Annotated in this window: 224 protein-coding genes, 4 tRNA genes, 1 other RNA gene, 2 pseudogenes and 1 riboswitch (2 of these 232 cut by a window edge); of the genes and pseudogenes, 108 read left to right on the forward strand and 123 right to left on the reverse strand. The window is 62.0% G+C overall.

From position 1 onward, the window contains the following. The 3 genes in view from BM364_RS11825 to BM364_RS11835 are tightly spaced (at most 45 nt apart) and all read right to left on the reverse strand, a layout consistent with a single transcriptional unit that may run on beyond the window. On the reverse strand, window positions 1-54 hold the beginning of the coding sequence (locus BM364_RS11825; protein WP_092424815.1) for a hypothetical protein. It extends 186 nt beyond the left edge of the window; the window shows 54 of its 240 coding nt (coding positions 1-54); the start codon lies at window positions 52-54; the stop codon falls past the left edge of the window. Window positions 55-66: 12 nt separating this feature from the next. Then, complete coding sequence (locus BM364_RS11830; protein ID WP_092425337.1) at window positions 67-909, reverse strand: S49 family peptidase; 843 nt, start codon at window positions 907-909, stop codon at window positions 67-69. A gap of 45 nt (window positions 910-954) precedes the next feature. Continuing rightward, window positions 955-1,620, reverse strand: coding sequence for a tRNA1(Val) (adenine(37)-N6)-methyltransferase (locus BM364_RS11835; protein WP_175528581.1), 666 nt, complete (start codon window positions 1,618-1,620; stop codon window positions 955-957). 210 nt (window positions 1,621-1,830) lie between these two features. Here BM364_RS11835 and BM364_RS11840 point away from each other — a divergent pair, with 210 nt between their 5' ends. After that, the gene (locus BM364_RS11840) at window positions 1,831-2,850 is read left to right on the forward strand and encodes a polyprenyl synthetase family protein (protein ID WP_092424819.1); all 1,020 of its coding nucleotides are present in this window, start codon (window positions 1,831-1,833) and stop codon (window positions 2,848-2,850) included. Between the two features lie 72 nt (window positions 2,851-2,922). Here the strand turns inward: BM364_RS11840 and BM364_RS11845 are convergent, their stop codons facing one another. From BM364_RS11845 to BM364_RS11855, 3 genes are all read right to left on the reverse strand, one after another. Next, window positions 2,923-3,798, reverse strand: a complete 876-nt coding sequence (locus BM364_RS11845) for a 4-(cytidine 5'-diphospho)-2-C-methyl-D-erythritol kinase (RefSeq protein WP_092424821.1) — start codon at window positions 3,796-3,798, stop codon at window positions 2,923-2,925. A 7-nt stretch (window positions 3,799-3,805) separates the two neighbouring features. Then, window positions 3,806-5,530: a tetratricopeptide repeat protein gene (locus BM364_RS11850; RefSeq protein WP_139232579.1), complete on the reverse strand. Its 1,725-nt coding sequence runs from the start codon at window positions 5,528-5,530 to the stop codon at window positions 3,806-3,808. Window positions 5,531-5,625: 95 nt separating this feature from the next. Beyond that, complete coding sequence (locus tag BM364_RS11855) at window positions 5,626-7,272, reverse strand: electron transfer flavoprotein-ubiquinone oxidoreductase (protein WP_092424825.1); 1,647 nt, start codon at window positions 7,270-7,272, stop codon at window positions 5,626-5,628. A gap of 63 nt (window positions 7,273-7,335) precedes the next feature. Here BM364_RS11855 and BM364_RS11860 point away from each other — a divergent pair, with 63 nt between their 5' ends. From BM364_RS11860 to moaB, 3 genes are all read left to right on the forward strand, one after another. Beyond that, a complete protein-coding gene (locus tag BM364_RS11860; RefSeq protein WP_092424827.1) occupies window positions 7,336-8,157 on the forward strand; it encodes a uracil-DNA glycosylase in 822 nt (273 codons plus the stop codon). A 148-nt stretch (window positions 8,158-8,305) separates the two neighbouring features. Continuing rightward, entirely contained in the window at window positions 8,306-9,637 is a 1,332-nt protein-coding gene (locus tag BM364_RS11865) for an MFS transporter (RefSeq protein WP_092424829.1), read from the forward strand. Next, window positions 9,615-10,151: a molybdenum cofactor biosynthesis protein B gene (moaB, locus tag BM364_RS11870; RefSeq protein WP_092424831.1), complete on the forward strand. Its 537-nt coding sequence runs from the start codon at window positions 9,615-9,617 to the stop codon at window positions 10,149-10,151. The genes BM364_RS11865 and moaB overlap by 23 nt, the downstream gene beginning before the upstream one ends. Window positions 10,152-10,204: 53 nt before the next feature. Here moaB and BM364_RS11875 read toward each other — a convergent pair whose 3' ends face one another. After that, a complete protein-coding gene (locus BM364_RS11875; protein WP_092424833.1) occupies window positions 10,205-11,692 on the reverse strand; it encodes an MDR family MFS transporter in 1,488 nt (495 codons plus the stop codon). 341 nt (window positions 11,693-12,033) lie between these two features. On the opposite strand from BM364_RS11875, the gene BM364_RS11880 reads away from it, so the two are divergent. Then, entirely contained in the window at window positions 12,034-13,182 is a 1,149-nt protein-coding gene (locus tag BM364_RS11880) for a PA0069 family radical SAM protein (protein WP_092424835.1), read from the forward strand. Window positions 13,183-13,187: 5 nt separating this feature from the next. Here the strand turns inward: BM364_RS11880 and BM364_RS11885 are convergent, their stop codons facing one another. Both BM364_RS11885 and BM364_RS11890 read right to left on the reverse strand, forming a co-directional pair. Beyond that, the gene (locus BM364_RS11885) at window positions 13,188-13,862 is read right to left on the reverse strand and encodes an HAD family hydrolase (protein ID WP_092424837.1); all 675 of its coding nucleotides are present in this window, start codon (window positions 13,860-13,862) and stop codon (window positions 13,188-13,190) included. Window positions 13,863-13,927: 65 nt separating this feature from the next. Beyond that, the gene (locus BM364_RS11890) at window positions 13,928-14,509 is read right to left on the reverse strand and encodes a hypothetical protein (protein WP_092424839.1); all 582 of its coding nucleotides are present in this window, start codon (window positions 14,507-14,509) and stop codon (window positions 13,928-13,930) included. A gap of 99 nt (window positions 14,510-14,608) precedes the next feature. Between BM364_RS11890 and BM364_RS11895 the strand changes: the two genes are divergently transcribed. From BM364_RS11895 to BM364_RS11905, 3 genes are all read left to right on the forward strand, one after another. After that, entirely contained in the window at window positions 14,609-15,286 is a 678-nt protein-coding gene (locus BM364_RS11895; RefSeq protein ID WP_092424841.1) for a ribonuclease HII, read from the forward strand. Between the two features lie 82 nt (window positions 15,287-15,368). Beyond that, window positions 15,369-16,511 carry a site-specific DNA-methyltransferase gene (locus tag BM364_RS11900; RefSeq protein WP_092424843.1) on the forward strand — a complete coding sequence of 381 codons (1,143 nt, stop codon included), beginning with the start codon at window positions 15,369-15,371 and terminating at the stop codon, window positions 16,509-16,511. Between the two features lie 149 nt (window positions 16,512-16,660). After that, window positions 16,661-16,966, forward strand: a complete 306-nt coding sequence (locus tag BM364_RS11905) for a TM2 domain-containing protein (protein WP_092424845.1) — start codon at window positions 16,661-16,663, stop codon at window positions 16,964-16,966. Window positions 16,967-17,024: 58 nt separating this feature from the next. On the opposite strand, the gene BM364_RS11910 is transcribed toward BM364_RS11905, so the two are convergent. After that, a complete protein-coding gene (locus tag BM364_RS11910; protein ID WP_092424847.1) occupies window positions 17,025-18,077 on the reverse strand; it encodes an A/G-specific adenine glycosylase in 1,053 nt (350 codons plus the stop codon). A gap of 62 nt (window positions 18,078-18,139) precedes the next feature. Here BM364_RS11910 and BM364_RS11915 point away from each other — a divergent pair, with 62 nt between their 5' ends. The 12 genes from BM364_RS11915 (at window position 18,140) to gcvPB (ending at window position 30,953) form a co-directional block, all read left to right on the forward strand. After that, window positions 18,140-18,721, forward strand: a complete 582-nt coding sequence (locus BM364_RS11915; protein ID WP_175528582.1) for a DUF721 domain-containing protein — start codon at window positions 18,140-18,142, stop codon at window positions 18,719-18,721. A gap of 88 nt (window positions 18,722-18,809) precedes the next feature. After that, on the forward strand, window positions 18,810-19,592 hold the full coding sequence (locus BM364_RS11920) for a DsbA family protein (RefSeq protein WP_092424851.1): 783 nt from the start codon (window positions 18,810-18,812) through the stop codon (window positions 19,590-19,592). 123 nt (window positions 19,593-19,715) lie between these two features. Further along, window positions 19,716-23,171: a chromosome segregation SMC family protein gene (locus BM364_RS11925; RefSeq protein ID WP_092424853.1), complete on the forward strand. Its 3,456-nt coding sequence runs from the start codon at window positions 19,716-19,718 to the stop codon at window positions 23,169-23,171. A gap of 260 nt (window positions 23,172-23,431) precedes the next feature. Next, window positions 23,432-23,815, forward strand: coding sequence for an AtpZ/AtpI family protein (locus BM364_RS11930; protein ID WP_092424855.1), 384 nt, complete (start codon window positions 23,432-23,434; stop codon window positions 23,813-23,815). A gap of 18 nt (window positions 23,816-23,833) precedes the next feature. Then, window positions 23,834-24,604 (forward strand): F0F1 ATP synthase subunit A, encoded by a 771-nt coding sequence (locus BM364_RS11935; RefSeq protein WP_092424857.1) that lies wholly within the window; start codon window positions 23,834-23,836, stop codon window positions 24,602-24,604. Between the two features lie 66 nt (window positions 24,605-24,670). Continuing rightward, window positions 24,671-24,898, forward strand: a complete 228-nt coding sequence (locus BM364_RS11940; RefSeq protein ID WP_046103481.1) for a F0F1 ATP synthase subunit C — start codon at window positions 24,671-24,673, stop codon at window positions 24,896-24,898. A 100-nt stretch (window positions 24,899-24,998) separates the two neighbouring features. Then, on the forward strand, window positions 24,999-25,640 hold the full coding sequence (locus tag BM364_RS11945) for a F0F1 ATP synthase subunit B family protein (RefSeq protein WP_092424859.1): 642 nt from the start codon (window positions 24,999-25,001) through the stop codon (window positions 25,638-25,640). 5 nt (window positions 25,641-25,645) lie between these two features. Beyond that, window positions 25,646-26,134: a F0F1 ATP synthase subunit B family protein gene (locus BM364_RS11950; RefSeq protein ID WP_244542857.1), complete on the forward strand. Its 489-nt coding sequence runs from the start codon at window positions 25,646-25,648 to the stop codon at window positions 26,132-26,134. A gap of 105 nt (window positions 26,135-26,239) precedes the next feature. Continuing rightward, a riboswitch (glycine riboswitch) is annotated at window positions 26,240-26,326 on the forward strand. Between the two features lie 151 nt (window positions 26,327-26,477). Then, the gene (gene gcvT / locus BM364_RS11955; protein WP_092424861.1) at window positions 26,478-27,641 is read left to right on the forward strand and encodes a glycine cleavage system aminomethyltransferase GcvT; all 1,164 of its coding nucleotides are present in this window, start codon (window positions 26,478-26,480) and stop codon (window positions 27,639-27,641) included. Window positions 27,642-27,650: 9 nt separating this feature from the next. Next, on the forward strand, window positions 27,651-28,016 hold the full coding sequence (gene gcvH, locus BM364_RS11960; RefSeq protein ID WP_092424863.1) for a glycine cleavage system protein GcvH: 366 nt from the start codon (window positions 27,651-27,653) through the stop codon (window positions 28,014-28,016). A 40-nt stretch (window positions 28,017-28,056) separates the two neighbouring features. Then, a complete protein-coding gene (gcvPA, locus tag BM364_RS11965) occupies window positions 28,057-29,412 on the forward strand; it encodes an aminomethyl-transferring glycine dehydrogenase subunit GcvPA (RefSeq protein ID WP_092424866.1) in 1,356 nt (451 codons plus the stop codon). Next, window positions 29,409-30,953: an aminomethyl-transferring glycine dehydrogenase subunit GcvPB gene (gene gcvPB / locus BM364_RS11970; protein WP_092424868.1), complete on the forward strand. Its 1,545-nt coding sequence runs from the start codon at window positions 29,409-29,411 to the stop codon at window positions 30,951-30,953. The genes gcvPA and gcvPB overlap by 4 nt, the downstream gene beginning before the upstream one ends. Before the next feature lie 165 nt (window positions 30,954-31,118). Here the strand turns inward: gcvPB and BM364_RS11975 are convergent, their stop codons facing one another. The 3 genes from BM364_RS11975 to BM364_RS11985 all read right to left on the reverse strand — a co-directional run bounded on the left by BM364_RS11975 (window position 31,119) and on the right by BM364_RS11985 (window position 33,132). After that, window positions 31,119-31,703: a hypothetical protein gene (locus BM364_RS11975; protein WP_139232580.1), complete on the reverse strand. Its 585-nt coding sequence runs from the start codon at window positions 31,701-31,703 to the stop codon at window positions 31,119-31,121. Window positions 31,704-31,723: 20 nt separating this feature from the next. After that, complete coding sequence (locus tag BM364_RS11980; protein ID WP_092424872.1) at window positions 31,724-32,218, reverse strand: peroxiredoxin family protein; 495 nt, start codon at window positions 32,216-32,218, stop codon at window positions 31,724-31,726. 95 nt (window positions 32,219-32,313) lie between these two features. Next, window positions 32,314-33,132 (reverse strand): protein-disulfide reductase DsbD domain-containing protein, encoded by an 819-nt coding sequence (locus BM364_RS11985; protein ID WP_092424874.1) that lies wholly within the window; start codon window positions 33,130-33,132, stop codon window positions 32,314-32,316. Window positions 33,133-33,260: 128 nt separating this feature from the next. Here BM364_RS11985 and BM364_RS11990 point away from each other — a divergent pair, with 128 nt between their 5' ends. After that, window positions 33,261-33,836 carry a YqgE/AlgH family protein gene (locus tag BM364_RS11990; RefSeq protein ID WP_092424876.1) on the forward strand — a complete coding sequence of 192 codons (576 nt, stop codon included), beginning with the start codon at window positions 33,261-33,263 and terminating at the stop codon, window positions 33,834-33,836. 18 nt (window positions 33,837-33,854) lie between these two features. Here the strand turns inward: BM364_RS11990 and BM364_RS11995 are convergent, their stop codons facing one another. The 11 genes from BM364_RS11995 to coxB form a co-directional block, all read right to left on the reverse strand. Then, complete coding sequence (locus tag BM364_RS11995; RefSeq protein ID WP_092424878.1) at window positions 33,855-36,734, reverse strand: EAL domain-containing protein; 2,880 nt, start codon at window positions 36,732-36,734, stop codon at window positions 33,855-33,857. A 171-nt stretch (window positions 36,735-36,905) separates the two neighbouring features. Next, complete coding sequence (locus tag BM364_RS12000) at window positions 36,906-37,523, reverse strand: GNAT family N-acetyltransferase (RefSeq protein WP_092424880.1); 618 nt, start codon at window positions 37,521-37,523, stop codon at window positions 36,906-36,908. Between the two features lie 3 nt (window positions 37,524-37,526). Then, window positions 37,527-38,789 carry a M16 family metallopeptidase gene (locus BM364_RS12005; RefSeq protein WP_092424882.1) on the reverse strand — a complete coding sequence of 421 codons (1,263 nt, stop codon included), beginning with the start codon at window positions 38,787-38,789 and terminating at the stop codon, window positions 37,527-37,529. A 107-nt stretch (window positions 38,790-38,896) separates the two neighbouring features. Next, window positions 38,897-40,291 carry a threonine synthase gene (gene thrC / locus BM364_RS12010; RefSeq protein ID WP_092424884.1) on the reverse strand — a complete coding sequence of 465 codons (1,395 nt, stop codon included), beginning with the start codon at window positions 40,289-40,291 and terminating at the stop codon, window positions 38,897-38,899. Window positions 40,292-40,361: 70 nt separating this feature from the next. After that, window positions 40,362-41,129 (reverse strand): SURF1 family protein, encoded by a 768-nt coding sequence (locus BM364_RS12015; protein WP_092424886.1) that lies wholly within the window; start codon window positions 41,127-41,129, stop codon window positions 40,362-40,364. A gap of 128 nt (window positions 41,130-41,257) precedes the next feature. Continuing rightward, entirely contained in the window at window positions 41,258-42,103 is an 846-nt protein-coding gene (locus tag BM364_RS12020) for a cytochrome c oxidase subunit 3 (RefSeq protein WP_092424888.1), read from the reverse strand. 3 nt (window positions 42,104-42,106) lie between these two features. After that, window positions 42,107-42,673, reverse strand: a complete 567-nt coding sequence (locus BM364_RS12025; protein WP_092424890.1) for a cytochrome c oxidase assembly protein — start codon at window positions 42,671-42,673, stop codon at window positions 42,107-42,109. Further along, a complete protein-coding gene (locus tag BM364_RS12030) occupies window positions 42,673-42,855 on the reverse strand; it encodes a hypothetical protein (RefSeq protein WP_092424892.1) in 183 nt (60 codons plus the stop codon). The genes BM364_RS12025 and BM364_RS12030 overlap by 1 nt, the downstream gene beginning before the upstream one ends. Further along, window positions 42,852-43,760, reverse strand: a complete 909-nt coding sequence (locus BM364_RS12035; protein WP_092425341.1) for a heme o synthase — start codon at window positions 43,758-43,760, stop codon at window positions 42,852-42,854. Before BM364_RS12035 ends, BM364_RS12030 begins: the two co-directional genes overlap by 4 nt. 87 nt (window positions 43,761-43,847) lie before the next feature. Continuing rightward, window positions 43,848-45,539 (reverse strand): cytochrome c oxidase subunit I, encoded by a 1,692-nt coding sequence (gene ctaD, locus BM364_RS12040; protein WP_092424894.1) that lies wholly within the window; start codon window positions 45,537-45,539, stop codon window positions 43,848-43,850. A 23-nt stretch (window positions 45,540-45,562) separates the two neighbouring features. Then, complete coding sequence (gene coxB, locus BM364_RS12045) at window positions 45,563-46,492, reverse strand: cytochrome c oxidase subunit II (protein ID WP_092424896.1); 930 nt, start codon at window positions 46,490-46,492, stop codon at window positions 45,563-45,565. 345 nt (window positions 46,493-46,837) lie between these two features. Between coxB and BM364_RS12050 the strand changes: the two genes are divergently transcribed. Further along, on the forward strand, window positions 46,838-47,320 hold the full coding sequence (locus BM364_RS12050; protein WP_092424898.1) for an invasion associated locus B family protein: 483 nt from the start codon (window positions 46,838-46,840) through the stop codon (window positions 47,318-47,320). A gap of 14 nt (window positions 47,321-47,334) precedes the next feature. Next, a complete protein-coding gene (locus BM364_RS12055; RefSeq protein ID WP_092424900.1) occupies window positions 47,335-47,580 on the forward strand; it encodes a PilZ domain-containing protein in 246 nt (81 codons plus the stop codon). 183 nt (window positions 47,581-47,763) lie between these two features. Here the strand turns inward: BM364_RS12055 and BM364_RS12060 are convergent, their stop codons facing one another. Next, window positions 47,764-48,027, reverse strand: coding sequence for a YjiS-like domain-containing protein (locus BM364_RS12060; RefSeq protein ID WP_175528583.1), 264 nt, complete (start codon window positions 48,025-48,027; stop codon window positions 47,764-47,766). 137 nt (window positions 48,028-48,164) lie between these two features. Here BM364_RS12060 and BM364_RS12065 point away from each other — a divergent pair, with 137 nt between their 5' ends. Genes BM364_RS12065 through BM364_RS12090 form a run of 6 tightly spaced genes read left to right on the forward strand, consistent with a single transcriptional unit; the run spans window position 48,165 to window position 52,798 of the window. Next, window positions 48,165-49,052 carry a LysR family transcriptional regulator gene (locus tag BM364_RS12065; protein ID WP_092424904.1) on the forward strand — a complete coding sequence of 296 codons (888 nt, stop codon included), beginning with the start codon at window positions 48,165-48,167 and terminating at the stop codon, window positions 49,050-49,052. Between the two features lie 48 nt (window positions 49,053-49,100). Next, window positions 49,101-49,379: a type II toxin-antitoxin system RelE/ParE family toxin gene (locus BM364_RS12070; RefSeq protein WP_092424906.1), complete on the forward strand. Its 279-nt coding sequence runs from the start codon at window positions 49,101-49,103 to the stop codon at window positions 49,377-49,379. Continuing rightward, complete coding sequence (locus BM364_RS12075) at window positions 49,354-49,701, forward strand: HigA family addiction module antitoxin (protein ID WP_092424908.1); 348 nt, start codon at window positions 49,354-49,356, stop codon at window positions 49,699-49,701. The genes BM364_RS12070 and BM364_RS12075 overlap by 26 nt, the downstream gene beginning before the upstream one ends. Before the next feature lie 38 nt (window positions 49,702-49,739). After that, window positions 49,740-51,356 (forward strand): exodeoxyribonuclease VII large subunit, encoded by a 1,617-nt coding sequence (xseA, locus tag BM364_RS12080; RefSeq protein WP_092424910.1) that lies wholly within the window; start codon window positions 49,740-49,742, stop codon window positions 51,354-51,356. Between the two features lie 48 nt (window positions 51,357-51,404). Continuing rightward, window positions 51,405-51,626: a DUF2093 domain-containing protein gene (locus BM364_RS12085; RefSeq protein ID WP_092424912.1), complete on the forward strand. Its 222-nt coding sequence runs from the start codon at window positions 51,405-51,407 to the stop codon at window positions 51,624-51,626. Between the two features lie 2 nt (window positions 51,627-51,628). Then, a complete protein-coding gene (locus tag BM364_RS12090) occupies window positions 51,629-52,798 on the forward strand; it encodes a glycosyltransferase family protein (RefSeq protein WP_092424914.1) in 1,170 nt (389 codons plus the stop codon). Window positions 52,799-53,004: 206 nt separating this feature from the next. Here the strand turns inward: BM364_RS12090 and BM364_RS12095 are convergent, their stop codons facing one another. Together BM364_RS12095 and BM364_RS12100 are read right to left on the reverse strand one after the other, a co-directional pair. Next, window positions 53,005-53,244, reverse strand: coding sequence for a DUF4170 domain-containing protein (locus tag BM364_RS12095; protein WP_092424916.1), 240 nt, complete (start codon window positions 53,242-53,244; stop codon window positions 53,005-53,007). Between the two features lie 2 nt (window positions 53,245-53,246). After that, a complete protein-coding gene (locus tag BM364_RS12100) occupies window positions 53,247-54,107 on the reverse strand; it encodes a 3'(2'),5'-bisphosphate nucleotidase CysQ (protein WP_092424918.1) in 861 nt (286 codons plus the stop codon). A 272-nt stretch (window positions 54,108-54,379) separates the two neighbouring features. Between BM364_RS12100 and BM364_RS12105 the strand changes: the two genes are divergently transcribed. Beyond that, window positions 54,380-54,898: a DUF6101 family protein gene (locus BM364_RS12105; protein WP_092424920.1), complete on the forward strand. Its 519-nt coding sequence runs from the start codon at window positions 54,380-54,382 to the stop codon at window positions 54,896-54,898. Between the two features lie 236 nt (window positions 54,899-55,134). Here the strand turns inward: BM364_RS12105 and ubiA are convergent, their stop codons facing one another. After that, window positions 55,135-56,064: a 4-hydroxybenzoate octaprenyltransferase gene (gene ubiA, locus BM364_RS12110; protein WP_092424922.1), complete on the reverse strand. Its 930-nt coding sequence runs from the start codon at window positions 56,062-56,064 to the stop codon at window positions 55,135-55,137. Between the two features lie 128 nt (window positions 56,065-56,192). Between ubiA and BM364_RS12115 the strand changes: the two genes are divergently transcribed. The 4 genes from BM364_RS12115 (at window position 56,193) to BM364_RS12130 (ending at window position 60,916) form a co-directional block, all read left to right on the forward strand. After that, window positions 56,193-56,942: a 16S rRNA (uracil(1498)-N(3))-methyltransferase gene (locus tag BM364_RS12115; RefSeq protein WP_092424924.1), complete on the forward strand. Its 750-nt coding sequence runs from the start codon at window positions 56,193-56,195 to the stop codon at window positions 56,940-56,942. 75 nt (window positions 56,943-57,017) lie between these two features. Beyond that, window positions 57,018-58,388 carry a glutamate--cysteine ligase gene (locus tag BM364_RS12120; protein ID WP_092424926.1) on the forward strand — a complete coding sequence of 457 codons (1,371 nt, stop codon included), beginning with the start codon at window positions 57,018-57,020 and terminating at the stop codon, window positions 58,386-58,388. Window positions 58,389-58,620: 232 nt separating this feature from the next. After that, complete coding sequence (gene purD / locus BM364_RS12125) at window positions 58,621-59,892, forward strand: phosphoribosylamine--glycine ligase (RefSeq protein WP_092424928.1); 1,272 nt, start codon at window positions 58,621-58,623, stop codon at window positions 59,890-59,892. Between the two features lie 142 nt (window positions 59,893-60,034). Next, window positions 60,035-60,916 carry a patatin-like phospholipase family protein gene (locus BM364_RS12130; protein ID WP_139232582.1) on the forward strand — a complete coding sequence of 294 codons (882 nt, stop codon included), beginning with the start codon at window positions 60,035-60,037 and terminating at the stop codon, window positions 60,914-60,916. Window positions 60,917-61,167: 251 nt separating this feature from the next. On the opposite strand, the gene BM364_RS12135 is transcribed toward BM364_RS12130, so the two are convergent. Then, a complete protein-coding gene (locus tag BM364_RS12135) occupies window positions 61,168-61,620 on the reverse strand; it encodes a nucleoside deaminase (RefSeq protein ID WP_092424932.1) in 453 nt (150 codons plus the stop codon). A gap of 110 nt (window positions 61,621-61,730) precedes the next feature. Between BM364_RS12135 and mutL the strand changes: the two genes are divergently transcribed. The 3 genes from mutL to BM364_RS12150 are packed head-to-tail and all read left to right on the forward strand — an operon-like array spanning window position 61,731 to window position 65,601. Continuing rightward, window positions 61,731-63,551, forward strand: coding sequence for a DNA mismatch repair endonuclease MutL (mutL, locus tag BM364_RS12140; RefSeq protein WP_092424934.1), 1,821 nt, complete (start codon window positions 61,731-61,733; stop codon window positions 63,549-63,551). After that, a complete protein-coding gene (locus BM364_RS12145) occupies window positions 63,551-64,057 on the forward strand; it encodes a metallophosphoesterase family protein (protein WP_092424936.1) in 507 nt (168 codons plus the stop codon). The genes mutL and BM364_RS12145 overlap by 1 nt, the downstream gene beginning before the upstream one ends. Next, window positions 64,054-65,601, forward strand: a complete 1,548-nt coding sequence (locus tag BM364_RS12150) for a VOC family protein (protein ID WP_092424938.1) — start codon at window positions 64,054-64,056, stop codon at window positions 65,599-65,601. Before BM364_RS12145 ends, BM364_RS12150 begins: the two co-directional genes overlap by 4 nt. A gap of 135 nt (window positions 65,602-65,736) precedes the next feature. On the opposite strand, the gene BM364_RS12155 is transcribed toward BM364_RS12150, so the two are convergent. Beyond that, on the reverse strand, window positions 65,737-66,807 hold the full coding sequence (locus BM364_RS12155; protein WP_092424940.1) for a citrate synthase: 1,071 nt from the start codon (window positions 66,805-66,807) through the stop codon (window positions 65,737-65,739). Window positions 66,808-66,892: 85 nt separating this feature from the next. Between BM364_RS12155 and BM364_RS12160 the strand changes: the two genes are divergently transcribed. Further along, a complete protein-coding gene (locus BM364_RS12160) occupies window positions 66,893-68,014 on the forward strand; it encodes a citrate synthase (RefSeq protein ID WP_092424942.1) in 1,122 nt (373 codons plus the stop codon). Between the two features lie 5 nt (window positions 68,015-68,019). On the opposite strand, the gene BM364_RS12165 is transcribed toward BM364_RS12160, so the two are convergent. The 5 genes from BM364_RS12165 to BM364_RS12185 form a co-directional block, all read right to left on the reverse strand. Next, complete coding sequence (locus BM364_RS12165; protein ID WP_092424944.1) at window positions 68,020-68,613, reverse strand: inorganic diphosphatase; 594 nt, start codon at window positions 68,611-68,613, stop codon at window positions 68,020-68,022. A 65-nt stretch (window positions 68,614-68,678) separates the two neighbouring features. Next, window positions 68,679-70,493 (reverse strand): phosphogluconate dehydratase, encoded by a 1,815-nt coding sequence (gene edd, locus BM364_RS12170; RefSeq protein ID WP_092424946.1) that lies wholly within the window; start codon window positions 70,491-70,493, stop codon window positions 68,679-68,681. Window positions 70,494-70,615: 122 nt separating this feature from the next. Next, the gene (pgl, locus tag BM364_RS12175; RefSeq protein ID WP_092424948.1) at window positions 70,616-71,311 is read right to left on the reverse strand and encodes a 6-phosphogluconolactonase; all 696 of its coding nucleotides are present in this window, start codon (window positions 71,309-71,311) and stop codon (window positions 70,616-70,618) included. Window positions 71,312-71,481: 170 nt separating this feature from the next. After that, window positions 71,482-72,963, reverse strand: coding sequence for a glucose-6-phosphate dehydrogenase (gene zwf / locus BM364_RS12180; RefSeq protein ID WP_092424950.1), 1,482 nt, complete (start codon window positions 72,961-72,963; stop codon window positions 71,482-71,484). Between the two features lie 12 nt (window positions 72,964-72,975). Beyond that, entirely contained in the window at window positions 72,976-73,917 is a 942-nt protein-coding gene (locus BM364_RS12185; RefSeq protein WP_175528585.1) for a glucosamine kinase nucleotide-binding domain-containing protein, read from the reverse strand. A 378-nt stretch (window positions 73,918-74,295) separates the two neighbouring features. On the opposite strand from BM364_RS12185, the gene BM364_RS12190 reads away from it, so the two are divergent. From BM364_RS12190 to BM364_RS12205, 4 genes are all read left to right on the forward strand, one after another. Then, window positions 74,296-75,192, forward strand: a complete 897-nt coding sequence (locus BM364_RS12190; protein WP_092424955.1) for a cation diffusion facilitator family transporter — start codon at window positions 74,296-74,298, stop codon at window positions 75,190-75,192. Between the two features lie 49 nt (window positions 75,193-75,241). Further along, complete coding sequence (locus BM364_RS12195; RefSeq protein ID WP_092424957.1) at window positions 75,242-75,700, forward strand: hypothetical protein; 459 nt, start codon at window positions 75,242-75,244, stop codon at window positions 75,698-75,700. Window positions 75,701-75,729: 29 nt separating this feature from the next. Beyond that, window positions 75,730-75,984 (forward strand): DUF2164 domain-containing protein, encoded by a 255-nt coding sequence (locus tag BM364_RS12200; RefSeq protein WP_092425343.1) that lies wholly within the window; start codon window positions 75,730-75,732, stop codon window positions 75,982-75,984. An 80-nt stretch (window positions 75,985-76,064) separates the two neighbouring features. Further along, window positions 76,065-76,421 carry a DMT family protein gene (locus BM364_RS12205; RefSeq protein WP_092425345.1) on the forward strand — a complete coding sequence of 119 codons (357 nt, stop codon included), beginning with the start codon at window positions 76,065-76,067 and terminating at the stop codon, window positions 76,419-76,421. A gap of 37 nt (window positions 76,422-76,458) precedes the next feature. Here the strand turns inward: BM364_RS12205 and BM364_RS12210 are convergent, their stop codons facing one another. Beyond that, a complete protein-coding gene (locus BM364_RS12210; protein ID WP_092424959.1) occupies window positions 76,459-77,487 on the reverse strand; it encodes a zinc ABC transporter substrate-binding protein in 1,029 nt (342 codons plus the stop codon). Between the two features lie 108 nt (window positions 77,488-77,595). Between BM364_RS12210 and BM364_RS12215 the strand changes: the two genes are divergently transcribed. The 3 genes from BM364_RS12215 (at window position 77,596) to BM364_RS12225 (ending at window position 79,758) form a co-directional block, all read left to right on the forward strand. Next, the gene (locus tag BM364_RS12215) at window positions 77,596-78,402 is read left to right on the forward strand and encodes an ATP-binding cassette domain-containing protein (RefSeq protein WP_092424961.1); all 807 of its coding nucleotides are present in this window, start codon (window positions 77,596-77,598) and stop codon (window positions 78,400-78,402) included. Between the two features lie 128 nt (window positions 78,403-78,530). Further along, a complete protein-coding gene (locus BM364_RS12220) occupies window positions 78,531-79,349 on the forward strand; it encodes a metal ABC transporter permease (protein WP_092424963.1) in 819 nt (272 codons plus the stop codon). Continuing rightward, window positions 79,339-79,758 carry a Fur family transcriptional regulator gene (locus tag BM364_RS12225; protein WP_244542858.1) on the forward strand — a complete coding sequence of 140 codons (420 nt, stop codon included), beginning with the start codon at window positions 79,339-79,341 and terminating at the stop codon, window positions 79,756-79,758. The genes BM364_RS12220 and BM364_RS12225 overlap by 11 nt, the downstream gene beginning before the upstream one ends. Here the strand turns inward: BM364_RS12225 and BM364_RS12230 are convergent. From BM364_RS12230 to BM364_RS12270, 9 genes are all read right to left on the reverse strand, one after another. Beyond that, window positions 79,755-80,132, reverse strand: coding sequence for a GFA family protein (locus tag BM364_RS12230; protein WP_092424965.1), 378 nt, complete (start codon window positions 80,130-80,132; stop codon window positions 79,755-79,757). The two genes, BM364_RS12225 and BM364_RS12230, sit on opposite strands and share 4 nt — an antisense overlap. A 145-nt stretch (window positions 80,133-80,277) precedes the next feature. Further along, complete coding sequence (gene rsmD / locus BM364_RS12235) at window positions 80,278-80,844, reverse strand: 16S rRNA (guanine(966)-N(2))-methyltransferase RsmD (protein WP_092424967.1); 567 nt, start codon at window positions 80,842-80,844, stop codon at window positions 80,278-80,280. A gap of 3 nt (window positions 80,845-80,847) precedes the next feature. Further along, window positions 80,848-82,494, reverse strand: coding sequence for a pseudouridine synthase (locus BM364_RS12240; protein WP_092424969.1), 1,647 nt, complete (start codon window positions 82,492-82,494; stop codon window positions 80,848-80,850). 108 nt (window positions 82,495-82,602) lie between these two features. Further along, complete coding sequence (locus tag BM364_RS12245; RefSeq protein ID WP_092424971.1) at window positions 82,603-83,304, reverse strand: hypothetical protein; 702 nt, start codon at window positions 83,302-83,304, stop codon at window positions 82,603-82,605. An 85-nt stretch (window positions 83,305-83,389) separates the two neighbouring features. After that, on the reverse strand, window positions 83,390-83,950 hold the full coding sequence (gene lspA / locus BM364_RS12250) for a signal peptidase II (RefSeq protein WP_175528586.1): 561 nt from the start codon (window positions 83,948-83,950) through the stop codon (window positions 83,390-83,392). A gap of 203 nt (window positions 83,951-84,153) precedes the next feature. After that, entirely contained in the window at window positions 84,154-87,126 is a 2,973-nt protein-coding gene (gene ileS / locus BM364_RS12255; protein WP_092424975.1) for an isoleucine--tRNA ligase, read from the reverse strand. Between the two features lie 217 nt (window positions 87,127-87,343). Continuing rightward, window positions 87,344-88,318 carry a bifunctional riboflavin kinase/FAD synthetase gene (locus tag BM364_RS12260; RefSeq protein WP_092424977.1) on the reverse strand — a complete coding sequence of 325 codons (975 nt, stop codon included), beginning with the start codon at window positions 88,316-88,318 and terminating at the stop codon, window positions 87,344-87,346. Window position 88,319: 1 nt separating this feature from the next. Continuing rightward, window positions 88,320-89,192, reverse strand: coding sequence for a TIGR01459 family HAD-type hydrolase (locus BM364_RS12265; protein WP_092424979.1), 873 nt, complete (start codon window positions 89,190-89,192; stop codon window positions 88,320-88,322). A 283-nt stretch (window positions 89,193-89,475) separates the two neighbouring features. Further along, window positions 89,476-90,756, reverse strand: a complete 1,281-nt coding sequence (locus tag BM364_RS12270) for an EAL domain-containing protein (RefSeq protein ID WP_092424981.1) — start codon at window positions 90,754-90,756, stop codon at window positions 89,476-89,478. 174 nt (window positions 90,757-90,930) lie between these two features. On the opposite strand from BM364_RS12270, the gene BM364_RS12275 reads away from it, so the two are divergent. Next, a complete protein-coding gene (locus tag BM364_RS12275) occupies window positions 90,931-92,361 on the forward strand; it encodes a sigma-54-dependent transcriptional regulator (protein WP_092424982.1) in 1,431 nt (476 codons plus the stop codon). A gap of 177 nt (window positions 92,362-92,538) precedes the next feature. Here the strand turns inward: BM364_RS12275 and BM364_RS12280 are convergent, their stop codons facing one another. The 3 genes from BM364_RS12280 to BM364_RS12290 form a co-directional block, all read right to left on the reverse strand. Beyond that, on the reverse strand, window positions 92,539-93,501 hold the full coding sequence (locus BM364_RS12280; RefSeq protein ID WP_244542859.1) for a DMT family transporter: 963 nt from the start codon (window positions 93,499-93,501) through the stop codon (window positions 92,539-92,541). 24 nt (window positions 93,502-93,525) lie between these two features. Then, window positions 93,526-93,720, reverse strand: coding sequence for a hypothetical protein (locus BM364_RS12285; RefSeq protein WP_092424984.1), 195 nt, complete (start codon window positions 93,718-93,720; stop codon window positions 93,526-93,528). A gap of 135 nt (window positions 93,721-93,855) precedes the next feature. Next, window positions 93,856-94,215: a DUF427 domain-containing protein gene (locus BM364_RS12290; protein ID WP_175528587.1), complete on the reverse strand. Its 360-nt coding sequence runs from the start codon at window positions 94,213-94,215 to the stop codon at window positions 93,856-93,858. Window positions 94,216-94,399: 184 nt separating this feature from the next. Here BM364_RS12290 and BM364_RS12295 point away from each other — a divergent pair, with 184 nt between their 5' ends. Together BM364_RS12295 and groL are read left to right on the forward strand one after the other, a co-directional pair. After that, window positions 94,400-94,690, forward strand: a complete 291-nt coding sequence (locus BM364_RS12295) for a co-chaperone GroES (protein ID WP_092424988.1) — start codon at window positions 94,400-94,402, stop codon at window positions 94,688-94,690. 49 nt (window positions 94,691-94,739) lie between these two features. Then, the gene (gene groL / locus BM364_RS12300) at window positions 94,740-96,380 is read left to right on the forward strand and encodes a chaperonin GroEL (protein ID WP_092424990.1); all 1,641 of its coding nucleotides are present in this window, start codon (window positions 94,740-94,742) and stop codon (window positions 96,378-96,380) included. A gap of 160 nt (window positions 96,381-96,540) precedes the next feature. On the opposite strand, the gene BM364_RS12305 is transcribed toward groL, so the two are convergent. The 5 genes from BM364_RS12305 to BM364_RS12325 all read right to left on the reverse strand — a co-directional run bounded on the left by BM364_RS12305 (window position 96,541) and on the right by BM364_RS12325 (window position 101,001). After that, window positions 96,541-97,290, reverse strand: coding sequence for a TSUP family transporter (locus tag BM364_RS12305; RefSeq protein ID WP_092424992.1), 750 nt, complete (start codon window positions 97,288-97,290; stop codon window positions 96,541-96,543). Between the two features lie 98 nt (window positions 97,291-97,388). Continuing rightward, entirely contained in the window at window positions 97,389-98,093 is a 705-nt protein-coding gene (gene hisG / locus BM364_RS12310; RefSeq protein ID WP_092424993.1) for an ATP phosphoribosyltransferase, read from the reverse strand. Then, window positions 98,090-99,154, reverse strand: coding sequence for an ATP phosphoribosyltransferase regulatory subunit (locus BM364_RS12315; RefSeq protein WP_092424995.1), 1,065 nt, complete (start codon window positions 99,152-99,154; stop codon window positions 98,090-98,092). The genes hisG and BM364_RS12315 overlap by 4 nt, the downstream gene beginning before the upstream one ends. A 66-nt stretch (window positions 99,155-99,220) precedes the next feature. Further along, window positions 99,221-100,639 carry a histidine--tRNA ligase gene (hisS, locus tag BM364_RS12320; protein ID WP_092424997.1) on the reverse strand — a complete coding sequence of 473 codons (1,419 nt, stop codon included), beginning with the start codon at window positions 100,637-100,639 and terminating at the stop codon, window positions 99,221-99,223. A gap of 101 nt (window positions 100,640-100,740) precedes the next feature. Beyond that, the gene (locus BM364_RS12325) at window positions 100,741-101,001 is read right to left on the reverse strand and encodes a hypothetical protein (RefSeq protein ID WP_092424999.1); all 261 of its coding nucleotides are present in this window, start codon (window positions 100,999-101,001) and stop codon (window positions 100,741-100,743) included. Between the two features lie 474 nt (window positions 101,002-101,475). Here BM364_RS12325 and BM364_RS12330 point away from each other — a divergent pair, with 474 nt between their 5' ends. Then, window positions 101,476-102,102, forward strand: a complete 627-nt coding sequence (locus BM364_RS12330; protein ID WP_092425001.1) for a L,D-transpeptidase family protein — start codon at window positions 101,476-101,478, stop codon at window positions 102,100-102,102. Between the two features lie 202 nt (window positions 102,103-102,304). On the opposite strand, the gene BM364_RS12335 is transcribed toward BM364_RS12330, so the two are convergent. Then, window positions 102,305-102,381: transfer RNA gene (locus BM364_RS12335), tRNA-His, on the reverse strand. A 302-nt stretch (window positions 102,382-102,683) separates the two neighbouring features. On the opposite strand from BM364_RS12335, the gene BM364_RS12340 reads away from it, so the two are divergent. From BM364_RS12340 to BM364_RS12360, 5 genes are all read left to right on the forward strand, one after another. Further along, window positions 102,684-105,188, forward strand: coding sequence for a sensor histidine kinase (locus tag BM364_RS12340; RefSeq protein WP_092425003.1), 2,505 nt, complete (start codon window positions 102,684-102,686; stop codon window positions 105,186-105,188). 148 nt (window positions 105,189-105,336) lie between these two features. Continuing rightward, window positions 105,337-106,815, forward strand: a complete 1,479-nt coding sequence (locus BM364_RS12345; RefSeq protein WP_092425005.1) for an ABC transporter substrate-binding protein — start codon at window positions 105,337-105,339, stop codon at window positions 106,813-106,815. Between the two features lie 117 nt (window positions 106,816-106,932). Next, window positions 106,933-107,883 (forward strand): ABC transporter permease, encoded by a 951-nt coding sequence (locus tag BM364_RS12350; RefSeq protein ID WP_092425007.1) that lies wholly within the window; start codon window positions 106,933-106,935, stop codon window positions 107,881-107,883. Further along, the gene (locus tag BM364_RS12355; RefSeq protein WP_092425009.1) at window positions 107,880-108,728 is read left to right on the forward strand and encodes an ABC transporter permease; all 849 of its coding nucleotides are present in this window, start codon (window positions 107,880-107,882) and stop codon (window positions 108,726-108,728) included. The genes BM364_RS12350 and BM364_RS12355 overlap by 4 nt, the downstream gene beginning before the upstream one ends. Further along, window positions 108,715-110,265, forward strand: a complete 1,551-nt coding sequence (locus BM364_RS12360) for a dipeptide ABC transporter ATP-binding protein (RefSeq protein WP_092425011.1) — start codon at window positions 108,715-108,717, stop codon at window positions 110,263-110,265. The genes BM364_RS12355 and BM364_RS12360 overlap by 14 nt, the downstream gene beginning before the upstream one ends. Here BM364_RS12360 and BM364_RS12365 read toward each other — a convergent pair. From BM364_RS12365 to BM364_RS12400, 8 genes are all read right to left on the reverse strand, one after another. Beyond that, window positions 110,262-110,840, reverse strand: a complete 579-nt coding sequence (locus tag BM364_RS12365) for a UPF0149 family protein (RefSeq protein ID WP_092425013.1) — start codon at window positions 110,838-110,840, stop codon at window positions 110,262-110,264. The two genes, BM364_RS12360 and BM364_RS12365, sit on opposite strands and share 4 nt — an antisense overlap. Window positions 110,841-110,888: 48 nt before the next feature. Beyond that, entirely contained in the window at window positions 110,889-112,202 is a 1,314-nt protein-coding gene (locus tag BM364_RS12370; RefSeq protein ID WP_092425015.1) for a GH1 family beta-glucosidase, read from the reverse strand. A 110-nt stretch (window positions 112,203-112,312) separates the two neighbouring features. Beyond that, window positions 112,313-113,371, reverse strand: a complete 1,059-nt coding sequence (locus BM364_RS12375; protein WP_092425018.1) for an Mrp/NBP35 family ATP-binding protein — start codon at window positions 113,369-113,371, stop codon at window positions 112,313-112,315. A 100-nt stretch (window positions 113,372-113,471) separates the two neighbouring features. Continuing rightward, window positions 113,472-114,125: a fructose-6-phosphate aldolase gene (gene fsa, locus BM364_RS12380; protein ID WP_092425020.1), complete on the reverse strand. Its 654-nt coding sequence runs from the start codon at window positions 114,123-114,125 to the stop codon at window positions 113,472-113,474. Between the two features lie 76 nt (window positions 114,126-114,201). Further along, window positions 114,202-115,386 (reverse strand): amino acid aminotransferase, encoded by a 1,185-nt coding sequence (locus BM364_RS12385; protein WP_092425022.1) that lies wholly within the window; start codon window positions 115,384-115,386, stop codon window positions 114,202-114,204. 78 nt (window positions 115,387-115,464) lie between these two features. After that, window positions 115,465-116,394 (reverse strand): electron transfer flavoprotein subunit alpha/FixB family protein, encoded by a 930-nt coding sequence (locus BM364_RS12390; protein WP_092425024.1) that lies wholly within the window; start codon window positions 116,392-116,394, stop codon window positions 115,465-115,467. Beyond that, complete coding sequence (locus BM364_RS12395; RefSeq protein ID WP_092425026.1) at window positions 116,394-117,152, reverse strand: electron transfer flavoprotein subunit beta/FixA family protein; 759 nt, start codon at window positions 117,150-117,152, stop codon at window positions 116,394-116,396. The genes BM364_RS12390 and BM364_RS12395 overlap by 1 nt, the downstream gene beginning before the upstream one ends. Window positions 117,153-117,403: 251 nt before the next feature. Next, window positions 117,404-118,378 carry a DnaJ C-terminal domain-containing protein gene (locus BM364_RS12400; protein WP_092425028.1) on the reverse strand — a complete coding sequence of 325 codons (975 nt, stop codon included), beginning with the start codon at window positions 118,376-118,378 and terminating at the stop codon, window positions 117,404-117,406. A gap of 113 nt (window positions 118,379-118,491) precedes the next feature. Here BM364_RS12400 and pdxH point away from each other — a divergent pair, with 113 nt between their 5' ends. Together pdxH and BM364_RS12410 are read left to right on the forward strand one after the other, a co-directional pair. Beyond that, window positions 118,492-119,121, forward strand: coding sequence for a pyridoxamine 5'-phosphate oxidase (gene pdxH, locus BM364_RS12405; protein ID WP_092425351.1), 630 nt, complete (start codon window positions 118,492-118,494; stop codon window positions 119,119-119,121). Window positions 119,122-119,184: 63 nt separating this feature from the next. Then, entirely contained in the window at window positions 119,185-120,009 is an 825-nt protein-coding gene (locus tag BM364_RS12410) for a DUF1499 domain-containing protein (protein WP_092425030.1), read from the forward strand. Window positions 120,010-120,242: 233 nt separating this feature from the next. Here the strand turns inward: BM364_RS12410 and glpK are convergent, their stop codons facing one another. Beyond that, the gene (glpK, locus tag BM364_RS12415; protein WP_092425032.1) at window positions 120,243-121,727 is read right to left on the reverse strand and encodes a glycerol kinase GlpK; all 1,485 of its coding nucleotides are present in this window, start codon (window positions 121,725-121,727) and stop codon (window positions 120,243-120,245) included. A 50-nt stretch (window positions 121,728-121,777) separates the two neighbouring features. After that, window positions 121,778-123,271: a glycerol-3-phosphate dehydrogenase gene (gene glpD, locus BM364_RS12420; protein WP_092425034.1), complete on the reverse strand. Its 1,494-nt coding sequence runs from the start codon at window positions 123,269-123,271 to the stop codon at window positions 121,778-121,780. Between the two features lie 175 nt (window positions 123,272-123,446). Here glpD and BM364_RS12425 point away from each other — a divergent pair, with 175 nt between their 5' ends. Then, window positions 123,447-124,382 (forward strand): AEC family transporter, encoded by a 936-nt coding sequence (locus tag BM364_RS12425; protein ID WP_092425036.1) that lies wholly within the window; start codon window positions 123,447-123,449, stop codon window positions 124,380-124,382. On the opposite strand, the gene BM364_RS12430 is transcribed toward BM364_RS12425, so the two are convergent. Beyond that, entirely contained in the window at window positions 124,379-125,332 is a 954-nt protein-coding gene (locus BM364_RS12430; RefSeq protein WP_092425038.1) for an L-threonylcarbamoyladenylate synthase, read from the reverse strand. The genes BM364_RS12425 and BM364_RS12430 overlap by 4 nt on opposite strands. A 63-nt stretch (window positions 125,333-125,395) precedes the next feature. Here BM364_RS12430 and BM364_RS12435 point away from each other — a divergent pair, with 63 nt between their 5' ends. From BM364_RS12435 to BM364_RS12450, 4 genes are all read left to right on the forward strand, one after another. After that, complete coding sequence (locus tag BM364_RS12435) at window positions 125,396-126,343, forward strand: histone deacetylase family protein (RefSeq protein ID WP_092425040.1); 948 nt, start codon at window positions 125,396-125,398, stop codon at window positions 126,341-126,343. A gap of 9 nt (window positions 126,344-126,352) precedes the next feature. Continuing rightward, window positions 126,353-126,601 carry an exodeoxyribonuclease VII small subunit gene (locus BM364_RS12440; RefSeq protein ID WP_092425042.1) on the forward strand — a complete coding sequence of 83 codons (249 nt, stop codon included), beginning with the start codon at window positions 126,353-126,355 and terminating at the stop codon, window positions 126,599-126,601. Between the two features lie 128 nt (window positions 126,602-126,729). After that, window positions 126,730-127,329 carry an SCO family protein gene (locus BM364_RS12445; RefSeq protein ID WP_092425044.1) on the forward strand — a complete coding sequence of 200 codons (600 nt, stop codon included), beginning with the start codon at window positions 126,730-126,732 and terminating at the stop codon, window positions 127,327-127,329. Continuing rightward, a complete protein-coding gene (locus tag BM364_RS12450) occupies window positions 127,326-128,060 on the forward strand; it encodes a TlyA family RNA methyltransferase (protein WP_092425046.1) in 735 nt (244 codons plus the stop codon). Before BM364_RS12445 ends, BM364_RS12450 begins: the two co-directional genes overlap by 4 nt. Before the next feature lie 22 nt (window positions 128,061-128,082). Here BM364_RS12450 and BM364_RS12455 read toward each other — a convergent pair whose 3' ends face one another. From BM364_RS12455 to BM364_RS12465, 3 genes are all read right to left on the reverse strand, one after another. After that, a complete protein-coding gene (locus tag BM364_RS12455; protein WP_092425048.1) occupies window positions 128,083-128,592 on the reverse strand; it encodes a CAP domain-containing protein in 510 nt (169 codons plus the stop codon). A gap of 15 nt (window positions 128,593-128,607) precedes the next feature. After that, window positions 128,608-129,456: an aminoglycoside phosphotransferase family protein gene (locus tag BM364_RS12460; protein WP_175528588.1), complete on the reverse strand. Its 849-nt coding sequence runs from the start codon at window positions 129,454-129,456 to the stop codon at window positions 128,608-128,610. 215 nt (window positions 129,457-129,671) lie between these two features. Continuing rightward, on the reverse strand, window positions 129,672-131,093 hold the full coding sequence (locus BM364_RS12465; protein ID WP_092425052.1) for a DNA recombination protein RmuC: 1,422 nt from the start codon (window positions 131,091-131,093) through the stop codon (window positions 129,672-129,674). Window positions 131,094-131,228: 135 nt separating this feature from the next. Between BM364_RS12465 and def the strand changes: the two genes are divergently transcribed. From def to truA, 3 genes are all read left to right on the forward strand, one after another. Then, complete coding sequence (def, locus tag BM364_RS12470; protein ID WP_092425054.1) at window positions 131,229-131,744, forward strand: peptide deformylase; 516 nt, start codon at window positions 131,229-131,231, stop codon at window positions 131,742-131,744. Window positions 131,745-131,896: 152 nt separating this feature from the next. Further along, complete coding sequence (gene fmt, locus BM364_RS12475; protein ID WP_092425056.1) at window positions 131,897-132,820, forward strand: methionyl-tRNA formyltransferase; 924 nt, start codon at window positions 131,897-131,899, stop codon at window positions 132,818-132,820. Window positions 132,821-133,123: 303 nt separating this feature from the next. Continuing rightward, on the forward strand, window positions 133,124-133,894 hold the full coding sequence (truA, locus tag BM364_RS12480; protein ID WP_092425353.1) for a tRNA pseudouridine(38-40) synthase TruA: 771 nt from the start codon (window positions 133,124-133,126) through the stop codon (window positions 133,892-133,894). Window positions 133,895-134,010: 116 nt separating this feature from the next. Here the strand turns inward: truA and BM364_RS12485 are convergent, their stop codons facing one another. From BM364_RS12485 to BM364_RS12505, 5 genes are all read right to left on the reverse strand, one after another. Continuing rightward, window positions 134,011-134,571 carry a hypothetical protein gene (locus tag BM364_RS12485; RefSeq protein WP_092425058.1) on the reverse strand — a complete coding sequence of 187 codons (561 nt, stop codon included), beginning with the start codon at window positions 134,569-134,571 and terminating at the stop codon, window positions 134,011-134,013. 16 nt (window positions 134,572-134,587) lie between these two features. Continuing rightward, entirely contained in the window at window positions 134,588-135,133 is a 546-nt protein-coding gene (locus tag BM364_RS12490) for a hypothetical protein (RefSeq protein ID WP_092425061.1), read from the reverse strand. Beyond that, window positions 135,130-136,284, reverse strand: coding sequence for a succinyl-diaminopimelate desuccinylase (gene dapE, locus BM364_RS12495; protein WP_092425063.1), 1,155 nt, complete (start codon window positions 136,282-136,284; stop codon window positions 135,130-135,132). Before dapE ends, BM364_RS12490 begins: the two co-directional genes overlap by 4 nt. Before the next feature lie 2 nt (window positions 136,285-136,286). Continuing rightward, window positions 136,287-137,129, reverse strand: a complete 843-nt coding sequence (gene dapD / locus BM364_RS12500) for a 2,3,4,5-tetrahydropyridine-2,6-dicarboxylate N-succinyltransferase (RefSeq protein ID WP_092425065.1) — start codon at window positions 137,127-137,129, stop codon at window positions 136,287-136,289. A 119-nt stretch (window positions 137,130-137,248) separates the two neighbouring features. Continuing rightward, on the reverse strand, window positions 137,249-138,112 hold the full coding sequence (locus BM364_RS12505) for an LOG family protein (RefSeq protein WP_244542860.1): 864 nt from the start codon (window positions 138,110-138,112) through the stop codon (window positions 137,249-137,251). A 166-nt stretch (window positions 138,113-138,278) separates the two neighbouring features. Here BM364_RS12505 and BM364_RS12510 point away from each other — a divergent pair, with 166 nt between their 5' ends. The 5 genes from BM364_RS12510 (at window position 138,279) to recR (ending at window position 142,005) form a co-directional block, all read left to right on the forward strand. Next, window positions 138,279-138,857, forward strand: coding sequence for a hypothetical protein (locus tag BM364_RS12510; protein WP_092425069.1), 579 nt, complete (start codon window positions 138,279-138,281; stop codon window positions 138,855-138,857). Between the two features lie 51 nt (window positions 138,858-138,908). Next, window positions 138,909-139,005: signal recognition particle sRNA small type (ffs, locus tag BM364_RS12515), an RNA gene on the forward strand. Between the two features lie 91 nt (window positions 139,006-139,096). Next, complete coding sequence (locus tag BM364_RS12520; RefSeq protein ID WP_280140650.1) at window positions 139,097-140,875, forward strand: DNA polymerase III subunit gamma/tau; 1,779 nt, start codon at window positions 139,097-139,099, stop codon at window positions 140,873-140,875. Continuing rightward, a complete protein-coding gene (locus BM364_RS12525) occupies window positions 140,872-141,195 on the forward strand; it encodes a YbaB/EbfC family nucleoid-associated protein (RefSeq protein WP_092425073.1) in 324 nt (107 codons plus the stop codon). The genes BM364_RS12520 and BM364_RS12525 overlap by 4 nt, the downstream gene beginning before the upstream one ends. A 216-nt stretch (window positions 141,196-141,411) precedes the next feature. Then, window positions 141,412-142,005: a recombination mediator RecR gene (recR, locus tag BM364_RS12530; RefSeq protein WP_092425074.1), complete on the forward strand. Its 594-nt coding sequence runs from the start codon at window positions 141,412-141,414 to the stop codon at window positions 142,003-142,005. A 162-nt stretch (window positions 142,006-142,167) separates the two neighbouring features. Here recR and BM364_RS12535 read toward each other — a convergent pair whose 3' ends face one another. The 4 genes from BM364_RS12535 to uxaC all read right to left on the reverse strand — a co-directional run bounded on the left by BM364_RS12535 (window position 142,168) and on the right by uxaC (window position 147,716). Next, window positions 142,168-143,577, reverse strand: coding sequence for a sensor histidine kinase (locus tag BM364_RS12535; protein WP_092425076.1), 1,410 nt, complete (start codon window positions 143,575-143,577; stop codon window positions 142,168-142,170). A gap of 3 nt (window positions 143,578-143,580) precedes the next feature. Continuing rightward, on the reverse strand, window positions 143,581-144,252 hold the full coding sequence (locus BM364_RS12540) for a response regulator transcription factor (protein WP_092425078.1): 672 nt from the start codon (window positions 144,250-144,252) through the stop codon (window positions 143,581-143,583). Between the two features lie 125 nt (window positions 144,253-144,377). Next, window positions 144,378-145,904: a Do family serine endopeptidase gene (locus BM364_RS12545; protein WP_092425080.1), complete on the reverse strand. Its 1,527-nt coding sequence runs from the start codon at window positions 145,902-145,904 to the stop codon at window positions 144,378-144,380. 393 nt (window positions 145,905-146,297) lie between these two features. Continuing rightward, the gene (uxaC, locus tag BM364_RS12550; RefSeq protein ID WP_092425355.1) at window positions 146,298-147,716 is read right to left on the reverse strand and encodes a glucuronate isomerase; all 1,419 of its coding nucleotides are present in this window, start codon (window positions 147,714-147,716) and stop codon (window positions 146,298-146,300) included. Between the two features lie 217 nt (window positions 147,717-147,933). On the opposite strand from uxaC, the gene BM364_RS18510 reads away from it, so the two are divergent. Further along, window positions 147,934-148,101 carry a hypothetical protein gene (locus BM364_RS18510; RefSeq protein WP_175528589.1) on the forward strand — a complete coding sequence of 56 codons (168 nt, stop codon included), beginning with the start codon at window positions 147,934-147,936 and terminating at the stop codon, window positions 148,099-148,101. 196 nt (window positions 148,102-148,297) lie between these two features. On the opposite strand, the gene BM364_RS12555 is transcribed toward BM364_RS18510, so the two are convergent. Together BM364_RS12555 and mscL are read right to left on the reverse strand one after the other, a co-directional pair. Continuing rightward, complete coding sequence (locus BM364_RS12555) at window positions 148,298-148,933, reverse strand: response regulator transcription factor (RefSeq protein WP_092425082.1); 636 nt, start codon at window positions 148,931-148,933, stop codon at window positions 148,298-148,300. A 266-nt stretch (window positions 148,934-149,199) separates the two neighbouring features. Beyond that, window positions 149,200-149,643 (reverse strand): large conductance mechanosensitive channel protein MscL, encoded by a 444-nt coding sequence (mscL, locus tag BM364_RS12560; RefSeq protein ID WP_092425084.1) that lies wholly within the window; start codon window positions 149,641-149,643, stop codon window positions 149,200-149,202. Window positions 149,644-149,807: 164 nt separating this feature from the next. On the opposite strand from mscL, the gene BM364_RS12565 reads away from it, so the two are divergent. Further along, window positions 149,808-151,430 carry a hybrid sensor histidine kinase/response regulator gene (locus BM364_RS12565; RefSeq protein ID WP_092425086.1) on the forward strand — a complete coding sequence of 541 codons (1,623 nt, stop codon included), beginning with the start codon at window positions 149,808-149,810 and terminating at the stop codon, window positions 151,428-151,430. Between the two features lie 119 nt (window positions 151,431-151,549). Here BM364_RS12565 and BM364_RS12570 read toward each other — a convergent pair whose 3' ends face one another. Then, window positions 151,550-151,939, reverse strand: coding sequence for a PRC-barrel domain-containing protein (locus tag BM364_RS12570; protein WP_092425088.1), 390 nt, complete (start codon window positions 151,937-151,939; stop codon window positions 151,550-151,552). 170 nt (window positions 151,940-152,109) lie between these two features. Between BM364_RS12570 and BM364_RS12575 the strand changes: the two genes are divergently transcribed. Both BM364_RS12575 and BM364_RS12580 read left to right on the forward strand, forming a co-directional pair. After that, a complete protein-coding gene (locus tag BM364_RS12575; RefSeq protein WP_092425090.1) occupies window positions 152,110-152,367 on the forward strand; it encodes a hypothetical protein in 258 nt (85 codons plus the stop codon). Further along, complete coding sequence (locus BM364_RS12580) at window positions 152,367-152,660, forward strand: hypothetical protein (protein WP_092425092.1); 294 nt, start codon at window positions 152,367-152,369, stop codon at window positions 152,658-152,660. The genes BM364_RS12575 and BM364_RS12580 overlap by 1 nt, the downstream gene beginning before the upstream one ends. Before the next feature lie 48 nt (window positions 152,661-152,708). On the opposite strand, the gene BM364_RS12585 is transcribed toward BM364_RS12580, so the two are convergent. From BM364_RS12585 to BM364_RS12595, 3 genes are all read right to left on the reverse strand, one after another. Next, window positions 152,709-153,374, reverse strand: coding sequence for a YiaD family glycine zipper/OmpA-like lipoprotein (locus BM364_RS12585; RefSeq protein WP_092425094.1), 666 nt, complete (start codon window positions 153,372-153,374; stop codon window positions 152,709-152,711). Window positions 153,375-153,474: 100 nt separating this feature from the next. Beyond that, complete coding sequence (locus BM364_RS12590) at window positions 153,475-154,551, reverse strand: DUF4037 domain-containing protein (protein ID WP_092425096.1); 1,077 nt, start codon at window positions 154,549-154,551, stop codon at window positions 153,475-153,477. A 157-nt stretch (window positions 154,552-154,708) separates the two neighbouring features. Continuing rightward, complete coding sequence (locus tag BM364_RS12595; RefSeq protein WP_092425098.1) at window positions 154,709-156,034, reverse strand: hypothetical protein; 1,326 nt, start codon at window positions 156,032-156,034, stop codon at window positions 154,709-154,711. 328 nt (window positions 156,035-156,362) lie between these two features. Between BM364_RS12595 and hemA the strand changes: the two genes are divergently transcribed. The 3 genes from hemA to BM364_RS18515 all read left to right on the forward strand — a co-directional run bounded on the left by hemA (window position 156,363) and on the right by BM364_RS18515 (window position 158,721). Continuing rightward, the gene (hemA, locus tag BM364_RS12600) at window positions 156,363-157,643 is read left to right on the forward strand and encodes a 5-aminolevulinate synthase (protein ID WP_092425100.1); all 1,281 of its coding nucleotides are present in this window, start codon (window positions 156,363-156,365) and stop codon (window positions 157,641-157,643) included. 311 nt (window positions 157,644-157,954) lie between these two features. After that, complete coding sequence (locus BM364_RS12605) at window positions 157,955-158,476, forward strand: GNAT family N-acetyltransferase (protein ID WP_092425102.1); 522 nt, start codon at window positions 157,955-157,957, stop codon at window positions 158,474-158,476. A gap of 71 nt (window positions 158,477-158,547) precedes the next feature. Next, the gene (locus BM364_RS18515) at window positions 158,548-158,721 is read left to right on the forward strand and encodes a hypothetical protein (RefSeq protein WP_175528590.1); all 174 of its coding nucleotides are present in this window, start codon (window positions 158,548-158,550) and stop codon (window positions 158,719-158,721) included. A gap of 155 nt (window positions 158,722-158,876) precedes the next feature. On the opposite strand, the gene BM364_RS12610 is transcribed toward BM364_RS18515, so the two are convergent. Further along, window positions 158,877-160,724 carry a putative bifunctional diguanylate cyclase/phosphodiesterase gene (locus BM364_RS12610; protein ID WP_092425104.1) on the reverse strand — a complete coding sequence of 616 codons (1,848 nt, stop codon included), beginning with the start codon at window positions 160,722-160,724 and terminating at the stop codon, window positions 158,877-158,879. Between the two features lie 252 nt (window positions 160,725-160,976). Here BM364_RS12610 and BM364_RS12615 point away from each other — a divergent pair, with 252 nt between their 5' ends. From BM364_RS12615 to BM364_RS12625, 3 genes are all read left to right on the forward strand, one after another. Next, complete coding sequence (locus BM364_RS12615; protein ID WP_092425106.1) at window positions 160,977-161,408, forward strand: DUF1801 domain-containing protein; 432 nt, start codon at window positions 160,977-160,979, stop codon at window positions 161,406-161,408. An 8-nt stretch (window positions 161,409-161,416) separates the two neighbouring features. After that, window positions 161,417-161,791 (forward strand): DUF1801 domain-containing protein, encoded by a 375-nt coding sequence (locus tag BM364_RS12620; protein ID WP_092425108.1) that lies wholly within the window; start codon window positions 161,417-161,419, stop codon window positions 161,789-161,791. A 153-nt stretch (window positions 161,792-161,944) separates the two neighbouring features. After that, complete coding sequence (locus tag BM364_RS12625; protein ID WP_139232583.1) at window positions 161,945-163,471, forward strand: sensor histidine kinase; 1,527 nt, start codon at window positions 161,945-161,947, stop codon at window positions 163,469-163,471. Window positions 163,472-163,934: 463 nt separating this feature from the next. Here the strand turns inward: BM364_RS12625 and BM364_RS12630 are convergent, their stop codons facing one another. Next, window positions 163,935-165,671: an FG-GAP repeat domain-containing protein gene (locus BM364_RS12630; RefSeq protein ID WP_139232584.1), complete on the reverse strand. Its 1,737-nt coding sequence runs from the start codon at window positions 165,669-165,671 to the stop codon at window positions 163,935-163,937. Between the two features lie 222 nt (window positions 165,672-165,893). On the opposite strand from BM364_RS12630, the gene BM364_RS12635 reads away from it, so the two are divergent. Continuing rightward, complete coding sequence (locus tag BM364_RS12635; protein ID WP_092425114.1) at window positions 165,894-166,100, forward strand: helix-turn-helix domain-containing protein; 207 nt, start codon at window positions 165,894-165,896, stop codon at window positions 166,098-166,100. Window positions 166,101-166,222: 122 nt separating this feature from the next. On the opposite strand, the gene BM364_RS12640 is transcribed toward BM364_RS12635, so the two are convergent. Next, window positions 166,223-167,245 carry a DUF2955 domain-containing protein gene (locus tag BM364_RS12640; protein ID WP_092425116.1) on the reverse strand — a complete coding sequence of 341 codons (1,023 nt, stop codon included), beginning with the start codon at window positions 167,243-167,245 and terminating at the stop codon, window positions 166,223-166,225. A gap of 9 nt (window positions 167,246-167,254) precedes the next feature. Then, window positions 167,255-168,343, reverse strand: coding sequence for an HlyD family secretion protein (locus BM364_RS12645; protein WP_092425118.1), 1,089 nt, complete (start codon window positions 168,341-168,343; stop codon window positions 167,255-167,257). Between the two features lie 154 nt (window positions 168,344-168,497). Between BM364_RS12645 and BM364_RS12650 the strand changes: the two genes are divergently transcribed. Further along, a complete protein-coding gene (locus tag BM364_RS12650) occupies window positions 168,498-168,980 on the forward strand; it encodes a MarR family winged helix-turn-helix transcriptional regulator (protein ID WP_092425121.1) in 483 nt (160 codons plus the stop codon). 177 nt (window positions 168,981-169,157) lie between these two features. On the opposite strand, the pseudogene BM364_RS12655 reads toward BM364_RS12650, so the two are convergent. The 4 genes and pseudogenes from BM364_RS12655 to BM364_RS12670 form a co-directional block, all read right to left on the reverse strand. Then, window positions 169,158-169,571: pseudogene (locus tag BM364_RS12655) on the reverse strand (phosphotransferase); the annotation flags it as partial. Window positions 169,572-169,593: 22 nt separating this feature from the next. Continuing rightward, window positions 169,594-169,935, reverse strand: a complete 342-nt coding sequence (locus tag BM364_RS12660) for a hypothetical protein (RefSeq protein WP_092425125.1) — start codon at window positions 169,933-169,935, stop codon at window positions 169,594-169,596. A gap of 6 nt (window positions 169,936-169,941) precedes the next feature. Further along, window positions 169,942-171,183, reverse strand: a complete 1,242-nt coding sequence (locus tag BM364_RS12665) for a tyrosine-type recombinase/integrase (protein WP_175528591.1) — start codon at window positions 171,181-171,183, stop codon at window positions 169,942-169,944. Between the two features lie 189 nt (window positions 171,184-171,372). After that, a tRNA-Thr gene (locus tag BM364_RS12670) sits at window positions 171,373-171,447 on the reverse strand. Between the two features lie 125 nt (window positions 171,448-171,572). On the opposite strand from BM364_RS12670, the gene BM364_RS18520 reads away from it, so the two are divergent. The 15 genes and pseudogenes from BM364_RS18520 (at window position 171,573) to BM364_RS12735 (ending at window position 181,922) form a co-directional block, all read left to right on the forward strand. Beyond that, window positions 171,573-171,722 carry a hypothetical protein gene (locus tag BM364_RS18520; RefSeq protein WP_175528592.1) on the forward strand — a complete coding sequence of 50 codons (150 nt, stop codon included), beginning with the start codon at window positions 171,573-171,575 and terminating at the stop codon, window positions 171,720-171,722. Window positions 171,723-171,911: 189 nt separating this feature from the next. After that, a complete protein-coding gene (murA, locus tag BM364_RS12675; RefSeq protein WP_092425129.1) occupies window positions 171,912-173,204 on the forward strand; it encodes a UDP-N-acetylglucosamine 1-carboxyvinyltransferase in 1,293 nt (430 codons plus the stop codon). Between the two features lie 236 nt (window positions 173,205-173,440). Continuing rightward, window positions 173,441-173,875 carry a DUF2948 family protein gene (locus BM364_RS12680; protein ID WP_092425131.1) on the forward strand — a complete coding sequence of 145 codons (435 nt, stop codon included), beginning with the start codon at window positions 173,441-173,443 and terminating at the stop codon, window positions 173,873-173,875. A 220-nt stretch (window positions 173,876-174,095) separates the two neighbouring features. Beyond that, the gene (locus tag BM364_RS12685) at window positions 174,096-174,695 is read left to right on the forward strand and encodes an NADPH-dependent F420 reductase (RefSeq protein ID WP_175528593.1); all 600 of its coding nucleotides are present in this window, start codon (window positions 174,096-174,098) and stop codon (window positions 174,693-174,695) included. Between the two features lie 752 nt (window positions 174,696-175,447). Continuing rightward, window positions 175,448-176,740: a histidinol dehydrogenase gene (gene hisD, locus BM364_RS12690; RefSeq protein ID WP_092425135.1), complete on the forward strand. Its 1,293-nt coding sequence runs from the start codon at window positions 175,448-175,450 to the stop codon at window positions 176,738-176,740. Between the two features lie 8 nt (window positions 176,741-176,748). Further along, window positions 176,749-177,222, forward strand: a pseudogene (locus BM364_RS18675) (UPF0262 family protein); the annotation flags it as partial. Between the two features lie 57 nt (window positions 177,223-177,279). Then, window positions 177,280-177,708: an arsenate-mycothiol transferase ArsC gene (locus BM364_RS18680; RefSeq protein WP_280140652.1), complete on the forward strand. Its 429-nt coding sequence runs from the start codon at window positions 177,280-177,282 to the stop codon at window positions 177,706-177,708. A gap of 77 nt (window positions 177,709-177,785) precedes the next feature. After that, on the forward strand, window positions 177,786-178,004 hold the full coding sequence (gene infA, locus BM364_RS12700) for a translation initiation factor IF-1 (protein ID WP_035082742.1): 219 nt from the start codon (window positions 177,786-177,788) through the stop codon (window positions 178,002-178,004). Window positions 178,005-178,010: 6 nt separating this feature from the next. Next, on the forward strand, window positions 178,011-178,649 hold the full coding sequence (locus tag BM364_RS12705; RefSeq protein ID WP_092425139.1) for a Maf-like protein: 639 nt from the start codon (window positions 178,011-178,013) through the stop codon (window positions 178,647-178,649). Then, window positions 178,649-178,816 carry a DNA gyrase inhibitor YacG gene (yacG, locus tag BM364_RS12710; protein WP_092425141.1) on the forward strand — a complete coding sequence of 56 codons (168 nt, stop codon included), beginning with the start codon at window positions 178,649-178,651 and terminating at the stop codon, window positions 178,814-178,816. The genes BM364_RS12705 and yacG overlap by 1 nt, the downstream gene beginning before the upstream one ends. A gap of 146 nt (window positions 178,817-178,962) precedes the next feature. Continuing rightward, window positions 178,963-179,038 (forward strand) — tRNA-Phe (locus BM364_RS12715). Between the two features lie 139 nt (window positions 179,039-179,177). After that, window positions 179,178-179,254, forward strand: a tRNA-Pro gene (locus BM364_RS12720). Between the two features lie 127 nt (window positions 179,255-179,381). Further along, window positions 179,382-180,185, forward strand: coding sequence for a DUF1206 domain-containing protein (locus BM364_RS12725; protein WP_092425143.1), 804 nt, complete (start codon window positions 179,382-179,384; stop codon window positions 180,183-180,185). A 93-nt stretch (window positions 180,186-180,278) separates the two neighbouring features. After that, complete coding sequence (locus BM364_RS12730) at window positions 180,279-180,860, forward strand: YqaA family protein (protein WP_092425145.1); 582 nt, start codon at window positions 180,279-180,281, stop codon at window positions 180,858-180,860. A gap of 48 nt (window positions 180,861-180,908) precedes the next feature. Next, window positions 180,909-181,922, forward strand: coding sequence for an NAD-dependent epimerase/dehydratase family protein (locus BM364_RS12735; protein ID WP_092425147.1), 1,014 nt, complete (start codon window positions 180,909-180,911; stop codon window positions 181,920-181,922). Here BM364_RS12735 and BM364_RS12740 read toward each other — a convergent pair. The 4 genes from BM364_RS12740 to BM364_RS12755 form a co-directional block, all read right to left on the reverse strand. Beyond that, a complete protein-coding gene (locus BM364_RS12740) occupies window positions 181,919-182,176 on the reverse strand; it encodes a helix-turn-helix transcriptional regulator (RefSeq protein ID WP_210186430.1) in 258 nt (85 codons plus the stop codon). The two genes, BM364_RS12735 and BM364_RS12740, sit on opposite strands and share 4 nt — an antisense overlap. 9 nt (window positions 182,177-182,185) lie before the next feature. Further along, entirely contained in the window at window positions 182,186-182,587 is a 402-nt protein-coding gene (locus BM364_RS12745) for a flagellar biosynthesis repressor FlbT (protein WP_092425151.1), read from the reverse strand. Between the two features lie 60 nt (window positions 182,588-182,647). Next, window positions 182,648-185,317 carry a flagellin N-terminal helical domain-containing protein gene (locus BM364_RS12750; RefSeq protein ID WP_092425153.1) on the reverse strand — a complete coding sequence of 890 codons (2,670 nt, stop codon included), beginning with the start codon at window positions 185,315-185,317 and terminating at the stop codon, window positions 182,648-182,650. 833 nt (window positions 185,318-186,150) lie between these two features. Further along, window positions 186,151-186,741, reverse strand: coding sequence for a response regulator (locus tag BM364_RS12755; RefSeq protein ID WP_139232585.1), 591 nt, complete (start codon window positions 186,739-186,741; stop codon window positions 186,151-186,153). Between the two features lie 11 nt (window positions 186,742-186,752). Between BM364_RS12755 and BM364_RS12760 the strand changes: the two genes are divergently transcribed. The 3 genes from BM364_RS12760 (at window position 186,753) to BM364_RS12770 (ending at window position 188,978) form a co-directional block, all read left to right on the forward strand. Beyond that, a complete protein-coding gene (locus BM364_RS12760) occupies window positions 186,753-188,306 on the forward strand; it encodes a sensor histidine kinase (protein WP_092425157.1) in 1,554 nt (517 codons plus the stop codon). Between the two features lie 81 nt (window positions 188,307-188,387). Then, window positions 188,388-188,639, forward strand: a complete 252-nt coding sequence (locus BM364_RS12765) for a helix-turn-helix domain-containing protein (protein ID WP_092425159.1) — start codon at window positions 188,388-188,390, stop codon at window positions 188,637-188,639. A gap of 60 nt (window positions 188,640-188,699) precedes the next feature. Next, window positions 188,700-188,978: a helix-turn-helix domain-containing protein gene (locus BM364_RS12770; protein WP_092425160.1), complete on the forward strand. Its 279-nt coding sequence runs from the start codon at window positions 188,700-188,702 to the stop codon at window positions 188,976-188,978. Here the strand turns inward: BM364_RS12770 and BM364_RS12775 are convergent. The 3 genes from BM364_RS12775 to BM364_RS12785 form a co-directional block, all read right to left on the reverse strand. Beyond that, on the reverse strand, window positions 188,972-189,439 hold the full coding sequence (locus tag BM364_RS12775; RefSeq protein ID WP_092425162.1) for an Rrf2 family transcriptional regulator: 468 nt from the start codon (window positions 189,437-189,439) through the stop codon (window positions 188,972-188,974). The two genes, BM364_RS12770 and BM364_RS12775, sit on opposite strands and share 7 nt — an antisense overlap. A 45-nt stretch (window positions 189,440-189,484) precedes the next feature. Next, a complete protein-coding gene (gene sthA, locus BM364_RS12780) occupies window positions 189,485-190,957 on the reverse strand; it encodes a Si-specific NAD(P)(+) transhydrogenase (RefSeq protein ID WP_092425356.1) in 1,473 nt (490 codons plus the stop codon). 151 nt (window positions 190,958-191,108) lie between these two features. After that, window positions 191,109-191,936, reverse strand: coding sequence for a prephenate dehydratase (locus BM364_RS12785; RefSeq protein ID WP_092425164.1), 828 nt, complete (start codon window positions 191,934-191,936; stop codon window positions 191,109-191,111). A gap of 255 nt (window positions 191,937-192,191) precedes the next feature. Between BM364_RS12785 and BM364_RS18525 the strand changes: the two genes are divergently transcribed. The 3 genes from BM364_RS18525 to BM364_RS12800 all read left to right on the forward strand — a co-directional run bounded on the left by BM364_RS18525 (window position 192,192) and on the right by BM364_RS12800 (window position 194,871). Continuing rightward, window positions 192,192-193,118: a c-type cytochrome gene (locus BM364_RS18525; RefSeq protein WP_175528594.1), complete on the forward strand. Its 927-nt coding sequence runs from the start codon at window positions 192,192-192,194 to the stop codon at window positions 193,116-193,118. Between the two features lie 70 nt (window positions 193,119-193,188). Beyond that, complete coding sequence (locus tag BM364_RS12795) at window positions 193,189-194,130, forward strand: 2-hydroxyacid dehydrogenase (protein ID WP_092425166.1); 942 nt, start codon at window positions 193,189-193,191, stop codon at window positions 194,128-194,130. 72 nt (window positions 194,131-194,202) lie between these two features. Beyond that, window positions 194,203-194,871, forward strand: coding sequence for a YqaA family protein (locus BM364_RS12800; RefSeq protein ID WP_092425168.1), 669 nt, complete (start codon window positions 194,203-194,205; stop codon window positions 194,869-194,871). Window positions 194,872-194,924: 53 nt separating this feature from the next. Here BM364_RS12800 and BM364_RS12805 read toward each other — a convergent pair whose 3' ends face one another. Beyond that, entirely contained in the window at window positions 194,925-196,271 is a 1,347-nt protein-coding gene (locus BM364_RS12805) for a leucyl aminopeptidase family protein (RefSeq protein ID WP_092425170.1), read from the reverse strand. A 138-nt stretch (window positions 196,272-196,409) separates the two neighbouring features. Between BM364_RS12805 and BM364_RS12810 the strand changes: the two genes are divergently transcribed. Further along, window positions 196,410-197,180, forward strand: a complete 771-nt coding sequence (locus BM364_RS12810) for a tetratricopeptide repeat protein (RefSeq protein ID WP_139232586.1) — start codon at window positions 196,410-196,412, stop codon at window positions 197,178-197,180. 103 nt (window positions 197,181-197,283) lie between these two features. Here BM364_RS12810 and BM364_RS12815 read toward each other — a convergent pair whose 3' ends face one another. From BM364_RS12815 to BM364_RS12855, 9 genes are all read right to left on the reverse strand, one after another. Further along, the gene (locus tag BM364_RS12815) at window positions 197,284-198,282 is read right to left on the reverse strand and encodes a type II secretion system F family protein (protein WP_092425174.1); all 999 of its coding nucleotides are present in this window, start codon (window positions 198,280-198,282) and stop codon (window positions 197,284-197,286) included. A gap of 10 nt (window positions 198,283-198,292) precedes the next feature. Further along, entirely contained in the window at window positions 198,293-199,270 is a 978-nt protein-coding gene (locus BM364_RS12820; RefSeq protein WP_092425176.1) for a type II secretion system F family protein, read from the reverse strand. Between the two features lie 2 nt (window positions 199,271-199,272). Then, window positions 199,273-200,766, reverse strand: coding sequence for a TadA family conjugal transfer-associated ATPase (locus tag BM364_RS12825; protein WP_244542861.1), 1,494 nt, complete (start codon window positions 200,764-200,766; stop codon window positions 199,273-199,275). Between the two features lie 36 nt (window positions 200,767-200,802). Continuing rightward, on the reverse strand, window positions 200,803-202,080 hold the full coding sequence (locus BM364_RS12830) for a CpaE/TadZ family protein (RefSeq protein WP_092425178.1): 1,278 nt from the start codon (window positions 202,078-202,080) through the stop codon (window positions 200,803-200,805). Window positions 202,081-202,098: 18 nt separating this feature from the next. After that, window positions 202,099-203,502 (reverse strand): type II and III secretion system protein family protein, encoded by a 1,404-nt coding sequence (locus BM364_RS12835; protein WP_175528595.1) that lies wholly within the window; start codon window positions 203,500-203,502, stop codon window positions 202,099-202,101. A gap of 20 nt (window positions 203,503-203,522) precedes the next feature. After that, complete coding sequence (gene cpaB / locus BM364_RS12840; protein ID WP_092425182.1) at window positions 203,523-204,458, reverse strand: Flp pilus assembly protein CpaB; 936 nt, start codon at window positions 204,456-204,458, stop codon at window positions 203,523-203,525. Between the two features lie 383 nt (window positions 204,459-204,841). After that, entirely contained in the window at window positions 204,842-205,342 is a 501-nt protein-coding gene (locus BM364_RS12845; RefSeq protein ID WP_092425183.1) for an A24 family peptidase, read from the reverse strand. Between the two features lie 2 nt (window positions 205,343-205,344). Next, complete coding sequence (locus BM364_RS12850) at window positions 205,345-205,554, reverse strand: Flp family type IVb pilin (RefSeq protein WP_244542862.1); 210 nt, start codon at window positions 205,552-205,554, stop codon at window positions 205,345-205,347. A gap of 102 nt (window positions 205,555-205,656) precedes the next feature. Next, entirely contained in the window at window positions 205,657-205,848 is a 192-nt protein-coding gene (locus BM364_RS12855; RefSeq protein WP_092425185.1) for a Flp family type IVb pilin, read from the reverse strand. A 356-nt stretch (window positions 205,849-206,204) separates the two neighbouring features. Here BM364_RS12855 and BM364_RS12860 point away from each other — a divergent pair, with 356 nt between their 5' ends. Together BM364_RS12860 and BM364_RS12865 are read left to right on the forward strand one after the other, a co-directional pair. Then, complete coding sequence (locus tag BM364_RS12860) at window positions 206,205-206,645, forward strand: pilus assembly protein N-terminal domain-containing protein (protein ID WP_175528596.1); 441 nt, start codon at window positions 206,205-206,207, stop codon at window positions 206,643-206,645. Between the two features lie 109 nt (window positions 206,646-206,754). Next, window positions 206,755-207,375 (forward strand): HAD family hydrolase, encoded by a 621-nt coding sequence (locus BM364_RS12865; RefSeq protein WP_092425189.1) that lies wholly within the window; start codon window positions 206,755-206,757, stop codon window positions 207,373-207,375. Here the strand turns inward: BM364_RS12865 and BM364_RS12870 are convergent, their stop codons facing one another. The 15 genes from BM364_RS12870 to BM364_RS12935 all read right to left on the reverse strand — a co-directional run bounded on the left by BM364_RS12870 (window position 207,376) and on the right by BM364_RS12935 (window position 222,294). Continuing rightward, window positions 207,376-207,612, reverse strand: coding sequence for a hypothetical protein (locus BM364_RS12870; RefSeq protein WP_139232587.1), 237 nt, complete (start codon window positions 207,610-207,612; stop codon window positions 207,376-207,378). Between the two features lie 54 nt (window positions 207,613-207,666). Then, the gene (locus tag BM364_RS12875; RefSeq protein WP_092425192.1) at window positions 207,667-208,062 is read right to left on the reverse strand and encodes a VOC family protein; all 396 of its coding nucleotides are present in this window, start codon (window positions 208,060-208,062) and stop codon (window positions 207,667-207,669) included. A 48-nt stretch (window positions 208,063-208,110) separates the two neighbouring features. Next, window positions 208,111-208,752, reverse strand: a complete 642-nt coding sequence (gene upp, locus BM364_RS12880) for a uracil phosphoribosyltransferase (protein ID WP_175528597.1) — start codon at window positions 208,750-208,752, stop codon at window positions 208,111-208,113. A gap of 19 nt (window positions 208,753-208,771) precedes the next feature. Further along, a complete protein-coding gene (locus tag BM364_RS12885) occupies window positions 208,772-209,989 on the reverse strand; it encodes a phosphopentomutase (RefSeq protein WP_092425194.1) in 1,218 nt (405 codons plus the stop codon). A 128-nt stretch (window positions 209,990-210,117) separates the two neighbouring features. After that, a complete protein-coding gene (deoA, locus tag BM364_RS12890; RefSeq protein WP_092425196.1) occupies window positions 210,118-211,431 on the reverse strand; it encodes a thymidine phosphorylase in 1,314 nt (437 codons plus the stop codon). 148 nt (window positions 211,432-211,579) lie between these two features. Further along, window positions 211,580-213,946 (reverse strand): aldehyde dehydrogenase family protein, encoded by a 2,367-nt coding sequence (locus BM364_RS12895; RefSeq protein ID WP_092425198.1) that lies wholly within the window; start codon window positions 213,944-213,946, stop codon window positions 211,580-211,582. A gap of 194 nt (window positions 213,947-214,140) precedes the next feature. After that, entirely contained in the window at window positions 214,141-215,133 is a 993-nt protein-coding gene (deoC, locus tag BM364_RS12900; RefSeq protein ID WP_092425199.1) for a deoxyribose-phosphate aldolase, read from the reverse strand. Next, a complete protein-coding gene (locus BM364_RS12905) occupies window positions 215,130-215,924 on the reverse strand; it encodes a purine-nucleoside phosphorylase (protein ID WP_092425201.1) in 795 nt (264 codons plus the stop codon). The genes deoC and BM364_RS12905 overlap by 4 nt, the downstream gene beginning before the upstream one ends. Before the next feature lie 183 nt (window positions 215,925-216,107). Then, window positions 216,108-216,512 carry a cytidine deaminase gene (locus BM364_RS12910; protein ID WP_092425363.1) on the reverse strand — a complete coding sequence of 135 codons (405 nt, stop codon included), beginning with the start codon at window positions 216,510-216,512 and terminating at the stop codon, window positions 216,108-216,110. 174 nt (window positions 216,513-216,686) lie between these two features. Further along, window positions 216,687-217,652, reverse strand: coding sequence for an ABC transporter permease (locus tag BM364_RS12915; protein WP_092425203.1), 966 nt, complete (start codon window positions 217,650-217,652; stop codon window positions 216,687-216,689). A 1-nt stretch (window position 217,653) separates the two neighbouring features. Then, window positions 217,654-218,784 (reverse strand): ABC transporter permease, encoded by a 1,131-nt coding sequence (locus BM364_RS12920; protein WP_092425205.1) that lies wholly within the window; start codon window positions 218,782-218,784, stop codon window positions 217,654-217,656. Further along, a complete protein-coding gene (locus BM364_RS12925; protein ID WP_092425364.1) occupies window positions 218,781-220,391 on the reverse strand; it encodes an ABC transporter ATP-binding protein in 1,611 nt (536 codons plus the stop codon). Before BM364_RS12925 ends, BM364_RS12920 begins: the two co-directional genes overlap by 4 nt. A gap of 30 nt (window positions 220,392-220,421) precedes the next feature. After that, window positions 220,422-221,426: a BMP family lipoprotein gene (locus BM364_RS12930; RefSeq protein WP_092425207.1), complete on the reverse strand. Its 1,005-nt coding sequence runs from the start codon at window positions 221,424-221,426 to the stop codon at window positions 220,422-220,424. A gap of 163 nt (window positions 221,427-221,589) precedes the next feature. Beyond that, a complete protein-coding gene (locus BM364_RS18790; protein ID WP_280140651.1) occupies window positions 221,590-221,712 on the reverse strand; it encodes a hypothetical protein in 123 nt (40 codons plus the stop codon). A 120-nt stretch (window positions 221,713-221,832) separates the two neighbouring features. Next, on the reverse strand, window positions 221,833-222,294 hold the full coding sequence (locus BM364_RS12935; RefSeq protein WP_092425209.1) for an SRPBCC family protein: 462 nt from the start codon (window positions 222,292-222,294) through the stop codon (window positions 221,833-221,835). A gap of 241 nt (window positions 222,295-222,535) precedes the next feature. Between BM364_RS12935 and BM364_RS12940 the strand changes: the two genes are divergently transcribed. The 3 genes from BM364_RS12940 to BM364_RS12950 all read left to right on the forward strand — a co-directional run. Further along, window positions 222,536-223,756 (forward strand): cell surface protein, encoded by a 1,221-nt coding sequence (locus tag BM364_RS12940; RefSeq protein WP_092425211.1) that lies wholly within the window; start codon window positions 222,536-222,538, stop codon window positions 223,754-223,756. Window positions 223,757-223,855: 99 nt separating this feature from the next. Continuing rightward, a complete protein-coding gene (locus BM364_RS12945) occupies window positions 223,856-224,785 on the forward strand; it encodes a DUF6384 family protein (protein ID WP_244542863.1) in 930 nt (309 codons plus the stop codon). Window positions 224,786-224,789: 4 nt separating this feature from the next. After that, window positions 224,790-226,104, forward strand: the 5' portion of a protein-coding gene (locus BM364_RS12950; protein ID WP_092425214.1) for a hypothetical protein. The gene runs 227 nt beyond the window's last position; only the first 1,315 of its 1,542 coding nucleotides appear in the window; it begins with the start codon at window positions 224,790-224,792; its stop codon lies beyond the right edge, outside the window.

Consider the following 226,104-nt stretch of genomic DNA (forward strand, 5'->3'; position numbering starts at 1 on the left):
GCCGAAATAGACGGCAAGGCCGATCACGATGATAAGAAGAATGCGCAGGAACATGGCGGAACCGGATCAGAGCCCAAGGCGCGCCCAATAGGCGCGATCTTCAAGCGTTGTGGCAAGCCCTTCGGCAGCGCTCTGGGCTGAAAAACCGAAGCGGGGAAGAGCGAAGAAGGGGCGCTTGGGCGCAATTGGTTTGAGGGAGACATCCTGCCCGTAGCGGTCGCGCAGCACCTGATGCATGTCGCCCACCGCGTCCACCAGACCCAATTCCACACCGCGCAGACCCGGCCACCATTCGCCGGTGAACAGCACATCGTCTTCGGCACGCAGGCGGCCCCGGCGGTGGCGTTTGACGTGGTCGATGAACACCTCGTGGATGTCGAGTTCAAAGCGCTTGATGCGCTCTACGTCATCTTGCTTTTCGGGCAAAAACGGGTCGAGCGTCGACTTGTTACGCCCGGCAGTATGGACGCGCCGTTCGACACCGAGCTTTTCGAGCGCCCCGACAAAGCCAAAGCCCGCCATGATGACGCCGATCGAGCCCACAATGGAGGATGGGTCAACGAAGATCTCGTCGCCAGCAACGGCGATGAAATAGCCGCCCGAAGCCGCAGCATCTTCCACAAAGATCAGGACAGGCTTGTTTTTCTCGTTTGCCAACTGGCGGATACGGTTGGAAATCAGCCGGCTTTGCACGGGCGAACCGCCGGGCGAGTTGACGACGATGGCAACAGCAGGTGCCGAGCGCATGGCAAAAGCGCGCCTGAGCAGGGGATCGACCGATTCTATGTTGAGCCGGCCAGGCCGCTGTTCGGCGCTAATCACGCCATAAAGGCGCACAACGGGAATGACGGTGGTCCGGCGGAAGAGGCGGCTCAACCAATTGCCTTTGGATGCGGTCAGATCGGCCATGTCCTCTCCCATGATTATCGCTGATTTAGGCATGACCGACGCCAATTACCAGACAAGGGCAGCTTGCCCACGGAAAATGGCGTCAAATTCAGGCGCAAAACTGCGGCCCGACTGTTCGTGCAGGGCTCGCGTGGCCAAAAGCGTCAACGGTGTCCTTGACCCCTTGATGCCGCGGACGAGCACACGGCTGGCAGCCTGTCCGGCCCGCGGCGCGAGCGGGAGTACCGTCAATGCACCGAACCGTCCCTCCATGGCCCCCAGAATGTCGGCAAGGCCACTTGCCGGATAAACGATGGTAAAGTCTCCGCCTCCAGCAGCGGCGCCTGCCGCACAGCGCACCCAACCATCTAGGGCTTCGCGCCCCATGTGCCTTGCGTCAGCGCGGCTTGCTTGAGGCGCAAGCGTTCCCTGACCTGCGCCGAAAAACGGGGGATTGGCGATGACGCTTCGATAGTTGTTTTCCCTCAGCCCTGCTGCGCGTCGGGTGATACCGGACGCAAGAATATCAAGGCAGAGGATTTCGCAGCGTGCGGCAAAGCCGTTCTCGACAGCGTTGCGCCGAGCCATCTCAGCCGTTTCTTCGTGACGCTCGAGCAGCGTGGTCGACTGCGCCCGGTCGAGGGCCAGGGCCACAAGCCCAGCCGTGCCCACTCCGGCCCCGAGATCGAGCAGGCTAGAGGTGTGCTCGGGCACCGAGGCACCCAGCAACACGCTATCAAGCCCCGCGCGAAAGCCGTGCCGAGGTTGCGACAGAGTGATCCGCCCGGCCAAAAAGGCATCGCGCGTTGTGGTTTGGTGTTTTACAAAGTCGCTTGGCTGGTCTAGGGACATCGCACCCTGAAGGCTGGTTCTGCGCGAGCTTACATGCGCTGATATAGCAGGCTCAACCGATTTGCCGCCGCGCGGCAAACGAGGACGGTAATGGCGGTCTCTGTTCTGACCCAGAAGAAAAGCATGCCGGAAGGCAACGCAGTCGACAAACTCCTGGCGGCCACCGCCGAGGAAATGGACGGGGTCAATCGTCTGATCCTGAGCAGGGCCGAATCGCATGTCGACATGGTGCCCGAACTTGCGCGCTATCTGATCGAAAGCGGCGGCAAGCGCTTGCGCCCGATGCTCACCGTGGCGGCTGCGCTGTTGTTTGGCAAAGGTGCAGGGAACGAGGTCAACTTCGCCGCTGCCGTCGAATTCATGCACAATGCTACGCTGCTGCATGACGATGTGGTGGACGAAAGCGACATGCGTCGCGGCAAGCCGGCAGCCCGCATGGTCTGGGGCAACAAGGCCTCCATTCTGGTCGGCGATTTCCTGCTCGGTCAGGCCTTCATGATGATGGTGGAAACCGGCGATATCGAAGCGCTTGGCGTTCTGTCTTCGGCATCTGCCGTAATGGCGGAAGGCGAGGTATTCCAGCTTGCCAAGACGGGTGACCTGACCACCACCGAAGCGGACTATACCGAGGTCATCCGCGCCAAGACAGCGATCCTCTTCAAGGCCGCCTGCGAAGTGGGCGCCATGTCGGGTGGAGCCGATGGTGAAGGCCGCGCCGCACTTGCCCAATACGGGCTTGAACTCGGCAATGCCTTCCAGCTCGTCGATGACGCGCTCGATTATGGTGGCAGTTCAGGCGCGCTGGGCAAGAATGTCGGCGACGATCTGCGGGAGGGCAAGATGACCTTGCCCGTAATCCTGGCGCTGGCCGAGGGCAGCGAGGCGGAACGCGCAACTATCGCCAATGCTCTCGGCAAGATCGAAGCTTCGGATCTCGAAGTCAGTCAGGTTGTCGCGATCTTCGAGCGTCATGATACGCTCAACCGGACGCTGCAAAAGGCGCGGGCCCATGCCGATGCTGCGGTCGAGGCGCTTTCCGTGCTTCCTGAAAGCGAGATGAAGACCATTCTCGCCGATGTGGTGCGGCATAGCGTCAGCCGGGCATTCTGAGCAGAGCCTTGATCAGTTCTTCGCCCTCTTCTTGGAGATGAAGAGGGCGATCTTCCTGTACGCCATGCCGGATCAGGCAGTGATAAGAGGCGCAGCCGCGACCCAATGATCGGGATTTCGTTCGCGCAGCAGCTGGGCGGCCTGGTGCGCCTGTCCTTCCGAACCAAAAAGTCCGAATACCGTCGCGCCCGAACCCGACATGCGCGCGAGGATACATCCCTGCGCCTGGGCGAGGTCGTCGATGATCTCACCGATTACCGGCACGAGCTTGATTGCCGGGGGCTGGAGATCATTGCGGGTTTCAGCGAGCCATAAGCCAAGTTGCGCCGGTCGGGTCAGTGGCTCCGGCAGCGAGGGCAGAGGATAGTTGTCGTGGGCGCGCAGCCGCCGGAAGACATCGGGGGTCGAGACCGGCACCAGGGGATTGACCAGCACGACATGGCAATTGGGGAACTGGGGCAGCGGAGAAAGAATCTCGCCGACGCCGCGCGCAACGAGCGGACGGCTCAAGAGACAAGCCGGAACATCGGCACCGAGCGTTGCAGCAAGATCGGCAAGCTCCGCAATGGGAACGGCCTGGCGCGCCATGCCGGCGAGCATACGCAGCGCCGCCGCCGCATCGGCCGAACCACCGCCGATCCCTGCCGCGACCGGCAGGTTCTTGACCAGGTGCAGCGCCAATCCCTGCGGCACCAGATCGGGCCACCGCTGCCTGAAAGCGGCCAGCGCGCGCATCACCAGATTACCGCTCCCGGAGCCGAGAGCGGCAGCGAATGGTCCCGAAATTTCAAGACGATCTTCCGCGGCCTCGCGCGCGGTCAGTTCGTCGGCGATCCCGGCAAAGACCACAAGGCTTTCAAGATCGTGGTACCCGTCTTCGCGACGGCGCGTGACATGCAGCGCCAGATTGATCTTGGCTGGCGCCGCTTCAACATATTCAAGCGTCATGCGCGGCTTAATCCGTCACGATTTCCGTTTCGGGCGTGAGACCGTCGACAAGCTTGGGCGCAACACGCTCTGCCACATTGCCGACCTCGTCGACCGAGCGGGCAACGTTCCACTGGAAACCGGCTTCGAGGCGACGCCCGGCCTTCCAATAGGCGTCTCCGAGGTGATCGTTGATCTCGGCATCATTGGGCCGCAGCATCACCGCTCGCTCCAGCGTCTCCACCGCCTCATCTATCCGGCCGAGTTTGTAGAAGGCCCAGCCAAGGGAATCGACGATATACCCGTCCTGGGGTTGCGCCTCGACAGCCTGTTCGATCATTTCGAGGGCACGTTCGAGATGCATGTCCATGTCGATCCAGCTATAGCCGAGATAGTTGAGCACGGCCGGCTGGCCTGGATTGAGATCGAGCGCCTTGAGAAAATCGGTTTCTGCTTGCGGCCACTCCTTGGCGCGTTCATAGGCGATGCCGCGAACATAATAGAATCGCCAGTCGGCAGGGGCTTCGCCGCCCGAGATCTCAAGGGCCTTGGTATAGGCATCGGCGGCTTCGGTATATTGCTCGTCATAGCGCAAGAGATCGCCGAGTACGGAGACGGCGTCGAGATCATCGGGCCGGGTCGCCACGATATTGCGCAGGCGCCGCAAGGCTTCAGCCCGATCGCCCATCGAATCAAGGTTTTGGGCGATCCGCACGACGGCCAGCGGCTTCATGGCAGAGGCAGAGGGGATCGCGTCATAAACCGCATTGGCGCTTTCGTGCTGGCCTGAGGCATCGAACAGCGACCCCACGGCAAGACCGATGACATCGGCCTGCGGATCAAGATACTGGCCAAGCCGGAGGAACACCATGGCAAGGTCGGAACTGCCGTCGCGCGAGAGCGCAACGCCCATCCCGTGGAACATTTCGGACGCGCCGATCTGCACGCTGGTGGCGAAGACGCCCGGACGGCGCCGCGCCTCCACGGACTGCTTGACCACAGTGACCAGCGGATGGGTCAGCCCGCGCTCCTCGAACGCAGCGATCACATCGGAGGCGGCTTCGAACTGCCCGTCATTGGCCAGCATGCGCGCATAGATTTCGACCATCCGAGCCACGTAAGGCTCGTTGTCATAGGCGCGCTGCGCCAGGTCCATTGCCTTGTCCCGCTGGCCGGCCACCTCGGCCATCAGTGCGCGATGGAAGACCAGGAAATCCTCGAGGCCGGTGCTGCCGAGTTCGACCATGAGGCTATCGGCTTCGGCCACCCGGCCCTCACCCACCATGGCCCAGGCGCGGAGAATACCGGCGGTGATGCCGGTGAAAGTGTCTTGCGACAGCTCACCCATGGCCCGCTCCGCTGCGCCATAACGCCGTTCCTTGACGGCCTGGGTCGCAACAACCAGCTGAGCCAGCTCATTGGTGCCGATCAACTCGATCAGACGCTTGGCGACCTGAGCGGATTGCTGCACCTGCCCATTGGCTGCGAAGGCGATAAAAGAGCGCTCGATCAGAACCGGGTTGTCCCAGTCCCCTTGCGCGGCCTCGTTGAAATAGCGCGCAGCCTCACCTGTGTGCAGTTCGCCCAGCGCTTGCCGGCCCGCAAGATAGGACCCCGTCGCGCTCGGGCGGAACAACTGCAGCATGTCGTAAATTGTGGAGCTGGCAGTTTGGGCAGACGCGGACGGCACAAGAGCGGCCGCGATCAATGCCGCAAAGAGGGGGCGAGCCAGTCGGTTGGAAAGCAGGTTCACGTTGCAGATGTCTCCCTGAGCCACGAAGGCAGGATTTGGCGGCAAAGATTGTCCGTTTTGCGACTGCGCCGCAAGGCAAAGCGCAGCGGCGACGGTCACATTCCGCTGTAGTTGGGGCCGCTCCCGCCCTCCGGGGGCACCCAGGTGATGTTCTGGGCCGGGTCCTTGATGTCGCAGGTTTTGCAATGCACGCAATTGGCAGCGTGGATGCGGAATACCGGCGCACCGCCTTCCTCGGCAACTTCATACACCCCTGCAGGGCAATAAAGCGGCGCAGGTTCGCCATAGAGCGGCAGATTTTCACCTACCGGAATGGTCGGATCGGCGAGACGGAGGTGAACCGGCTGATCTTCGTCATGCGCGAGATTGGCAAGAAAAACGGAGGAGGTCCGATCAAAGGTCAGTTTGCCATCCGCGCGTGGATAGCTGCGTCCCTTGACTTCTGCGCGTTTGCGCAGCTTGGCGAAGTCCGGCGCCCCCTGCCGTTTGAGCCGGAGGGGAGACCGGCCAAAGAGTGTGGCCGTCCACAGATCCGCGCCAATGGCTATGGAGCCCAGAACGGTTCCGAGCCGGCTCCAGAGGGGCTTGGCATTGGCGACCGATTGCAGTTCCTTGCCGATCCCCGTGCGCAATATGGTCGGCTCGAGATCTTCGAGCAGGTCCTGCTGCCGGCCTGCTTCGATGGCAGCGCCAACCGTGTCGGCCGCCCCGATCCCCGACAGGATCGCATTGTGGATGGCCTTGAGCCGCGGCGCGTTCATGAAACCGGCCGAGCAGCCGATCAGTCCACCCCCCGGAAAAGCCAAAGTGGGCATGGACTGCCACCCGCCGGCCGTCACGGCCCTTGCACCATAGCTCAGACGCGTTCCGCCTTCGAGCAGACGTGCAAGCGACGGGTGGGTCTTGAAACGCTGAAACTCGTCGAACGGAGACAAGGTGGGATCTGCATAATCGAGATAGGTGACGAGCCCGACATAGAGCTTTCGATCTTCGGCATGATAAACGAAGCCGCCACCGGCCGTATCATTGCCGAGCGGGAAGCCGAGATAGTGGTCGACCTGGCCCTCCCGGTGCTTGTCTTCCGGAACTTCCCAGATTTCCTTGATGCCGAGGCCATATTTCTGTGGCTCGCGACCGAGCGCATAGTCGCCGATGATCTGCTTGGCGAGAGAGCCCCGGGCCCCCTCGGCGATCAGGGTATATTTGGCTTCAAGGGCAATGCCCTCGGCAAAGCTCGATTTAGGATTGCCCTCGATGTCGCGGCCCAGATCTCCGGTGATGACGCCGCGCACCGGCCCTCCTTCGGATCGCAGCACATCTATGGCCGCAGTCATGGGGAAGATGTCGACGCCCAGCTCGATGGCCTGTTCCCCAAGCCATTGCACGAGACGCCCGAGGCTCGTGATGACGCCGCCTGGCGTCTTCATCTGCGGCGGCACAAGCGCGTGGGGGACCGCGAAATCGCCCTTGGCGGTCAGGTAGTGATACGTGTCGAGCATCACCTGAGGCCCGACCGGAGCACCCTTGAGGCGCCAATCTGGAATCAGGGCATCGAGCCCAACCGGGTCCATCACGGCGCCGGACAGGATATGTCCACCGATTTCGGCCGACTTTTCCACCACCGTCACAGCCAGATGCGGAAAGCGCTGCTTGAGCCTGATAGCGGCAGCAAGCCCGGATGGCCCGGCGCCGACGACGAGCACATCGGTCGAAAGCGTTTCGCGATTGCCGGCTTCTGCCATCGTTGATGCATCCTCGTGATCGGCGACTGGTCGCCTTCGCTGCGGTGTGACATAACCGGGCCCATGTCTCAAGGTCGAGAACTCAACAAGGCCGAACTGCTTGCCGTGCTGGACTGGTACCGCGCCGCCGGCGTGGATCTTGCCGTGGGTGAGGATCCTGTCGACCGTTTTGCGCAGCCTGCCTCCAGCACCGCCGCGCCATCGCCGCAGCGGCCGCAACAACAACCGGGTGGGGAAGCTCCGGCGCCGCTGCTGACCGGCACACAGGCCATTCTGGGCGATCCTACCGAGGCGCGGAAACTGGCGGCTTCCGCTGCCACGCTCGACCAATTGCGCTCGGTGCTCGAGGCCTATGACGGCTGCAGCCTCAAGTTCCGCGCAACGCAACTCGTTTTTGCCGATGGCAATCCCGAAGCCCAGATCATGCTGATCGGAGAAGCGCCGGGCGCTGAAGAGGATCGGCAGGGCAAGCCCTTTGTCGGTCGCTCTGGACAATTGCTCGACCGGATGCTCGGCGCGATAGGCCTTGATCGCACCAAGGTCTATATTGTCAACACTGTGCCCTGGCGTCCCCCCGGCAATCGCACGCCGACGCCGGAAGAGATGGAACTCTGCCTCCCCTTTCTCCATCGCCAGGCTGAACTGGTCGCGCCCAAACTCGTGCTCACCCTGGGCGGTCCTGCCATGCAGACCGTGCTGCGGACCACCGCTGGCATCATCAAGATGCGCGGCCGCTGGCAAGACGTCACTTTGGGCAATCATGAGGTCCCTGCCCTGCCCACGCTGCATCCGGCTTATCTGCTGCGCAATCCAGCCGCCAAGCAGCAGGCTTGGCATGACCTGCTCAGCCTCAAGATGCGAATGGAAGCACTGGGCCTTAGCTAGGGCGCAAGCAGCCTTCTCCGCGAAGGGAACAGGCCTAAACTTTTTGCGGTACGTACCCAAATCCGCCCTTTCCCTGAAGAGCGGTCGCGTTATGGTCATGTTCACGTGATTTGCAACGTTTCGCTGCTGACCAAAACTACCGAGCGCCATGGCTTCCGTCGTCAAGATCTACGCCCTGTTTTTGGGCTCCGCCCTTCTTATGTTCGGGGGCGGCTTGCAGGGCCTCCTGCTCTCGGTGCGCGGCGCAGAAGAAAACTTCTCGCTTCTTGCGCTTGGCCTGATCGGCACGGGCTGGTCCGTTGGCTTTGTTGCCGGCTCGATTGCCGTGCCCCTGATCGTGCGCAATGTCGGCCATATCCGGGCCTTTTCGGTGATGGCAGCAATCGGCACGGTGACGATCCTTCTTAATCTTCTTTGGATCAACGATGTCGGCTGGATCGTCCTGCGCGCCTTGTCAGGCTTTTGCTTTGCGGGCGCGGCGATGATCGTTGAAAGCTGGCTCAACGAGGTTTCCGACAACAAGAGCCGCGGCACGATCTTCTCGATCTATGTCACCATCAATCTTGCGGCCTCCACCGTAGGGCAGATGGCGATGTCGATCACCGGCACGGCGGGATATCTGCCCTTCGTCATCGGCGCCATCAGCTTCATCTGCGCCTTGATGCCACCGGCGCTGACCTCGAGCCCGCAGCCACGGCCGCTGGCCTCGGCCAAGCTCGACCTTCCATTGCTGATAAAGACCTCTCCCGTTGCCGCGGTCGCCGCGTTTTGCTGCGGTATGGCCAACGGCGCCTTCGGCACGCTCGCGCCGGTTTATGGCTATGAGCAGGGGCTCGATGCTGCCGGTATAGCCTTGCTGTTCGCCATCGCCGCGATTGCCGGTGCGGTGTCCCAGATCCCTTTCGGCCGCTTGTCGGACCGGATCGACAGGCGCCTTGTGATGATTGGCCTCGGCAGCTTTTCCGCCCTTGTCGGGGTCTTGATCGTAATCATCAACCCGGCCGCCGGGTGGGTGATGTATGTGCTTTTCGCCCTTTATGGACTTGCCGCCAATCCGCTCTATCCGATCGCTGTTGCCCATGCGAACGATTTTGCCAGCGACGGCAATTTCGCCAAGATCGCCGGTGGCATGCTGCTGATCCTGGGAATCGGCCTTGCGATCGGACCCGCCGTGGCCTCCATGCTCATGAGTTCTATCACGCCAGCGGCCCTCTTCATTGTCACCGCGCTCTTTCACGCCGTGGTGGCCGGGTTCGCCTTCCTGCGCATGCGTGTCCGCAAGAGCGTCGATGCCGCTGAGCGTGCGCCCTTCCAGCCCATGGGTAACGACAAGCAGGTTACGCCGGAATCGCTGGTGCTTGATCCGCGCGCAGATGGCGAGATGACCGACGTGGTAGTGATCCGGACCGAAGCCGCCGTGCCCGAAGAATTGATAGAAACGCTGGAAACGAGATCCGATGTTCAAAACGGAACTGCATGAAGACCGCGCCTTCAAAGCTCTCTCGATTGCCGTCATCGCCGTATCCGATACGCGGACGCTGGAAACAGATACGGGCGGCGCGCTGCTGAAATCTCTGCTTGAAGCGGATGGACATTCCTGCTTCGAGCGCCAGGTGGTGCGAGACGATATCCAGCTGATCCGCGCCGCTGTTCAGAGCTATGTCGCCCATCCGCATGTCGATGTGATCCTGACCACGGGTGGAACGGGTTTTTCGGGACGCGATGTGACCCCGGAAGCCGTCGAGCCCCTGTTCGACAAGCGCATGGAAGGCTTTTCCGTGCTCTTCCATCAGTATTCATCGACAACGGTGGGCACGAGCTCGCTGCAGTCTCGGGCAACTGCAGGGCTCATTGGGACAACCTTCGTTTTCTGCCTGCCAGGCTCGCGTGGCGCTTGCCGCGACGCTTGGGAGGGTATCCTCACCCATCAGCTCGACTACCGTCACAAGCCCTGCAACTTCGTCGAACTCATGCCGCGATTGAGCGAGCGCTGAGCGCAAAAATTCGGTGTAACGAAAAACGGCGCTCCCAAGGAGCGCCGTTTGGCTTAGTGGCCCATGACCGGAGCGGGAGCACCGGGAACAACCGGCGGGCGCCTTACGAACGTGGCCGCCGCAATCATCAGCAGCGACACAACCGCGCCGCACATGAACCCGGCGCGAATGCCCGAAGCGAGCGCTTCGGTCTGTTCGACGCCCACTGCAACGGCGCTGGCCGATTGCAGAGACATAACCGCCACAAAAAGCGCGATCCCGGCTGCGCCCGCCACCTGCTGCACTGTGCCCAGAATAGCACTGGCATGGGAATAGAACCTGGGCGGCACCGAACTCATAGAGGCGGTAAAGAGCGGAGTGAAGGTGAAGGCGAGCCCGATGCTGAGAACGATGTGGCCGGCAACCACCGCCCAAACCGGTGTATCCACACCCACAAGGGTCAGAGCCCACATAACAGCCGAAACTGTCGTGACGCCGGGAACAAGGAGTGGCGTGGGGCCGACGCGGTCATAAAGCCGGCCCACGATCGGGCCGAGAACACCCATGGTCAACCCACCCGGCAGGAGCATCAGGCCGGTCTGCTGGGTGGAGAGCCCAAGCACGGTCTGGGTGTAGATGGGCAAGAGGATGGAGCTGCCCAACAACGCCACCATTGCAACACCCATGGTCACGAGCGCCAAGGTATAGTTACGATGCTGCAGCGTGCGCAGATCGAGCAGAGCCCTGTCCTGCTCCTGCAGCCTGAACTGGCGCCAGGCAAACCCCGCCATGGCGGCAAGACCGACCGCAATCGGCAGCCAGGCAGGAATGGGAGAGGGATGCTCAGCCCCTTCACCAAGGCTCGACAGTCCATAAACGAGACCGCCAAAGGCAAAAGCGGACAGGATCACCGAGAGCACATCGAGCGGAGCATAGCGCGGGGTCGACACATTGCGGATGCGGCTGACACCGATCGCCAACGCCAGAATGGCGATGGGTAGGGTGAAATAGAACATGAAGCGCCAGTCGTAGTGTTCGAGAATGAACCCGCCGATGGTGGGGCCGAGCGCCGGTGCCACGGACATGACGATAGAAATATTGCCCATGATTTTGCCGCGCCCTTCAGGGGGAACCAGCGTCATGACTGTGGTCATGAGCAGCGGCATCATGATCGCGGTTCCGATCGCCTGCACGACGCGGCCGGTGATCAGGAGTTCGACGCCCGGCGATACTGCACACAGCATTGTGCCGGCTGTGAAAACAGACATGGCGATCATGAAGATCGGACGTGTGTTGATCCGTTGCAGCAAAAAGCCTGTGATCGGAATGACGATCGCCATGGTCAGCAGAAAGGCAGTGGTCAGCCACTGCGCCGTGCCTGCGCTGACACGTAGGTCCGTCATCAGGTGTGGAATGGCGACGCTCATGATCGTTTCGTTGAGAAACACCACGAAGGTCGAAACGAGCAACAGTCCAATCACCAACCGATTGCGCGCAGCATTGACGGGATCGTGCGGCTCGCTTTCGGGCAGCACTTCGAATGAAGCTGTATCGGTCGTCATAAAACACCCTTGCTCAAGCGCGTGACGTCCTGACGAGGTATGGAGTCGGCAGGGATCGACGGCACTTTCGTCATTTCTGCGACATAGCGTGTCAGCAACGGCAGCTTGCGATGGGCCAATTGACTCTCAAGCATAAGGGATCAGCCCATTTCATCGCTTTGTCGGAACTCTCTAGTCGTCCGCTCTTCCAGCGTCCACCCCGGCAAGCTGCAGGGCAGAGATGCATGACGGTGGGCCGGAACAAAATTCGAACATTGTTCTTGTTACGTTCTGTTGGCGTTGCTAGATTCCAAGTCAGGCGCAGGTGACGATTCCAGCCCGGCGCTCGCAGGAGAACCGCCATGGCCCTTTATCAGGCCCCGTCCTTTGAAGCCCTTGAACGTCTCAGCCAGAGCCGCGATGCCGATCTCGCTCGACGGGAACTGCTGCACGCTGATCGGGTGCGCGGCCGTGGCGCCCAGACCAACCGTTCAGGCCGGTTTGAAGTCCATTCGCGCGAGAATTTCGATGACGGCTGGGGGAGCGTCGAAACCCTGCCGACCTTCGAAACGGCCGAGCATGTGGAACGCGCCAAGACCATCATCACCACCAATGACAGTCCCGATATCGGCTTCGAGCGTTCGATCAACGCCTATCGCGGCTGCGAGCATGGCTGCTCCTACTGCTTTGCGCGACCGACTCATGCCTATCTCGGTCATTCCGCCGGTGTGGATTTCGAACGCGAGATCTATGTCAAAAGCAACGCTGTAGAAGCGCTGCGCGCAGAATTTGCCGCCAAGTCCTACCGGCCCAAGCCAATCGCGATGGGCACCAATACCGATCCCTACCAACCCTCCGAACGCAAGCACCAGCTGACCCGCGGCATTCTCGAGGTCATGCTCGAAACGCGGCATCCGGTGATGATCACCACCAAGTCGGCCCTCATCCTGCGCGATCTTGACCTCATGACCGAGTTGGCCAAGCTTGGACTCGTCAAGGTGGCCATCTCGGTGACATCGATGGATCACAAGCTGTCTCGGAAGATGGAGCCGCGCGCATCCTCCCCGGTGCGCCGCCTCGAGGCCATCCGTGCGCTCAGCGAAGCGGGGGTGCCGACCGCGATCTTTGCTTCGCCCATGATCCCGGCGATCAACGACATGGAACTCGAGCGCATTCTTGATGCCGGCAAGGCTCAGGGTGCGGTAAGCGCCTCGATGATCCTCCTGCGACTGCCCGGTGAGGTCCGGGACGTGTTTCGCGAATGGCTTTTGCGGCATTTTCCGGATCGCGTGCGCCATGTTCTCTCGCTTGTCCGCGACACGCGTGGCGGCAAGGACTATGATTCGCGCTGGGGTGTCCGCATGACGGGCGAAGGACCCTATGCGGTGCTGCTGCGCCAGCGCTTCGACAAGGCGCGCGAACGCTATGGACTGGAAGCCAAGTTGCCGCCCTTGCGGTCAGACCTTTTTGTCGCGCCCAAGATCGAAAGCAAGCAGATGAGCCTTTTCTAGAGCCGCTAGAGCGTGACTTTTTCGAGAATAAAGTCGAGCAGGTCCGGATCGGCATAGTCGCGCACACCGAGCGTTGCGCCCGCTTCAAGAAGCTGGTTAGGCTCGAGTCCGGTCGCAATGCCGACTGTCGCGATGCCAGCGGCGGTGGCAGAGCGGATGCCGGTACGCGAATCCTCGAAAGCCACACAGTGCTCCGGCTTTGCCCCCAGCAGTTCCATCCCCGTGAGATAAGGCAGCGGATGGGGTTTGCCATGGGCAAGCTCATCGCCAATGACGAGGCCCTTGAAGCGCCCGCGTGCACCGATGCTGTCGAGCAGCATCTCGGCATTGGGCCGCGGGGCGTTGGTCACTGCCACCGTCGGCAGTCCCATGCCGTCGGCCCAATCGAGCAGCGCAAACAAGCCGTGCACCGCCTCGACACCCTCAGAGGCAAGGTCACGGAACAAGGCTTCCTTGTCCATCATGATCTCCCATTGGCGCTCCGGCGTTTCTTGCGGCAGAAATCGGGAGCCGATGGCTTCATTGGCAAGGCCCTGCAATTCCCGCCCGAACCGTTCACGATCAAACTGATGCCCATAAGGGGCGAAGGCGCGATTGAAAGCCTCAAGATGCAGGGGATCGCTCTCGACCAGCGTTCCGTCGATATCGAAGAGGAGGCCTGCGCCAGGCTGAAGAGACATGGATATTCCTTGGTCGAAGGCCGGCAAACCACACCAAAGCCGATGTCAGGTCAACCAGGCAGACGCTAATATTGCGCCACGCGCCGCGCATAGGTGCTCATGAAATCGAGCGAAGCCATCACGCCCTGAAGCGAGAGCCTGATATCTGCTTGCTCTTCCGCACCCTCAAGGGGCACAAACAGGCGAAGCGAAGTGCGCTCGCGCATGCTTTCAAACAGCCGATCCCGCAGTTCCTCATCGGTCACGAAATACTGGTTGGTCACATTGCTGCGGGTTTCGAGCTCCTCGCCCATGGAGAGCGAAACGGTTTCCTCACCCGAAAAGGCAAGGGCCAGCGCCTGGGTCTCGTCATAGCTGCCCTCGTCGGCAGCGACGGTGATGGCGATGTCGAGGTCGCCACTGAGCCGATCACGGATCAAGGTCAGCTTGTAAGATGGCAGATTGGTGCTGTTGAGTTCCTGGCTGCCGGTGCTGGCAAAACAGGCGCGCCCGTAATAGTCCGTCGCGTCCTCATCGACCGTATTGGGACATACGGCGAGCCAATCCCGGAAATACTGCCGCCACTCCCCCGATGTATGCTCGAAAGGCTCGGCAGCGAGCGGGGCAGCACAAAGCAGATAGGCGGCGAGGCGTGCGGCTTGGCGCATAGATAAACTCTCGTCTTTGCCCCCCGGCGAGACTCTTATATCAGAGGGGTTCGCCCGATGAACAGCTCAGCCGCGTGCAGCGTTCCGAAAGAGACGACCATGCCCCCTAAACCCGCGCCAGCACCGGACCTTTTTGCCGCCGAAGCCGACCATCCCGACTTTTCCCATGAAGCCATGTTTTATGCGCGGGGCGCACAGTGTGTCGTGGGTGTGGACGAAGCAGGGCGAGGGCCCCTTGCCGGCCCGGTGGTTGTTGCGGCGGTGAGGCTTGATCCCGACCGCATCCCTTCCGGGCTCAACGATTCCAAGAAACTGACTGCCGAAAAGCGCGAGGCGCTTTTTGCCGAGATCACCGCTGTGGCAGATGTGGCCGTTGTGAGCGCGCCGCCAAGCGACATCCTGTCACTCAATATCCGCGGCGCCACCCTTGCGGCCATGGCCCGGGCCGTGCGCGCCCTGCCCTGCATTGCCGATCGCGTGCTGGTGGATGGCCGTGACGTGCCGCCGAACCTGCCATGCGGGGGCACGGCATTGATCGGCGGGGATGGGCGCAGCGTGTCCATCGCTGCCGCCTCGATCATCGCCAAAGTGATGCGCGACCGCATGTGCGCGATCATGGATTGCGATGCGCCGCTTTTCGGGTTTGCCGGGCACAAAGGCTATTCCACCCCGCAACATCTTCTGGCACTCAACACCCATGGCCCGTGCCGGCACCACAGGACCGCATTCGCTCCTGTCGCCGCGCTGCTGGTGGCCGGATCTTTGGCGGCCTCTTAGGCTTAACGGCTCGCTAACCCCTTGCAAACCCTCCCTTAACCCTAACGTTCTATAACGGTCTCATTAGTGCTGCGTTAGGGATATGTGTATGTTGCGTACCGCGCGTACGGCCCCCCGGGCCGCTGCGGAGATGGAGGCCACGCGCCTTCCGATCGACACCATTCTTGTGGGCGATTGCATCGACCACATGAATGCCTTGCCGGCCGGCTCGGTCGATCTCGTCTTTGCCGATCCACCGTATAACCTGCAACTGGAGCAGGGCCTCACCCGCCCCGACCAGAGCAAGGTCGATGCGGTCGATGACGATTGGGATAAGTTCGACAGTTTCGCCCATTACGATGCCTTCACCCGCAATTGGCTGGCCGCGGCACGCCGCATCCTCAAGCCCGATGGCGCTCTTTGGGTGATCGGATCCTACCACAATATTTTCCGCGTCGGCACGGCATTGCAGGATCTCGACTTCTGGATGCTCAACGACATCGTGTGGCGCAAGGCCAATCCGATGCCGAATTTCCGCGGCACGCGCTTCACCAATGCGCATGAAACGCTGATCTGGGCGGCGAAGAGCCAGAAAAGTCGCGTGACCTTCAATTACGAGGCGATGAAGCTTGCCAATGACGACACGCAGATGCGGTCCGATTGGCTGTTTCCGATCTGCACCGGTGCCGAGCGGCTCAAGGACGAGAACGACGATAAGGTTCATCCCACCCAAAAGCCGGAAGCTCTCTTGTTCCGCATTCTCAATGCGACCACCAAACCCGGCGACATCGTGCTCGATCCGTTTTTCGGCACCGGCACGACGGGGGCCGTGGCGCGCAAGCTGGGACGTCATTTCATCGGCATCGAACGCGAGCAAAACTATGTCGCGGCCGCCCGGCAGCGCATCGCCACCACGCGCCCGGCGGTCTTCGACGCATTGCAGTCGGTCAAGCCCAAGCGCAAGGAAGTGCGCATTCCCTTCGGTTCGCTGATCGAACAGGGACTCATTGAACCGGGTGCGCAACTATTCAACTTAACGAAACGTTACTCTGCCATGGTTCGTGCAGACGGCTCGCTCGTCTCGGGTCCGCATCAGGGGTCGATCCACAAGGTCGGCGCGCTGGTCCAAGGTTCCGAGGCATGCAACGGGTGGACCTTCTGGCACCACGACTATCTTGGCGTACTCGAGCCTATCGACACATTGAGGGCGAGTGTCCGCCAAAAACTTGATTTGCATTCTGCCTGATCCTGACCTCCAATCACGTCCAGGCTCTAAACTGGCCGCCGGTTTGCCCCGGCGGCCTTTTTGTTTTTGCGCTCCGTTGGGCCGCCGCCGCACCATCTTGAATTCGCGCCTCCATTCCACCATCTGCGGGATCAACACGGGAGTGCGTCATGGTGATGGATCGGGCATCGGCCCAATATGATATTGAGAAGAAGTCGCTTATTGTGGCTTACTTGCTCTGGGCCTTTCTCGGCTATGTGGGCGCGCACCGGTTCTATCTCGGGCGGCCGTTCAGCGGGCTCATCATGCTCTCGCTTTCAGGTCTCGTCCTGCTGCTCACTTTTGTGTCCTTTGGCGTGCTCAGTTTTCTTTGGGTGCTCGTTGCCATCTGGTGGTTCATCGACGCCCTGCTCATTCCCAGCATAGCGGCACGGCACAATGGCGTGATCGCCGACCGACTTTTCGGCCGGCGCTGATCAAAGAAAGCTGCGGGACAGACTCGCAGCCCGCCAGGGCCTACCTTGCGGTATTTACCTAGTCGAACCCCGCCTGAGCCAAAACCTTGCGAAACAGCGTCGGCAGCGCTTCACCCTTGAGGGCGCCGGGAGGACTCCACCAACCCTCATCGAAGCTCTCCGGCGCGACCACCGCCGACCACACCTCGAGCTCGAGCCTGAAATGGGTGAAGATGTGGATCACCTGTCCGCGATGGCGCCATTCGGTCGCGACAGGATAGGCGGGATCGTTCGCTTCGCCTGTCCAATCGCTGGTCGGCACTTCGGTCATGCCCGCGAGCAGTCCTTTGCCCGGCCTGGTCTGCAGATAAACATCCCCGCCAGCGTCGGTCATCACGAAAGCATGCCCCCTGCGCACCGGCCGTGCGGCCTTGACGGGCTTGATGGGATAAGCGAGCGGTTCGCCTTGTTGGCTGGCACGGCATCCCGAATGCAACGGACAGATGAGGCATGAGGCCACTCTTGGCGCGCAGATCGTGGCGCCAAGGTCCATCATGGCCTGCGCAAAATCGCCGGACCTGTTTGGCACATTGACCTGCAATGCGGCCCGCAGCCCGTCCTTTGCCTCGCGTACCGGCACCGAAAGCGCGAAATAGCGCGCCAATACGCGATCGAGATTACCATCCAGCACGGCAACTCGCTCGTCAAAGCAGATCGCGGCAATGGCGGCACTTGTGTAGGCCCCGATCCCCGGCAAGCTCGCCAACGCTGCCGCACTTTGTGGGAAAACGCCGCCATGCTGCTCCACCACCGCCCTGGCGCAGGCATGCAGATTGCGCGCTCGCGCATAATAGCCGAGCCCGGCCCATTCGCGCAGCACCGCATCAAGCGGAGCCGTGGCAAGATCGAAGACGCTGGGCCAGAGCGTGGTGAAACGGATGAAATAGGTCTTCACCGCAGCGACCGTTGTTTGCTGCAGCATCACCTCGCTGAGCCAGACCCTATATGGGTCCGGCATCACCCCTGCCGAGCGCGCTGCCGGAGAAATGCGCCACGGCAAGTCGCGCGCGTGGCGATCATACCAGGCGAGCACGGCGCCGGCATCGATAGGCTGAGGCGAGACAAGAGACATAGTCGAGGGATATAGAAGGTTCACTCCCGCGCGCAAGGCTTCACATCTGCACGATGATCCTGGTGAGCCTTGCAGCTTTCGATCTAGCGCTTGCACCTCTAGCGACCCGGCGTTACTGCCTTCCCATGGCCGAAAAAGAGCTGCCCGAACCGAAACGACGCAACAAGACGCTCAGCGTTGCCGACGTCCTGTCGGGCGCGCTCGATCCGGTGCTGAAAAAGCGCGGCTTTGCCACAAGAGATATCATTACCCATTGGCGGGCGATCGCGCCGCCGCCCTATGATGCGACAACCATGCCCGACAAGTTGACCTGGCCGCGCAGTGCCGGTCATAGCCACGAGGGCGCTGTGCTCCATCTCCGCTGCGGACCGGGCCAGGCATTGTTCGTACAGCATGCCGCGCCCGAGATCGCCCGCGCGGTCAATCGCTATTTCGGTTACCACCTCGTCAACGAGGTCAAACTGTCAGCCGCACCATTCACGCCCGGTTCAGGCGGCAAGCCACAGAACAAGAGGCAACCGAGCCAGAACGAGATTGCCAGGGTCGGCGCCACGGTCGATGGAGTGGAGGATGCTGAACTGCGCGAGGCCTTGCGCGTTTTGGGGCTGGCGCTCTCCAGCAGATCAGACCAAAAGCGCGGATAGTGCGTTCACCCCCAAGTGATAATCGTGCCTACTTGCCGACATCAAAGCCTTGTGTAGTGTCGCGCACAGCAAAACAGGAGCCTGACACGTGAAGTTCAACCGCCGTGAGACCCTTATCCTTGCCGCTTCAGCCTCGGCTTTGAGCCTTTGCGGGCTGACCAGTGCACAGGCCGCCGAGGGCGACGTGATCGATCAGGCCAAGCTCCTAGCGCCAGCCGGCGGCATTGCCGATAAGGTCGTGGGCAATGAAAACGCTCCGGTCACGGTAATCGAATATGCTTCGCCCACCTGCCCGCATTGCGCTACTTTCCACAACACGGTCTATGAGCCGTTCAAGGCCGAATATATTGACACCGGCAAGGTGAAGTACATCTTGCGCCCCTTCGTGCGCAATGTGCTCGACGCAGCCATCTTCATGCTTGCCGAGGCTTCGGGCGAAGACAACTATCACGACGTCATCGGCACCTACTTCCGGACGCAGGGCGATTGGGGCACGTCGCAAACCCCGCGCGATGCGATCTTCACCATCGCGACCCAGCTCGGCTTTACCCAGGAAAGCTTTGACGCTGCCTTGACGAATCAGGACCTGTTCACTGGCATGGAAGCGCAGCGCGAACAGGCGCTGAACGAATTCGGGCTCCAGGGCACGCCGACCTTCTATGTCAATGGCAAGACGCTTTCCGGGGACAAAACGCTCGAGCAGCTCGCTGCCGAGATCGACCCGCTCGTGCCCGCCGATTTCGTCGCGCCCTCCACTGAAGCTCAGGCGCCCGCCGCCGCTCCCGAGGCACCCACCGCCGAGACGAGCGCACCGGCAGATGCGATGGCACCGGCTGGCGATGCCATGGCCCCTGCCCCTGCGCAGCAGTAACGGTACGCACGTCTCTCCCTTTCCCCCGGCGGGGGGAAGGGGTTGCCTCCTGCTGTCCTCTAATCGCCCGGCCGTCTCGATGCCTTTGAGCCGGCAGCGCAGCCACCATCGGCGCGGCGCGGCATGAAGTTCTCGCGCCTTAAGCTTCATGGCTTCAAGTCGTTCTGTGACGAGACCACGCTCGTCATGGAACCGGGCCTGACCGGCATTGTCGGGCCAAACGGCTGCGGCAAGTCCAATCTGGTCGAGGCCATGCGCTGGGTCATGGGGGAAAATTCCTACAAGGCCATGCGCGCATCAGGCATGGACGATGTCATCTTCTCAGGCTCGGGCAACCGGCCGGGCCGCAATTCCGCCGAGGTCACGCTTGTCCTCGACAATGCCGATCGCACTGCTCCCGCTGCCCTAAACACCGCTGATATTCTCGAGGTCACGCGCCGCATCGAGCGGGAGGCGGGCTCTGTCTATCGGGTCAATGGCAAGGAGGTGCGCGCCAGGGACGTGCAACTGCTTTTCGCCGATGCCTCGACCGGCGCGCATTCCCCCGCCATGGTGCGGCAGGGCCAGATCGGGGAACTGATTGCCGCGAAGCCGACCGCCCGGCGCGCCCTTCTGGAAGAAGCTGCAGGCATATCGGGCCTCCATTCGCGCCGGCACGAGGCCGAGCTGCGCCTGCGCGCTGCTGAATCCAATCTCGAGCGGGTCGACGACATCATCGGTCAGATCACGGCTCAGCTTGAAACCCTAAAGCGTCAGGCCCGGCTCGCCATGCGCTATCGGGGTCTTTCAAGCGACATCCGGCGCACCGAGGCGACACTTTTTCACATCCGCTGGGTCGCGACACGTGCCGCCGAAAAGGACGGGGAGGCCAATCAGGCCATTCTGATCCGCAAGCTTGCGGACGCAACTCACGCCGAGCGGCTCGCCCAGAAGACTGTCGAGCAAGCCGAAGCAGCCCTGGCTCCTTTGCGGGAGCGCGAAAACGTCACCAGCGCGGTCTTGCAGCGCTACAAAATTCTCTTTGAACAGCTGAGCGAGGAGACGCGTCGCGTCGCGAACCGGCGCAGCGAACTCGAAGAGCGCCTGAAACAGATCGCGGGCGATGGCGAACGAGAGCGCGAACTCGTCGCCGAGGGCGAAGCAAGCCTTGCAGCCTATGCCGAAGAACAGGATCGGCTCGAAGCGGAAGAGCGCGAAGCAGAAGAAGCGCTGGCAAAGGCACGCAACGAAGCCGAGGCCGCGCGCGCGGCGGCCGCGTCTGCAGACGCGGAATCGCGGCTCCTCAGCGACCGCCTTGCCCAGATGCGCCTCCGCCGCGGCCAGGCCCAGCGTGCCGTTGCCGATGCCGATCTCCGGCTCGAGCGGCTTGCCCGTGAACTGGCAGCGGTCGAAGCCGACCGGCAGCGCATCGCTGAGACCATAGCGGGAGATGAAAACCTGGCCCGCTATCAAGACGCATTGGCCATGGCGCACGAAGAAGCCGAAATTGCTGAAAGCGCTGCCCTGACCGCGGAGGAGGAAGCCGCCACTGCACAGGCCAGGCTCGATGACATGCGTCCACGCCTCGCCGAACGCGATGCGCTTGTCACCCGCCTTGAAGCCGAAGCCTCGACCTTGGGCAAGATGCTCAACGTGGGCGCGAGCCTCTGGCCAGCCATTGTCGATGAACTGGAAGTCGAGCCGGGCTACGAAACCGCACTGGGCGCGGCGCTGGGCGATGATCTCGATGCCTCATCCGATGCTGGCGCGCCACTCCACTGGTCGATCGCCATCGAAGGCTATGACGATCCGCCCCTTCCTCAGGGCGCCGAACCGCTATCGCGCTATGTCCGGGGCACGCCGCTCCTCAAGCGCCGCCTTGATCAGATCGGCCTTGTGGGGCCGGTGGACGGCCCAGGTTTGATGCCGGCGCTCTGGCCGGGGCAGCGCCTCGTGACACTTGAGGGGGCGATGTGGCGCTGGGACGGGTTCGTTGCCGCCGCCGACGCCCCCACCGCGGCCGCTCTTCGCCTTTCGCAGCGCAATCGCTTGGCAGAACTCGACGACGAGATCCTGCGCGCCAGGGCGGAGCGCAACGCCTTCCGGCGCGACCTCGATACGCTGACCAGCGCCCTCGAACTCACCCGGCAGGCCGAGCGCGCGCGGCGCGAAAACTGGCGGCGGGCCCAGCACGCAATCGGCGAGGCACAGAGCGAACTCGACCGCGCCCTCCGCGCCCAGGGCCAACTCGACAGTCGCCGCTCCGCGCTCGAAGAGGCGCATGCCCGGCTCGAAACCAGCCTTGCCGAAGCGCAAGCCGTGCGCGAGGAAGCCGCCTATATCCTTGAGGAAGCCAGCGAGGAAGATGAGCTTGCCCTTGAGCTTGAGGACAGCCACGCCCAACTGACCGCTCTGCGCGAGAGGGCCGATGGGGCGCAGCTCAAGTTAGGCACTTTCGAAAATGCTGCCCGCATGCGTCTGGCGCGTCTTGATCAGCTCGCCCGCGACCGCGCCTCCTGGCAACGGCGCTTCGATGGTGCCGCAAGCCAGCTCGCAACCCTGGACCAGCGCATGGAAGCGGTCCGTGGGCAGCTGGCCGAGCTCGACGCCTCGCCCAAAGGCTTTGCAGATCGGCGTGCGCAGCTGCAAGACCAGATCGAAGAAGCAAGCATCGCTCAGGGCGAAGCCAGCGACCGGTTCAACGCTGCCCAGACCGCCTGGCGCGATCACGAAAAGGCGCTCCGCGCCGCAGCCGAAGCTCTCTCCGATGTGCGCATCGAGCTGACCCGGGTCGAAGAGCGGCTCAGGGCCAGCATGGCGCAGCGCCAGCAGATCGAGCGCCAGGTGGAAGAAAGCCTCGGCATTCCCGCCAGCCGAACCCTTGAAGTCTCGGGAATTCGCCCCGAGGAAGCGCTGCCGCCTGAAACGGCCACCGAGCAAAGGCTGGATCGCCTCAAGACCGAGCGCGAGCGCCTTGGCGGGGTCAACTTGTCGGCCGAAAAAGAAGCTGAAGAGGTCCAGCAAAAGCTCGATACAATGGTGGCTGATCGCGACGACCTCATAGAGGCCATTGCCAAGCTGCGCGGCGGGATTGCTTCACTCAATCGAGAAGGCCGCGCCCGGCTGGCCGAGGCATTTGGCAAGGTCAACGGCTTCTTTCAGGAGCTGTTCACGTCCCTTTTCGGAGGGGGCACGGCCGAGCTGACGTTTGTCGAAAGCGACGATCCGCTTGAAGCTGGCCTCGAAATCATCGCCCGTCCCCCCGGCAAGAAGCCGCAGACGATGACGCTGCTTTCGGGCGGCGAACAGGCACTGACCGCCATGAGCCTGATCTTTGCCGTGTTCCTGACCAATCCGGCCCCGATCTGCGTGCTCGACGAGGTGGACGCGCCGCTCGACGACGCCAATGTCGAGCGATTCTGCAATTTGCTCGACAATATGCGCCAGCGCACCAGCACAAGGTTCATGGTCATCACCCACAACCCCATCACTATGAGCCGCGTCGACCGCCTGTTTGGTGTCACCATGGCCGAGCGTGGCGTCAGTCAACTGGTATCGGTCGACCTGCAGACGGCAGAGAGTTTTCGCGAAGTGGTTTGACGAACCCTAGAGCTATCCGCCACCCAGGATTTAGCCCTTTGGGCGAGACGGAATCTCTCAAGGCGCCACGCCTTTACCACATTTGGGGTGTGGACAGCATGCCGCACCCGTGGATATCGCGCAAAAAATATCGCGATATCAATATGTTACAACAACAGCGCGCGCCTTGACACCTTTTGGGGCCACCACTATGTTGCGCCCGACCTGAAAAGGCACCCGAGCACGCCTCGGGCAAAGGCGCGCGGAGGGGAGTAAGCGGATTGAGTAAACCGCCCAAAAACCAAGGCCGTCCGGAAAATGCCACCGAAGTGACGCGAGATCTTGCATCGCGCATTGCTTCGGCCAAGCGGGAGCAGGATCTCAAGGACAGCAGCGCCTCGAGACAAGCTTCCGGCGACATGAGCACCATGGCGCGCGGAATGCGCATCGCCACGGAATTCATCGCCGCTATTCTGGTGGGGACCGTCATGGGTTACCTCATCGATCTTGGCCTCGGTACCAGTCCATGGTTTTTGCTCATCCTGTTCATGGTGGGCTTTGCGGCTGGAATCCGAAACGTCATCCGCGTGGTGACGGAATTGAACGCCGCTTCATCCAGCCCGCCGGTGACCGGCGCCAAGGATGATCAGCGGACCGATATTTGATGACGCTTAGAGGGCTCCATGGCCGGTACTGACCCGATCCACCAGTTTGTCATCTATGACCTTTTCCCGATCCATCTCGGCGATGAGGCTGCAGGCACCGCCCTCAATCTCTCCTTCACCAATTCGGCCCTGTTCATGGTCGTCACCGTGGCGGTGCTGACCGGGTTCATGGTGCTGTCTGCTTCGCGCAGCGCGCTGGTGCCGAGCCGTTTCCAGCTGGCGGGGGAGTTAACCTATAGTTTCGTTGCCAATATGTTGCGAAGTTCGGCGGGCAAGGAAGGCATGAAGTTCTTCCCCTTCGTGTTCTCGCTGTTCGGCTTCGTGCTGGTGGCCAACCTTCTGGGCATGTTCCCCTATTTCTTCACCGTAACGAGCCACATCATCGTCACTGCAGCGCTGGCGCTGCTCGTGATCTCGGTGGTGATCCTTTATGGCTTCTTCCGTCACGGCATCAAGTTCCTCAAGCTTTTCGTTCCTGCCGGCGTTCCCGCCTATGTGCTGCCCATCGTGGTGCCGATCGAGATCATCTCGTTCCTGTCGCGCCCGATCAGCCTGTCGGTTCGTCTGTTTGGCAATATCCTGGCCGGTCACATCACCCTCAAGGTGTTTTCCGGCTTCGTGGTCAGCCTTGGTGCCCTCGGGGCTCTGGGTTGGCTGGGTGCCCTGCTGCCGCTCATCATGACGGTGGCGATCACGGCACTCGAACTGCTCGTCGCAGTGGTGCAGGCCTATGTGTTTGCAGTGCTGACGTCGATGTACCTCAACGACGCGGTCCACCCATCCCACTAAGGCGTTGAGTCCCCTCAAACGGCGGCTTTTCGCCGGTAAACTTTTGACCCTCGAAAGGACAAACAAATGGACGTTGAAGCCGCAAAGATGATCGGCGCTGGTATCGCAACCCTGGGCATGGCCGGTGCCGCCCTCGGCGTGTCGAACATCTTCGCAAATTTCCTCTCGGGTGCCCTGCGCAACCCGTCCGCCGCTCCCAGCCAGACCGGTAACCTGATTTTCGGTATGGCCATGACCGAAGCTCTGGGCATCTTCTCGTTCCTGGTTGCCCTGATCCTGCTGTTCGTCGCCTAATCCGGCCACAGCACACGATTATCGCAGCCGGATGATAGTGTCCGGCTGCGCTTTATCTGGCCTTAGGCCGGATGACCGGATGTAACGGGACCCCGACCAGATGGTAACGCAAGCTTACGCCCAAGAGGCGGAAACGCCGACCGAGGAAAACCTCGACACCGCGATCGACGCCACCCATGGCGAAGGCGTGGATGCGCATGATCCGACCGCCGATACCCATACCGGCACCGAAGCGCATTATGACGATGGTCATTCGGACGTGTTCCCGCCCTTTGATCCGGCGACCTTCCCCAGCCAGTTGCTCTGGCTCGCAATTTCCTTTGCCGCGCTTTATCTCTTGATGAGCAAGGTCGCCCTGCCCAAGGTCGGCTCCACTCTCGAAAAGCGCCAGGCAACGATCGATGCCGATCTGGCTGCGGCCGATGCCGACCGCCAGAAGACCGATGCGGCAATCGCTTCCTATGAAAAGGCCCTCGCTGAAGCCAAGGCCAAGGCCCAGTCGATCGCAGCCCAGAGCCGCGATGCGATCCAGGCTGACCTCGCGCAAAAGCGCGGTGCTGCAGAAACCGACCTTGCCACCAAGGTTTCCGCTGCCGAAGCGCGCATCGCCGAAACAAAAACTGCCGCCCTCGCCCATGTCGACGAAATCGCGGTGGAAACCGCTCAGGCTGTCGTCGGCCAGATCGTGGGCACTGTTTCTCCCGACAGCGTTCGCGCTGCCGTGGCCAAGGTTAAGGGATAAGCACCATGCCAGAATGGATGGATAACAGCTTCTTTGCCCTCGTTGGCCTCGTCGTCTTCATCGGCCTGCTCTTTTACGTCGGCGTGCCGCGCATCATCAACGGCATGCTCGACAAGCAGATCAAGAAGATCGAAACCGATCTGAGCGAAGCCAAGCGCCTGCGTGACGAAGCGGCCGCACTGCTGGTCGAATATGAGCGCAAGCGCGTTGCGGCCGAACAGGAAGCCGAAGGCATCGTCATTGCTGCCAAGCAAGAAGCCGAGCGCATGACCGCGGAAGCCCAAGCCTCGCTCGCCGATCTCGTTGCGCGCCGCACCAAGGCTGTCGAAGACAAGATCGCCCAGGCCGAAGCCCAGGCCATCGCCGAAGTGCGTGGCCGCTCCGCCGATCTCGCCGTTGAAGCTGCCCGCGTCGTGCTTGCCGAAGAGATGAACCGGAACGGTGGCCAGGTCATCGACAAGGCCATTGCCGATGTCGGCACTCGCCTGAACTGATCTCCTGATCATTGCTGAATACAAAGGCGGGCCTTGGGGTCCGCCTTTTTGTTTGGCACAATCTTCTGGGCCCGATTGACGCGCCCGGAAAACTTGCTCATGCTGACCTCGATTGCGGGAGAGACCGGCTTTGCCGGCGCCGAAGGAGCAACCGCCCCGGAAACTCTCAGGCAAAAGGACCGCAATCGGGTCACAAACTCTGGAAAGCAGGTCAGAAATGGCCTCTCCGAAGGAGCAACCGGCGCTCAGCCGGGAAATCTCTCAGGGCAAGGACAGAGGGGGCACGCATACCCGCCAACCTGGCGGAGCCTTGTCGTGTCGCCTTATTCCCGAGAGTGTGCCCATGGCCCAAGACAGTGCCGAAGATCTTCAGCAAACACCGCTCTATCAGCGCCATATGTCTTCTGGCGGCCGCATCGTGCCATTCGGCGGCTATGCCCTTCCGGTTCAGTATCCGACCGGCATCATGGCCGAGCACAAATGGACACGCGAACAAGCGGGGCTCTTCGATGTGAGCCACATGGGCCCGTGCTTCCTGAGCCTCACCCAGCGAAGCGGCGACCCGGCAGCTGACCACGCTGCCATCTCTGCCATTATTGAGCCGCTGATCTGCGGCGATATCCTCAATCTCAAGCCAGGACAGATCCGCTATTCGCTGCTTCTGAACGAAAGTGGCGGTACGCTCGATGACCTGATGATTGCACGTTCGCCTCTCTTTCCCGGCGGCCTCTACATTGTCGTCAATGCAGGGACCAAGGAAGCGGACTTTGCCCATATCGAAGCCGCCGCCGGGAAGCGGGCGCGGCTTGAACGAGCGGATAGCGCCTATGCGCTGCTCGCCCTTCAAGGGCCCGAGGCGGTCAATTTGATGGCTGGCCTCATCCCCGAAGCCACCGATCTCGGCTTCATGACCTATGCCGCTTTCGATTGGGGACGCGATAAGGTCTTCATCTCGCGCTCAGGCTATACCGGGGAAGATGGCTTCGAACTCCTCGTCAATGCTGACGAGGCAGAAGCGCTCTGGGACGTCTTGCTGGCCGATCCTCGTGTCAAGCCGATCGGCCTCGGCGCCCGTGATAGCTTGCGTCTTGAGGCGGGGCTTCCGCTCTACGGTCACGACCTCGACGAAACTATCTCCCCGATCGAAGCCGACCTCGGCTTCGCCGTCTCGAAGCGCCGACGCGATGCTGCCGATTTTCCTGGTGCCCGGCGCATCCTTGCAGAACGCGATGGCCAACTCATCCGCAAACGCGTCGGTCTAATCGTCGAAGGCGCCCCGGCGCGCGAGGGTGCCGAGATCCTCGACGGGGCGGGTACCCCCATCGGCGTCGTGACCAGCGGAGGGTTCGCGCCTTCACTCGGCAAGGCCATTGCGCTCGGCTTCGTGCCACCAGAGCATACCGCCATAGGTGCAAGGCTCCTGGTTTCAGTGCGTGGCCGCGCGCAGCCGGCCGAGATCGTGCCCACCCCGTTTGTTCCCCACCGCTATTTCCGCAAGTTTGTCTGAGGCCCTGTCATGACCACCAAGTTCACGCCCGACCATGAATATATCCGCGTCGAAGGTTCAACCGGCATTGTTGGCATTACGCCCTATGCCCAGGAGCAGCTTGGCGACATCGTCTTTGTCGAACTGCCTGTTGTGGGCAAGACGCTCAAAAAAGGCGACGAGGCGGCTGTCGTCGAATCCGTGAAGGCGGCGTCCGAAATCTACGCGCCTGTCTCCGGCACGGTCACGGAAATCAACCCAGCTCTTTCCAAGGAGCCAGGCCTTGTCAATGCCGACCCAGAAAACGCCGGCTGGATGTTCAAGATCGCCATTACCGATGCGAACGAAGTCGAGACCCTGCTCGATGCCGACGGCTATAGCGAACTGACGCTTTAGCATCCTTAGAGGCCTTTACGGCGAACCGGATATTCATTCCATGCGCTATCTTCCACACTCCGCCCATGAGCGCTCCGAAATGCTCGGTGTCATCGGGGCAGCCGATATCGAGGCGCTGTTCAGCGCGGTCCCGAAATCGGCTTTCAAATCGTTCGAACTCGCCCTGCCCTCCCACCAGCCCGAATTCCGCGTCGAAGCCTATATGCGGACGCTAGCCGGAAAGAACCACGCAGCTGGCGATGGTCCGTTTTTCGTCGGTGCCGGTGCCTATCGCCATCATGTGCCGGCCACGGTTGATCACCTGATCCAGCGTTCCGAATGGCTAACCGCCTATACCCCCTACCAGCCCGAGATTTCGCAGGGCACCCTGCAGATGCTCTTCGAATTCCAAACGCAGGTGGCACGCATCACCGGCATGGAGGTGGCCAACGCCTCCCTCTATGACGGCTCAACCGCGACCGCCGAAGCGGTGCTCATGGCGCGGCGCCTGACCAAGAGAAACAGGATCGTGCTTTCGGGTGGTCTACATCCCCACTATCGCGACGTGGTGCGCGCCTATCTCAAGGACGATCCGGATCTTGTGTGTCTCGCCTCCTCCCCCGAGGGTCAGGGCGACCTGCTTTCGCAGATCGACAGCGGAACCGCAGCCATCGTCGTCCAGACCCCCGATTTCTACGGCCACCTTCGCGATTTGAAATCGGCTGCGGAAGCGGCCCATGCCCAAGGCGCGCTGCTGATCGTCGTTATCACTGAAATCGTCTCCCTCGGCCTTCTTGAAGCTCCCGGTGCATTGGGTGCCGACATCGTCGTGGCCGAGGGCCAGTCGATCGGCAACGCCCTCAATTTTGGTGGCCCGTATCTCGGACTGATGGCGACGCGAAGGGAGTTCATCCGCCAGATGCCGGGCCGGCTCTGCGGGGAAACCGTCGATGCTGATGGGGTCAGGGGTTTCGTGTTGACCCTCTCGACCCGCGAGCAGCATATCCGCCGTGAAAAGGCGACCAGCAATATCTGCACCAATTCCGGCCTTTGCGCCCTCGCCTTCTCGATCCACATGGCCCTTCTGGGTGAATCCGGTTTCGTGCGCCTGGCGCGGCTCAACCATGCCAATGCCGTCAAGCTGGCGCGCATGCTTGGAACGGTGCCTGGTATCGAGCTCCTCAACAAGACCTTCTTCAACGAAATGACCATCCGCCTGCCAGTCCCAGCCGCGCCAGTGGTCGAGATGCTCGCTCAGGCTGGGGTTCTTGCCGGCGTTCCCGTCAGCCGCCTCGAACCAGGCAATGCGGAGGTAGAAAATCTTCTGGTGCTCGCGGCCACCGAACTCACCACACATGCCGATATCGAGATGCTGGCCGAGTGCCTTCACGCCGCTATCGGGGAGGATGGGCAATGAGCATGAACACACAAGGAAGACCGACAGGCACGGGTTCGGCCGGCGCGGCCGCGACCGGCTCTGCCCTGCTGCCCAATGAGCCACTGCTGTTCGAGATCGGGGACACTGATCACTCCGGCGTCGATCTGCCCGATGTCGATCTCGACGTGAGCTTTCTCGGCGGCTTCGAGCGGCAGACCCCGCTTGACCTTGCCGGGCTGACAGAGCCTGAAGCCATGCGCCACTATGTGCGCCTGTCGCGCCTCAATCATTCGATCGATTCCGGCATGTATCCGCTCGGCTCGTGCACCATGAAGCACAACCCGCGCCTTAATGAAAAAATTGCGCGCCTGCCGGGCTTTTCCGACATCCATCCGCTTCAGCCGATCTCGACGGTTCAGGGCGCGCTGGAGCTGATGAACCAGCTTTCGCACTGGCTCCTTACCCTCACCAATACAGCCGCCGTGGCGCTCTCGCCCAAGGCCGGCGCCCATGGTGAGCTCCTTGGCATGATGGCGATCAAGGCAGCTCAGGAGGCTGCAGGCCAAGCGCATCGCACGGTTGTCCTCGTGCCGGAAAGCGCCCATGGCACCAACCCCGCGACGGCTGCCTTCCTCGGCTATACGGTCAAACCCGTGCCCGCAAAAGCAGACGGTACCGTTGACGTAGAAGCGGTCAAGGCAGCCCTGTCGTCCGAAGTCGCGGCGATCATGCTGACCAATCCCAATACCTGCGGGCTATTCGAACCGCAGGTGATCGAGATCGCCCAAGCAGTGCACGACGCCGGCGCGTTCTTCTACTGCGATGGCGCCAATTTCAACGCCATCATGGGTGTCGTCCGTCCGGGCGACCTCGGCATCGACGCCATGCACATCAACCTCCACAAAACCTTCTCGACGCCCCATGGCGGCGGCGGTCCCGGTGCGGGCCCAGTGGTGCTTTCAGAGGCCCTCGCGCCCTTTGCGCCGGTTCCGTTCGTCCGAAGGGCGGGCAGTGGACTCGAGCTTGTCGAACATGTCGAAGGCAGCGCCCTTGGCCGCGTGACAGCGTTTCATGGCCAGATGGGCATGTATGTCCGCGCGTTCACCTACATGCTCAGCCATGGCGGCGACGGCCTTGCGCAGGCGGCAGAGGACGCCGTTCTCAACGCCAACTATGTCAAGGCACGGCTCGACCACATCTTTTCGGTGCCTTTTCCCGACTACCCCACCATGCATGAAGCGCTTTTCGACGACAGTTTCCTGCGCGACACGGGCGTCTCGACGCTCGATTTCGCCAAGGCGCTGATCGACGAGGGTTTCCACCCCATGACCATGTATTTTCCGCTGGTCGTGCATGGGGCCATGCTGATCGAGCCGACGGAAAGCGAGAGCAAGCAGACGCTCGATCGCTTCTGCGATGTCATGGCCGAGCTGGCCCAGGATGCAACAAACGGCAACAAAGAGCGTTTCACTGCCGCTCCCATGCGGGCGCCAAGGCGTCGCCTTGATGAAACGCGAGCAGCGCGCCAGCCGGTGCTGACCTGGGAAAAGCCGAACAGGCTTCCCAAGGCTGCGGAATAGAGAAAGGGCGGCCATGGGACCGCCCTTTTGCATATGCCTGTCAGCCGAAGCTGGGTATTCCGATTCCTGTCACCACTGGGTTAGTCCCCGATGGTCCATGCCGAAGCCAGGTGGATTGCCGGCCAAGTCTTGCGATGATGGTGGAGACGAAAGGTCTGCCCGCCATCAACCCCGCGTGTCGAACCCAACCCAGATCGTTATGGTCTCGCCGCCGAGATAGGGAATGGCGACGTTTTCGACCACCTTGACGAATTCGGCCGACTGGGCTGGCGCCGCAACGGCAACGGGGATCGTATATTTTTCCGAAAACACGGCCTGGCCGTCACGCTCGACGGCGAACCGGATCGGCGCGTTAACGGAGGACTGGCTGCCCGCCGGCCCGAGCAATACGCGGCCAGACGCGCCCATGTTGACCGTGATCAGCCCGTTCGAGACCACGCAATTGCGCGTCACTTCGTCGATCACACCCTGATATTGCAGGGAGCGCGCGTCGCCCGTGCGGCCACCGGCATAAGAGAACATGGCCTCGCCGCCCACACGGACGCGGATGGGGGGGCATTCCGTCGCAATTGCGGGAAGCGCCGAGGTCTGAGCCTGGGCCACGGCCTGGGGTGTCGCAGTCGCGTTCTGCAGATTGGCACTGCCATTGCTGGCGCCACCTCCGCCCAACATGGACCCCATGGAGCATCCGCTCAGGGCAAGGCCGAGACCGGCAAGAGCGGCAAGTCGGAAAAGTGTCGGCTTGTTCATGGTTTTCTCCCGCCTCGGTCTTACGCGTTGGCCGTTTCTAGCGCCAGAAGGATGGCGGGGGCACCGCTGGCGTTGACGCCGGGGGCGTCCTCCACAAAAATTTCCGCCACCTTGCCATCACGCACGATCATGGCGGCGCGGGCATAGCGTGTGCCCATGCCGCTGGCGGAGAAGTCCTTGGCAAGACCGAGGGCCCGCGCGAGATCGGCATTGCCATCCGCCAGAAATTCGATGGCTCCGAGCGCGCCCGAGGCTTCGGCCCAAGCCTTCATGACATGGGCGTCATTGGCCGCAGCACAGACGATGCGATCCACACCCTCTTCGCGCAGCGCTTCTGCACTGGCGAGAAAGCCGGGCAGATGGTTGACATGGCAAGTGGGAGTGAAGGCACCGGGCACAGTAAAGACCACCACGGTGCCCGAACCGAGCACGGCATCGCTGGTGGTTTCGCTCGTGCCGGACGCGGATACCAGCTTGATCCCGATCGAAGGGATCGCATTGCCACGCTCAATCATACTGGACTTGCCCCATGCCTTCAGCGATCGCTGTCGCCTTACTCAAACTATCGATAGCCCACCGGACGGCGCCGGAGGCATGGCCCGATCGGGCGCTAGTTGCTTGTCTTTGCAGCCACGACCAGACGCCGGAGTTCGAACGCTCCCATATCCGTCATGAACGTGAGCTGAATTTCCTGTCCCTCGACCGCACTATTCTCGGTTTTCGTCAGAATGGGAAGCAGCACTAGGTTGCCTTGCGGGCTTTTTTGCGGCGCTCCAAACAGCACCTCGCCGCTTTCGGTGGCGGCGATCAGGCTGGAAAGATCTAGACCGGCATCCTTGATCTCTACCCCAATCGCGTGCTCGCCGGGCCGGTAATCCACCTGGCCGAGCGGATCGGTGCCTTCGCTCCAGGGCAAGGGCGTCAGCGCCTGCGCCTGCTTGATGCGCAGACCATTGACGCGATCCGGTTTCCGGTCGGTCAGCGGCAGGTGAAAGCTGGCTTGTGCGGGCACGCAGATCTCCGAACAGACCCCCAAGAGAACCGAAAGCGACAATTCGCCGTCCGGCTCGGTCACGTCAATCTCGACCGGCAGCATGGTCGGTCCGAAATAGGCATAGTCGATATAGGTTTCGCCGACGACGCGCTGGGGATGGGGCCAGAGCACATGCGCAGCGCTGACGCCTCTCGATCCGGACAAATCGATCTCGGCCGCGAAACCGGTCTGCCCCGGCACCCGCCAATAGGTCTTGGTGGTCTGAGGCATGTCGATCTCGATCCCGACCAGCGTCGATCCATCAGGGCTGATCGTGCCTGTGCTGACAAGGCGCATGCGCACATCGGGACTGACCTCCTGCCACTCGGTCTGAGCGGCAGAGACAGGCTGCAACAGCAGCGCGACAAAAGCAAAAAACAGGGTCAGCAGGCGCATGGAAGGCCATTAACGCAAGTAGAAATGAAGAAATAGCTGACGCGCGTTCATGCCTTCGTGAAGCCCAAGGGGCCGCCGAGCAGTCGCTATCGCTTGGCAGCGGTGCTGGTAGTCCCTACAATTGCACCATGACCAGCCTTGAAGGACAATTTCTAGTGGCCATGCCGGGCATGGAAGATGAGCGCTTCGCCGAAAGCGTCATTCTGCTCGTTGGCCATGGCGAGGAAGGCGCAATGGGGCTCGTGGTCAACCACGAACTCGAAAACCTGCGCTTTGCAGACATTCTGGACGAACTCGATCTTGGCGATCCCGACGCCGTTATTCGCCTGCCCGACCCGATCCGCCAGCGCGCGGTGATGCGCGGGGGCCCCGTGGAAAAGGGGCGCGGCTTCGTGCTGCACACCGCCGACTATCATTCGGGTAATACCTACAAGGTTACCGAAGAAATCGGGCTTACAGCAACGCTCGATGTGCTCAAGGCCATGGCCTTCGGCCCGGCCCCACGCGCCGCGCTCTTTGCGCTTGGCTGCTGCGGCTGGAGCCCCGGGCAGCTCGAAGGCGAGATCGGCGCCAATGGCTGGCTGACAGCTCCGTTCGATCCGAAGCTGCTGTTCGATATCCCCGTCGGAAACCGCTACGAACATGCGCTCGAAAGCCTCCACATCACCCGGGCAACGCTGAGCACTCAAGCCGGACACGCCTGAGGCCGGTAAGCTTGCGCCCTAGCGCCCGACTTGCGCGAGGAGCTTCTTGGCGAGCTCCGGTCCCGTCAGCACGGGGCCGAACGCAAAGCCCTGTACCAGCTTGACGTTGAGCTGGCGCAGCCGTTCGACCTCATCGAGCGTTTCCGCGCCTTCGGCGATCACCAGCATGTCGAGTTCCTCGGCCATGGCCGCAACCGCGCGGATAATCGGGGTCTGAGTATGGGGGAAGCCGGCCTCGGCCCCCATGCGCACGAAGGCTGCAGGGATCTTGATGGTGTCGAAGGGGAAGCGGTGCAGGTAGCTCAGGGATGAATGGCCAGTGCCGAAATCATCGAGCGCCAGTCCCAATCCCAGGCTGCGCAGCGCCTCGAGCATATAGGCGGAATGCTCGGGATTGTTCATCGCCTGGCTTTCGGTGATTTCGAGCTTGAGATGGGCAGCAAGGCTGCGGTCCTGCGACACGAGATTGCGCATGTCCCCCAGAAGGGTCTCGGTGGCCAGTTGCACAGGCGAGAGGTTGACCGACACGAAGAACTCTTCGCCAAGCCCGATCGTGCTCATCCAGTCGCGAACCTGTGCGGCCGATTGCTCGAAGGCGAGTCGGCCAAGCTTTTCGATCTGCCCGGAGCGCTCCGCCAGCGGCACGAACTCATCCGGGTTCACAATGCCGCGCGTGGGGTGGGTCCATCGCATCAAAGCTTCGGCCGCAACGATACGGCCGCTGCTGATATTCATGATGGGCTGATACTGCACATGCAATTCGCCCTGGCGCATGCCGCGCTCGAGATCTTCCTCGCTGGCCCGGCTATAGGACGCGATGGAACGAGCAGAAGCGCGATAGGCTTCGATACGGTCCCCGCCCAGACGCTTGGCGTAATACATGGCCAGTTCGGCATCGCGCAACACATCGCCGGCCTCGGCCGGGTTGCCGTCATAGATGGTGACACCGATCGAGGCGGAAATCGTCAGGTCGCGATCGCCGAAATTGAACGGCGCCTTGAGCGCCTTGCGGATCTGCTCGGCATTTTCGGCGATCTTGCCGGCGGCCTGCTCGTTAGCAAGAATGACCGCGAACTGATCGCCGGAGATGCGCGCAACCGTATCGAGCGGCCGCATCAAACGTGCGATGCGCCGGGAGATCGCCAGCAGCACAGAGTCGGCAGCCGAATGGCCGATGCGCTCCTCCAGCTCCATGAAGCGATCGATGTCGATCAGGAAAACGGCTGGCTTGACCCCGTTCGGCTGGCGCGCCCGCACCAGCGAACGGTCGAGACGATCCAGAAACAGTTGACGATTGGGCAGGCCGGTGAGGCTATCGTGCACCGCGTCATGGAGCAGCCGCTCGCGCGAGGCGCGGTCCTCGGTCACGTCCTGCAGCGTTCCAACGATACGATTGACCTGTCCATCCCCACCCAGAACCGGCTTTACGCGCATGCGGAAGCTACGGTAATTGCCGTCGTGGCCGGCAAGCCGCATGTCGGCAGAAACCTTGCCGCGGCGCAGTTCGACCAGTGTATCGAAAGCCGTGCGGAAGCGATCGCGATCATCTGGATGCACGCGGTCGAGCCAACGCTTGATCGCACCGCGCAGCGCGCCCCGCTTCTCGCCGAGCCGTGTCGTCAACTCGTCGCTGACCGTCACCCGGTCGCGATCGATGTTCCAGTCAAAAACGAAATCACCCGATCCGGTCAGTGCAAGCGCACGCCGCTCGACCTCGCTCAGCGTGCCGATGGAAACCTGCCCTTCGGCGAAGGCGTGTTGCACCGCGGTGAAGCCTAGAAGCATGATCACCAGCACCAGGCCGCCCCCGACCGCGGGCTGGGCCACGTCATTGGTGACTTGGCCTGAGATCACGAGCCAGGAGTAAAACAGCCAGGCGATGAAGATGATCCAGGTGGGCACCAGAAGCACCGCACGGTCATAGCCGCGCAGCGCCAGCAGCAGGATCAGGAAAAAGCCCGAAAGCCCAAGCATGGCCAGCACCAGTCGCGAAATGGTGGCGGCGATGGCCGGCTGGAAAAAGGCAAAGGCAAAGAGCGCCAGGAACAGTGCCGACAGCCCAAGCGCCAGATGCACGAAGCGCAGATGCCAGCGGTGCAGATTGAGATAGATAAACAAGAACCCGGCGAGCGTCGTCGCAATCCCCGCTTCCGCTGCCGCCCGCAACGGCTGCAAGCCATCGGCCGAAAGGCCAAAGAGCCGCCCCAGAATGCCGAAATCGATCAGCAGATAAGCCAGCACCGCCCAGGCAAATGCCGCTGTCGCCGGGAAGACACCGCGTCCCTTGACCACGAACATGATGGTGAGAAACACCGCCGCCAGCGAGGCCACGCCGAGCACGACGCCACGGAAAAGGGTGAAGGAATTGACGTAGTCGCGATAGGCATTGACCTGCCAGAGATAAAGCTCGGGCAAGGAACCGGAGGAGAGCTCGGCAACGAGGGTCACGGTCGCGCCGGGGTCGAGCGTCACCTCGAACACGTCGGATTCCGGATCCGTGAGCTTGACCGGCCGGATACCGGCGCTGGGTGTCACCGCATTGACGCGGGCGCTGCCCAGATCGGGCTGGAACACCCCGGAGGCCGGCAGGCGGTAAAAGGGCGCAACCAGAAGCCGCTCGATCTGCTGGTCGGAATCGTTGCGCAGGGCAAAAAGCGCAAAAGACGGATTGGTGCCGCGCTCGCTGGCCAGGACCTCGATGCGACGGATAATGCCATCTGCGTCGGGCGCGGTGGAGAGCTGCACGCGCCCATCCGTTCCGGGCACGATCTCGACGATCTCTGAAAGATTGACCGCGTTCACGTCCTCGGGGACGGAAATAACCTCAAAGGCGTGAGCGGGCTGCAGCAGCGCAAGCGCATACGCAAGAAAGATCGCGAGAGCTAGAAACGGACGCATCTAAGGCAGCTAATTCCCACACAAGGCTTCATTGTGGCGGCGATCGACCAGTTCACAAACGATGCGGAAGAACCATCGTCCTTGCCAACCGCCGGAGGAGGCACCCTTGGTACGGGAGAAAGCTGCGTGCGGCAAGCCGGGCCAGAGGCTTAGGCCGTGAATTCAGCCGCCTCACGCCACCCGATTGTGCCGCGCCAGCCGGATCCCGTCCCAGCGCTCACGCGTCAGGCCCATCAGCACATGGTCCTCCCAGCGCCCATCGATCTGCAAATAGCGCTCGGCAAACCCTTCTTCGATGAAGCCGTTTTTTTCGAGTACGCGCCGCGAGGCCATGTTGGTGGGCAAAAAGGCCGCGTGGATGCGGTGAAGATCAAGGGTTTCGAAAACGAAGGGCAGCGCGACTGAAACCGCCTCGGTCATCAGGCCCTTGCCAGCATAGGGCTGGCCCATCCAATAGCCGAGCGTGACGAACTGGGCCGCACGGCGACGGATATTGGATAGCGTGATCCCGCCCACCAGCGTCGCCCCTGTCTCTGCGGGGGAAAACACGAAAAAGGTGTAGTCCGTGCCTTGCTCGGCTTCGATACGGGCGCGCTTGACCCGCATCGAAAAAACCCGGCGGCTGAGATCGGCCTCGCTCCAGCGTGGCTCGAAAGGCTTCAGAAAATCGTGGCTCTGCCGGCGCAGGTTGTACCAGGCGGGGTAGTCGCGCCATTGCGGCAGGCGCAGTGCCACTCGCTGGCCCCGCAGCAGGATCAACTGTTCCGGCGTCGACCAGGGCCAGACCATGGCCTAACGCTGCAGCGTCTCGCCGATGCTTTCCACATCGGCCAGCCGGCTGATCGGACCGATGCCGGCAAGTGTGGGGGTACCAGTCGTAAAGATCTGCTCGGCAACATCGCGCACGCGCTGGGCGGTGATGCGATTGATGCGCTCGACCGTTTCCTGCATGGCAATCGGCCGGCCCCAGAGGATCTGCTGGCGTGCCAGCTGCCCGGCGCGCGCCGAAGGACTTTCAAGCGACATCAGGAGGCCCGCGCGAATCTGGTTGCGCACGCGCACCACTTCCTCATCGGTGATGGTTTCGGTTGCACGGCGCAGTTCGTCGAGCACCACCGGCACCAGTTCGGAGACCTCGTCCTCGCCCGTTGCCGCTGCCACGCCAAAAACGCCGCTATCGGCGAAGGCCCAATGGAAGGCATAAACAGAATAGCACAGGCCGCGCTTTTCACGCACTTCCTGGAACAGCCGCGAGCTCATGCCGCCTCCCAGGATCGAGGCGAGCACCTGGGCGGCATAGAAGCCGTCCGAATTATAGGCGCGCCCCTCAAAGCCGAGCACGATATGGGCCTGCTCGTGATCCGAGATCAACCGCTCTTCGCCGCCTTGATACTCGGCGCGCTGGGGCGCTGGTGCGCCGCTCGGAGCGAGATCGGCAAACCGCTCGCGCGCCACTTCGACGAGACCATCATGGTCCACATTGCCGGCGGCGGCCATGACCATATGGTCGCCCACATAGTTGCGGCGCATATATTTGCGGACCGTGTCCGGCGAAAAGGCACGAACGGAATCGACGGTACCCAGAATGGTGCGTCCGATCGGCTGGGTCGGATAAGCCGCTTCCTGGAAAAGATCGAACACGTGGTCGTCGGGATTATCCCGCGCCGCGCCGATCTCCTGCACGATGACCTGCTGCTCGCGCGTCATCTCGTTTTCGTCGAAGGTCGAGTTCTGGAGAATATCGGACAGAATGTCGGCCGCCAGTGCCACATCGTCCTTGAGCACGCGCGCAAAATAGCCGGTATGCTCGATCGATGTTGCGGCATTGAGGTCGCCACCGACATTCTCGATAGCTTCGGCGATTTCGAGCGCGCTGCGCGTCTTGGTGCCCTTGAAGGCCATGTGTTCGAGAAAGTGGGAAATGCCGTGCTCCGCCTTTCGCTCGGAGCGCGCACCGGCCTTCACCCAGACGCCGAGAGAGGCGCTCTCGAGATGGGGCATGTCGTCGGTCAGCACCACCATGCCATTCTCGAGGGTCGTCGTCTTTACCGTCACACTCGTCCTCCTGCGCGAGCGGGAAGGCCCAAGGCGCTCCCTGCCCAAACATGTTTCTCGGCGAACCGGCCAGAGGGCGGAGCCGCCCTCCTCCGGCGCCTGTCGGTTCAGGCCGCGCGGCTGCGCGCCCCGATGAATTGTTCCACGGCACTCTGGTCATTGGCCAGCACGTCGAGGCGCTCCTCGCGCCCATAAAGATCGGCAAGCCAGGCCGGCAGCGGCGGCTCGATGCCCGTCGCCGCTCTGACCGCCGCCGGGAATTTGGCGGGATGAGCGGTAGCAAGCGTAATCATCGGCTCGGTGCTACGCTCGAGGCGGCGCGCAACCGAAACCCCGACGGCGGTGTGAGGATCGAGCAGATAGGCCGAATTGGCCCAGGTTTGCGCGATCGTGCGGCTCGTCTCATCCTCGCCGGATGTGCCGGCGGCAAATTCGGCGCGGATCGCTGCGATGGCGCCTTCCGGAAGATCGAAACCGCGCGACTGCTTGAGCGCGGCCATCATGCGGTTGACGGCATCGGCATCGCGGCCGGCGCTTTCAAACAACAACCGCTCGAAATTGGATGAAATCTGAATATCCATCGAGGGACTGATGGTGGGCGACACGCCCTGCATCTCATAACGACCCGTGTCGATCGTGCGGCGCAGGATGTCATTGGCATTGGTCGCGATCACCAGGCGGCTGATGGGCAGACCCATGCGCTTGGCGCAATAGCCGGCAAAGATGTCGCCGAAATTGCCGGTGGGCACGGTGAAGCTGACCGGACGATGGGGCGCCCCCAGCGCAACGGCTGCCACGAAGTAATAAACGATCTGGGCAACGATACGGCCCCAATTGATCGAGTTGACGCCGGAAAGGCGCATGGAATCGCGGAAGGCGTGATTGTTGAACATCGCCTTGACTGCATCCTGGCAGTCGTCGAACGTGCCTTCGAGCGCAATATTGTGGACATTGGCATCGAGCACGGTGGTCATCTGCCGGCGCTGCACTTCCGAGGTGCGGCCACGGGGATGAAGAATGAAGATATCCGTCGTGTCGCGCCCGCGGAAGGCTTCGATGGCCGCCGATCCGGTATCGCCCGATGTCGCCCCCACAATCGTCGCGCGCAGCCCACGTTCGGACAGGATGTGGTCCATGGTCCGGCTCAGGAACTGCATGGCGACGTCCTTGAAGGCCAGGGTCGGCCCATGGAACAGCTCAAGCACGAAGTGATTGGGTTCAAGCTCGACAAGCGGGGTCACCGACGGGTGCCGGAAGCTGGCATAGGCACCATCGACGATCTCGCGCAGCTTGGCTGCAGGGATCTCATCGCCCACGAAGCGGCCGATGATGTCATAGGCGACGTCGGCATAGGGCCGGCCTGCAAAGGCGGCGATTTCCTTTTCGCTCATCTGAGGCCAGGCGGCCGGAACATAAAGGCCGCCATCGGCGGCGAGGCCCGCCAGGACCGCATCGGAGAAACCAAGCGCTGGCGCCTGGCCGCGCGTTGAAACAAACTGCATCGGGAGGGAAAGCCCTTCTAGAATTGTTGCAACCTAGTGAATGCGGCGGCGCGCCGCAAGGTTTGGCGTATCACGCCTCGCTTTCGATCCGCCGCGCCCGGTGCCACAGCCAGAAGCCGAGCATAACGACGCCCACAATGGCAAACCCATACCAGGTCAGCGCATAACCGAAATGGTTGTTTGGAAAGCTGACGACCGTTTCCCCGCCCTGCGGCAGCACGCCCTCTCCTTGCGAGGGCAGATCGACATAGAAGGGTGCGATCGGGGCCAGAGCCGGGTCGACCATGGCAGCAAGGCGCTGAGGATCGCGCACCCACTCGATCCGGTTGGACATATCGGGTTCCGGCGTCATCATGCCGGCCGGCTCGGGCGAACGGAGAAGGCCCGAGATGGTGACAGTCACCGGATCGTCGCCGTGGAGGTCCCCATCGAGCGCTGCGCGCTGCATGTCCTGGGGCACGAAGCCGCGATTGATGAAGACCGCGCCGCCACCAACCAGCTCGAATGGGGTCAAAACCCAGTAGCCGGGACCGGAATATTGCCCCTTAGGATCGGCAAGGCTCGTGAAGACCGTCAGCGTCTGGGTGTAGCGATAGGTGCCGGTCATCTCAACCGGCTGATAAACGAGATTCCCGGTATCGAGCAGACCCCAGGTTGCAACGCCGGGAACAGGGATCGGGGAAGATCCAAGCCGCTGGTCGACCGCTGCAATCAGCGCTTCCTTTTCGGCCAGACGCTCCATCTGCCAGGAGCCGAGAAAAATGCAGGCGGCACATAGCGCCAGCATGAGAACGGTGAACACCCAATCGCCCCAACGCAGCCGGCCGAGCGCGATCACGACTGCACCGGAGCAAGGATCAGATTGAGAGAGTTGCCGAACATCTGCAGTCTGGAGGTGCGCATTGTGGGTCCTAAGCGAAAAGGGGCGCAGCCGAGCCGCGCCCCCTTTGCATGATCCAGGTGGTCCTAGTGAGTCAAAGCCACCCCCCAAGCGCCCCAGATATAGATCGAGGCGAAGAGGAAGAGCCAGACAACGTCCACGAAGTGCCAGTACCAGGCAGCAAATTCGAAGCCGAGATGGCGCTCGGGCGTGAAGTCGCCCCGCCCAGCGCGGATGAGGCAAACGGCCAGGAAGATGGTGCCGATGATCACGTGGAAGCCGTGGAAGCCGGTGGCCATGTAGAAAGTCGCGCCATACATGGTCGCGCCTTCGCCGCCAAAGGCAAAGCCGGCATGGGTATATTCGAGATACTGCACGAAGGAGAACAGCACGCCCAGCGCGACCGTAAGCGCCAGACCCCAGCGCAGGCCCTTGCGGTCGTTTTCGAGCAGAGCATGGTGGGCCCAGGTCACGGTGGTGCCCGAGGTCAAAAGGATCAGCGTGTTGAACAGCGGCAGGTGGAATGGATCGAAGAGTTCGACGCCTGTTGGGGGCCAGTGGCCGCCGGTTGCGGCAACGCGGGCATATTGCTCGATGTCGTCGAAGCGGAAGAAGCCGTCGAAATAGGCCCAGAACCAGGCGACGAAGAACATCACTTCCGAGGCGATGAACAGGATCATGCCATAGCGGTGATGCATCTGCACAACCGGGGTGTGATCGACCCCGTTATTGGCTTCCTTCACCACATCGGCCCACCAGGCGTAGAAGGTGTAGACGACGCCGGCAAGGCCCATGAAAAAGACCCAGGGGGTCCAGTTCTGCATCCAGAACACGGCGCCGATCATCATCACCAGCACCGCGGCCGACATCACGAACGGCCAGGGCGACGGCTCCACCATGTGGTAGTCATGGTTCTTTTCTATGGCGGCCATGTTTCAGCTTCCCTCACTGTCTGAAGCGTAGAACGTATAAGAGAGTGTGATCTCTTTGATTGTGTTGAGCTCGGGATTGTCGGCGAGATCCGGATCGACAAAGAAGACGATCGGCATTTCCACCGTTTCACCCGGCTGGAGCGTCTGCTCGGTGAAGCAGAAGCACTCGATCTTGTTGAAATAGATGCCTGCCTGTTCGGGCGTCACATTGAAGATCGCCTGCCCCGTCGTCGGTTTGTCCGAGTGGTTGGTGGCGATGTAATTGACCGTATCGACCTGCCCGATGCGGTCGGTGACGGGCGCGGCAGCCTTGACCGTCCAGGGCAGCGCGCGATCCATGTTAACGTCGAAGCTGACCTTCATCTCCCGGGCGATTACGCCCTTGGGATTGGTTTCGGCCGTTTGGGTGGTTCCGCCATAGCCGGTCACCTGGCAAAAAAGCTGATAGAGCGGCACCGAGGCAAAGGCGAGCCCAACCATGCCGACCACCACACCACCCAGCGCGACCCCAACGCGCCGATTGTTTTTTCCGGCCGGAGCGGCGGGGGCTGAATGCATGACCGTGCTCATCAAAGGCCCCGATCAAACAAAGCCGGGCCCAACTTGACAATGGTCAGCACATAAAAGGTCAGTGCGAACAGCGCCAGGGCGCCGGCAAGCGCAAGCGAACGGCGGCGACGCACGCGCTTCAGCGCCTCGGCCGCAGCGGTCTCGGCAGGTGTAACCATGACGGCGGACTGGTTTTCGGTCATGACCAGAACCCTTCGATACGGGTAACGAAATTGTCTGCCAAGAGGCCGAGGAACAGCACGAAAAGGTAGCTCAGCGAAAAGGTGAAGAGCCGCCGCGCCGCCTTGCGCATATCGACGTTGCTCGGCGCCTGCAGGAGACGAATGGCGAGATAAACAAAGCCGATGCCGGTTCCCATGGCGACAAGGCCATAGATCCAGCCTCCAAGCCCGAGATAGATCGGCACAAAGGCGGAAACGGCTAGGATCACGGAGTAAACGAAGATCTGGCGCTTGGTGGATGCTTCACCCACCACATTGGGCATCATGGGAATGCCGGCTGCGGCATAGTCGCCCTGCTTGTAGAGCGCCAGCGCCCAGAAATGCGGCGGCGTCCAGAGAAAGACGATCAGAAACAACGACAGGCTTTCCCAGCTGATCGCGCCGGTCACTGCCGCCCAGCCGATCATGGTCGGGAAAGCGCCGGCCGCGCCACCGATGACGATGTTCTGCGGCGTCGAGCGCTTGAGCCAGATCGTATAGATTACGGCATAAAAGAAGATGGTGAAGGCAAGAAGCCCGCCCGCCACCCAGTTGGTAGCCAGGCCGAGCAGGGTCACCGAAAAAGCCGACAGCGTCAGCCCAAAGGCCAGCGCTTCACCCCTGGTGACGCGGCCGGACGGGATGGGCCGGTTCTGCGTGCGGCTCATCACCGCGTCGATATCGGCATCGTACCACATATTAAGCGCGCCCGATGCGCCGCCCCCGATGGCGATGCAGACAATAGCGATCAATCCGATCACCGGATTGACCCCGATCGGGGCAACCAGCATGCCGACGAGAGCGGTGAACACAACAAGCGACATGACGCGAGGCTTCAAGAGCGCCAGGTAGTCCTCTACCCGCGCCTCGCCTGCCATGGCAGGCATTCCCTTGCTGTCATCGATATAGGTCACTGGTCATTCCTTGAATGGTGGACCGCACCGAGGCGCGATCCACAAAGTCTGGCGCAGAGATCAGTGCGCGTTCTTGGAGTCGATCTTGGGCAGGGTCGAGAACTGGTGGAACGGCGGCGGGGACGAGAGGGTCCATTCCAGCGTCGTTGCCCCGTCACCCCACGGATTGTCACCGGCCGGGCGCTTCTTGCGGCTGGCTTCCCAGGTTGCGTAGAAGAAGATCACCATGGCAACGAAGGTCACATAGTAGCCGATCGAGGACACCCGGTTCCACAGCGTGAAGGCATCGGGGTAGTCGATATAGCGGCGCGGCATGCCCGCAAGGCCGAGGAAGTGCTGCGGGAAGAAGATCAGGTTCACGCCGATGAACATGGTCCAGAAGTGCAGCTTGCCGAGGAATTCGGAATACATGTAGCCGAACATCTTGGGGTACCAGTAGTACCAGCCCGCAAAGATCGAGAACACGGCGCCGAGCGAGAGCACGTAGTGGAAGTGGGCCACGACGTAATAGGTGTCGTGCAGGGCACGGTCGGCAGCGGCATTGGCGAGCACCACGCCGGTCACACCACCCACGGTGAACAGGAAGATGAAGCCGATCGCCCACAGCATGGGAATGCGGAAGGTGATCGAGCCGCCCCACATGGTGGCGATCCAGGAGAAGATCTTGACGCCCGTGGGCACCGCAATGACCATGGTTGCCGCCACGAAGTATCGCTGCACATCCAGGCTCAGGCCGGTCGTATACATGTGGTGGGCCCACACGACGAAACCGACAAAGCCGATCGCGACCATTGCATAGGCCATGGCCATGTAGCCAAAGACGGGCTTGCGGCTGAAGGTCGCCACGATGTGGCTGACGATACCGAAGCCGGGCAGGATCATGATGTACACTTCAGGGTGACCGAAGAACCAGAACAGGTGCTGGAAGAGAATCGGATCACCACCGCCTTCGGGCGCAAAGAACTGCGTGCCAAAATTGCGGTCGGTCAGGAGCATGGTGATGGCACCGGCCAGAACGGGCAGCGCCAGAAGCAGCAGGAAGCCGGTGACGAGAACGGACCAGGCAAAAAGCGGCATCTTGTGGATGGTCATGCCCGGAGCGCGCATGTTCAGGATCGTGGTGATCAGGTTGATGGCACCAAGGATCGAGGAGACGCCGGCCACGTGCAGGGACAGGATGGCGAAGTCCATGGCAGGACCGGGGTGGCCCATGGTCGAGAGCGGCGGATAAACGGTCCAGCCACCGCCGAAACCGGTGGAGCCCGGCGCGCCTTCAAAGAAAAGGCTCATCAGCAGGAGGATGAACGCCACCGGAAGAAGCCAGAAAGCGATGTTGTTGATGCGCGGGAACGCGGTATCGGGCGCGCCGATCATCAGGGGCGCGAAATAATTGGCAAAGCCGCCCATGGTGGCCGGCATGACCATGAAGAAAACCATGATCAGCGCGTGAGCCGTCGTGAAGACGTTGAACATCTGCTTGCCGGCGTCGAGCGAAGCTGCACCGTCAAGGCCATAAACCATGGAGGCAAGGCCATGGAAAATCTGGATGCCCGGCTCCTGCAGCTCCATGCGCATGAAGCCCGAGAGCAGGCCACCGACTATGCCGGCGATGATGGCGAACACGAGATACATGATCCCGATGTCCTTGTGGTTGGTCGAAAACAACCAACGCCGCCATCCCGTGGGCGTGTGGTGATCGTGAGTCACATGGTCATGCCCGGTGGCATGGGCCTCGAGGTGTGCTTCTGACATATTGGTTCCCCTGACCCTATGACTTACTGGATAGCCGGCAGCACGGCGACGGCGCTGGCATAGTCACGGCTCTCTTCGAGTGCTGTGATGAAAGCTTGATATTCTTCTGCGGTCACAACGCGCACGGCGATCGGCATATAGGCGTGATCCTTGCCGCAAAGCTCGGAACACTGGCCGTAGAACATGCCGGTTTCGCGCGAGTTGAACCAGGTTTCGTTGAGACGGCCAGGCACCGCGTCGATCTTGACGCCGAAGGACGGCACGGCAAAGGCATGGATCACGCCACCGGGGCTGGCAGTCACCTGCAGGCGCACGGTGGTGTTGACAGGCACGACCAGTTCGTTGTCGACGGCCAGCAGGCGCGGCTGACCAGGCTTTTCATGATCGGTGTAGTTGCCCAGAGCGGTGCCGAGGATATTGGAGTCGAAATAGATCCCCTGGTCGACATATTCATAGGTCCAGTACCACTGCTCGCCGGTGGCCTTGACGGTCATCTCGGCGGCCGGGACTTCCACTTCACCGAAGGAGAAGATGTTTTCCCCCAGATACCGGCGCTCCCCGTCGGGCACGGTCATTTGGTCGGAGAGCACGCCGAAGGACGGCACGGCGATGATGATCAGGATAACGATCGGCACGACAGTCCAGATCACCTCGATCGCGGTGTTGTGCGTGAAACGGGCCGGCACCGGGTTGGACTTGGCGTTGAAGCGCACCACCACGACCACCAGAAGGGCGAGCACGAACAGAACGATCAGCGTGATCGTCCACATCAAGGGGCCATCATGGAATGCCACGATGGAGTCCATGATCGGGGTTACGGATTGCTGCAGATGGAACTGACCGGGCTCGGGATGACCCTTGCCGATCTCTTGCGCACTAGCGAAAGCGGGCATCAGCGCCAGCGTGGCCGTCGCCGCGGCGCCCAACTTCCTCAAGAACTGACCGGTCACCATAAACCCCCTATCGACTTATTCTGGTGGCGTGCACCGGGACGGAGAGGGTTTGATAGCGGCATAGCTCACGCCGCCCCGACTCAACCTCGGAGCGCAAAACTCGATTTTGACCTAAATCACATTGCTTGACCCGAGTCCATTGCGCCGAAGCGCCCTTGGGACGGTTTAAAACTGGACAAATTCACGCTTGTTTGCCTCAAGCACGCCGCACTTGGCCGGACATATCCCACCACGATGGCACGCTTGGTTGACAGGCTCTGTCGGCTGACGGAAACAGAACCAACCGCCCCTTGGCCCTCGATTCGGCAGGAGACGTATAGAGTGAGCGCATTTTCGAAGCGGCTGATGGGCGTAGCCCTGGCCATCACGGCCCTTGCCGGCATCGGCCCGGCTTTCGCCCAAGGCACTGTGCGCGGCGAACACGGCGACTGGCAGATGAGCTGCGACACTCCGCCCGGCGCCAGTGCCGAGCAATGCGCCATCATTCAGAATGTCATGGCCGAAGACCAGCCCAATGTCGGGCTGTCGGTTATCGTGTTGCGCACTGCCGATCGCGAAGCGCGCCTCTTGCGGGTTCTCGCTCCGCTCGGCGTTTTGCTGCCCAACGGGCTTGGCCTCAATGTCGATGGCGCAGACATGGGACGGGTCGCCTTTGTGCGGTGCCTGCCCAATGGTTGCGTTGCCGAGGTAGAGCTGGACGATGACCTGATCGACATCCTCTCGAACGGCGAGAATGCGATCTTCGTGGTCTTCAAGACACCCGAAGAAGGCATCGGCATTCCGGTTTCGCTCGATGGTTTCTCGGAAGGCTTTGCTGCCCTGCCCTAGCCCGGGAGCAGATCGTGCAGGAAGAACGCCGGCAGACGCATCGTCAACGCACGCTCAAGGGTGGCCGCATCGTCACCAATGACGGACACTCAACCTTTGACTGCACCGTGCGAAACCTGTCCGGTGAGGGGGCCAAGCTGATCGTCACCAGCATCATCGGCATACCGCAACGCTTTGGGCTGGCCATGCACGACGGGCGCAGTTTTTCGTGCGAAACGATCTGGCACACTGAAACCGAGATCGGCGTCCGCTTTCTCTGACCTCTTTGGCCGAGCCAAGCCGGCCGTTTCTCGTGAACAATAAAAAACCGGGCAGGTGCATGCACGAGCCCGGCAAGTTTTCAGGAAACAGGACCGGCGGCAAAACCGGCCCCGGGAGATGGAACGAGCACGAAAGTGTTCGAACCAACCAGTGAGCCCCACCACGGGTAGAGCGAAGTCAGATCAGGCCTTGGCGCTGCGCGCTCGGGCACTGGTGAGAACCATGGCAGCCTGACGCCCGGAGCGCGCCTCCATGGCGGCATAGATATCGCTGCGCGATATGCCGAGATCGTTGAGACGCTCGGGCTCAAGCTCAAGCAGGCGTTTGAGCGCAATGCGGCGAGCACGATTGGCCTTCACCTTTGCCCAGAAGGCAAACAGCGAATGCAAGGGGGTCGACGGCGTGGCGGCCGCAAGTGACCGCTCGCCTGGAAGCGAGAGAGCCATTTCATGTCTCCGAGAATGGGCCGGGAAAGCCGGAAAGTGCTGCGCCGTAGAGGAACAACACTGCTTTGATAGGCCGCTGGACATCCATTCGTCCAACAAATAGATTTCATTCAGCCAATCAAATTGAGTGATGGAAAATGGCCGCGCCCCTTGACCTCGATCAGCTTCAGAGCTTCTGCGCCATTGCCGATTGCGGCAGCTTCACCGAAGCTGCACGACGCGTGAACAAGACCCAATCGGCCGTTTCCATGCAGATCAAGCGGCTCGAGGAGCGGTTGGGCCATTCGCTTCTCACCCGAGACGGCCGCAGCGTATCTCTCACCCATCATGGGGAAGTGCTCTACGAACGCGCCCGCAAGATGTTGCGTACGAATGCTGAGATCCTCGACCATTTTTCGGATGATGATCTGGCCGGCTCTATTCGCTTCGGCGTTCCGGACGACTATGCCGTGCGTCTTTTGCCCGTGATCCTGTCGAGCTTCCAGCGCACCCATCCGAAAATCGTCGTCGATGTTTCCTGCATGGCCTCGGAACATCTGCTCGAAGGCATGCGCGCCGGACGCTACGATCTGATCGTCTTTACCCAGGGCACCGAGCAGAATTTTGGTGAGCTGTTCCGCACCGAGAAGATGTTCTGGGTCGCAAGCCATGGCGGCCGCGCGCTGCAGAGTCAGCCGATCGCCATTGCCTCGGGTCCGCAATATTGCATCTGGCGCAAGGAGGCGATGGACGCACTCGACCGCGCCGGCGCCGATTACCGGATCGCCTATACCTCATCCAACGCCACCGCGATTTCTTCGGCAGTGCTGTCGGATCTCGCTATCGGCTTTCTGCCCGAAAGCGCGCTCCAGCCGGGCATGCGGGTGGTATCTGAAGATATGGGCCTGCCGCACCTGGCCGACGCGCAGATTGCGCTGATGCGCGCCAGTCACGCCTATGGCGGCATCTACGACGCCCTCGCCAACCATATCGTTCAGTCGATGGGCAATATCGATCATGCCCAGGACACCGAAGCGGCAGAATAACTATAAGCGGATCGTTGACACGTGTAAGCCATCTGCTTACATATCTTGATGATCCGCAGCTTCCGCCACAAAGGCCTTGCCGAACTCTGGGAGACTGGCAGGACCGGGAAGGTCGATGCCAAACTCGTCGTCCGAGTAAAAAGGCGGCTAACGGCCCTCGATGCCGCAGGCGTTCCCGAAGATCTCAACGTTCCCGGCTTCGATTTCCACTCGCTGCGAGGACCACCGCCACTGCGCTACACAATCCATGTAGATGGGCCTTGGTGCATTACCTTTTCGTTTGATGGACAGGATGTCTACAATGTCGACTTCGAACAATATCACTGAGCCTGAGGACGCCGACACCGTCGCAGCTCGGCGGGGCGATTGGTGCCCTACCCATCCTGGCGAACTACTTGGGGAAGACATCATCCCGGCCACAGGGCGAAGCAAAAGCGAGATCGCCCGTCTGCTCGGCATTTCGCGGCAGCACCTTTATGACATCCTGGCGGGGAGGAAACCGGTATCTGCCGAGGTGGCGGTGCGCTTGGGCAAGCTCTTCGGCAATGGACCGCGTTTGTGGCTTGGTATGCAGGCGGCTCATGACACGTGGCATGCTGAGCGACGCATCGATCTCAATGCAATCCCAACAATTCAAGCTGCCGAGTAGAGCTTGACCCTGCGGCGCGTTTCCCGCACCAAGTGATCATGTCTCAAGTTCTGACCAATGCCGCAGAGTTCTCCGTTTCCGAAATCGCGCAGGCGGTGAAGCGGACGGTCGAGGATGAATTCGGCCATGTGCGCGTGCGCGGCGAGATCTCCGGCTTCCGGGGGCAACATTCTTCCGGGCACTGCTATTTCACCCTCAAGGACGATGCTGCCACGATCGATGCGGTGATCTGGAAGGGCAATTTCGCGCGGCTGGCGTTCCGGCCCGAAGAGGGGCTCGAGGTCATCGCCACCGGGCGCCTGACCACCTTCCCCCGTTCCTCGAAATATCAGATCGTCATCGAGCAGATCGAACCCGCCGGAGCCGGCGCATTGATGGCGCTTCTTGAAGAACGGCGCAAGAAGCTCCTGGCGGAAGGGCTGTTCGCCCGCGAGCGCAAGCGCCCCCTGCCCTATCTGCCCCGCGTCATCGGCGTCGTTACCTCCCCCACGGGCGCGGTGATCCGCGATATTCTCCATCGTCTGGCCGACCGGTTCCCGAGTCATGTTCTGGTCTGGCCCGTGCGGGTGCAGGGTGAGACCTGCGCCTCCGAAGTGGTCAACGCGATCGAGGGGTTCAACGCCCTTGCACCCGGCGGCGCCATGCCGAGACCGGACTTGTTGATCGTCGCCCGCGGCGGTGGGTCCATCGAGGACCTTTGGGGGTTCAACGAGGAGGCCGTTGTTCGGGCCGTGGCAGCATCGGCCATTCCGGTGATTTCCGCTGTCGGGCACGAGACGGATACGACCCTGATCGATTATGCCTCGGACATGCGGGCGCCCACTCCCACAGCCGCGGCCGAAGCCGCCGTGCCTGTGCGCGCCGAGCTCATCGCCTATGTGGACGATCAGGGCAGCCGCCAGCGCGCTGCCGCTCGCCGAAGCCTTGCGAGTTTGAGGGATCGCCTGCGCGCGGCCAGCGCCGGTTTGCCACGAGCCGCCGATCTCATTTCGACCCAGCGGCAGAGCCTCGACATGGCGTCTACCCAGCTCAGCAGCGGGCTGCGCCACTATGTTCAGAACAAGCATTTGACCTTGTCTCGTCTTGCCTCCGCCATGCAGCCGCGCCTCGTGCGGCAGCGCCACGCCGACCTCAAGGGCCGGCTCGACAATCTCGAACATCGCGCCCTTTCGGGGCTCAACAAGACTGTGGACCGCACCCGGCTTACTTTTGACCCACGCGTTGCGCGACTTGCCGGATCCGTGCTGCAAGCCCTCGAGCGCAAGCGAACGGCGTTTAGCCGCTTTGCGCCCCGCCTTTCGCCCCAACCGCTGCGCGTCGAACTGCGCCAGGCCCGCTCTGAGTTGAGCCCACTCGTTCAACGCCTGTCGCTTGCGCCTGCTGCGCTCACCACCGAGCGGCGCCAGACCCTTGCGCAGCTCGGCAAGCTTCTTGAAACGCTGAGTTATCGCAGCGTGCTCGCCCGCGGCTACGCCCTGGTGCAGGATGAAAAGGGCGATGTCGTCACGGCGGCGGCAAGCCTGAAACCGGGCGATGCCGTCAGGCTCAGCTTTGCCGATGGTGAAGTCGGGGCAAATGTCGCGGGAGCGCCGCCGGCCAGGCGTAAAGTGTCACGCAGTTCGAGCGACGACGGCTCGCAGGAAAGTCTCTTTTGATTGTCAACATTCCCGACTATATCGGGATCATTCGGAAGGAACCGGGTGATGAATATCTTTGACAAGGGCTTTTCGCCCTCGGAAGCCAGCGTACGCTATCTCGATGGGGATTACGTCGTTCTCAAGCAGGGCAGTTTCGTGCGCTGCGCCATGACCGGCAGGCCCATCCCCCTCGATGAACTCTCCTACTGGAGCGTCGATCGGCAGGAGGCCTATGCCGATGCCGGGGCTGCTCATGATGCCTTCATGCGCTACGGCCGGGGCAACTGAAGGTGACCGAGGCAGCGAAGCGTCAGCGCTACCTCATCGTTTCCAACGGCCACGGAGAAGATGCCATTGCCTCGGCGCTGGTTCGCCGCCTCGCCAGCACCGCGCAAGTGGAAGCCTATCCCATGATCGGCAGCGGCAAGGCCTATGAAGGCCTCTGCCGCATCGTCGGCCCCCGCGCTACCCTGGCCTCGGAAGGCTGGCGCAATGTAAAAGGCTCCCTGCGCCGCGACATCGTCAATGGCGGGCTGATGACGGTGCCGCCGGCCCTCAAATTCCTGCGCTCCGTGCGCGGCCACTATGACAGCGTCATCGTCGTGGGTGACATGGTCGGCATTCTTGCCGCCACCGCCGTGGGCCTTGGGGATCTCGTCTATCTGGACGTCTACAAGACCGGGGCCGCTCGGCTTTATTCGCCCGGCGAGATCTGGGCGATCAAACGAAGCTGCAAGACCGTATTCTGCCGCGCCGAAAGCCTTGCCGAGCGCCTCAAGGCTTCGGGGGTCGACGCGCGGGCGGCCGGCAATATCATGATGGATTCGGTGCCGAGCGGGGACTATGACGCGACGGCCCGGCGACGCAAACCGCTGGCGGTGACGCTCTTGCCCGGCAGCCGCGCCCTGACGGCGGAAAGTTTTGCACTTCAGGTCGATGCCTTGCGGCAGATCCCAGACGAGGAACGTCCCGACATTTTCCTGGCTGTCGCCGGCAGCGTCAGTGTGGAAGAGCTGGCAAAGGCCGCCAAGCTGCGCCGCACACCGCTTCTGAGTGCCGAGGCGGCAGATCTGGGGGAACTGAGCGACGGGAATCTCGTCGTTCACATGGCGCGTGGCAATGCCATGGGCAATCTCCTGCAGGCCTCGGACGTGGTGCTGAGCCAGGCCGGCACGGCGAGCGTCCAATCGTTGGGACTCGGCCGTCCGGTCATTACCTTCATCAACCAGCGCGACCGTCGGTCCCGCTTTGCCGATGAACAAAATCTCTTTGGCGAGGCGCGGATCGTCGTTGAACCGCGCGCGTCCAACATTGCAACAGCTTTGCGCCGCCTGCTTTCGGACAGCGCCGAGCGCGAGCGCCTGACCCAGATCGGGCGGGACCGGATCGGCGGACCGGGGGCGCTGGAGGCAATTTTGGGGGAAATCACTGGCCAGACAGCAAGTCATCCCTCGCCCTAACCCTCTCCCCAAAGGGGCGAGGGGACCAGACCGTGAATGCGACTGGATCAAGCCCCACACTCGATCTGACCCCCTCTCCCCTGAGGTGAGAGGGTTAGGGTGAGGGGTTCAGCCTTGTGGCTGATCCTCAAAATTCAACCCCTCATCCGGCGCGTTGCGCCACCTTCTCCCCTCAGGGCAGAAGGAAAACCGGACCTCGCGCTGGCTTACGCGCCAGCCGCTTCCGGGTCGAGCAGGCGATGGAGGTGCACGATGAAGTATCGTGTCTGCGCGCTATCAACGGTCATCTGTGCCTTCTGCTTCCACACCGCATAAGCGGCCGCATAGTTGGGATAGAGCCCCACGATGTCGACCTTTTCCAGATCGGTGAAGGTGACGCCCTCAAGGCTCGACAATTCGCCGCCGATCACGAGGTGAAGAAGTTGTTTTTGGGTGGCTTCGGCCATTTTTACGGATCCCTTGAAAGAGTGGAGGAAGAGGCGGTACCGGCGCTATCCTCTGTCTCGGCCGGGCAGCCATAGACTTTGATCAGCGCCGAATGGACCTGCGGCCGGAGGCTCATGTCGGCAATCGCCGCAATCGCTCCATGCCGCACGTCACGTCTGTTGAACTGGGGAAAGCCGCTGCACACATCGGCAAAATCGAGCCCGGCTTCGCTCAGGATGACCGCGGCTGCCGCGATGTCCCAGTCCTGGCTACCTCGACGGGCCACGGCGGCATCGAGATGTCCCGTCGCCACCTGCACGAGCCGATAGGCGAGCGAGGGATACATGGGACCACGGGTATAGTGCAGCCCCAGCGCCTGCATTTCCTGATGCACCGCACCCGGAGCAGGAATAAGCGGCGGTGCTCCCGCACGGCGATGGCGCACGAGCGGCTGCCCGTTGAGCCGCGCCCCGCCGCCTGCATGGGCTTCATACATTTCGTTGCGCGCGGGAGCATAAACGACCCCGGCGACCGGCACGCCATTTTCGACAACCGCCAGACAAACCGTCCAGCAATCTTCCCCGCGCAAAAAGGCGCGTGTGCCGTCGATGGGATCGACCACGAAGACGCGGTCGCAATCGAGCCGGCTGGGATTATCGGCAGTTTCCTCGCTCAGCCAACCATAGGCGGGCCGGGCATTGAGCAGGCTTGCGGCGAGATAGCGATCGACCACGATATCGGCTTCGCTGACCGGAGAGGCATTTTCTTTCTGCCAGCTCTTGATGTCGCGGCGAAAATAGCCCGACGCAATGATCCCCGCGGCCACGGCGGTGGCGCGAAGCAGTTCGAGATCGTCGTCATATTCTGGAGCAAAGGCCGGCATAGGCGGCTTTTATGCCTCGCACGACTTTTGGACAAGAGCCTCAGGGACATGGCCCATTCTCGGTATGCGAGGGGCTCGAAACGGCAGGGTAAACGGGGTGGAACCAGATTGGGTAAACCGGGTCTTGCAGGGTGCAACACCCCGCTAACCACTGACGAAAACAAGATAAACTTAACCGAACCCATTAAGAGGGCCGGTAAGGGGACGCGCTAGATTGGCCTCACAAACGGAGCGGAAAAAACCAGCTCTCGAAGTTACAGGAAGGCTCAAAAATGGTTCATGGCGTTGCGATGGAAGGATCGTCGGTCGTTCTTGCTTTCGGCAAGCGGGCCCTCGCCGAGCGCCGGTTCGTTGCGGCCAACGACAATGGCCCGCGCGATCCGGTCAAGACCGTGACGGTGCGCAAGCAGCTCGAGCAGAGCGGCGTTGCGATCAAGATCAAGGTTCCGGTCACCGAATTCATTGGCGTGGCGGTGGCCACCCGGATTTCGGAAGACGGCGTGCTGACAAGTTCGATCGAACTCGTCCATCCCGATGGCGAGCTGAGCTACAAGGTCTTCGAGGAAGAAGGCAATCACAACGTCGTCGCCGAATGGCAGAACTGGGGCAAGAAGCTCCGCCTGCCGCTCTTCATCAAGGCCGGCGATGGCGCCTATCTTCCCTATAGCCAGCAGGTCGACGGCCTGATGGTGGGCGAGATGGCTCCGCGCCGCAAGCTCGCCGCCGATGCGGCGCGCCGCCCCCGCTTCCTCAACCGCCGCAAACCGGGCGAAGTCGAGCGCAGCAACTAAGTTTCAGATCCCCTCCAAGGGCACGTCAATGGGACCAGCTGGTGGTGCGGCTGGTCCCTTTGGCGTTTCTGGTGTTTGGGTTGGGGCTAGCTCGACCAGATGTCCCCCGGGCCTGAGCTGCAGTAGCCCTCATGCGAGGTGCGCAGCGCAGCGGAGCCTCGAACCACGAGGGCGTGCCACGACCTCGCCCTTTGAGGCTTTGTTTCGCAGTGCTCCTCTGGAAGAGGACTACCGGATCACCAGACCCAATCGGCCAGGAGCGCCAGAGCGAGCGCCACGCCGACATAGTGGTTGCTCTTGAACCGAAGGAGCGGATTTTCGGGTTCATCCGCATCAAGCGTAAAAACCTGCCAGGCAAGGAGGCCAGCTGGCACCAGCATCAGCACAAGGCTGATCCAGCCAGCGCCGGCTGAAAGTGCAGACATGCTCCAAAGCACCACGGCCCCGACATAAACGGCGCTCACCGCCGGTTTGACGTGCTCGCCGAAGAGCCGGGCCGTCGATTTGACGCCGACCAGCGCGTCGTCCTCCACATCCTGTAGTGCGTAGATGGTGTCGTAGCCGATGACCCAGAGAATAGTGCCGGCATAAAGAAGGATCGGCGCCCAGGAGAGCCCGCCCGTCTCGCTCGACCAGCCCACCAGCGCCCCATAGGAGAAGGCAAGCCCCAGGAAAAGCTGTGGCCACCAGGTGATCCGTTTCATGAATGGATAAATGGCAACCAGCACCAGCGAGGCGACGCCGGCCCAAACGGTGAAGCGATTGAACTGAAACAGGATCAGCGCGCCCAGCAGCGCCTGGCCGACGAGAAAGATCAGCGCCTCTTTGGCGGTAACCGCGCCGGAGGGAATGGGGCGGAGACGCGTGCGAGCAACTTTCATGTCGATGTCGCGATCGACGATATCATTGAACGTGCAACCGGCGCCGCGCATCAGCACCGCACCGACGAACATGAGAATAACCGAAACCCAGCCAAAACCGCGCTCGGGCACTTCGATTGCCGCCAACGCCAGCCCCCACACGCAGGGCCAGAAAAGCAGCCAGAACCCGATCGGACGATCCCAGCGCGCCAGACGCGCATAGGGTTTCAGCCAGTCTGGCGCATGCCGATCCACCCAATTGTCTTTTGGGGCATCGGCGACGGGAGCGGAATGGATTTGGGACATAGGGCCACGGCCTCGTGGTTCGACAAGCTCGCCAAGAGGTCTACTCTAATCGCGCCAGACAAAGTAGACCTCATCCTGAGCCTGTTGAAGGAGGAGGGCGTGGCACTCTGCCGCCCCTGAAAAACCCTATGCCGCGTAGCCACGCCACCCTGCCCCGCCTGTTCGTGCCCCATGATCTGGCACCTGCCGCCGAACTCACGCTCGATAAGGAGCAGTCGCTCTATCTTGCCGCCGTCTTGCGCAAGTCGGTGGGCGACGAGGTGGTGCTGTTCAACGGCCGGGACGGCGCCTGGCTTTGCCGGCTGACGAGCGATTCGAAAAAATCCGTCGCCCTCGCCGTCACGGAGCAGATTGCACCCCAGACCGAAGGGGCCGATCTTTGGTACGGCTTTGCCCCGCTCAAGAACGAGCGGCTCGACTATGTGGTGCAAAAGGCTGTGGAAATGGGCGCCGGCACGATCCAGCCGGTGATGACCCAGTTCACGCAGGTTCATCGGCTCAAGACCGACCGGCTGCACAGCAATGCGATCGAAGCGGCCGAGCAGTGCGAGGTGCTCTCGGTTCCCACCATCGCTCCTGAGATCACGCTCGAGCGTCTTCTGGCCGACTGGCCTCAGGCTCAAGGCGCGCGCAAGCTGATCTTTGCCGATGAGGCCGAAGCTTCATCCTCTCCCGTTGACACCCTTGAAGCCATCAGGGGCGCACCGGTCGGCTTGCTGATTGGCCCCGAGGGTGGTTTCTCGCAATCCGAGCGGGAAAAGCTGCGCGCCCTACCCTTCGTTGTGCCGATCAGCCTTGGTCCGCGCATCCTCCGCGCAGATACGGCAGCGGTCGCGGCCATGGCCGTGATCCAGGCCATCATCGGCGATTGGCGATAAAAGCCGATTGCATTCCCGCTTGCGCTCGCTATGGTGCCGGCCCAGTTTAGCCCTCACCTTTGCCTCGAGGACCTCATGGCCGGCGCCGACACTTTCTCGCCCCCGATCGAATCGCGCGCGGACCTCATCGAGGCCATGTCGCGTGGCGCCAAGCCTGCCAGCGAATGGCGGATCGGCACGGAGCACGAAAAGCACGTTTTCCACACCGACCCCCTCCGCCCGGTAACCTATGAAGGCCCGCAAGGCGTCCGTGCGCTCCTTGAAGGCATGGAGCGGGAAACCGGCTGGCACCCGTTTCATGACGGTGAAAACCCGATCGGGCTTCGTAATAAGGAAATCGCCGGTGGCATATCGCTCGAACCGGGCGGACAGTTCGAACTGTCCGGGGCCCCGCAGGAAACGCTGCACGGGACGGCGGCCGAACTTTCCGAGCACATGCGCGTCGCCAAGAAAGTCGCCGCCCCGCTCGATATCCATTTTCTTGGCCTCGGGGTGACACCGCTCTGGGCCGTCAACGACATCCCGGCGATGCCGAAATCGCGCTATGGCATCATGACCCCTTATATGGACAAGGTCGGATCGCTCGGCACCTCGATGATGTACCGCTCCTGCACGGTGCAGACCAATCTCGATTTTTCCGATGAAGCCGACATGGTCAAGAAGCTGCGCGTGTCTCTTGCGCTGCAGCCTGTGGCCACCGCTCTCTTTGCCAATTCGCCCTTCGCCGATGGGCGCGACACCGGCTATCTCAGCTTCCGCAGCCATATCTGGCTTAATACCGACGCCGAGCGCACCGGTATGCTGCCCTTCGTCTTCGAAAACGGCTTCGGCTTCGAGCACTATGCCGACCACGCCCTCGACGTGCCGATGTATTTCGTTATTCGCAACGGCCAATATGTGAACGTTGCCGGCGAGAGCTTCCGCGCCTTTCTCAAGGGGGAATTGCCGCAATTGCCGGGCGAAAAGCCGACGATCAAGGATTGGGAAGACCACCTCTCGACCCTGTTCCCCGAAGTGCGACTCAAGCAATTCCTCGAAATGCGCGGCGCCGACATGGGCGACGAGGCCCATGTCACCGCCCTCTCCGCCTTCTGGACCGGCCTTCTTTATGACGATGTGTCGCTCGAGGCCGCCTGGGAACTGGTGCGCAACTGGTCCGACGAGGATCGCGAATATCTGCGCCAGGATGTGCCGCGGCTGGGCCTTGCGACCCCATTCGATCGATCGAGCATTTTCGACATTGCCGCGCAAGCCGTCGGCATAGCCGAAGCCGGCCTTGTCCGCCGCGCCCGCCTGAATGAAAAGGGGGAGGACGAGACCATTTACCTCGCCCCATTGGAAGAAACCATCCGCACCGGCAAGGCCCCCGCCGAACGCTGGCTCGAGCGCTATCGCGGCGAATGGAATGGCGATGTGACGCGGATATTCGACGAAGCCGAGATGTAGGCTTCCAATTCTAGAAAAGCCCCTCACCCTAACCCTCTCCCCAGAGGGGCGAGGGGACTGGGCTGGTGATCTTGAACAACTCCAATCCCGAACGGGATGACATCCCCTCGCCCCTCCGGGGAGAGGGTTAGGGTGAGGGGTTCTTGATGTTCTCCCGCTGCACCCCCATCTTCCCCTTGCCCTCCCGCCCACTTTCCTCCATCACGCTCGCACATCTTGCGCGGAGGCACATATGCGGGTTCTGGTCATCGGTTCGGGCGGTCGCGAGCATGCTTTGGCCTGGAAAATTGCCCAGTCGCCGCTCCTGACCAAGCTCTACGTTGCGCCGGGCAATGGCGGGACCGAGAATGTCGCGGAAAATCTCGACCTCGACATCACCGATCATGCCGCGGTCATCGCCGCGGCCAAGGCACACGACATCGACTTCGTAGTCGTCGGCCCCGATGCGCAAGTTGTGGCCGGCCTTGGCGATGATATCCGCGCCACCGGGATCACCTGTTTCTGTCCCTCGAGGCAAGCCGGGCAACTCGAAGGCTCGAAAAGCTTCACCAAGGCGCTCTGCGACGAATTCGATATTCCGACTGCCGCCTATGCCCGCTTCGAAGATGAAGCCTCGGCTCTGGCTTACATCTACACCCAGGGTGCGCCGATCGTGATCAAGGCCGACGGCCTGGCTGCCGGCAAGGGCGTGACCGTTGCCATGAGCGTCGAGGAAGCCGAAGAGGCGGTGATCGACTGCTTTTCAGGTGCCTTTGGCGACTCCGGCGCTGCCGTCGTCATCGAGGAATTCATGGAAGGCGAAGAGGTCAGCCTCTTTGTGCTTTGCGATGGCGAAACGCTTCTGCCCCTCACCACGGCACAGGATCACAAGCGCGCCTTTGACGGCGACCTTGGCCCCAATACGGGGGGCATGGGCGCCTACTCCCCTGCCCCGGTGATGACGCGCGAGCAATATGATTTCGCCATGGCCAAGATCGTCGAACCCACCGCCCGCGGACTGGCGCAGCGCGGCACGCCTTATCAGGGGGTTTTCTATGCCGGGCTGATGCTGACCGAGGAAGGCCCCAAGCTCGTCGAATACAATGCCCGTTTCGGCGATCCGGAATGCCAGGTGATGATGATGCGTATGGAAAGCGACCTCTTGCCGCTTCTCCACGCCACTGCCACCGGCACGCTCAAGGGCCATGAGGTCCACTGGAAGGACGCCTATGCCTTGACGGTCATCATGGCGACCCAAGGTTATCCGGGCAGCTATGGCAAAGGCAGCGAAATTCGCGGCCTTGAGGGGCTCGACAGCGACACTCTGACGGTGTTCCACGCAGGAACAATGCGTGACGGGAACCGTTTACTTGCCAATGGTGGGCGGGTCCTCAATGTGACGGCGCTCGGGGTATCGGTGAAAGAGGCACAGGCACGTGCTTATCGAGGCGTTGACGCAGTGGATTGGCCCGAAGGCTTCTCCCGAAGGGACATCGGGTGGCGGGAAATCGCCCGGGAAAGCTGAACCATTCTTCAATCTTGCCGTGCTAAGTTCGAGGCGTACCGTCTTTGACGAGACGCCGCCGCAACGCGAGCTGACGCCGCTGCAAAAGCGCGGCAAGGCGCTGGTTGAGAGGCTGCGCTCCACAGGAAGGGAGCGAGGCGGAATGAGCACTGTGTCTGGTCCCAGGATTGGCGTTGCACTGGGCGGCGGCTCGGCACGCGGCTTGACCCATATCCCCTATATCGAAGCCATGGATGAACTGGGGCTCAAGCCTTCGGTGATCTCCGGCACTTCGATCGGGGCTCTAATCGGCTCAGGCTGGGCTGCAGGCATGAGCGGCAAGGAATTGCGCGAGCATTCCTACGAGGTCCTCGGCACCCTGCGCACTATTGCCACCAAACTCTGGTCGACCCAGGTGAAGGGCCTTGGCGGCATCCTGCGCAATGGCATTTCCATGCAGCTCGATCCGCTCCACGTCGTTGACGCCTTTACCCCACCGAATTTCCCGCGCGAGTTCAAGGATCTCAAGATCCCGCTCTATGTGGTGGCAACCGATTTCCAATCCTGGCATCAGGTCGTTTTCAACTCCGGGCCCCTGCGCCCGGCCATCGCCGGCTCGATCGCCATGCCAAGCCTTTTCAAACCCATCGTCCACGAAAACCACATTCTGGTGGATGGTGCGGTGGTCAATCCGTTGCCGCTCGATCAGGCCGATATCGGCACCGACTTTCTGATCGGCATCGATGTGAATGGCGATCCCTCGAGCGGCATCAATAAAACCGACCATCGCCCGCTCGACATCTGGTTCGGCTCGGCCCAGATCATGATGCACTCGCTGATCGCCCATTCCTTGGCTGCCTATCCGCCCGACATCTATATCCGGCCGCATGTCGCCAATTTCGGGGCCATGGAATTTTGGCGGGTGCGCGAAATGCTGACCCATGTCGAAGCGGAAAAAGACCGCTTCAAATATATGCTTACCCGCAAGATGGAAGCCTATATCCAGAACAGGATCGAGCCGGTCCCCAGCAATCCGGCGGCTTGAACTTTGTAAAGAATGACCCCTCACCCTAACCCTCTCCCCAGAGGGGCGAGGGGACGTCATCGCGTTTGGGGCACGCTCCGCTAACGACCACCAGCCTAATCCCCTCTCCCCTCCGGGGAGAGGGTTAGGGTGAGGGGTCCAGAGGATCCTAAAGGCAATAAGACATCCGAGACGCTGAACCCCTCATCCGACCCTGCGGGTCGACCTCTCCCCTCAGGGGCGAGGTGAAGAAGGCTTTGGGCTAGAGGCTGCTACTCCCGCAACTTCCGGAAAAAATCCACCAGCATCGCCTCTGCCCGCGACGCCGAGACGCCGCCAATAATCTCGGGGCGATGGTGGCAGGTCGGTTGCTCGAAAAGGCGCACCCCATTTTCGACAGCCCCAGCCTTGGTGTCCTCGGCCGCAAAATAAACGCGGCGTAGCCGTGCATGGGCGATGGCACCGGCACACATGGCGCAGGGTTCGAGGGTGACATAGAGATCGCACCCATCGAGCCTGCCCGTGCCGCGAATGCTTAGCGCCTCGCGGATCGCCAGCATTTCGGCATGGGCGGTTGGGTCACACAGCGCCTGCATGCGGTTGCGCGATGCCGCCAGCACGCGCGCTCCCTCCATCACCACCGCTCCTACTGGAGCTTCCCCCAGTTCGGCCGCTTCGCGCGCAAGCGAGAGGGCAAGGTCCATGGGCGAAAGGGCATCGGTCATGGCTGAGGATGTAGCTTGGGCCTGTCTTGAGGGCAAGCATGGGTAGAAATCCCCAACCGGGTCGGCAAGTCCGCTTGCCTCCCCTATATTGAGTTCAAGGAGAATCGCTCTTGCCCATTCGCCAGCTTCCCGAAGACCTGATCAATCGCATCGCCGCGGGCGAAGTGGTCGAGCGACCAGCCAGTGTCGTCAAGGAGCTGGTTGAAAACGCCATCGATGCCGGCGCCCGCCGCATCACCGTTTCGACGGCTGGCGGGGGGGTAGACCTGATCCGCATTACCGATGACGGGCATGGGATGGATCAGGAGGATCTTCTTCTTTCGGTCGAGCGGCACGCAACGTCCAAGCTCTCGGTGGATGATCTCGACGATATCCGTACCCTCGGGTTTCGTGGCGAGGCCCTGGCCTCCATTGGCTCAGTGTCGCGACTCTCCGTCGCCTCGCGCCCGCCGGGCGCGGAAACCGGGCTTTGCGTCGTCGTCGACAATGGCCGCCGCACCGGCCCCATGCCGCAGGCGATGAACCGCGGCACCGCGATCGAAATGCGCGATCTCTTTGCCCAGGTGCCGGCGCGCCGCAAATTCCTCAAGAGCACCCGTTCGGAAGCAGCCGCCATCACCGACGTGATGAAGCGCCTCGCCATGGCCAATCCTGAAATCCACTTCATCCTTGAAGGGCCCGACCGCATGGCTTCGAATTGGCCGGCGGTGACGGGCGAAGGCGCTTTGGCCGCCCGGCTCGGTCAGGTCATGGGCGCCGATTTCGTCGACAATGCCGTGCCCCTCGCCATGGCACGCCACGGGGTCGTCGTCGCGGGCATGGCAGGCCTGCCGACCTTCACGCGCGCTAATTCGCTCAGCCAGTTCTACTTCGTCAATGGCCGCTCGGTGCGCGACAAAGTGCTGGTGGGCGCGGTTCGCGCCGCCTTTTCCGACTACATCTTTCGCGATCGTTTCCCGGTCGTCGCCCTTTACCTCGCCATCGATCCCGCTGCGGTCGATGTCAACGTTCATCCGGCCAAGGCCGAGTTGCGCTTCCAGGATCAGGGCGCCATCCGCGGCGCCGTCATCCGCGCCATCGGCACCGCCCTCGCCGCCGCCGGCTTCCAGGCCTCGAACACCGTGGCCGAGGATATCCTGGGCGCTTTCAGCCCCCCGGAAATGGCCGAAGCACCCGCGCCCGCCTATGAACCCGCAATCGGCTTGAACGACGCGCCCCGCCCGCCCAGCTACGGCTATCGGTCCGAAACTGCCCCGCTCCATCTCGATCGTTCCCCTGGCCGCCTGGCCGGCTTTACCGAGCCAAGCGCGCGCGTCGAAACGTTCACCGAAGCAAGAGAGGCGCTCGATTATCCGCTCGGCACTGCCCGCACGCAGATGTTCGACAACTATATCATCGCTCAGAACGACAAGGGGCTGCTCCTCGTCGATCAGCACGCCGCCCACGAGCGGCTTGTTTACGAGCGCTTCAAGGCGCAGCTGGCGTCCGGCCCCGTTGCCAGCCAGGCCCAGCTTATCCCGGTGATCGTCGAGATGAGCGAAGATGATTGCAGTCTTCTCGAAGACGCCGCGGCCGAACTCGAACGTTTCGGGCTCTACCTTGACCGGTTCGGCCCTCGCGCCATCGCCGTGCGCGAGACGCCGGCCCTCCTTGGCAGCAGTGACATCGAGGGGCTGGTGCGAGATCTCGCCGATGGCCTCAGCGAATGGCAGAGCGCTGCGGCATTGACCGATCGCATGGAGGCGATCATCGGGCGCATGGCCTGTCATGGCTCGGTCCGTTCCGGCCGGCGGCTGCGCGTCGATGAAATGAACGCGCTCCTCCGCGACATGGAAGCGACTCCCCATTCGGGCCAGTGCATCCACGGCCGTCCCACCTATGTGGAGCTCAAGAAGGGCGATATCGAACGCCTGTTCGGGCGCAGCCGCTGATGATTTATTTCACGAGCGACAGCCATTTCGCCGATCCGCGCGTTCTGCGCATCGATCGCCGGCCCTTCGCCAACATGCCCGAGCATGACGCGGCGCTGATCGCGAACTGGAACGCGGTTGTCACGCCGGACGATGAAGTCTGGCATCTCGGCGACTTCGCACGCGGCACAAGCGAAGAGGTCGAGGCACTCCTTGCCCAGCTTCATGGCACGAAACACCTGGTCATCGGCAACAACGATCCGCAAACAACGCTCGATGCGAAAGGCTGGGCGAGCACCCAGCACTATGCCGAGCTTACCATCGACGGGCAGCTCTTCATCCTCTGCCACTATCCCTTCCGCACCTGGAACAAGATGGGCAAGAAGTCGATCAATCTTCATGGCCATTCCCATGGAAGGCTGACGCCGGTGCCGCGCCAGTTCGACGTTGGTGTCGACGCGCAGGATCTCCGGCCGCAACGCATCGAAGACATCATTGAGCGGCCGCGCCGCAGGGCAAAGACATGACCTCAGGCATCCACCACGTCACCCTGATCACCGGCGATGTTCAGGCCAATGTCGATTTCTATGCCGGCTTTCTTGGCCTGCGCCTCGTCAAGCGCACCGGGGGCTACGAGGACCCGCGGCAGCTCCATCTCTTTTATGGGGACTATGCCGCCAGCCCCGGCTCGCTCGTCACGTTCCTCGTCTGGCAGGGTGGCTCATCGGGCCAGGCGGGCGCAGGCCAGGTCAGCGAACTCTCGCTCGCCATCGCGCCCGGATCGGTCGGCTATTGGCTCGAGCGCGCCCTGACGCACCAGGTCAAGGTGGAAGGCACGGGCCAGGAGTTCGGTGAAACCGTTCTTCGCCTCCGCGATCCCGATGGGGTTGTCGTCAAGCTCGTCAGTGCCGATCTGCCGGCGCTCTCCATGCCGGAAGGCGGTATTCCCGTCGAACATGCCATTCGCCGCATTCGCGGCGTGACGCTTCTGTCCGAGGTACAGGAAGAGACAACGGCATTTCTCGCGCACTATTTCGGCTTCCGCCCCGGCCCGGTGGAAGGCCCCGTTCACCGTCTCGTTTCCGATGTCGGCGACGTCCTCGATATCCGCGATGCCTCTGGCTTCTGGCTGGGCGTGCCCGGCACCGGCACCGTGGATCATGTAGCGGTTCGCGCTCCAACTCCGGAAGCCGTGGAAGCCACCGAGCGCGAATTGCAGAAGCGCAATTCGAGCCTGACCAACCTTCATGACCGGCACTATTTCACCTCGCTCTATGTGCGTGAACCGGGCGATGTGCTGATCGAGCAGGCCAGCGACGGGCCGGGTTTTACGCTCGACGAACCGCTCGAAAGGCTGGGCACGACCCTTTTCATGCCGCCAGATGCACCCGACCCGCAGGCGACCAAGGTCATGCTGCCCCAGTTCGGCCTGCCCGGAGAAGAGCGCGTCGTTTATCGCGATCTCATCTACAAGCATCGTTTTTACGCGCCCGACCATCCTGACGGCACGACCATCGCATTGCTTCACGGCACGGGCGGCAATGAAACCGACCTGATGCCTCTGGCTCATCGCGCAGCGCCCAATGCAACCCTGCTTGGCCTGCGCGGACGCTCGACCGAAAGCGGCGTGCAACGCTGGTTCCGCAGCTTTGGCCCCTCGATTTTCGACCAGAAGGACATTCGCTTCGAGTCTGGTGCGCTCGCTGCCTTCTTCGATGAGGTGCGCAGCGCCTACCGGCCGGATCCCGGCAAGCTCCTGGCGCTCGGCTATTCCAACGGCGCCAATCTCCTTGGCGCGGCCCTGCTGCTTCATCCGGGTTTTATCAGAAAAGCGGTGCTCATCCGCCCTGCCATGGTCCTCGATGCGGCGCCGGAAAGCGACCTTTCAGGCACGAGCGTGCTGATCATCTTGGGCGAAACGGACGCCTTCCGCTCCCAGGGCGAGGCCCTCGCCAAAGAGCTGAGTTCTGCCGGCGCCAGCGTCAAAACCGAGGTGATTGCAGGAGGCCACGGTTTGTCGGAGGCTGACCACAAGGTGATCGGAAAGTGGCTGGAAGACCCCTTACCCTAACCCTCTCCCCAGAGGGCGAGGGGACGCAAGAGCCGGTTCAAATATGTTCGGCTCTTTTGCGGCAACATCCCCCATCGTGCCCTCGCCCCTTTGGGGAGAGGGTCAGGGTGAGGGGCCTTTTCCAGATTTGAATCGCTAGGCCGCCTTCGGTCCCACATAGCGCGATTGTGGCCGGATCAGTCTTCCACCCTCGATCTGCTCATGGGCATGGGCAAGCCAGCCGCTCACGCGGCCCGCCGCAAAGACACCGGTAAACGCCTCGCGCGGAAAGCCTAGGGCTTCGAGCAGCAGCGCGGTGAAGAACTCCACATTGGTTTGGAGCGGGCGATCCGGCTTTTTCACCTTGAGTTGAGCCAATGCCTCACGCTCCACCGCTTCGGCCAGCGCCAGGCGTTCACGATCAACATCTCCTGCAGCGCCCAGGCGGGCGAGAGCAGCCTTGAGCGCATCAGCGCGGGGGTCACGGACACGATAGATCCGATGCCCAAAACCCATCAGCCGCTCGCCGCGGGTCAAGGCCTCGCCAATCCATCGGCCAGCCTTTTCCGGCGACCCCACCGCGTCAAGCATATCGAGCACCGGCCCCGGCGCGCCGCCATGAAGCGGTCCCTTGAGCGCACCGATGGCGGCCAGCACTGCCGAGGTGTAGCCCGCCCGTGTCGAGGCGACGACGCGCGCGGCAAAGGTCGAGGCGTTGAGCCCATGATCCGACACGGTCACGAGATAAGTATCGAGCGCTGCCACCGCTTCAGCTCTCGGCGCCCTGCCATGCAGCATGGCCAGCATATCCGCTGCATGCGTCAGCGCGGGATCGGGAGGCAGCGCCGCCATCCCTCTTTTGCACCGGATCAATGCAGGCACGAACACGGATGGAGCCGCAGCCAAGAGCAGCGCAGTCTCCTGATCCTCGCCATCGGGCAATCGCGCCATCAGCGCCCGCAATCCTTCGGTGATCGAGAGCGCGGCTATGCCGTCGTCGAGCCACCTGGTCTCGGCGAAAGCCCGCTGCCGCGCCATGCCCAGTCGCTCTCGCAGCGCCGCGCTTTCGGGCAGCATGCGCCCGCCAAGAAGATTGAGGACATTCTCCCAATCGGTGCGACCAGCGAGATCTTCGAGCCTATAGCCGCAGATTACCAACCTTCCGTTGAGCCCATCCACTTCCGACAGGCTCGTTTCGGCGGCAATGACATCATCTAGTCCAGACATGTTGCGTCTCCTTTGCTCGGAGCACTAGATTGAGCCGATCAAGATTGACGTCAATCTTGATGCAATCGATCAATGTGAGCTGACCATGAGCTGGATATCCGCCGAGCAGGCCCTGGAGGTGCTCGGCACCAAGCCGCAGACACTTTATGCCAATGTAAGCCGCGGCCGGATCGCGGCCCGGCCCGATCCCGCCGATCCGCGCCGCAGCCTCTATCGGGCAGAAGATGTCGAGCGCCTCGTCGCCCGCCGGAATGGCAGGCGGCCGGCACAAGCCGTTGCGGCCGAAACGATCGCCTGGGGCGAACCCGTCATGGAAACCGCCATTTCAACCATAGCGGGCGGCCGCCTGCTGATCCGCGGGCAGGACGCAGCCGAAAGGGCAAAGACTGCAACGCTTGAAGAGATGGCCGCGCTCCTCTGGTCAGTCCCCTTTCCTCCCGACTTCGCCGCTGAACCCAGCAGCGAAAGCGAGACCGGTCTCCTTCCGGCCTATCGCAGGATCGCGGAACTGGCGGCAACCGAGATGCCAGCCATCAGCCGTCACCGCAGCGTGCTTGTCGCCGATGCCACCCATGTCGTTTCGGCCTTTGCAGCCACTATCGCCGGCACCGGGCCCGGCCCCGTACATACGCGCCTTGCCGCGCACTGGCAAAGACCTGCCGCCACCGAGGCCCTTCGCTGCGCGCTCGCGCTCCTGAGCGAACACGAACTCAATGCCTCGACCTTTGCTGCGCGTGTCGCCGCCTCGACCGGCGCTCCGCTCGCGGCCTCAGTCCTTGCCGGTCTTGCTGCTCTTTCGGGTCCCCTCCACGGCACGGCCAGCCTCAGCATGAGCGCCCTCGTGCGCGATGCCGAACAGCAAGGCGCAGAGACGGCGATAGCCAACCTTCTCCGCCAGGGACAAGCGCTGCCCTGTTTCGGTCACCGGCTTTATGTGGAAGAGGATGTTCGCGCGCCGGCCCTTCTCGCCACCTTTGACGTTCCCCCGCTGTTCAAAAAACTCGCGGAGGCCGGGCATGCCATGAGCGGGGAAAAGCCCAATATCGACTTTGCCCTCTCGGCCCTCGTTGCCGCTCATGATCTGCCACACGATGCGCCGCTGCAAATCTTTGCGCTGGCCCGCAGCGTCGGCTGGCTGGCTCATGCGCTCGAGCAAACTGAAACGGGCGCGCTGATCAGGCCGCGCGCCCGTTATACCGGTGTCTAGGACGCTCAGTTGGCGCGATAGGCTTCGATGGCGTCGGAGACCATCTGCTGGGCTTCGTTGACGCCGGAGAAGCCGTTCAGTTCCACGACCTTGCGGCCTTCGGGGAGTTGCTTATAGACGCGGAAGAAGGCTTCGACGCGCTGACGCTCGATCTCGGGCAGATCGTCGATCGACTGAATGTCGTCATAGGTCGGGTCGATGTCGGAGGCGGGCACGGCGATGATCTTGTCGTCTTCCTCGCCGCCATCGATCATGTGCAGAACGCCAATGGCGCGCACCTTGATAAAGGCGCCCGGCACGATCGGCTCGCGGGTAAAGACCAGGGCATCAAGCGGATCGCCATCGCCGCCGAGCGAGGACGGGATCGAGCCATAATTGGTCGGGTAGACCACCGGCATCGACTGATAGCGATCAACGATCACATGGCCATTGTCGGCGTCGATCTCGTACTTGGTGAAGCTGCCGGCCGGAATTTCAACAACGGTGAAGAACTCGGAAGAGTCTTCGGGCTGCGGATAGGCAAAGGGATTGACGAATTCGGCGTGCGCGGCGCCCGAAAGGGCAAGCGTAGCGGCAAGGGCCAGAACGGTGGTCTTCACGGGTGATCATCTCCGGATAGGAATGCGGACGCGCTCCCCTATCCGGACCAGATGACAGAGCTGTGTCAGCGAAAGACGCTGGCGCCCCTGTCAGCCACACCCACAAGGCTGCGGAACCCGGCAAAGAGTTCGCGGCCCATGCCAAAGTGCTGATGGCGCTGATCTTCGCTGGCTGGCGTGCGCGCAAAGAATTCTTTCTCGTCGCCGAGGAAAGTCAGGGTGCCTTCATTGGCGTCGAGACGGATCATGTCGCCGTCGCGGATCTTGCTGATCGGCCCGCCATCCACTGCCTCGGGAGTCATGTGGATCGCCGCCGGCACCTTGCCCGATGCGCCCGACATGCGCCCGTCGGTCACGAGCGCCACCTTGAAGCCGCGGCCCTGCAGCACGCTCAGCGGCGGGGTCAGGTTATGCAGTTCGGGCATACCGACGGCCTTGGGGCCGGAAAAGCGCACCACAGCGATCATGTCGCCGTCGAGCTCACCGGCTTTGAACGCGGCCTGCAGGCCCTCCTGGCTATGAAAGACCCGCGCCGGCGCTTCGATAACGCGGTGCTCTTCCTTGACCGCCGAGACCTTGATGACAGAGCGGCCGAGATTGCCGCTGAGCAGTTTGAGCCCACCCGTCGTCTGGAACGGCGCCTTGGTCCCCGTGAGCACCTTGGGCAAGGCACTTTCGAGCGGCACGGGCTGGAAGTCGAGCTTGCCGCCGTCGAGCTTGGCTTCGACCGTGTAGTTCGACAGCCCCGAGCCCCAGACGGTCTTGACGTCCTCGTGCAGATACCCGTCCTCGAGCAGTTCGCGAATGAGGAAGCCCATGCCGCCCGCAGCATGGAAGTGGTTCACGTCGGCCACACCATTGGGATAGACGCGCGCCAGAAGCGGCGTCGCGTCGGACAGATCGCTCATGTCGTCCCAGGTGATCTGAATGCCGGCTGCCGCCGCCATGGCGATCAGGTGCATGGTGTGGTTGGTCGAGCCGCCCGTGGCGTGAAGGCCGACAAGTCCATTGACGAAGGCCTTTTCGTCCATGATGTGGCCGATAGGCGTATAGTCGTTGCCCTGCGCCGAAAGCGACAGCGCCCGTTTGGTCGCTTCCCGCGTCAGCGCATCGCGCAGCGGCGTGCCGGGATTGACAAAGCTTGCCCCCGGCAGATGCAGGCCCATGATTTCCATCAGCATCTGGTTGGAATTGGCCGTGCCATAAAACGTGCAGGTGCCGGGCGAGTGGTAGGACTTGCTTTCCGCCTCAAGCAGTTCGGCGCGCCCCACCTTGCCCTCGGCATAAAGCTGGCGAACCTTGCTCTTTTCGTCGTTGGGAATGCCCGATGGCATGGGCCCCGCTGGAATGAACACGGCTGGCAGGTGACCAAAGCTCAGGGCGCCGATGACGAGGCCGGGGACGATCTTGTCGCAGATCCCCAGATAAACGGCGGCGTCGAACATGTTGTGCGAGAGCGCGATTGCGGTCGACATGGCGATGACGTCGCGGCTGAACAGCGACAAGTCCATGCCCGGCTGGCCCTGGGTGACTCCGTCGCACATGGCGGGAACGCCACCCGCCACCTGCGCCGTCGCGCCGATCTCGCGCGCCGCGTTCTTGATGATGTCAGGATAGAATTGATAGGGCTGGTGGGCACTCAGCATGTCGTTGTAGCTGGTGACGATCCCAAGGTTGAGCGTCTTGTTGCCCGCGAGCGCCGCTTTCTCGGACGGGGTACAAGCAGCAAATCCGTGAGCGAGATTACCGCAGGAGAGCGCAGATCGATAAACGCCGGCATCACGCGCGGCATCGATGCGCTTGAGATAGTCTTCACGGCTGTTGCGGCTGCGGGCCGCAATACGGTCGGTGACGTTCTGGATGGCCTGGCGGACAGACATGTCTTTCGCTCCTAAATGGCAAGGGACGCGCCAAAGGGGGGCCGGTGGCGCGGCAATTCCTTGCGTCGATGACTGGCGCCTTTAGCGGCCAGGGCGATCGATTGGGGACCGCCCCAGGGGCTTTAGGGGCACCAGTAAATGGCTAGCGGCGCGCCCGAGCGGAGCACGGCGCGAATGGGCATGTCCTCGATCGGACCATCGCCCAGCGCCGTTTCCAGCACTGCGGCCTTTTCGTCTCCCTCGATATGGAGGTAAAGACCGTCGGTTTCGAGGAGGCGCGGCAAGGTAAAGGTGATGCGCGGCTCGCCGGCACCGGGCGCATGGATGGCCAGCGTCGGCCCTTCCGCGCTCAGCGCGTCGGAAAGCGTATCGCCACCGGGAAAGAACGAGGCGGTGTGGCCGTCATTGCCCATGCCAAGGATTACGGCCGCAAAGGGTTTTGGCAGGCTCGAAACAAGCGCATTGGTTTTTTCGATTTGATCAGCGTCGGGCGTCTCGCCACCTGAATAAAGCGGAAGAAAGCGCGCCACGGCCGCCGGGCCCTGCAGCATCTTTTCGTTGACCAGCAGCGCGTTGGATCGGTCGCTGGTCTCGTCGACCCAGCGCTCGTCGACCAGCGTCACCACCACCTTGGACCAGTCGATATCCCGCGTCTTGCCCAGCGCGCCGAAGAATTTGCCCGGCGTCGACCCGCCGCTGACCGCAATCGCCGCCTCGCCGCGTTCGGCAATGGCTGAGCGAATGCGATCGGCCACAGCCTCGGCAAGCTCCTTGGCCAGCGTCGATTTATCGGCAAAGCTGCGGCGGTCGATGGTCATATTTTTGGTCCTTGGATTTAGCGGTTTTCCTGGCCCAGTGGAGTTTACCCCCACCTAGCCTCCCCCTCCAGAAGGGGGAGGGATACATCGTGTTCGTCTCAGTGTCAGTGAGCCACCGAACTGTCCCTCCCCCTTCTGGAGGGGGAGGCTAGGTGGGGGTGTTCACCAACTCAGTTATTGCCCTCATACCAGGTCCGCCCATCGCGCTCGATCAGCGCCACGGCGCCGCTCGGGCCCCAGGTGCCCGCCGAATAGCTTTGCGGCGGTTCGCTCGAGCGATCCCAGGCCTGACGGATCGGATCGACCCAGGACCAGGCGGCCTCGAGCTCGTCGCGCCGCATGAAGAGGGTCTGGCTGCCACGGATCACATCCATCAGCAGGCGCTCATAGGCCTCGGGCGTGCGCTCGGTAAACGTCTCGGCAAAAGAGAGGTTGAGCGGCACTTCGCGCAGGCGCATTCCCCCCGGGCCCGGATCCTTGATCATCATCATCAGCTTGACGCCTTCGTCCGGCTGCAGGCGGATGATCAGCTTGTTGGCGCGCGGCGCGCCTTCGGCATGATCGAAGATCGAGTGCGGAATGGGCTTGAACTGGATGCAGATCTCCGAGACGCGCTCGGCCATGCGCTTGCCGGTCCTGAGGTAGAACGGCACGCCCGACCAGCGCCAGTTTTGGATTTCGGCCTTGAGCGCCACAAAGGTTTCGGTGTGGCTGCCCTTCTTGTCGTCTGGCAATTCGTCCTGGTAGCTGGCAACCGCCGTCGCTTCCGACTTCACGCCCCGATATTGGCCCCGCACGGTGGTCTTGGACACATCCCCATTGGTGATCGGCTTGAGGGCACGCAGCACCTTGAGCTTTTCGTCGCGCAGCGCATTGGCATCGTCGCTGGCCGGCGGCTCCATGGCCACAAGGCACAGAAGCTGCAGCATATGGTTCTGGATCATGTCGCGCAGGGCGCCGGATTCGTCGTAGTAGCCGCGCGTACCGGCGCCGACGCTTTCGGCCACAGTCAGCTGCACGTGATCGATATGCGCTGAATTCCAGATCGGCTCGAAAAGCGTGTTGGCAAAGCGCAGGGCGAGCAGGTTCTGCACCGTCTCTTTGCCGAGGTAATGGTCGATGCGATAGACCTGATCTTCCTTGAAGATCTTAGCCACGCCATCATTGATTTCCATCGATGAAGCGAGGTCATGGCCGAGCGGCTTTTCGATCACCACGCGCGCGTCGCGGCGGTAAACCTTGGTCTTTGCCAGTTGTTCGGCGATGGGCTCGAAAAGATCCGGGGCCACCGCAAGATAGAAGGCGCGGATGATCTTGGGATCGTCACGCAGCGCCTTGCGCAGGTCGCCCCAGCCGGCTTCGTCCGAAACGTCGTTGACCACATAGGAGAAGATCTTGAGAAACCGCTCGATGGTGGCGGCGTCCTGATAGTCCTTCTCGACGAACTGGGCGATGGCATCGCTGGCCAGCTTCTGAAATTCGCCGTCGGTGAGTTTCGAGCGCGACACGCCGATGATGCGGCTCTGCTCGTCGAACTGGCCGTCCTTGAAACGGTGGTAGAGCGCGGGAATGAGCTTACGCTTGGTCAGATCGCCGGTGGCGCCAAACACCACATAGTCGAAAGGCTGAACGGGGATGATGCGGCTGGACACGGGGCGTAGTCCCTAGTTTGAGACGAAATTCTGCTTGGCGAGGATCACTGCGCCATGGAGCGGTTCATGTTTGGGCAGCGCGACGAAATCGCCGTAGCGCTCGGTCAGGCGCGGGAACAGGCGCTGCCCCAGGCCTCCGACGATGGCCATGACCTCGGCGCCGTGAGACCGGAACCAGCGCACATAGGTGTCGATATAGCCCATTTGAATATCGAGAAGTCGAAGCGCAACCGGATCGTTGCGTTCGAGATGATCGAACCAGAGCGGCATCAATCTGCCATATTCGCCCGGTGCCCGGCCGATTAGGGCGTCGTCGCACCCTTCGCTGCCATCGCTGCTGAGCAGCCGCAGATCCATCGCAGTGGCGAACGACCAGGTCATGATCGCCTGATTGTCGCCGCCAAGCGCCTCAACAACCGCCCTGGTGAGGGGTGACGCTTCGGCCATGCCGTCTCCGGCTTCAACCGTATAGCGCACGAGCTCGCGCCCAAGGATCGCGCCGGACATCTGGTCCCCGATATGGAAGCCCCAGCCGCCGGCCTGATAGCGCTTGCCATTGACGATCGACATGGCGGCCGAACCGGTGCCGATGATTACGACCCCGCCTTCGCCGCCCTCGAGCGCGCCGGCATGGGCGATATCGATATCGTCGAACACCTTCACCCCGGCAAAGGGCCAGTCGCGGGCTGCAAATTCGGCGCGCGCCGAATCCATTCGCCCCCCTGCCATGCCGAAGCAGGCATAGGTGTTGGCGGTCTCGCCGTAGTCGAGGCCGGCGGCCGCGAACACGTCGCGCGCACCATCGCTGATTGCCTTGTAAGCGGGCTCGCCGTCATCGATCTGCAGATTGGATCGACCGTTCTTGACCTCGGCCAGCGTCACCAGATTTTCGTCGGCCAAACGCACGCGGCAATTTGTGCCACCGCCGTCGACGCCAAGATAATATCGGGGCACGCAGGTTCTCCATAAGGGGTGGGCAGGAAAGAGAAGAGGCTGAACGCTCAGCCCCGACGCAGGCCACACCCTAAGGTGTCAATTCGGCGCGGACCATAATGCGAAAGCTGCTAAGACGAAAGTAGCATATCCGTCAAAATCGACCAGCCGGGCGGCAGATCGCTCCTCCCCTCTGGTCCTAGCGCCCCATACACAGAAAAGATGCGGCGGCTCTCTCGGTTCCGTCGACGCCGATTGCCGATAAGCATTGCTGTTTCAAGGGCTTGCCCTCATATCGCAGCACTTCCGAATGCTTCTGAAAATCACTCGCAAAAACAACGACTTGCGGGGGCACCGTGTTGCCGCTATGGCGAGGCCTCTTTGATCGAGACCCCACCCATGGCCTTCCAGGACCGCACGCTCGCCATTGCCTTTGCTAGCCTCGCGGTCGGCCTTGCCGTTCTGGGCCTGAAATTCTTCGCCTGGCATTTGACCGGCTCCATCGCGCTTTATTCCGATGCGCTCGAATCGATCGTCAATGTCGTTACCGCCATTTTCGCTTTGATCGCGGTGCGGCTCGCCCAGCGCCCGGCCGATGCATCTCTGCCCTATGGCTACCACAAGGCCGAGTACTTCTCGGCCGTGCTCGTGGGCGTCATGATCATCGTTGCCGCCATCCTGATCCTGCGCGAGGCCTATCAGGGCTTTCTTGCGCCAGAACTGCCCGAAGCGCCTGTTGAAGGCCTCGCCTTCAGCATTGTCGCCACGCTGATCAATGTCACCTGGGCACAATATCTGCGACGTTATGGAACTAGGGTCCGCTCCCCTGCGCTTGTCGCCGATGCCAAGCACCTGATGACCGACGTGGTCTCGACGGTCGGAGTTATCGCAGGACTGGTTCTGGTTTACGCCACCGGCATTGCCGCGCTCGACTCCCTGCTTGCCGCGCTTGTTGCGGTCAATATCCTCTGGTCCGGCTGGGGCGTCATCCGCGAAAGCGTCGGCGGACTGATGGACGTGGCCGTGCCGCCCGAAACGCAAAAAACCATTCGCGACGTCATCGCGCAAAACGCTGATGGCGCCATCGAGGCCCACGACATCCGTACCCGCCAGGCCGGCAAGCTCACCTTCATCGATTTTCACCTGGTCGTGCCCGGCACCATGTCGGTTGAAGCGGCTCATGCCATTTGCGATTGCCTCGAAGCCAAGCTGCGCGAGGCGGTAGAAGACGTGCAGATCACCATCCATGTGGAACCCGAGAATAAGGCCAAGCATGCCGGCATCGTGGTGCTCTGAGCTGGCCATCCCCCTTGCCGTCTTGCTGCAAGCCAGGCAGATTCGCCCCATGCGCCTGATCCCGATCCTTCTTGCCCTCAGCCTGCTTGCCACTCCCGCCCATGCCCAGGCGGGCTGGTGGGTGCAGGACAATCCGCACCAGGGCTATACTTTCGCCGTGCCGCCCGGGTTCGACGGCGCCGGGGAAAGCGGTAATCTGAGCCGCTTCTTTTTCAACCGTGCGCAACTTTCGGCCTGGAGTGCCGCCGCATCCCGCTTTGAAACCGAAGCCGAAGCGCAGCTGGCAAGCGACCTCGCCGATGGCTGGGGCATCGCTTCCCGCTCCACCACTGCCACCTGGGCAAGCTGGTCGGCGACCAAGCCGGGCCGGGTCATGCACCAGCACATGATCGCGCTTTGCTCCGGCACCGGCTACGCGGCTCTCCGCATCGAATATGCCCAGGTGCAACGCCCCGAAATCGATCCACTCATCGCCCCGCTTCTTGCTTCGCTCCAGCCGATGTGCTGAACCCTGCCTCCCAACAGGAGCGCTTCGACATGGAAAAGATCAAGTTCAGCCGCGAGGAAACCAAGGCGCTCGTCGGCGAGATCCAGGACTATTTCCGCGAGGAGCTAGACCAGGATATCGGGGCCATTCCGGCAGAGATGCTGATGCAGTTCTTTGCCGAAAGAATGGGCGCCTATTTCTACAATCGCGGCGTTTATGACGCACAGGCGCTAATCCGCAAGCAGGTCGAGAGCCTGTCGGACGATATCTTCGCCCTCGAGCAGCCGACCCGCCACCTGCGCTGAGACCGCTTGCCAAACGGGGCTGGGAGCGGTGAAGGATGCATCCGGTCCAGATGGACCGATTCGTGCCAGTGGTGCCCCCGATGGGATTCAATCTCCCCACCCTTGCCCCCATAGGGCTTCTGATCGCCTCCAACATTTTCATGACCTTCGCCTGGTACTGGCACCTGAAGTATCACGGGCTGGTTCTGTGGGTGGTCGTGCTGATCAGCTGGAGCGTGGCGTTTTTCGAATATTGGCTGGCCATCCCGGCCAATCGCATCGGCAGCGCGGTTTATTCGGCTGCCGAGCTCAAGACCATTCAGGAAGTCATTTCCCTGTCGGTCTTCGCGCTTTTCGCGGTGTTTTATCTGGGCGAAAAACTCACCTGGAATCACGCGGTTGGTTTCGGCTTTATCGGCGTCGGCGCCTTTTTCATCTTCAAGGGCCCGCTGAAATAGCATCACCTCTCGAGCAAGAGGTGATGCCAGGTGCCGATCAGTCGAGGCAATCGACCATGCCCTGCGCGAGCCCGCGCAGCAGTTCGGCATAAAGGCCGGGACCTTCGGCAAGCGCGCTGCCCTCGGGGTCGAGCGTGCCGACCTTGGCCGAAGTTCCCTCGACGATGGTGTTGACGATCGTGGGCTGGAAATTGGGCTCGGCGAAAACGCAGGTCGCCCCCAGCTCGCTCACCTTGGCGCGCAGCTGCTCGATGCGCGCAGCGCCCGGCATCACATCGGGCGAAACGGTGATCGAACCGGCCGAGGTCAGCCCGAACCTCTGTTCGAAATACTGATAGGCATCGTGGAAGACGATGAACGGCTTGTCCAGCGCAGGCGCAAGCGTGTCGCGCAACTCTTCCTCGAGCTGGTCGAGCGAGACGATCTCTGCCTCGGCATTGGCTTGATAGGCGGTGGCATTGTCCGGATCGACCTCGGCCAGCACGGAGGCGATTTCGGTTACCATCAGCTTGGCGTTTTCCGGGTCCAGCCAGAAGTGCATATCGCCTTCGCCATGATCGTGGTCGTGGTGGTGGCCGTGATCATGATCATGATCATGTTCCTCGTGGCCGTGATCGTGCCCGTCGCCGTGCTCATGCCCTTGATCGGCGTGGTCATGTCCATGGCCATGCTCGTGATCGTGCCCGTGATCGTCATGCGAATGGGCCTCGAAAGTGCCGCCTTCGCGCATGGGCAGGAGTGTGATGCCATCGGCTCGGGAAAGCTCCACGGTGCGGCTGCCCGAGGCCAGTGTCTCCAGCGCGTCTGCGAGGAACAGCTCCATGCCATGCCCGGTCCAGAACACCACATCGGCGCTTTCAAGCGCTGCCGCATCCGAGGGGCGCAGCGAATAGGTGTGGGGCGACGCCGCGCCCTTGACGATCAGGCCTGGCTCTCCGACCCCTTCCATCACTGCGGCCACAAGCGCGTGCACCGGCTTGGTGGAGGCGACCACCTCGGGCGCTGCCTGTGCCGTGCCGGCAAGCAGCAGGCTGGTCAGGGAAAATAAGGGAAGCAGCCGGTTCATGGTTCACCTCGCGAACGTCGAATTCAATCACATGTAATGTTATTACACTTGAAGTGGCGTTATGCTATAACGTAAATCATACCGTCAAGAGTGCCTGTGGAAAGTCCTATGAATATGCGCGCGCGGGGCGAAACGCTGATCACGCTGGCCAAGGCCGGTCACGCCCGGGGCGGGCGGCCGCTGGTCGAGGGGATAGATCTGACCATTGCCCGCGGCGAGATCGTCACCCTGATCGGCCCCAATGGCTCGGGCAAATCCACCACCGCCAAGATGGCGACGGGCGTGCTCAAGCCCACGAGCGGCACTGTCATCCGCAAGCCCGGCCTGACCATCGGCTATGTCCCGCAAAAGCTCAGCATCGACTGGACCCTGCCCCTCACTGTCGAGCGCCTGATGACGCTGACCGGCTCCTTCTCCTCCGGCGCGATCGAGGCGGCGCTTTCTGCGGTCGGCGCCCTGCGCCTTCTCCATGCCGCCGTGCAGGAACTCTCCGGCGGTGAATTCCAGCGTGTTCTTTTTGCGCGCGCCATGATCCGCAAACCCGATCTGCTCGTCCTCGACGAGCCCGTGCAGGGTGTCGATTTCTCCGGCGAAGTCGCGCTTTATGAACTCGTGCGCCAGATCCGCGATACCACCGGAGCCGGCATTTTGATGATCAGCCACGATCTTCACGTCGTCATGGCCGAGACAGACACTGTGCTTTGCCTGAATGGTCACGTCTGCTGCCGCGGCACGCCCTCGGCGGTCAAGAGCAGCCCCGAATATCTCGCGCTGTTCGGGCCACGCGCCGCTTCCACCCTCGCCATCTACGAGCACCATCACGATCACGAGCACCACGACGACGGGTGCGTCGTCGGCAAGGGCGGCGCTCATGCCCACCGGCATCACGAGCATGCGGGACATGGACATGGATAAGCCGGCCCATCCCCACTCCGCCTCGCCCTCCTTGCCTCGCTTTCCCGCCAACCACCAACCTGCCCCCTCCCAAAGGAGAGCCAGGTGGGTGTCGCGGCAATCGCCGTCCCTCTTGTGGAGCATCGCCAATGCTCGCTGATTTCTTTTCCCGCGCCATCGTTGCCGGCATTGGCCTTGCCGCGGTCACCGGCCCGCTGGGCTGTTTCGTCGTCTGGCGCCGCATGGCCTATTTCGGCGACACCATGGCCCATTCCGCTCTTCTGGGCGTTGCCATATCGCTGCTGCTTTCGATCAATATCACCTTCGGCGTCTTCGTCGTCGCAGCGCTTGTCGCCGGCGCCCTGCTTCTTCTGCAGCGGCAAAACACATTATCGACCGACGCACTTCTCGGGCTTTTGAGCCATTCCTCGCTCGCCGTCGGCCTTGTGCTCGTCGGCTTTCTCACCACCGTACGCTTTGATCTGATGGGCCTCCTCTTCGGCGATATTCTCGCGGTCTCGGTGAACGACATCTTTGTGATTTACGGTGGCGGGGCGGCGATCCTGGCGGTTCTGGCGCTCAACTGGCGGCCGCTCCTCGCCGCCACCGTCAGCCCCGAACTCGCCGAGGCCGAGGGGCTCAATCCCGAGGTCAGCCGCATCGTTCTGATGCTGCTTATGGCACTCGTCATTGCCATCGCCATGAACCTTGTGGGCGTACTGCTGATCACTTCGCTCCTCATCATCCCTGCGGTGACTGCCCGGCGCCTCAGTGCCACACCCGAAATGATGGCGCTGATCGCCGCTGGGCTCGGTGCCATGGCGGTAGTGGGCGGCTTGTATGGATCGCTCACCTGGGATACCGCTTCGGGACCGTCCATCGTGGTTGCGGCCCTGATGATCTTTTTGATCTCGCTTGCGGTGCCAACCGCACGTTTGTTCGGCAGGAGGCCAAGCCATGGCGCATGATCACCCGATGCCCACCGACCTGACGCGCAATCAGGAACTGGTGCTGGGCGCCCTGACCGGAACCACCGGTCCGCTCAGCGCCTATGACATTCTCGACAAGTTGCGCGGGGACGGCTTGCGTGCCCCGCTTCAGGTCTATCGCGCGCTCGACAAACTCGTCGAGCGGGGCTTCGCTCATCGGCTTGAATCGATCAACGCCTTCGTTGCCTGTGCCGACAGCCATTGCCATCGCCGCTCTGGCCTGATCGCCTTCGCGATCTGCGACAATTGCGGCCGGGTCGACGAGTTTGCCGATGAAGTGATCGACGAGCGCCTGGGCGCCTGGGCTGAAGCCAAGGGGTTCAAGGTCGAACGCACGACAATGGAGATCCGCGGCCGCTGCGCCGATTGCCTTAACCAGGCCGCTTAGGGATCAGCGGGCATCATCGGCATGCCCGGCAGGACCGGCAGCCAGGGTTCGCGCCTCTTGCACCAGCCCTCGACCTGCGGCTTGATGCCATTGGGTGCATCGTCGAGCGATCCAAGAAAGACTTCGACCTTTCGGTCCTCGAGGCTGAAGAGCCGCGATCCGCATGTGGGGCAGAACGAGCGCCCTTCATAGGTGCTGATCTCGCCCTCATAGCTGAATTGATCGCTTCGCCAGTCGGCATAGGCCAGAAAGCTTGTGCCCGTCAGCTTGCGGCAATCGGCGCAGTGACAGAGCCCGGATTTGAACGGCTCGCCGCGCACCTGATATCGCACCGCCCCGCACAGACACCCGCCGGCCCTGATCTCGTCACTCATCCACTCGCTCCTTGCAAACACAAGAAACGAACTCGGCAGACAGCGCTTGGTTCTCAACGCCAGCGATCAACTATTGCGGCTCTACCTGAACGGCAAGCGCCTCCGCGCGCTGCGGCACTGGCGCCAACGGGCGGCTTTCGAGGGGCTAGGGGCCTATACTCTCGAACTGGAGAAACCGCACCGCCGCCGCCCCATATTCGCGCGTGTCTTCGAGTGTAAAGCCGTTGGGAATGGTCACGTTTGCTGCAACGCTCTCTTCCCAGACCAGCGTCGCCCCCGGCTTGAGCCAGCCATTGCCCGCCAGTTCCGCCAGAGCCCGCTCGCCAAGCCCCTGACCATAAGGCGGGTCGAGAAAAACCAGATCGAACTGGCCAAACGTGCCCGGCGTGCCGAGCCCGGTCGCATCACGCCGCAAAAGCTTGGTGATGCCGGCAACGCCGAAGGCCTGGATATGGTCGCGGATCAGCCCGCGCGCCTCGGCTCCGATATCGACAAAGGTGACGTGAGCCGCCCCGCGCGAAAGCGCCTCAAGCCCCAGCGCCCCGGTGCCGGCGAAAAGGTCGAGCACACGCTTGCCCTCGAAAACTGGACCGATGCGCGAGCCGAGGATGTTGAACATGCTTTCGCGCACGCGATCCGCCGTTGGACGAATGGCATCGTCCGCGGGCGAATTGATCTGCTTGCCGCGATATTTTCCAGCAACGATCCGCATGGTTTAGCCGCGCGGCTTCCTTTGGCCGCCCGGGCGTCCGCCGGAAGGCTTGCCGCCAGGACGCGCGCCGCCTGCGGGACGACCACCGGTTGGACGTCCACTTTCGGGACGACCTCCCGTTGGGCGCCCGCCAGAGGGACGCGGCCCACGGGACTTGTCGCCGAACGCGGGCTTTCCGCCTGGCGTGCCGCCGAAGGAGGGCTTCCCGCCAAATGCCTTGCGGTCGCCGAAACTCTTGCCGCCTGCGCGATCGTCGCGCCGTGCGGGCCGCTCACCGCCGCTGCGTTCCGGCCGGTCGCCATAGGGCCGCGCCGGACGATCGCCTCCACCCCGTTCCGGCCGATCTCCAAATGAACGCGCCGGACGATCCGGACGCCCGCCACGCTCGGGCCGATCCCCGAATGCACGCTGGGGCCTCTCGCCATAGCCGCGCTGTGGGCGCTCATCGCCCTCTGAACGGCGGCCACGCTGCGGCCGGTCCGCAAAGGACCGCTTCTCGCCATAGGGCTTTTTGTCGCCGTAAGGCTTTTTGTCCCCGAAAGACTTCTTGTCGCCAAAAGACTTCTTGTCGCCAAAGCTCTTGCGATCCCCGCCGGGGCGCTCTGCGCGCGCCGGGCGCTCACCACGCTCGGGGCGGCCGAAGCTGCGTGCCGGTTGGTCGTCCTTGTCGGCGCGCTGACGGCCCGGCCCCTTGGGTTCGTATTCCTCGGGCGCGCGCCCATCCTCGTCGAAGTGGATGCGGCGCGGCCGGACCGGACGCTCCTCCTCGCGATTGCCGAAACCGCCGCGCGCCGCCGATGTCGGCCGGCGCGCCGTGCCGCGGCTGCGCGGGCTTTCGCTCATCGCCTGGGGCGGCGGGAACAGGCCTTCGGGCATCTCGCTGTCGAAATCGACATTGGCCGCTTCGGCCAGCTTCCGGCCCAGCTGATCCTTCAGCATCTTGGCCTTGACCACCTCGATCTCGCCTTCACCCAGTTCCCCGAGCTGGAACGGACCATAGGACACCCGGATCAGCCGGTTGACCTCAAGCCCGAGCGCGCCAAGCACGTTCTTAACCTCGCGGTTCTTGCCTTCGCGCAGCCCCACCACGATCCAGGAATTATGCCCCTGCTGGCGCTCGAGCGTTGCCTCGATGGGCCCATAGTTGATGCCGTCGACGGTGATACCGTCCTTGAGCGCGTCGAGCTGGCTCTGGGTGACATATCCATATGCGCGCACGCGATAGCGGCGCAGCCAGCCGGTGGAGGGCAGTTCGAGCACACGCTTGAGCCCGCCATCATTGGTCAGAAGAAGCAGGCCTTCGGTATTGATGTCGAGCCGGCCGACGGTGACGACCCGCGGCAGGCCCTTCTCCTCGAGCTCTTCGAAAATGGTCGGGCGGCCTTCCGGGTCCTTTTCGGTGACCACGAGGCCTGCCGGCTTGTGGTAAAGCCACACGCGCGTGCCCTGGCGCTCGGCCAGCGGCTTGCCGTCGACGGTGATCTTGTCGCGGCTCGTCACGTTGAAGGCGGGCGTGATGACCTTCTTGCCGTTGACCGTGACGCGGCCGGCAGCGATCCAGCCTTCGGCATCTCGGCGGGAACAGAGCCCGGCGCGGGCCATGACCTTGGCAAGACGATCGGCGGTTTCGGGTTTCTTGGTGTCGCTCATGCGAACAGGACTTCCATATCATGCGGGACCCACAATGGGCGGCGCGGAGAAAGCGAAAGGCGGCCGGATCGTCCGGCCGCCAGAAGAGATTTGCGATCCAGCCGGCGATTACCGGAGGGAGGTTTCCGAATTGGTCAGGCGCGGGTCGGCCGATGTGCTGAGCTGATTGCTGCTTGGCCCCTGGCTGCGCAGAGCGCGGCGCACTTCGTCGGGGCAGCGTGCATCGCTGATCGGAACCAGTTCCCCATTGGGGGCACGGCAAACAAGATTGGCGTCGCCGACGCGGGTGAAATACTCCCCGGGAGGCAGATAGAGCGGACGGCTTGCCGCGCTGCTCACCTGCATGCCGGCCGAGCTCATGCGCGCTGTCAGCGCACGGGCTTCCTCGGGGGTTAGCGGGCGGCCCGAGAGCGAGCGCAGATCGACGACGCGCGCGCTGCGCAGGCGCTGGAGATCGGCTTCGCTCAGATTGGATGTGTCGATGCGAACGGTGCTGCTGTCCGCCGGCAGTTGCGCGGCTGCCACCTGGGCCGATGGCGCCGGCAGATTGTTGCCGTTCCGCGGCAGAACCAGCGGCGCGCGCGCTGCGGTCAGGTCTTCCTTGGGCGCATTGCCGGGGATCAAGCCGACGCCGCGCGCGGTATCGTTCATCACTTCGCGTTCGAACGTGCCGAAATCGGTCAGCGCATTGGTGCCTTCAACCGTGGTGCAGGCGCCCAGAGCCAAAGTCGCCATCAGGGCAAGACCTGCAAGCCCAGCGCGCGCTGCGGCCGAAATGCGGCCCTCGCGGCCGGTCAATCCAATATGCATGAAACGTCCCTTACCATATCGGCGGCGCTTATACCGCATTCCCGCCCCTAAGGCCAGATTCGGGCAGCACAATGATTGTTAAGCCTCATGATGCCGCCGGGGTCTTCTTGCGGCCGAACCCGACAAGATCGAGCAACAACAGGATGACGCCCAGCGTAATCGCCATATCGGCGATGTTGAAGATATAAAAGGACCAGCTCCCCCAATGGAAGTGGAAGAAGTCCGCCACCGCGCCATAGATCAGCCGGTCGAGAGCATTGGAGAGCGCTCCGCCGATGCACAAGGCAAGGCCCAGCCGCACGATCGGAGCATCGGTGCGCCACCACCAGACCGAGAGCGCAACGATGGCGGCCATCATGATCGCTCCCAGCGTCCAGACTGGCAGTCCATCGAGCAGGCCATAGGAAATCCCCGTGTTCCAGACGAGAACATAGTCGAAGAACGAGGTCACCGGCACGATCTCGCCCCCGCGCCATCCGGTCATCGAAAATGGCTGGTAGTTGGAAAAGATCGAGACGCAATTGGCCTGACCGACCGCATAGCAGTCAGCCGCAATATGATAGCCCTTTTGCGCCCGATCGAGCCCGAAGGCGAGAATGGCGGCGACAAGCGAGGTGTAGGTAGAACGGACTTTCGAGGTACTCAACGCACTCTCCTGCTTCCCTTCTTCCCTTGCGGGAGAAGCTGGCGCTAAGCGCCGGATGAGGGGTCTGGTCGGGTGGGTCAGCTCTTCCTAACCTCCGAATGTCACCCCGGCGCAGGCCGGGGCCCAGCTTGAGATCTCAGGATGGGCCCCCGCCAAAAGCCGGGGTGACTTCCGAGGATACCCAAACTGGTGAGTGTCAAAAACTAGAGCCCCGCCGCCGCGCGTTCGCGCAGCGCCTGGGCATCGCGCAACGTTACGTCGCGATATTCCGGATCGGTGCCAACCTCGGGCAGCACCTTCCAGGAGCGCGCACAGCGCGTGCCCTCGGCCATGGCCGGCACGACGGAGACGCCCGGCACATCATCGAGCCGGAAAGCCTCAGCCGGACCCTCGTTCTGCTTGACCGAAATCGTCGAGGTGATGGCGATCTCGGCCAGGTTCTGGCCTTCAAGCGCCACGATATAACGCGGATCGGCCACAAAGACGGCCGGCGCAGCCTCGAGCGAGGAACCGATCCGCTTCTCGCGCCGCTCGATCTCGAGCGCCCCGGTCACCACGCGGCGCACCGCGCGGATCAGCTGCCACTTGGCCGCCAGTTCGTCATCGATCCAGTTGGCCGGCACGTCGGGGAACAGACGCAGGTGCACCGATTCCGTTTCGCCCGGATGGCGTTCGAGCCAGCACTCTTCCATGGTGAAGACCAGGATCGGCGCCAGCCACGCCGTCAGCGCGTTGAACAGATGATCGAGCACGGTCAGCGCCGAGCGGCGCTTGATCGAGGAAATCGGGTCGCAATAGAGCGTATCCTTGCGGATATCGAAATAGAACGCCGACAGCTCGATATTCATGAAGTTGGTCAGGAGCGTCACTACCTTGCGGTAGTCATATTCCTTGTACGCGGCGCGTACCCCACGATCGAGCTGAGCCAGCCGATGCAGCATCAGCCGCTCAAGCTCGGGCATGTCGCGGAAATCGACGACGTCGTCGGCCTTGAAATGGGCGAGATTACCGAGGAGCCAGCGCAGCGTATTGCGCAGCTTGCGATAGCCATCGACCGTGGTCTGGATGATTTCCTTGCCGAGGCGCAGGTCTTCCGAATAGTCCGAAGACGCCACCCAAAGCCGTAGAATATCGGCGCCGTACTGCTTGATGATGTCCTGCGGGGCAACGGTATTGCCCAGCGACTTGCTCATCTTCTTGCCTTCACCATCCATGGTGAAGCCGTGGGTCAGCACGCTGTCATAGGGCGCGTGGCCATTGGTGGCGCAACTTTCGAGCAGCGAGGAATGGAACCAGCCGCGATGCTGGTCCGAACCCTCGAGATACATCGAAGCGGGGAATTTCAGGTGCGGCCACTTCTGCTTGTTGCGCAGAACAAAGGAATGCGTCGAACCAGAGTCGAACCAGACATCGAGCACGTCCCGCACCATCTCGTAGTCTTCGATCCGGCGATCTGCGCCCAGATAGCGCTCGGCCGCGCCAGGCTTGTACCAGGCGTCCGCACCCTCTTCCTCAAAGCTCTGGGCAATGCGGTGATTGACCGCTTCATCCTTGAGGATCTCGCCGCTTTCCCGATGCACGAACACGGTGATCGGCACGCCCCAGGCGCGCTGGCGCGACAGCACCCAATCGGGCCGGTCGGCGATCATGGCGCGGATGCGGTTCTGGCCCGCGGCCGGATAGAATTTTGTCTTGTCGATCGCCTTGAGCGCGCGGTTGCGCAGCGTATCAGCCTCGTTCTTCTCCCCCTCGGGGAGAAGGTGGCCCGCAGGGCCGGATGAGGGGGAGGCTGCGATAGGCTTGTCCATATAGACAAACCATTGCGGCGTGTTGCGATAGATCACCGGCTTCTTGGAACGCCAGGAATGAGGATACTGATGCTTCACGCGGCCACGGGCGATGATATTGCCGTGCTCGGCAAGCGCGGTGATGACACGCTGGTTCGCATCGCCTTTCTTGCCATTGTCGTCGATGACCCGCGCGCCATCGAAGCCCGGCGCGTCCTTAGTATAAAAACCGGCGTCATCCACCACATAGGGTATAGCTGGATCGATGCCACGCTCCTGCAAAAGCCGCGTCGATTCCATCCAGATCCCGAAATCGTCGAGACCATGGCCGGGCGCTGTGTGAACAAAGCCAGTGCCGGCATCATCGGTCACGTGTTCGCCATCGAGCAGGGGGACGTCGAATGTGTAACCATCGGCAAAGCCGCGCAGGGGATGGGCGGCGGTGATGGCAAGAAGATCTTCGGCCGAAACCGCCGCGCGCTTTTCAAAACCGGTCACCTTCGCCTTGGCAAAGGTTTCTGCTGCGAGCTTGTCTGCAAGGATCAGCTTGTCGCCCACCTTGGCCCAGTTCTCCGCCGGCGCTTCGGTCACTTCGTAGAGGCCGTATTCGACCCGCGACGAGAACGAGATGGCGCGGTTGGCCGGAATGGTCCACGGCGTCGTCGTCCAGATAACCACCGAGGCGCCCAGATGCGGCCCCTTAGTCACCGGGAACTTCACCCAGATTGTGTCGCTCTCATAGTCGGCATATTCGATCTCGGCTTCGGCGAGCGCTGTGCGTTCGACCACCGACCACATCACGGGCTTGGAGCCGCGATAAAGCTGGCCGGACATCGACACCTTCATCAGCTCGCGCGCGATCTGGGCTTCGGCATCAAAGCTCATGGTGAGATAGGGATTATCCCACTCGCCCAGCACGCCGAGGCGCTTGAACTCCTCGCGCTGGATATCCACCCACTGTTCGGCAAAGCTGCGGCATTCCTGGCGGAATTCAACCACCGGAACCTCGTTCTTGTCCTTGCCCTTGGCCCGGTACTGCTCTTCGATCTTCCATTCGATCGGCAGGCCGTGGCAGTCCCAGCCCGGCACATAGGCCGAGTTGTGCCCCAGCATCTGCATGGAGCGCGCCACAAGATCCTTCAGCGTCTTGTTCAGCGCATGCCCGATATGGATATTGCCATTGGCATAGGGCGGGCCGTCATGCAGCGTAAACAGCGGCCGGTCCTTGGCCTGCTCGCGCTGCAGGGCATATAGATCCATGTCCTGCCAGCGCTTGAGCCAGATCGGCTCACGATCGGGCAGGCCCGCGCGCATCGGAAACTCGGTTTCGGGCAGGAAGAGCGTGGCCGAATAGTCTTTCTCGGTCGCGCTTTGAGCGGTGTCGGTCATGGAACGGCAATCGGTTCTGGAAGAAGTGCGGGCCTTTTAGCAAGGCAGGGCCCATGGGGCAAAGGGTGATTTGTTCTCACCTCTCCCTCTGGGGGAGAGGTCGACGCGAAGCGGCGGGTGAGGGGGCCTTCGGCAAATACCAAAGTAAGAACGAGGCCCCCTCACCCGGCTTGCTACGCAATCCGACCTCTCCCCCAGAGGGAGAGGTGAAGAAAGATTACCCGAAAAACCCAAGCTTCCGATCAAGATCGCTGATCGGTCCAGCCGCCGCAATCAACGCGCGCGCCTTGCGGCTGTCGCGATCCATGGCCGCGATCAACTCCTCGAGCCCCTTGAATACTTCCTGGCCGCGAATGTGCTCCACAAGGCTCACGGCGATGGTCTTGCCGTAGATATCCTCGGAAAAATCGAACAGGTGCGTCTCGAAAGGCGGGCGCTGATTGTCGAACATCGGCTTGCCATAGGCAGCAACGCCATCGAAGAGCCGTCCATCCACCCGGGCGCGCACCGCATAAACGCCCTGGGCCAGCTGAAAACCTTCGGGCGTGCGCGTATTGGCGGTCGGATAGCCCAATTCGCGCCCGCGCTGGTCGCCCTTGACCACGCATCCTTCAAAAAACCAATGATAGCCAAGGAGCCGATTGGCCGCCACCACCGCGCCCTCGGACAGCGCGGCGCGAATGCGCGAGGACGAGATCGGCTCGTCTCCCTCGTCTTCGAGATCGAGCATGTCGACGGCAAAACCATGCCTCTCGCCGCCCTCGCGCAGAAATGCCGGGGTGCCGCGGCGCTGGCGTCCGAAATGGAAATCGGAGCCGACGAACACCGCCTTCACCCCGAGTGCCTCCACGAGAATATCGGAAACGAAGGCCTCCGCTTCGATCTGGGAAAAGGCCTTGTCGAAAGGCAGAATGATGATCCCATCGAGCCCCAGCGCCTCGGCCAGCTGCGCCTTGGCATCTCCGCCGGTCAGCCGGAACATGAAGGGAGCCGGAGCGAACACATCGCGCGGATGCGGCTCGAAGGTCAGCAACAGCGCCGGTGCGCCGGCGGCATGGGCCCGCTCGCGCAGCGCCGCGATCACCTTCTGGTGCCCCCGGTGCAGCCCATCGAAATTGCCGATGGCGAGGTAGCCTCCCCTCAGGCTCTCGGGCAGCCCGGCAAAGCTGGACAGACGCTGGAAGCGGCTCACGTCACGAAGTCCAGGCCAGCCGCGGCAGAAACCCGGCGACCCGCGCGCGGCTCGGCTCGATCAGATCGGCGATGGCCTGCGGATCGGGCTTGCCGAAGGCGTCGAGTTCGGCGGCATGGATCGAGCCGGTGATAAACAGCAGGTCGATGCCGAACTGGGCGGCGCCCGTCGCGTCAGTGCGCACGCTGTCTCCGATGGCCAGCACCCGGCTCTTGTCGAGCCCCTTGCCGGCCGCCAGTTCGGCGAGGCGAAACGCTTCTTCGTAGATCGGCTGATAGGGCTTGCCTGCCATCAGCACCATGCCCCCCATGGCGGCATAAAGGTCTCCGAGCGCCCCGCCGCAATAGATAATCTGGTCGCCATGCTCGACGACGCGGTCGGGATTGGCGCAGATCATCGGCAATTTGCGCGAGAGCCAGAACTTCGCCCGCTCGCGATACATTTCGGGCGTGTCGTTGTCGGTATCGAGATCGGTGACGACCACGACCTCGGCCTCTTCCGGCCCGGTGCGCCGGAGATCGAATCCGTCGTAGAGCGCATCGTCCTCGGTCGCCGGACCCACATGGTGGATCGCCCGCCCCCGATATTTGCTGATCATGGTGCGCGTCGCATCGCCCGAGGAAACGATGCCGTCATAGGCTTCGCGCGGCACATTGAGCCGGTCGAGCATGGCGATGATGGGCGGTGATGGACGCGGGGCATTGGTGATCAGCACCACCGTGCCCCCGGCCCGCCGATAGTTCACCAGCGCCTCGATGGCCTCGGGAAAGGCAGAAACCCCGTTATGGATCACACCCCAGACATCGCTCAGCACCGCATCGTAGCGCCCCGCCAGATCCGAAAGGCCAGAGATGAGCGGCAAAGGTGACGACATGGCTTGGGTCCATTGGGTAAAAGTGTCCGGCAGCTATGTGGCAGTTTGCCTGCGGCAATCAAGCCCGAAACGGTTTCAAGGCCGTGTCCATTGCATTGGCATATTCGAAGACGCGCCGGCGAGCCCTGTCTGTTCTTCCCCCTCTCGGGGGGAAGGTGGCGCGCAGCGCCGGATGAGGGGGCCTTGAAACTCAGATGAGAGAGAAACCTCCCTCTCAGCGACTCGATTGCGCCGAGCCACCTCTCCCCGAGCGGGAGAGGAAGAAGGGAACGCCTCCTGCCCTCTAAACCTCGGCGTGCCGCCGCTGACCCTGGGCCAGCGCCATGGGCGCAACGGTCCGCGCCGGCTCGAGCAGCAGGTCGGGTCGCACTGGGCCGGCCGGGGCAATATGGTTGCCCTGGACAAGAAGGATCTCGTTGTCGAGCAGTTCGACGATCTGCCGCTCGTCGCTCACTCCGGTGGCGAGCAGCGTGATGTCGAAGCGGCCGACATAGCTGGCGATATCGGAGAGGTGAAAGTCGGTATAGCTCTGGGGCGAATTGATCAGCCGCCCGGCATTGACGCGCACCGAGCGCACGCCCAATTCGGAAAGGTCCGCGAAGTTGAGCCGCAGCGAAGTCGTGGCCCCGAGCGAAAAACCCGAACCGCGGCGCTGAATGGCCTGCAGGGCCTGGCGCGCGGTCTGGCTCAGGTTCTGGAAATCGGCCTCGCCGATCAGAAACACCAGATTGGTGGCGATGGCGCGATTGGCATCGAGCACCGCGATCAGCTGTTCGACGGCGGCGCTGTCGCGCAGGGTCGACCCGCTCAGCGGCACGTTGACCGTGATCGTCTGTCCACCCGTGCGGGCGCGGCGGGCAATGGCCACCGCTTCGCTCAGGGCATTGCCTTCCACTCGCTGCACCACATCGTCGCCGCCCCGGCGCGGCAGAAAATCGCCAGGCTCGGCCAGATCGTCGTCTTCAAGCAAAAGGCGCGGAACGAGATCATAGCCGGCAGGCCGGCGCTGCGGCAGCCGCGCGATGGGCTGGATGTGAAAGACCAGCCGGTTTTCCGCAATGGCCTGACGCACCATTTCGGTGGGAATGATCGGCTCGACCTCTTCTTCCGCAGGCTCGGGCGAAAGAGTTTGGCTGCGCTTGCTGTCGGACCCGAACCGCTCGGCTGACGCAGATGCCGGGGCTTCGCCGGCCTTGTCCTCGATTTCGGCCACCGCTTCGGCCACCTGGCGGATCACCGTGCCGAGCACGGAAATATCGGCTTCGACAGCTTCGAGGCGCTGGCCGGGATTGAGTTCAGAAAGGGCATTGATGCGGCGGCCGAGCACGGAGCCGGCCTGGGCATCGGTTGCAAGGAGCCGTGAAAGATCCTCGATGCCGCGTTCCAACCGGCGCTCCGCGCGCAGGCGCAGCCGCCGTTCCATCACGAGCGCACCGGCCGAAAGGGCGATCAGGCTCAGCAACAGCGCTTCCGCAGGGGTGAACCCGAGCCCGAAATAGGCAGCGGCGCCCAGAGCCGCAGAGCCAAGCGCGATAAAAAGATAGACCAGAGCCTGCATGGGCATCCCGGATTCATGAAACGTCAAGATTCGGCTTGGCCCGTCATACCATCGCCTCTGTGATGGAAAAAGCACCGACACGCGATCGTGGGGGTAAAACGGATTATTTACCCTGTTGGCCAATAATCGCGGCAACGCCGAATCTGCCTGATATCGGCGAATTATTGGGAAATTGGCGCAATGGCGATGAATACCGGCCTTGATGGCCCGCTCAGCGGACGGCTCCTGTTAATCGATGCAGATGCCCAAACTGCTGCGCAGACTGGCGAATCACTGAGCCGCGCCATGCTGTGCGCGCCGCTTGTCGAGATCGCCCGGTCCGGCCGTGACGCCATCGAGCTGCTGCGCGCGCATCGGTTCGATATCATTCTTGCCGACATGCCCAGCCTTGCCGATATCGCCGAGCGCGACGAGGAAAGCATGAGCCGGATCGTGCGCCTCGCAGAAGGCGCGCTGGTGATCGCCATGGCAAGCGGTGCCTCGGTCAGTGCCGCTGTCGGAGCCATGCGCTCGGGCGCCCATGACTACGTCACCAAGCCCATTGCCGGGCCGGCCCTTGCCACCCGTATCGGCGAGCTGGCGCAGCGCCATGGCCGGCCGCGCTCGCTTGGGCTCGATACGGCGCGCAACGAGAACGTCGCCGATTTTGCCGGTTTCGTCGGCGCCTCGAGCGCCATGCAGTTTCTTTACGAGCAGATCGGTCGCGTCGCCTCGTCGTCGGCGCCCGTCTTCATTACCGGGGAAAGCGGCACGGGCAAGGATGTCTGCGCCGAAGCGCTTCATAGCCAGGGGCCCCGCGCGGCCAAGCGGCTTGTCGCCATCAACTGCGCTGCCATTCCGCGCGACCTGATGGAAAGCGAACTGTTCGGCGTCGCCCGCGGCGCCTTTACTGGCGCTCACGAAGACCGCAAGGGAGCAGTTGAACTCGCCGATGGCGGCACGCTGTTTCTGGACGAAGTGGGCGAGATGGACCTCTCGCTCCAATCCAAGCTTTTGCGTTTTCTCCAGACGGGCACGATTTCACGCGTCGGCGAAGCCAATATGCGCAAGGTCGATGTGCGCGTCATCTGCGCGACCAACCGCAATCCCCTGCAGATGATCGCCGAGCGCAAGTTCCGCGAGGATCTGTTCTACCGGCTCCATGTGCTGCCGATCCACCTGCCGCCGCTGCGCCAGCGTCCGACCGACATCATGGTTCTGGCCCGGCATTTCCTTGATCGCTACGCGCGCGAAGAGCACAAGAGTTTTGGCTCATTCACCCAAGAATCGGCCCAGCAACTCACGGCGGCCGACTGGCCGGGCAATGTGCGGCAGCTGCAAAACCTGATCCGCCGCATCGTGGTCATGTTTGATGGCGGCGAGATCGATATCGGCATGCTCGATGCGGCCGATATCGAGTCTCAGGCTTTCGCTCCAGTGACGGTCGCGCCCTCCCGCAGCGAAACGCGCCGCGCGATCCTGCCCATGTGGCAGCAGGAACAAAAGATCATCGAAGACGCCATCGCCGCCTTTTCCGGCAACATTTCGCTTGCGGCCGCCGCGCTCGAAATCAGCCCCTCCACCATCTACCGCAAACGCCAGGGCTGGTCCGAACTGCCCAAGGCCGGTTAAATCCGGCCACCCCCTCATCCGGCGCTACGCGCCACCTCTCCCCGAGTGAGAGAAGAAGAGAACGGTGGCCGGCTTTATTCCTCTCCCTCTCGGGCGGAGGTGGCTCGGCGCAGCCGAGGCGGTGAGGGTGTCTTTGGCGCGTCCTGATATAGCCCGGCAGGACCCAGCTCGGAAAATCTACGGCGTGCTGGCTTCCTTGGCCTTGATGCGATCAAGGCCAAGATAGTGCTCGCGCAGGATCACCGCGATTCCCGATCCGACGATGATGACAGCGCCAAGGACCATGGTCAGGGTCGGAATGTCTCCGAAGATGAAAAACCCGATCACCAGCGTCAGCAGCAGGGAGACATATTCGAAGGGCGCGATGACCGACATGTCGGCATGGCGATAGGACGAGGTCATCAGCAACTGCCCGATCCCACCGGCAAAGCCGGCCCCGACGAGCAACAGGGCCTGTTCCATTGTCGGCATGACCCAGCCAAAGGGGATGGTCAGCAGCGACATGAGGCTGGCAATGATAAAGAAATAGACTACGATCGCTTCGGTTCGCTCGGTGCGTGTCAGATTGCGTACCTGCATCAGTGCAAAGGCGGTGACGATCGCTCCGCCAAAGGCAGCGATCGCACCGAGAGCTTCGCTATCGCCCAGCGGCTCCCCACTGGTAAAAAGCGTCAGCCTCGGCCAGAGAATGATCAGCACCCCGACAAGGCCGATGATGACGGCGGTCCAGCGAAACACATGCACCCGCTCCTTGAGCAGGATGGCGCTGAACACCACGATGAGAAGCGGGGCGGCATAGCCAATCGCTGTCGCCTCCGGCAGGGGCAAACGGGTCAGGGCGAAGAACCCAAGACTCATCGAGGTGGCTCCGACAAGGGCACGGAGCACATGGCCCCAAGGCCTTTTCGTGTGGAGCGCCTGTCGCATCTGGCCACGCCAGGCCAGCCAGACAACCACCGGAAGAATGGCGAAGAAACAGCGAAAGAAAACCAGTTCCCCCGCAGGGATGGTTTCGGTGGCCTTGAGGCAGGCGGCCATGATCACGAAGAAGACCACCGAGACGACCTTGAGCGATATGCCATACAGCGGGCCACGCGCCACCGCTTGTGTCGTTTCGGCGGCGGACGCAGGAGTTGTCACGGCATGCTCGTCGGTCGTATCGGCTTACTTGCCGGAGGCTTGCTCCAGCTTTTCCTTGGCGATGCGCGCAGTGGCGAATGCCTTGTGCTCGGGGCCAACGGCGCTGCCGGTCTTGATGACCTTGCCGTCGGCGTCCTGGATTTCCCAGTGCCAGTTTGCATTGGGACCGCTGCCACCCTTGATGCGCAGCTTGATCTGAAGGGAAGATTGTTCGCTCATGAGCAGCCTTATGCAGCAGGTGCCGGATATAGGAAAGGGGAAAGTGGGTGCTGGTGCATCCCACGTTACCCGATTTGCCACCCAAAGGTGTTTGGAAAGCCCAAATGTTGGCGAGATGCTAGCACAAGCACCGCATCAAACCTGCGAAATATCCACTTTGACGCGGTCTCCACCAAAGGTCAGAAGGTCGCGGACAGGTCCATATTCTCCTTCTGCATAGGGGTAGTACCAGGCTTCGTCCGGTCCGTCGGCCGTCAGCGTCTTGATGGTATAATAGTGCGCCTCCCCCAGGCCCGGCTCGGCCTTGCGGGTTTCCGAGGCTTCCAGAATGCCGGGATGAACAGCTTCAAGCGGAACAAAAATCTGCGGGTTACGCCCGGGCTCCTCAAGCTTTACGGCACTGAGCGTGCTGGCAATTTCGGCATCGTCGAAAAAGATATGCACGCGCCCTTCGACGGGGGTGACAGTGGCGGTGTTGATGTTGTTGGCGGTCACGGTCGCCTCCTGTTGTGTGAGGTTCATCTCCCCATGTTAACGCACGAACAAAATCTGCGTTCACCCCACCTTGACTCTGATCGCTGTGCCTTCCTATATCCGTGACACCTTGTTAGCACTCCACGCAATCGAGTGCTAACAAGCGCAAAATTGCATTCAGAAATGATGCCAAGAGGAACGTACCATGGGCTTCCGTCCCCTGCATGACCGCGTTGTCGTCCGTCGCGTCGACAGTGAAGAAAAGACCAAGGGCGGGATCATCATCCCCGACACCGCCAAGGAAAAGCCCTCCGAGGGCGTGATTGTCTCCGTGGGCCCTGGCGCTCGCGATGAAAACGGCAAGATCAACGCGCTCGACGTCAAGGCCGGCGATCGCGTGCTCTTCGGCAAGTGGAGCGGCACCGAGGTCAAGCTCAACGGCGAAGACCTGATCATCATGAAGGAAAGCGACATCATGGGCATCGTCGAAGCCTGAGGCTTTGCGACCCTTCCTGTCGTTCAACCCATTCTAAGGAGCGCCTCACATGGCCGCTAAAGAAGTAAAGTTCTCGACCGACGCCCGCGAAAAGATGCTGCGCGGCGTCAACGTCCTCGCCAATGCCGTCAAGGTCACCCTCGGCCCCAAGGGTCGTAACGTCGTGATCGAAAAGTCGTTCGGTGCTCCGCGCATCACCAAGGACGGCGTGTCGGTTGCCAAGGAAATCGAACTCGAAGACAAGTTCGAAAACCTCGGCGCACAGCTGCTGCGTTCGGTCGCCTCCAAAACCAACGACATCGCCGGTGACGGCACCACCACTGCAACCGTTCTCGGCCAGGCCATCGTCGTTGAAGGCGTCAAGGCTGTTGCCGCCGGCTTCAACCCGATGGACCTCAAGCGCGGTATCGACCTCGCGGTTGCCGAAGTCGTCGGCTCGCTCAAGGGTTCGGCCAAGAAGATCACTTCGTCTTCCGAAGTCGCTCAGGTCGGCACCATCTCGGCCAATGGCGAATCGTCCATCGGCGACATGATCTCGGAAGCCATGCAGAAGGTCGGCAACGAGGGTGTCATCACCGTCGAAGAAGCCAAGACCGCCGAAACCGAACTCGATGTCGTTGAAGGCATGCAGTTCGACCGTGGCTACCTCTCGCCTTACTTCGTGACCAATGCCGAGAAGATGACCGCCGTCCTCGAAGACCCGGTGATCCTGCTGCACGAAAAGAAGCTCTCGAACCTCCAGGCGATCCTGCCGATCCTTGAATCGGTCGTGCAGTCGCAGCGTCCGCTGCTGATCATTGCCGAGGACATCGAAGGCGAAGCGCTTGCGACCCTCGTCGTCAACCGTCTGCGTGGCGGCCTCAAGGTTGCTGCCGTCAAGGCTCCGGGCTTCGGTGATCGCCGCAAGGCCATGCTCGAAGACATCGCCATCCTGACCGGTGGCCAGGTGATCTCGGAAGATCTCGGCATCAAGCTCGAGAACGTGACCATCGACATGCTCGGCACTGCCAAGCGCGTTGAAATCACCAAGGAAAACACCACCATCGTCGATGGCGCCGGTTCGCAGGACGACATCCAGGGCCGCGTTGGCCAGATCAAGGCGCAGATCGAGGAAACCACCTCGGACTACGACCGTGAAAAGCTGCAGGAACGTCTTGCAAAGCTTGCCGGCGGTGTTGCCGTGATCCGCGTCGGCGGTTCGACCGAAGTGGAAGTCAAGGAGCGCAAGGACCGCGTCGACGACGCGCTCAACGCAACCCGCGCTGCCGTTGAAGAAGGCATCGTTCCGGGTGGTGGCGTTGCCCTGCTCCGCGCCGCTGCCGCCATCACCGTCAAGGGTGCAAACGCAGACCAGGAAGCTGGTATCTCGATCGTTCGTCGCGCTCTTCAGGAGCCGGTGCGCTGCATCGCCAACAATGCCGGTGCCGAAGGTTCGGTCGTTGTCGGCAAGATCCTCGAGAACTCGGCTCCCTCGTTCGGCTACAACGCCGCAACGGGTGAATATGGCGATCTCGTCCAGCTCGGCGTCATCGACCCGGTCAAGGTCGTTCGTACCGCTCTTGAAGATGCTGCCTCGGTTGCCTCGCTCCTCGTGACCACCGAAGCCACCATTGTCGAAGCCCCCAAGGAAGCAGCACCGGCAATGCCGGGCGGCGGCGGCATGGGCGGCATGGGCGGCATGGACTTCTAAGCAGTCCGACCCACAAAAATCAGGATGCCCGGATCGATCCTGTCGGCTCGGGCATTCTGGAAGACTTCGAGGCTCGTTTCTTCCCAGTCACGATCTTCGCAGCAAGGCGCAGTGGCAACACTGCGCCTTTTCCATTTCCGCGTGCTGAAGCGGCCTGCCTTCAGGGCCAGAGCAGGAGCTTGAGTGCCATGGCGATCGAGACCACCACAACGAGCGGCCGGATCAACTTGGCGCCGAAGCGGATACCGGCACGGGCCCCGACATAGCCGCCGATCACCTGCCCGCCGGCCATCACAATAGCCGCCTGCCACACGACGTCGCCGCCGATGATGAAGATGACCAGGGCTGCAAGGTTGGATGTCAGGTTCAGCAGCTTGGTATTGCCTGTCGCGCGCGTGATGCCGAGGCCGAAAAGCAGCACGAAGCCGATCGTGAAGAACGAACCCGTGCCTGGGCCGAAAACTCCATCATAAAATCCGATGACGAAACCGAGCACCGGCACCCAGCGCGGAAAGGCAAGCCGGGAAGCGCGATCGGCATCGGACAGACTCGGTGCGAACAGGAAGTAGAGTGCGATCGCAATGAGCGCGATCGGAACGGCGACGTTGAGCACGCTGGTATCGATCTGCTTGACGATCAGGGCACCGATGAGGCTCCCAGCAAGAGTGGTCGCGACCGAGGGTACGAGCGCGCGCACCGACACAAAGCCGCGGCGCCAATAGGTCAGCACCGCCATCGCCGTGCCGATGGAGGACTGCATCTTGTTGGTGGCGAGGGCACTGATGGGCGGAAGGCCTGCCGAAAGGAGCGCCGGCACGGTGATCATGCCACCCCCGCCCGCAACCGCATCGACAAAGCCGGCCAACATGCCGACGCCGGCCAGAGCCAGAAGAACCATGGGTTCGAGCATGGCGATATCAACTCCAGAAAAGCCGCCGACGCGCGGCAATACGCGCTCACCCTTCCGGCCGCAGACAGGGGAGTGACGGAAACAAGTGGATCGGCAGATCAGGCTGGCGCGGCACCAAGCTTTTGCAAAAGGTTTGCGACCTGGGCGCGCTGCGCATCCGACCAGGGCGCTGTGCGCGAGACGATCAGGTTGGCCTCGCTTTTCAGCATCACCCCATCCTCTAAGACCCGCAGGCCATTGGCCGCGAGGGTGGAGCCGGTCGATGTGATATCGACAACGATATCGGCAGCGCCTGAAGCAGGCGCGGCTTCTGTTGCGCCAAGACTTTCAACGATCCGGTATTCGGCGATGCCAGCACGGGCAAAGTGCTGGCGGGTGATGGTGATATACTTGGTGGCGATCCGCAGCCAGCGCTTGTGACGGCTGCGGAAATCGGATGCGACATCGGCCAGATCGTGAAGATGGGTGACATCGATCCAGGCTTCCGGCACGGCGATCACCACATCGGCGTGGCCAAAACCCATGGGCAAGGCAAAGGTCACGCTATCCGGGCCGGTTTCGCTCGTCTCATGGATCAGGTCCCGCCCGGTGACGCCGACGTCGATATTGCCGCGGATCAGTTCGCGCGCGATTTCGGAGGCGGGGAAAAAGCGCACGGTCACATCGGGTTCGCCATCCATCACCCCGAGATAAGAGCGCGCGCCGCCCGGACGCGAAATGGTGAGGCCGCGTGCGGCGAACCATTCGCGGGTCAGCTCTTCGAGCCGCCCCTTGGAGGGAACAGCCAGGGTAATGCCGGTCATGGTGCGATCTCCGCTTCGAGCCGGTCGACCCAGAGTGCACAACCAGAGGCCGCAATCGGCGCCGTGGCGCCCAGGCGCTCCAGCAAGCGGTCGTATTGTCCGCCCGAAGCCAGCACTTCGCCATGCCGCCCGGTCATCTCGAAAACAATGCCGGTATAATAATCAAGCCGCGGCGAAAAAGCGGCATCGAAGCTGACATGGGCTTCCCCAAGGGAATCGAGATGACGGCGAATGGTGCGGATCGGCGCACCCAGCATCAGCTTGTGCGCATCGGCGAGAGCTTCTACCTGCCGGAGTGCGGACAGGACTTCGCCGGAAATAGCGAGATACTGGCGCAGCAGCGCAAGTGTGCCGGCTGGCACATGGGCAGCATCGAGCGCCTGCTGCTCAAGGTAGCGATCAGCGATTTCCTCTGGCGTACGCCCCTCGGATAGGCTGAGGCCAGATGACACCATGCGCGCCGTGACATCCTCAACCAGCACATCGCGCGCGGGCTGCTCCTGCCGCGGCAGATCGGGGGCGGCCTCGAGGCGCGAAAGCAGGCGCTCCATCGCTTCGGGATGGCCGAAACGGTGACGGATACGCGGACGCCAGGCGGCCGGCATATCGGCCTGCACCAGCAGGGCTTCGAAGAGCCCTACCCCACCGAGGCGGATGCGCGGGGTCAAGCCGAAAATCGAGAGGGCAGCACGAGCGAAGGTGAACACCTGATCTAGCGCCACATCCCCGTCGGGCTGGGCCAGAAGCTCTATGCCGGCCTGGTCGAACTCGGCAGGGCCCGTCTCGCGCTGGCGGAAGATGGGACCGAGATAGGTGAAGGCGGCCGGCTGGCGCGTGCCATCGGCGATGTAGTCGCGCACGATCGGCAGCGTGAATTCAGGCCGCAGGCAGTGCTCGGCACCGGTTCGATCGGCGGTCAGCAGCAGGCGGCGGCCGAACTCTTCGCCGGCGAGATCGAAGTATGGATCGGCGGGAAGCAGCAGCGGCGGCGTCGCGCGACAACCACCCTGCGCTTCAACGAGGGCTTCAAGCTGTGCCCGCCGCATCGCAGCGTTAGTCATGATAGCGCTTCCACTTCTCCTGGGAGAAAGAGGTGGGGATCGCGCATGCCCGGAGCCCCCTGGTCATCATTGCTCGCTCAGCAATTTCTGGATGGCTGCTACGAGGTCTTCGCGCTTGATCTCGAACTGGCCGGGCCGGGCGGCCTTCCATTCGGCATTGTCGGTGATGGCCTGCGCTGCCTGCTTGCCGGCGACGAGGTCCTTGACCTGCAAAATGCCCCCTTCGCGCTCCTGGCTGCCTTCGATGATGACAGCCGGCGCATTGCGCTTGTCGGCATAGGCGACCTGCTTGCCGAAATTCTTGGTGGAGCCAAGAAACATTTCGGCGCGGATGCCGGCCTGGCGGAGTTCGGAAACCATAGCCTGGTAGCGGGCGGTCTGGTCCTTGTCCATGACGAGCACGACGACAGGACCGACAGGCTCGTCCGAGCCAAGATTGCCGGTCAGCTTCAGCGCATTGGCAAGGCGCGAGACGCCGATCGAGAAACCGGTTGCCGGCACCGGCTCGCGGCGAAAGCGGGAAACAAGGCCGTCATAACGGCCACCGCCGCCGACCGAGCCGAAGACCACGTCCTGGCCCTTTTCATTCTGCACCTTGAAGGTCAGTTCGATCTCGAAGACTGGGCCGGTATAATATTCAAGGCCGCGCACGACCGAGGGATCGATCTTGATCTTTTCAGGCCCATAACCGGCCGCGTCGAACAGGGTCTGCATCGCTTCAAGTTCGGTGACGCCGTCATTTCCTGCGGGGGGCTTGCCGCCGATATAGTCGAGCACCACCGCGGCCTGCGCGTCAGAGAGCCCAGCGCCCTTGGTGAAGTCGCCGCTCTCGTCCTTGCGCCCTGCCCCGAGCAGCAGCTTGACGCCTTCGGGACCGAACTTGTCGAGCTTGTCTACGGCACGAAGCACGGTCAGCTTCTGCTCGACGGAAGAAACACCCGCAGCCTCGAGCACACCGTCGAGCACCTTACGGTTGTTGACGCGCACGACGTATTTCCCGCCAAGACCGAGCGCATCCATGACGTCGGCCATCATCATGCACATTTCGGCATCGGCCTCGGGACCGGGCGCGCCAACGGTGTCGGCGTCGAACTGCATGAACTGGCGGAAGCGGCCCGGGCCTGGCTTTTCGTTGCGGAACACATAGCCCTGCCGATAGGAGCGGTAAGGCTTAGGCAGGGTTTCAAAGTTTTCAGCAAAGAAGCGGGCGAGCGGCGCCGTCAGATCGTAGCGCAGGCTCATCCACTGCTCGTCGTCGTCCTGCAGCGAAAAAACGCCGGCATTGGGCCGGTCGGTATCGGGCAGGAATTTGCCCAGCGTTTCTGTGAATTCGAAAAGCGGCGTTTCCACGGGGTCGAACCCATAGCGCTCATAGACCTTGCGAATGGTGTCGATCATCCGGCCGACCGCGGCGATATCGCCCGGCGTCCGGTCTTCGAAACCGCGCGGCAGGCGGGGCGAGATCAGCTTGGTCTTTTCGGTCATGGAAGAGCCTTAGGGAAGTCGCGCCGTTCCTAGCGGATCGAGGCGGGAGAGACAACAGTTTGGGCAAAGGCGGCCGGGGGGTGCCCGGCCGCCTCTGCGCGTCATGGGCCAGCCCTGCCTTTTCTGGCAGGGATCAGGGACATCGCGGGAAGCGAATGCCAGGCGATCGGTTCTGCCTGTTCTGGCAAGCCGACATCGGCTCTGAGATAGTTGGGCAGATTGGCCGGCACGCGAGGCCGGCTCCACCAGGCCCCGATCGCTGCAGCAAGCACGGGCACGAGCCCGCGCTGGTGCACCGCGTCTGCAATGGAAAATTCAAGGCGCAAAACAACATTGCGCTCGGAAAGAACGTCGGAAGACATCGCAATATCCGGCAGGTATCAACCCTGCCGGCCTCTCTTTTTGGAGTAGAGCAAGGAGCGCGATCGCGGACGCAATGCGACCCGGTTTCGACGCTCAGCAGGGGTGGTTGGACTTGTCCGCGGGCACAAGGCCCTGGAGGTTACCGTAAGGCGCTTGACCTTAGGCCGTTAGGCGGCCGGTACGGGTAAGATGATGCCAAATCCCCGAGTGGCGAAACGATACATGATTCATGAAACGTCTCCCTCAGGTTGGCAGATGCGGACGATTGGCTTCTAGCTCGCGTTTTCGTGTTCGGCAAGAGCAAAGTGAGACAGTCTGTCGCAGGCCGTGACTTTGTTGCCGCCGCGCAACAGGTCGTGAAACCTTCATCTTCGATTAGCCATTCCCGCAAACCTCTCGTTTACCACGCGGCTTGACCTCTCCTTGGGAGCTTGCGGTCACAATCTGCCCCACGTCATTTGGGGATCGACGATATGGCCGACATCAAAAGCCTGCTGGCAATTGCGCTTGGCGCGAGCCTGACGCTGAGCCTGCCATCGCCAGGCTTTGCACAGACGCGGTTTCAAGACGGGTGGCGTTTTGCCCCGCCGCCCGGCGTTACGCTGACAAGCCAGAGGCCGCGCCACGCGCTCGCCCTTCAGGGCAACCCACATGTTCACCCGGCCTATCTGCGTCAGGTCGTGCCTTATTCTACCGGCGAGCGCTCGGGCACGATCGTGGTCGATACCGGTGCGCATTTTCTCTATTTCGTGCTCGGCGACGGCCGGGCTCTGCGCTACGGCATCGGGGTAGCCCGCGAGGGCTTCGAATGGAGCGGAACGCATCGGGTGACGCGAAAGGCCGAATGGCCTGGGTGGACGCCGCCCGCCGAGATGCGCAAGCGCCAGCCTGGCTTGCCGGCCCATATGGAGGGCGGCCCCAACAATCCGCTCGGGGCACGCGCCCTTTATCTCGGTTCGACGCTTTACCGCATCCACGGCACGAACGAACCCTGGAGCATCGGACAGAACGTCTCCTCGGGCTGCATCCGCATGACCAATGAGGACGTCATCGACCTTTATGGACGCGTCAAAATGAACACGAAAGTGGTGGTCCTTTAACACGGATTGCTGGCAGACATGCTTATACCCTGGTCGGGAGATCAAGCATGACAGGAAACCGGGCCAACCCGAATATTTGTAAGCTTGTGACCGAGCAACCGGCAGGACTAGGCTCGGCCCGTGCCGCCATCGGCAAAGCACTCTCCGCTCTGCGCCGAGCGCGCTGAGGAGAAGGGAATGAGTTTAGTTTTTGCGGGGTAGGTGGTACCGCCTCTCCGGATTGAACGGAGGACCTCTAGATCCACAATCTAGCGCTCTAACCAACTGAGCTAAGGCGGCACGGTTTGGCCAGCGACATGGCGCTGCCGAAAACGCGCGGAACATAGGTCGAGTTTGCCGCGATGACAAGCACCCTTTTTACCCTGTGGACAGATCAGGCAGAAGCGCCCGGTGCCCAAATGAAAACGGCTTCGTGACTATTCCTTAGGACCTCTGACTTAACCATGACGGGGATTGATGAAGTGACGCAGCCGGCGCGGGCTGGATTCGTCCAGCTTGGCGAGATATTGAAGAACACTTAAAGAACCTGAGTGAACTGTCCCGATCTGGCACAGTCCTGAAATGGCCCGAATACGCTGTCTATGAATGCCGACTGGACAACATCACCGAATGCCCGCCGGGTGCTGCAGCACGCGCAAGACGCGCGGCCGGCCTGGCTATGGTCGCGCGAAGGGGACAGGCTGATCTGGTCGAATGCCGCGGCGGACCTGTTTCTGGCCAAGATCAAGAAATCGGGCCTCAAGCTCGCGGCTCCCGCAGTGCCGATCAAGGGTCAGGTCGCCCGTATCGTTCGCCTCGGCTCTGAGGGCCGCACGAGCCTGGCGCGCATTCAGTTCAGTGCCGGGGACAAACCCGGCTCGGCCACCTGCGCGACAACGCCGCTCTCCTGGGAAAACGGCGAGGCCTGCCTCCTGATCGTTGCGGTCGATCCGATCGCTCCGGACGTGCTGGCTGCAGCCGAGGAGCAGCGGGCGGCACCGGAGCCTGAAACGCCGGAGCCGGTCGGCGAGGTCGCTTCCCCGCCTGTTGAACTCGACGGAAGCGAGATCGCTCAAGCGCCAGAACCGGACGTCCCCCCGCTCGACGAGCTCGACGAAACACCTGGTGCGCCGCAAGAGGCGATCTCGGGAGACGATGCTTATCAGCGCGAACTGCACAATTGGCAGGATGCCGATCCCGAGACGGTCTATGCCGCTCAGCCTCCGCATCCACCCGTTTCCGCCGAAACGCCGACGGAGCCCGCAGAACCCCAAGCAATGCCGGAGGAAGAGCGGCCGCTGTTCCGCAGCCTCAGCGATCTTGTTGATCGCCTGGCTGCCGACGAGGATCTTTTCACCCCGCTTCATTCCGGCGACGACGAGGTGCCGCAAGCGCCGGTCGAGCCTGATGCCGGGAGCGATGATCCTTCGACGCCGACCCTGTTCCGGATCACCGGGCGCGGGTTCCGGTCAGAGGCAACCGAGCCGACTGAGGACCGGCTCTTTGCCGCCGAAGGACCCGACCTCGATGTGCCCGAAGAGCCCGACCGGGATCTTGTGGAGCGAGTTTCGCGCTATAATTTCGACGAGCTCTCGCGCATTCTCAACGATCGCGTGGGGCTCAATGAACGAAATGCCGCATCCGGCACCACCCCGCCCGCGCAAAAAGAAACGCCTGCCCCGACAGGTTCACTGGTCAATCTTGGTGGCGAAGCCCTGGTGCTCAATCGCCTGCCGCTGGGCATTCTGGTGTTCCGCGACCAGCAGATCCTGTTTGCCAATCGGGCCATAACCGAAATGACCGGCTATGAGTCTGTGGAAGCCTTGAGACAAGCAGGCCTCGCCGCAGTGTTTCCGAGCGGAGATGAGGGACAGGGCGCCGGCCCGGTCAATCACCTCGTTCAGCGCGATGGCACTCTGGTGCCGGTGACGGCGCGTCTGCAATCGGCGTCCTGGCAGGGGCGCCCTGCCCTGATGCTGTCGGCCAGCGCCACCGAAGTGCGCACCGGCCACGAAGATGCAGTTCGTGCATTTGCCCAGGCTTTTGCCGAAATCCGCCGCGATGGCTTCCTCGAACTGAGCCGAAGCGGCATCGTGCGCATCGCAAACCAGGAAGCGACAGCAGCCTTGGGCCAGGGCCAGACTATCCTCGGCAAGCCCATTTCCGCGCTTGCAGCCCAGGAGGAGAGCGAGGCGCTGCGCGTGTTCCTTGATCGGCCGGGGCGTTTTGCGGAAACCGAGCGGCCGTCCATCGTTCTCCGCTCGGCCGATGGCAGCGCCGAAATCTTGCTTTTTGCGCAGGGCCAGGCAGGGCTCGTCAGCGGTTATTTCGGCTTTGTCCGCCAGCGCATCTCGCGCATCCCTGCCCGCCCCGGCAGCGCGCCCGAGGTCGATCCGGCGCTCCTCGCGCGCATCAGCCGCGGCGTCCGCAGGCCCCTCAACACCATTATCGGCTTTGCCGAACTGCTCAGATCCAAGGCTTTTGGCGAATTGGGCGACGAGCGCTACGGCACCTATGCCGACGATATCGCCGCCGCTGGCAATGACATTGCCGCTCTCGTGGACGAGCTGGAAGATTATGCGCGCCTGCGCGAAGGACGTTATCTTGCCGAACGCGCCAGCCTTGATCTGACCGAGCTTTTGGAAAGCTGCGTCCTGCGCATCCGCAACCAGGCCAATATCGAACGCATCATCGTGCGCAACGCCATATCGGAAACGCTCCCGCGCGTGACCGCAGATCGCGCCTCGCTCGCACAGGCGGTGCTGAACCTGCTTGCCAGCGCCATAGATCAGAGCCCCACGGGCGGCACGGTCGTGATTTCAGCCCACCGGATGGACGACGGCGGAATAGCCGTCCATGTGCGCGACAGTTCCAATCACGCAGTCGATATGGCGGAACGGTTTGTGGTCTTTCGCGACGGCACAAGCCGCACCGGCAAGGCACTGGCTCCGGTTCGCTCGAGCGTGGGCCTGGCGCTCACCCGCTCGCTTCTGGCAGTCAACACCGTCACGCTTTCCGTCGACCCCGCAGGGGAAAGCGGCGTGCTGTTTTCCCTGCGCATTCCGTCCGATCTCGTGGACACTGTCAGCCAAGAGCCGCAGCTATAGCGCCAGACTGTCATAAAACAGTCATTCTTCCCACAGCTTCGCGCTTTCGGCGAAAAGTTTACCCCGCAGGCTGGGTGCATACGGGATCAACTTTGCCTATACCTAGCCGCGGAAGCGCGCCCTTCGCGCCGGACCCTGGGAGAGACATATGAGAGTGACCAAATCCATTGCGCTGGCCAGTGCCGGTTTGCTGTTGGCCACCAGCCTGGCAGCGGCCCAATCCACCGAGATCCGCATCGGTGTGCCGCTCGAACCCCCTGCCCTCGATCCGACCGCCGGGGCCGCCGAAGCAATCGACGTCGTTGTCTACCAGAATGTCTTTGAAGGGCTGACGCGCATCGATGAAAACGGCGCGGTACAGCCGGGCCTCGCCTCGAGCTGGACAATCTCGGACGATGGGTTGACTTACCGCTTCTCCCTCAACCAGGGCGTCACCTTCCACGATGGCACGAGCTTTGAGGCAGAAGACGTCAAGTTTACCTTTGATCGCATTCTCGCCGAGGACAGCGTCAACGCGCAAAAGGCACTCTACTCCTCCATCGCCGATGTCAGCGTGATCGATCCTGCGACAGTGGAATTTACCCTTTCCCAGCCCGATGAGCTCTTTCTGTTCAACATCGGACGGGGCGACGCGGTGATCGTGGCACCGGAAAGCGCCGATAACAACGCCAGCATGCCGATCGGCACCGGCCCCTTTGCTTTCCTGCAATGGGATCGCGGCAGCCGCGTCATCCTTGAACAATATGGTCCCTATTGGGGGGAAAAGCCGGCGCTCACCAAGGCGAGCTACGTGTTCATCGGCGATACCGGCGCCATGACCAATGCGCTTCTTGCCGGCGATATCGACGGCACCTACAATTTTGCCGCCGAAGCCCTGCCGATCTTTGAATCCAATCCTCAGTTCCAGGTATTGGTCGGCACGACCGAAGGCGAGACGATCCTCTCCACCAACAATGCCAAGCCCCCCTTCGACCAGCTCGAAGTGCGCCAGGCCATGGCACATGCGATCAATCGCGACGAAATCGTCGAGGGCGCCACTTATGGATTCGGCGTGCCGATCGGCAGCCACTTCGCCCCCCACCACCCCTATTATCTCGATCTGACCGGCACCTATCCTTTCGACCCGGAAAGGGCACGCGAACTGCTGGCCGAAGCCGGCTTCCCCGATGGCTTCTCGGCCACGCTCAAGCTGCCGCCGGTTGCTTATGCACGGCTCTCGGGCCAGATCATCGCCAGCGAATTTGCCCAAGTAGGGATCGATCTTGAACTGATCAACATGGAATGGGCCCCCTGGCTCGAAGATGTCTTCGCCAACAAGGACTTCGACCTGACGATCATCAGCCATGTCGCACCCTTCGACATTGGCATCTATGCCAATCCCGACTACTACTTCGGCTACGACAACCCGCAGGTGCAGGCCCTCAACGAGGAGCTCAATGCCACGACCGACGAGGCCAGGCGCAAGGAACTTGCGCAAGAGCTCCAGACCATCATCGCCCAGGATGCGGTCAACGGCTTCCTGTTCGAACTGGCACAGACCGGTGTCTGGAATGCCAAGCTCGAAGGCATGTGGAAGAACGCGCCGGTCGAAGGTGTTGTGCTGCGTGACATCCGCTGGGTCGAGTAGGCCCCGCATTCAGGCGAGCCTGAAGGTCCTGCCGCCGCCCTCAAGCATCCCCATTCTCCCTCGACGCGGGAGAGGATGGGGTAAGCGGGCGAGCGGCGGCTGGCCCGAGGGAGAGCGATGACCAACTACATCCTCCGCCGCATCCTTGGATTCCTGGTCACGCTGCTCGTCGCTGCCGCGGTGATCTTCTTTCTGCTCGATCTCCTGCCCGGAGACCCTGCACGTTTTATTCTTGGCATCAATGCGAGCCCGGAAGCAGTGGCCGCCCTGCGTCAGCAGATGGGCCTCGATTCGCCTGCCCTTGCCCGCTTCGGCAGCTGGCTCATGGGCATGGTGCAAGGCGACTTCGGCCATTCCCAGACCCAGAGGCTTCCGGTTGCGCAACTCATAGCCGACCGTATGGCGGTGACCCTGCCACTGACACTTTTTGCAATGGTGATATCGGTTGCGGTCGGTCTCCCGCTCGGCATCCTCGCCGCGCGGCACCGTGGCAAGGCCACCGACACCGGGCTGATGATCCTCGCGCAGGTGGGCGTCGCCATCCCCAATTTCTGGTTTGGCATGCTGCTCACTCTTGCGTTTGCCGTCAGTCTGCGCTGGCTGCCGACGGGCGGTTTTTCGCCCTGGGCAGAGGATCCGGCCGCCGCCCTTCGGAGCCTCGTGCTGCCGAGCCTGGCGCTGGCCCTGCCGCAGGCGGCCATCCTTGCTCGGGTGATGCGCACGGCGCTCGTTGATGTATCGAGCCAGGACTATATCCGCACGGCACGCGCCAAGGGCATGACTTTTGGCGAGGCCATGTGGCGGCACGGGGTGCGCAACGCCCTTTTGCCGGTTCTCACTATTCTTGGCCTGCAGTTCGCCTTCCTGATTGCCGGCACAATCATCGTGGAAAACGTCTTCTACCTGCCCGGGCTCGGCCGCCTGATCTATACCGCGATCAACGAGCGCGACCTCGTCCTCGTGCGCAGCGCCACCATCATCCTGGTGCTTGCCGTCAGCTTGACCATGTTGGTCGTCGATCTTGCATATGGGCTGGTCGATCCGCGGCTGCGGGAGAAAAGCCGATGAGTTCGCGGCGCATCCTCGCCCATCCCGGCCTCGTTGTCGGACTGACTGCCACTGCAGGGTTCGCTCTGCTGGCGCTCGTCTCGCTTTTCTGGACGCCCTATCCGATCGGGGAGGTCTCGATTGCACGGCGTTTTGCGCTTCCCAGTGCAGAACACTGGCTGGGAACCGATCAGTTGGGGCGGGACATGCTTTCGCTGGTCATGTCGGGAACGCTGACGAGCTTCACCGTGGGCTCCATGGCCGTGGTCATCGGAGTGGGCATAGGGGTGCCGCTGGGCCTCGCGGCAGCGATCTACGGCGGCCTCGTGGAATGGCTGGTCTTGCGCTTTTCCGATCTCACCTTCGCCTTTCCAGCCGTGGTAATCGCCATTCTGATCGCAACGCTGATGGGGCCGGGGGCGAGCAATGCCATCATCGCGATAGGCATCTTCAATGTCCCAGTTTTTGCGCAGGTCGCGCGCGGGGGCACCCTGACGGTCTCGACGCTCGATTTCGTCGGTGCGGCACGCCTTGCCGGGCTGAGCCGGATCGGCATCGCCTGGCGTCATCTGCTGCCCAACATCATGAGCCTCATCATCGTCCAGGGTACGATCCAGCTTTCTCTCGGTATTCTTGCCGAAGCCGGGCTCTCCTATATCGGCCTTGGCACCCAGCCGCCCGAAACGAGCCTGGGCCTGATGTTGCGGGACGCACAGAGCCTTTTCCTGATCCATCCATCGCTCAGCCTTGTGCCTGGCCTTGCGATCGTGATCATCGTCATCGCGCTTAATATCGCCGGGGATGGCTTGCGCGACGTGCTCGATCCGCGGCTGCGCAGCCGGAGGCGTGCCGATGCCGCTCGTTGAAATCCAAGGCCTCACCATCAGCTTCGGCGGGCAACTTGCCCTTGAGGGACTTTCACTTGCGATCCAGAAAGGCGAGAGGTTCGGCATCATCGGGGAAAGCGGATCGGGGAAATCCCTGACGGGGCTCGCGATTGCAGGGCTTTTGCCTGAAGCCGCTGACGCTTCCGGTGTCGTCCTGCTGGACGGAGAGCCTTTGCCAGAGGACGAGAAGGCGATGGCAAGGCTGCGGGGCCAGCGCATCGGTATGGTCTTTCAAGAACCGATGACCGCGCTCAATCCACTCATGCGCGTCGGCGACCAGATCGAGGAAGCGCTGGCGCTGACGCAAGCGGACGCAGACATTTCAAATCTGCTGCAGGAGGTTGGTCTTGAAAGCGGCCACGCCCGGCGGTTTCCGCACCAGCTTTCAGGCGGTCAACGTCAGCGCGTCATGATCGCCATGGCCCTCGCCAACGCGCCGGATTTGATGATTGCCGACGAACCCACCTCGGCGCTCGATGTGATCACCCAACGCACCGTTCTCGACCTGATCCGCCATATCTGCGACCGGCGGCAGATGACACTGATCTTCATCAGCCACGACATGCGCGCGGTCGCCGCCCTGTGCGACAGGGTTGCCGTGCTCAGGGCCGGCAAGCTGATCGAAACGGGTCCGGTTGCCAATGTGCTCCGGGCGCCGGCTAGCCCCTATACGCAGGAGCTTGTGGCGGCGACGCGCATGATCCCTCGTCAGGATGGACCGCATGAAACCGGAGAGGTTCTGCTCGAAATCGACGGTCTTGGCCGAGCATTTCAGCAAGGAGGCTTCCTTGCATGGCGCCAGCCTACTCTGCTTGCTGTCGACGATGTCAGTTTCCTTGTTCGTCGCGGCGAGTGCCTGGCGCTGGTTGGACCATCTGGCTGTGGCAAGACTACCCTAGCCCGCATGATCGTCGGTCTCGACACGGCGAGTTCGGGGCAGATGCGTCTTGAGGGCACAGCCTATCATGGCAGCGACTTGCCGCCCTTGTTGCGCGCCGACATCTCGCTTGTGTTTCAAGACCCTTTCGGCAGCTTCAATCCGCGGCTGACAGTGGGCCAATCCATCGGCGAACCGCTGCGGCTCCTTCCGCGGCTTGCCACCGGGGAGCATGAGCAACGGCTTGTAGACGCAATCGTATCCGTGGGCCTCGATCCCGCGATGCTGTCGCGCTATCCGCACGAATTTTCCGGGGGCCAGCGCCAGCGCCTGGCCATTGCCCGTGCGCTGGTGACGCGGCCGAAGCTGCTTGTGCTTGATGAACCGGTTTCAGCCCTCGACGTTTCGGTGCGCGCTGACGTGCTCGACCTCCTCGCCCGTCTGCAGCAGCAGTTCGGCCTCACCTATGTGATCATCAGCCACGACCTCGATATGGTCGCGGCCATGGCTGATCGCGTGCTGGTTATGGAGAAGGGCCGCATCGTCGAAGAGGGCACCCCCGCAGCGCTCTTTGCCCAGCCTCGCCATCCGCTCACAAAGGCACTGATGGCTGCACGCCTGCCCGATCTTGCCGCCTAACTCTTGCGGTGCAGTTCATAAAGCAGAGATGCGGTATGGGCGAGAAGTCCGGGCATGGCTTCAACCATTTCGTCGTGATCTGCCCATTCTTCTTCACCTGCGGTTTCATCAGGTCCGCTATCGGGTTGCGCCAGCATGAGCGCTGAAGCCAGGCCCATGGCGGCATCGCCGCGCTCCTGACTTTCCGTGTCGCGCAGCAATTCGTCCCAGGCTTCGAAGCGCAGCAGCATGGCTTGCTGGAAACCGGCGAGCCATGCTTCCCAAACCACCTCTTCCTCTTCGTCATCGACCTCGTAGAGTGGGGCGAATTCATCGGCCGCCAGCTCCTGCTCGATCTGAGCGAGACGCGCCATCACGAGCGTTTCCAGTTCCTCGTGACCCGGTTTGAGCTGCCCGCGCTCGTCGGCAAGCCAGTCGAAGGGCCACCATTCCTCGCGTGCGATCGGCTCGGGGCTGACCACGATGGCGCACAGGAAACCATCGAGTTCGGTGAGCAGCATGGCGTCTTCGCCGGCTTCACCCAGCAAGGTTTCAAGCCTGAGCAGGGAATCGGAGAGATCGGAGAAATCGGTCATGAAAAAAGTCCGCACTGAAAACGAGGTCTGGTGCGGACCATTACACGTTCAACGCGTGTTGTGCAGCATGCCTTGGAAAGATCGATAGCTTGCCTTGGGCGTGCGCTCTTGCGTTTGGTAGTCCACATGGACGAGACCGAAGCGCTTGTTGTAGCCTTCTGCCCATTCGTAGTTGTCGAGCAAGGACCAGGCGAAATAGCCGCGCACATCGGCCCCGGCTTCGCGCGCGGCGAGAACTGCCTTGAGGTGATCGTCGTAATAGCGGACGCGGCGCGGATCGTCCTCGCCTTCCACCTCGGCCATACCGTTCTCGGTTACATAGAGCGGGATCTTTGTATATTCGGTGGCAACGCGAACCAGGAGATCCGACAACCCCTTGGGGTAGATTTCCCAACCGATATCGGTTTTCTCAAGATCGCCTGCGACCTGTTCCACCGGACGGCGGGGATCGTTCGAGGCCTTGTAGAGTCCGCGCGTATAATAATTGATGCCAAGCCAATCGAGCGGCCGGGAAACCACGGCCATGTCAGCCTCGTAGTTCTCCGGCAGATAGGGCGCGAGCCATTCGGTCAGTTCAGCGGGATACTGGCCCTTGAGAACGCCGCCGAGATACCAGCGGTTAAACAGCGCGTCGCCGAAATTGCAGGCTGACTTGTCGGCTTCGCTGTCCGAGGCTGGCTCTGATTTTTCGAGGTTAAGCACGATGCCGAGGTTCTTCGTGCCTGTTGCACGCAGGGCATCGATTGCTGTGCCATGGGCGAAAAGGACGTGATGCATGGCGCGCGCCGCAGCCCGCAGGTCACGATAGCCAGGCGCGTGAATGCCGAGGAAGTGGCTGAGGAAGGCCACGCACCACGGCTCGTTTATGGTTGCGGTGGCCGCGAGGCGGTCGCCGAACTTTTCGCCGACAAGCGTTGCGTAGTCCCCGAACCAGTTGGCGATATCGCGGTTCATCCAGCCGCCGCGATCCTGCAGCGCCGAAGGCAGGTCCCAGTGATAAAGGGTCGCGTAGGGTTTGAGCCCGCGCTCGAGCATTCCATCGATCAGGCGATCGTAGAAATCGATCCCGGCTTGGTTGACGGCCCCAGTGCCCTCGGGAAGAAGGCGCGGCCAGGCGATGGAAAACCGATAGGCATCGAATCCGCCATCGCGGATGAGATCGAGATCTTGTGGCCAGAGCTCGTAATGATTGCAGGCGTCGGCGCCGGTATCGCCATTTTTCACGTTGCCCGGGGTAGCCGAGAACGTGTCCCAGATCGAGGATCCGCGCCCGTCGAGCTGCCCGCCTTCGATCTGGTAGGCTGCGGTGGCCACACCGAAGGTAAAGTCGGAACCGAAATCCCGGCGATTGATCGTGAACATATCCCCTCCCCAGAAGCACAAGGCCCAGTGGACAAGGCGGATAACCCTTCAGAGTGGTTTATGCAATCGATTTCACCGCCAGCGATTGCTCGCTTCTAGCTGCTTTTGTCTCATGCCACTGTTGCCAGCAGCGTTCGCGCCACGTTGCGGTAAGCCAAGGCTTCTGGGCCATCTGGGAGGAGGGCAACAGGCGGGGCGCCGGCGTCGGAGTGTTCGCGGATCGACATGACAAGGGGAATAGCGCCGAGAAAGGGAATGTCGAGGCGCGCAGCGGCCCTTTCGGCGCCGCCAGTACCAAAAATATCGTATCGATTGCCGGTATCGGGAGCGATGAAATAGCTCATGTTCTCGATGAGCCCCAGGACCGGCACGGACATGCGGCGCAGCATGTCGATGGCCTTTTGCGCGTCGATCAAGGCGAGGTCCTGCGGCGTCGAGACGATGACGACGCCATCGACGATCGTTTGCTGGAAGAGCCCGATATGGATGTCGCCCGTGCCCGGGGGCAGGTCGATAACGAGAACATCGAGATCGCCCCAATCGGTTTCGCGAAGCAGTTGCCGCAGACCGGAGGTCGCCATGGGGCCGCGCCAGACGACGGCCTGACCGGGAACAAGCATCGAGCCGATCGACATGACCTTGAGGCCAAAGGCCCCGTGAGGCTGAAAAATGCCGTCATCGCGCAGGGCTGTGCGGCCTTCGATGCCTAGGAGCTTGGGAATGGACGGGCCGTAGAGGTCAGCGTCGAGCATGCCGACCTTGAGCCCCTCGGCGGCAAGGGAAAGAGCGAGATTGACCGAAGTGGTCGACTTGCCAACACCGCCTTTGCCGGAGCCAACGGCGATGATGCGGCGAACGCCTTGAACACGAGTCTTGCCCTGCGGCTGGGGTGAACCGTGGGAAAATTTGGGCCCCGCCTGCTTTTCCGCCGTGATCGAGACCAACACCTTGCGCGATCCGGCAAGCTGTTGAGCGATGCCGATTGCCGCTTCCCGGGCAGGGCCGAAGGCAGCTTCCATGCCGGGCGCGACACCGATGGCAAAGGCCAGGGCGCTGGGCGTGACGATGATTTCCGAGAGCCCTGAATAACTTGCAAGATCGCCGCCGCCCGGGATTTCGATGGCAGCAAGGGCAGCTTTAATCTGGGCGGCGAGTTCAGTATCGGCCATTTCCGTCCCTGAAAGAGAAGACCTCACCCATGCGGTGCGCGGGCGAGGTCTTGAAGTCTGGTCCCGGACAACCCAGAACCGATCAAACGATTGGTCGCCCTTAGAGGATCGACTGGCCGGTGCCGGCCCAATCCTTGAGGAAGCCCTCGATGCCCGCATTGGTGAGCGGGTGGTTGGCGAGCTTCTTGATCACATCGGGCGGGATGGTTGCAACATCGGCGCCAGCAAGGGCGACTTCAGTCACGTGGTTGGGCGAACGGATCGAGGCGGCCAAGATCTGGGTCTCGAAACCGTAGTTGTCATAGATCTGGCGGATGTTTTCGATCAGTTCGATGCCATCGAGGTTGATGTCATCGAGACGGCCGATGAAGGGCGAGATATAGGTTGCGCCGGCCTTAGCAGCCAGAAGCGCCTGATTGGCCGAGAAGCAGAGGGTAACGTTGGTCTGAATACCCTTGTCCTTGAAGTGCTTGGTGGCCTTGAGGCCAGCCAGCGTCAGCGGCAGCTTGATTACGACATTGGAGGCGATCTTTGAGAGGTGCTCGCCTTCGGCAACCATGCCGTCGAATTCAAGGCTCGCCACCTCGGCCGATACCGGGCCCGGTACGATGCCGCAAATTTCGGCGATAACTTCCTTGAAGTCGCGGCCCGACTTGGCGATCAGCGAAGGATTGGTGGTGACACCATCGAGCAGGCCCGTTTCATAGAGTTCCTTGATGGCGGCGGTATCTGCGGTATCGACAAAGAACTTCATCGTTTTCTCCTTGGGAGCTGTGGTGTCCCGGCCGGCGGCCGGAGGCTAGGCAGGCGGCACGCGGCCGCGGTTCGGATCAGCGTATGGCGCCCAGAAACGCATCGGCAAGGTCGCCGACGCGATCTTCCGGTATTCCAGCGATATTGATGCGACTATCCCCAGTCATATAGACCCCGTTTCCGGCTTTTAGGTGTTCGACCGCATCATTGGTGAGCCCAAGAAGCGAGAACATACCGCGGTGGTCGGCGACAAAGTCGAAATCGGTGGAGTTGGAGCGCTCGCGGATAGCATCTGCAAGTTTTTTTCGCAGTGAAATCATGCGATTACGCATCACGCCCAGCTCTTCTTCCCATTCGGCGCGCAGGGCTGCGTCCTCAAGGATGGTGCGAATGATTTCCGCACCATGATCGGGCGGCTGGGAATAAGCGCCGCGAATGATGTTGAGCAGCTGCGAATTGGTGATATCGGCTTCTTTTGCGTCACGTGCGACGAGAATTGCCGCCCCGACACGTTCGCGATAGAGCCCGAAATTCTTCGAACCCGAGAATGCTACCAGAGCTTCCGGGACCGAGGAGAGAATTTTGCGGGTGCCATAGGCATCGGCTTCGATGCCATCGCCGAAGCCGAGATAGGCCAGATCGACGAACGGCAGTGCGCCGGTGCGCTTGAGGCTTTCGGCCACCTGGTCCCACTGCGCGTCGGTGAGGTTTGCGCCTGTGGGATTGTGGCAGCAGCCATGCAGCAGCACCACGTCGCCGGCACCAAGTTCGTCAAGCGCTGCAAGCATTTGCTCGAACTTGACGCCGCGTGTTTCGGTGTCGAAATAGGGATAGGTCGCGACCTTGAGGCCCGCATTAAGCGCGATCGGATTGTGGTTGGCCCAGGTCGGATCCGAAACATAAACGGTAGCGCCGGGGCGAGCGCGGTTGATCAGCTGCATCAGCACCCAGAGCGAGCCGGTGCCGCCCGGGGCCTGCGCGATGCGGACGCGGGAGCGCTCGACGCTGTCGGCAAGAACGAGGTCGAGCACGGCGGAGCCGAAACCCTTGTTGCCGGCGATCCCCAGGTAAGTCTTTGTTTTTTCGTTCGAAAGGATCTTCTCTTCGGCTTTGCGGACCGAAGTCATGATTGGGGTCACACCCTTTTCGTCCTTGTAGACGCCGACGCCGAGGTCGATCTTGGTGGGGCGCGCGTCGGCCGCATACTCGCCCATCAGCGCAAGGATCTTGTCGCCTGGGGCCTGTGAGAGGGTTTCGAACATGTGTGGAAGTCCGGTGAAAAGACGCCGTCTTTATAGGCGGCTCTGGGATTTTTGCAATTGCAAGACAGCGATCTCAGACTAACGGTTGAGACCCAATTTCTCGAGTTCGGCAGTCAATTGTGGAAGAATTTCAAAGAGATCGCCGATCAGCGCCACATCTGCGATTTTGACGAGCGGGGCTTCGGGATCGGTGTTGATGGCGAAAATCGTTTTGGCGCCCTGGATGCCGGCAAGGTGCTGCAGCGCGCCGGAGATGCCGATGGCGATATAGAGATCGGGGGCGATGATCTTGCCGGTCTGGCCGATCTGCCAATCGTTGGGCGCGTAGCCGGCATCGACGGCAGCGCGGGTCGCACCGACGGCAGCACCGAGCGTTTTACCAAGCTTTTCAATGAGTCGAAAACCTTCGGCCGAGCCAACCGACACGCCGCCGCCGATGACGATCTGGGCTGTCGCAAGGTCTGGCGTGTCGCTGTCGGTGCGGTGGGCAGCGAGGAAGCGTGCGGCGGAAGCGATTGAAATATCGAGCTTTTCGACCGGGGCAGCGTTGTCCGAAGCTGCCGGACGGAAGGCGGAGGCGCGGAACGTGAGCAGGTGCTTGGGCTGCGGATCGACCACAGTTTCCAGTGCATTGCCGGCATAGATGGGGCGTGTGAACCGGCTGGGACCGTGGATCTCGATGATGTCGGTGACCGGCTGGATGTCGAGTGCGGCAGCCAGGCGCGGCACGACGTCTTTGCCCACAGATGCTGCGCTTGCGATAACATATTGGTAGCGTCCGGCCGCACTTAACAGCGCATTGGTGACGGATTCGCTGGTGTTTTGTGCCGTGACTGTCAAAACCTTTGAGACACCGGCCAGCGCTGCGGCATTCGCAGCGATCGCATCGGGATTGTCCGCCACCACCATGACGTCGATGGGGCCAAAGGCACTCACCGCAGCAACCAGCCGCGCTGTCGACGGCGAGAGTTCACCCTTGTCGTGATCGGCAAGCAAGAGAACCGACATCAGAGCGCCTCCATCTCGTTGACCTGTGCGGCGATGGCAGCGGCAAATTCGGAAACCGAAGCGACGGTCTTGCCGGCAAGGCGTTCGGTGGGCGGGGATATCTTTTCGATGGTCAGGCGGGACGCAAGGTCGATACCGAACTCGGTGGCCGGGCGGACGGCGAGAGGTTTGGAGCGCGCCTTCATCACCATAGGCAGGGCGGCATTGCGCGGGGTGTTGAGGCGGAGATCGGCGGTGACGACAGCCGGCAGCGGCACGGCGATAGTTTCGCGGCCGTAATCGACCTCGCGGGTGACTTCCAATTCGGCACCCTTGACGACGATCCCGGAGGCGAAGGTCGCTTGCGGCCGGTTGGTCAGGGCGGCCAGCATCTGGCCGACATGATTGGAGTCATCGTCCACGGCCTGTTTGCCGAGGAGCACGAGGTCGGGCTGCTCTTCCTCGACCACCTTGGCGAGCAGCTTGGCAATAACAAGGGTTTCGAGTGCGGCGTCGGTTTCGATCAGAAGACCGCGATGGGCGCCCATGGCGAGCGCGGTCAGGATGACGTCATTGCTCTGCTTGGGGCCGATCGAGACCACAACGATTTCGGAGGCTTCGCCCTTTTCGCCGAGCTGGACCGCGGCTTCCACGGCGTGCTTGCAGAAAGGATTAATCGACATGCGCACGCCCGATGTTTCGACACCCGTGCCATCGGGGCGGACGCGAATACGGACATTGTGGTCGACGACGCGCTTGACGGCGACGAGGATTTTCATGGGCGGCTCCGGCTTTGCCGGTTCAATGGCAGGTTGGGCCCCGTGGGGCAAGGCAGGAGAAGGGAATTTCGGTTCGGCTCTGGCAGGAATGTTAGAAAGCGGTGCTGCCCGGATATTGGAGACGCCGGCGTAAGCTTGGCAGAGGCGGAATAGAGACTCTGCGGCCCCCTTCCAAGCCCTCCCCACAAGGGGAGGGGTTTTTGGAGCGTATGGCGTCTGGAGCGAAATGAAGGGTTGGCTCGCCTTCGCGATCAGTCGCGGACTTTGTACGGCTTTTGATCGCGCATGAAGCGAGCGAGAGCCTCCAGGTCGGGATCGCCGCCCGGCGGCATCACGACGCGCAGGTTCACGTAGAGATCGCCATCGCCGTAAAGACCCTTGCCCTTGAGGCGCAGGGCCTTGGAGGTGTCGACGCCAGGCGGGAGGTTGAGTTCCACCGAACCGTCGAGGGTGGGCACGCGCACCTTGGCGCCGAGCACGGCTTCATAAAGCGTCACGGCCACATCGGTGCGCACATCGTGCCCATCGCGGCGAAACACCTTGGACTTTTCAAAGCGCACCGTGACCAGGGCATCGCCGGGCTCGCCAAAGGGGGAGGGCGTACCCTGCCCCTTGAGGCGGATCTGCTGACCTTCTTCGACCTTTTCAGGCAGCTTGACCGAAAGCAGCTTGCCGGTGGGCATGCGCACGGAAACCGCGGCCGCCTTGTGCGCATCTTCGAGCGAGACGGCGACATTGACCACAACGTCCTCGCCCTTGCCGGTGCGGGTGCCGGCTCCAGCGCCCGCGCTGCCGCCCATGCCCTGGGTAAAGGGATCCCATTGCGCGTTGCCGGCGCCGGCGGTCCGGCCACCGGCCGCGCCGCGCGGCTGACCGCCGAAACCGCTCATGAATTCCTTGAGAATATCTTCGGCCGAAAAGCCACCTGCACCAGCACCCGCGCCAGTGCGCGCACGCCCTGCCCCGGCGCCGAAACCGCCATTGCCGAAGCCGGCAAAGCGCGGATTGCCATCCGCATCGATCTCGCCGCGGTCGAACTGGCCGCGCTTTTCAGCATCGTTCAGCAGGTCATAGGCATGGGTTGCCTCAGCAAACTTGCCATGTGCCGAAGGGTCATCAGGGTTCTGGTCGGGGTGATATTTCTTGGCCAGCTTGCGATAGGCGGACTTGATGTCCTTTTCGCTTGCGGACCGCGGCACCCCAAGCACGGTGTATGGATCGCGCATTTGGTCCTATCTGTTCGGGTCGGGCGTTGCTTCGCCCACATTTGCAGTCCTATATGGCGACGCCCCCCTGGCTTGTCCAGTTTCCGGGGACGGAAAGCGCAGGAAATATAACGATGCTGCAAACGCTCACCGAACGCCTGTTCGACGATGGCGATCGATCCGACCTCGATCCTTTTGCCGTGTTCGAGGAATGGTTTGCCCTGGCCAATGAGAGCGAACCCAACGATCCCCACGCCATGGCGCTGGCGAGTGCGGACGAGACCGGCCTGCCCGATGTGCGCATGGTGCTGCTCAATGCGCGGGACGCGCGCGGCTTCTGCTTTTTCACCAATTTCGGCTCGGACAAGGGGCGGCAGCTGCTGGCCAATCCGCAGGCCGCGGCCGTGTTTCACTGGAAGAGCCTGCGCCGGCAGATCCGCCTTCGGGGGCCCGTGGAGGTGGTGAGCCCTGCCGAATCGGACGCCTATTTCGCATCGCGCCATCGCGGCAGCCAGATCGCATCGGCTTCTTCGCTGCAGTCGCGTCCGCTTGAAAACCGCAATGCCTTGATCGAGCGGGTCGAAAGGCTGACCGCTGAGCTTGGCGATAATCCCGTGCCGCGGCCAGAGCACTGGGCCGGGTTCCGGATTAAGCCGGTGATGATGGAATTCTGGAAGGACGGACAATATCGCCTCCACGACCGTGTGCGCTTCGTGCGCGACACGCCCGAGAGGAATTGGACGAGCAACCGGCTTTACCCCTAAGCGTTCAGCGAAGCGAAACACCTTTCCCCCTAATCTCGAGCGTCAGCAAGGGAATGACTGTTCGTGCGCATCGTCATCAAAACCTCGAAATGGGCCATTTGGGCGCGCCGTCTGGGCAGCCTGACCATTCCGCTCCTGGTTTTGCCGGTGTTGCTGCACCACCTGCGGCTGATCGATTCCCCAGCGTTTTTCGTGGCCGCGCTTGTTGGGCTCGCCGTGTCCCTGATGGCGCTCCTCGTCTCGCTCGTGGCGCTGGTGCGTCTTTGGTATACGGGCGACCAGGGCTGGAGCCGCGCGCTGGTGGGGCTTTTTCTGGCGCATGTTTGCCTTATGCCCTTCGGCTGGTACGGATACCTTGCGCAGAAATATCCACCGGTGACCGATATCGCGACCGTGGCGCGCGGGGAATTGCCGCTGCTGTTCTTGCCGGACATGGCGAACATGCCCCCTCCCATGCTGATCTCCCCCGCCGATCAGGAGCGAATCTTTCCCAATGCGGCGACGCGCACCTATCCGCTCGATGCGGCCCAGCTTTTTGCGCTGGTGCTGCGCCTTGCCGAGGGCTCCGGCTGGGATTTGAGGCTCAGCCGCGAACCGGGAGCCGATGGGACGCCGGGGCGGATCAATGCGCGCATCGTGACCCTGCCCGGCTGGATCGAGGAAGCTGTGTTGCGGGTCGAGAGCGTGCCCGGTGGTGCCGCGCTCGACATGCGTTCGGCTTCGATCAACGCGCCGCACGATTTCGGCTCCAATGGCAAGCGGATCGAAAACTTCATGATCGCGCTCGATCTCGAAGTGACGACGCTGCTGCGCGACAACCCCAATGCCAACCAGCCGGTCGAAGATGACGACGAGGAACCGGCACCTGCCGTAGAAGGCGAGGAGTAGCCTCCTTTCGGGCCCTCCCCATCAAGCCTCTCGCTGGTCGGGAGGGGCAAGGCTAGAGGTAGAGCCCCTCACCCTAACCCTCTCCCCAGAGGGGCGAGAGGATTGGATCGAGTGTGGGGCAGTTGCGGGTTACATTCGCCTGTCTGGTCCTCCCTCTTTCGCCTCTTTAGGAGAGTGCACGGGGAAATCGGGGCGGATCCGGTTCTCAATCAACGCAGGACATGGAGCGCTCTTCACTGCGTCAGAACGCGGCGGACGGCGTCGTCCCAACCGGCGAGTTTTTCGGCGCGCTGGTTTTCGTCCATTTCCGGCTCGAAGCGCTGGTCGCGCGCCCAGGCGGCGGCGAACTCGTCCATGCCGGGCCAGACGCCGGCCTTCATGCCGGCAAGCCAGGCAGCGCCAAGGGCGGTGGTTTCAAGGATCGTCGGGCGATCGACCGGGGCATCGAGCACATCGGCAAGAAATTGCATGGTCCAATCCGAGGCCACCATGCCGCCATCGACGCGCAGCACGGTTTCGGTGCCGTCACGGGTCCAGTCCTTGCGCATGGCTTCGAGCAGGTCGCGCGTCTGGTAGCACACCGCCTCGAGCGCGGCGCGGGCGATCTCGGCGGGCCCGGTATTGCGGGTAATGCCAAAAATGGCGCCGCGCGCCTCCGCATCCCACCAGGGGGCGCCGAGGCCTACAAAGGCGGGGACCATGTAAACGCGCTGGCTCGGGTCCGCGGAACGCGCGAGGGGGCCGGTCTGGCTCGCCTCAGTGACCAGTTTGAGCCCGTCGCGGATCCACTGCACCGCGGCCCCGGCAATAAAGATCGAGCCTTCAAGCGCATAGGTGGTCTGCCCGTCGAGGCGATAGGCGATGGTGGTCAAGAGCCGGTTGTCCGAGCGCACCATGTCCTTGCCGGTATTGAGCACGGCAAAGCAGCCGGTTCCATAGGTCGATTTGACCATGCCGGGCGCAAAACAGGCCTGGCCGATGGTTGCGGCATGCTGATCACCGGCGACGCCCAGGATCGGGATCTCCCCGCCGAACAGGGTGCTTGTGCCGAAATCATCGGCGCAATCCTTGACTTCGGGCAGGAGCGCGGCGGGGATCTCGAGAAGCCTAAGCAGATCATCGTCCCAGTGGTTGCGGGCAATGTCGAAGAGCAGGGTGCGCGCCGCGTTGGTGGCGTCGGTCGCGTGCACCCGTCCCTCGGTCAGCCGCCAGATCAGGAAGCTGTCGATGGTGCCGAAGGCCAGTTCCCCCGCCTCCGCCTTTTCGCGCGCGCCCTCGACCTTATCGAGCAACCACTTGACCTTGGTGCCGGAAAAATAGGGGTCGAGCAGCAGGCCGGTGCGCTCGGTAAAAAGCGGCTCGTGCCCCTTTTGCTTGAGATCGGCGCAGATCGCGGCGGTGCGGCGGTCCTGCCAGACAATGGCATTGTGGATCGGCTTGCCGGTCTTTCTGTCCCAGATGACGACGGTTTCACGCTGGTTGGTGATGCCGATGGCAGCGATATCGGCAGCGGTGATCCCGGCCTTGTCGAGCGCGGTCCGGATGGTGGCGGTGACGCTGTTCCAGATGTCCTCGGGGTCGTGCTCGACCCAGCCATCCCGGGGGAAGATCTGCCGGAACTCCTGTTGCCCGGTGCCCACGATCCGCCGTTCGCCGTCGAACACGATGGCCCGGCTCGACGTGGTACCCTGATCGATGGCCAGGATGAAATCGGTCATGAATTGCTCCTCCAGAACTCTTGGACGCCCCGACCCGGTGCCGCTGCGGGCTACTTGCGGCTCCTCAGATAGGCTTCGAGCCGGGCAGTGTCTTCGGCGCCGACGCGCAGGCCCAGCTTGGTGCGGCGCCAGAGCACGTCTTGTGCCGTGCGGGCCCACTCCTGTTCAACAAGGTAGATCACTTCGCGGGCGAAAAGATCGTGGCCGAAATTCTGCTCGAGATCGCCGGGGGTCCGAGCATCGCCAAGAAGAATGCGGGCCTTGGTGCCATAAAGGCGCATCAACCGGCGCAGCAGGGTGCCCGGCAGCTCCGGATAATCGAGGCCAAGCCGGCGCACTTCCGCGTCGAAGCTGAGGGGACCGAAATCGCCGCCGGGCAAGGTGCTGACCTTGGTCCAGGCCGGATTGCGGTGCCCGAGCACCTCCTCGACCTTTTCGAGAACCGATTCGGCGAGCCGGCGGGAGGTGGTGAGTTTGCCGCCGAACACGTTGATCACAGCCCCGCTTGCCTTGTCGCCTTCGAGCTTGAGGACGTAATCGCGCGTTGCCTCCTGGGCCGCGCTCGCGCCATCGTCAAAGAGCGGCCGGACGCCTGAATAGGTCCAGGCGATCTGGTCGCGGGTGACGGGCCTGGCGAAATATTCGCTGGCCGCCGACAGCAGGTAATCGGTCTCTTCGGCGGAGATCGTTACGTCCTTGGGATCGCCCTGGTAGTCGCGGTCGGTGGTGCCGATCAGGGTGAAATCATCCTGATAGGGGATGGCGAAAATGATGCGGCCGTCCCCGTTCTGGAAGATATAGCAGCGGTCGTGGTCATAGAGCTTCCTGACCACGATATGACTGCCCTGGACGAGCCGCACGTTGTGGGCGCCGTTTTTGCCCATGACGCCGTTGATCACCTGGTCGACCCAGGGACCGGCGGCATTGACGATCATCCTGGCGCGCACGGTCTGCTGCCCGCCTTCGCCATCGAGCGCTATGGTCCAGCCGCCATTGTCGCGGCGTGCCGAGGTCACTTTGGTGCGCGGATAAATGGTGGCGCCCTTGTCGGCGGCGTCGCGCGCATTGAGCACGACGAAGCGGGCATCATCGACCCAGCAATCGCTATATTCAAAGCCCAGGCGATAGCCTGGCTTGAGCGGCTTGCCGGTGACGTCGCGGGTCAGGTCCAGCGTCTTGGTGGGCGGCAGGAGCTTCCGGCCGCCCATATAATCGTACATGGCAAGTCCGGTACGCAGCACAAAGGCGGGGCGCAGGCCCTTGTGGTGCGGCAGAACGAACCGCAGCGGCCAGATGATGTGCGGCGCGGCGGCCCAGAGGATTTCCCGCTCGGCCAGCGCCTCATGCACGAGGCGGAATTCATAGTGTTCGAGATAGCGCAGGCCACCGTGGATGAGCTTGGTGGCGGCCGAACTCGTGCCCGAAGCGAAGTCGTTCATTTCCGCAAGACCTACGGAGAAGCCGCGGCCCTGGGCGTCGCGGGCGACACTAGCGCCATTGATGCCTCCGCCGATCACGAATAGGTCGAACTGCGCCTCGGTCACACTGGCCTCCAGAGTTGTGTTTCGTATTTACGTCATCTGGTTTCGTTTTAGAAGAGCGCGGCTTTCGTTTTAGCGCATTGCCCGATGTGGGCGGGCGCTACCATACCAGCCTGGTTGACCCTTCCGCCGCAAGGGGCTAGGCCTGCCCCATTCTTTGGGCCCGGACCTTCGGCCAATGCTCGACATCATCTACGTCATTCTGCCCATCTTCGCCCTGATGGGGCTGGGCTATGTCGCCGTGGCGCGGCACCTGTTTCCGGCCGAAGGCGTCAAAAGCCTGATCGCCTTCGTTAACAATTTCGCGACGCCCTGCCTTCTCTACTATTCCATCTCAACGAGCGACTTCCGCTCCGCGTTCAATCTGGCGATCATCGGCCCGTTCTACCTAGGGGCGATCATCTGCTTCGTCGTGGGGATCGTGCTGGCGCGGCGCGTCTTCGGCAACCGGCCGGGCGAGAGCGTGGCCGTCGGGTTTTCAGGCACATTTACCAACACCGTGCTGGTCGGCCTGCCGATCATCACCCGCGCCTATGGCGATGGCGCCCTGCCCGTGATCCTGTCGATCATCGGCCTTCATGGCGCGATCCTGCTTTCGCTCGGGATGATGACCATGGAACTGGTGCGGCGTGATGGGCAGCCGCTGTTCAGGACGCTCGTCGTTGCGGTGCGCCGGATCGTCTCCAATCCGCTGATCTGGGGCATTGCCGCGGGCATCATCGGCTCACTGCTCGAGATCCAGTTGATCGAACCGGCAGAAGCCTTTTTCATGATGATGGGCCAGGCTGTGGTTCCCGCCGCGCTGTTTGGCATCGGGGGCGCCCTTGTCGAATTCAAGCTGTCGGAAAACTGGAAGCAGGCGCTTGTCGCTTCGCTGATCAAGCTGATCGTCCACCCGGCCCTCGCCTATGTGCTGATGATCTGGGTCCTGCAGGTGCCGCTCGAAATCGCCCGATATGGCATTCTGCTCGCCGCCATGCCGGCAGGGGTCAATATCTATGTGTTCGCCACCTATTATGACCGGGGCATCAGCGTTGCGACCAATACGATCCTGATTGCCACCGTGCTGTCGGCCGCAACGATTACGGGTTGGCTTTACGTCCTGTCGCTTTAGCGGCCCGGCTCGTCGCGCGGCGCTGCCGCTCTTTGCAGCCGGTCATTGATGGCTTCGCCCAAGCCCTCATGCGGGATCGGAGCGACGGCAATGGTTTTGGCGCCGGTCGCATCGAGTTCGTGCAGCATGGAAAAGAGGTTGCGGGCGGCTTCGTGGAGATCGCCGGTTTCCGACAGATTGCGGATTTCGCCGGCAAAGCTGGGGGCGGGACCGAAGGCGAGAAAGGCTTCCCCGGGTCGGGGCGTTGTCTCGAGCCGCATATGGGCATTGGGCGCGTAATGGCTGAGGAGCATGCCGGGCGCCGATATCCTGGCCCCCCTTGCCGCGCTCAGAACTTTGATCCCGAACCGCCTTTCGATCTCGCTGCGGGCAAGGGCTCCTGCACGCAGCTGGATGATGGTGTCGCCGTCGATGGCGATGATGGTGGATTCAACGCCAGCCTTGCAGGGTCCGCCATCGAGCACCGGCACGCGACCGCCGAAGCCGCGCTCGACCTGGCTGGCGGTGGTGGGCGAGAGTCTGCCCGAAGGATTGGCCGAGGGTGCGGCAAGCGGACGATCAGCGGCGCGCAAAAGCGCAAGGGACAGCGGATGATCGGGCATGCGCAGCGCCACGGTGTCGAGCCCGGCCGTCGCCACATCGGCAAGCCCATGGCCCTCTCGGAGCGGGAGGACGATGCTGAGCGGGCCGGGCCAGAACGCGTCGGCCAGCTGGCGCGCGAGAGGGGAAAAATCGGCAAGCCGCTCGGCCATGGCCCGATCGGCCACATGCACGATCAGGGGATTGAACCGCGGCCGGCCCTTGGTTTCGTAGATCGACAGGACGGCATCTGGATCCGTCGCGTCGGCGCCGAGCCCATAAACGGTCTCGGTGGGAAAGGCGACGAGTTGTCCGGCGCGCAGCAGCGCGGCGGCATCCGCAATGGCTTGGTCGTCTGCATTCAGGATCATGCCGCTGTTTGACAATGGCGCCCGCCCGCGTCAAGACGGAAGGGCTCAACCGGAAGGCCCGTCGTGACCACGCTTCTCGTCAGCCAGCCCAATTTCGCCGACCACCAGACGCCTCAGGGACACCCCGAACGCGCCGACCGCATCCAGGCGGTCAACGAGGCGCTGGAGGATGACCATTTCGCCGATCTCGTGCGGCGGGAGGCGCCCTATGGCGACATCACGCTCGCCGAACTCGTGCATGACGGGCGCTATATGGAGCAATTGCGCGCGGCACGCCCGAGCGAAGGCATCGGGCAGATCGATGGCGATACGTTTATCTCGGCGGATTCGCTCTCGGTCGCGGCAACGGGGCTCGGCGGAGCGCTGGCAGGGCTCGACGCGGTGTTGCTGGGCGAGGTGGACAACGCCTTCTGCGCCATCCGGCCGCCCGGGCACCATGCCGAGATCGACCGGCCGATGGGGTTTTGCCTCATCAACACCGTCGCCATCGCGGCACGCGAGGCGCAGCGCAAATATGGCGCGGAGCGGGTGGCGATCATCGATTTCGACGTGCATCACGGCAATGGCACGCAGGATATCTTTGCTGCCGATGCGAGCGTGTTTTACGCTTCAAGCCACCAGATGCCGCTTTTTCCCGGCACGGGGCACCCAAGCGAAACGGGCGCCGGCAATATAGTCAACGCAGCGCTCAGGGCCCAGAGCGATGGGGAGATGATGCGGCTCGCTTATAGCGAAACCATCCTGCCCGCGCTCGACGATTTCGCGCCCGACCTGATCCTTCTGTCGGCCGGGTTCGACGCGCATCACCGCGATCCCCTGGCCCAGCTCGACTGGGACAATGCCGACTTTGCCTGGCTCACGGCGAAGTTGATGGACGTGGCCGAGCGGCGATGCGGCAATCGCATTGTGTCGCTGCTCGAAGGTGGCTATGACCTCAAGGGCCTTGCCGGCGGCGTGCGCCAGCACGTGGCGGCGCTGATGAGCGGGGCTGCGAACACACTCAAGGACTAGGATTGCCTGATGGCTGAAACCGCTGACGATGTGAAAGCCCTCAGCTTCGAGGCGGCGCTGGAACAGCTCGAACAGATCGTGCAGAAGCTTGAAAGCGGCCGGGCGCCGCTGGCTGAATCGATCGCCATCTATGAGCGCGGCGAAGCGCTGAAGGCCCATTGCGAGATGCTGCTCAAGACAGCCGAAGCGCGGATCGAGAAAATCACGCTCAGCCGCGACGGCAAGGCCACGGGCACCGAACCGCTCGACGCAAACTAAGGATTGCGGGGGGCGCTGGCGTTCGCCCTCCCCTTGCGGAGAGGGAGGGACACCGCGGCGCGCATAAATAATAATATGCGTCCCGGCTATGACGGAGACGTTCGGACCACGGTCCGTGGAAATCGAGCATGACAACCAACAAGACCCTTCGAAATTTCCGGATCGTGCTGTGGGTGCTGGTGGCGGTGGCGGCGCTGGGGGCGACGTGGCTCTATCTCTATCGCCCGCCGCAACGGCCGCTCGGGATCAGCGGGCAGGAATTCGCGCTCGCCTCGACCAAGGGGGGCACGTTTACCCAGAACGATCTGGTCGGCACGCCGACGCTGCTGTTCTTCGGCTATACGTTTTGCCCCGATGTGTGCCCCACCACGCTTGCCGAAGCGACGGCCTGGCGGGCGCAGCTGGGGCTGGAGCCGGACGATCTGCGCATCGTTTTCGTGACCGTCGACCCCGAGCGCGACACGCTCGACATGGTGAAGGGCTATGTCGAGGGGTTCGACCCCTCGGTGATCGGGCTGGTCGGCAACGAGGCCGAGACCAATGATGTCAAGGCAGCCTTTGGCGTCTTTTCGGAAAAAGCGGGCGATGTCGAGAGCGAGTTCTACCTTGTCAATCATACCGCGCTGACCTTTCTGATCGACCGGCAGGGTGCGTTTCAGGGCACTATTGCCTATGAAGAGGCGCAGGACACCGCCCTGGCCAAGGTCGAGCGGCTGGTGAAGGGGTGACGCGAATCCGGCTCGACCTGGCGCTCGAGCAGCGGGGACTGTTGCCGAGCCGGGCGCGGGCACGCGACGCGGTGTTGCGCGGCACGGTGCGCGTCAATGGTGCGCCAGCCAAAAAGCCCAACCAGATGGTGACCCCTGAGGATCTGATCGCGCTCGATGATCCGGCGGCGCACTATGTTTCGCGGGCTGCGCTCAAGCTGATGGCCGGGCTCGATGCCGGCGGAATCGCCGTTGGGGGGAAGACCTGCCTTGATGTGGGCGCCTCGACCGGCGGCTTTACTCAGGTGCTGATCGAGCGCGGGGCGGCCAAGATTTTTGCCGTGGATGTGGGGCATGACCAATTGCACGAGCGCCTGCGGGGCGAGCCGCGCGTCGCAAGCCTCGAGGGTCTTAATGCGCGGGATCTCTCGGCCGAAACGATCGCCGAGCCGATCGATCTGCTGGTGTCCGATGTCAGTTTCGTTTCGGTGACCAAGGTGCTCGCGGCGCCGCTTGGGCTTTGTGCGCCGACGGCCGAAGCGGTGATCCTGTTCAAGCCGCAATTCGAAGTGGGCCGGGATTTCGTCGGCAAGGGCGGGATCGTCTCCGATGTCGGGGCGTCTGCGCGGGCAATGGCCGAGGTCATCGGCTTTGTCGAGGCGCGGGGGTTTGCCCATCGGCTCAGTGTCGCCTCGCCTATCGCCGGAGGCGATGGGAATCTCGAGACGGTGCTGGTTTTCGGGCGAAGGTGAAAGCTGCCCTCGGGGAGCAAGCCTATCCGTAAACCCGCCAGGCATCGAAACTGCCGCCGGCGATCATGGCCCAATAGGGTTTGCCGGAGCTGGTGCGGGCGACAGCGAGGCCGAATTCGGTGAATTTGGATGAGAGCAGCGTATTGCGGTGGCCCTGGCTTGCGAGCCAGCCTTCGATCGCTTCGGGCAAGGTCTTGTAGCCCTTGGCGACGTTTTCGCCCACAGCTCCCCCATAGCCGGCATCGGTGACACGCTGGCGCAGGGTGACACCGAGATCGTGGCTGAGCGTATCCTTGCTCGCCATGAGCCGGGCCTGGGAACGGGCGGCGGTTTCGAGCCGGGGATTATAGGTCCAGGCGGGCGCGCCATTGGCCTTGCGGGTCGCGTTGATCGCGGCAAGGATCTGCTCGCGGCTGAGCTCCTCGGGCCGATTGGACACCGTTGCCGGCAGGGGAGGAACAGTGGCCGCACAGGCAGACAACAGCCCTGCGGCCCCAAGGACGAGAAAGGCGCGGCGGGTGGTTTGCGTCATGAACAGGATACCCGGTCAGGCCAAATCATAGGCGCTGAGAAGATTGGGCAGGCACGCAAGCTGCGCGGTGATGGCATTACCCGCCTCAAGATCCCAGCAGGCCGAAAGCGCAGCGTGGGCGGCGGCCCAGCCCAGGATGCGCTTGCGCGGATAGCCGAGGCGATCGGCAAGAATATCGGCCCGCGTGTTGATGCGGCGCGGATCGGCTGCGATATCGAGGCCACGCGCAGGATTGAGGAAGACATTGGCGGTTTCGTAGGCAGGATCGCCAATGAGCCCCTTGGGATCGATGGCCAGCCAGCCGCGATCGGAGGACAGAATATTGTCGTGGTGGAGATCGCCATGAAGCGGCACGACTGCGCTCGGGCGATCAAAGAGCTTGAGCGCAATGCCAGCGGAGCGGGCATAAAGATCGCGCGCGGTATGGGGCCAGGCCCGCACATCGGTGTCGAACAGGGTCTGGAAGCGGTCGCGCAGCGGTTCAAGATCGTCCGGGGCATCGGGGCGCTGGCGGTGAAGACCTGAAACCACCGAAGCGATGGCGATCGTTCCCTCGTCATCCCGCCCGGCGCGCACGGGCTCGCCCAGCGTGCCGCCACTGAGCCATTCCATGAAGACTGTGTCGCCATGAATGTCGAAGACCGTCGCGGCGCCAAGCCCTTCATACCACTGCAAAAGCCGGGCGCCCCTGCCCTCTTCGAGCGATGCTGCGGGCTTGCTGATCTTGAGCGCGGCGAAATTGCGGCCGTTCTGTTCGACCCGGAAAAGCCATGCATGCGGCGTTTCGGCGACCGGCGTCGCCTTGGTAAGCGACCAGCGGATCAGGGCGCGGTTGAGCGCCGTTTCGACAGGAGACTGATTCATCATGTCGCCATTAGAGCGTTTTGAGCCGATTTGCCCAGAGTTTTCGGGGAATGGAGATCAGCGCTCTGTGGCGGGAGAAGATGGTGGGAGTGTGGTGAAGGGTGGATCGGGGTGATGCGTGCTGGTCGGCAAAACCCCTCACCCTAACCCTCTCCCGGAAGGACGAGGAGATGTCATCGCGTTCGCGGTGAGGCTCGTTCGCTTGGCGAAAACCTCTAGTTGCGGTCGCCCGGCTCTTCGCCGACGAGGCGCAGGGTGGGGTGGTCGTCGGCGCCGCCTGCCCAGCCCGGGGGGAGGGTCTTGGAGGATTTGGCGCCGAGTTCGCGCAGCATTTCGACCTGGCGGATGACATTGCCGCGGCCGGTCGAGAGCTGGTCCTTGGCCTTGGCGAAATCCTGGCTCGCGCGATCGATGCTGGTGCCGACCTTGTCCATGGTGGCGAGAAACCCCGCCACTTTTTCATAGAGCGCGCCGGCGCGCTCGGCGATGTCCTCGGCGTTCTGATGGCGTTTTTCGATGTCCCAGACATTGCGCACGGTGCGCAGCACGGTCATCAGGGTTGTCGGCGTCGTCAGCATGACCCCCTTGCCCATGCCGAATTCGACGAGCTTGGCATCATGCTGGATCGCGGTGGCGAGAGCAGATTCGATGGGCACGAACATCATCACATAGTCGAGGCTGGATTTTGCTGCGCGGTGATAGCTCTTGTCGCCAAGGGTCGTGATATGGCCACGCACCGAAGTGATATGAGCGCGAAGATGCTGGTCCCGGTCGAGTTCTTCGCTGTTCACGAAGGCTTCGAACGCGGTGAGCGACACTTTTGAATCGATCACCAGCCGATCGCCATTGGGCATCAGGATTTCGACGTCGGTACGGACCCGCTGGCCGTCCTCGCCACTATGGCTCTGCTGGGTGAAAAACTGCTCGCCCTCGCGCAGGCCCGATTGCTCGAGAATGGTCGAAAGGATCATTTCGCCCCAGGCGCCCTGGGTCTGAGAATTGCCCTTGAGGGCGCGTGTCAGGTTCTGCGCTTCGGTCGTGATCTGAAGATTGCTTTCGGCCAGGGCGCGGATGCGTTCGCCCATGGCCGAGCGGTCTTCGACGAGGTTCTTGTGAAACTCGGTGATCTTGTCCTGCAAAGGCTTGAGCAGCGTATCGACCTGCTCCCGGTTCTGCCGCGTAAAGGTTTCCCCATGGCTCTTGAGCACATCGCCGGCAATGGCCTTGAACTCATCGGTCATCTGCTGGCGCGCATCCATGAAGCGCTTGAGATTGGCCTCGTTCTGGCGCGCCTGTTCGTCGAGCCTCGTGCGCATCGCGGCCAGTTCGGCCATCAGTTCACTGTTCTTTTCACGCTCCGTCTCGATCAGTTCGGCGGCCCGTTCGCGCTCGCGCAGTAGCGTCAGCTCGCCGTCGCGCAGACGCGCATCGCGTTGCGCAATCTGTTCAAGAAAGCTTGCCTTGAGGCTTTCGCCGGCTTCGCGCGCTGCAGCCTCTGCCCGTTCGGCATTGGCGCGGGCGGAACCGACCACAAGGAAAACGCCCGATGCCAGCAGCACCAGAACGCCCATGGCAAGGGCAAGACCCAGGGTGACCGGCAGCGAACCGGCCGTGAACAAAACTGTTTCAAGGCTCATGAGCGCATCTTAGCCGATTCTCGCGTTCGCAAAATGTTCTATTCTGCAGACACTGCCGATCCGCTCTTCTGTTGACCGCAGCACCTCAAGACGCCATATCAGCACCCAAATCCAGATATTGCCGGACCTTTTGCCATGGCCATCCGCCCCATTCTCATTATTCCCGACGCGCGCCTGCGCGCAGTTGCCGATCCGATCGTTGAAGTGGACGAGGAGATCAAGACCCTGGCCAAGGACATGCTGGACACAATGTATGATGCCCCGGGCATTGGCCTTGCCGCGCCGCAGATCGGGGTGATGAAGCGGATCGTGGTGATGGATCTGGCTGGTGAAAACGAGCCGGCAACCCCGCTCGTCATGATCAATCCCGAAATCACCCATTTCGGCGAAGAGATCCAGGTGACCGAAGAGGGATGCCTGTCGATCCCGGAACTTTATTACGAAGTCGAACGCCCTTCGACCGTCACGGTGAAATATACCGATCTTGACGGCCAGGAGGTGTCGAAGGACGCTGACGGCAAGCTCGCGGTGTGCATCCAGCACGAACTCGATCATCTCGATGGCGTGCTCTATATCGACTATCTGAGCCGCTTGAAGCGAGATCGGGTGATCAAGAAGTTCGACAAGCAGGCAAAGCTCGCGGCGCGGTAGTCTTTTCTTCTCCCTCTTGGGGAGAAGGTGGCGCGAAGCGCCGGATGAGGGGGATGCTGCGGGTAAGAGTGAAGAAATCCCCTCACCCGTCTCGCCCTGCGGGCGATCCACCCTCTCCCCGAGAGGGAGAGGAACAGAAAGGCCAAGCCAAAATGCGCGTCGTTTTCATGGGTACGCCCGAATTTTCCGTGCCGACGCTGACCGAGATCGTTTCGTCGGGGCATGAGGTGCTGGCGGTCTATACGCGTGCGCCAAAGCCGGCGGGGCGCGGGCAGGCCGAGCGCAAGAGCCCGGTGCATGAAGCGGCCGAGAGTTTCGGCATTCCCGTTTTTACGCCCAAGAGCCTCAAGGGCGAAGCGGAGCAGGCTCAATTTGCCTCGCTCGGCGCCGATGTTGCCGTGGTGGTGGCCTATGGGCTGATCCTGCCCAAGGCTGTTCTCGATGCGCCGGCCGAAGGGTGCCTCAACCTCCATGGCTCGCTCCTGCCGCGCTGGCGGGGTGCAGCGCCGATGCAGCGCGCCATCATGGCTGGCGACCAGCAGACCGGCATCGTCGTGATGAACATGGACGAAGGCCTCGATACCGGCGCCATGGGGCCGACCGAGATCATTCCCATTGGGCCCGACATGACCGCAGGGGAACTGCACGACCAGATGATGCGCCTTGGGGCCGACCTGATGGGGCGGGCGCTGGCCGCGCTCGAGCGCGGCAGCCTTGATTTCACCCCGCAGCCGGAAACGGGCATAACTTACGCGGCCAAGATCGAGAAGGCCGAAGCCAGGCTCGATTTCTCCCGGTCTGCCGAAGAGGTGCACAACACGATCCGCGGGCTGTCGCCCTTTCCGGGCGCGTGGTTCGAACTTGAGCTCGGGGGCAAGCCGACGCGGATCAAGGCGCTGCGCTCGAGCCTGGCGACAGGCAGCGGCGCGCCGGGCGCGTTGATCGGGCCGGATCTGACCATTGCTTGCGGCACAGGGGCGGTGAAGCTCACCCAAGTGCAGCGCGAGGGCAAGGGCGCCATGGATGCGGCGATGTTTCTGCGTGGTGCGGGGGTTCTGCCGGAGCGGGTGGGTTGAGCGAGTTTACCCCCATCCCACCTCCCCCCGAGAGAGGGAGGAGCCTGCCGGTGGATGTCGACAATATCCACTTTATTTCCACTGCCTCACGGGCACCCTCCACCTCTCCTTCTGGGGGAGACGTCGGCCCAAAGGGCGGGGTGAGGGGGTCCTTCGTGAGGTTCGTGGTTGTCAAAGCCCCCCTCACCCGCCGGCTTTGCCGTCGACCTCTCCCCCAGAGGGAGAGGTGGGGCAACTCACGACCGTCGGCTATTCCGCATGCTGTCGCCCTGCTCTCAGACCAAGATCAGGTGGGGGGCGTTGTTGCCGCGCTATAAAATCGTCCTCGAATATGACGGAACCCCCTTCTGCGGCTGGCAGCGGCAGGCGGATCGGATGAGCGTGCAGCAGGCGCTGGAGGAGTCGATCTATCGCTTTTCTGGCGAAAAGGCGGTGACCCAGGCTTCGGGTCGGACCGATGCGGGGGTGCATGCGCTGGGCCAGGTGGTGCATTTCGACCTTGCGAGCGCGCGCGATCCGTTCCGGGTGCGCGAGGCGCTCAACTATCATCTTAAGCCCAATCCGGCAGCGGTGCTGGACTGTTTTCAGGTCGATGAGAGTTTCGAGGCGCGGTTCTCGGCGCTGGCGCGGCACTATGAATATCGCATCCTCAACCGGAGAGCGCCGGCCGCGCTTGAGCGCAACCATGTCTGGCACGTGCCGGCCCCGCTCGATGCGGACCGGATGCACGAGGCGGCGCAGTTGATCCTCGGGCGGCACGATTTCACGACCTTCCGCTCGGCCGAATGCCAGGCCAATTCACCCATTCGCACGCTCGACCATTTTGCCGTGCGGCGCGAACGCGATCATGTCGTCATAACCGCCAGTGCGCGCAGCTTTTTGCACCACCAGGTGCGCTCTATGGTCGGCTCGCTCAAGCGCGTCGGCGAAGGCAAGTGGAGCCCGGCTGATTTCCGCGCTGCGCTCGATGCCGCCGATCGCCGCCGCTGCGGCCCGATGGCGCCTTCGGCTGGGCTTTATTTTGTGAGAGTGGATTATCCGGCAACGGATGCATCGCAAGACCCCTCACCCTAGCCCTCTCCCCAGAGGGGCGAGGGGACGATGGGGGTGATGCCGGTGCTCGAACCAACACAGTATGCGTGGTTCCTGCGTCCCCTCGCCCCTTTGGGGAGAGGGCCAGGGTGAGGGGCTTAAATTGCCGGCGCCGGCAAGAACATCGCCACCAATCCCAGGGCCAGAAACACCCCGACAGCTTGCGAGATGAACAGCAGCCCGATCTGCAAGCCCGAAAGGGTGACGATGAAGCGGCCGATATTGACGAAGGTCAGGATCGCAACGATGGCGACGGCCAGAAGAACCACAAGGCCCGCTTCCCCGAACATGGTGGACAGGAGCAGTAGCACGGCCGACACCAGGGTCACCCAATTGCTGGCCACCAGATAAGGGATGAACCCATCCTGCCGCCCCATCTGGCGAAGGACGATCATGGCCATCAACGCCTGGGCGACGAAAAGTACCGCGTTGACGATGATCGACTGGGTGGCCGCGCCCGGGGGAACGGCAAAGCCGAGCAGCAGCGGGCCGAAGCCGGCCAGCATCATGCCGGCAAGCACCGCAATGAGGCTACCCACAAGGCCCCGCTGGGAAAAATCAAAGTAAGTCGAGGCATCGCGGCGGCCCATAACCAGGGTGATGCAGCCCCGGATGGCATTGGCGGCTTCTTCAAAGAAGGGCGATTGGGGCTGGGCCAAGGGCTTGCGTCTCGTTCTAGGGTGTTGGCGCGGCGACAGGGCCGAAAAGCATGTAGAGCGTCACAGGCATGCCCACAAGCAGAACCATGGTCAAGGCCGCAAATGCCGCAGACACGCCGATCGAATAGCCTCCGGCGCGGCGGGCAAGGCAAAAGAGCAGAAAGGCAAGGCCAGCCCAGAGAAGGATCAGCACCGGCCCGGCGATCAGCGAAAGGATGGTGCCGGCAATGAGATAGGCGATCAGCGCGTAAACGCCCGGCACGAACAGGGCGAGGAAAGCCCCCTGCCCCGGCACCATGCGGCGCGTCACGAGAATGCCGATAGCCAGCGCCAGGATCGAGAGGCTCTGGACGAGGAGCGCGATCAGAAGACCCGAGAGCGGCGGCAGGCCGAGTTCGGCCGAAGCCAGAGCGACAGACAGAAGCGCGAAAAAGGCAAAGAGAGCAAGAGCGGTGACAAGACCGGGAAGGCTCAGGGCAAAGTGCCTTGCCCAATCAACATCGTTCCGGATCAAAGCGATCCACCCAAGACCTGCCTGTCGGAGCGCGGCAAAGATCTTCATGGATGTGCGGCGCCGAAGAACCGGTTCATGAACTCGGCATAAATATCGGTGAGGCCGGTGAGATCAGCGAGGGCGATATGCTCGTCGGCCTTGTGCATAGAGGGGCCGACAAGGCCGCATTCGACTACCGGGCCATATTGGGCGACGAAACGCGCGTCCGAAGTGCCGCCGCCGGTCGAATAGTGCGGGCGCGTGCCGGTAACGGCTTCGATGGCGTCGGACAGCGTGTCGATATCGGCGCTGAGCGGGGACAGGAAGGCGCGCGATGGCACGCCAGAGACCTCGAAACTGACCGCGCAGCCCTTGGCATCGACACTGGCGATGCGTGCGCGTACCCAGTCGGCAAGTGTTTCGGGCGTCCAGATGTCGTTGTAGCGGACGTTGAACCTGAGGACGCCCGCGCCGGGGATCACGTTCGAGACGGGATTGCCGACATCGACCGTGGTGACTTCAAGATTGCTCGCCGGGAAATGCTCGGTGCCGGTATCGAGCTTTTCGGTGCTGAGCGCGGAGACGATAGAGGCAAGGACCGGCAAGGGGTTGTTGGCCTTGTGCGGATAGGCGACGTGCCCCTGAACGCCCTTGACCGTCACGGCACCCGAAAACGAGCCGCGACGGCCGATCTTGATACTGTCGCCCAGCGTCTCGGCGGAACTGGGCTCACCAACGAGGGCGAAGTCAAAACCATGGCCGTTGTCTGCCATCCAGCGGACGAGCTTTTCGGTGCCGTTGATGGCATCGGCTTCTTCGTCATTGGTGATGGCGAGTTGGATCGTACCGGCTTCCGCCGGGATGCGGGAGGCGGCCGCGACGAAAGCTGCGACCCCCGATTTCATGTCGGCCGTGCCGCGGCCAAAAAGTTTGCCCCCATCGATGCGGGGCACAAAGGGATCGCTCGCCCACTGTGCAGGATCGCCGGGCGGCACGACATCGGTGTGGCCGGCAAAAAGCAGCCGGCGCCCACCCGTGCCGCGGGTGGCAAAGAGATTGTCGACGGGATAGGACCCATCGCCCTCAAAGCGCAGATAGGTCACCGCAAAGCCGATCGCTTCGAGTTCGCGCCCCAGAAGATCGAGCACACCTGCGGTTTGAGGGGTGACCGAAGGACAGGCGACGAGCCGTTCGAGCAGGCTTTGCGGGTCGATAGTCATCTTCAGTCGCGCAGGAGTTCGTTGATGCCGGTCTTGGAGCGGGTTTGCGCATCGACGGTCTTGACGATCACGGCGCAGTAAAGGCTCGGGCCGGGCGTGCCGTCGGGCAGCGGCTTGCCGGGAAGGGAGCCGGAAACAACCACCGAATAGGGCGGCACCTTGCCCATATGGACTTCGCCCGTCTGGCGATTGACGATTTTTGTCGAGGCGCCGATGAAGACGCCCATGGAAATGACCGAGCCTTCGCCGACGACAACGCCTTCAACGACTTCCGAGCGCGCGCCGATAAAGCAATTGTCTTCGATGATGGTGGGATTGGCCTGAAGCGGCTCAAGCACGCCACCGATACCGACACCGCCGGAAAGATGCACGTTCTTGCCAATCTGGGCGCAGGAGCCGACCGTGGCCCAGGTGTCGACCATGGTGCCTTCGTCGACATAGGCGCCCAGGTTCACAAAGCTAGGCATGAGGATGACGCCCTTGCCGATAAAGGCAGACTGGCGCACGACCGCGCCGGGCACAGTGCGGAAGCCGGCGGCGCGATAATGGTTTTCGCTCCAGCCGAGGAATTTCGAGGGCACCTTGTCGAACCAGTGCGCTCCGCCCGGCGCGCCCTCGATCAGGACATTGTCGTTGAGGCGGAAAGAAAGCAGCACCGCTTTCTTGAGCCACTGATTGACCTGCCAGTCGCCATCGACCTTCTCGGCAACGCGCGCTTCGCCAGAATCGAGCAGCGCCAGGGCGGTGTCCACGGCATCGCGCACTTCACCGGTGGTGGCCAAATTGACCTCGGCCCGATTTTCGAAAGCGGCTTCGATGACGGCGGAAAGCTGGGCGTGCGACATGGCGGGTCCTTGAGGCAGAATACTGCGCGGACCATAGCGGGGACGGACGGAGTGTCAATTGGATTGCACGGCAGGCCCCCCTCCCCCTGGCGGGGAGGGCTGGGGAGGGAGCGCTTTTCTTAATTGCCCGCCAGCTCCGGCTCTGGGAGTTCGGGGAGATCATAAAATTCGCGGACGACGTCCCAACCCTCGGCGGCTGTGTCGACGAGAGTAAAGAGGTCGGGGTCGTTCGGGGCGATGGTGCCGGCCTCGGCGAGAGCTTCGAGATTGATGACCTTGCCCCAGAACTCCTTGCCAAAGAGGAGAACCGGCACGCGGTCCATGCGGCCGGTCTGGATCAGCGTCAGGGTCTCGAAAAATTCGTCGAGCGTGCCGAACCCGCCGGGAAACACGGCGACCGCTTTAGCGCGCAGAAGAAAGTGGATTTTGCGCGTGGCAAAATAGTGGAAATTGAACGACAGGTCAGGCGTCACATAAAGATTGGGGGCCTGCTCGTGCGGCAGGACGATGTTGAGCCCGATCGAGGGCGCACCCATATCCGTTGCGCCGCGATTGCCCGCTTCCATGACGCCGGGGCCACCACCGGTGACCACGACATACTCGGAAAAATCGGTGGCAGCAGAAGCCTGAGAGGCAAGCTGGGCGAAGCGTCGCGCTTCTTCATAATAGCGCGAAGCCGCTTCGAGATTGGCTTTTTGAACTTCGTTCTTCGCGGCCCATGCCGGCTTGCCGGGCTCGGGAATGCGTGCGCCGCCAAAGAGCACCACGGTCGAGGTGATGCCATGCTCGCGCAGGCGGTGCTCGGTCTTGAGATATTCGAGCTGAAAGCGAATGCCGCGCGTGTCCTCCGAAGTGAGGAACTCGTCATCGGCAAAGGCGAGGCGATAAGCGGCGCTTTCGGTCTGCGGCGTCTGCGGGGCCTTCTTGGACGCGGCGACGTCTTCGCCCGAAGTGCGCAAGGGGGTGGGATGGCGTCTGGCCAAGAGGCTTCTCCGGTTCCGATCCGGCACTATTGCCGAAGCGCCGCAATGTGGCGCATTTGCACAGGGCATAACCTTTCAAAGCCGCCGTGGGCAAGGGCAGGGGCGCGCCATTCGTGTCCCCTTGCGGTTGACCATGACGAGATGTCCGGTCGATAAGGAGAGCGAGATGGAAATTCCGCAGGACATAAAGAACGCTCTCTGGCCGCTGGCCCTGCCGTTTCTGGCGTGCCTTGCGCTGTTCATCATCTCGCAGGTTTTGTTCGGGCAGGCGCGCAACATCGAGGTTCCGCCTGCGCCTGAAACCCTCTTTGCCGAGCGCGTGCGGCTCGATACGGTCAGCCATACGCGCGAACGCATCCGCATCCCCGGGCCGCTCGACGGCACGACGCGTCCGGTGCGACTTGCCCAGTCAAACGATTGGCCGGGCATCACCTTCCGCTTCGATGGACTGGCGGCAGGCGTTTCCATCCAGCCGCCGGTCACTTTCGACTTGTATGTGTCACGCAGCCTTGCCGAGGCGGCCGAGACGCACCGGCAGTTTCCCAATGTTTTCCCGGCGCTCACCGTTTATGGCGTTGCGGACGGGGCCGAAGTCCTGGTCGATCCGGCCGCCCATCATGAGCGCGCGGCTTCCCGGCAGCATCAGCAGCGGCTTTTTGCCTGGGGCGCGCTGGCGCTATGCCTGCTTCCTGGCTACCTGCTCTTTCATCAGGTGCGCGGCCTCTGGCGCGAACATATGGCCTGAGGCTTTCAGGCCCCCTTGCATCTTGGGCCAGGAATTTGCATATAGCCCCTCGGGAGGTTGGCGCGGACGTGTTCCTCGCCAACCGGGTCAGGTCCGGAAGGAAGCAGCCCCAACGAGATCCTCACGGGTCGTTTGCCAGCCTCCTACGCAATTCCCTGTTCTTAACTGACGATTTGGGCCGCAGGCTTTTGCGGGTTGCCGCTCATTGCCTTAAGGTCGCCGCATGATTTCAGGCAAAGTTGGCGCAAAGAGCACGATGGAGGGCAGAGATGGCTGATCCGCAAAGCACGCCCTATCTGGTGCTGGCGCGCAAATATCGCCCGCGCGATTTCTCGACCCTGGTCGGCCAGGACGCCATGGTGCAGACGCTGGGCAACGCCTTTGCGCAGAACCGCATCCACCATGCCTTTATCCTCACCGGGGTGCGCGGCGTCGGCAAGACGACGACGGCCCGCATTTTGGCGCGCGCTTTCAACTATGAAGACGAAAACGGCCGCCGCCCGACCCTTGATCTCCAAGTCGAAGGGCAGCACTGCCGCGCCATCATCGAAGGCCGGCACGTCGATGTCATCGAAATGGACGCGGCCTCCAATACCGGCATCGGCGACATTCGCGAGATCATCGATTCGGTGAAATACGGGCCGGCCTCGGCGCCCTATAAGGTCTATGTCATAGACGAGGTGCACATGCTCTCGACGGCGGCCTTCAACGGCCTTCTGAAAACGCTCGAAGAGCCGCCGCCCTATGTGAAGTTCATCTTTGCGACGACCGAAATCCGCAAGGTGCCGATCACCATCCTGTCGCGCTGCCAGCGGTTCGACCTCAGGCGCATTCCGGCCGACGTGATGACGGCCTATCTCGAAAAGATCCTGGGCGAGGAAGGCATTGGCTTCGAGCCCGATGCGCTCGCCATGATCGTGCGGGCCGGCGAAGGCTCGGCGCGCGATTCGCTGTCGCTGCTCGACCAAGCTATTGCCCATGGTGGGGGCTCGGTTTCGGCCGCCACGGTCAAGACCATGCTTGGGCTTGGCGACCGCGCGCGCATCATCGATCTTTTCGAGGATGTCATGTCCGCGCGCGTCGCCGAAGCCTTGACCGCGCTGCGCGAGCTTTATGACCTCGGCGCCGACCCACAGACGCTCTTGGCGGATCTGGCCGAATTCACCCATCTCGTTACGCGCATCAAGGTCGTGCCGGCCGCGGCCGACGATGCTTCGCTGACGCCGGACGAGCGGACGCGCGGACGCGACCTTGCCGGGCGCCTGCCGATGCGCGCCCTGACGCGCGCCTGGCAGATCCTGTTCAAGGGCAACGAGGAAACCGGCCGCGCCGGCAACGCGCTACAGGTGGCCGAGATGACGCTGATCCGGCTGGCCTATGCCGCGGATCTCCCGAGCCCGGATGAAGTGATCGCCAAGCTGTCGGGGCAGGTGCTGGCCAATGCGCCGCTGACCCCGCCGGCGCCTCGCGGCTTGCCGCCGAGCGGCGGGGGTGGTGGTAGCGGTGCAAGCGCGACGGCGTTACGCGTTGAACCCGCTCCGGCAATTGCCGATGCGACACCCGTGTCGCGGCCACAGGCGGTAGTGCAGCCGGCGCTTGCAACGGTTGCGACCTATAAGGATCTGATTGCCCTTGCGACAGCCAAGCGCGACGTGCTGGTCAAGCTGGCGCTGGAGTCGCAGATGCGGCCCGTGTCCTTCGAACAGGGCAGGATCGAGGTGGCGCTGGCCGACAATGCCGACCCGGGCATGATCGCAACGCTTTCGGCGCGCCTCCAGACCTGGACCGGGCAGCGCTGGCTGGTGATGGTTTCGACCAAGCCGCCCGAAGGCATGACGATCCGGCAGGAACGCGATCAGCGTAAGGAACAGGCAACCGCAGCGGCCCATGAGGACCCGCTGGTCAAGGCCATTCTTGAAACCTTTCCCGGGGCCAAGCTCGTTAACGTCTCGGTGCGTGACGACGAGGCCGCGGTTCCCGAAATTGCCCCGGCTCCAATCGAAGAGGACGACGAATGAAAGACATCATGGGCATGATGAAGGCCGCCAGCGAAATGAAGGGCAAGATGGAGGCCATGCAGGCCGAGCTTGCCGAAACGGTGGTCGAGGGGCGCTCCGGCGGCGGTCTCGTGACCGTCGCGCTTTCAGGCAAGGGTGACCTCAAGGGTCTCAAGATCGACCCGACGCTCGCCAACCCGGCCGAAATCGAAGTGCTCGAAGACCTGATCGTTGCCGCCTTCAACGACGCCAAGGGCAAGAGCGAAGCCGAAGTCCAGCGCCGCATGAGCGAAGTGACCGCCGGCCTGCCCATTCCGCCGGGCATGAAATTTCCGTTCTGAATTTCTGCCATCGATCTGCGACGGCCACAGAGTTCGCAACTATCCACCGGCTGTCACCCCGGCGGAGGCCGGGGCCCATCCTGAGATTTCGAGATGGGCCCCGGCCTTCGCCGGGATGACACCGAGTTTCAGAATGTGTCATCTCATCCCTGACACCCAGTGTCGTTCCTCCTCCCTTCCTCCACCGCGCGGGAGGGAATGTGCCAGAGACAAAAAATGCCATCCGGCGGACCTGAAATCGAGCAGTTGATCCAGCTTCTGGCGCGCTTGCCGGGGCTTGGGCCGCGATCGGCGCGCCGGGCGGTGCTGCACATGATCAAGCGCAAGGAGCAGCTGATGCTGCCGCTTTCGGCCGCGCTCGATCGGGCAGTGGTGGCGGTCAAGACCTGTCAGATCTGCGGCAATGTCGATACGGTCAGCCCCTGCTCGATCTGTGCCGATCCGCGGCGTGGGGAGAGCGGCATGCTGATCGTTGTGGAAGATGTGTCCGACCTTTGGGCGCTCGAACGGGCAGGGCCCGGCCAGGTGCGCTACCATGTTCTAGGCGGCGTGCTTTCTCCGCTCGACGGGATCGGCCCCGACGATCTCAACCTCGACACGCTGGTTGCGCGGGCGCCGGACTATGCGGAAATTGTGCTGGCGATGAATGCCACGGTCGATGGACAGACCACGGCGCATTACATTACCGACCGGCTCGGGCCGGACACCAAGGTCACCCGCCTTGCTCATGGGGTACCGATCGGCGGCGAACTCGATTATCTCGACGAAGGCACGCTGAGCCAGGCGCTCAGGGCGCGGACGCAGATTTGAATTTTAGTGTTGGGCAGGTGCACCCCCACCCAGCCTCTCCCTGAAGAAGGGGGAGGAGCCCGCCGGTGGTTCTCCGTCAGCAGAGGCAAACTCGATCAGTCCCCTCCCTCCTTCAGGGAGAGGCCGGGTGGGGGGTGAGCGCATCCATGCTTACGTCCCATCTTAAGTCCCCGGCACCTCGATCACCGCCCGCACGCCCGGATTGTTGTCTTCGATCCTGAAGTGCCCGCCATGCAGCCGTGCCACGGCATTGACCAGCGCGAGCCCAAGTCCTGACCCCGGCTCCGACCGGCTTTCTTCGAGCCGCACGAACCGCTCCAGGACCTTCAGCCGATCCGCCTCGGGAATGCCGGGACCATTGTCGGCCACTGCGATCACTACCCTTGTGTCTTCACACCGGAGCGTGACGGTGATCTTGCCTTGCCGCCCATCATCGGGTTTTGCGTATTTCATGGCGTTTTCGAGCAAGTTGACCATAGCCTGGCCGATCAGCTCGCGATTGGCTCTCAGCGCGACGCCGGGGGCAATATCGGTTGCGACCTCTATGCCTTCATCCTCGGCAACCGGGGAATAAAGCTCTGCCATATCGGCGACGACGGCGCTCACATCGATTGGCGAGAGCGCACCCGAGGGCGCGCCCGCTTCCACCCGGGCGATCATCAGGAGAGCGTTGAAGGTCTGGATCAGGCGGTCGCTTTCCCCGATGACGGTTTCGAGCGCGCGCTCGCGCGTCTCCTCGCTGGCGGTGTCGCGCAGCGCGGCTTCGGCCTGGTTGCGCAGCCGTGTCAGCGGGGTTTTGAGGTCATGCGCGACATTGTCGGTAACCTCCTTGAGCCCTTGCAGCAATTGCTCGATGCGGTCGAGCATGGCGTTTAGATTGCGCGCGAGACCATCGAATTCATCATTGCGGCGGGTGATCGGCACGCGCTCGGATAGATTGCCTGACATGATCTTGGTCGAGGTATCGCGGATCGTGTCGATGCGCTTCAAGACGCGCCGGGCCGTCACACCGCCGGCGACGACGGAAAAGAGGATGATGCCAACGACGCCGACAAGGAAACTCTGGAGAATGATGGCCGAATAGCCGCGCCGCTCCACGACATCGCGCCCGACGACGAGCCGCATGCCATTGTCCAGTTCGACCGAGCGCACCACGGCAACCCCGCTCTTGAGCGGGGTTTCGGGCTGCGTGCCTTCATCGCCAAACGGGTTGGGCCGCTCGTAATCGAATGTGTAAATGCCCGGCTCGATCAGCACTTCGGGAGGCACGTCGGTGATATTGCCGAGAAGGAAAAGCCCCGAGGCATCGCCGAGATAATAGAGGCCCGGCCCCGGCTGGCTCGCGACGCGGGCCACTGCAAAGGCAAGCGCCCTTACCCCCTGATTGATCTCGATGCGCTGGAACAGACGAACTTCGCGATCGATGTCCTCGCCCTGCTGGCGCTGGATCGTGACGCTCGACTGCCAGCCAATAAAGCCCATGAGCAGGATGGCGAAAACGACGAAAATTGCGATGAAGGTGGCGGTGAGGCGAACCGTGGAAGTGCGCCAGACCTGGGCAAAGCGGCTCAAGGTCTACTCGCGGATCATGTAGCCGGCGCCACGCACTGTATGAAGCAAGGGCGTCTCGTGGCCCTTGTCGATCTTGGAGCGCAAGCGCGACATGTGCACGTCGATGACATTGGTCTGGGGGTCGAAATGGTAGTCCCAGACATTTTCAAGCAGCATGGTGCGGGTCACCACCTTGCCGGCATGCTTCATGAGATATTCGAGCAACCGGAATTCGCGCGGCTGCAACAGAATGGTCTCGCCACCGCGCTCGACCTTGCGGCTGAGCCGGTCAAGGGAAAGATCGCCGACGCTATACTGAGTGGCAGCTTCCGACGGGCTCGAGCGGCGGGCGAGCACTTCGATGCGGGCGAGCAACTCGGTGAACGCATAGGGTTTGGTCAGATAATCATCGCCGCCGGCCCGGAGACCCGTCACGCGATCATCGACCTCGCCGAGGGCGGACAGGATCAGCACCGGGGTCTTGTCGCCTTCGGCGCGCAGGCTTTCGACAATGGAAAGACCATCGCGCCGCGGCAGCATGCGATCAACGATCAGAACCTCGTAGTCCATGCCCGAGGCCATGGCATAGCCGGTCTCGCCGTCGCCGGCGTGGTGGGTGACATGGCCTGCCTCGTCCAATGCCTGGATCAGATAGCTTGCCGCTTCCCGGTCATCCTCGATCAACAAAATCTTCACGCCGACGCCCTGCGTTTTCTTGCGACAAGGGCTCCGGAAGAGCGTCCCGGAGCCCAATTTACTCGTATCGTGAGCCGGTTCCCGGCTCCATCTAACCTTCTCCCCGCCGGGGAGAAAGAAGTGTCTTAGCCTTCTTCACCGAGCGGCAGGCCGATGAAGCGGGCCTCCCCGTTGCGGGCGACCTTGACGAGAGCGGTATCGAGGCCCTTGCCCTGGACGCCTGAAATGGCCTCCTGGAAGTCGCTGACCGACGTGATCGGCTTGTTGTCGATTTCGAGCAGCACGTCACCCACGGCAAGACCGCGCTGGGCTGCGGTGCTGTCAGCTTCGATGCTCTGGATCAAGAGGCCACCCGAGCCGTCGCCATTGGGCACAAGGGTCATGCCCAGGCTCGAGGTGCTTTCGGGCACATTGGCCGGCGGCACCGGAGCGTCGGGGGTCTCGGCGGCTTCCTGGTTGAGTTCGGTCAAGGTGACGTTGAGGGTCGTTTCCGCCCCGTCGCGCCAGATCTTGAGTTCAACCGTGCTTCCGGGAGCCTTGCCTGCGATAGTGCGGCTGAGGTCCAGCGCGTCATCGATCTGCTCGCCATCGACCGAGGTGATGATATCGCCCGAGCGCACGCCGGCTTCGCCCGCAGGGCCATCGGAGGCCGGTTCGCGCACAATGGCGCCGCGGTCATTGGGCAGGCCCACGCTGTCGGCGATATCGCGCGACACGTCTTGGATCGAAACGCCGAGATAGCCGCGGGTGACCGTGCCGGTATCGATCAGCTGGCCTACGATCTGCTTGACCGTGTGTGCCGGGATGGCAAAGGCGATACCGACATTGCCGCCATTGGGCGAATAGATGGCGGTGTTGACGCCAACCACTTCACCATTAGTGTTAAAGGCGGGGCCACCGGAATTGCCGGTATTGACGGCAGCATCGATCTGCAGGAAGTCGCCATAGTTGGAGCCGCCGATATTGCGGCCGGCGCCAGAGATGACGCCCACGGTAACGGTGCCACCGAGGCCGAACGGATTACCCACGGCCACGACCCAGTCGCCGACGCGGCTCGCTTCGTCCTCGAAGGTGACGAAAGGCAGATCCTCGCCCTCGATCTTGAGCACGGCAAGGTCGGTGCGCTCGTCGGTGCCGACGATCTCGGCGACCTGCTCGGAGCCATCCTCGAAGACGACGGTGACCTTGGTCGCGTCCGAGACCACATGGTTATTGGTCACGACATAGCCATCGTCGGAGATGATGAAGCCCGAGCCGGCTGCCATGAACTGGCGTGGACGCGGAGCTTCGCCCTGACCGCCACGCGGGCCGCCGGGACCACCGAACTGATCAAAGAAATCGCGGAAGGGATGGCCTTCGGGCAGATCGGGGAAATTGAACTGGAAGTCACGGCCGCGCTGCACGCGCTGGGCCGGCTCCTCGGCTTCGACCAGGATCGAGACCACGGCCGGCTTGACCGCGTCAACGAGGTCGGCAAAACCCTGCTGCACGCTGGTCTGGGGAACGGCGATCTGGGCGACGTTGCGCACCTGTGCATTGGCAGCCTGACCCGTCAGCACGAATGCCGAGGATACGCCACCTACGCCAACCAGAAGCGCGAGCGCCGAAGCACCAAGCCAACGACGGGTACGCGAAAGAAGAGTGGGACGCATAAGGGTTGGTCTCCTTGGAAAAAGCTCTCAACAGCTTGTGGCTATAGATATGGAACGGCCCGCCTTTCTGAGAAGTTGCGCGAACATTAAACCTTGGCAATGTTGGCGGCGTGATTGCGGCGCAAAGCACCGAAGCCGCCGGAAATGGGGCGGCAGTTGGAGGTTTGCGGCATGGGTGGGGATATCAGAAATGTCTGGGGCTGCTTTAGCTGGCGCGATAGCACCCCTCACCCTGGCCCTCTCCCCAGAGGGGCGAGGGGACGATGGGCTGGAATGCGGTGCAGAAGCCGACGCAGGTGATCAAGCTCTTGTGTCCCCTCGCCCCTCTGGGGAGAGGGTCAGGGTGAGGGGCACTTGGGCAAGCTCCTGAACGAAGTGCCCCCCCTGCCATCGCTACTTGATCCGATAGGCGTCCTTGGCCGCCTGGTAGCTGAGATGAGCAGCGATCTCCTGGGCGCTTGACCGAGAAATACGATTTTCGCCGACCCAGGTGCCGAGGAACCCGCAGACCTCGCGGCGCCAGACATCGTGCCGGGCCGGGATGGAGAGAAGCGCGCGCGTATCGTCGTTGAAGCCGGCGAGATTGTAGAAGCCGGCGGTTTCCACAACCTGGTCGAGATAGCGTCGAATGCCCTGCGGGCTATCGTGGAACCACCAGGGCGGTCCAATCAGAAGGCTCGACCAATAGCCGGCCATGGGCGCCAGTTCGCGCGCATAGGTGGTCTCGTCGAGCACGAACATGATGAGGCGCAGATTGGGCTCGTTGCCGCAACGCGAGAGCAGCGCCCGCATGCCCCCCACATAGTCGGTGGGGCCGGGAATGTCGGCCCCAAGATCGGGTCCGCGCTCGTTGAACAGCAGCGGATCGGTATTGCGGCGCGAGCCAGCATGGATCTGCATGACCATGCCGTCTTCCACCGACAGCAGCGCCATTTCGGTCATCATCTGGGCGCGGAAGAGTTCGGCATCGGCAGCATCGTGCTTGCCAGCCAGGATCTTGTCCAGCAGTGCCTGCTTTTCGGGCGCGGAGAGATCGGCGGTGTTGGCCGTGGGCACGCCGTGGTCGGTGGCGACAGCGCCGAAGCGGCGGAAATATTCACGCCGGTTCCGGTGAGCATTGATGAGCCCTGACCAGGTCGCGACGTTTTCCCCGGTCAGTTCGCCAAAGGTTTTGAGATTGTCCACGATGGCGGGGCGGCTGGGGTCGGTGACGTCATCGGGACGATAGGTGGTGCGCACGCGGCCGATATAGCCATCCGTTTCCATCTTCTGATGGTGCGGCAGGGTGTCTAGCGCAAATTCGGTGGTGGCGATCACCTCGACATTGAACCGGTCGAGGATCGCCCTGGGCAGAAGCTCGGGCGTGCCGAGCTTTGCCTCGATCGCATCATAGATCCTGTCGGCAGTTCCGGACGAGAGCTCGTCGGTTATGCCGAACACGGCCTGGAGCGAATGGTCGATCCAGGTCTTGGACGGGGTGCCGGCAAAAAGATGGTAGTTTTCAGCAAAGAGCCGCCAGGCCTTGCGCCCATCGGTTTCGATGGATCCACCATCTTTGCGGGGGATGCCAAGCGCGTCATAGCTTATGCCACGGCTGCGCAGCATGCGCAGAACATAGTGGTCGGGCGTCAGGAACAACGCCGTGGGCGTTGAGAAACGCGCATTTCCGGCAAACCAGGATGGGTCCGTGTGGCCATGCGGGCTGACGATGGGCAGGTCCTTGACCGCTGGATAAAGATCGCGCGCATGGGAGCGGGCGGGCTCGGAAGCGGGGAAAAGACGATCAGGATGAAGATGGGCTGGCTGGGTCATGAAAGGGTTGTGCCACGTTCGCCCGATCCTTTCAACATCTTCCATACAAGACGCAAGTTGTGAAGATTTAATTCAAATTAACCGCTTTGAGAGAGTGGCCATCGCACCGCTCATGAATGGCGTAGAGTTACTGAGCGGGTGAGAAACAGCCCATTCAAGGCGGCTGCCCAATGGTGAGCGCCGGTCGATGCCGACCGGTGCGGCATGAGGGGTAGCAATGGCCAATCTCGATTTTCAGGACATGGCGCGCAATCTGACGCAGAAGCGCGCCCGAACGCGGCAGATGGCGCATGTGCAGCGCGCTCATCAGATGCTGGTGGCTGCCGGGCTGTCGGCGCTCTGCGTCGTCGGCGTTGCCGGCGCGTTTCTGGCGCAGGTGATGTAGTTCATACAAAAGAGGCGGCAGCCGCACCTGACCGGTGCCGCTCAGTGGAATGGCCTGCAACGGCAATAGTGGATCTTGCCGCTCCCAGGGCTTGCCTCTGAGGAACTGGTGCGGAACGGGCCACTCTTTGGAGCCGGGTGCCGGCGGCGGTGCCAGAGAAACCGCCGCCCGCGCTGCCCACAAGCCTTGCGGCCCTTCAACTGGTCAGGACGATCCGCATCAGGTCAGCGGTGTTTTTAGCGCCGAGCTTTTCCATGACCCGGGCACGATGGACCTCGATGGTGCGCGGCGAGATGCCGAGCTGGCGGCCCGCCTCCTTGTTGGACTGCCCATTGGTGATCAATTGCAGCACTTCGCGCTCGCGCGGCGTGAGCTGGGAAAAGCCGCGCACCTCGACCGGGCGGCGCCCCCCCTGCATGGCGCCCAGATGAACGTCGCGCCGCAACGCATCGCGGACGATGCCGAGCAGGTGCTCGCTGTCGATGGGCTTGGCGACGACATCGGTGGCGCCCAGTTTCATCGCCGTCACCGCTGCATCGAGCTGAGGTGAATTGGCGATCATGACAACGGGCGTACCGGTGCGCATTGCCTTGACCCGGCGCAAGAGCGGCAGGCCGCTATCCTCGCCCACGACAAGATTGATGATGGCCACGTCGGCACGCCGCCGCTCCAGCATGGCCAGAAAGTGAGCCGATTCCAGCGAGAACGCCGTCTGGAATCCTTCGAGGCGGAATAATACGCTCAGCCCCTCGCAAATAGACGGATCGTCATCCACGATATGCACCAGACGATCACGGTTCAGGAAGTGATGGTAGTAGGTTTCCTCGCTCATCGTGCCTAAAGCCCCTTTTTTGGCATGGTTCGCACTATAACCAACAGGGCGGAGCCGCGCGGCGGAAAGGATTTTATCCCTCTCGCCCTCCGTCCCAACGCAGACGTATTTTGCTCTAGGTCTTGCGGTGTTTCCGATAGGAAGACTCGGTAGGTATCACTACTGATAGACTAACGATAATATACCTATATTTTTCGTCAATAGGTTTTATATCCTAACGTTAGGAAATAAAAGAACCGGCACTTATGCCGGCTCCGGGGGGATAATCAGGTGCGGGGTGTGGCGCGCAGCGCGTCGCGTATTTCGGTCAGCAGCACTTCCTGCTTGGTCGGAGCGGGACTGGTCTCAACCGGCTCCTTGGCCGCTTCGCGCTTGAGGCTGTTGATGCCCTTGACCACCATGAACAGCACAAAGGCGATAATGGTGAACTTGACGATGGCATTGATGAAAAGGCCGATGTTGAGCGTTGCCACGCCTGCCGCCTTTGCTGCGGCCACAGATGGCACTGGTACGTTCTGCGGATTGGAGAGAACCACGAAGAGGTTGGAAAAATCGATGCCGCCGATGACGAGGCCGATCAGGGGCATGAAGATGTCGTCCACGATGGACGAGACGATAGCGCCGAAGGCCGCACCGATGATCACACCGATCGCCAGGTCGATCATGTTGCCTTTGATGGCGAAGTCCCGGAATTCTTTGAAGACGCTCATGGCCAATCCCACATAGATTCGTTGAACCGGCGCGACCCAGCCGGACAGGCGATCAACATTTCCGTTCTTTACGGGAAATGCAATGGGTCCGCTGTCGCGCTTGCGTCCTTACCCGGACGGGCTGATAAGCAAGGCACTGGAACCCGAGGGGAATTGCCGGGAACATGACTGCCGACCTTCCCGACAGCGCCGCCGGTCTGCGCCTGGCCATCGACTATGTGCCCCAGGGCATTGCCGTGTTCGATGCCAATTTGCGCCTCGTCATGTCCAACCGGCGCTACAACGCGCTTCTTGCCCTGCCCGAGGCATTGTCCGAGCCCGGCACGCCGCTCCTTGATATCGCACTTTTTCTCACGAGCCGCGGCGATCTTGGGCCAGGCGACCCGGTGCACCTGGCGCACGAGCGGATCAATCAGCTGACAGAAGCGCCGATGACCGTTTCCCAGCGGCTCAGCAATGCCGGGCAATCGCTGGAATTCCATTCGAGCCGCCTGCCCGATGGTGGGCTCGTGATCAGCTTTTTCGATGTGACCGCGCGCTTTCGCGCCGAGCGGGAGCTGGAAAAGGTCAACCAGACGCTCGAGGGCCGTGTCGCCGAACGTACTGCGGCGCTGACCCAGGTCAATGCCGAACTCGAAGTGGCGCGCGCCAAGGCCGACGCAGCCAATCACGACAAAACGCGCTTTCTTGCCGCTGCCAGCCACGACCTGCTCCAGCCGCTCAATGCTGCCCGCCTCTATACCTCCACCCTGATCGAGCGCGCCAAATCCACCGCTTTTGCCGAATTGGCCGGCTCGATCGAGGCGTCGCTGACAGCGGTGGAAGAGATCATGTCGGCGCTGCTCGATATTTCGCGGATCGACAGCGGCGCGCTCAAGCCAACACCCATGCCCGTGGGAACGCAGGATCTGCTGCGCAAGATGGAGGTGGAATTTGCCCCTCTTGCCCGCGAGCACGGCGTTTCCCTGCACATCGTGCGCACCGGCACGACAGTGATGGCCGATCGGGCGCTGGTGGGGCGCATCGTCCAGAATCTTGTTTCCAACGCCATCAAGTATACGCCCGCAGGCGGCAAGGTCCTGGTGGGCATACGCCGTCGCGGCAACCGGCTGCGGCTCGATGTTGTCGATACCGGCATCGGCTTCAACAAGGACCAGCACCGGCTCGTCTTTGCCGAGTTTTCCCGCCTCGATCGCGGCGCCCGTATGGCGCAGGGGCTGGGGCTGGGGCTATCGATCGTGCAGCGGCTGGTTTCGGCCATGGACCTGACGCTCGAACTCGATAGCCGGGAAGGTCGTGGCTCGCGCTTTTCGCTTTATCTGCCGCTGCTGCGCAATGCCCGCCCAACAGCCGCGCGCCCCGAAAGCATTGCAGAGGGCCTTGTCGGCGCGTTCGATCTCAAGATCCTGTGCGTCGACAATGAACCCGCCATTCTTGAAGCCATGCAGGGACTGCTCGAGCAGTGGGGCTGCGACGTGCGCACCGCCCTCTCCCTCAAGCAGATCGACCGCGAGGGCCTGTTGCACGGCTGGTATCCCGACCTTGTGCTGATGGATTATCATCTCGACCAGACTTCGGGGCTCGATGCCATCGAGTGGCTGCGCCACAATCTGGGCGGACACTTGCCGGCGGCCCTGGTCACCGCCGACCGCAGCCCGGCAGTCCGGACGCTCGCTGAAGATCGGGGCATCGCCGTCATCACCAAGCCGGTCAAGCCTGCGGCCCTGCGCGCAACCATCAGCGGCCTTGCCAATCAGGCCGCGCCCCGGGCGCGCCTTCAGCAATGAAAAAGGCCGGCACCAGAGGTACCGACCGGAAAGCAATATCACTTCTGAAAGAAACGGCTGAAAAGCGCAGGTCCTGAAAAGCCGCCGCCGGCGGCTCGAGGCCACCGGCGCAGTTCTGGTTAGATCCAGTAGGGCGTCACGCCATAGTAGTCATAGACGCGCCGGCCATTTTCCTCGTTCCAGTAATTGTCGTCCTCGCGGCCATAGCGCGGGGCGCCTTCAAGCTGAGCCTTGGTCACATCGACGCGATAGCCGCCCAGGCTTTCGTCGTAATTGAGCTTGGACCAGGGGAGAGGATAGTGGTCATCGCCAATGCCGAAGAAGCCGCCGAAGCTGAGCACCGCATAGGACACCTTGCCCGAGCGCTTTTCGACCAGGATCCGCTCGATCGAGCCGATATGCTCGCCGCTTGGATCATAAACCTTTGTGCCTTCGACCTTGTCGGAAGCGATCAGATCGTGGGTTTCACGAATGTCGGCGTCGGTTTTGCGAACGTCATCATAGGCCATTTTTGGTCCTCCTGATTTGTAGTGGTGCTGGATAAACGCCATCCCCCGGGGAGGGTTGCCAATCACATCGATTGTGATCGACCCCGACCCTGGCGGTGGAGCGAAAATGGAACTGGCGCTTGTGCAACCAGTTTTGCTTTCATCTTTAGTGTAGCTCACAGGAGGACCCGATGGTCTTCAGCACTCTCAGAGATCAGATGGTGGGTCGCGACAATCTGACTGCCATGCAGATCGCCCAGCACAGTCTCTTTACCGCTCGCGAGAAGCTCGACCTGCTCAACCAGCTCAAAGCCGAAGTGACCAGCGCCGATGCGGAAGGCGAGGACCTGGGCGTCACCGCCGGCGAAATCGACGAAGCAATCACCCATGTGCGCGAAGGCGTGCAGGACGGGGTCGGCACCCAAACAGTTTTGAAGGGAGATTTCTGATGCCTGGACCCGATGACAAGGCCGTGCCCAATGTTGCCAGCGTGGACTATCTGGTCGACGAGAAAGCCTCGGTCGTGCGCGTTCCGCCCGGCTCCGAGCTCGAACCGAGCCACAATCCAGAGGCAACAGTGGGGGCCACAGGGCCGACCAACTGGTGGCTCTATGGCGTGATCGGGCTCGCGATCGTTATCGCCCTGCTGCTGGTGATGCAGATTTTCTCCGGCGCCCCAGGCACCGATGTGCAGCCGGGCACACCGACATCCGAGCCGGTGGTGGAAACGCCGGTGCAATAAAAAACGCGGCCTCGAGGGGCCGCGTTGCCGTTTCCGCACGAAGCGAAATCAACCCCGAATGGGCGAGATCTGGATTTCGACGCGGCGGTTCTGCGCGCGTCCAGCTTCAGTCGCGTTGGAGGCGATCGGGCTCGTCGAGCCCTTGCCCTCGATATAGAAGCGGCGCTGATCGATGCCTTGATTGCTGAGGATCGTTGCGACCGACACGGCGCGGCGCTGGCTGAGCGAGAGGTTGTGCTCGCTCGACCCGGTCGAGTCGGTGTGGCCATAGACATCGACGATCGACTTGTCGAACTTCCTGAGCACGAGACCAACCGAAACCAACGTCTGGTTAAACTGTGGCTGCACCGTCGACTGGTCGGTGGCGAAGGTGATGTTTGACGGCATATTGAGGATGATCTGGTCGCCCACACGGGTCACCGACACGCCAGTGCCCTGCAACTGGGCGCGCAGCTCGGCTTCCTGCTGGTCCATGTAATTGCCGATGGCTGCACCTGTCAGGCCGCCGACGCCGGCCCCGATCAGTGCGCCAACGCGCGGATCCCCGCCCACGGCTGCGCCCACGATGGCGCCTGCCAGCGCACCGCCGCCCGCCCCGATCAGCGTACCGCCTGCCGTGTTCGACATCTGGGACTGCCCGGTATAGGGATTTGTTGTGGTACAGGCGCTCAGCGCGAGAGTGGCGGCAAGCGCCACGAAAACCTTGGACTTCATGAAATTACCCCCGGATGATTCTGCTTAGGTGGCCCTGATTGGCGCGTTATTACGGCAGGAGCGTGATGGGGCAAAGATGATGAACAGCGGATGAATAGCGCTACGGATTTGAGCGCAAAAGCGCCGCGGCGGTGCGGCGGCTGCGTTCCGCATCGACAAGCAGGGGAGTAAGATCACTGACCTGATCGATGGCGCCGAGCACGGGCAAGCTGGCGATCTCGGACGATGAAATCGCTCCGTGCGCCGCCGAAACCGCATCATCGACATTGATGGTGATGAAAGGCCGATCAAAGTAGGGACCAAGCCTTGGGACAAAGGGCGCGATGGACTTCTCTGCCTGGATCTCCCCCAGCACCCGATAGCCGTAGGCAAGCGCCTCGCCTCGGTCCTCCCAATGATCTGCCGCAAGTGCGGCTTGAAGGTGGGGTAGAAGGCGCGGCGCGATGGACAGTTGAGCAAAGCCGGAGCCAAACCACTTGGGGTACGGGGCGTAGCGGCGCTCAAGCAAGAAGGCCAGGGTCATGACATCTTGAACAAGGCGCGCAGCAATCACGCGGGAGCCGAGACCGTCGCCCACCTGACCAGTTCGTCCGACAAAGGCTTGCTGCTCCCTGATTCGCGCCCATTGCGAAGCGATGCGATAGTACCAGACATCGTCGGGAAAATAGGCCAGTCGTGACCGCAGAGCCGTGAGACGCCCGCCATCATCCCTAAAAACGGCGCCGGCAGTGAAGGCGAGGAGTTTTTGCTCGGGGATGGAGAGCCAGTGCTCCAGCGTCATAGCCTCAAGATCGCGGAGCCCTATGGCTGCAAAGAGCCGTCCTTCGAGCGTATGGAACTCAAGTCCGTGAGAGATCGCGCCAATTGCATCCGGACCATCTGCTGCCGGATGGGGTCGCTGCCGCCAGCCGATCGGCTCTCCGGCAAAAGTCTTAGGCATTATGGCCTCGAAAGCTGCAACGAGCGGCCGGGCATACTCGACAAAATCGCGCTCCGTCAGATGGATATGAACCCGGGGCCCCCAGTTGTGATCCTTGGAGGTTTCATCATCGAACCGAAGGAGTTCGGAGCCGTAGCCCATCAGCGCTGCAGAATATCGCAGGTCCGGAGCAACCGTCGCAAGCCAGGGCGCGACGAGCTCTGTAAAGAAGCGGCGAGAGAGCTCGATGCCCTGCATGGCGAGTTTCCGGCGAAAAGCCCTCAACAAGAGGCGCGGAGATTGGGGGGACGAGGTCGATGGAACAACGATTACGTCACGCCCCTCTGAATGAAGGCTTTGCTCTGCAAAGCACCTCACCGTGAGGGCGAATGAAAGGACGGCACGTGCGCTTCCTTCAGCGCAGCTTTTCAACCGACGGGGTCATGGTGTGCGGCCCAACATCGCGGCGTTCGACTTCGTCGAGCAGATCGAGGATCCGGTCGACATTGGCGATGTGGCGCTGTTCCATGGAGAAGTTGAGCGTCACATATTCGCGGCCGGGGCAGAAGGTGCAGATATTGGCCGCCGAGTGCCAGGCGCCGCAATAAAGCGGCTCGACCATGCCGTGGGTCATGGGCCCATAGGTGCGATGGGGCGGCACGAGCGTCAGCACGATGTGCATGCCCCCATTGAAACGCCAGAAGCGCTTGTTGGGTAGGCCAGGAACGAGGCGGTTGAGCGTGCGCAACGCCTTGAACATGGCCATGATCGTGACCTGGAAGGAGGTAATGTCCTTCTGCTCGATGCCGGCTACCGTGTCATCCACGAGCCGCACATAGTCGACGAAGTCCTCCACCACCTTGAACTTGGCTTCAAGCGCGCGGACGCGGAAGAAATCGTCGTCAGTATTATTGCGCTTGGTGTCGAGCATGGTGTAGGCGGCGCCGATCACCTTCTGGCTCATGTGCTTTTCATTGCCTTCGCCATTAAGCGCATGGGTAACGAGGGCGAACATGAGCGAACGCTGGCGCACGCCGAGCTTGTTGGCAAGCTTACGCAAGCGATGGCGCCCGAGTGCCAGCGTCTTGAACCCCCAAGGTTTCTCCTTGGGCGCCAGGATATTGGCGAGCACGAGATAGATGAAGGCGGTCAGGCCGCCGCGCATACCGCTGCGCAGCCGATGCCAGAAGGGCAGCTTGTTGGCCTTATTCGATTGCAGGCCATGCCCGGCAACGGCAGAGCGCGTGAGGAGCGCGGAATCCGAGCCTTCGAGCAGCGCGTGGCTCGAGCGCACCTGAAGGATGGCGGCCCGGCCTCCTGCGTCCAGCCCATCCCGGCGCACCGCGGCCATAACGCGAAACAGCGGCAGGTCCTTGCGCTCGAAGATATCGGACGACTTGCCCAGCCACTTGTCGGGATAACCATCAAGCTCGTCGACGATCTCGACCGAGGTGATGGCATCGAGCAGATGCTTGGGAAAGGGCTGGCCGGGCTCCGCGCCTACAAAGCCATGGGTGAGTTGGGGCGCCAGCGCCACCATCTCCGCGACCATATTGCCAAGACCTTCCTTGTCGTAGCTCTGGGTGGAGAAGGCGGTGAAAAAGACAGTGTCCTGCCCCTGGTAGAGAAACCACTGGAAATCGGTGAAGAGGGCCTGTGGATGCTGCCGCACCGCTGCATGTGCCAGAGCCAGCGCATCGGCATGCTGGCCGGCAAAGCTTGATGACGAAAAACTCTTCATCACATCCCCCTCGTGCCGTTCCCCCCGGCAGATGCCGATCTAAGCGCAGTCTTGCCTCGGGATCAACACAATCCCTCTTGGGAGGTTAACTTTCAAATGGCGGCGCGATCGTCACAAACTGAAATCTTTGCTTCAAGACATTTTCGCTGCTCGGAGTTGGCAGCGCGAGCTCGACTCTTTAGAATGGTTCGAGAAAAAGAGGCGCACCGGCCGAGGCCGCGCGTCGAATTGACATATATCAAAGCGGCTCAGCCCCACCTAAATAGGGTGGGTCCGAGCCGCCTTGGCATTCCTGCCGAGCACGTGGCAGGTGCAAAGGAACGGCCCCATGGATTATCGCGGTATTTTCGAGGATGCAGTGGACACGCTGCGGGCGGAAAAGCGCTATCGCGTCTTCGCCGATCTCGAACGCATTGCCGGACGCTTCCCCAAGGCCGTCTATCGCGACGATGCCAACAACGCGCGCGAAATCACTATCTGGTGCTCCAACGATTATCTGGGCATGGGCCAGCACGACAAGGTCGTCCGCGCCATGCAGGAAACGGCCGGCTCCATGGGCGTCGGCGCCGGCGGCACGCGCAATATCTCGGGCACCAACCGGCCGCTGGTCGAGCTCGAGCGTTCGCTCGCCGATCTTCACCGCAAGGAAGCAGCGCTGGTTTTCACTTCGGGCTTTGTGTCCAATGAAGCAGCGCTCTCGACCATTGCCCGGCTGCTGCCCGATTGCGTGATCTTTTCAGACCAGCTCAATCATGCCTCAATGATTCAGGGCGTGCGCCAATCGGGCATGGAAAAGAAGATCTTCCGGCACAATGACGTGGCGCATCTGCGAGAACTCCTGAGCCAGGTTGATCGCAAGCGTCCCAAGCTGATTGCGTTCGAGTCTGTCTATTCGATGGATGGCGATATCGCGCCGATCAAGGAAATCTGCGACCTTGCCGAAGAGTTCGGCGCGCTGACCTATATCGATGAAGTTCACGCCGTGGGGATGTATGGCCCGCGCGGCGGCGGAATTGCCGATCGCGACAACCTGATGGAGCGCATCGACGTCATCGAAGGCACCCTGGCCAAGGGTTTTGGCGTCATGGGCGGCTATATCGCCGCCAATCGCGCCATTATCGATGCCGTGCGCTCCTACGCGCCCGAATTCATTTTCACCACTGCCCTACCCCCGGCGCTGTGCGCTGCGGCGCGCGCCTCGATCGAACATCTCAAGGCCAATGATCACGAGCGCATGATGCATCAGCGCCAGGCGCGGCTGACCAAGGCGATCCTGGCCGATGCCGGCCTTCCGGTGATGGAGACACCGACCCACATCGTGCCGCTGATCGTGGGCGATGCGCGCGCCGTCAAGGCAGCGAGCGACATGCTGCTCGACAAGCACAACATCTATATCCAGCCGATCAATTACCCGACCGTGCCCAAGGGCACTGAGCGCCTGCGCATCACGCCGACGCCCCTTCATACCGATGAGATGATTTTCGAGCTCCGCCATGCCCTGGTCAGCGTCTGGACCAGCCTCGAACTACCGCGCGAAAAGGCCAACCCGGCTTTGACCGCCAGCAAGCTCACCTCGGGCGATCTGACGCTGCCCAGCCTTGGCGGCTAAGCGGCTCAGGCACGCGATCGTGGTTCGCGGACGGCGCCGCAACTGAGGTCTAGTGCGAAAGCGGAGTCTTGCACCGCCAGAGCGGCCAGGCCCGACCGTCCGGCGAAACCTTCCATCACTTTGAAGTGACGCAGAAAATCGCTTCGGCGTGATTTCTTCTGCATCCTTTTGCCCCGTGCTGCATTTGCTTCTTGTCCCAATGGGACGGGGGCAAGTCGGCTGGATAACATGCAGCGTTTATGACGCTGTCATGCGACTCACGCATACCTGCCCCCGTCCGATTGGCCGGTATTCTGTTTTGGGTCCTCTGTATGCCTCCTCACTATGTTGCTTTCCGAACGGCCGTCGCGGACGATGTTCCGGCGATCCGTTCCCTTGTGCGTCAGGCCTATTCGAGGTGGACCCCTGCGCTTGGGCGTGAACCGCGCGCCATGCTTGTCGACTATTATGAAGCGATCCACGACTTCCGCTTCGATCTGTTGACCGTTGATGGCCACCTTGCAGGTGTGCTGCAGACCTGTCCCTGCGCCGATCATCTTTGGATCGAGAACGTCGCCGTCCATCCCAATCATCAGCGCCGCGGCCACGGCCAATCGCTGCTGGTTCTAGCCGAACAGCTGGCGCGTCACGCTGGACTTGATGCCCTGCGCCTTCTGACCAATGCCGCCTTCACCAGCAATGTCGCCCTCTTTGAAAAGCTCGGCTACTCGATCGAGCAGAGCGAACCCTTCATGGGCGGCACAACCCACTACATGACGCGGCGCCTTGTGCCTGCCGCGGCAACCATTCGCTCAGCGCATGGCTGGAATAACGAGACCCGCACTACCGCTTAGGGCCGAGAGGGCTCATTTAGGGGTCATGGAAGCGCTCCGGGAACGGTCCCGGGCCAGACGAAGGATTGACCATGAGCACCCCGCGCAAGAACAAGTTCTTTGCGACCCTCGACACTTTTGCCACCGTGTTCGGCAGCGCTGCTGCTGTTTCGGCGGCTGTTGAAGGCGGGCGGGCGCCCAAGGCCAAGCACCTCGAGGCTCTCGGCATCGACCCTGTCGCCTTCCGCTCGATCGGTCGCTCCTGATCCTTGTCTGATGCGCGTTCGCTGAACGCGCTCCAAGGACGCTCCGGGCCGCTGCTCCTCCCTCCGGCGCCCGTTGCGCGAGCTACCGACACAAAAGCCCGGATGCCAGTTTCCCTCCCTGGCCTCCGGGCTTTTTCTGTTCTGGCTCCGGATTTTCAGGCCGAGCGACGCGCCGGCGCAAGGACCTGGTCCGGGCTTTGGCCAAAAGCTTCAAGCAGCCGCGTGCAGTCCCGCACCGGAACCGGGCGCGAGTAGAGATAGCCCTGCCCCAGGCGGCAGCCGAACCGGCGCAGCGTATCGGCCTGGCCGACATCCTCGACCCCTTCGGCGACCACGCGCATTCCAAGTTTGCGTACGATATCGATCATGCCCCCGACCAGGATCTCGCTTTGCTGATCGATCCCGAGCCGGGAAACGAACGAGCGGTCGATCTTGATGATGTCGACCGGGAAATTGAGCAGGTGCGTCAAGGAAGCATAGCCGGTGCCGAAATCGTCGAGCGCCACGAGAAGCCCCTGATTGCGCAGCGCTTCGACCGCAAGGGGCACGACATCGTCGTCGCCGCCCATGTAGACGGCTTCATTCACCTCAAGGACGATATGCTTGAGCGGCACGCCGGCATTGCCGAAAATCTCGACGATGCGGCCGGCAAGGTCACCACGCTGGAAATCGCCGGTCGTGACATTGACCCCGACATGCTGGAAGTGAATGCCCGCATCGAGCCAGCTCCGCATGTCCCGCGCCACCTGGCGCAACATTTTGCCGGTCATCTCATAGGCAATGCGCGGATCGGTGAGGGCGGAGTGGAACTCTCCGGCCGAGCCGATGCGGTCATCGCTCATGCGCACGCGCGCCAAGGCTTCGAGCCCCACGATCTCGCTGGTTTCGAGATTGACGATGGGCTGGTAGTGCGGCAGAACCCGGTCCTCTTCGAGCGCCTGGTCGATCTGGCGCACAAGGGCGATGCGGTGGATCATTTCGGTGCGAAGGCCTGCCTGGAAAGCCGTATAGCCGCCGCGCCGGTTCTGCTTGGCGTGGTACAGCGCGAAATCGGCGTTCTGGCACAGCGTATCGCCATCCTCGCCATCAAGCCCGAACAAGGCCCCGCCCATGGTCACATGGGCATCGAAGGACTGTCCTTCCATCTGGATCATTCCCTTGGCCGTGCGGCCGAGCAATGTGGCCCAGTAGCCCAGTGTTTCATGATCAGTGCAGCTGGGCACGAGAACGGCAAATTCGTCCCCGCCGAGCCGGCAGGGGATCAGCTTGGGATTGGCGCCGGCAAGGCGCCGGGCCACGGTCGAGATCAGCCGGTCACCGGCCGCATGGCCGATCGAGTCGTTGACCGATTTGAGATGATCGATATCGAGAAGGATCAGGCCAAAGGCTTCCTGCCCGCCAACGAGTTCGGACAGGAGCTGGTTGAACCGCGCGCGGTTGGGCAAGCCGGTCAGAACATCGAAATAGGCCAGCTGTGTGTTCCGCTCGCGCATCCGGTCATGCTCGATGGCGAGGGCACAAAGGTGGGTGCAGGTAGCAACGATTTCCCGTTCATGCTGGGTAGGCCCGCGATGGGAGCGGAAATAAAACGCGAAGGTCGCGATCACCTTGCCACCCGGATTGCGGATAGGGGTCGACCAGCAAGCCTTGAACCCGAGCGGCAAGGCCAGCATACGAAATTCGGCCCAGAGCGGATCCCTGGAGATGTCGGAAACGACGACTTCGCTGTTGCGGAAGGCCGCCGTCCCGCAAGAGCCGATATCCGGACCGATCGCAAGCCCGTCGATGGCTTCGCTAAAGCTGGCGGGCATGCTGGGTGCAGCAAGCGGCCGGAGCCGGTCGGCATCGTCGATCAGCACGACCGAACAGCTGATCCCCGGCGCATATTGTTCAGCCCTTGTGCACAGCAGCCGCGCAATGGCCGGCAAGGTTTCGCCCTGGGCCACCGCTTCCAAAATTTCGGTCTGCAACCGCATCAGCTGCGTGGTGTTGCCCCCGGTCATGCTAGTCTCCAAACGGTCCGCCAGTAGAGTGCACAGCACTGGGTAAAGGTTGCCTTGTGCGCGATAACGATATTACTTAAAATTGTAAGCATCGTCATGCTCCCAACACTGCCCAATCGACCTGTTTTCTTTATGGCAGAGCATTGCGCAACAGTAGTTTTCCCCGCGCTTTTCCACATGCGGGATCTGGCTGGTTGTGCTTTGCTGGACACAAGGACGATGGAAGCCCCAGATGGGGAGGAGTGCGGTTCCATGAACAAGCAAAAGGCGGAGGAAAAGGCGTCCGTCAAACTGCTCTCGGGCGACAATCCACAGATCGCAAAGGGTTTTGGCAACGAGCCGGTCGCCGCCTATATCGAGGCGGTACCGGGATGGAAACAGGCGATCGTGCGCGAGATCGACGACACCATCGTTGCCGCCGTGCCCGCGGTGCAAAAAGCGGTCAAATGGAACACCCCGCTTTATGGATTGGACGGCACGACATGGTTTGCCAGCGTCCATTGCTTCAAGAACTTCGTGCGCCTCACCTTCTTCCGCGGCACCGATCTCGAGCCCGTGCCTGCGGGTCCGTCCAAGGTGGCAGGCGTACGATACCATGACGTCGAGGAGGCGGCAGGCCTCGACCGGCCTCTTCTCACCCAGTGGATCCGGCAGGCGAGCGCTCTGCCCGGCGAAAAAATGTGAGATCAACGATGACCGGGGAACCCGCTTCTGGCGCATCCGCCCGCATCGACCACTATGTCGCTTCATTTGACGACTGGCGCGGCGACTTACTCGCTCATATCCGGGCCCTGATCCGCCAGGCCGATGCCGATGTGGTGGAAGAGTGGAAGTGGGATGGGCCGGTCTGGTCGCGTGGCGGCATCATCTGCACCGGCGAAGTCTATAAGAGCGCGGTCAAGACCACCTTTGCCAAAGGCGCATCCCTCCCCGACCCTGCCGGCCTCTTCAATGCAAGCCTGACTGGCAAGACCCGCCGCGCGATCGATTTCCATAACGGCGTGCCAATCGATGAAGCGGCCTTCATGGCCTTGATCAAAGCGGCCATCGCTCACAACCTGGGTTAAACCCAACGTTCCCTCGCCTCGGCTTTTGGGCAAAGAACTGAAATTGCGACGAAATCATCGTGTGTGCTTTCGCCGGGACCGTGCTAGCCTTCCTCACACTGAACGAGGATCGACTTCGGCGGCGGGGGAATCATCGTGGGGGAGCGGCGCGGCTTGGGCGAAGCCAGAGCCATCAGGCTGACCATTGGCCTGATGTTGACAGCCTTCGTGCTGTTCGTCTCGCTGCTCGCCTATTTCGTGCTCCAGGGGGCCGGGGAAACGCGTACCCGGCTCGAAGAGCGATCGCGGGCAGCCGTGCAGGTTGTTTCCACCAACATGTTCTGGGTTGCCGAGTTGGCCAACCAGACCCTGCGCCGCGTCGATGCCGCACTCGGGCCCAGCTTGGCCGGCAATTCCGAATCCATCGAGGCGGTGCTCGAGGGTCTGCCGCGCGTGGCCCAGATCTATGTGCTCGATGCGCAAGCACGCACCATCTTTTCGACCGTGGCTGGCGCAAGCCTGGTTTCCGTTGCCGACCGCGACTATTTCGCAGCCCTGCGCGATGGCGCAGCTTTTTACACCTCGCCGCGCCTGATCAGTAGGCTGACCGAAGATCCGATTTTCGTTTTTTCCAAGAGAATCGAGCGGGCGGGACGCTTTTCAGGCGCCATCATCATCTCCTTTTCCGAGAGCCTCCTGTCCGATCTCAGGAACACGCTCGACCTGCCTGAGGGCTCGGCCATCAGCATCGCGCGCGAAGACGGGCTCCATATGGGCCGCAGTCCCCCTAGCAATGCCGATATCGACCTCAACCAATCACCGCTTTTTTCCATCTACCTGCCCCAGGCCGATAGCGGAACCTATCTCGCAACATCTGTTATCGACGGCGTGGAGCGGATAGTCAGCTATGCCCGGGTCAGCGGCACGCGCATCGTGGCAACGGCATCCCTGGCCACAGCCCCATCCTGGTCCGAATTTCGGATGGCGGTGCTGGCGCTGCTTCTGATCGTTTCGCCGGTTCTGATCGGCCTTTTCATCGGCTGCTGGTGGATCCTCAATCTCCTCAAGCGTCTTGCCGATCGCAACGAGCAGCTCGAAGAACTCAATGAACTCAATACCATGCTGTTTCGCGAGATCCATCACCGGATCAAGAACAATCTCGCCTCGGTCCAGACCCTGGTGCGCATGCACGATCTGCCGCAAGACACCAAGCGCGATCTCGAGAGCCGCTTCGCCGCCATGGCGGCCATGCACGAGCACATCTACAAGCATGACCGCTACGAGGATATCGCGGCGGCCGACTTCATTCCGGCCGTTCTGTGCAAGGTGCTCGAAGCCTATGGCTCGACCGCAGAGGTCGCCTTCGACATCGCTGATGTCGCAGTTGATCGCGATCACGCGACGCCTCTAGCCCTGCTGTTGAGTGAACTTGTCACCAATAGCTGCAAATACGCTTTCTCCGACGGCCGCGCCGGCAAGATCAGCGTCAGTCTCAAGACCCTCCGGGAGGGCCGCGCGACCCTCACCTTCCGCGACAACGGACCCGGCCTTTCCCAGCCTGCGGGCACCACCAGCATGGGCATGCGCATCATCCGCGGCGCCGTGACCCAGATGGGCGGCACCTTCCAATTTCAATCCGACCAGGGCCTCACTTTTCACGCCACCCTCGACCTGCACCCAGAGCGAGCCCCGCAAGGCTAGGGCGCAGGCGCCGGGGATCCGCGGATTATGGCAAGTGCCTCCCCGAGCATCTCGCCGAATGCCGTGACGATACTGGTGTTGGAAAGTGCTCCCCGGCACAAGGGGGCACCTCTGCTATGGGCACCGAAACACCTCAGGTTTGCGGTTGCGCGCTGCCGGAACAGCATAGAGGCCACCATGGCTTGACGGATTCGCTGCCAGCGCGGTGTATGCTGGCCAGATTGACCTTCGCAAAATTAATGACTTAGCAGGACTGTGCTACCGCTGTGCTAAGTTAGCACAGGCAAATCGAGCCTTCCAACCGAAGACTTAAACGCTCTATCATGTTGTGAAAGCTGGTGCTGCCGGACAGGATTGAACTGTCGGCCTCTCCCTTACCAAATGCGGTTATGTGTATTTTAAGTACCGAAAATGCTACGGTCAAGAAGCTATTGCGCTAGAACTGTGCTAGGTATTCTTTGGGCTAATGCGGATATGCAGTGAGGTAAATGCTGCGGTTATCAGCCCCTATCTCAATCATATCGTCGCCGCCAAACGTAGCAGCATTGGTGATGGCGTTGGTGCCAATGCGCTCTTCAACCACGCTGAAGGTGTTGTCGCCGTTGTTCCCAAATACGTAGGATGGAACATCAAAGCGGCTTTCGCTTTTAGCAATGATGTCGACGCCTTCGTCGGTGTCAAACAGCACAGTGCGATACATCCAAGTGTAAGGCTTCTGGAGAGGGTTGAAGTAGACATTTTCGGGCGTTTCAAAGCGTTCTGACGACACGTCCGCAAAGTTGCCTTCGCCGTCGTTCTTCAGGAGCTGAATTGCGTAACCCATGTAGGAATCATTGCTGACTAGGATGACGTCCCAATAGGCTTGGTCGGCTTCCAGTTTGATGAGCTCGATGTCCAACACTCCGGCACCAGTCATGCGATCGACAAATTGCATCTCGCGCTGAGGGAATGGCGTAGGCGTCAATGGAATTGCTGGACCAGTGAACCCACCACGACCATTGTTCATGTAGATCACAGAGGGATCGTGCGCTTCGTTAGCGGTGCCTAGAATAAGGTCCGCGAAGCCGTCACCATCGAGGTCTGCAAGTGCAGAGCTTGTGAACTTTTGGTCGTCCCTGTTGATCTCCGCTGGCAGTCGATCGTTGGCCTTAATGAGCCGGTCATCCCGCATGATGTAGTAGTGGGGAATGTACATAGAATTCACGTAGATGCCCCAGTCGCCATCCGCGTTTATGACACCAGAGCTTACATCGTGTGAGAATTCCTTGTCCTGAACCAAGCTATGTTCGTAATTGACTAGCAGACCCTCACTATTGGGCATCAACAGCATATTAGTGGTGCGGGGGAACGGGTCGCGATCCATCCCTGTATTGGCCACTATAATGCCGTGGCCATACTGGCTGTCGAAGAACGCTACAGCACGCGGATTGTCCACGAGTGGAGCTTCACCAGCGGCATATACACGACTAGGGTCGTCTACATAAACCTGCGTAGAATGGTCATAGGTGAGAACCTGCAATGGCAACGGCGTGCCGCCAACGTTCAGAACCCAGAGTACCATCAGCGCAGGGTATTCCGGATCACCTAATTGGATTGGGACTACCTCTAGAATACGTGCATGAGGCACAGGCGGTTCGAACTGCATCGGAATTAGGGATGCGAACTTCTCAAACACCACTTTTTTGACTTCTGGTGCCTGAGGGTTAACTCTGTGTGGAGCTCTGCCTTCGGCAAGCCATTGCTGGGCGACTTGTGCATATGCAGGGCACAGCTTGAGATCTTGGGCCTTGGCCGAGGGATCAACGGAAACTCCATCACGGATGAAAGTGATAGTAGTTTGTCCAATCCTCCGACCCGCGTTGGTGGTCAGCAGACTTTCGCCACTAGGCCGAACGACGCGCACAGTGTTGCCGAAGCTTAGAGCAATATCGCCAGTGGCTACGGAGAAACCGTTCGCGTCAATGCCCTCCGCAACGATCTCGGTGGCGCTGCCTTCCAGAAACTCTGGCGAAGTCGAAGCACCTAGATTGTAATCTTGGCTGATGCAGTTGCCATCTTTGCACAGATACAGCGTGCCATTGGCATAAAGGCAGTCATTTTGGTCCGCAACATAGAAGCCAGTCAGATCATCGATTGGATTGGCGGCAGTGGGAACAACAGTAACGATAAGCATCACGGCGGCTATTGATAGCGTCGCCAATGTTACCCTCGGGGAGCGCAATGCTGAGGGATGTTTGGAGACTTCTGATAATATGTCGGAGCAAGCGAGCCGTAATAAAATCGATGCGCACCCATTCTCAGAATAGATCAATCGCTCCCCCTGTCCCTTTTCATGGACACTAGTGCCATCACCAGCTAGGGTAAAGTCGAATGTCCCCAATAGGGGATAGAGAGGCAATGCACAGCCAACGACTTTGCGCCCATGCGATTGGCGGAAGTGTTTGGTAAGAGAGTGCGGGAGGTTCGGCACGAACGTGGCTGGACACAAGAACAGCTTGCCTTCGAAGCCGGAGTGAAACGCGCTTATCTCAGTGAGGTTGAGAACGGCCAACGCAACGTCAGCTTGGACGTGGTCGAGAAACTCGCCAAAGCGCTAGGAGTGGGGCCAGAGGCCCTAGTAGCGGAGTAGCGGCTACTAAGGGGTGGAGAGCGGACCGACAACTTTGCGCCAGCATGCCATAGTAGCGGACGTTGAGCTTGCACAGGAAGAAACGGGACGCGAACGAATAGTCGCGTTGGATCGGCTAACGGTCAGGTTGTCGCTGGTCTTCGCTTTTCGACGAAATGCCAGTCCAGCAGGCTGACGATGGCGGCTGCGATTACGGCGCCCATGACTGTCAAGCCAGCGCGCTGGATGAAGGCGAAAGCAGGGTCGGAGGATGCAAGAGCACTGCCTATAAGCGATATCATGATGGACGCAGCATCCTGGTAGGCCATGGTCGCAAGTCTGCCCGTCATCATCTTGTGCGCCAGCCAGAGCACGGTGAGAAATGTCAGGCCCAGAAGGACGACGAGATGCCCACTCAGGGTAAGCGCGCCGAGCACCACAAACGAGAGCACCCCACCGAGCGCGGCTGAAAAGCTCCGCTGACCGACTTCGCGCCAGATCTGGCCTTGGGTGGAAAAGACAAGGATGAACATCCCCGCAATGCCCAGCATGACATTGCCGAAATCGAGAATTGTATAGAGGTAGAGCGAAAAGGCGAGCATGACGCCTGCCCGGATCAGCGACCGCGCGACGCGGCCGTATTCATCGGAGGGGACGTAGACATCGACGTTGAACTCTTTCGTCTTGACCGGCAAAAGCAGGTACATGATCGGCGCAAAGATCGCGACGCAGAGCGCGGCTTTCGTCATTTCGCTGCGCAAATAGCTCATGGCGGTAAAACTGCCGAGACCCATTACGGACATTAGCGCCGCCGACACGATAAAGAGCATGCCCATGGCGTTGCCGGTGCTCTGGATCATGTAAAAGCCGAAAAAATAGATGCCCCCCATTACCGTGATCAAGGCGAGCGGCGTCTGATAAAGAAGCGCAACTGGCAAGGACATAAGCCAAAGCATTGCCGCAAAGGCAATGGGAGCACCGAGGACCCGTTTCAGATCGAAAGCCTTGCGGTTTCCGGCTGTCAGGGAAAACATCATGATCGGGAAGAGCATCGCCATCGGCGACTGAAGCACCATGCCCAGAGCAAAGCCGATGGTCGGCATGATCGCCAACCGCACTGCAAAGAGCGGATCGTCTTCGATCAGGGGACGCGGAGCAACGAACATCCTGCCACCTCAGAAGAGGTACGAAAGGTAGGACTGGACCGTCTGGAGAGCGCGGGAAATCCACGCGACGGGATTATCCTCTCCCTGTGCGAAAATCAGGGCACTTGCCTTCGAGCCAACGCGGACCTTGCCTAGCCACGCCTCTTCGGTATCAACCGAAATTTGCACAGGGATCGTGCGCGCCGGTTCAAACCAGCGCGTCGAAGACTGGTTCTGTGGCAAGCCATTTGCGGCGGTGCGACCGGGATCGATGCCCCATGCCAACCCACGAACTTCGCCCTCGAATGATCGACCGGGAACAGCATCGAAAATCACGCTGACGCGATCCCCAACATCGACATTGATCAGCTGATTTTCCCGCAGATCGACTGTCACCCAAGGCTGCTCGCTCTCGATGAAAGTAAGAGCGGGCGAGCCGGCGCTGACAAACTGCCCAGTACTCATCCGCAGATTGGTGATGACGCCGTCTGCCGGCGCCACGACCGTGGCAAAGGTCCGATTGAGCTGCGCCTGCTCGAGCTGAACCCTTGCGCCTTCAATCTGCGGGTTCGGCGAACTCCCGTCACCAACCTGAAGCTGGGCAGCCTCGAGGCTGGCTTCGGCCGAATTGAGGGCCGAAACGGCGGAAGCGTACTGGAGTTCGGCTGTGTCCAGCTGGGCCTGTGTCGACAGGCCGCGCTCGGCAAGGTTTCGTGCGCGTTCGACGGCGGTGCGGTTGTTTTCAAGAGTTGCCCGCGCCTGGTCAACCTGAGCCTGGGCACCGGCAAGGTTCACCGAGGATGCGCCAACAGAAAGCAAAGCCTGGTCAAGCGCAACCTGTGCCTGACGGACCGCAAGGTCGAATGGGGCAGGATCAAGCGTAAACAGCGGATCGCCGCGCGCCACGCGTTGGTTGTCGCTGACATGGACATGCTCTACCTGCCCCGCAACGCGCGCGGCGATCTGGGTGGTCAGAGCGGAGACGGCTCCCGAGGAACTCGATGGTGCAATCAGGTCCGAGGCCACATGCCAGGAAAGCGCCGCAACAAAGAGCACGACGACAAAGCCGCCAACTTTTGCTGCGGGGCCGCGCTTTTTCGGTTCGGCAGTTCGATCCATGTCTTGAGGCGCAACAGTGGACGGCACCTGTGTTGCGTCTTTAGGCTCTTGCGAAACTCGTTCAACGCTGGTGTTTGACATCTGTGACCTTCGTTGCAGCGATGGAACAACCGTGTTATTCGTCCATCAATTAACTTGATGATGGAGTTACATTATGAACGAGACTTCGTCAATGCCGGACAAGGGCCGGGAAGCGCTCTTGTCGGCTCTGGGAAAAGAACTTCGCGCGCTGGTGATTAATATGGAGGCCGCCCGCGCCAGAGTGGCGAAAACGGAAGGACTGCATCCCACGGACCTTGGGTGTCTAAGATTGCTAGATCGTCTGGGTAAGCCCGCGAGTGCCAAGTCGATCAACGCCGAACTGGGTCTCAGCTCCGGTTCCGGCACCGCTCTTCTGGACCGCCTCGAGAGCGCCGGTTACGTTAGGCGGACACCCAATCCCTTAGACCGCCGGTCTGTGATGATCGAGTTAAATCCCATCGCCGCAGCTGGCCCGCTGTCAAGATATCGCCAGATCGAGGATGCTTACCGACAGGCAACAGAAGCCTTGGCAGAAGAGGAGCTACAGGTGATCGCGAAGTTCCTTATGGAAATGAACGCGACGTCCGAAGCGATTTTCAAGGACCCCGTTCCTTAGAGCCGAGCTCTGCGCCGGAAGTCTCCCCTTGTCTGCAGTCTTCTCATCTACGATCGGCAGGAAGGAGGTCGGCATCGGACTGACGGGACTGAAGACCAGTATACCGGTAGCCTCGGGGTGGATGGCAGACAGTCCTAAGGAACCACCCGATCAGAGCAGACCTTCGACCGTTACAGGCTAGAGCGGTCTCACCTCCGCAAGTCGCTGTTTCGAATAATCATCATCCCAGCAGACTGCTGCCTCCCAGGCAGCTGACGCCTGCTGAGCGATATCCCACGTCACGGGATCCAGTTCGGCGGCGTTGAAAGGAAGCTCGAGGTCGAAGTCAGGAACGTCAACGTGAGACTCGCCCCAATCGACCAGTGCGACCCGCTCAGCTGTCACAAGAACATTGCGTGGATTGACGTCACCGTGAACAGCACAGGTCTCACGACCTGCAAGCCTGGCCCATGCCGCACGGCACCGCGCTACCGCCTCAGGTGGCATTCTTGTCAGATCGATGCGGGTACCTCGATCAGTCCTTAAGAGTTCAGCCGATGAGCACCAACCCGGTCGTTGCGGCCAGCCACGTGTCAGTTCGTGAAGCTTTCGGCCCCATTTCAGCCGTAAGTACTTAGCTTTCCCACCTGGCATTAAGCGAAGCTGACCGATGCTCGGGCGTCACCTCAGGCACATAGAACTTCTGGATCCTCTCCATAGAGGTGCGCGTGTTGATTGCCACGGTGAATACATCGACATTCGCCAGCAGCTGCCGCTTGATGTAGAAGTGCCGGAAGCCGTAGGCGGAACGGCGATTGCCGCTGCGGTCAAACAGCAGGTCAGCCTCTTCCAGCAACGTGCTCAGTCTCTTTTTGAAGCTCTGAATGCGCGTACCATCGACGCCCGCAAACATGGGGTCGCTGTCGTTGGGGCCACGCCGGGCGTCATCCTCGAACAGCTGCCGGAGAGTATCCAAATAGGGCTAGGAGTTACCTTCAAGCAACTTGGCCCGGTCTTCTGGAATGATGTCCGAATAATACATCTCAATCATCCGGACCGACGTCCGCATGTTGATGGCCAGCATGTAAACGTCCACGCCATCGCGGATCTGGTTCGTCGCGTAGGTGTGTCGGAAACTATACGCGGTCCTAGGCCGACCAAAAGCATCGGCTTTCATGCCCGTTGCTTCCAGCAGATTATTTAGGCTGCGCTTAATTGACCCTATGCGCTCGCCGTCATGGTTGGTGAAGACTGGGTCGTTAGGACCTGGCGCTCGTCCATGCGTAGCGACGAAGGCGTCCCAAAGATGCTCGAAGGCGGAAAACGCACCGCGCTTGGGCACCATTTGGCGGGGCGCCATGCCTTTGCCATAGGCGTCGATGCGGATGCGGCGCTCACCCAATGGCCTGCCCCGCTCACTCTCAAAGCCCACGATGTGCGCCCAATTCAAGTTGTAGAGCTCTGTGGGGCGCATTCCGGTTTCCACAGCCACAGTTATAAACGCATAGAGCCCGACACGCTCGTGGCGCAGCTTGGGTTGCGCAAACGCATCCTGCAGGCGCTCAAGTGCTGCGTTCAATATCGTGTTGATCTCGTCAGTAGTGAAAGCGGGACGCTTGTTTTTCTTGCCCGCCTCTAAGCGTAGCTCGGGCACATCGCCCCGCCTTAAATAGCCCAGCCGCACTGCAAAGTTGAGCACACCGCGTAAGGCGCTGGCTTCACGCCGCACCGTATTCGGATGAGGGGGCTCGTGCTTGACCTTGCGCCGGCCTTGTTTGCCGTTGGCCAAATCATAGGTGACAAACTGCACTTTGGCACCAGGCCCGGTCACCCAGTAGGCTTTGCGCCATTGCAGATACTCATGCAGCTTGGGTTCGGCGATCGACGTCACCGTCGATTTGCCGAAGAACGCAACCAGATAGCGATCGATGATGGCCTTTTCGGCTTTAGCAATGGCCGCCTTCTTCGGGTTAGCCTTTGCACGATCCAGCAACTCTTCGATGTACTGCTGGGCCAATTTGTCAAAGGAGGTTTTGCCCGCCAGCAGCCCCTGATCAGCGCTCCACACGCTATGCTGATATTTCTGCTGTGCTAGTCGCTGTGCTAGCGCAGCATCTTTCGTGCCGAGCGAAAAACGCTGCTGCCCCTGACCTTTGATAGAGAATCGAACCCAGTAAGTTGCTCCACGCTGGAACAGCTGAAACGGCTGAGTTTCTGTCTCCACGAGCACGCACCCTACGACGTAATTAAGTCCCCGATTGCGCTAGCCTTGTGCTAGCACAGTGTGTGCTAGCGAAATTGGTGTCTGCAAAATCAACGACTTAGCAGGGCTGTGCTACCACTGTGCTAAGTTAGCACAGGCAAATCGAGCCTTCCAACCGAAGACTTAAGCGCTTGAATTTGTTAAGAAAACTGGTGCTGCCGGACAGGATTGAACTGTCGGCCTCTCCCTTACCAAGGGAGTGCTCTACCACTGAGCTACGGCAGCATCCGAAATCGTCGCTGGCCGGTTTCGGCGGCGACGGGGGCTCTACTGCCATAGGGTTTTGCTCGACGCAAGCGCAAAAAACGCCTATCAACACCCCCAGTGAATCACCGATTGCCGGGAAGGCGATGAGCAAGTCCGACGCCGCCGCTGCCAAAGAGCAAAGATTGGCCGCAAAGCTTCGCGAGAACCTCAAGCGCCGCAAGGATCAGGCCAGGGCTCGCGCTGCCCGGGACGATGCTCCGGCCCCCGAAGCCGATACGGTCAAGAAACCGTAAATCTTTTTCGGGCGTATTTGGAAACGTCACATTTCGAAAAGAGCGCGGCTGGTCTGGCTTACGTGGCAACGAAGACCTCGCCTACCTCCCCCAAAGCATCGGACCGAAAAGTGCGAGGCGGTTTTCGGGACCGATCCGATGCGGCAATAAAGGTAGAAGGCCCGAGGGCCGGTTCAGAGGAACCATTTCATGGATCGTATTCGTTTGGTCGGCGGCAATCCGCTCAATGGGGACATCACCATTTCGGGCGCCAAGAATGCCGCCCTGCCCCTGATGATCGCGTCGCTGCTGACCGATGAGCCGCTGGTGCTCACCAATGTGCCGCGCCTAGCCGACGTCAAGCAGCTCGAGCGTATTCTCGAAAATCACGGCGTCGACATCGCCGTGCATGGCCGCCGCCGCGGCGAATCGGATGGCGTGGGGCAGCGCATGACCTTTCATGCCGCCGACATCGTCGACACCACCGCCCCCTATGATCTCGTCTCGAAAATGCGCGCCAGCTTCTGGGTCATCGGACCGCTGCTGGCCCGTTGCCATGAGGCGCGCGTGTCCCTGCCCGGCGGCTGCGCCATCGGCACGCGCCCGGTCGATCTCTTCTTGTTCGGCCTCAGGGAACTGGGCGCCGAAATCGAGATCGATGAGGGCTATGTGGTGGCGCGCGCGCCCAAGGGCGGCCTTGTGGGCAATCGCATCGTTTTCCCCAAGGTTTCGGTAGGCGCAACGCACACGTTGCTGATGGCGGCCAGCCTCGCCAAGGGCACGACCGTGATCGAAAATGCGGCTCAGGAGCCCGAGATCACCAATGTCGCCGAGTGTCTGGTTGCCATGGGCGCGAAGATTTCCGGCATCGGCACCAAGACCCTGACCATCGAGGGCGTCGAAAAGCTCCATGGCGCCAATGTCGAGGTTATTCCCGACCGGATCGAAACCGGCACCTTTGCCATGGCTGCGGCCATGACCGGCGGCGATGTGCTGCTGCGCGGCGCGCGCGCCGACCATTTGCAGTCCGCTCTCGACATCCTGGCCAAGACCGGCGTCGAGCTGACGAGCGAAGCCGAAGGCGTCCGCGTGCGGCGCAACGGCAATGGCATCCAGCCGGTCGATGTCGAAACCCAGCCCTTTCCTGGCTTCCCCACCGATCTCCAGGCCCAGTTCATGGCCCTGATGACCATGAGCCAGGGCACGAGCCAGGTGCGCGAAACGATTTTTGAAAATCGCTATATGCACGTGGCCGAACTGGCCCGGTTCGGCGCCGATATTTCGGTAGATGGGCAATTGGCGACCATCCGCGGCAGGTCCCAGCTCAAGGGGGCTCAGGTGATGGCGACGGACCTGCGCGCCTCGGTGTCCCTAGTTATTGCCGGCCTCGCGGCCAAGGGCGAGACCGTGGTCAACCGAATCTACCACCTCGACCGCGGCTTTGAGCGTCTCGAAGACAAGCTCAGCCGTTGCGGCGCCGAGATCGAGCGCCTGGCGGGCTGAGATTTCCCTGCGGGGACGCCCCTCGCCCTGGCCCTCTCCCAAAGGGGGCGAGGGAACCAGGCCGTTAATGCCGAGACTATGCATCACGCTCGATGACATCCCCTCGCCCCTTTGGGGAGAGGGCCAGGGTGAGGGGTCTTTCTCCCTTGTCCTTCTGTTGCCCGTAACCCGCCAAGCTTGTAGATCGTTAGAGGCGTGACCAGATAAGGTCACAACCACTTGTCAGGGCCCCTTTCATGACCGATCTCAAGCTGTTGGCGCTTGATGCCGAAGATCTCGAAGTGCTGTCGGCCCATGCGCAGGATGCCGTGGTGCGCGTCGTCGATATGGGTTACGCCCGCCGCGACCGGCGCTTTGCCTTGTTGATGAACCGCTACGACTGGAGCGAGGACAAGCCGCGCAGCAAGGGCATGCGTAAGCGCGCGGGCCTCCATTTCAACCATGTCGAAACCGTCGCCTATGCCGGGTTCGACCCTGCTGCGCCCGAAGGTGTTCTCAATCTTCTGGCAGTCACCTTTACCCCCGCGGCCGATGCCGTCTCAGGCACGGTGGAACTTGCCTTTGCCGGAGGCGGCACGGTGCGTCTGGGCGTCGAATGCCTTGAAGCGCGTCTTGCCGATCTCGGCTCTGCCTGGGCCGCCGCAGCGAAGCCGACGCACGCGCTCGACTGATCTTTTTGGGCAATATGCCCCCTCACCGACCTCCGCTTCGCTCCGGCCACCTCTCCCCGAGAGGGAGAGGAATGGTTCAGCGCTTTGGGCGGCACCTTCTTGTTCTTCTCCCTCCCGGGGAGAAGATGGCGCGCAGCGCCGGATGAGGGGGCCTCGCCAAGTCTCGCACCTCAACCCTTTCCCGTCTCCCGCGTTGTTCTCCAACAGTACGGAGACAACCATGCGAATTGGCGTTCTGGGCAGTGGCGATGTGGGTGGTACGATTGCGCGGAAACTGCATGCGCTCGGCCACGATGTGATGCTGGGTTCGCCGCACGCCAAAGACAAGGGCGACGAATTTGCCGGCATCAAGCTCGGCACTGCGCCAGAGGCTGCCGCCCACGGAGAGTGGATCGTCAACGCCATGCATGGCGAGGTCGTGCTTGACACCCTCAAGGATTGTCCGGTCGATGGAAAGATCCTCGTCGATATCGGCAATTTGCAGAGCTCGATCGAAGGCCCGCTCGAAACCCCGCTCGGTCAGCTGATCCAGAAAGCCCATCCCAAGGCGCGCGTCGTCAAAACCCTCAACAGCATCAGCGCCCATCTGATGGTCGACCCTGGCCAGCTTGCTGCGCCGATCTCGGTTTTTATCGCCTCCGACGATGAAGCCGCCAAAAGCGAAGTCACCGCCCTTCTCCGGCAATTCGGCTGGCAAGACATCGTCGACCTCGGCGACCTTTCCGCCTGTCGCGGCATGGAAAACATTGCCGCCGCCTGGGTCCCCATCAACTCGGCCCTGGGCACCACCAATTTCTCTTTCGCCCTGATCCGCAAATAGCATCCGCTCAGGGTGACGGTCCCAACCTCGATTCAGCACCCTCCCCCTTAAGGGGAGGGCTGGGGAGGGGGCGCGCCCCTGCCAATTTCTAAAGTTCCCCCTTACCCACCCCACCCATGTCGCGCACCCACCTCGCCCTGAGGGGAGAGGTCGGCGCGACAGCGCCGGGTGAGGGGTTCAGCGCCTCAAAAGCCCCCTGCAGCCATAACCACCATCAAACCCCTCACCCTAACCCTCTCCCCTCAGGGGAGAGGGAACCAGATCCAGCGTGAGGCGCAATTCCAGCCAAAGCATGAGCCCAGTCCCCTCGCCCCTACGGGGAGAGGGTTAGGGTGAGGGGCAAGTTTCCCTTACCCACCCCACCCATGTCGCGCACCCACCTCGCCCCTGAGGGGAGAGGTCGGCGCGACAGCGCCGGGTGAGGGGTTCACCGCCTCAAAAGCCCCCCGCAGCCATAACCACTACCAAACCCCTCACCCTAACCCTCTCCCCTCAGGGGAGAGGGGACCAGATCCAGCGTGAGGCACCAATCCAGCCAAATCACCAGCCTAGTCCCCTCGCCCCTACGGGGAGAGGGTTAGGGTGAGGGGCAAATCTCCTTCACCCCAACCACGTCGCGCACCCACCTCGCCCCTGAGGGGAGAGGTCGGCGCGACAGCGCCGGGTGAGGGGTTCAGCGCCTCAAAGCCCCTTGCCCCATCCGCCCTCATGGGGATAGATCGCATCACCCTGTTTGATCTCCCGGACGTTTGATGCCCCTTCGACTCGATAGTGCCGAGCCCGATTTCGAAAGCCACTTCGCCGAGCTTCTCGCGAGCAAGCGCGAAACCTCTCAGGACGTGAACGACACGGTCGCCGCCATCATTGCCGATGTGCGCGCCCGCGGCGACGTTGCCGTGGCCGAGCTGACCAATCGCTTCGACCGGGCCGATGTCACGGCGGATACGCTACGTTTTTCGCAGGACGAGATTGCAGAAGCGTCGGCCCGGGTAACCCCCGAGGTGCGCGAGGCCCTGCAGGTGGCGCATGACCGCATCAAGTCCCATCACGAACGGCAGATGCCGCGGGATGACGTTTATACCGACGCGCTGGGCGTAACTCTGGGTTCGCGCTGGACCGCCATCGAGGCCGTAGGCATCTATGTGCCCGGTGGCCTTGCCTCCTACCCCTCCTCGGTGTTGATGAATGCCGTGCCGGCGCGCGTTGCCGGGGTCGAGCGCATCGCCATGGTCGTGCCGACGCCCAATGGTCAGCTGGCCTCGGCAATCCTTTGCGCCGCCGAGATTGCCGGCGTCACCGAGATCTACCGGATCGGCGGCGCGCAGGCCGTGGCTGCCCTTGCCTATGGCACGGCTTCGATCCCGCGTGTCGACAAGATCATGGGGCCCGGCAATGCCTATGTGGCGGCTGCCAAGCGCCAGGTCTTCGGTCAGGTCGGCATCGACTTGATTGCCGGACCTTCCGAGGTGCTGGTGATCGCCGACGGATCTGCAAATCCCGCCTGGATCGCCGCCGATCTCATCGCCCAGGCCGAGCATGGCGGGGGCGCCCAGTCCATTCTCGTCACCACCGAACCGGCTCTTGCCGATGCCGTCGAAGCCGAAGTCGATCGCCAGCTCAGCCTTTTGCCCAAACAGTCCATCGCGCGCGAAGGCTGGGACGAGTTCGGCGCCGTGATTACTGTCGATACGCTCGAAACGGCAGCCCGCCTTGCCAATCGCATCGCCTCTGAACATGTCGAGATCGCAACCGACGATCCCGAAGCGCTGGTTCCCAGAATTCGCCATGCCGGCGCGATATTTCTTGGCCATCACACGCCCGAAGCGATCGGGGACTATGTGGGGGGCTCGAACCACGTCTTGCCCACGGCCCGGTCGGCGCGCTTTGCATCGGGGCTCGGCGTGCTCGATTTCGTCAAACGCACCTCGATTCTCGGCTGCACGCCCTCATCGCTGTCCGCGCTTGCCGATGCTGCCGTCACCATTGCCGAAGTCGAATCGCTCGATGGTCACGGGCGGTCCATTTCCATCCGGCTCAACCGTTGAGCATTTCCATGGGCACGGATCAGGCGGCCGCGAGCACCAACCGGCTTGTGACCGTCACGCTCGATCCTAACACCATCACCTCGATCAATCCCGACGAGGTGCACGAATGGCGCATCGCCATTTATGACCTGCTTGAAAACAATTCGTTCCGCCCGGCCAGAGTCCGCGCCGAAGGCCCCTATGCGCTCCACGTCTCGATCATCGGCAATTCGATCGTCCTTGATGTGCGCCACCCCGAGACCTTCCAGCCGATCGCCGCGCACTATCTCTCGCTCACCCCGTTCCGGCGGCTGATCCGCGATTACTTCCGAATCCGCGACGCCTATTATGAAGCGATCCGCTCAGCCCAGCCGTTTCAGATCGAAACCGTCGACATGGCGCGGCGTGGCCTTCACAACGAGGCGGCCGAGCTTCTGCGCACCCGGCTCGAAAACAAGATCATCATCGATCTCAATACCGCACGGCGCCTGTTCACGTTGATCTGTGCAGTGCAGCCCTATGCCAGCCGCATCGACGAGGCGACAAGCGCCCTGCCTGCGGTGCTTTTTGTCTGCTCCATGAATTCGGTGCGCTCGCCCATTGCGGCAGCCCTTGCCCGCCAGGCCTTCCCCGGCCGCGTCATCGCGCGCTCGGTAGGCGTCAATGGCGGCAAGGCCGATCAGTTCGTCCATGAAGTCATGGAAGAAGTCGGCATTGATATGAGCGTGCACACGCCCCATATCCTTGATGAACTTGTCGCCAACCGGTTCGATCTCGTCATCACGCTGTCCGAGGACGCTCCCGAGGCTGTTGCTCGTAAAGGGCTCGAAGCAGGCGCAATCGAACATTGGAGCGTTGCCGATCCGTCCCTTGTGGAAGGTAATCGGGATCTGGTTCTATCCGCCTACCGCGACTTGCGCGACAGCCTCCGGCGCCGCGTTGGGGCCCGTTTGGAGCCACTGGTTTCCGGTGGTTCACAAAGCCCGTAATTTGCAGTAGGTTCCGCCGAAATTTTTTGGCCGCCGCCGGCCCGATTGCGCTCGCGGTGGTCTTCCCAGGAGAAAGTATGGCCAAAGAAGAAGTGCTCGAATTCCCGGGCGTGGTTACGGAATTGCTTCCCAATGCGACCTTTCGGGTCAAGCTGGAGAACGAGCACGAGATCATCGCCCACACCGCCGGCCGCATGCGCAAGAATCGCATCCGCGTTCTCGCCGGCGATAAGGTGCTGTGCGAAATGACGCCCTATGACCTGACCAAGGGTCGCATCACTTATCGTTTCAAATAGGGCAAAATGGCCAGTCGTCCAGAACTGATCCTGGCCTCCGCCTCGCCGCGTCGGCTCGCTCTGCTCAACCAGATCGGCATCCAGCCCGAGCACCTGGTTCCGGCCCATGTCGATGAAACGCCTGAAAAGGGCGAATTGCCGCGCAAGCTTGCCGGCCGTCTCGCCGATCTCAAGGCCCTGACTGCCCAGCACAAGGCGCGTGTTGCCGGCTTCGGTTCGGAAGCGCTGGTGCTTGCCGCCGACACGGTGGTTGCCGTCGGCCGCCGCATCCTGCCCAAGGCCGAAATCATGGAAGAGGCGTCCGATTGTCTGCGCCTGCTTTCGGGCCGGGCGCACCGGGTCTATACTGGCGTCACCCTCCTGACGCCGTCCGGCGCCAAGCGGCAGCGCATCGTTGAGACCCGCATCCGCTTCAAGCGCCTTTCGACGCGCGAGATGGAAGCCTACCTCGCCAGCGCCGAATGGCGCGACAAGGCTGGCGGCTACGCCATCCAGGGCATTGCCGGCTCCTTCGTCGTCAAGCTCGTCGGCTCCTATTCCGCCGTCGTCGGCCTGCCGCTCAACGAAACGACGCAGCTACTTGCCGGCGAAGGCTATCCGGTCCACTTCAACTGGCTCAATCAATCGAGCCTTTCGGGCGTCTGATGGCGGCCGAGAAGAAGTGCCCGGTCTGCGGCAAGCCAAGCGTTGATAAGTTCAAGCCGTTCTGCTCGAAACGCTGCGCCGACGTCGATCTCAACCGCTGGCTCACCGGCTCCTATGTCATTCCGGCAAGGGATGACGAGCCACGTGACGAAAGTGACACGGAATAGGCACTTTGGGCGGTTTGGTGCTCACCAGATGCTAACCAAACCCCAACCGGTCAGCCTCTTTATCCACATGACGTTTTCGCGCTTGCGCGCACAAAAGCGATTGCCTATAAGGCCCGTGGCTCGCAGCAATCGCTGCAAAATAAGATGCCCAGATAGCTCAGTTGGTAGAGCAGCGGATTGAAAATCCGCGTGTCGCTGGTTCGATTCCGGCTCTGGGCACCACCTTCCTTCTCCCTCTTATCCCCGCTCCTACCGCCCGCCCATCTGCGCTTGTGGAAATGCAGAATTCCGCAATCAGTCGCTTGAACGTCACATAATCCACGGCTATAACGCCGCCACATCGCGCATAGCGCGTGTCTGACGGAGTATAGCGCAGCCTGGTAGCGCACCTGCTTCGGGAGCAGGGGGTCGAGTGTTCGAATCACTCTACTCCGACCAATCAACCCCGGCGTCTCAGGACGTCGGGGTTTTTGTTTCTCTCAGTAGCGGAACTCTACGCCCAGAAGTCGGGCGGAACCGGTGGCGCTCCATACCATTTACCGGACAACTCCAACCGGTAACGCCCATGTCAAACCACTTCGAGATCCTGGCCCGGTTCGGCTACGCAGCCCGAGGCGTTGTTTACCTGCTGCTGGGTGGGCTGGCCCTGGCCTCGGCGATCTGGGGCGGGTCCGATGCCGATGGTTCGTCCGATGCGCTTTCCAGCCTGCTCGACCTCCCCTTTGGGCGCGTCATGATCGGTGCTGTGGCACTGGGACTCTTGGGCTATGTTCTCTGGAAGATGGCGCAGGGACTGCTCAATGCAGACAATCGCGACGATGACATCAAGGGCTTTGCCGCCCGGGCAGGCCAATTGATCAGCGGCGGCGCCAATGTTTTTCTTATGCTCAGTGCTGCGCGCCTGGCGCTGAGCCTCGGGCAAAGCAGCGGCAATGGTGAGCAAGAGGCCTCGGCCTGGGTGCTGCAGCAGCCATTTGGCCCATTTCTGCTCGGCCTTGTGGGCATCGGCGTCCTCGTGGCCGCCGCCGTACAGGTCTGGCGTGGCGCCTCGCACGGTTATCGCAAGCGTCTGGCGCTCCACCACAAGTGGATGGACCCGATCTGCGCCTTTGGCATCGTCGCGCGCGGCGTGATCTTCGCCATCGTTGGAGGCTTCCTGGTTTATGCAGCCTTCACTGTTTCGCCCGAACAGGCGGGCGGCACCAAGGAAGCGCTCGACTATGTCCACGCCCTGCCCTTTGGACGCTGGCTCTATGGCGCGGTGGCGCTGGGATTGGTCGCCTTCGGTGCATATGGTCTGATCCAGGCGCGCTATCGTCACATGGACGCGCCCGATCTGGCCGATGTGCGCGCCGCAGCCCGGATCTGAGCGGGCCCCTTGCGGCTTAATCGCACACGGTTCAGCCAGTGATTGAGCTGTTCTCCGGCTTGGTGTCTAAGCAGGCACGAGCTGGAGGGCCGCATGCTGAGAAAACTCTACGACTGGACGATGCATCTGGCGGCGACGCGGCATGCGCCAAAGGCCCTTGCGGGCATATCCTTTGCCGAGAGTTCTTTCTTTCCCATCCCGCCTGATGTGTTGCTGATCCCGATGGTCCTCTCGGATCGCGCCAAGGCATGGTGGTATGCCACTTTGTGCACCCTTGCCTCGGTGCTCGGGGCTCTCGGCGGATATGTGATCGGCGCATTTTTGCTCGATGCCGTAGCGATGCCCCTGCTCTCCCTCTATGGCTATGCCGATAGGTTCGCCGAATTTGCAGATATCTATAATGAATGGGGCGCCTGGATCGTCCTCATTGCTGGTGTGACCCCTTTCCCGTTCAAGGTGGTGACTGTTGCCAGTGGCGCGACAGGCCTTGATCTGGCAGCCTTCATCGTCTTCAGCATCATCGCGCGAGGGGCGCGGTTCTATGCGGTTGCCGGCCTGCTGTATTTTTTTGGCGCACCGGTCAGGGCCTTCATTGAGGAGAGGCTGGGGCTTGTTTTCACTGTCGGGGTCGTGGCGCTGATCGGCGGCTTCGTCTTGCTCAAGTTCGTTGTATAGACGGACGCAAAATGGCGCCTTGAGCAAGTTGCTGATACGAGACCCCGCATGAAAGTCTTCGTGACCGGAGCGGCCGGATTCATCGGCTTCCATCTTTGCCGCCGTCTGCTTGCCGAGGGCCATGAGGTGCTTGGTCTCGATGGCATGACGGCCTATTACGATGTTGCGCTCAAGCGCCAGCGCCTCTCCATTCTCCGCCGCTCCAACGCGTTCAGCTTCGCCGAGGTCATGCTCGAAGACCGGGAGGGGCTGGAAGAAGTTGTCCTCCCCTTTGTCCCAGACATCGTCGTGCATCTGGCTGCCCAGGCCGGGGTGCGCTACAGCCTTGAAGCGCCCGATGCCTATGTCAGCGCCAATCTGATCGGCACATTCAACCTCCTCGAGATGACACGCCGCCTGCGCCCGCAGCACCTCCTGTTCGCCTCGACATCGTCTATCTATGGCGGCAACACGGCAATGCCCTTTGCCGAGGCCGACCGGACCGACTTCCCGGTGTCCCTTTATGCGGCGACCAAGAAGGCCGGCGAGGCGATGACGCATTCCTATGCGCATCTTTTTGCCGTACCGACGACGTGCTTCCGCTTTTTCACCGTTTATGGCCCTTGGGGGCGGCCGGATATGGCACTGTTCCGCTTCGTTTCGGCGATCAGCGAGGGTCGGCCGATCGAGGTTTTCGGCGAAGGCCGCATGCTGCGCGACTTCACCTATATCGACGATCTCGTCGAGGGCATTGTCCGGCTGATGGCGAAGCCGCCGGAACAGGGGAAACCTGTGGACGCGGAAGGGGTGTCGGACTCCCTTTCGCCGGTGGCGCCGTGGCGCAGCGTCAATATCGCGGGCGGGCAGCCGCTGGGGCTTATGGCCTTTGTGGCCGCGATCGAGAAGGCGATGGGGCAGACGGCCGAGAAAATCTTCCTGCCCATGCAGGATGGCGATATCGGGGAAACTTCGGCCGATCCGTCGCTGCTGCTGGCGCTCACCGGGTTCAAGCCGGAAACCGGGGTGGACGAAGGCGTCGAAGCGTTCGTCGAGTGGTACCGGCGCTGGCAGGAGAGCCGCTAGACCACGGGTGCGAAGAGCGCGAGCGGCGTTGCTTCCAGTACAAGGCAGAGCGCATCGATTTCAGCGAGCGTGAGTTCGGCGCCGCCCCCTGCCTCGATGGCGGCGATGGTTGCAAGCGTCCAGCCCAGGGCATGGGCGAGATCGGCCTGGCTGAGGCCGCGGTCCTCGCGGAGGCGCGGCAGGTTGGCGGCCAAACGTTGCGCGCCGGATTGAGGTGTGGCGGAAAAGTCGGGGTGGGCGGCAGCAGTTGTCATGCGCATCGGTCAGCCCACCAGCTTGAGCCGGGCCCGGTTTTCGGTCAGCTCGGGATTGGACAGGGTTTTGAGCAGCTTGATGGCCTTGTAGGCCGCGCCCTGCATCAGGAAGCCATTGACTTCGGCGACGATGGATTTGTTTGCTGGCTGCTCGGCCAGCAGCGACTGGGCGGCGGCAAAATAGGCTTCGTGATGGCCCGGAATATCGCCCGAGAGATACATGCGCTGCACGACGAGCTGCAGTTTTTGGGCGGGGGTGGTGGCGTCATTGTCGGCGATATGATCGTCGCAACGCAGCACGGGTGCCTTGCCACCCACAAGGACGTTGACGATCGCATCGCACTGCACGGTAATTTCCGCGGTGCCGACAAAGAAGCTTTCGCCTGGCTTTACAGTGAGCTTGAGAGCCATTGTCGTCCTTCTGGAAGAATGAACCGAGGGCGGCTGACCCGCCCCCGGAAACGTCGTTTATTAACGGAGCAACTGCAGCACAGCCTGGTCCTGCTGCGAAGCCATCGACAGCGCCGACGACGACAGCTGCTGACGGGTCTGGAGAGCCAGGAGGTTGGCGGCTTCAGCATTGGTATCAGCCAAGGTCAGGTTCGCCGCGCCGGTTTCCAGCGTGTTGATCATGTCCTTGGTGAACGACTGACGGTTTTCGACCGAGGACAGGTTCGAACCGAAGGTCGAAGCCTGCGAACGGAGTTCACCGAGTGCGGTGGACAGCTTGGCAAGCAGCTTGTCGATGTTCTCGTCATTGTCGAGATCTTCGCCGACAAGGCTGGCGAGGTCGAGGTTGGCGGCAGTGATTGGGCGTTCGTTGCCATTCTTGTCCTTGGCCTGGATCTGGATCGAGGACGAACCGGATTCATTGAAGGTGATCGTCAGCTTGTCGCCGCGGAGCAGGTTGATGCCATTGAACGAGGAGTCGTCGGCAAACTTGTCAAGCTGGTCGCGCAGATCGTTGAACTGCTTGGCCAGGTTGTCACGGATGACGTTGCCCTTGATTTCGTGCTGGGTCGGAGCACCGACGCCGGCACCGTCCTTATCGAATTCAACGTCAAGCTTCTGGGTCGAAAGGTTCTCGATACGGAGCTTGCCATTGTCGTTCGACGCACGAACCTTGCCGGCGGTCGACGGGTTGCGGTTGATTTCTTCGACGAAGCGATCGACCGTATTGGTGGACTTGTAGGCAGAAACCGCCGGCGAACCAGTCGAAACGGTCTGCTCACCAAACAGACCGACATCCTTGCCCGAGATGGCGAGGGTCTTGGATTCCGGCCCGCTGGCCGTGAACGTCAGCTTGTCATCTGCGTCGAACGATGCCGTCACGTCGAGGATGCCGGCAGCCTTGAGCTGGTCATTGACCAGATCGAGCTGATTGCTCTTGGCATAGGGCGAACCGTCCTGGCCGACGACGGTGATCGCCGCCGACTTGTCGCCATAGGTCACGGTGAATTCGTGAGCTGCGGCGGCCTTGGTCTCAGTGAAGGCACCTGCGGTACCGCCAGTGCGAGTGACGGATATACCATCGTTAACGGCAGCAACTGGAGTGCCATTGTTACCCGGGATGGCTGCACCAGCTGCCGTAACAGCGGAGTTGCCAGGAGAGCCGATGGTTGGCGTGGCACCCGTCGTCTTGTTGGTGACGAGCAGGTTGCCCGAGCCATCAAGAGCAGCGGTGTAGGTGGCGCTGAACGTCGCGTCGTTGTTCAGTTCGCCAACCAGGTCACCAGTGTTGGTGGAGGTCAGGGCGGCGCTGCCAAACAGGCTTAGGCCGCCTGCGGCGGAACCGGCGCTCGAGCCGACCGAAACTGCACCTGCGATACCAGGTGCCGGAACGGCACTACCCGTACCAATGGCATTCGCCTTGATCTCAAGGTTCCCACCGACATCGGTAGCCGTCCAGGTACCATTGAAAGTGGCGTCCGCGTTAAGGGCGGAAACCAAAGTGGTCAGGTCGGTCACAGCGTTGGAGAGCGTAACACCGAATGCGGTGCTCGAGGCCCAGTTCACGCCAGAAACGTCGAAGGTTTCCGAACGTTCGGTACCGGCAGCAACGGTCGTCCAGTTGATGGCGAAGGACTGTGCGGTCGAAGTAGCGCCGGTGGTGGTTGCCGGGCCATTCTCACGCAGACCGGTCACGGTCGGTGCAGCACCGGCCGGGGTGGTCGAGACCAGCGAGATCTTCTTCGTCGCTGCATCGGCGACAACGCGGTAGCCGCCGTCCTTGGCATTATCCTCAAGCGACTTGACGAAGCTCTCGAAGTTGCCGCCGCCGGTTGCGATATCGCGGCCGCCGACCTTCACCGCGCCAACATTGGCAGCATCGTAGGTGAACGAGGTTTCACCATAGGTGGCTGCGTTGACGCCCGACACGAACTCGACCGAAGGCGAGGCCTTGGTCTTGTCGGTGTTTTCGATGATCACCTTGCCGGTGGTAGCGTCGGAGCTGACGGTATACTTAGCGTTCGGACCAGAGGTGCTGATACCAGCAGTGTTCAGAGCGGTGCTGATCGAGCTTGCGAGGTTCGCTGCACTGCTGACAGTGGTGTTCGGCAGGGTGATTTCCGTGCCGTCGATCTTAAGCTTGTCGCCGTCGCCGAAGCCGGCAGCGGCATTGTACTGGATCGTGGTACGTGCGCCAGCACCCGAAACAGTAGAATCGGTCGAAGCGCCAGCCGTCGCGTCGGTATAGGCAACATCGAACGAAACCGAAGCAGCCTTGCCGCCGGTTGGCTCCTGCAGCTTGACCTCGAACCCTTCTGCGAACTGGCCGCCGGAGAGCTTCAGGGTGCTGTCCTTAGCAACTTCATAGGTGTCGGTCTGGAACGACTTGTCCTGACGAGCCTGACGCAGGGTCGACTGCATGGACTCGATATTCTTGGTGATCGCAGTGATGCCTTTGTCGGCAGCTTCGATGACCTTGATGCCCGAAGCCATCGCGTCGAGCAGGTTGCTCATATCGGCGGCGCGGCTGTTGAGAGCCGAGGCGGTGAAGAAGTTGGAGGGATTGTCGAGAGCAGAATTCACCTTGTTGCCGGTGGCAAGACGAGACTGCGTCTTGTCCATCATCTGGGCGGTGTTCTGGAGGCTCAGAAGGTTCGCGCGAACGGCCTTCGAGAGAGTAACGTCAGACATGTGTGGTGCTTTCCTTCTGGAAAAAACGGACCGTTTCGAGCGGCCCCTACAAATCAGAGGATTGTACGCATCACATTAAAACCGCGTTAATGATGCAAATAGACCTACGATTAAGCAAGGGAAATTTGCGGGGGTGGCGTGGCGATGGGGCCGTGGGGTGGATTGCCCGGACGAGCCGGGTAATGAGGGAGGTAGGGGAGGCGATGCGTTAGCCTCGTTGGTGCTTTTCGCTCCAAGCGGTTTTAGGCCCGCGAGCGTTTGCTGCGGACTGGGGACGGCAAGGCGGATCCCGGAGCGGCTTTCGCCTCGAGAGGTTTAGTTTGGTGAAGCGAAATCCGCTCCGGGACGTCCGTTTTTTGGGACGGCTCCGAATGCGTGCCCATCGGTCGCTCGCCTCTGGGTCTGCCGGAGCCCGAACCCGCATGGCAGACGAAGCCACGCGCGGCCCACTCCGCCCTGTCGTCTGCAGTCCGCCTTTGCGGAGTGGATGGGCGAAGGATAGCGGGGGATTTTGGGGGCGGGGATAAGATGGGGAGGGTGCGAGGGAAAGTCGAGGGGTGTTCAGTGGGCGTCCGGCCCCTCACCCTAACCCTCTCCCCAGGGGGGCGAGGGGATCGGGCTGGTGGTTGTCTCGGTATTTTTTTTGGGCTTGATGCTTCGCATTTGGTGGGGCGGCGTTTGGGAAGGCCTTGGGGCGTCCAGCCCCCTCACCCTACCCCTCTCCCCGGAGGGGCGAGGGGATCGGGCCGGTGGTTGTCTCGGAAATTTTTGGAGGGACCGACTCCGCACCCGGCGTTGCGCGCCGACCTTTCTCCTCAGGTAGGTGGGGTGGGCTAGCCTCGGCGGTAGGTGAGGGCGAAGCGGGTGCGGTTTTCGGCGCCGTATTTGCGCAGGAGGTTTTTGACGTGGACCTTGACCGTGCCGAGCTGCAGGCTGAGGCGATCGGCGATCTGCTTGTCGGCAAGGCCCTGGGCAAGAAGAGCGGCGACGTCCTTTTCCCGCTGGGTCAGGCCCGGCCGATCGTCGGAGAAAACCAGATTGGCCGGCACGAAGCGCTCCCCGGCCAGAAGCAGGCGCAGGGCCAGCATGATCGCTTCCCCGCCCATGGATTTGGAGAGCCAGCCGAGCGCGCCATTTTCCATCGCTTCCCCCACAAGGCCAGGCTCGTCGAGACCGGACAAGAAAGCAACGCGGATGCCGGGCGCCGCAGCCTTGACCCGGCGCAGCGCCTCAAGCCCGCCGCCTGGCATGGAATAATCGAGCAAGACAAGATCGGGCACATTGCCCGATGCCAGCCGCTCGAGCCCGACCGGCAGAGACGACGCCACATCGATCATTAGCGACTCTTCAATGCCTTTGAGCAAATAGGATAGTGCCTCTGCAAAAAGCAGATGGTCGTCGACGATAAGCAGACTCTTATTCAATAGGTCACCAAATGGCGAAACCGGCACCGGCCGATCATGTCCCAGCCGCCATTTCCGCTATACTTCTTGTTCTGATCTGGCTCTTCGCCTTCAGTGCAGCCAATCTCTTCAATATTTTCAAGTCTTACTCAAGCATCTGGTTTTTGCCAAGCGGGGTTATCCTTTCCGTCGTGCTTGTTGCGCCGGGCTGGCTGAAGCTCACCCCGTTGCTTGCCAATCTGCTGCTCTTCTTTGCGCCGGTGCGCGCCTTGTTCGGCGTCGAGATCGACAACGATCTTGATCCGGTGATCCACGGGCTTCGGCTCTTTTGCGTTTATGGCGGAGCGGCGCTGCTGCTGCGCGGACCCTTGCGCATGCGACTGCCGCTGCGGGGGCTGACCGATGTCGAAAAGCTCATAGGGGTGGCGCTGGTGGCGGCGCTCGTTGCCATGGCGAGCGGGCTCGGCCTTCACATGCTTTCGGGTAATCTGAGCTGGGTGGAGGCGACCGATATCGCGCCCGACTGGTGGCTGGGCGATGCCCTGGGCGCGGTGCTGGTGCCGCCTTTGCTGATCCCGCTGCTGACGTTCTGGTTTGCCGGGCGGCAGGCGGGTGGCTGGCGCTGGCCGCGTCCGCGGGTGCTGCTCGCGCAGGTGGTGGTGGTCATCGCGGCGGCCGGACTCGGGGTTTATGGGAGTCGTGAGGGGCTGATGTTCTGGTACTTCCTGATCCCGCCGCCGATCCTTTTTGCGCTTTATGGCGGCTATGTTTCGGCGGCAACAGCCGTGGCGCTGACCGCGCTGGTCGCTCCGCTCGTGCTCGCCATCCTGGGCGTGCAGCCGCTTTCCAACCTTGCGCCACTGTTGCTGACGGTGGCGTGTTCGGCACTGCTGATCGGGGCGGCGATCGGGGAGCGCGAGTCCAACCAGAAGCGCTTGCGTGCGCTGGTCGCCTCGCGCACAAGGGCCCTTGAGGAAGCACATGACCTGCAGCGGCATCTGGTGCGTTCGCTTGGCCACGATCTGCGCCAGCCGGTCGAGGCGATCAATCTGGCGCTCGAAGCGCTGGTGCGGCGGCCCAACGCGGACAACGGTCAGTTTCTTTCCCGCGCCCAGGCGCTGGGAGTGGAAGCATCGAGCCTTGTGAGCAGCATTCTCGATTATTCCCGGCTCGAAGTGGGCGCCATAAAGCCGCTGCTGAAATCCTTCCCGCTCGCTCAGCTCATGCTGCGCGCCGAGATGCTCTACCGCCCCATTGCCGAAAGCCGGGGCGTCGAACTCACGCTGAGCTACCAGGATCAGGAGGTGTTTTCCGACGAGAACCTGTTGTTCCAGGTCCTCTCCAATCATCTCGACAACGCGATCCGCCTGAGCGAGCCGGGCGATAGGGTGACTGTGGAGGCGATTGCGGCCGACGGGGGATTGACGCTGCAGGTGCGCGACGAAATCGCCGGCCTGCCGGTGACTCCGACCATGTCGGGGCTGGGATTGCGCATCGTCGAGCGGATCACGACTCTGCTTGCCGCCGAGCCGATCTATCAGAAGAACTGTCGCGGCATTCACCTCAAACACCCCCGAAAGGAGTAGTTAACGCTTTCTTAAGATCAGACAGACTTGAGGAGGAAATAGGCTACGGCTGGTTCTGGGGACAGAGCCAGGGGAAACAGCATGCGCAGACCGAGCCCGCAAAAGCTTTTGCAGCACAATGTGACCGCACATCTGGCCGCGCACGGCATCTCCATGGATCAACTCGGCGAAAGACTTGGCTGGCCGCAAACTGATCTCGACGCACTGGCTGCAGGCACCCTCGACGCTTCCCTCGATCAGCTCGATGCACTTGCCCACACGCTGGGTGCGCTGCCTGTTGATTTGCTGGAGGACATCGTTCCGGCAGGTCGGCCCATGGAATTAGCTCCTTAAGCGAACTTATTGATACCGACCCTCTTTTGGTCTAGCTTCCGTCACCTCACGGAGGGTTCGATGGATAGTCGGGATCTGGTGGCGTGGAACATGCGCCGCCTCAGGGTTGAAAAGAAGCTTTCGCAGGAAAAGCTCGCCGATCTCGCCAGCGTCGACCGGACCTATATCAGCCGGCTCGAGCGCAAGATGGAGAACCCCTCGATCGGTGTGCTCGACAAGATCGCCGGTGTCCTCGCCGTGTCGATCGCCGAGCTGTTCGTGCCGCCGCCGCCCGATGCAGCGGCCCCGCGCCCGCTCAAGGCGGGCCGCAGACCGGGCCTTGTCAAATCCGATCAGTGATGCTCGTGTCCCGCATGAGCGGCAAGCAGCCCGATACGTCCGTCATAGCCGGAAGCAAAGGTCTTGTTGAGGTCGGCCAGCGTTACCTCGCCGAAACGGGCGAGCAGCAGGGCCTCGGCTTCGGCGAAACTGGCCGATAGCGCTGCGTTGACGGACTGCTCGACCAGGCACCGGCTGTCGTCGTTCCGCAAACCGATGGCAAGCAAGGTCGGCTCGCCGAGGGCCTTGTAGATATCGAGCAAAGTCACGTCCTCAAGGGCGCAGGAGAGCGTCCAGCCGCCCCCATGACCCTTTCCGGAGCGGACATAGCCGGCTTTTCGCAGTCCCGCCATGATCCGGCGGATGACGGCGGGATTGGTGGACATGGCCTGACCCAGCACTTCCGATGTCACCGGGCCCGGCGCCTGCGCCATGTGCAACAGCACATGCAAAATGCCGGAAAGTCGACTATCGCGGTTCATGTAAGAACATGTGTTGCGTGAGGCGGCTGCTGTCAAGCCGCGCCGTCATGCGCCCGTCTTGCTTACTCTGGCCTTGCGCCGGGAAACCGCGATTTCGGGCTCCTCCATGACCGGGGCGATCGGCTTGGTGCGCGGCATGCGGTTCCAGGCATCAAGTGCCGCGATCTTGTAGGCTTCGGCAAGAGTTGGGTAGTTGAAGGTGTTCTCGACGAAATAGTCGAGTGTGGCGCCCAGATTGAGCACGGCCTGACCGATATGGATCAATTCGGTCGCGCCCTCGCCCACGATATGGACGCCGAGCAGTTTGCGCGTTTCGAGCGAGACGATCATCTTCATCATGCCCGACTGGAGGCCCATGATGTGCCCGCGCGAGGTTTCTTGGAAACGCGCAACGCCGCATTCATAGGGAATGTTCTGCGCCCGCACTTGCTGCTCGGTGAGGCCCACTGTCGAGATTTCCGGCACGGCATAGATGCCATAGGGGAAAAATTCGGGTGCCGGCGGCATGGAGGCGCCAAAGGCATGAAGCGCAGCAATCCGGCCCTGTTCCATCGAGGTGGAGGCGAGCGAGGGGAAGCCGATCACGTCGCCGGCCGCATAGATGTGCCGGATCGATGTCTGAAAGGTTGCCGGATCCACCTTGAGCCGGCCGCGCTCGTCGGGCACGACGCCACAGTGTTCAAGGCCCAGATCCTGGGTCGCACCCATCCGGCCGGCGGCATAAAGCACCATGTCGGAGCGGATCTGCCGCCCATCGCTGAGAACGGAGATGGCCCAGCCCTGCGCGTCCTTTTCCACGCGCTCGACCTTGGCGCCCAAGCGAATGGTCATGCCGCGCTTGCGCAGGTCGTGGGTAAATTCCTCGATGATCTCGCGATCGATGAAATCGAGGTAGCTTTCCCTGGGCTCGATCAGCGTCACCGGCACATCAAGGGCCGAAAAGATGGTGGCGTATTCGATCCCGATCACGCCTGCGCCGATGACTGTGAGGCTGCGCGGCACGCGCGGCTCGCTCACCAGGCTGTCGCTGTCGAGAATGGTATAGTCATCAAACGGGATATTGGCCGGCCGATAAGGCGCCGTGCCCACCGCGATCACCGCGAAGTCGAAACCGAAGACGTGCTCGTCACCGGTAAGGTCGCGCACGGCGATATGGTGATCGTCCTTGAAGCGGGCGACGCCGCCAAAGGTGCGCACGCCGTTGCGGGCGAATTGATGCTCCAGCACCTCAATTTCATAGTCGAGCGTCTTGCGCAGCCGCGCACCCAGATCCTTGCCCTCGATGTCCTTCTTGACCCGGTAGGAGAGTCCATAAAAGCCGCGCTCGCGCCAGCCGGAGAGGTTGAGCACGGTTTCGCGCAGGGTCTTGGAGGGGATCGTGCCGGTATGAACAGAAACGCCACCAAGACGCAGGCGATTTTCGACCACAAGCACGGATTTGCCGAGCTTTGCGGCCTGGATGGCGGCGCGGCGCCCGGCCGGTCCCGAGCCGATGACGATAAGATCGAAGTGTTCCAACAACTGGCCCCCGGTTCCGACATGCACGGCTTATGCCAGAGACATGACAACACAATAGCATAGGCCGGTGCAGCCCTGCATGTGGGCCGCAGCCATGCGCATAGAGCACCTTAGCCCAAGAGTATTACCAATGGCTTCGGAGCCGAAGGGTTCAGCTATTTTCCGCAGCAGGATAGACGCCGAGAATGCTGAACTTGTCGGTAAAGAATTTCAGCTCGTCAAAGGCGTGCTGAACACCGACATCGTCCGGGTGACCCTCGATATCAGCATAGAACTGGGTGGCCGTAAACGCGCCGCCTACCATGTAGCTTTCGAGCTTGGTCATGTTGACGCCATTGGTGGCAAAGCCGCCCATAGCTTTATAGAGCGCGGCCGGCACGTTGCGCACGCGGAAGATGAAGGTGGTTTTCACCTTGCCGCCATGCGGTGCGTTCTTTTCGGTGGGGGAGAGGATCAGGAACCGTGTGGTGTTGTGATCCGCATCTTCGATATTGCTGGCCATCACATCGAGACCATAAATCTCGCCGGCAAAGCGCGAGGCGATGGCGGCAACCGACTTGTCGGCCTTCTGTGCAATCTCGCGAGCCGAGCCGGCCGTATCGACCGCATTGATGGTTCGCAGGCCGCGCTGGGCGATGAAGCGCCGGCATTGCCCGAGCGCCACGGAGAGCGACTGCACCGCCTTGACGTCATCGAGCGTGGCGCCGGGTACGCCGAGCAGGTTCATCTCGACCCGCAGATAGGTCTCCCCGATAATGAAGAGACCGCTTTCGGGCAGCAGGTGATGGATGTCGGTGATGCGGCCATAGAGCGAGTTTTCGACCGGCACGACTGCAAAATCGGCCTTACCGCTCTGCACCGCGTTAAGCGTTTCCTCGAAAGTGACGCAGCCCATGAACTCTTCGCCGGGAAAAACATTGGCTGCCGCAGCGTGGCTGAAGGCGCCGGGTTCGCCCTGGAAGGCAATTTTTCTGCTCATGGGATGTCCATTCTTCTGGCTGAGGCGGCTTTAGACGCGGCATGAGGGTGGAGTCAATCAAAGGTTGCCAAGGGCGAGTGAGCATGACATTGGGGGATTTGTCATTTCGGGGGATTGCCCTGTTGCGCCTTAATGGGCGTAATACTATCTTCCGCGCGCGCCGGATCGGTCGGTTGAGGCCGGCTTTCTCCCAGGAAGCTGTAAGAAGATCGATCCGCTAAATGTCCACCGGGGATGGACCGGCAGAGAGACCAAATGGATTCGTTTGAACTAAACAAGATCATGGGCGCCGTGCTTGGCACACTTATGTTTGTCATGGGCATAGGCTTTCTGGCCGAGGCAATCTACCACCCCATCGAGGATCGCGGCGTCGGCTATGCGCTGCCTGAGCCCGAAGTGGCTGAAGCGGGTGCACCGGCCGATGCGGAGCCAGCCGTTCCGCTTGGCGTGCTCTTGGCAAGCGCAAGCGTCGATCGCGGTACCGCCGCTGTCCGCAAATGCCAGTCCTGCCACAATTTCGGTGAAGGCGAACCCAACAAGCAGGGTCCGAACCTCTACCATATCGTTGGCGCGCCCAAGGCGCATATCGAAGGCTTCCCCTATTCCGACATTCTGCTGCAGCAGCAGGCGGAAGGTCAGGTATGGTCCTACGAAAACCTCAACGCCTTCCTTGAAAACCCGCGCGGCTACGCGCCGGGAACCAAGATGACCTTTGCCGGCGTCCGCTCGCCGGAAGAACGCGCCGACATCCTGGCCTACCTCCAGACGCTGTCGCCCGAACCCGTGCCGTTCCCCGAGCCGGAAGCGGAAGCCCCGCCCTCGGCTGAAGAAGCCGGCACGCCTGTCGAAGATGCGCCCGATGGCGAAGTCAATCCTGCCGAAGTGACGGCCCCCGAGGCCGATGCCGTCGAACCTGTCGAGCCTGAAGCCGTGATCGACACCCCGACCACGACGCAGAACGAAACGGCGATCGAAGGCACCCCGACCACCAGTGGACCGGGCGGAACGACAACCGACACCGCGCCTCCGGCAACCGGGACAACGCCGGGCACCAGCCCCGCTTCCGCTCCGGCGACGACACCAGCTCCGGAGCCAACGGCTCCGGCAGCCGCCCCGGCTTCGGCTCCGGCGACTACCCCGGCTCCGGCTCCGGCGACCACGCCTCCGGCCACAAATCAGTAAGACATATTCGATCGTGACGATCTTGAGCCGCGCCCCCAAAGCGCGGCTCTTTTTGTGAGGGGACCCATTCATGCTGCTTTTGCACCTGTCCGACGTCAACGAGGCGAGTTGGGCCGAGGCCTTTGCCAAGGCACTGGCGCCCTACCCTGTCGTGCGGCGCGGCGATGATTTCGATCCCGCAGATGTGCGCTACATGTTCGTCTGGAAGCCCAAGCCCGACGCCTTCGACGGCATGAGCGGGCTCGAAGCGATCCTCTCGCTCGGCGCGGGCGTCGATGCGCTACTCAAACATCCCAACCTGCCGGCCGATGTGCCGGTCGTGCGCTTCGTAGACGAGGATCTCAGCCAGCGGATGAGCGACTATGTGGTGGCCCATGTCGCCATGCATCACCGTCTCTATACCCGTTTTCGCCGGGACCAGAAGGCGCGGCGCTGGAGCCAGCTCTATCCGCCCTCGGCAAGCCAGAGCACCGTGGGGATCATGGGCCTGGGCGTCCTCGGTCAGGATGCAGCGCGGCGCCTTGCTCCGCTCGGCTTTACCCTTCGTGGCTGGAGCCGCACGGCCAAGACCATCGAGGGCATGACCTGCTTTTCGGGCGCGGGTAGTTTTCAGGACTTTCTCCAGGGCACCGATATCCTCGTCAATCTCCTGCCCCTGACGCCCGAGACCACCGGCATTCTTAGCTACGAGACGTTCCGGGCCTTGCGCCACGGCCAGCTCGAAGGTGGGCCAGTGATCATCAACGCAGCGCGTGGTGGCCACCAGAGGGAAGCCGATATCGTGCGCGCGCTGGGTGATGGCACGCTGGGCGCGGCGAGCCTTGATGTGTTCGAGGTCGAGCCGCTGCCGCCCGAGAGCCCGCTATGGGACCTCGAGAACTGCTATATCACGCCCCATATCGCTGCCATCTCCGATGAAAAAAGCGGCGTGCGCTATTTCAGCCAGATCGTTCGCGATCATCTGAAGGGCAAGCCACTCATCAATGTAGTGGACCGCCATCGCGGATATTGACGTAAATTTCACTGGCTTAGATTGCGGATAGCCTTAATCTTCATTCCGCAACTGCTTCGTTGAAGAGACCAAATGAACCATACCGCAACCGGCGCCAAACTGGGCTTCTATGACCGCCTGAAGCTTGCGACCCGGCATCGGCTTGCCGAGCCCATCCTGGCGCTGCTGTGCTTCCTCGAAGCCATGATCATCCCGGTCTTTCCTGAGATCATGCTGGCTCCGATGATCATTGCCGATCGGATGCGCGCCTGGCGCCTTGCGGCGATCTGCACGGTTTCTTCGGTTCTGGGCGGGCTGGCCGGTTATGCGATCGGGTACTTCCTGTTCGACACGGTGGGCCGCGGCATCATCGAGCTCTATGGCGCATCGGACGGCTTTGCCACCCTTCAGCAGAGCTTCAAGGACAATGGCGCGCTGATGATCCTGATCGGGGCGATTTCGCCGGTGCCCTACAAGGTCATCACCATCACCTCGGGCGTTGCGGGGCTCGACCTCTGGACCTTCGTGCTCTACGGCCTGATCGGGCGCGGCTTGCGCTACTTCGTGCCTTGCGGGCTCTTCTATTTCTTCGGCCCGGTCGCTGGGGAGTTCATCGAGAAGCACAAGCGTTGGGCCGGATTGGCGATGGTTGCCTTGGTGATCGTGGGCTTTGCGCTGGCGCCGCTGCTTTTTCCCAAGCCTAACGAGATCGACCTGGCGCCGATCCAGGCCATCATCAACGACGCCAATCCCGAAGGCTGACCTTGGTTCGAGCGGCAGCTCAGGCCAGCGAACTGGCCCGAGCGCATGGCTTCTCAGCCGAACCGCTGCTTGAGCGCCCCGTAAACGGCGCGGATGGCCTGATCTGTCGCGCCCACCGGACGCGCCGGACGCGCTTCCGGCGCCCAGGCGAAGATATCGAAGTGCATCCAGGCCTTGGCCCGGCTGACAAAGCGGCGCAGGAACAGGGCGGCCGTGACCGAGCCGGCGAAACCGCCCGCACCGGTATTGTTGATATCGGCGATCTTGGAGGCGAGCTGCCCATCATAAGGGGCGTAGAGCGGCATGCGCCAAAGCGGATCTTCCGCAGCAAGCCCTGCGGCCACGGTCTCCGCCGCCCAGGCATCGTCGGTCGCGTAAAAGGCAGGTAGTTCCGGCCCCAGCGCCACGCGTGCAGCGCCTGTCAGCGTCGCCATGTCGAGCAGCACTTCGGGCTCTTCCTCGTCGGCCAGCGCCAGGGCATCGGCCAGGATCAGCCGGCCTTCCGCATCAGTGTTGCCGATCTCGACAGTCAGACCCAGTCGCGACCGAAGGATGTCGCCGGGCCGGAATGAATTGCCGGCAATGGCGTTTTCTACCACCGGCAAAAGCACGCGCAGGCGCACCGGCAGCCCCGCCGAGACGATCGTATGGGCAAGACCCAGAACATTGGCTGCGCCGCCCATGTCCTTTTTCATGGTGAGCATGCCCGCAGCGCTCTTGATATCGAGACCGCCGGTGTCGAAGGTCACGCCCTTGCCGACCAGCGTCACCTTGGGATGGGTTTCATCGCCCCATCGTAGATCGAGAAGGCGCGGCGCTTGCGCACTGGCGCGCCCGACCGCGTGGATCATCGGGAAATTCTGCTCCAGCAGCGCGTCGCCCACAATTGCAGAAAACGCCATGCCGCGCTCGGCGGCGAAAGCTTCCACAAAGGCGTGCAACGCATCCGGGCCGAGATCGCCTGCAGGCGTGTTGATGAGATCGCGCGCCAGCGATGCGGCAGTCACCTGGCGCTCGACCTCATCGGCATCGGCTTCTCCAGAGAGAACGAGAACCGGGCCGGGCTTGCTCTTACGATAGCGGTCGAAGCGATAGGCACCGAGCCGGAACGCGATCGCAGCGGTGGTCACATCCCCGGTCGCGCCAGCCAGGCGATATTCACCTGCCGGCAGGGCTGAAGCGGCAAGCCCGGCGATGAAGGGAGATCGATCCGCCTCTGCACCGGTGCCGAAAAGATATGCGGAAACGGCACCCTCCTCGTCGGGAAGGGCGAGCAACTTGCCGCGCTGGCCTGAAAACCCGTTGGCTTCGGCCCAGCGGCGCTGGCTGGCGCTCAGCCCTATGCCTTCCAGCGCTCGTTCGTCCACGAGATAGAGGGGAGTGACTGCGGGGACGGACATGGCGCGCTCCTTATTCGGCTTACCCCTTCTAGCCTTTTGCCGGCGCCCTCCGCAATGCGCGTGGGAAGCAGTTTAACCGGCTGTTAGGGTTAATGATTTATTGCTCGAACTTGGGAAATTCCCCGCTGGAGTAAAGCCGTGCCGCTCAGCCTCATCCACCACCGCTCCTGGCGCATCCTGCTTCTGGCAGGGGTGGCAGCCCTGAGCCTTTCGGCCTGTGCTTCGAACCGGGGACAGTTGGGCAATACTGATTATTCCGCCCTGCCCGCCGAGCAGCGACATCAAACGCTTGCCGACCTGACGGCACGCTACAAATCCAATCCCCGCGACCGTGGCGTCGTCGTTCACTATGCGGCAGCCCTGCGCGCGGCAGGCCAGCCCCAGCAGGCCAGTGCTGCGCTTGAAAATGCCATGACCGCCTTTCCCGGCGACCTCGAGATTACGGTTGCTTATGCCAAGGCCCTGACCGGCCAAGGGCAGTTCGACCAGGCCATCGCGGTGCTCGATACCGTGATCCGCCCCGACGCACCCGACTGGAACGCCCTCCTCGTGCGGGGCGCGGCGCTCGATCAGACCGGCCGGCACAGCGAGGCGCGGGCGCACTACAAACAAGCCGCGGTGATGGCCCCGGCAGAGGCCTCGATCGAGACCAATCTGGGCCTCTCCTTTGCCATGACCAATGATCTCCCCCAGGCCGAACAGCATCTGCGCCGCGCCCTGCAGATGCGCGGCGCCGGCTCGCAGACCCGGCAGAATCTGGCGCTGGTGGTCGGCCTGCAAGGCCGCTTCGATGAGGCCCGTGCGCTCTACGCGGCGCAACTGCCGCCCGACCAAGTCGAGGCCAATATGGCCTATGTCCGCGCTCTGCTCACCCAGCAGAATCGCTGGGACATGATCCCGAATGGCTGAGCGAACAGGCTGACACCGTTGAAAACAGCCCCCTTAGCCTAGCCCCCTCCCAGAAGGGCGAGAGACAGGGTAAGAGGCGTTTTCACCAGCGGCTCACCACCGATCACCCCATCATCCCGTTGCTCATCACCTTGATGATGGCAGGCGCCATGATGACGATGAAGAGCACCGGCAGAAAGAACAGGATCAGCGGCACGGTCAGCTTCGGCGGCAGGGCGGCGGCTTTCTTTTCCGCATCCATCATGCGCGTTTCGCGGCCCTCTTCGGCCATCACACGCAGCGCCTGACCCACTGAAGTGCCGTAGCGATCGGCCTGGATCAGGGCAGTCATCACCGATTTGACATTGTCGAGCCCGGTGCGGCGGCCAAGGTTTTCATAGGCGCGGGTGCGGTCTTCCAAAAACGAGAGCTCGGCAGTGGTCAGGGTCAGCTCTTCGGCCAGTTCGGCGCTTTGCTGGCCGATCTCACGCGCCACCCGCTTGAACGCGTGTTCCATCGACATGCCCGCCTCGACACAGAGGAGCAGAAGATCGAGGCAATCGGGCCAGGCGCGGCGGATCGAGTGCTGACGCTTTTGCGTAGCGTTCTTGAGCATGATGACGGGAAGGTAGGACCCGACAAGTCCCACACCTACCGCAAAGACTAGGTTGAGATAAACCGGCCGCTCGCCCGGCACGACAAGAAGCAGATAAAAGGCCGCAACGACAAAGAGGATCAGCGGGGTCGCAAAGCGCTGGAACAGAAAGCTCGTCAGGTGCCCTTGGCCGCGAAAGCCGGCCATGGCGAGCTTGTCGACGGTGGTGTCGTCCTGAAAGGCCTTTTTGAGGTCGAGCCGGTCGACCGCCTTTTTCATGTATGTCTTGGTTTCCGTGCTGCGCCGGAACGAGCCGCGCTCTTCCTGGACCGCCGCCTTGCCGCGAAGGCGCGCCATTTCCTCGGCCCGCATCCGATCCCGCTCAAGCGCCACGCGTTTGACGCGCACGCGCATGTCCTGCTTGACGATCAACGACTGCCCGAAGGTGACGACCACCGCTGCAACTGAAATCGCGGCAAGCACGGCGATCAGGAATTCGCGCTGGGTCAAAAGCTCGACGATGTCCACGCGCGGTCTCCTAGATCTCGAACTGGACCATGCGGTTCATCACAAAGACGCCGGCGCACATCATGATGGCGGCAACGCCGAGCCAGACCTGGCCGATCGGGGTCGACACGAGCGGCTGAAGATATTGCGGGGACACGAAGGATACCATGATGGCCACAACGATCGGCAGCGCGCCGATAATGCCCGCCGAAGCCTTGGCTTCCGAGGACATGGCCGCCACCTTCTGCTTCATCTTCTTGCGGTTGCGCAACACACGCGCCAAATTGCCCAACGCTTCGCTAAGATTGCCGCCCGCCTGCTGCTGCACCGAGATCACGACCACGAAGAAATTGACCTCAGGCAGCGGCACGCGATCGAGCAGCACCTGCACAGCCTCGGTCATGGAAAAGCCGAAGCTCTGCTGATCGAGCACGCGGCCGAATTCGGAGCGCACCGGCTCCTTGGTGTCCTTGGCGACGACTCGCATGGAATCGTTGAGCGGCAAGCCGGTCTTGACGCCGCGCACGATAGCCTCGACGGCGTTGGGCAGCTCGTCGAGGAAAGCGTTCTGGTACTTCTTGCGGCGGCGCCCGACATAGATGCGCGGCAGGAGATAACCACCCGCCACCCCGAATATGGCGGCGAAATAATAGGGCACCTGGATGATCAGCAGAAACAGGAAGAGCCCCGCACCGAACAGGATACTGTTGCGGATAAAGGCGGCCGGCGTGATGGTCATACCAGCCTGAAACAGCAGATCGGGCAGGCGTGTCCGCTTGCGCGCATTCAGATCGTCTGCCTGGGCCTTGAGCGCCTGCTGGACACTCTTGCGGCGCGCGTCACGGGTGCGGTTGGCATCCATTTCCCGCCGGGTGGTGCGCACATCGCCCTGATAAACCTTGAGACGCTTGGTGGCGCGGCTATCGCCGAGGGCGGAGGGCACAAGGGCAAAGCCGGCGGCCCCCACGGCCACAGCACCCAGCACAACCAGGAGAATGGTCATCACCATGATCAGCGTCCCATCAGCTCGGCCTGCTCGGTATTGGCGCTTTCGAGCGCCTCGACCAGATTGGCTTCCTCGTTGAAATAGCGGGCGCGTTCGGTGAATTGGGGCTTAGTTATGCCGGTCGAGCGATGCTTGCCGAGCAATATGCCGTTCTGATCTTCGCCCATGATGTCGTACACAAAGACATCCTGGGTCACGATCACATCACCTTCCATGCCCAGCACTTCGGAAATGTGGGTGATGCGGCGCGAACCATCGCGCAGACGCGCCGCCTGCACGATCACGTCGATCGAAGAGACGATCATTTCGCGGATCGTCCGGCTCGGCAGCGCATAGCCGCCCATGGTGATCATTGATTCTAGACGGCTGAGCGCTTCGCGGGGGCTATTGGCGTGCAAGGTGCCCATCGAGCCGTCGTGACCTGTGTTCATGGCCTGCAAAAGATCGAAGGCCTCGGGGCCACGGACTTCGCCGACGATGATGCGTTCGGGGCGCATACGGAGGCAATTCTTGATCAGATCACGCATGGTGATCTCGCCTTCGCCTTCGAGGTTGGGCGGGCGCGTTTCGAGGCGCACGACATGGGGCTGCTGAAGCTGAAGTTCTGCCGAGTCTTCACAGGTGATGACCCGCTCGTCCTTTTCGATAAAGGCTGTCAGGCAATTGAGCAGGGTCGTCTTGCCCGAGCCGGTACCGCCCGAGATCAAGACATTAGCGCGTACGCGCCCCAGAATGCGCAGCACTTCGGCGCCTTCGGGGGAAATCGAGCCATACCTGACCAACTGACCCAGGGTGAGCTTGTCTTTCTTGAATTTTCGGATGGTGAGGGCGGCGCCATCAATGGCCAGCGGCGGGGCGATCACGTTGACGCGGGAGCCATCCGGCAGACGCGCGTCGCAAATGGGGGAGCCTTCATCGACGCGGCGGCCGACCTGGGACACGATGCGCTGGCACACATTCATCAGATGCGCATCGTCGCGGAAGCGCACATTGGTCAGCCGCACCTTGCCGCCGACTTCGATATAGCAACGCTGCGACCCGTTCACCATGATATCGGCGATGTCGTCGCGGGCGAGCAGCGGCTCGAGGGGCCCATAGCCGAGCACGTCGTTGCAGATGTCCTCGAGCAGGTCCTCCTGCTCGGAGATCGACATGACGATCGACTTGAGCGCAATAATTTCCCCGACGATGTCGCGGATTTCCTCGCGCGCCGACTGCTGCTCCATGGTCGCGAGCTGGCTGAGGTCGATGGAATCGATCAGCGCATTGAAAATGGCGGATTTGGTCTGGAAGTATTCCTTGTCGCGCTGCGCATCAGCGGGGGCGCGCACATCGAGCACTTCGTCGGTTGTGCGCGCACGCGCGCTGGCGCTGTCCTCGGCGCGTCGGGGCGGCGGGGGCGTCTGAACAGGCTCGGGCCGCTGCATGCTGGGGATGGGGCGCGCCACTTCTGCCACGCCCGGCGTATTGCCCCCAAATGTTGTGCGCTTGCCAAACATGCTCGCCTCGTTCCTAGTTCGTCATCCGCCGTGGCGTCAGGCCCGCTTCTTGAGGAAGGACGGGAGTTTCATCAGCCCGGCAGACTTGGCCGCGCCATGGCTGGCCTGCCGGCCGGTCACCTGCATGCCGATGGCGCGGAAAATGTCGTTGGTCTTGTTGTTTGCCGACACCTCGGCCAACATCTGCCCATTATTTGCAGCGGTGCCGAAAAGGGCGGCATCAAAGCCGATCTGGCCAATCAACTCGCACTCGACCGAGGAGGCGAACTCACTGGCGCTGATCTCGGGCCGGCGGGGCACGCCGAGCTTGTTGATGACCAGACTCGGCGCCTTTTCCGTGGGGCGCAGGGCCTTGATCGTGTCCGCAAGGTTTTTGGCATTGCGCAGATTGGCAAGGTCCGGCTCGGCAACGATCACCACCTCGTCGATGGTGGAAAGGGTGTGGCGCACCCAGGCATTCCAGGAATGGGGCACATCAAGGATGATCACCGGCACCGAGCGCTGGCAGATCTCCAGGATCTGCTCGAACTCGCGCTCTTCGAAATCCCAGGTGCGGTCCAGCGTCGCGGGTGCGGTCAGGAGGTTAATATAGCTCGCAGCCTTGCTCATCAGGCGGTCGAGCATGGTCTGGTCGACCTTCTGATTGGCCAGAAGCGCATCGGCAATCCCGTGGGGCGGATCCTGGTTGAAATTGAGCCCGGCAGTGCCGAAGCCCAGATCCATATCCATGATCAGGCATTCCTGGCGCAGCACGGTGGCAATCGACCAGGCAACGTTATGGGCAACGGTCGAGCCCCCTGCCCCGCCCTTGGCCGAAACAAAGCCGATGGTCCGGCCAATTCGGGCCGCGCCCTCGCTGGCAAAAAGTTCGGTGATGGAGGAGACCAGCATCTGCGCCGAGGCAGGCAGCACGATATATTCGGAAATGCCCGAGCGGATCAGCTCGCGATAAAGCACAACGTCGTTGACATGGCCGAGGACGATAACCCGCGTTGCCGCGTCGCAGACTTCCGCCAGCCGCTCCAGCGCCGAGGGGATCTCCTCGGGCGGCAGGGTGGTTTCGATGATAATCAGGTTGGGCGTTGGGTTCGAGCGATAGGTTTCCACCGCTCCATCGAGCCCACCATTATGGGTCGTCAGCGCCACTTTCGACATGCGCCGGTCGTGCACCGCGCTTTCAACCAGCTGGGCGGTCTGGGAATGCTCGCAGAACGCCTGGATGGTGATGCGCGGCACCAGGCGGGCGCCCTGCGCGATTTCGGTTAGAGGCTCGTCGGACCGTGTTGGCTCGTCGGATGACAAAAAGCTCTTCATCAGAAAATCCTTGAAACCTCAGTCCAGCACGAAGCCGACGGAGCCGCTGAAGCCGCCGCGCATGCCGCCACTGCCCACGCCATACTGCTTTTCGAGTTTTCCGAGGAAAATCGCCTCGGCATCGCTCGCCGGCTGGTTGAAGTCGGTCGGCACGGCGATGGAGTTCACCGGGCTCGGGCTGACGAGATAGGGGGTGACGAGAATGACGAGTTCGGTTTGTTCGGTTTGGAATTCCCGGCTCCGGAACAAGGCACCTAAGATCGGAACGTCACCCAGCCATGGGAACTGGTTGATCTGCTGGGTGGAGCGCTCCTGAAGAAGGCCGCCTATGGCAAGCGTGGTGCCCCCCGGCAGCTCAACAGAGGTATTGGCCTGGCGCTTGGTTATGGAAAGGTCGGCCTGTGGCTCGGACACTGCCGTATCCACCTTGAGGCTGATCGTGCCGTTGGATCGAACAGTGGGCGTAAACGAAAGCTCGACACCGTAGGGTTTGAAGCTGACAGTGCGCGTGCGCGTCCCATTATCCGCTTCGTCATAGGTATAGTAGGGCAGCTCGCCACCAGCCAGGAACTGGGCAGATTCGCCCGATATGGCCGTTAAAGTCGGCTGTGCGAGTACGCGTAAGGCACCACGGCCCTCAAGAGCCCGGATGGCTGCAGTCACCGTGTTGCCACCAGCGCCGAAGCTTGCATCGACACCATCAAGCGGGAAATTGTCCGTCAGCAAGCCATTGGCAAAGCTCAGCAGATTGGTGGTCCCAACGTTGAATACAGCACCGAAATTGATGCCGAACTGCTTGGCAACATTCCGCTTCACCTCTGAGACCGTGACCTGCAACATGACCTGCTGGCTGCCGGCTACATCCAGGATGTTGGCCACGTTGTCGGCAGAACCAGCAAATTGAGCGGCAACGGCACTGGCCCGGTCCCGATCATCGGAGGACAGTACGGACCCCGTCAAGACAACCCGGTTGGTGGCGTCGTTCAGCGTCACCGATTCCACATGGATCCTGGAGCCCGGGATGACGCGCCGCAGGGCGTCTTCGAGGGCATTGCCCACCTGGGACGGCTCCTCGATGACGCGCAGGTCCAGCACCTGGATGGTGCGCCCGGCATCATCGAGAAAGAAGATATTGGTGTTCCCGCCGCCGACACCCTGAATGATGGCGCGCGTGCGCGTCCGCATGATCGCGGCAGCGACGGATGGTTGGGACACGATGACCTCGGCGACGCCGGCAGGCAGGTCCACGATCGTGGATTTGTTCAGCTCGAGATCGACCTGACGCTGCGCGCCATAGCTGTTTGCCGCCACAGATATCTGGGCGTTCTGGGCCAGCGCAGGGGCGGCACCAAGTGCGATAAGGCTTGCAAGCCCCAGAAAAACTGCGGAGCGCAAAGGCCGGAACGGGGCTCGCTTGTTCATGTTCATCATACGCTCCCGCCTCACTGCGGCATCATCTGCGGTTCGACCGCGTCGACCTGGAAGTCATTCGCGGAGGAGGAAAAATCGTTGCCGGTGGAGTAGCTCTCGACGGGCGTATAGGCGACAGGCATGGATCCTTGCGCCGAGCCCGCCATCACGCTCTGCTCCTTGCCGAAGCGGATGACGCGGACGGCCTGGCTGGTTCCGGCCTGGCGCACCGGGTCGGAGCGACCGAAATCGACCACCGAGCGCAGGGTCAGGCTCAGTTGACCGCGCGTTGCGGCATTGATCAGGGTCTCGGCTTGTGCCGGGTTCAACTCGAGAGTGGCGATCGTGCTGTTGTCGAAGGTCTGAGGCGTCGGTGCAGCTTGCGAACCCTCGGCATCTCCGCCGGTCACGCCCATTTCACCTAGCCGCTTGCCGATGGCGAGCACGCGCACATTGGACAGCACCAGTTCGGATTGCTGGCCCGCTTCCGTTGCGGTGGTGAGAAGCACATCGACATGATCGTTTGGCACGACGAAGCCGCCGGCGCTCGACACCGGCGTAACCCCAACCGACACGCCGCGCATGCCGGGCGACAGCACAGCCGAAAGATATCCCTGATCGGCGCGAACGAGCTTTTGCTCGCGGATTGGCTCGCCGGGGAAAAATTCAAACCGCGCCACGGCATCGCTCAATTCCGCCGGAGCGTCAGGCATGGAGGCAATGGTCACATATTCAGGTCGGACCGCCCCTTCGGGCCAATCCTGCCACTCAAGCACAGCGCTATTGAGGCGCTGCCCGATGCCGATAGGCGCACTGGCCACCAGGATCTGGGTCTTGGCTTCCTCGACGACCTGGGTGACGACTTCGCGGGCGGGCGCAGGCGCACGGTTCATCCGAAGCACGAGAAAAGCCGCCAATCCGCCGGCCACAAGGGCAACCAAGATCAGGATTATGCGTGCTGGTCTCATGACCCACTCCGGTTCAGCGCGGGCGCAAACGCCCAATTCCACCGGATGGACTATGCGGTCAAAGGGTCAAGTTTTGGTTAATCGAGGCTTACCGCTCAAAGTTAACAGCTCGTGAAGACTTGCAATGTGCAAGTTCTTGATACGCGCGAATGCGTAGAAGCGGGGCTGGTTGTTAAGGGTTTGTTTAATCGTCGGAGGGAAACGCACCCCCACCTAGCCTCCCCCTCCAGAAGGGGAAGGGATCTGCCGGTGGCTCACATGTATCGAGGCAAGCGCCGATCTGTCCCTTCCCCTGTTAGAGGGGGAGGCTAGTTGGGGGCCTGCAAGCTGGTGGTGACGGCGGCGGGGAATGTGGTCGTACAGGGTCGCGAAAACCCGCAAACTCAAGCGGCGAGGCGCTCGAAAATGGCAGAGTTCCAGTAGACCATGATGCCGGCGACGGCCATGGCGATGCCGTAGGGAATGCCCGAGCGCTTGTTGTGGAGGCGGGCGAGCCATTCCATCTTGCCCAAGGCCGGATGGAGAGGAATGCCGCGGATCACGAGGATCAGAATGGTGAGGACGCCGCCGAAGAGGGCGGTGTAGGCAAGGTATGGCAGCGTCGTGCCGAAGCCGAGCCAAAGGGTTGTCGCTGCTGCGAGTTTTGCGTCACCGCCGCCGATAAGGCGCAGGGCGAAAAGGCCAAAGGCGACCGCAAGGACGACGAAGGCGCAGAGCACATGCATGGCGAGCTGCTCGAGCGGCATGCTGATGGCGAGCGCGACGATGAAGAAGGCCACGGTTAGGGCGATGACCAGCTTGTTGGAAATGCGCATCGTCAGGAGATCGGACGAAGCGGCAAGGGCCATGGCAGCGGGGAAGATGAAGAGAGCGACGGCGCTCATGATTATTCTCCGTCCATGCGCGGATTACCTTCCAACGCTGGGACGATGTAACTACGAATTTCCTCGTAGACCGAGACCATGCTGTTATTCATGGCTACTGCAGACGCGATGATCGCGATTGAGAGCAATGACCCGATCAAAGCATACTCGATCGCGGTCGCTCCACATTCGTCTTTAATCAGGCAACTAAAATGTACTGCAATATATTTCAAGGCATGCCCCCTAGCCTCTAAATTTATCAGACCTAAATCGATTAAGATAAAAGGAGGCCCTAGGGGCCTCCTCCATGTATTCTAGCCCTCAAAAGCCCGAAATCAATCGTCTGTACAAACGTCGGCAGTGGGCTCAGTCAAGCAGGTGCTGATATTGGTAAACACGGTGTTCAGGTTGCCACCGAGCACGCTCACGGCACCAATGATGACGACGGAGATCAGGGCGGCGATGAGGCCGTATTCGATTGCGGTGGCGCCGGATTCGTCCTGCGCAAAACGTGCGAAAATGTTCATGTCCCAGGTTCCTTTTTTTACACGTCCTCGAGTGACGCCTCGACGGCTGACACACAGCGAAGATGGGCTGAAGCTACCCAGCACTGATTGCAAATGCGTTAATTGAAAGCTTTACACATCCGCCATTTTGCCGAAAAACATCTATGCTTCTCAAGCGGTTAACAAAAAGAATTGCCTTTTATCAATCGATTTACTTACATGGCCGGAAGTCTAGCCAAAATAAAACGAAACAGGCTTTTACAACGATCTCCTGCCTGCTGCCTCCCATAACCCGAAACGGCATCAAAAAACGTGTTTGCCAGTTATTTACCGTTCTCGGTGAGACTTGGGTAAGTTTAGACGCCCGGGTGTGTGCCATGTTCCGTTTCGCCGCTGCAGCTCTTGCTCTTCTTTCGCTCAGCGCGCCGCAGGTGCAGGCGCAGGATGCCGGGCCGATCAGCGTCAATGTGAACATGGCTCGCGTCTTGCGCATCAGTGCGCCGGCTGCAACCGTGATCGTGGGCAATCCCGGCATTGCCGATGTGACCATTCAGGATCCGCAAACGCTGATCCTGACCGGCAAGAGCTATGGCCAGACCAATCTGATCGTGCTCGACGGCCGGGGCGAACCCATCGCCGACACGCTGCTCGAAGTGGTGCAGATGCAGGCGGGGGTGACCACAATCTATCAAGGCCAGTTGCGCACAACGGTCACGTGCGCTCCGGTGTGTCAGCCGACGGCGACGCTCGGCGACGACACCAGCTATACCGGCCAGGTCCTTGCCTCGTCGAACCTGATCCAGTCCGCAGCGAACTGATCAACCGCCGCGATCCGGCGATACGATCCCCCATCGTTGAGCCGGACGGTTGCTCCCAGAGGCTGCCCCGTGGCACAAGCGGGGACCTTTTCTATCCGGGCTCCCGCACATGACCGATACCATCATTCCCGTTTTCGACCTGGGCGGCGTTTTCGTCGACTGGAACCCGATGTACCTGTTCCGCAAGCTCTTCGAGAGCGAAGAGGATGCGCTCTGGTTCCACCAGACCATCTGCACCAGCGACTGGAATCTTGAATTCGACGCGGGCGAGATCTATGCCGAGGGCGTTGCCAAGCTCGTCACCCGCTTCCCCAGATATTGGCGCGAGATCAAGGCGTTCGACGAGCGCTGGACCGAAACCTTCGGGCCCATGATCCAGGGCACGATCGACATCCACAACGAGCTGATCGATCAGGAGATCCCCACCTTTGCGATCACCAACTTCTCCTGGGAGAAGTGGATGACGCGCCTTGGCGAATGGCCGTTTCTCGAGAAATTCGATGGCGTGATCGTTTCCGGGCTCGAAGGCCTCGTCAAACCCGACCCGCGCATCTATCGCGTCTTCTGCGAGCGTTACGGCCTTGCCCCGGATAGCTGCGTCTTTATCGATGATAGCGAGCCCAATATCGTGGCGGCCCGCAAGTTCGGGATGCATGGCATCCACTTCAAGGAGCCGGCACAGTTGCGCGCCGAGCTCATCGCTTTGGGCCTGCCGCTCAAGGCCGCCTGATCAGTTGCGAACACGCTGGCTCGGCGGTGGGTTGGCCTCGAGCCGCTCCAAAGCCGCGCCGACGCGATCGGCGACGCCGAGATCGAAACCCAGATCGTGCGTCGCCATTTCGTAGGCTTTCAGTTCCTCGACCGTGATGCCGGCTTCACGGGCAAAATCCTCGGGATCAAGGCCGAGCGAAAGCCTGCGATTGTGATCGGCCATGGGCTCGCGCATGGTGGGCGGAACTTGGGTCATGCTCATCTCCTCTTGTCTCGGAGGAGAAATCGCGAAGAGCCCCTTTGGTTCACCTCAGCCGAAGCGACCGCCTTTTTCGATAACTTCGATCCGATAGCCGTCCGGGTCGGTTGCGAAGAAGAACCTTGCAACCGGCACATCGCCATTCTTGAAATCGACAATCTTGCCCACGGTCAGCCCCTCGGTGATGAACCGGGCGTGTTCGGCGGCCACATCCTCGACCACGACCGCCAGGTGCCCATAGCCATCGCCAAGTGCATAGGGCTCGGTCCGATCCTTGTTGATGGTCAGCTCAAGCTCGAATCCACTGGCCTCGTTCGCCATATAGACGAGGGTAAAATCGGGGAAGTCGAGCCGGTCCACCACCTTGAGCCCGAAAGCCTTATCGTAAAAGGCGATGGAGCGGGCCTCCTCGCGCACGCGGATCATGGAATGGACAAGCTTGGCCATGGGGTCTCCTGCCTTTGAAGATCGGGTTGATCGCGAGACGATCAGAGCTCAGCGCGTGCCATACATACGGTCGCCGGCATCGCCGAGGCCGGGGAGGATATAGCCCTTCTCGTTGAGGTGGCTATCGATCGAGGCAGTATAGACCGGCACGTCCGGATGGGCCTTTTCAAAGGCGGCAATGCCTTCGGGCGCTGCGAGCAGGCACAGGAAGCGGATATTGTTGGCACCGCGCTCCTTGAGCTTTTCGATCGCTGCGGTTGCCGAATTTCCCGTGGCCAGCATGGGGTCGACCACGATGATGAGACGGTCTTCAAGAGCACTCGGCGCCTTGAAATAATATTCGACCGGCTCGAGCGTTTCATGGTCGCGATAAATGCCGATATGGGCGACGCGGGCAGCCGGCACGAGATCGAGCATGCCATCGAGCAGACCATTGCCGGCGCGCAGGATCGAGGCGAATACCAGTTTCTTGCCCTTGATCGCGGGGCTGTCCATCTGGGACATCGGGGTTTCGATGGGGATCATTTCCAGTTCAAGATCGCGCGTCACCTCATAGCACATGAGGTGCGCAATTTCGCGCAGGAGGCGGCGGAAACCGGCAATGGAGGTTTCCTTGTTCCGCATGATCGTCAGCTTGTGCTGGATCAGGGGGTGATCGATGACTGTGACATTGCCCACGACCTTGCTCATCTTGACCATCCCGTCTCGTTCAAAGGAAAGATTTGCCGTGGCGGCCGGGCGCAAGTCCCAGCCAGGCGGCTATGCTTTCCCCAATATCGGCCAAGCTTGACCTTATGCCAATCTCTCCTTTTGGGAGGGCTGGGGAAAAGACGAGGATCGGCACCTGTTCTCGCGTGTGATCGCTCCCCGGCCAGGTCGGATCATTGCCGTGGTCGGCGGTGAGCACCAAAAGATCGTCGTGCCGCATCTTGGCAATGATCTCAGGCAAGCGCCGGTCGAAGAGTTCCAGAGCGGCGGCATAGCCGGGCACGTCGCGGCGATGGCCGTATTCTGAATCGAAGTCCACGAAATTGGTCATGATGAACGCCCGATCCGCGGCCATTTCCATAGCGTCGAGCGTCTTGTCGAAGAGCTGGGGGATGCCGGTGCCCTTGATCTTGTGGGTGACGCCGGACCCGGCATAGATGTCCGAGATTTTTCCCACCGCATAGACCTGATTGCCAGCCGCGGCATTGCGATCGAGCAGGGTCGGCTCGGGCGGGGCGATGGCAAAATCACGGCGATTGCCGGTGCGCTTGAAGCTTTCCGGCGTTTCGCCAATAAAGGGCCGGGCGATGACGCGGCCAACATTGAGCGGGGCGGTCAATTCGAAGGCGATCTGGCAGATCTCATAAAGTCGCTCGAGCCCGAAATGAGTTTCGTGCGCGGCGATCTGGAAGACGCTGTCGATCGAAGTGTAGCAGATCGGCTTGCCGGAGCGGATATGCTCCTCGCCCTGCTCCGCGATGATTGTCGTGCCCGAGGCATGTTTGTCGCCGAGAATGCCGGGGAGACCGGCGCGACGGATGAATTCGGCGGTGAGTTCGGGAGGAAAACTGGGTTCGGTCTGGGGAAAATAACCCCACTCGAACGGCACGGGCACGCCGGCAATCTCCCAATGGCCCGAGGGCGTATCCTTGCCCTTCGATATCTCGCGGCCGACACCGAAGCGTCCACCGAGCGGGGTATCGGAAAAATTGGGTGGCAGGGTGCCGGTCGAGAGTTTTACAGCCGCGCCAAGCCCGAGCGCATCCATGTTGGGCACATGGAGCGGCCCCGAGCGCAGACTGGGCCGATCGGCCTTGCCTGCAGCAGCCCATTCGGCGATGTGGCCGACCGTATTGGCTCCGACATCGCCATAGGCGGCAGCATCCGGCGCGCCGCCAATTCCGACGCTATCGAGAAGGCATACAATGGCGCGGGGCATGATGACATTCCTCGGTTCTCTCGGGCGCCGTCATTGCCCGGCTCGTCCGGGCAATCCAACTTGTCGTTTGCGCGGCGCCATTTTCTAAATCACCCGGACAAGTCGGGTGATGACGGCGCGGCTTCATCTCATAAAACGCGTTCGGCGATCAATGGATTGTCGGGGCCCGCGGAGCCGATGCGATAGGCGGCGAGAAGACGGCGCTCCGCCTCTTCGGCAGCATCCTGGTCGGCCGCATGCACGCGGGCAATGGGCATGTCGGGCGTTACGCGCACGCCGAGCGGCAACAGACGGTCAAATCCGACGCGATGATCGATGGGGTCGCCCGGGCGGGTTCGCCCGCCTCCGAGAGCAACGACGGCCATGCCGACCTGGCGTGTATCGATCATCGAAATCAGTCCTTCGGCCGGCGCCATGACATCGCGGACGACAGGCGCCGGGGCCAGATAGCCATCGATGGCTTCGACGAAATCTGCAGGGCCGCCGAGCGCGTGGACCATGATGGAAAAGCGCTCGGTTGCCCTTCCGCTTTCAAGCGCCGATTGCGCCAGAAGCCGCCCGGCATCCTGGGTCGGGGCCTTGTCCGTCATCACGGCCAGTTCCGCGCAAAGGGCGAGCGTAACCTCGCGGACGCGCCAATCCTGGTGCTTGCCGGTAAGAAAATCCACCGCATTGCGCATTTCAAGACCATTGCCCGCAGCGCTCGCCAGGGGCTCGTCCATGTCCGTGATCAGCGCCCCTGTCTTGAGGCCAGCCTCGTTGGCGACGGCCACCAGGCTCTCGGCCAGCGCACGGGACTGTTCGAGCGTCGGCATGAAGGCGCCAGAGCCCGTCTTGACGTCGAGCATCAGCGCCCCAAGCCCCGCGGCCAGCTTTTTGGAAAGGATCGAGGCGGTGATGAGGGGGATTGAGTCGACCGTTCCCGTCACGTCGCGAATGGCATAAAGCGTCTTGTCGGCCGGAGCGAGATCGCCCGTCTGGCCGATGATGGCGCAGCCTGCTTCCTTTACGGCCCAGCGAAACAGCGCGTTATCAGGCTGGGTCTGATAGCCGGGGATGGAATCGAACTTGTCGAGCGTGCCGCCGGTGTGCCCCAGGCCGCGCCCGGAAATCATCGGCACATAGATGCCCATGGCGGCAAGGATCGGGGCGAGCATCAGGCTCACATTGTCCCCTACCCCCCCGGTCGAGTGCTTGTCGGCAACCGGGCCATCGAGATCGGACCAATTGAGCACCGAGCCGCTGTCGCGCATGGCAAGGGTCAGCGCTACCCGCTCGTCCATGCTCATATCTTGAAAATATACCGCCATAGCAAAGGCAGCCGCCTGGGCTTCTGACACCGTGCCTTGGGCAAAGCCGGCGACGAAACGGGCAATTTCGTCCTTCGACAGCGCCGCGCCATCGCGTTTTTTGAGGATCGTTTCTTGGGGGAGGAAGACCATCAGCTTCTCGGTTGTTCTCGCCCCCTCACCCGCCCTTCGGGCACCCTCTCCCCGAGAGGGAGAGGAACGGCTCAGGGGACTTGGCGAGAGTGGATCCAGTTCTTCTCCCTCTTGGGGAGAAGGTGGCGCGTAGCGCCGGATGAGGGGGTTACGCCCCGTAAGGAATCCACACGTTCTTCACCTGCGTTGCCTTGCCAAGGAAATAATCGCCTGCAAAGCGCGGATCGGCGAGGTCATAGTCGAGCCCCCGGCTGGTCCAGGTCTGTTTCAAATTCCCCACCGACGCCTTTTCGACCATGGCGGAGGCTTCCGCAGAACCGGCAAACCAGAGGCCATCGACGCCATCATGCTCGGCCAGGGTCTTGGCCAGAGCTGTGCTGTCGCCGGTGACGATGTTGACGACGCCGGAAGGAACGTCCGAGGTTTCAAGCACCTGGTAGAAATCGGTCATCGACAGCGGGGCGCGCTCCGAGGGGACAAGCACCACGGTATTGCCCATGGCAAGCGCCGGGGCGATCAGGGCGATCGAGCCGAGAAGTGGTCTTGTGGATGGCGCGACAATGCCCAGCACGCCGAGCGGTTCGACCATGGCGGCCGCAATGGCGCGGGTTGGCGGATTGTGCACGGCGCCATCATATTTGTCGGCCCAGCCGGCAAAGGCGAAGAGCCGTTCGACCGCCAGGTCCACCTCTTCTTCGCCATCCGTCCCGGTCTGGCTTTTGATCCGCGCGGCGAATTCGCTGCGGCGATAGTCGAGATTTTCAGCAAGGTAATAAAGGATCTGCGCGCGGGTGTGTGCGGCCGTCGTGCCCCAGCCGAGGGCCGCGCGGGCAGATTCCACCGCATTGCGGATGTCTTTGCGATTGCCATCGCCCACTTCGCCCACAAGCGCGCCGGAGGGCCCGGACACGGGGCGGTTGTAGCCGCTATCGGGGCGAGCCTGCTTGCCGCCAATATACATTTTGGCCGTCTGGTCGAGATGGGGGGCGTCGAAGGGATTGGCAGGTTTCGTCGTCACGGCCACGGCGGCGGGAGCAGGCTTTAAATCCTTCTCCCAGCTCGGCTTGAGATAGGCGCTCATGCCTTCGCGACCGCCTTCCCGGCCATAGCCGCTTTCCTTGTAGCCGCCGAAGCCTACAGCCGCATCGAACTGATTGGTGCCGTTGATCCAGATGACGCCGGCCTTGAGTTTCGGCGCGATGTCGAGGGCGAGATTGATGTTCTCGCTCCAGAGCGTTGCTGCAAGGCCATAGCGGGTGTTGTTGGCCAGGGCGACCGCTTCTTCGGGCGTGCGGAAACTCATGGCAACCAGCACCGGTCCGAAGATTTCTTCGGCGACGAGGGTATTGGCGGGCGAGACGTTGGTCACGAGGGCCGGCTTGAGGAAACAGCCATTGGCCGGGACCGCGCCATCGGGCTCATAGACCACGGCGCCTTCTGCAACCCCGCGCTTCATGAGGTCGCGAATGCGCTCGACCTGCACCGGGGCCACGAGCGCGCCGATGTCGATGGATTTATCGAGCGGATCGCCGACGCGAAGCTTGGCCATGCGCGCCTTGACCTTGGCGATGAAGCGCTCTTCGATGCTCTCCTGCACAAGGAGCCGCGAACCGGCGCAGCAGACCTGGCCCTGATTGAACCAGATTGCTTCGACGAGGCCCTCGACGGCGCTGTCGAGATCGGCATCCTCGAAGACGATATAGGGCGACTTGCCGCCCAGTTCGAGCGAGAGGCCCTTGCCGGACCCCGCCGTTGCCGCACGGATGATCTTTCCCACTTCGGTCGAGCCGGTGAAGGCGATCTTGTCGACATCCGGATGGTTGACCAGCGCTGCGCCGGTATCGCCCTCGCCAGTGACGATATTGACGACGCCCTTGGGCAGGCCGACACGCTCGCAAATCTCGGCAAAAAGCAGAGCGGTAAGCGAGGTAAATTCTGCGGGTTTTAAGACCACCGTGTTCCCTGCGGCAAGCGCGGGAGCGATCTTCCAGGCCAGCATCAGCAGCGGAAAATTCCACGGGATGATCTGGCCGCAGACGCCATAGGGCACGTGCTCGGGAAATTCCCGCGTCAGATGCGTCGCCCAGCCGGCATGATGGTAAAAGTGGCGCGCGACGAGCGGAATGTCGGCATCGCGGCTTTCACGGATCGGCTTGCCATTGTCCATGGTATCGAGCACGGCGAAAAGCCGCGCATGCTTCTGGATCATGCGGGCGATGGCATAGAGATATCTGCCGCGCTTGTAGCCGGGCAGCGCGCTCCAGGCCGGGAAGGCGGCGCGGCCAGCACTCACGGCTGCATCCACATCGGACGCGGTGCCATCGGTGATTTCGGCAAGCAGTTCGCCGCTTGCCGGATTGGTCGAGGCAAAGGTCTTGCCCGGTTCGGTCCAGGCCCCATCGATGAAGTGGCCGAAGCGGCGGGCCTTGCTCTCCAGCCAGGCATCGGCCTTGTCCGGCGTTTCTGGGGCGGGGCCGTATTCGAGGTTCTCGAAGATCTGTGCGATTTTGTTCATTGGTGGCCTCCTTCAGAGTGCCGAAAAAGTCCGCATTTAAGGCGAGATCCCCCTCACCCGCCCTTCGGGCACCCTCTCCCCGAGAGGGAGAGGAATGGCTCCGTGCCTGCCTCTGGAGTGGAGCCCTATTCTTCTCCCTCTCGGGGAGAAGGTGGCGCGTAGCGCCGGATGAGGGGGCCCAACCCCTTGCTCAATCACACCATTGGCTGGCGATAGTCGGCTGCGTAGTGGCCAGTCAGGCCATGCTCCAACTGACGCTCGATATCGGTCAGCAGGCTCGACGCACCGAAGCGGAAGAGGTGTGGTTGCAGCCACTCATTGCCCAGCTCTTCCTTCATCAGCGCCATATATTTCAGCGCATCGCCAGCCGTCGCGATACCGCCAGCCGGCTTGTAACCGATCTCGATGCCGGTTTCTTCGGCAAACCAGCGGATCATGCGGATCATGGTCAGCGAGGTGACGAGATTGGCGTTGACCTTTTCCTTGCCGGTCGAGGTCTTGATGAAGTCGGCGCCCGCCAGCATGCAGACGAGCGAAGCCTTGGCGATGTTGGTCTGGGTGGCGAGTTCGCCGGTTCCGAGAATGGTCTTGATATGCGCATCGCCACAGGCCTTGCGGAAGGCGCGGACCTGATCGTAGAGCGCCTGCCAATCGCCGCGCAGGACCATGCCGCGCTCGATGACGATGTCGATTTCCTTCGCGCCGTCTTTCACCGAAGCCTCGATCTCGGCGATCTTGGTTTCGACAGGCGCCAGGCCATGGGGAAAGGCGGTCGAGACGGCAGCAACGGGGATGCCCGTACCGTCGAGCGCATCGACGGCGGTCCTGACGAAGGTGTGGTAGACGCAGACGGCGCCGGGCAGGATGCGCAAATTGCCGACGCCGAGCTTTTCCACGATGTCGGCGCGCAAGGGATTGCGCGCCTTGGCGCAAAGGCGCTCGACGCGCCCCGGCGTGTCGTCGGCGTTGAGCGTCGTCAGGTCGACAAAAGTAATCGCCTTGAGAAGCCAGGCGAGCTGATAATCCTTCTTGACCGTTCGCCGCGCGCCAATCGATCCCGCGCGGCGTTCGAGCGCCGAGCGGTTCATGCGCACCCGTTCCACCCAATCGAGGTCGAGCGGATAGCCAGGATTGCGCTTATGCGCGGGCTCCTGGGGCCTTGTGGTGTCGACGACCTTGAGACTCATAGCTCCTCCACCAGGGCCGGGATCAGCTTTTGGAGCTTCCCTGCCCCCTGCACCGCCATGGTCTTGGTATGCTCATGGCTGATGTTTTCGTTCGACAGGCCCGCGCCCATATTGGTGATGGACGAGCAGGCCCACACTTTCATGCCAAGAAACCGTCCCAGGATAACTTCCGGAGCGGTCGACATCCCAACGGCATTGGCGCCAAGCCGAATGGCCATCTGGATTTCGGCCACCGTTTCAAAGCTTGGGCCAGAATACCAGAGATAGATCCCCTCGCCCACGCTGATGCCGAGCTTTTCGGCGGCAGCCTTGGCCTTGGCGCGCAGTTCGCCATTATAGCAATCGACCATGTTCACAAAGCGGCGGTCGGTGGGCTCCCCGATCAGCGGGTTCATGCCGGCATAGTTGATGTGATCGGAAATCAGCATGAGATCGCCGGGCGCAAAACGCTCATCGAGCGAACCGGCCGAATTGGTGAGCAGCAGCGTTTCGGCCCCGAGTTCGGCCATGGTCTCGAGCGCGGGGCGCATGGCGGCGGCATTGCCGTGTTCATAATAATGTTCGCGCCCGGTCAGGATGGCAATGCGCTTGCCCCCCATGGATCCGACGAGAAGATCGCGACCATGACCGGACACGCCCGTTCCCGGGAAATCCTTGAGCTCGCCGTAGGGGATAGTGACCTTGTCCTTGAGCAGGTCGCCGACGGCCGAAAGGCCTGAGCCGAGCACCAGCGCTGCAGCGATGGGTTCATCACCGGCGATCTTGCGGATGGTTTTGGCGGCTTTGGTCATGTTTTTGGTCTTCTCAGCTCGGACAATTTGATGCGGTAAAAGAGTGCAGCCCCCTCACCCTAGCCCTCTCCCCAAAGGGGCAAGGGGACGATGGCTTCACGGCCGGTGCTGACACCGACGCAGCTCCTTTGGTCCCTGCGTCCCCTCGCCCCTTTGGGGAGAGGGTCAGGGTGAGGGGCAAATTCACTTTCCCAGAAACTCCGGCCCGAAACTATGGGGCAAAAGTTGTCCCAGCGTCTGGATCAGCGGTTCGCCATCCACCCCATGAGATACCACCTCCACATCGAGGTCGGCAAATTCGCGGATGCGCTGGCGGCAGCCGCCGCAGGGGGTGACGGGCATTGTGCCGGGGCCGGTGACATAGATGCGCTTGATGCGGGTGCCGCCGCCGGCAATCATCGCCGCGATTGCACTCGGCTCGGCACAATTGCCCACCGGATAAGCGGCGTTTTCGACATTGCAGCCGGAATAGATCTTGCCATCATCGGCAAGGATGGCGGCCCCGACCTGAAAATTGGAGTAAGGCGCATAAGCCCGGGCGCGAACGGCCTCCGCGGCGGCGAAGAGGGTTTTGTCGACTGTGGTCATATTCATCGTTCTCCTCCCTCCCTTCTCCCCTGAGGGGAGAAGGTGGCCCGAAGGGCCGGATGAGGGGTTCAGATCAGGATCGAGCCGCATCGCTTTCACCCCTTACCCCAGCTTTACCAGGTCGCTGCGCTCCCGGCGGTGCTACCCTCTCCCCTGAGGGGCGAGGGTACGGAGCTACCGCTCCTTGGTATAGGGCACGCCGCCGGCCTTTGGCCCTACGGCTTTGCCGATGAAGCCGGCGAGCAGCACGACGGTCAGCACATAAGGCAGCGCCTGGATGGCCTGAACCGGGATTTCCACGCCACCAAGCTGGGCGCCCTGGAGACGGATCTGCAAGGCATCGAGGAAGCCGAAAAGCAGGCAGGTGAACATGGCCGGCACCGGCTTCCACTTGGCAAAGATCAGCGCGGCGAGCGCGATATAGCCCTTGCCTGCGGTCATGTTGTTGCCGAAACCCGAGCCCTGCGCGATCGAGAAATACGCTCCGGCAAGGCCGCAAAGCAGGCCCGTGATGATGATTGCCTGATAGCGCTGCAGAACCACGGAAATGCCGGCCGTATCCACCGCCTTGGGGTTTTCGCCCACGGCGCGCAGCCGCAGCCCGAACCGGGTGCGGTAAAGCACGAAGGCGGTGACGGCCACCATGATGAAGCCGATATAAACGAGGATATAGTGGCCCGAAATCAGCTCGGCATAGATGGGGCCGATGATCGGCACACCCGCAAGCTCGTTGGCAAAAGGCAAGGTGATGGGTTCGAAGCGCCCCCCAGGCCCCAGCGGCGGAGTGCGTCCGCCTTGGGAAAACCAGGTCTGCCCCAGAAAGGTGGTCATGCCTGCCGCCAGCATGTTGATGGCGACGCCGGCGATCAGCTGATTGCCCTTGAGCGTGATCGATGCGGCACCCTGCAGCAGGGTTGTTGCAAGCGACACGCCCATGCCGGCCATCAGCCCGAGCCAGGCCGAACCGGTGACTGCAGCCACGGCGCCCGCTGCGAAAGCTGCCGCCAGCATCTTGCCTTCGAGCCCGATATCGAAAATGCCGGCCCGTTCCGAATAAAGCCCAGCCAGACAGGCGAGCAGAAGCGGGGTCGACAGGCGGATCGTGGCATCGAGAATGGAGAGGATCGCAAACAGGTCCATCTCAGCTCTCCGGCTTGGCGGTAGAGACCGCGATAGCTTCGGTTTTCTGCTCGGGCCCCATCAACATGAAGGCGCGTTCGAGCGAAGGCCGGAAAAGCCCTTCCATGGCGCCGGTGAAGAGGATCACGAGAGCCTGGATGACGACGATCATTTCGCGGGTGATGCCGGGAATGACGAATTGCAGCTCCTGCCCACCCTGATAGAGCGCTCCGAACAACAGAGCCGCCAAGGCGATGCCGATCGGATGGTTGCGGCCCATCAGCGCCACGGCAATGCCCACAAAGCCCGCGCCCGCCACATAGTCGAGCACGAGACGGTTCTGCACGCCCATGACTTCGTTGATCGCCACCATGCCGGCCAGCGCGCCAGAAATGGTCATGGTGATCATGATCATCCTGGAGTTGGATATGCCGGCATAGCGCGAGGCCGTCGGATTGGCGCCGAGCACGCGCATGGCATAGCCGAACTTGGTGTGCCAGATCAGGATATAGACCCCGATCAGCGCCGCGATGGCCACGACGATGGACAGATTGACCGGCGAATAACCGAAAAAGCTCAGGAACTGGCGCAGCTGCGGCACGCGCCCGTCGACTGCGATGGTTGCCGATTCAGGAGCCATGGTCGTTGCGGGCTTGAGCACGCGGTTGACCATATAAACCATCAAAGCCGCGGCAATGAAGTTGAACATGATGGTGGTGATGACGACATGGCTGCCGCGCTTGGCCTGCAGCCAGCCGGGCACGAAGGCCCAGAAGCCACCCATGGCCCCTGCGGCGATGATGGCGGCGGGCATGGCGATGAGCCAATGGGTCTGGTCGAGCGCCAGCGCCACGACGATGGCCCCGAGCCCGGCGACATAGGCCTGCCCGTCCCCACCGATGTTGAAGAGCCCGGCATGGGCGGCGACCGCCACGGCAAGGCCGGTGAAGATGAAATTGGTCGCGTAGTAAAGGGTGTAGCCAAAGCCATCGCCATAGCCGAAGGCACCATAGATGATGACCTGGATGGCATGGAGCGGGTTTTCGCCGACAAAGAGCACGACGAGACCCGAAACGAGAAAGGCCATCAGGAGGTTGATGGCGGGCAAAAGGGCAATGTCGGCCCAGCGCGGAAGCGGTCTGCGGGCGCTCATGGGAGGGGTCCCTGTTCGGCTATGCCGAGACCGCGCGGGGCAGTCTCCTTATTAATGCCGGCCATCATCAGGCCCAGTTCGCCCTCGGTGGCGGTGGCCGGATCGGCCTCGCCGACGATGACGCCATCGAACATGACGAGGATGCGGTCGGCCAGCGAGCGGATCTCGTCGAGTTCGACTGAAACGAGCAGGATGGCCTTGCCCTCGTCGCGCATCTTGATGATTTCGTTGTGGATGAACTCGATGGCTCCGATATCAACGCCGCGCGTTGGCTGACCGATCACGAGCACATCGGGGTCCTGTTCCATTTCGCGTGCAAGAACGATCTTTTGCTGGTTACCGCCGGAAAACAGCGAACTCTTGAGATTGATATTGGCCGGCCGCACATCGAACAGCTTGACGTGATCGGCCGCGGCCTTTTTGGCGGCGGCGATATCAAGAAACGGTCCCGAGCCATAGGCGGGTTTGTCGTGATAGCCGAGGATTGCGTTTTCCCATTCGGCAAAGGTCGTCACGAGACCCATGCGCTGACGGTCTTCGGGCACGTGGGCAAGACCGGCCTTACGGGCGCGGGCTGCGCCATCGTCGCCTTCGAGCGCCAGCGGCTTGCCGTTGAGCACGACGGTGCCTGACTTCTGGTCGCGCATGCCGGTGATCGATTCAAGCAGCTCGGTCTGGCCATTGCCGGAAACGCCGGCGATGCCGACGATCTCGCCAGCACGAATGGCAAAGCTGACATCCTTGACGCGGGTAATGCCCATGTCGTCGGCGACTACTAGGTTCTGCACCTCAAGTAGGGTCTTGCCGGGATTGGCCGCGCTCTTGTCAACGCGCAGCAGCACCCGCCGGCCAACCATCAGTTCGGCCAGCTGTTCGGGACTGGTTTCGGCCGTCTTGACCGTTGCCACCATCTGGCCCTGACGCATGACCGAGACATTGTCGGTGATCGCCATGATTTCGCGCAGCTTGTGGGTGATCAGGATCACCGTCTTGCCCTGGTCGCGCAGGGTTTCGAGGACGCGAAAGAGGTCGTCCGCCTCTTTGGGGGTCAGAACCCCCGTGGGCTCGTCGAGAATAAGCGTTTCGGCGCCGCGATAGAGCGCCTTGAGGATTTCGACGCGCTGCTGCTGACCAACGGAAACATCCTCGATGATGGCATCGGGATCGACTTCCAGATCATATTCCTGCTCGAGCCGGTTCAGCTCCTTGCGGGCGCGCGTCAGGCTGGGCTTGAGAAAACCCGAATCCTCGGCGCCGAGCACGACGTTTTCGAGGACAGAAAAATTGTCGACCAGCATGAAGTGCTGGTGCACCATGCCGATCCCCAGCGCCAGTGCGTGGCGGCTGTCGGCGATCTCCTGCACCTGCCCGTTGACGCGGATCGTGCCGCTATCGGCGGTATAGAAGCCGTAGAGAATGGACATGAGCGTTGACTTGCCCGCGCCGTTTTCCCCCACGATGCCGTGGATAGTGCCGCGCTGGACCCGGAGGTCGATGTCCTTGTTGGCGTGAACTGCGCCGAACCGCTTGTTGATCTTTTCAAGTTCGATCGCCCAGCCGGCGGCCGGGGCGGCTGCAACGGTCGTGTCCGACCGTTGCGTGTTCATGGGGCCATCCTGGCTCATCGGATCTCGCTTTTAGAGCGGGCAGGACGAGTCGGTGGTGTAGTCATGCACGGCGATCTCGCCAGCGATGATCTTGGCCTTGTAGTCCTCGGCCGCTGCCGTCATCTCGTCGGTGATCAGTTCCTCGTTGAACTCGTCCACGGAATAGCCAACGCCATCTTCGGCAAGCCCAAGAATGGTCAGGCCGGGCTTGAACGTCGCATCGTCGGCTGCCTCGGTCAGGGCGTTCTGCACGGCCAGGTCGACGCGCTTGACCATGGAGGTCAGCACCGAACCAGGCTGCATGTAGTTCTGGTTGCTATCGACGCCGATCGAGAACTTGCCGGCATCCTTGGCCGCCTGCAGCACGCCGATTCCCGAACCGCCGGCAGCGGCAAAGATCACGTCCGCGCCAGAGTCGATGGCCGCCTTGGTCAATTCGCCTGCCGTGACCGGATCGTTCCAGGCGGCCGGCGTCGTGCCGGTGTAGTTTTCGATCAGGTTGATGTCGGGATTGACCGCGCGGGCGCCCTGGGCATAGCCGCAATAGAACTTGTGGATCAGTGGAACGTCCATGCCACCGATAAAGGCGACGCTGCCGGTTTCCGACTTCATGGCAGCCAGCACGCCCACGAGGTAGGAGCCGGTGTGCTCGTCGAACAGGATCGACTGAACGTTGGGCGCATCGACCACGGTGTCGAGCACGACGAAATTGGTGTCGGGGAATTCCGGTGCTACGGCGGTCAGGGCCGCGGTCCAGGAAAAGCCTGCCATGACGACCGGATTTGCACCCTGGCCGGCGAAGCGGCGCAGGGCCTGCTCACGCTGGGCATCGTTCTGCAGTTCAAGATCGACGAAATTTCCGCCGGTTTCCGCCTTCCAGGCCTGGCCGCCGTTGTACGCCGCTTCGTTGAACGACTTGTCGAATTTGCCACCAAGATCATAGATCAGGGCGGGATCGGCGAAGGCGGTGCCAGCCATCACCGCGCTCAGAGCGATGCCGCCAGCCACTGCCTTGGTCAGGATCGAAAATTTCATTGTTGTAGCTCCCTGTCTCGCTGCGGACCGGGAGACCCCTCGACGATCCGCATGCGCTGAAGAGCGATAAAATAGTGCAATCACGGCCTTCGCAAGAGGGACCGCGCAAGATTTTTCCGGATGGTCAAAATCTGAGGTGGATTGGCGAACGCCCGGACGCTTCCTACCAGCGCGCCAGCATGGCCGTAAAGAGCTCCGCCAGATCCATGTCGGCATAAAGGACAACGAGAACGGCAGCGGCGGCAAGCATATATAGGGCAAGGCTATCGCGGGACTGACTGGACATGTGCAATTCGACTTAAATTGTAGGGTCTGAAGCAGCAGTCTCTACAGGGTCACCCAGGGCGGGATTGTGGCCCCGAGGCGGCGCTTTGCGGCATGGTAAATGTTTGGTGAATAGGCGAATTCACCCCTCGATCGGCGTCACTTCGATGCCGGCGGCCTTGCCCATGCGGGTAAAGAACCCGTCGATGATGCGCTGTGCCGAATTGCCGACCAGCGCTTTCCCGAGCTTCATGATCTGGCCCGAAGCGCCGCCATGTGCGGTAAAGGTCAGGATGGTCTCTTCGCCTGTTCCGAACAGGACGACATCGGCGCTGCCCTCGGCAAGACCCAGCATGCCGCCCTTGCCCCGCCCCGAAAGGGTGTAGCTTTCCGCCGGCACGATGTTGGACAGCGCCAGCTCGCCCTGAAAGGTAGGATGCATCAGCCCCAGATTGACCTTGATCTCGAGATCGAGCGTATCGGGGCCGGACCAGGCGATCAGATTGCAGCCGGGAATGGCGGCCTTGAGCATGTCCGGATCGTTGAGGACCTGCCAGACGCGCATGCGCGATGCGCCCATTCTGTAGCGTCCACCGAATTCCATTCTGCTGTCTCCACCGAGCCCCCGTGAACCCACGTGTCTTTTGACCCGAGCGTCCCGTGCTGATCCTGTTTCGTTCACGCCGCCGGATGGCGCACTTTACGTGCGGCTTTTTCGCACCAATATGGACTAAATAGTTGCCCGGACGGGACGATGCAATTGTCAGCCGGGATCGCTCGGGCAATCTAGGGGTGAATGGCACCCGCCGGCAAATTCGTGCCGCATGATCCCAAGGGAGCAATGGATGACCGACCAAGTGACCACCGCCACGCCGCAGGCCGCAGCCCCCGCCGTGACAGAGCGGCCGCTGCAATATCTGGACAAGGCGGTAAACGCGATCCGGGATCTCGGCATCTGGCCGGAAAACCAGGGCGAGCAGCCGATCACCGGGCTCTTGAGCCAGATCACCGAACTCGACGAAACCCGCGTCATCCTGATCGGCCGGACCCTGAGCCAGGCCAGCGCCTTCAACGAAGTGGTGCGCGAACAGGTCGCCGCGATGAAGATCGCCGAGCGCTACGAGGACATCACCAAGGGTTTTGATTCCATCCGCGACGATGCCAAGATGCTGGTCGACCAGCTGGAAGACAACAAACTCGACTTCATGGAGCGCGTGTCCAATGCGTGGATGAAGGTGTCGCGCGGCGACATCGCCACCCGTTTCAACAAAATCCGCGACACCTATCTCGAGGTCACCCGCGATACCAAGGACCAGATCGACCGCGAGCAGACCATTCTCGAGGCCTATCGCGACTTCCGCGGCGCCCTCAAGCAATCCGAAGTGATGGCGCTTGAAGTGCTCGAAACCGCGGAACGGCATCTGGCGGAAAAAAAGAACGTCCTTCAGCGCGCCGCCGACGAACTGGCCGCTTATGCAGGCACGGTTCCGGCCGACCGCGCACGCCTCGAAATGGCCCGCGACGAGCGGCTGCGCGAGATGCAGAACGAGGAGAAGCGCTACCAGATCGCCAAGGACCTGTCGGACAACCTGACGATTTCCTACAACACCTCGGAAGTGGTGATGGCGCGGCTGATGCAGACCACCAATGCCAAGGAGCGCGTCTACCAGCAGTCGATCTCGTTCTTCTCAACCAATGAGACGGTGCTGACGGCGCTTTCGGCCTCGTTTACCGGCATGTTCGGGCTGCATGAATCGACCGAAACGCTCAACGCCATGAAGGAAGGCATGTCCAAGAGCCTCGAAACGCTCTCCGAGATCGGGGACAAGGTGCAGGAGCAGGCCGTGCGGGCCGGTTATGGACCGACCGTGAGGGCCGACGCCGTCAAGAAGCTCGTGGATTCCGTGGTCAACTTTCAGGAGCGCAGCCGCACCATCATCAACGAGATGCGTTTTGCCTCAACCAAGAACTCCGCCGAGATCCGCGATGCGGTGGAAGATGGCAAGCGCCGCCTCGCAACCCTTGCAGCCGAGGGCAATGCCCTGCTGCTCGACACCAAGAACTGATCGCATTGACCAATATCGACCATCGGGACGGCCCTGCCGGCTGTCCCGGAACATGCATGAGGGGCCCGGCGCCGGGTGGAAGACCTGAGGATGAGTGACGTGACAGCCAGACCGGCTGCCCCCCTCGACGAAGTCATGCTCGCCATGGATGTGGTGGATACCCTGCGCCACCGGCAGGATCTGGTGGCACGGGAACTGGACGGCGCGGCGCGCGAGGCGCAGCTGATCGAGCGCCTGCGCGAAATCTACCGCCAGCAGGGTATCGAAGTACCCGACCATATCCTGCGCCAGGGGGTCGAGGCGCTGGCGGAAAGCCGTTTTGCCTATGATCCGCCTGCGCCGGGTTTCGGCACGACGCTGGCCCGGCTCTATGTCTCCCGCCGGCGCTGGGGCAAGCCCGTGCTGATCGCGCTGGCGGCCGCTCTGGCCTTGGCAATAGGCTATTTCGGCGTGGTGCAGCCTTTTCAGGAGGGGCAGGCCCACAATGCGCGGGTCGAGCTGACCGAAGGCCTTCCGGCGCAGATGGATGCGCTCTACGAGACGATTTTCGAAGAAACCAAGGTGCAGCAGGCCGTCGTACAGGCCGACGCGCTCGTGACCCGCGGCAAAGCCTATGCTGCCGAAGGCAATCGTGCCGGTGCCGAAGATATCCTCATGCGCCTCACGGGCCTGCGCGACCAGCTCCGCCAGGAATATGTCGTCCGCGTCGTCAACCGGTCGGATCAGCAATCCGGTTTCTGGACTTTTCCGGAAGTGAACACGGACGCCACCAATTACTATCTCGTGGTAGAAGCGGTGGATCCGGACGGCAATGTTCTCGAGCTTCCGATCCGCAACGAGGAAAGCGGCGAGGTCGAGACTGTGTCCATCTGGGGCCAGCGGGTGCCCGAGGCGGTCTATGCCGCCGTTGCCGCCGACAAGCGCGACGATGGCATTATCCAGGCCAATGAAGTCGGCCGCAAATCCGATGGTTTTCTGGAAGTTGAATATATCATGCCGGTTCTGGGCGGCGCTGTGACGCGGTGGTAACGACATGAGCATAGGTGGACCCCAGGCGCTGGCCAGCCTCGAAGAGGCGATGCGCGATATCCGGCGCGAAGAGGACGATCTGTCCCGCCGTCTCGCGCGAACGGCCGAACTGATCGCCAAGCTCAAGGAGAGCGAAGCCGAGCTCTTCCGCCAACTGGCGCAGGTGCGCCTCGATCCTGCTATTCAGGCGCAGCTCGATGGGCGGATTTCAAGCGCGGAGGTCAAGGCGCGCGAAATGCTCAAGGCCCATGCCAAGGCTGTCGAAAAGGCACAGGCGAGCATCGAGGCACTCGAGGCTGCGCGTGCCGATCTTGTGACGCGCCGCGGTGCCGCCGTCGCGAGCCTTGCCGAGCGGCAGGCGGCGCTCGATGCGCTTCTTGCCCGGGTTGAGCAGAATCTCGAGCAGGATGCCGGCTATCGGGAAAAGCGTCAGGCCGCCGACGATCTCGCCGCGATCGCCAGCCAGTCGCTCGACAAGACGCGGATGGCCGAAACCGACCGGGACGAAAAGGGCAAGCCCTATCGCGACGATCCCCTCTTCATGTACCTTTGGGAGAGCGGTTACGGTACGAGCAGCTATAAAGCCAACAATCTCGTGCGCTATCTCGATGGGCTCGTCGCCAATCTCGTTGGCTTTCACAACGCGCGGCCCAATTACGCCATGCTCAACGATCTGCCTCAAAGGCTGCGCGAGCATGCCGAACGGCAGGAAACCAATGCCCAGGCGGCGGAAGCCGAACTGATTGCCCTGGCCGAAAAAGCGGCCGACGCTGCCGGCGCCACCCCCTTGCGCGAGGCTAGGGAGAAAGCCGAAGCAGACGTTGCCGGCATCGATGCTGCAATCCTGCAGGCAGAAGACAGCCGTGACGCTGCCGCCGATGCGCTCCAGGAACTGACCGACGGGCGCGACCCGGCTCTGGCCTCGGCCGCGACAGCGCTGGCCGCGGCCTTGGGGCAGGAGGATATCAAGACCCTGCTGGCCGAAGCGCGTCTGACAAGGACAAGCAAGGACGACACGATCATCGCCCAGATCGATGAAGCCCGAACTCGTTTGCGCGAGGAAGAAGCGGAAAGCCGCGACCTGCGCGAACGCGCCAAGACCCTCGCCGCGCGGCGGCGCGAGCTCGAAGACATTCAGTGGGAGTTCAAGAAGCAGCGGTTCGACGATCCGCGTTCGAGTTTCCGCGAGGATCGCCTCGTGGGCGATCTGCTCAACGATTTTCTGCGCGGCGGCATTTCTGCTGCCAGCTATTGGGACCAGTGGCGCAAGAGCCAGAACTGGGCCCCTGGAAATGAATGGGGCGCCGGCTCTCCACGCA

This window comes from Devosia crocina (assembly GCF_900116545.1).
Lineage (GTDB): Bacteria > Pseudomonadota > Alphaproteobacteria > Rhizobiales > Devosiaceae > Devosia > Devosia crocina.

Coding starts and splice junctions, on each gene's coding strand:
- BM364_RS11830 (WP_092425337.1), bottom strand. CDS start 909: ATGGCCGATCTGACCGCATCCAAAGGCAATTGGTTGAGCCGCCTCTTC.
- BM364_RS11840 (WP_092424819.1), top strand. CDS start 1,831: ATGGCGGTCTCTGTTCTGACCCAGAAGAAAAGCATGCCGGAAGGCAAC.
- BM364_RS11845 (WP_092424821.1), bottom strand. CDS start 3,798: ATGACGCTTGAATATGTTGAAGCGGCGCCAGCCAAGATCAATCTGGCG.
- BM364_RS11855 (WP_092424825.1), bottom strand. CDS start 7,272: ATGGCAGAAGCCGGCAATCGCGAAACGCTTTCGACCGATGTGCTCGTC.
- BM364_RS11860 (WP_092424827.1), top strand. CDS start 7,336: ATGTCTCAAGGTCGAGAACTCAACAAGGCCGAACTGCTTGCCGTGCTG.
- BM364_RS11865 (WP_092424829.1), top strand. CDS start 8,306: ATGGCTTCCGTCGTCAAGATCTACGCCCTGTTTTTGGGCTCCGCCCTT.
- moaB (WP_092424831.1), top strand. CDS start 9,615: ATGTTCAAAACGGAACTGCATGAAGACCGCGCCTTCAAAGCTCTCTCG.
- BM364_RS11875 (WP_092424833.1), bottom strand. CDS start 11,692: ATGACGACCGATACAGCTTCATTCGAAGTGCTGCCCGAAAGCGAGCCG.
- BM364_RS11880 (WP_092424835.1), top strand. CDS start 12,034: ATGGCCCTTTATCAGGCCCCGTCCTTTGAAGCCCTTGAACGTCTCAGC.
- BM364_RS11885 (WP_092424837.1), bottom strand. CDS start 13,862: ATGTCTCTTCAGCCTGGCGCAGGCCTCCTCTTCGATATCGACGGAACG.
- BM364_RS11890 (WP_092424839.1), bottom strand. CDS start 14,509: ATGCGCCAAGCCGCACGCCTCGCCGCCTATCTGCTTTGTGCTGCCCCG.
- BM364_RS11895 (WP_092424841.1), top strand. CDS start 14,609: ATGCCCCCTAAACCCGCGCCAGCACCGGACCTTTTTGCCGCCGAAGCC.
- BM364_RS11900 (WP_092424843.1), top strand. CDS start 15,369: ATGTGTATGTTGCGTACCGCGCGTACGGCCCCCCGGGCCGCTGCGGAG.
- BM364_RS11905 (WP_092424845.1), top strand. CDS start 16,661: ATGGTGATGGATCGGGCATCGGCCCAATATGATATTGAGAAGAAGTCG.
- BM364_RS11910 (WP_092424847.1), bottom strand. CDS start 18,077: ATGTCTCTTGTCTCGCCTCAGCCTATCGATGCCGGCGCCGTGCTCGCC.
- BM364_RS11925 (WP_092424853.1), top strand. CDS start 19,716: ATGAAGTTCTCGCGCCTTAAGCTTCATGGCTTCAAGTCGTTCTGTGAC.
- BM364_RS11935 (WP_092424857.1), top strand. CDS start 23,834: ATGGCCGGTACTGACCCGATCCACCAGTTTGTCATCTATGACCTTTTC.
- BM364_RS11940 (WP_046103481.1), top strand. CDS start 24,671: ATGGACGTTGAAGCCGCAAAGATGATCGGCGCTGGTATCGCAACCCTG.
- BM364_RS11945 (WP_092424859.1), top strand. CDS start 24,999: ATGGTAACGCAAGCTTACGCCCAAGAGGCGGAAACGCCGACCGAGGAA.
- BM364_RS11950 (WP_244542857.1), top strand. CDS start 25,646: ATGCCAGAATGGATGGATAACAGCTTCTTTGCCCTCGTTGGCCTCGTC.
- gcvT (WP_092424861.1), top strand. CDS start 26,478: ATGGCCCAAGACAGTGCCGAAGATCTTCAGCAAACACCGCTCTATCAG.
- gcvH (WP_092424863.1), top strand. CDS start 27,651: ATGACCACCAAGTTCACGCCCGACCATGAATATATCCGCGTCGAAGGT.
- gcvPA (WP_092424866.1), top strand. CDS start 28,057: ATGCGCTATCTTCCACACTCCGCCCATGAGCGCTCCGAAATGCTCGGT.
- gcvPB (WP_092424868.1), top strand. CDS start 29,409: ATGAGCATGAACACACAAGGAAGACCGACAGGCACGGGTTCGGCCGGC.
- BM364_RS11975 (WP_139232580.1), bottom strand. CDS start 31,703: ATGAACAAGCCGACACTTTTCCGACTTGCCGCTCTTGCCGGTCTCGGC.
- BM364_RS11980 (WP_092424872.1), bottom strand. CDS start 32,218: ATGATTGAGCGTGGCAATGCGATCCCTTCGATCGGGATCAAGCTGGTA.
- BM364_RS11985 (WP_092424874.1), bottom strand. CDS start 33,132: ATGCGCCTGCTGACCCTGTTTTTTGCTTTTGTCGCGCTGCTGTTGCAG.
- BM364_RS11990 (WP_092424876.1), top strand. CDS start 33,261: ATGACCAGCCTTGAAGGACAATTTCTAGTGGCCATGCCGGGCATGGAA.
- BM364_RS11995 (WP_092424878.1), bottom strand. CDS start 36,734: ATGCGTCCGTTTCTAGCTCTCGCGATCTTTCTTGCGTATGCGCTTGCG.
- BM364_RS12000 (WP_092424880.1), bottom strand. CDS start 37,523: ATGGTCTGGCCCTGGTCGACGCCGGAACAGTTGATCCTGCTGCGGGGC.
- thrC (WP_092424884.1), bottom strand. CDS start 40,291: ATGCAGTTTGTTTCAACGCGCGGCCAGGCGCCAGCGCTTGGTTTCTCC.
- BM364_RS12020 (WP_092424888.1), bottom strand. CDS start 42,103: ATGGCCGCCATAGAAAAGAACCATGACTACCACATGGTGGAGCCGTCG.
- BM364_RS12025 (WP_092424890.1), bottom strand. CDS start 42,673: ATGAGCACGGTCATGCATTCAGCCCCCGCCGCTCCGGCCGGAAAAAAC.
- BM364_RS12030 (WP_092424892.1), bottom strand. CDS start 42,855: ATGACCGAAAACCAGTCCGCCGTCATGGTTACACCTGCCGAGACCGCT.
- BM364_RS12035 (WP_092425341.1), bottom strand. CDS start 43,760: ATGCCTGCCATGGCAGGCGAGGCGCGGGTAGAGGACTACCTGGCGCTC.
- ctaD (WP_092424894.1), bottom strand. CDS start 45,539: ATGTCAGAAGCACACCTCGAGGCCCATGCCACCGGGCATGACCATGTG.
- coxB (WP_092424896.1), bottom strand. CDS start 46,492: ATGGTGACCGGTCAGTTCTTGAGGAAGTTGGGCGCCGCGGCGACGGCC.
- BM364_RS12050 (WP_092424898.1), top strand. CDS start 46,838: ATGGGCGTAGCCCTGGCCATCACGGCCCTTGCCGGCATCGGCCCGGCT.
- BM364_RS12060 (WP_175528583.1), bottom strand. CDS start 48,027: ATGGCTCTCTCGCTTCCAGGCGAGCGGTCACTTGCGGCCGCCACGCCG.
- BM364_RS12065 (WP_092424904.1), top strand. CDS start 48,165: ATGGCCGCGCCCCTTGACCTCGATCAGCTTCAGAGCTTCTGCGCCATT.
- BM364_RS12070 (WP_092424906.1), top strand. CDS start 49,101: ATGATCCGCAGCTTCCGCCACAAAGGCCTTGCCGAACTCTGGGAGACT.
- BM364_RS12075 (WP_092424908.1), top strand. CDS start 49,354: ATGTCGACTTCGAACAATATCACTGAGCCTGAGGACGCCGACACCGTC.
- xseA (WP_092424910.1), top strand. CDS start 49,740: ATGTCTCAAGTTCTGACCAATGCCGCAGAGTTCTCCGTTTCCGAAATC.
- BM364_RS12085 (WP_092424912.1), top strand. CDS start 51,405: ATGAATATCTTTGACAAGGGCTTTTCGCCCTCGGAAGCCAGCGTACGC.
- BM364_RS12095 (WP_092424916.1), bottom strand. CDS start 53,244: ATGGCCGAAGCCACCCAAAAACAACTTCTTCACCTCGTGATCGGCGGC.
- BM364_RS12100 (WP_092424918.1), bottom strand. CDS start 54,107: ATGCCGGCCTTTGCTCCAGAATATGACGACGATCTCGAACTGCTTCGC.
- BM364_RS12105 (WP_092424920.1), top strand. CDS start 54,380: ATGGTTCATGGCGTTGCGATGGAAGGATCGTCGGTCGTTCTTGCTTTC.
- ubiA (WP_092424922.1), bottom strand. CDS start 56,064: ATGTCCCAAATCCATTCCGCTCCCGTCGCCGATGCCCCAAAAGACAAT.
- BM364_RS12115 (WP_092424924.1), top strand. CDS start 56,193: ATGCCGCGTAGCCACGCCACCCTGCCCCGCCTGTTCGTGCCCCATGAT.
- BM364_RS12120 (WP_092424926.1), top strand. CDS start 57,018: ATGGCCGGCGCCGACACTTTCTCGCCCCCGATCGAATCGCGCGCGGAC.
- purD (WP_092424928.1), top strand. CDS start 58,621: ATGCGGGTTCTGGTCATCGGTTCGGGCGGTCGCGAGCATGCTTTGGCC.
- BM364_RS12130 (WP_139232582.1), top strand. CDS start 60,035: ATGAGCACTGTGTCTGGTCCCAGGATTGGCGTTGCACTGGGCGGCGGC.
- BM364_RS12135 (WP_092424932.1), bottom strand. CDS start 61,620: ATGACCGATGCCCTTTCGCCCATGGACCTTGCCCTCTCGCTTGCGCGC.
- BM364_RS12145 (WP_092424936.1), top strand. CDS start 63,551: ATGATTTATTTCACGAGCGACAGCCATTTCGCCGATCCGCGCGTTCTG.
- BM364_RS12150 (WP_092424938.1), top strand. CDS start 64,054: ATGACCTCAGGCATCCACCACGTCACCCTGATCACCGGCGATGTTCAG.
- BM364_RS12155 (WP_092424940.1), bottom strand. CDS start 66,807: ATGTCTGGACTAGATGATGTCATTGCCGCCGAAACGAGCCTGTCGGAA.
- BM364_RS12160 (WP_092424942.1), top strand. CDS start 66,893: ATGAGCTGGATATCCGCCGAGCAGGCCCTGGAGGTGCTCGGCACCAAG.
- edd (WP_092424946.1), bottom strand. CDS start 70,493: ATGTCTGTCCGCCAGGCCATCCAGAACGTCACCGACCGTATTGCGGCC.
- pgl (WP_092424948.1), bottom strand. CDS start 71,311: ATGACCATCGACCGCCGCAGCTTTGCCGATAAATCGACGCTGGCCAAG.
- BM364_RS12190 (WP_092424955.1), top strand. CDS start 74,296: ATGGCCTTCCAGGACCGCACGCTCGCCATTGCCTTTGCTAGCCTCGCG.
- BM364_RS12195 (WP_092424957.1), top strand. CDS start 75,242: ATGCGCCTGATCCCGATCCTTCTTGCCCTCAGCCTGCTTGCCACTCCC.
- BM364_RS12200 (WP_092425343.1), top strand. CDS start 75,730: ATGGAAAAGATCAAGTTCAGCCGCGAGGAAACCAAGGCGCTCGTCGGC.
- BM364_RS12205 (WP_092425345.1), top strand. CDS start 76,065: ATGGGATTCAATCTCCCCACCCTTGCCCCCATAGGGCTTCTGATCGCC.
- BM364_RS12210 (WP_092424959.1), bottom strand. CDS start 77,487: ATGAACCGGCTGCTTCCCTTATTTTCCCTGACCAGCCTGCTGCTTGCC.
- BM364_RS12215 (WP_092424961.1), top strand. CDS start 77,596: ATGAATATGCGCGCGCGGGGCGAAACGCTGATCACGCTGGCCAAGGCC.
- BM364_RS12220 (WP_092424963.1), top strand. CDS start 78,531: ATGCTCGCTGATTTCTTTTCCCGCGCCATCGTTGCCGGCATTGGCCTT.
- BM364_RS12225 (WP_244542858.1), top strand. CDS start 79,339: ATGGCGCATGATCACCCGATGCCCACCGACCTGACGCGCAATCAGGAA.
- BM364_RS12230 (WP_092424965.1), bottom strand. CDS start 80,132: ATGAGTGACGAGATCAGGGCCGGCGGGTGTCTGTGCGGGGCGGTGCGA.
- rsmD (WP_092424967.1), bottom strand. CDS start 80,844: ATGCGGATCGTTGCTGGAAAATATCGCGGCAAGCAGATCAATTCGCCC.
- BM364_RS12240 (WP_092424969.1), bottom strand. CDS start 82,494: ATGAGCGACACCAAGAAACCCGAAACCGCCGATCGTCTTGCCAAGGTC.
- BM364_RS12245 (WP_092424971.1), bottom strand. CDS start 83,304: ATGCATATTGGATTGACCGGCCGCGAGGGCCGCATTTCGGCCGCAGCG.
- ileS (WP_092424975.1), bottom strand. CDS start 87,126: ATGACCGACACCGCTCAAAGCGCGACCGAGAAAGACTATTCGGCCACG.
- BM364_RS12265 (WP_092424979.1), bottom strand. CDS start 89,192: ATGTCGTCACCTTTGCCGCTCATCTCTGGCCTTTCGGATCTGGCGGGG.
- BM364_RS12270 (WP_092424981.1), bottom strand. CDS start 90,756: ATGCCCATGCAGGCTCTGGTCTATCTTTTTATCGCGCTTGGCTCTGCG.
- BM364_RS12275 (WP_092424982.1), top strand. CDS start 90,931: ATGGCGATGAATACCGGCCTTGATGGCCCGCTCAGCGGACGGCTCCTG.
- BM364_RS12285 (WP_092424984.1), bottom strand. CDS start 93,720: ATGAGCGAACAATCTTCCCTTCAGATCAAGCTGCGCATCAAGGGTGGC.
- BM364_RS12295 (WP_092424988.1), top strand. CDS start 94,400: ATGGGCTTCCGTCCCCTGCATGACCGCGTTGTCGTCCGTCGCGTCGAC.
- groL (WP_092424990.1), top strand. CDS start 94,740: ATGGCCGCTAAAGAAGTAAAGTTCTCGACCGACGCCCGCGAAAAGATG.
- BM364_RS12305 (WP_092424992.1), bottom strand. CDS start 97,290: ATGCTCGAACCCATGGTTCTTCTGGCTCTGGCCGGCGTCGGCATGTTG.
- hisG (WP_092424993.1), bottom strand. CDS start 98,093: ATGACCGGCATTACCCTGGCTGTTCCCTCCAAGGGGCGGCTCGAAGAG.
- BM364_RS12315 (WP_092424995.1), bottom strand. CDS start 99,154: ATGACTAACGCTGCGATGCGGCGGGCACAGCTTGAAGCCCTCGTTGAA.
- hisS (WP_092424997.1), bottom strand. CDS start 100,639: ATGACCGAAAAGACCAAGCTGATCTCGCCCCGCCTGCCGCGCGGTTTC.
- BM364_RS12325 (WP_092424999.1), bottom strand. CDS start 101,001: ATGTCTTCCGACGTTCTTTCCGAGCGCAATGTTGTTTTGCGCCTTGAA.
- BM364_RS12330 (WP_092425001.1), top strand. CDS start 101,476: ATGGCCGACATCAAAAGCCTGCTGGCAATTGCGCTTGGCGCGAGCCTG.
- BM364_RS12340 (WP_092425003.1), top strand. CDS start 102,684: ATGAATGCCGACTGGACAACATCACCGAATGCCCGCCGGGTGCTGCAG.
- BM364_RS12345 (WP_092425005.1), top strand. CDS start 105,337: ATGAGAGTGACCAAATCCATTGCGCTGGCCAGTGCCGGTTTGCTGTTG.
- BM364_RS12350 (WP_092425007.1), top strand. CDS start 106,933: ATGACCAACTACATCCTCCGCCGCATCCTTGGATTCCTGGTCACGCTG.
- BM364_RS12355 (WP_092425009.1), top strand. CDS start 107,880: ATGAGTTCGCGGCGCATCCTCGCCCATCCCGGCCTCGTTGTCGGACTG.
- BM364_RS12360 (WP_092425011.1), top strand. CDS start 108,715: ATGCCGCTCGTTGAAATCCAAGGCCTCACCATCAGCTTCGGCGGGCAA.
- BM364_RS12365 (WP_092425013.1), bottom strand. CDS start 110,840: ATGACCGATTTCTCCGATCTCTCCGATTCCCTGCTCAGGCTTGAAACC.
- BM364_RS12370 (WP_092425015.1), bottom strand. CDS start 112,202: ATGTTCACGATCAATCGCCGGGATTTCGGTTCCGACTTTACCTTCGGT.
- BM364_RS12375 (WP_092425018.1), bottom strand. CDS start 113,371: ATGGCCGATACTGAACTCGCCGCCCAGATTAAAGCTGCCCTTGCTGCC.
- fsa (WP_092425020.1), bottom strand. CDS start 114,125: ATGAAGTTCTTTGTCGATACCGCAGATACCGCCGCCATCAAGGAACTC.
- BM364_RS12385 (WP_092425022.1), bottom strand. CDS start 115,386: ATGTTCGAAACCCTCTCACAGGCCCCAGGCGACAAGATCCTTGCGCTG.
- BM364_RS12390 (WP_092425024.1), bottom strand. CDS start 116,394: ATGTCGGTTCTCTTGCTTGCCGATCACGACAAGGGTGAACTCTCGCCG.
- BM364_RS12395 (WP_092425026.1), bottom strand. CDS start 117,152: ATGAAAATCCTCGTCGCCGTCAAGCGCGTCGTCGACCACAATGTCCGT.
- BM364_RS12400 (WP_092425028.1), bottom strand. CDS start 118,378: ATGCGCGATCCATACACCGTGCTTGGGGTGCCGCGGTCCGCAAGCGAA.
- pdxH (WP_092425351.1), top strand. CDS start 118,492: ATGCTGCAAACGCTCACCGAACGCCTGTTCGACGATGGCGATCGATCC.
- glpK (WP_092425032.1), bottom strand. CDS start 121,727: ATGACCGATTTCATCCTGGCCATCGATCAGGGTACCACGTCGAGCCGG.
- BM364_RS12425 (WP_092425036.1), top strand. CDS start 123,447: ATGCTCGACATCATCTACGTCATTCTGCCCATCTTCGCCCTGATGGGG.
- BM364_RS12430 (WP_092425038.1), bottom strand. CDS start 125,332: ATGATCCTGAATGCAGACGACCAAGCCATTGCGGATGCCGCCGCGCTG.
- BM364_RS12440 (WP_092425042.1), top strand. CDS start 126,353: ATGGCTGAAACCGCTGACGATGTGAAAGCCCTCAGCTTCGAGGCGGCG.
- BM364_RS12445 (WP_092425044.1), top strand. CDS start 126,730: ATGACAACCAACAAGACCCTTCGAAATTTCCGGATCGTGCTGTGGGTG.
- BM364_RS12455 (WP_092425048.1), bottom strand. CDS start 128,592: ATGACGCAAACCACCCGCCGCGCCTTTCTCGTCCTTGGGGCCGCAGGG.
- BM364_RS12460 (WP_175528588.1), bottom strand. CDS start 129,456: ATGAATCAGTCTCCTGTCGAAACGGCGCTCAACCGCGCCCTGATCCGC.
- BM364_RS12465 (WP_092425052.1), bottom strand. CDS start 131,093: ATGAGCCTTGAAACAGTTTTGTTCACGGCCGGTTCGCTGCCGGTCACC.
- def (WP_092425054.1), top strand. CDS start 131,229: ATGGCCATCCGCCCCATTCTCATTATTCCCGACGCGCGCCTGCGCGCA.
- fmt (WP_092425056.1), top strand. CDS start 131,897: ATGCGCGTCGTTTTCATGGGTACGCCCGAATTTTCCGTGCCGACGCTG.
- BM364_RS12490 (WP_092425061.1), bottom strand. CDS start 135,133: ATGAAGATCTTTGCCGCGCTCCGACAGGCAGGTCTTGGGTGGATCGCT.
- dapE (WP_092425063.1), bottom strand. CDS start 136,284: ATGACTATCGACCCGCAAAGCCTGCTCGAACGGCTCGTCGCCTGTCCT.
- dapD (WP_092425065.1), bottom strand. CDS start 137,129: ATGTCGCACGCCCAGCTTTCCGCCGTCATCGAAGCCGCTTTCGAAAAT.
- BM364_RS12510 (WP_092425069.1), top strand. CDS start 138,279: ATGGAAATTCCGCAGGACATAAAGAACGCTCTCTGGCCGCTGGCCCTG.
- BM364_RS12525 (WP_092425073.1), top strand. CDS start 140,872: ATGAAAGACATCATGGGCATGATGAAGGCCGCCAGCGAAATGAAGGGC.
- recR (WP_092425074.1), top strand. CDS start 141,412: ATGCCATCCGGCGGACCTGAAATCGAGCAGTTGATCCAGCTTCTGGCG.
- BM364_RS12545 (WP_092425080.1), bottom strand. CDS start 145,904: ATGCGTCCCACTCTTCTTTCGCGTACCCGTCGTTGGCTTGGTGCTTCG.
- uxaC (WP_092425355.1), bottom strand. CDS start 147,716: ATGACCCAGCCAGCCCATCTTCATCCTGATCGTCTTTTCCCCGCTTCC.
- BM364_RS18510 (WP_175528589.1), top strand. CDS start 147,934: ATGGCCAATCTCGATTTTCAGGACATGGCGCGCAATCTGACGCAGAAG.
- BM364_RS12555 (WP_092425082.1), bottom strand. CDS start 148,933: ATGAGCGAGGAAACCTACTACCATCACTTCCTGAACCGTGATCGTCTG.
- mscL (WP_092425084.1), bottom strand. CDS start 149,643: ATGAGCGTCTTCAAAGAATTCCGGGACTTCGCCATCAAAGGCAACATG.
- BM364_RS12565 (WP_092425086.1), top strand. CDS start 149,808: ATGACTGCCGACCTTCCCGACAGCGCCGCCGGTCTGCGCCTGGCCATC.
- BM364_RS12570 (WP_092425088.1), bottom strand. CDS start 151,939: ATGGCCTATGATGACGTTCGCAAAACCGACGCCGACATTCGTGAAACC.
- BM364_RS12575 (WP_092425090.1), top strand. CDS start 152,110: ATGGTCTTCAGCACTCTCAGAGATCAGATGGTGGGTCGCGACAATCTG.
- BM364_RS12580 (WP_092425092.1), top strand. CDS start 152,367: ATGCCTGGACCCGATGACAAGGCCGTGCCCAATGTTGCCAGCGTGGAC.
- BM364_RS12585 (WP_092425094.1), bottom strand. CDS start 153,374: ATGAAGTCCAAGGTTTTCGTGGCGCTTGCCGCCACTCTCGCGCTGAGC.
- BM364_RS12590 (WP_092425096.1), bottom strand. CDS start 154,551: ATGCAGGGCATCGAGCTCTCTCGCCGCTTCTTTACAGAGCTCGTCGCG.
- BM364_RS12595 (WP_092425098.1), bottom strand. CDS start 156,034: ATGAAGAGTTTTTCGTCATCAAGCTTTGCCGGCCAGCATGCCGATGCG.
- hemA (WP_092425100.1), top strand. CDS start 156,363: ATGGATTATCGCGGTATTTTCGAGGATGCAGTGGACACGCTGCGGGCG.
- BM364_RS12605 (WP_092425102.1), top strand. CDS start 157,955: ATGCCTCCTCACTATGTTGCTTTCCGAACGGCCGTCGCGGACGATGTT.
- BM364_RS18515 (WP_175528590.1), top strand. CDS start 158,548: ATGAGCACCCCGCGCAAGAACAAGTTCTTTGCGACCCTCGACACTTTT.
- BM364_RS12610 (WP_092425104.1), bottom strand. CDS start 160,724: ATGACCGGGGGCAACACCACGCAGCTGATGCGGTTGCAGACCGAAATT.
- BM364_RS12615 (WP_092425106.1), top strand. CDS start 160,977: ATGAACAAGCAAAAGGCGGAGGAAAAGGCGTCCGTCAAACTGCTCTCG.
- BM364_RS12620 (WP_092425108.1), top strand. CDS start 161,417: ATGACCGGGGAACCCGCTTCTGGCGCATCCGCCCGCATCGACCACTAT.
- BM364_RS12635 (WP_092425114.1), top strand. CDS start 165,894: ATGCGATTGGCGGAAGTGTTTGGTAAGAGAGTGCGGGAGGTTCGGCAC.
- BM364_RS12640 (WP_092425116.1), bottom strand. CDS start 167,245: ATGTTCGTTGCTCCGCGTCCCCTGATCGAAGACGATCCGCTCTTTGCA.
- BM364_RS12645 (WP_092425118.1), bottom strand. CDS start 168,343: ATGGATCGAACTGCCGAACCGAAAAAGCGCGGCCCCGCAGCAAAAGTT.
- BM364_RS12650 (WP_092425121.1), top strand. CDS start 168,498: ATGAACGAGACTTCGTCAATGCCGGACAAGGGCCGGGAAGCGCTCTTG.
- BM364_RS18520 (WP_175528592.1), top strand. CDS start 171,573: ATGAGCAAGTCCGACGCCGCCGCTGCCAAAGAGCAAAGATTGGCCGCA.
- murA (WP_092425129.1), top strand. CDS start 171,912: ATGGATCGTATTCGTTTGGTCGGCGGCAATCCGCTCAATGGGGACATC.
- BM364_RS12680 (WP_092425131.1), top strand. CDS start 173,441: ATGACCGATCTCAAGCTGTTGGCGCTTGATGCCGAAGATCTCGAAGTG.
- BM364_RS12685 (WP_175528593.1), top strand. CDS start 174,096: ATGCGAATTGGCGTTCTGGGCAGTGGCGATGTGGGTGGTACGATTGCG.
- hisD (WP_092425135.1), top strand. CDS start 175,448: ATGCCCCTTCGACTCGATAGTGCCGAGCCCGATTTCGAAAGCCACTTC.
- infA (WP_035082742.1), top strand. CDS start 177,786: ATGGCCAAAGAAGAAGTGCTCGAATTCCCGGGCGTGGTTACGGAATTG.
- BM364_RS12705 (WP_092425139.1), top strand. CDS start 178,011: ATGGCCAGTCGTCCAGAACTGATCCTGGCCTCCGCCTCGCCGCGTCGG.
- yacG (WP_092425141.1), top strand. CDS start 178,649: ATGGCGGCCGAGAAGAAGTGCCCGGTCTGCGGCAAGCCAAGCGTTGAT.
- BM364_RS12725 (WP_092425143.1), top strand. CDS start 179,382: ATGTCAAACCACTTCGAGATCCTGGCCCGGTTCGGCTACGCAGCCCGA.
- BM364_RS12730 (WP_092425145.1), top strand. CDS start 180,279: ATGCTGAGAAAACTCTACGACTGGACGATGCATCTGGCGGCGACGCGG.
- BM364_RS12735 (WP_092425147.1), top strand. CDS start 180,909: ATGAAAGTCTTCGTGACCGGAGCGGCCGGATTCATCGGCTTCCATCTT.
- BM364_RS12740 (WP_210186430.1), bottom strand. CDS start 182,176: ATGACAACTGCTGCCGCCCACCCCGACTTTTCCGCCACACCTCAATCC.
- BM364_RS12745 (WP_092425151.1), bottom strand. CDS start 182,587: ATGGCTCTCAAGCTCACTGTAAAGCCAGGCGAAAGCTTCTTTGTCGGC.
- BM364_RS12750 (WP_092425153.1), bottom strand. CDS start 185,317: ATGTCTGACGTTACTCTCTCGAAGGCCGTTCGCGCGAACCTTCTGAGC.
- BM364_RS12760 (WP_092425157.1), top strand. CDS start 186,753: ATGGCGAAACCGGCACCGGCCGATCATGTCCCAGCCGCCATTTCCGCT.
- BM364_RS12765 (WP_092425159.1), top strand. CDS start 188,388: ATGCGCAGACCGAGCCCGCAAAAGCTTTTGCAGCACAATGTGACCGCA.
- BM364_RS12770 (WP_092425160.1), top strand. CDS start 188,700: ATGGATAGTCGGGATCTGGTGGCGTGGAACATGCGCCGCCTCAGGGTT.
- BM364_RS12775 (WP_092425162.1), bottom strand. CDS start 189,439: ATGAACCGCGATAGTCGACTTTCCGGCATTTTGCATGTGCTGTTGCAC.
- BM364_RS12785 (WP_092425164.1), bottom strand. CDS start 191,936: ATGAGCAGAAAAATTGCCTTCCAGGGCGAACCCGGCGCCTTCAGCCAC.
- BM364_RS18525 (WP_175528594.1), top strand. CDS start 192,192: ATGGATTCGTTTGAACTAAACAAGATCATGGGCGCCGTGCTTGGCACA.
- BM364_RS12795 (WP_092425166.1), top strand. CDS start 193,189: ATGCTGCTTTTGCACCTGTCCGACGTCAACGAGGCGAGTTGGGCCGAG.
- BM364_RS12800 (WP_092425168.1), top strand. CDS start 194,203: ATGAACCATACCGCAACCGGCGCCAAACTGGGCTTCTATGACCGCCTG.
- BM364_RS12805 (WP_092425170.1), bottom strand. CDS start 196,271: ATGTCCGTCCCCGCAGTCACTCCCCTCTATCTCGTGGACGAACGAGCG.
- BM364_RS12820 (WP_092425176.1), bottom strand. CDS start 199,270: ATGGTGATGACCATTCTCCTGGTTGTGCTGGGTGCTGTGGCCGTGGGG.
- BM364_RS12825 (WP_244542861.1), bottom strand. CDS start 200,766: ATGTTTGGCAAGCGCACAACATTTGGGGGCAATACGCCGGGCGTGGCA.
- BM364_RS12830 (WP_092425178.1), bottom strand. CDS start 202,080: ATGAAGAGCTTTTTGTCATCCGACGAGCCAACACGGTCCGACGAGCCT.
- BM364_RS12835 (WP_175528595.1), bottom strand. CDS start 203,502: ATGAACAAGCGAGCCCCGTTCCGGCCTTTGCGCTCCGCAGTTTTTCTG.
- cpaB (WP_092425182.1), bottom strand. CDS start 204,458: ATGAGACCAGCACGCATAATCCTGATCTTGGTTGCCCTTGTGGCCGGC.
- BM364_RS12845 (WP_092425183.1), bottom strand. CDS start 205,342: ATGAGCGCCGTCGCTCTCTTCATCTTCCCCGCTGCCATGGCCCTTGCC.
- BM364_RS12855 (WP_092425185.1), bottom strand. CDS start 205,848: ATGAACATTTTCGCACGTTTTGCGCAGGACGAATCCGGCGCCACCGCA.
- BM364_RS12860 (WP_175528596.1), top strand. CDS start 206,205: ATGTTCCGTTTCGCCGCTGCAGCTCTTGCTCTTCTTTCGCTCAGCGCG.
- BM364_RS12865 (WP_092425189.1), top strand. CDS start 206,755: ATGACCGATACCATCATTCCCGTTTTCGACCTGGGCGGCGTTTTCGTC.
- BM364_RS12870 (WP_139232587.1), bottom strand. CDS start 207,612: ATGACCCAAGTTCCGCCCACCATGCGCGAGCCCATGGCCGATCACAAT.
- BM364_RS12875 (WP_092425192.1), bottom strand. CDS start 208,062: ATGGCCAAGCTTGTCCATTCCATGATCCGCGTGCGCGAGGAGGCCCGC.
- upp (WP_175528597.1), bottom strand. CDS start 208,752: ATGAGCAAGGTCGTGGGCAATGTCACAGTCATCGATCACCCCCTGATC.
- BM364_RS12885 (WP_092425194.1), bottom strand. CDS start 209,989: ATGCCCCGCGCCATTGTATGCCTTCTCGATAGCGTCGGAATTGGCGGC.
- deoA (WP_092425196.1), bottom strand. CDS start 211,431: ATGGTCTTCCTCCCCCAAGAAACGATCCTCAAAAAACGCGATGGCGCG.
- BM364_RS12895 (WP_092425198.1), bottom strand. CDS start 213,946: ATGAACAAAATCGCACAGATCTTCGAGAACCTCGAATACGGCCCCGCC.
- deoC (WP_092425199.1), bottom strand. CDS start 215,133: ATGAGTCTCAAGGTCGTCGACACCACAAGGCCCCAGGAGCCCGCGCAT.
- BM364_RS12905 (WP_092425201.1), bottom strand. CDS start 215,924: ATGACCAAAGCCGCCAAAACCATCCGCAAGATCGCCGGTGATGAACCC.
- BM364_RS12910 (WP_092425363.1), bottom strand. CDS start 216,512: ATGACCACAGTCGACAAAACCCTCTTCGCCGCCGCGGAGGCCGTTCGC.
- BM364_RS12915 (WP_092425203.1), bottom strand. CDS start 217,652: ATGGACCTGTTTGCGATCCTCTCCATTCTCGATGCCACGATCCGCCTG.
- BM364_RS12920 (WP_092425205.1), bottom strand. CDS start 218,784: ATGAGCGCCCGCAGACCGCTTCCGCGCTGGGCCGACATTGCCCTTTTG.
- BM364_RS12925 (WP_092425364.1), bottom strand. CDS start 220,391: ATGAACACGCAACGGTCGGACACGACCGTTGCAGCCGCCCCGGCCGCC.
- BM364_RS12930 (WP_092425207.1), bottom strand. CDS start 221,426: ATGAAATTTTCGATCCTGACCAAGGCAGTGGCTGGCGGCATCGCTCTG.
- BM364_RS18790 (WP_280140651.1), bottom strand. CDS start 221,712: ATGTCCAGTCAGTCCCGCGATAGCCTTGCCCTATATATGCTTGCCGCC.
- BM364_RS12935 (WP_092425209.1), bottom strand. CDS start 222,294: ATGGAATTCGGTGGACGCTACAGAATGGGCGCATCGCGCATGCGCGTC.
- BM364_RS12940 (WP_092425211.1), top strand. CDS start 222,536: ATGACCGACCAAGTGACCACCGCCACGCCGCAGGCCGCAGCCCCCGCC.